A 222,169-nucleotide genomic window follows, 5' to 3' on the forward strand; every position below is an offset into this window, starting at 1 on the left:
AGTCTGAGCTCGTGCGACTAGCATGGCTAAATCGAACTCCGATAGCAATGGCCTCCGGCAGGATCAACCGGAATGGTTTCCGAGCACAAAGGCTCGGTGGGTCTGGCGGAGACACTATGCGTAATGCATGTGCTATGTGGTCCGTCAGTTCGACGACCCCAGACCAAGCTGCTGGTCGGGTGTCACCGAACTGCCAAGGCTAACATCAGATTCCATCGTGTACGGCGGACCGCAGGGGTGGAATCCTCATTTCCTCCGGACTTGAGTAGAGGCGAAGAAGAGTATTAAACCCTTCGAAGCGCCTCCAACAGGTGGGCAACCCCCACCTGACGGCCCGGGATTGCGGAACAAATTGAACGTTCCGCGAATCGCGTCGAGTCTTTCTTCGCGTCCTTATCCAACGCCCCCAGTTTACTTAAGGGCGTCGGATTCCGCTCGCCTTCGACGGTTCCGTCGAAGGCGCGTTTCCATCCATTCCGAGTACCCTGTTGTACTTAAGGGCGTCGAATCGAACGTATCTCCGTCCGACGGTTTCGGACGATGATGATAGTTCGGTTGCGCCGTGTGGTCGAGGGCACCGGAACGGTGTGCTTCCGCCCGCCGAACGCCATTTAAAGGCTCCGGAATCGGGCGGCCACCCGGCGGGGAAAACCACCGGGCGGCGTTCGCATCTATACGAATGGCAGGGTTACATTTAACCCCGTCGAACGAGACCCGCTTCGGGACGTATTGACTAACACCGTCGACCCGCTGGCGAGAGCTCGTGGAGAACGACCCCGTCGTACACGGTGAGCGAAGCGGTGTCTGGTGTCAGCGTGTACTGGCGGAGTCGGACCTCCAGAACGTCCTCGTCCAGTCACGATCGGGAGACCGTAGAACGATGTTAGTGCGCGGGTGGAGGCCGGACCGATCATCCCACGCGTCGTGCGTTCGGTGCGGTCGGATGTGCCCCGCGCAATGGGTACGTATGCAGGGAGCTCTAAAAAACGCTAGCTGACTGTTCGGTGTGTCTACACGAAGAGAAGTCAGTGAAGGCTCGACTCCAACGGACGAGCGCGGTTCGTCATTCCTCCAGGTGTTCGATACCTTGCTTGGCGACGTTCGCCTCTGTAATCTCGTCGGGCATCCAGTCCGGTTTGTCCGAGGGCGCCTCTTCTTCCCAGGCCCAACCCTCGTAGATGTGGACTTTGTCGGTTCCTTTCTCTCGCAAGCGGAGTTCGATACGGTCGGCTGCGTCCTCTGAACTCGCTGGTTCGAGACGACGCGCTGCTTTCAGTGCTGCTTGTCGGGGAGTGTTACCCGAGAAGACACTTGATTCGGTACCGTCGGTTTCGCGGAGTGCGAAATTTCGCTTACCATCGTCACGTACCATGGTTTTTCTCCTCCATGCCAACCCAGCACAGGGGCCGTTATAAATATATCGCTGATATGAGCGGTTTCGTTCGATAGGTTTATAATATTTGATGAGCCGCTCGGATACAATACTGCGTTGGCGGCCGAAAAGCCAGACAAAGTAAGTGGTTCGGAACCGTACGCGTGATAGAGGGACGCCAGCGGAGAACAGTATGGTAGAAAACACTTAAGTACATGCTGTAGCGAACCACTGCATACGATACCTCGATGGTACGGAAAAAGAAGCTCAGCCCGAGTGGCGCGAAAGACGAAGACGGTGAATACCACAACGTCCACGTGAACCTCCACGAGGACGAACTGGCCGTCGCCGGCATGGAGATCGGCGACGAGGTGTTCGTCCGCGTCCGGGAAGACAAAATCATCATCCAGAAAGCCGACAAGGACGAAGTCGAGCACGAATTCTGAACTCGTCGTGGAAGGTCCACGCGAGATGTCCGTCGTTTCACCTACGAGATTCATGAACGGATACGACGCCGTCAAACCACTGTTGTTCCGGCTACCGGCCGAAACCGCCCACGGAACCGTCCACGCGCTGCTCCGGGGAGTCCAGGGAACGCCGGTCGAGCGACTGCTCGCGTCGCGGTATCGGGTGGCTGACCCGCGACTCGAGGTCGAAGCGTTCGGTCAATCGTTCCCGAACCCCGTCGGCGTCGCCGCCGGGTTCGACAAGAATGCACAGATTCCCTCGGCGCTGGCCAGCCTCGGCTTCGGCCACGTCGAGGTCGGCGGCGTGACCGCCGAGGCCCAGGAGGGGAACCCCCGTCCGCGGATGTTCCGCTTGCGGGAGGACGACGCCATCGTCAACCGAATGGGGTTCAACAACCACGGTGCGGACCGCATCGGCGCGCGCATGGCGAGCCAGTCGCTCCCGGAGGTGCCGGTCGGCGTGAACATCGGCAAGTCGAAGTCGGCCCCACTGGAGAGCGCCGAGGAGGACTACCTCTACACGTACGAGCGCGTGGCCGCACACGCGGACTACTTCGTCGTCAACGTCTCCAGTCCGAACACGCCGGGGCTCCGGGAACTCCAGAACAGGGAGAACCTCGAACGCATCCTGACGACGCTACAGGACGCCGGCGCGAGTCCGCTGCTCGTCAAGCTCTCGCCCGACCTTCCCGATCCCGCGGTCGAAGATGCGCTGGATCTCGTGGGAGAACTCGGCCTCGACGGCGTCATCGCCACGAACACTACCACCGAGCGCCGGAACCTCCACAGCGAGCACCGCGACGAGGAGGGCGGGCTCTCGGGACGTCCGCTCGAATCCCAGGCGACGGAGATGGTCCGGTTCGTCGCCGAGCGCGTCGACGTCCCCGTCGTCGGCGTCGGCGGCGTGTTCACCGCCGAGGACGCCTATCGGAAACTACGCGCGGGCGCGCACGTAGTTCAACTGTACACCGGACTGGTCTATCGCGGCCCGTCCATCGCGCGCGACGTCAACGCGGGGCTGCTGGAACTGCTGGAGCGCGACGGCTTCGACTCGGTCGAGGACGCAATCGGCGAGGACCTCTAAGGGACTCGGGCGTCTACCGCCGGTATGTTCGACCTGGACGAGGTCACGACCGTCACCTTCGATTCGTACGGCACGCTCGTCGACGTGGACGACGCCGAGCGTGCGCTCGCCGACTACGTCGAGACGCCGGAGTCCGTCTCGCGGCTCTGGCGCACCCGGTCGCTCGAATACTCCTTCCTCGCCGGGCAGATAGACGCCTACGAACCGTTCTACGAGCTGAACCGCCACGCCCTGCAGTACGCGCTCGACTCGCACGGCGTCGACCTCTCGGCGGACGAGCGCGACGAAATTCTCTCGGTGTACCACGAACTCGACGTCTTCGACGACGTTCGCCCGGGGATGGAGCGCCTCCACGAAGCGGGCTACGACCTCTACGTTCTCTCGAACGGCAACCCGGAGATGCTCGATTCGCTGGTCGACCACGCGGACATCGAGGACCTGGTCGAGGACACCATCAGCGCGGACGAGATTCGGCAGTTCAAGCCGGCCGCCGACCTCTATCGCCACGCCGCCGGACGAACGGGGACGCCCATCGACCGGATAGCGCACGTCGCCGGCGGGCAGTTCGACGTGATGGGCGCCGACCACGCCGGAATGAGGACCGTCTGGGTGAACCGCGACGACAGCCCGCCGGAGCCGTTCGACGGCGAACCGGACGCGACGGTCGCGGACATCGAGACGGCCGCGGAGAAGCTACTGTAGCGCGTCCAGCCGGAACTCGAACGCCGCCACCGGCAGTTCCAGATCGTGGTCCACGAGCACTGCCGGATGAATCTCGCCGACGACGCCGACCGACCGGCCGTCCAGGACCACTTCCGCGGCGCGACCGTCGATGAAGCTGGGATGGTCGGTGGCCGGGGTCGTCAGTTCGACGTCGAAGTTGCGCGCGACGGCCTGCAGGCGCGCCTTCGCGTCCTCGTAGGAGGCGTCGTGGCGCGCGAGCACGCCGGCCACGGTGCGGTGCTCGGCGACGCCGGTGTTCTCGCTCTCGTCGACGTGGGCCGCCAGTCCGATTTCGGCGAGGTCCTGGGGATACGAGCGGTGCGTGTTGTTCTCCAGGACGACCAGAAGCGACGGAAGCGCCCACGTGCGGAGCATCGTGTAGTCCTCGCTGTAGGGGTTCTTGATGGTCGCCGGCTCGTCGGCCCCGAGCACGTCGTCCCCGGGCGAGACGTTCATGCGCTCGAAGTTGTCCGCCTCGCTGATCATGTGGAAGTTCAGCATATCCTCGAAGCCCAGTCCGACGAGCACCTCGCGGGCGGCGTCCTCGAGGTTCGAACGCTCGTGGCGGCCGCCGACGGTCCCCACGTCGGGGTAGCGCGGCGAGAGGTCGTTGAACCCGTACGCCCGTCCCACGTCGTCGACGACGTCGACGGGGTGGAGCACGTCGACGCGGTAGGGCGGAATCTCGACGTCGTAGACGAGGTCGCCGTCCGCACTCTCGGCCGTCTCGCCGTCGAGGCCGGAGCGTTCGAGCAGGTCGACGACCTCGTCGGGACCGAGGTCGATTCCCAGCGTCCGCTCGACGGCGTCGTGGGTGACCGTCTTCGACCTGACGCCGAGGTCGGGCCGGACCAGGGTGCGGTCCGGATAGTCGACCTCGACCGATTCGACGGTCGCCCCGCGGGCGTCGAGCGCGTAGCAGATGATGGTGCACATGTGGTCGATGGTCCACTGGTCGGTGCCCGTAAGTTCGACGAACAGGTTGCGGGACTCGGTGGACACCTCGGTCCGGCGGCCGTTGATGACCGGCGGGAACGAGAACAGCCCGATGTCGTCGTAGATGGCGGGATACCGGTCGTGCTCCTCGACCAGCGGCGCGTATGTCTCGCCGGTCGGGTGCGAGCGCAGGACCTCGGCGGGCGTCATCTCCGCGTCCGAGTCGAGCGGGACGAACCGGTCGCCGTCGGGGTCGATGCCGCGGTAGGTGATGGAGTTCCCGACGTCGTCGTCGGTCGCCGTCTGCCCTTTCAGCATCGTCAGGTCGTGGATGCCGATGGCGCCCTTGGCGCGCTTGCGACCCATCGTGGCGTGGAGCTTCTCCTGCAACTGGATGAGCGAGTCGAGCGCGGCCTCGTCCAGGTCGACGCCCCGGACGACCGCGCCGGTGACGTACGGGCGCTCGTCGGGGACGTCCTCGACCTCGATGGTCCAGTCGGCGTCGTTGGTCTCGGGGACGTAGACGCCCCGGTCGTCGCCGTACTGGTAGCGCAGCGAGCGCGCGACGCCCTCGACGGAGAGACGGTCGAGACGGTCCGGGGCGAACTCCAGTTGCATCTCCCCGTCCTCCGTCTCGCCCTCGTACTCCAGGCCGAGCGCGAACAGGTCGTCTTTGAGTTCTTCGTCGTCCTTCTCGCCGTGGCCGGTCAGCGTACGTAGCTCGTCGGGGTCGACGTCGACGACTGGCATCAGTGTAGCACCTCCGTGTCCCGCAGCAGTTCGAGGTCACACAGCGTCCCGTGGACGTCGCGGATGTCCTCGAAACCGTACATCAACATGAGCAGCCGTTCCAGCGAGAGACCCCAGGCCATCACGTCGCAGTCGACGCCCAGTGGCTCTAAGACCTCCGGGCGGAACATCCCGCTGTTGCCCACCTCGATGAGTTCTCCGGTCTCGGGGTGGGTACCGAACAGTTCGAAGCTGGGCTCCGTGTAGGGGTTGTAGTGGGGCTTGTACTGCAGGTCGGTGATGCCGAACTGCTCGTAGAACTCCTCGAACGTTCCCATCAGGTCGCGCACGGAGAGGTCCTCGGCCATCACCCAGCCCTCTATCTGGAAGAACTCCAGCAGGTGGGTCGGGTCGAGCGTGTCGTTGCGGTACACCTTCTCCACGCTGAAGAAGCGCTGTGGCGGTTCGAGGTCCCCCTGCGCGTACCCGGAGAGGTAGCGCATCGACAGCGACGTGGTGTGGCCCCGGAGCGCGATGGCCTCGGCGAACTCCTCGCTCCACGGCGAGTGGTAGCCCTCACCGTCCTCGCCGACGCCCTCGCGGTGGGCGCGCTCGACGCGCTCGACGAGGTCGTCCGGCAGGTCGTCGATGTCGGTCGGATTCGAGAGGGCGAACCGGTCCCAGTGGGTGCGCGCCGGGTGGTCCTGGGGCATGAACAGGCAGTCGTTTATCCAGAAGTCGGCGTCGGCGTGGGGCCCCTCCATCTCCCGGAAGCCCATGCCGACGAGCACGTCCTTCACGCGGTTCGCCGTCTGGCGGAGGATGTGGACCTTGCCGCCGTCGACGCGCTCGGCGTCGGCCTCGACGTTGTACTCGGCGAACTCGACGTCGCGCCACTCGCCCGAGGTGAGCATCTCGGGGGTCAACTGGCCGACGGTCTCGGCCGCCTCGACCCCTTCCATCATCGCCGTGATGCCCTCGTCGGTCAGCGTCACCGAACGGACCGCGGACTCGGAGCGCTCCACCAGTCCCCGGCGTTCGAGTCCGTCGAGCGCGTCCTCGTCCTCGACGGACTCGCCGGCGACGAGCGCTGCCAGGGCGTTCGCCTCGGCGTCGGCTTTCGGGTCCGCGTCGGCGTCGGCGGTTATCTCGCCGCTCTCGATGCTGCCGTACCCCTTCCGGGCGTAGTTCGAGAGGGCGATGTCCACCTGCGGGCCGTCGAGGTCCGACCGTCCGATGACCTTGCCCATCGAGACCGACGAGTCGTCCGCGCCCGCGTCCAGTGCTGCGCCGTAGAGGCGGACCTCCGGCAGGCCGTCCTCGGCGTACTCCTCGCCCTCGTCGGTGAGCGAGACCGACGTCTCGGTGCGTTCGTCCACGTCGACCAGTCCGTCCGATTCGAGTTCGAAGACCGCCCCCGTCACCGTCTCCGGTTGGAGGCCCGTCGCCTCGGCCAGTTGGTCGACCGTTCGTTTCTCAGTCGCGCTCGCGGCTTCCAGCACCGCGGCCTGTGATTCTGGTAGCTTCATCTCTCGGTGTAGTCTCTGTTTGTTAGTCCCTGTCCGCCGTTTTAGCCCTTCTGAAGGCGGACCGGTCGACGGTCGCCCCGAAGGCGTCGCGAGCGGTTTCGTGCCCGGCGTCGGGAGTCCCGCGACCGCCGCCGTCGCCGGACGGTCCACCGCTCGCTCAGGCGGCGAAGAAAAACCCGAATCCCGCGGCTGGACGAGTCTTTCGGTCGATACCACCGTGCCGGGATTCGGATGGCATGTTCGGATGATAGCAAGGCACAGACAAAAACGTTCCGGAGGGGACCGAATCGACTTCGGCCCCCGCCGTCCAACGCCCGGCCATGATGGACTGGGAGCGGTTCTACGAGGAGGCCGACTACGACCGCTGCGCCTACCTCGGCGGCGAGGCGATGGTCGACCTCGCCGAACGCTTCTTCGAGACGGTCGGCGTTCCCGACGACTTCGCGTCGGTCGGCTGTGGCCCCGCGGTCTGTCCGTTCGCGCTCGCCGACCGCTATCCCGACGCGGAGTTCGTCGGCCTCGACCTCTCGCCGACCGTCGTCGCCGACAACCGCGAGCGCGCCGCCGAGCGGGGTCTGGAGAACCTCGACTTCGCCGTGGACTCCCTGCCGGCCCTCGACGTCGACCGCCGGTTCGACGTGGTGTACTGCGTCGCCACGCTCTACTTCGTCGCCGACGCCGAGCGCGCTGTCGCGGAACTGTACGACCGCGTGCGCGAGGGCGGCCACCTCGTCCTGAACTATCCGAACCGCTACAGCCGGGCGCGGTTCGACCGGGAGTTCGAGGGCCGCAAGCGCGAGGCGTTCGAACTCGTGCTGGAGGGCGAGAACCTGCTCTCCTACGAGGCGATTCGGGCGGCGACCGGCGGTCGGCCGCGGAGTTACTGGAAGCTGGTCGACGCCGAGGACCGCGAGTTCGCCGACCGCGCCCGGCCCTGCGTCGTCGTCGAGAAGTAGCCCCCTCAGCGGTCGGGATACTCCTCGAGCGCCGACGTCAGGCGGTCGCGCTCCTCCCTCGTGCGCTCCAGTTCCGCCGCGATTTCGCCGCGTTCGAGACGACGTCGCTCCTCGTCGGTGAGTTCATCGCGTGCTCGGGCGGCGGCGCGCAGGCGTTCGAACTCCTCCTCGTCGCGGGCCAGCGCCGCCACGTCGTGCAGTCGCTCGACGACGTCGGGCGGCGCGAACCGGTCGACGACCCGGACGGCCTCCTCGCACCACCACTGCAGTTCCGTCGCGGGCGCGGGCGGCCAGCCGACCGCCAGCGGTTCGGCGTCGAGGCGGTCGAGGTACGTCTCGTTGGTCCCAACGCAGCGCTTGAGTTCGGCGGGGTCGTCGACGTAGTGGTCGAGTTTCGACCGCGAGTAGCGGGCGTACTCCAGCAGGTCCGGGATGGTCTCGGTGCCCGCGTCGGCGTCGAGGACGTACTCGCGCAGGTCCTCGGGCGGCGACCGGAAGGAAACGAGGGGATAGTTCTCCGTCGCGGCGAGGAAGGCGACCACTTCGCGGGCGGGCGTCTCGCGCTTGAACTCGGCGAACGCCGTCGCGACCGCGTCGTCGTACGCCGCGATGGGTTCCCGGAGTCGCTCGACGGGCGCGGAGAGGTCGGCGTCCCCGAGTTCGCCGACGCGTTCGAGGTCGGCGATACGGTCGTCCAGTTCGACCTTCCGCCGGGTGACCGCGCGCCGGGCGTCGCGGTAGCGCTCGCGGGCAGCCCGGCGCTCGTCTAGCAGCGCGGCGACCTCGCCCGCGGCGGCGAGTTCCTCCCGGGCCTGCTCGAAGTGGCGCTCGGCGATGCGCCGACGGTCGACTATCTCCTCGGCGCGCTCGAAGGTTTCGCGCTCCGGGAGGTCCTCGGGGAGGGCCTCGACGAGGTCGGCGAACTCGCCCTGGAACGTCACGAACGCCTCGAAGTCGCCCGTCCCTGTCGCGCGACCCTCGTAGCGGTCCAGCAGATCGGTCGCGCGCTCGTGGGCGTCGGCGACGCGCTCGACGGTCGTCTGACCGTACTCCGCGACGGCGGACTCGGCCTCTCGGCAGTCCTCGTCGGCGGTCCGGAGTCGCTCGATGGGATCAGTCATACACTTCGTCGGGGTCGAACGCTCGCTCGCCGACCGTCTCGCCGTCGAGCGTGCGGTAGAAGCAGGATTCGAAGCCGGTGTGGCACGCGCCGCCCTCCTGGTCGACCCGGTAGAGGAGGGCGTCGCCGTCGCAGTCCACCCGGACCTCCTCGACGCGCTGGACGTGCCCGCTCGTTGCACCCTTCCGCCAGAGTTCGTCGCGGCTCCGCGAGTAGTAGTGTGCGAACCCGGTCTCGCGCGTCCGCTCGACCGCTTCGGGGGTGACGTAGGCCAGCATCAGAACCTCGCCCGACTCTGCGCTCTGGGCGACCGCGGGCAGCAGGTCGTTCTCGTCGAACGCGAGGTCCACTCCGGACGTGTCGCTCATGGTTGGTGGTTGGCGTTCGCGTGGATATGTTTTGTGTGTCTCCCGACGGACCGTTCGTCCCGCCGAGACGAACGGGCGTACCGCGGCACCGACGACACGCTTATCCGGACCAGTCGAGTAGATTCGGGCAAGCGTGGCTATCACGGACAAGATATACGTCAAGAACCACCGCCAGCTCTCCTCCCAGCTGGAGACGAACATCCCGAAGGGGGCGTTCAAGGGCGCGACCCTGGACCTGCTCTTCCAGGGCGACGGCCTCGAGAAGCTCGACGAGGCGACCCGCGAGCGCGTGCTCGACTTCACCGAGGACTTCCTCGACTGCGGCTGCGACACCAACCCCTACTGCGGCTGTCCGGAGCGGAAGTTCATGCGCTACCTGCTCGAACTGCGCGAGCAGGGCCTCGGCCCGGACGCCATCGTCGACGTGATGAGCGACGACTACATGGTGTACGCCTACTCCGGCGACGTCCTCTCCTTCCTCGACCAGTCGGTCCGCACCCTCGAAGCGGTCGAGGAACTCGCCGACGTCGAGGGCGACGACGAGATGGAACGGCGCGCCCGGCAGAAGAAGGAGTCGCTGTCCGGCTAGAAGCGACGCTCCGACCGACGATTACCCCAGCCGGTAGGTCTCCTCGGTGTCGAGTTCGTCGTCCAGTTCTTCGAGGTTGACGACCTCCTCGTCTCCGGCGTCGCCGTCGACCTGCTCCTGGAGGTGGCGAACGTACTCCTTATGCTCCTGTAGCTGCTCGCGGAGGTGTTCGGCCTCCAGTTCCAGGCGCTCGTGTTCGCGGACGAAGCTCTTCGGGACCTCGACCTTCGGCGGGAACGACTCGTCGTCCTCGCCCTCCTCAACCTGGTTCTCCGGCACCACGCGGACCTTCCCGTCGTGGGCGACGAGCATGTCGACGTAGTCGCGGAACACCGCGGACAACGAGATGTCGCGTTTCTCGGCGATCTCCCGCAGGGTCTCGAACGAGTCCTCGTTCACCCGGAAGGAGATCGTCTTGTTCTTGTTGCCCATCGTTGGCGGATGTATCTAGCTCGACGCCACTTAATGGTTCGTCAGACGTTCCCACGACTCCGACCGGGCCCACGTTCGCGGCCCGGGGGTCGGTCACGGTCGTCCGCCGGCGTCTTCTACCACGGCTCGTCTTTCAGACCGAGGGCGTAGGCTCCGGCGTTCGTCGAGACGTGGAGGAGCGGCGTCACGACGACGACGACCGCCAGGACGGAGGGCCAGAACGTCTCGACCGTCCAGGCGGGCGCGACGACCAGCGAGAACAGCAGCGCCAGCGCGACGAAGTCCAGCTGGTCGAGTCCCGGGAAGGCGGCCCCGCGCTGGCGGCCCGTCCGTCGCTTGACGAACGACGCGAGGATGTCGCCGGCCATCGCCCCCGCGGGCATCGCGACGACGACGGCGAGCGGGAACTCGGGGAGCGCGACGCCGACGGCGTCGGCGACCGACGGGCGGACGGCGTTCAGCGCGAGCGCGAGCAGCGCGCCCGCCGCGATTCCGCCCGCGGTACCGCGCCAGGTCTTCCCGTCGCCGAGGAGGCGACGCCCGCGCCACGCGCGCCCGCCGTCGATGGGCGGGCCGCCGCCCGCCAGGACGGCGGCGTTGTTCGGCACGTACGCGGGCAGCATCGCCCAGAACGCGACGACCACGACTTCGAGCACGTCCATGTTGAGGTAGGCGGGCGGACGCGTCTTAAGAATCGGAGGTTCGCGTCGACGGGGTCGGAGGACGCGGCCGACGCTGGCCCTCTTTTGATGCTTCGTCCCGTACGTCGGCCGGACAGTGCATCCCTCGCTCACTCCGCTCGCCGTGCTCGGCGGGACGACGCTCGCCTCCTACTGCCTCTGGCAACTCGTCTTCGACCCGTTCCGGGGACCGTTGCCGGGCCGGAGGACGACCGTGGTCGTCCTCGTCGCCGGGACCGTCGCGGGAGTCGCGCTGACGCTGTGGGGGCTGGACCGCCTCGACCTGCTGCGTCGACCGTAGCGCGGTCGGGCGCCCGCGGAAACGTTAACAGCGTCCGCGGCGTACGCCGCTCGTCGCGGTACCGACGGTCGCCATGTACCCGACCGGTCACTACGGCGTCGCGCTGCTCGTCTCCGCGCCGGCGGCGTTCGTCCTCGGTCGCAGAGCCGGGACCCTGTTCTCGGCGTTCGTGCTGCTGACGGCGGTCCTTCCCGACGTCGATACGCACGTTCCGGGGGTCCGGCACCACGGAGTGACGCACACGCTCCTCTTCGGCGTCGCGAGCGGCGTCGTCGTCGGCCTGTTCGCCGCCGGCCTCCTCGTCGCCTACGTCCGGTTCGCAGGGCCGGTACGGTCCTCCCGGCTCACGGCGAGGAACGCGTTCGAGTGGGCGGCCGCCGGCGCGTTCCTCGGGGTCCTGAGCCACGTCACCGCCGACGTTCTCGTCGTCCTTCCCGGAACGCAACCCGTGAGCCCGTTCTGGCCTCTGTTCGAGCGGAAGATCACCGTCGAGGCGATTCCACTCGGCGCACCTGCCCGGAACCTGGCGCTTCTGGTCGTGGGACTCGGCGTCCACGGTCTCGTCTACCGACTGACGGGCGACGGAGTCGAGTCCTGACCGCTGGAAGAACGGGCGCGCCCCGGCAGACCGGCGGCCGAGTCAGCCGTCGGTCTGATTACCGGCGGTCTGGTTGCCGGCCTGGGTCGTCGCTCCGCCCTCAACGGGAGCGAACTGCACGCCAACGAGTCCGATCTCTCCTGGGTCGTCGAACACGATGTCGTCGTCGACGGCGTTCTCATCGAAGTTGAAGTCCCCGAGACCGGTCTGGAACTCGTAGGTCTGTCCCTCCTGGACGTCGACGCCCGACGGGAGGAACAGCATCGCGTACGCACCCGGCGAGAACTGGTAGTTGATGACTCGCGTGTTGTACTCGTTGCCCTGGGCGTCGTTCTCGATAGGTGCCCACCCGAGCGAGTCGGACGCGATGGAGAACCTAGCACCGCCGGAGAACTGCCGGTTGAGCATCACCGCGCGACGGGTATCGCCATCCTGGGCCCCGCCGACGCCGGAGAGTCCGAGGGCCGCTCCGCCGGAGGCGAGTGCGCTCGTCTTCAGGAACGATCGACGGGACGATTCGCCGCGGAGTCGTGCTAGCGTATGTTCTGTCATGGCTCTCTGTCGTCGAATGGATTTTCGCGCGTTGCTACACCGGATTGAACGTGACGTTGACGAAGTTCACCTGGTCTCCGTCGTCGGCCTGCTCCTGGATGTCCTCCCAGTCGCCCCCGAGCGTGTACCGCTGGCCCTCCTGGACCTCCGCGTCGCCGTACGGGAACAGGAAGACGAACTGGTTGCGCGCACCAGTGTACTGGACGATTCGAGTGTTGAACTCGGTTCCCAGTTGCCCTTCGCCAGTGCCCTGGGGCGCCCAGTCGAGAGACGGCGTGACGACCACGAACTGCGCGCCGGGCTGGAACTGGTTGTTGAACATGTACCCCTCACCGCCACGTCCGGGGTCCTGTAGCGACGCCGCGCCGAGGTCGATCTGATTACCGTTGACTGTCATCGTTTCTCACCGTATTTGTCGGCGGTCACTGCGCTCCGAAGTAGCCGAGGAGTCCAGAAAACGACCGCGACCGTTTACGCTACGAAGGGAGCTTTACTCGACCGTAAGTTGGATTATGACCGAACGTGGGTTCGCAGGTGACCGTCGTACGGCGTGATTCCCGGCGACGGCGGGGCGGCAAAACGGGCGATTACCGACCGAATCGAGGTCCCGATTACGGACGGGCGGACTATACACTAATAAGATGCGGGGGTGCAAACCCCCGGTCATGATACCACCGATCGCCAGCAAGTTCGTCGCCGGGGAGTCGCCGGCGACGGCGCTGGACCACGCTCGTTCGCTGAACGAGCGGAACGTCAACGCCATCCTGAACCTGCTCGGCGAACACTACGACGACCGGGGACCGGCCGACGAGGACGCCGAGGCGTACGTCCGACTGCTGGAGGACATCGAACGGTCGAACGTCTCCGCGTGCGTCTCCGTGAAGCCGTCGCAGGTGGGCCTCGACGTGGGCGAGCACGTCTACCGCGAGAACATGGAGCGCATCGTCGACGCGTCCGGCGACACGTTCGTCTGGATGGACATGGAGGACCACGAGACGACGGACGCGACGCTCGACACCTACGAGCGACTCGCCCACGAACACGACGGCGGCGTCGGCGTCTGCGTCCAGGCGAATCTCAAGCGAACGCGGGAGGACCTCGAACGACTCGCCGACGTGCCGGGCAAGGTCCGTCTGGTCAAGGGCGCGTACGACGAACCCGAGGAGATAGCGTACAAGGACAAAGAGCGCGTGAACGAGGCCTACAGGGACGGTCTAGCGTTCATGTTCGAGGAGTTCGACGGTGGCATCGCGGTCGGGAGCCACGACCCGGCGATGATAGAGTACGCGACGGAACTCCACGAGGAACACGGCACCGACTTCGAGATCCAGATGCTGATGGGCGTGCGCGAGGACGCCCAGTACGAACTCGCCGAGGAGTACGAGGTCTGGCAGTACGTCCCCTACGGCGACAAGTGGCTGTCGTACTTCTACCGCCGGGTCATGGAGCGCAAGGAGAACCTGCTGTTCGCGGCTCGGGCCGTCCTCTCGGGGTAGGCGGGTCCGACCCTCAGCGAACGTACCGGCCGACGGTGCGCCGAATCCGGTCGCGCTGGTAGACGAGTTCGCCGACGCTCCAGCCGACGAGGATGCCGAGGCCGACCAGCGCGTACAGGAAGTCCCAGCTCCCCATCCAGACGGGGCGAATCCAGGGCGTGACGTGCGACCACCGACGGGCGAACTCGTCGGCCGCGTTCTCCAGCGGCGTCCCCGAGAACGTCTCGACCACCCAGAACGAGACGGTGCGTTTCTCCGCGGTCGGCGCGATGCCGGCGCTCCCGTGGACGCTGTAGTTCCCCGTGACGTTCAGGTCGGCCATCGTCGGTCCGCCGGCCTCGTCGCCGTAGGCCGTCCGCTCGACGGCGTACGGCGCCCACGGCGCGTAGAACTCCCAGACCACCTCGCCTTTCGGAGTCACCTCGACGACGCGCTGGTACATCGTGTCGACGACGAGCGTGTTGCCGTTGGGCAGGCGGTCGGCGTCCCGCGGCCAGTTCAGCCCGCCCGAGAGCGTCCAGGTCCGGGTCCAGGTGCCGTTCCGGCGGGCGTACTCGACGACGCGGTCGTTCTCGCTGTCCGCGACGAGTATCGTCGGATTGCCGGACTCGCTCTCGAGGTACTGCGGGTTGTGCTGTTCGTAGAGGACGTCGTGGTCGTCGTCGCTCCCGAGCCGCATCGTTATCTCCTTCGTCGAGCGGTCGACGACGATGACCTGGTCGAAGTTGCGCGGCGAGACGAGATAGCGCCCCTCGCCGATCTTGTCGACGTCGTTGACGTGCGTCCAGTCGCCAGCGCCGCCGCCGCCCGACGTCGGGAAGTGCTCGTCGAACTGCCAGCGCCAGACCACCTCGTCGTCGCCCATGTCGTAGATGAACAGCCGGTCCCCCTTGTTCGGCACGCGCATGTTGGCGACGAGCAACTGGTCGCCGTTGATGAGGTCGACGTCGTGGGTGTCGTGGATGGGTAGCCGCTGGGTCCAGACGCGCTCGCCGGTCTGCGGGTCGAGTTCGTAGACGAGCGTCGACCCCTTCGCGGTCGAGGTGACGAGCAGGTTGCCGTTCTCCAGCGGATCCACGTCGTAGAACCACGTCGCGTCGAACCCCGTTCCGTCGTGGACCCACTGCACGGTCCCCTTCGGGCCGACGGCGACGAGGCGGGCCGGCTTCCGGTCGTTGGCGTACCCCCTGAAGTGGAACCCCTGGATGCTGACGACCGTCGTACCGTTCGCGGGCGATTCGACCGACGCGCGGAGGTTCGTCGGGTCGCTCGTCGTCGTGAGGTAGCCGACGCCCGCGGTGACGGCCGGCGCGAACAGGGAGACGACCAGCAGGGCGACGACACCGCGAACGAGCCAGCGCCGCGGCGGGAGGGAGTCCATCGAGGCCGGGTTCGTCGCGGGGAACCGTCAATTGCGGGGAATCGCTCGCGGACCGCGGGCGACCGCCGGAGCGAGCGAAAGACGACCGCGGACGGGACGCGGTCAGACCTGGCCCTGCAGGAAACCGCTGGTCCGGACGAAGAAGTAGAAGACGAACGCGAGCGCGAGCAACCACTGGCCGAGGCGCACGTCGCGCCACTCGCCGGTCGCGGTCTTCACGATGGGGTAGGAGACGATGCCGGCGGCGATGCCGTAGGCGATGGAGAACGTCAGCGGCATGATGAGGATGGTCATGCCCGCGGGGATGGCGTAGGTGACGTCGTCCCACTGGATGTCGGTGACGTTGCCGAGCATGATGATGGCGACGACCACCAGGGCGATGTGGGAGGCGTACAGTGGAATCGCGGCGGCGAGGGGGACGACGGCGAGGGCCGCGAGGAAGAGCAGGCCGACGACGAGCGCGGTCATGCCCGTCCGACCGCCCTCCTCGACGCCCGTCGCGGACTCGACGTACGTCGTCACCGTCGAGGTGCCGAGGATGCCGCCGACCGTGGTGCCGATGGCGTCCGCCATCAGCGGCTTGTCGATGTCCGGGAGGTTGCCGTTCTCGTCGAGGAAGCCGGCGACCTGGCCGACGCCGGTCAGCGTCCCGGCGGTGTCGAAGAAGTCCACGAAGAAGAAGGTGAACACGACGAGCGAGAACGCGAACGCGTCGACGTTCCGGAACCCGTCGAGGAACGCGCCGAAGAGCGGCGTGATGTCGTACTGGGGGTCCGGGATGCTGGGCGCGAGCGGGCTTCCGGGATGCGGACTGACGTACCCCATCGAGGCCGCGACCCAGCCGGCGGCGCTGGTCAGCAGGATGCCGAGGACGATGGAGCCGGGGATGCCCCGGGCGTACAGCGCGAGCGTGAGGAACAGGCCAGCGACCGACAGCAGCGCGACAGGGTCCTGGGCGATGTTGCCCAGCGTCACCAGCGTCGCCGGGTCGTCGACGACGACGTACATCTCCTCCAGGCCGATGATGGCGAGGAAGAGGCCGATACCGGTCCCGACGGCGAACTTCACCGGTTCGGGGAACAGCCGGATGATGTACTCCCGCGCGCCGATAGCGGTGAGGACGATGAAGATGACGCCCTCCGTCACGACGGCGGCCAGCGCCGTCCGCCACGGGATGCCCAGCGTCCCGACGACGGTGAACGCGAAGAAGGCGTTGAGACCGAGTCCGGGCGCCTGCCCGAACGGTCGGTTGGCGTAGAACGCCATCACGAAGATGGCGACCGCCGACGCCAGGATGGTGACGACGGCGAGCATCTGCTGGACCTCCATGGGGGAGTAGTTCTGGAGTGCGATGCCCGGCTTGCCGTTCTCGCCCGGGAACATCGTCATGATGGCGGGGTTGACCACGACGATGTAGGACATCGTCAGGAACGTGGTGACTCCCGCGAGGACCTCCGTCGCGAGGTCCGTGTCGTGTTCGTCGAACTCGAAGTAGTCAGCTAGCGCGCCCATGATGCACGTTTGAGCAACCAGAACAGAGAGCATTTAACTATTTCCGTCTGAGAACGGATTCGTATACACATATTTGCATATTCCGCTGGCGACGACGGGGCGTCGCCGCCGCCCGGCGACCCGACGCTCACTCCGCGAACGTGGTGAGCGCGCCGACCGGCGCGTCCGTACAGGATTTGGCGCGTTCGATGCCCTCCTCGCCGACGGCGATGAGCGCGAAGACGCCGCCCACGTCGGCGTCGGCGCGCTCCGCGATGTCGAGCAGGAGTTCCTGAGTCTCGCCGGAGCGGACGAGGTCGTCGACGACGAGCACCGTCTCGCCGGGGTCGATGGCCGACGCCGGAAGGTAGTAGGTGAGTTCGATGCCCGACGCGAGGCGCTGGCGCGACTCGATGAACTCCTCGACGGCCGTCTCCTTCGACTTCTTCGCGTACGCCGACCGGGCGCCGAAGTAGCTCGCCATCGCCGACGCGAGCGTGATACCGTCCGTCGCCGCCGTCAGCACCACGTCGGGGCGGTCGAAGTCGAAGGACTCCGCCGCGACGGGCGCGACCAGGTCGAGGAACGACTGGTCGAAGACGACGGCGGAGTTGTCCACGTACCCGTCCGCGTCGAGTCGCGTCCGCGCGTGGAGTTCCTCGGCCAGTTCCTCGCGGCCGACGCCCGACACGACCGTCTCGGCGCGGTCGGCGCTCGGCAGGACGTGACCGTTCACGTACCGGTTCAGGTCGCCGGCCGGGAGTCCCGTCACCGCGGCGAGTTCGTCGTAGGTCCGAGTTTCTTTCAACATCCGGAGAACGGAGACGGCCTGCAATTGCAGGCTCGCCTTCTCTGCACGGTTCATACCCCGACCCTCACGTTCGCGTAACCTTGAACACGTCGATGCCGAACCGGGAACGACTAGACACGGGCGTGTACCTCGACCGGCGGTGCCGGTCAGCGGTCCGCGAGGAAGTCCGGTTCGAGTCGGCGCTCGTCGCACTCGCGGTCGAGGTGCTCGCGGAACGCGGCGAGGTCGACGCCGCCCGCTTCGCGCTCCGCGCGGTCCCGGACGGAGACGGTTCCCTCGGCGGCCTCCTCGCTGCCGACGACGAGCATGTAGGGGACGCGGTCGTCGTGGGCCGCGCGTATCTTCTTGCCGAGCGTCCAATCGCGGTCCTCGACGTCGACACGGAACTCGCCGAGCGCGTCCGCGACGTCGCGGGCGTACTCGCGGTCGTCCCCGGTGACGGGGAGCACGTGCACCTGCTCGGGCGCGAGCCACGTCGGGAAGTCGCCGCCGAGATGCTCTAGCAGGACACCCATGAACCGGTCGAGCGACCCGAGCAGGGCGCGGTGGACGGCGACCGAGCGGCGCTCCTCGTTGTCCTCGTCGACGTAGACGAGGTCGAGGCGCTCGGGGATGTTGAAATCCACCTGCACGGTGCCGATGGTCCACTCCCGGCCGATGGCGTCGCGGACGTCGAGACCGATCTTCGGACCGTAGAACGCGGCCTCGCCCGCCTCGACGTCGTAGGCGAGCTCCTCGGCGTCGAGGGCGGCGCGCAGCGCGTCCGTCGCCGTCTCCCATATCTCGTCGCTGCCCACCGCGTTCTCGCCCTTCGTCTCCAGCTTGTACAGGACTTCGAGGCCGAACTCGTCGTAGATGTCCTCGATGACGCGGATGGTCCGCGTCAGTTCGGCTTCGAGCTGGTCGGGGCGGACGAACGCGTGTCCGTCGTCCTGGGTCATCCGGCGCACGCGGAGCAGGCCCGACAGTTCGCCGGACTGCTCGTTGCGATAGACGTCGCCGAACTCCGAGAACCGCACCGGCAAGTCGCGGTAGGAGTAGCGCCGCCGGTCGTAGAGGTAGGCGTGGTTCGCGCAGTTCATCGGCTTGAGACCGTACTCGGTTCCCCCTTGCTCCCACGCGAACATCTCGCCCTCCTCGCGGAAGGCGTCGTAGTGCCCCGTCGGCTTCCAGAGGTCGGCCTTGTTGAGTTCGGGCGTCGACACCTCGTCGTAGCCGAGTTCGGCGTTCTTCTCGCGGATGAACTCCGCGAGTTCGCGGCGGACGGTCATCCCGTTCGGGTGGTAGTGGGGACAGCCCGGCGAGTGGTCCGGCACGGAGAACAGGTCGAGCTCCCGGCCGAGCTTCCGGTGGTCGCGCTCCTCGGCCTTCCGCCGCCGGTCGAGGTAGGCGTCGAGGTCGTCGTCGGACTCGAACGCCGTGCCGTAGATCCGCGTGAGCATCGGCTCGTCCTCGTCGCCGCGCCAGTACGCTCCCGCGATTTCGAGCAGCGAGAACGCCTCGACGTCGCCCGTCGACGCGACGTGCGGTCCCGCACAGAGGTCGACGAACTCCCCCTGCCGGTAGAACGTGACCGGCTCGCCGGCGTCGACGACGTCGTCGAGCAACTCGCGCTTGTACGGCTGGTCGGCGAGGCGCTCGCGGGCTTCCTCGGGCGAGACCTCCTCGCGGACGATATCGTGGTCGGCCTCGACGACGTCCCGCATCTCGGTCTCGATGGCGTCGAGGTCGTCCTCCGCCACGTCGACGCCGTCGAAGTCGTAGTAGAAGCCCTCGTCCGTCGGCGGACCGATGGCGAGCTTCGCGTCCGGATACAGCCGCAGGACGGCCTGCGCGAGGACGTGCGCGGCGGAGTGGCGCAGGACGCGACGGTAGGCCTCCGAGTCGGGGGTGACCACCCGGAGGTCGACGTCGGATTCGATGCGATGTTCGGGCGCGACCAGCTCGCCGTCCACGAAGCCGGCGACGCAGTCGTCGCCGAGGCCGGGACCGACGTCGTAGGCCACGTCTTCGACCGTGACAGGCTCCGGGAAGACGCGTTCGGAACCGTCCGGCAGCGATACCACAACTCGTGACTCTGAGTCTTGTCGTGACATGCGTCGAGAAGGGTGCCGCGGCTCGCGGTGCGTTCGTGAGCGACGCGAACGGCCCGGAGGCGAGGCTCCGGGGCGTGCGAGAGTGGGCAGGAAGTCGACGATGGCTGGGGCTAGGTGGTTATCGGGCGAACGCCCGGCGTGTAAAGTAGCCACCAGCCATCGTGTGCTCACTCGTGATAGTTACGGAATCGTATAAGTATCTTCCGCCGGGTTCGGCGTCGGGCCGCGACCTACGACTTCAGCCCGCTCCCGGTCAGCGCGACCACGACGTCCTCGTCGTCGCCGAGGACGCCGCGCTCGCGGTAGGCGGACAGTCCGGCGACGGCGACCGCGCTAGTCGGTTCGACGTAGAAGCCCGACCGGCGGAGCGCGTCCAGGGCGTCGTCGGTGACGTCGGCGTCGAGCGCGATGGCGTCGCCGTCGGTCGCCTCGACCGCGTCGAGTATCTGGTCGCGGCGCGCCGGACGGGTTATCTGGATGCCGTCGGCCACGTCGTTGCGCTCGCCGTCGGCGTCGCCGTGCAGTTCCGCGGCGATGGGCGCGACGCCGTTCGCCTGGACGCCGAGCAGGCGCGGCATCTCGTCGGTCCAGCCCGCGTCGACGAGCGCGCGGAACCCGCGGTACGCGCCGAGGAAGAGCGTGCCGTGGCCCAGCGGCGTGACGACGGCGTCGGGCACCGACCAGTCGCGCTGGGCCGCGACCTCCAAGGCGAACGTCATCGTCCCCGCGAAGAAGGCGGGGTTCCAGGCGTGGCTGGCGTACCAGCCCTCGCCCGACTGTCGCGGGCTTCGCCCGCTCTCGCTGTCCGCGGGCCGTCGCCCCGCGCCCTCGACGCTCCGCACGCAGGCGTCTGTCACGTCCTGGCGACTCCCCTCGACTCTCACCGTGGTCGCGCCGGAGCGCTCGATGGCGGCCAGCTTGGACTCCTTGACGTCCGCGGGGACGTAGATGTCGGCGTCGATTCCCGCCCGCGCGGCGTACTGGGCGATGGCCGCGCCGGCGTTGCCCGAGGAGTCTTCGAGCACCCTCTCGACCCCGAGTTCCGCGGCCCGCGAGAGGGTGACGGTCGCGCCGCGGTCCTTGAAGCTCCCGGAGGGGAACACGCAGTCGAGTTTGAACTGCGCGTCCCAGTCGGGGGCGTCGGCCAGGGGCGTGAACCCCTCGCCGAGGCTGACGACGCGGCGGACCGGGAGGAACTCCTCGAATGCCCACAGCCCCTCGCGCGTGTCGAGTTCGGAGAAGTCGGGGGCGGGGCCGTCCGGGAGCGGGCGCTCGGCGAACTCGAGGGGGTGACCGCAGTCGCAGCGCCACGGCTCCCCGGGGCCGGGGTCGTAGGTCGCACCGCAGTCGGGACAGACGAGCGGGGAGGGCATACTACCGGCTTTCGGCTCCACGTATCAATACTTGTTGGACGACGGGCGCGAATCGGGCGTTCAGTACTCGTCCACGTCGGTGCCGACGGAACAGACGTACTCGCCGGTGGCGACCTGGGGGAGGCGACGCGCGCGCCAGAAGATTCCCCGCTGGTCCGCCGTCACCTCCGCCTTCAGCGTGCCGAACACGTCGGTCACCTCGAACAGCACGTCGCCCGGTTCCACGGCGTCGCCGAGGTCCTTCTCGAAGTCGACGACGCCGCCGCTGGGCGCGCCGTAGCGGTCGAATCCCGTCGCCCGAGTCTGGGGCTGGAGTTCCACGTCGCCGTCGAGAAAGCCGTAGTGCTGGAGGACGTTGAACACGCCCTCGACGCCGTACCGGATGCTCTCCTCGTCCCAGCCGACGGAGCCGCCGAGTTCGGGGTCGATGGTCGGGATGCCCTCGTCCGGCGCAGCGCGGGCGAGCTGGCCGTCCGGCCCCTTCTGGTCCAGGACGTACCCGCAGCCGAACACCTTCGCGAGTTCCAGGCACGCGTCGTGGAGGCGGTGGCGCGGGCCACAGCGCACTCGCGCCTCGTTGAGCATCCGACTGGTCGAACCCTGGTGGAGGTCGAGAACGAGGTCCGCTCGCGAGGCCACCTCGAAGGTAGCCGCCGCGATGCGTTCGCTCGACGTCCCGGATTCGTTGCCGGGGTAGGTGCGGTTCATCTTCGTGTCGTCGATGGGGTTGCGATGCTCCGCCACCTGGAAGCCGTGGTAGTTGACGACGCCGACCACGAGCACCGTGCCGGCGAGCTGCTTGGGGTCGAGCTGCGGGACGACCCGCTGGACGACGCCGAGACCGTTGAGTTCGTCGCCGTCACTGACTGCCTGGAGGTACAGGGTGTCTCCGACGTCGGCACCGTTGACGACGGCGACCGGGAGGCCGAACTGGCTCCCGTCGCGCGTCTCACCGACCGCAAGCCGGCCCGTGTCCATCTCCCCGGGGGCCGCGCTCGCCGTTCCGAGCGTTGTCATTACAGTTACACCGTGACCGAACTGCCTTTAGCCGTTCGGTCTACTACGTTCTCGCCCTTTCGTCGGGCGAGGAGATCTCCTCTGGAGCCAACCGTGTGTGCACGTAGCTACCGTATCTTTTTGCCACGGAACGCGCATACCCCCGCACATGGCGACCGACGAGGAGCGCGTCGACGTGCTCGCTCCGTTCCGGCAGTTCCTGGCGCTGGAGCGAGACGTACTCGTCCTCTCGCTGGCGATGTTCGCGTTCAGCCTCGGCTTCCAGATGACCGGTCGGTACATGGGCCGGTACTTCGAGTTCCTGGGCGCGACGAGCGTCGTCATCGGTCTCTACGGGAGCTTCGGCAACCTCATCAGCGCCGTCTACCCCTACCCCGGCGGCGCGCTGTCGGACCGCATCGGTTCGCGAACCGCGCTCACCCTCTTCGGCCTCGCGTCGACGCTCGGCTTCCTGCTGTGGTTCGGCGCGCCCGCCTTCGGCGCGGTCCCGAGCGTTCCGGCGTGGGTCTGGCTCTTCGTCGGCCTCGCGCTCGCGCAGGCCTGGAAGTCGTTCGGACTCGGCGCGACCTTCGCCATCGTGAAACAGAGCGTCCCGCCCACCGAACTCGCGACGGGGTTCGCCAGCACCGAGACGTTCCGGCGGACCGCGTTCCTGCTCGGCCCGCTGCTGGCGGCGGGACTCATCGCGGCCTACGGCTTCGACCCCGGATTCCGGTACGTACTCGGCGTGGCTGCGGCGTTCGGCCTCGTCGCCACCGTCGCCCAGCGAGTCCTCTACGAGGCGAGCGAGGACTCGCTCGGCAAGTCGTTCGAGGGCGTCTCGCAGGTGGTCGACGACCTGCGGACGATGCCCGCGACGCTCCGGCCCCTGCTCGTCGGCGACACGCTCGTCCGATTCGGGAACGGGATGGTGTACGTCTTCGTCGTCCTCGTCGTCACGCAGTACCTCGAGGTGTCGGCGACGCTGCCCGTCGTCGGCTACCTCGGCCCGGACGCGTTCTTCGGCGTACTGCTGGCCGTCGAGATGGCGGTTGCACTGGCGACGATGGTGCCCGTCGCGAAGCTCGCAAAGCGCGTCGGACTCAAGCCGGTCGTCGCGCTCGGGTTCGTCGTCTACGCCGTCTTCCCCGCCCTGCTGGTCACCGCGCCCGACGGCGGGGTCGCGGTCACCGTCCCGCTGCTCGGCGGTGTCTCGCTCTCCGAGACTGCGCTCGTCACGCTGCTCTTTGCCGCCTCCGGCCTGCGGTTCGCCGGCCTCCCTGCGCACAAGGCGCTCATCGTCGGCCCGGCGGAGGCCGACGCCGGTGGCCGCGTGGTGGGGTCGTACTACCTCGTCAGGAACGCGATAACGATTCCGAGCGCGGCGGTCGGCGGCTGGCTCTACGGACTCGAATCGACGCGCGTCGTCGGGGCGACGGTCGGCGGTCCCGCGCTCGCGTTCGGTCTTGCGACGGTGGTCGGACTCGGAGGCGTCGCCTACTTCGTCGCGTTCGGCCGGGAACTGGACGCGTACGCCTGACGTCCCGTGACCGACGCGCCTTTCACCGACCGGACCAACGCTCGCCCATGGAACGGGACGTTCCCGACCGTCCACCGGCGAACAACCTCGTCGAGGCGCTCGACGTCCGCCGGAACGCGGCGGTCGGCTTCGCCGTCGGCGTCGCCGTCGCGGTGCTGCTGTATGCCTTCAGGGTCGGCGTCGTCGGGTCGGTCCGCGGTCAGGCGGGCGGCCCCCTGACCTTCCTCGCCCTCGGCGTCGTGCTGGCGCTGACGCTCGGCGCACTCGTGACGGCCGTGCTCGTGGCGCTGTCGGCTCGACGGCTGGCCCGCGAGGTCGACTAGCTGGTGAGTTCCCGGAGCCGTTCCGCGCTCGAACGGGTTCCCTTCGCCAGCAGCACGTCGCCGGCACCGAGTTCCGTCGCCGGTCCCGGCGAGATGACCCAGTCCGCCGGCGGACGGCGCACCGCGATGACGCGCATCCCCGTCTCGGTCTCGACCCGCTCGTCGCCCAGCGTCGTCCCGTCGAACCGGCTGCCGGCCGCGACTTCGACGCGGACGATGACCTCGTCGCTCTCCTCAAGGGCCTGCTCGACCACCGGATGGGTTCCCAGTCCGCGGAGGACGCCCTCGCTTATCTCGACCGCCGCGTCGCTGATGACCTCGGTGCTGTTGGCGAGGTGAACGAGTCCGCGCAGCGAGACGGGGTCGTCGGTCTGGGCGGCCGCCCGGAGCACCCACGCCTCGAAGCGCGACTGCAGCGCGTCGACCTCCGCCTCGAGTTCGACGACCTCCTCGGCGACGCCCTCGCTGTCGAAAAGGACGCTCCCGTACGCCAGGTCGACCGCGAGTTCGCTCATGTTCTTCATCAGGACGATGGAGTCGACGGCGCGTTCGAGGTCGGCGTCGTCGTCTGTCGGCGGCTCCGGCGACTCGTACGCCGTCCCCGTCGCGGCCTCGTACACCGTCGCAATGCCCTCGTCCGGCCCGCGCAACAGCAGGCGGTCGCCGGAGCGAAGGTCGGTGTCCCTGTCCGGGTTGAGCAGCCAGTCGCCGCCGCGGTGGATGGCGATGACCCGGACGCCCGTTTCGGTCTCCAGGTTCAGCGCGCCGAGCGTCGTCCCCTCCAGCTCTGAGCCGTCGACGACTTCGGCGCGCAGGAGCGTCTCGATGGCTTCCGGGAGCGACGCGCGCATCGCTTCCGGCAGGCCGATGTCCTCGAGGACGACCTTGGCGATGTCGCCGGCCGCGTCGCTTATCTTCTCCGCCGCGCCGACGACGCCGAGCACCGGCGCGAGCTCTTCGGCGTCGTCCGGGCTCCGCGCCGCCATCAGCAGGCTCATCCGGGCCTGCAACTGGAGCACGTCCATCCGGTCTTCGAGGTCGAGCACCTCGGTCGCGATGTCGTCGCTGCCGTTGAGCACTGCGGAGAACGAGAGGTCGATGAGCAGCTCCGCGGTGTCTTTCATCTCCGCGAGCACCTCCTTGACGCTCCTGGGTTCGTACTCCACCTCGCTCGCGGGATCCATACGTCGGGATTCGTCGGCTGCTCGTAAAAACGTTCGTAGCGCGACCCGGAGGGCTGCAGTCCACCACCGGTTCGCGCCGAGCGAATCGCCCCGTCCACCCTCTCGCCGGCGAGGGAGCGGGGCGTTACACGGAGATTCCGACGGGAACCGAGCTGTTCGCCGAATTCACATCCGCCACGAACGATAATCCTTTTCGGGGTTGCCAATCAACTCTTACAGTATGTCAGACGAGGTCAAGAAAGGTCTGGAGGGCGTGGTAGTCGCTGAGTCGGCTCTCAGTCACATCGACGGTGACGCAGGCAAACTCATCTATCGCGGGTACGCCATCGAGGACCTCGCACGAGAGGCGAGCTACGAGGAGGTGCTCTATCTCCTCTGGCACGGCTCCCTCCCGAATCGCGACGAACTCGACTCGTTCAGCGAGTCGATGGCCGACGAGCGTTCCGTCGACGAGGACGTCCTGTCGACGGTCCGCCGACTGGCCGAAGCGGACGCCGACCCGATGGCCGCGCTCCAGACGACCGTCTCGATGCTGTCGGCCTACGACCCCGACGACTCCGAGACGGACCCGGAGGACTACGAGGCCAACCTCCGGAAAGGGCGGCGCATCACCGCCAAGATTCCGACCATCATCGCGGCGTTCGACCGCATCCGGAACGGCGACGAACCGGTCGAGCCCCGCGAGGACCTCGGCCACGCCGAGAACTTCCTCTACATGCTCAACGGCGAGGAGCCGGACGAGGTGCTCGCGGAGACGTTCGACATGGCGCTCGTGCTCCACGCCGACCACGGCCTGAACGCCTCAACGTTCTCGTCGATGGTCACGTCCAGCACGCTCTCGGGCGTGCACAGCGCTATCACCAGCGCCATCGGGACGCTCGCCGGTCCGCTGCACGGCGGCGCGAACCAGAACGTCATGAAGATGCTCAAGGAGGTCGACGACGCCGACCAGGACCCCGTCGAGTGGGTGAAGAACGCGCTGGACCGCGGCGAGCGGGTCATGGGCATGGGCCACCGCGTCTACAACATCAAGGACCCCCGTGCCAAGATTCTCGGCGAGAAGAGCGAGGAACTCGGCGAGGCCGCCGGCGACACGAAGTGGTACGAGATGTCCGTCGCCATCGAGGAGTACATGCAGGAGGAGAAGGGCCTCGCGCCGAACGTCGACTTCTACTCCGCGTCGACGTACTACCAGATGGGCATCCCCATCGACGTCTACACGCCCATCTTCGCCATGTCCCGGGTCGGCGGCTGGGTCGGCCACGTCCTGGAACAGTACGACGACAATCGCCTCATCCGGCCGCGGGCGAAGTACGTCGGTCCGGAGAGCCAGGAGTTCGTTCCGCTCGACGAGCGCTGAACGAGTGACCGCAGGACGACCGCCTATTTTCGACGAGTCGAGTACGCGTCCGAGCCTCGCGAACGCTCACTCGCCGCCGTCGAGCAGGACGTCGAGCATCGCCTCGACCGCGTCGAGTTCCGGCTTGACGACGCCGTGGCCCATCCCCTCGAATATCTGCTCGGTCACGTCGCCGTCCAGGTCGCGGAACGTCGCTGTCGTCTCCTCGACGCGCTCGACGGGGATGTGAGGGTCGCGGTCGCCACAGCCGAGGTAGACGGGCGTCCCGTCGAGCGACCCGTCGTAGTCGCGGGGCGTCCCGTCCGGTCCGATGAGACCGCCGCTGAGTCCGGCGACGCCGCCGTACCGCCGGGCGTTGCGCGCTGCGTACTCCGTCGTCAGGCACGCTCCCTGCGAGAAGCCGGAGAGCAGGGTTCGCTCGGGGGCGACGCCCGCCGCCGCGAGGCCGTCGACGACGGTTCCGAGCAGCGCCAGCGCGGACGAGAGGTGCGGTTCGTTCGCGTCGATGGACGCGAGGAACGACTGCGGGTACCACTCGTTCCCGGCCGCCTGCGGCGCGACGTACGCCACGTTCTCCCGCCGGAACTCGTCCGCGAGGTCGAGGATGCCCTCGGCCGTCGCGCCGCGGCCGTGGGCGAGCACCACCGCGGCGTCGGCCTCGTCGGGCGACGCGCCGGTGGTGGCGACCGGCTGATTGGCGTGCGGGCCGTCGACGGCGTCGGTGGCGAACCAAGTCATCGGTGCGGGGTTCGCGCTCGCGACACCTACAGTTTCCGCCGCTTCCCCGTTTCCGCTCTCCGCCGGCTACTCCGTGCTTCCGCGCTCCGCCATCATCTTCGCCGCGCGGGGAGCCCAGCCGCCCCAGTAGAAGCCAGCGCCGACGACCGCCGTCGCCCAGACGTAGTACAGCAGGATGCCGGCGTACACCGCGACGACGCGGTAGCCGAGGTAGACGCCGAACAGCCACGAGAAGCCGACCATGAAGCCGAACATGCCGGTCGTCCGCGCGAGGAACGGCGTCTTCGTGTCGCTGCCTCCCTGCAGCGACCCCGCGAGGACCACGTAGGAGACGAGGAACGGCGCGGCGACGCCGTAGGTGCGGGCGAACTCGGCGGCGTAACGCGCGGTTCTCGCGTCCGAGGTGAACAGGCGGACGAGCGGTTCCGCGGCGACGAACAGCGCGACGCCGATGGCACCGACCGTCAGGAGGCCGAGCGCGGTCGTCGCCCAGCCCTCGAACCGCGCCCGGTCCGGGTCGCCGTCGCCGAGCGCCTGCCCGACGACGACGCTGGCCGCGACGTTGTATCCTCGCGAGAGCGGTCCGGTCACCTGCTGGTACACCCGGCGACCGATCTGGTAGGCGGCGTTGACCGACGTCCCGAACGACAGCAGGATGGCGTTGAACGGGAACTCCGCGACGGTCGCCGCCAGCCCCTCGGCGATGCGCGGCGCGCTGACGGTGAGCAACTGGCGTGTGATGGTCCAGTCGCGCGGCCGGACGAACGACGCCGCCGTCCACGAGGTGCGCATGGCCAGCAGGAGCGCGACCGCGGTGAAGACGTTGCCGACCGCGGTGGCAGTCCCGACGCCGACGATGCGCCACTCCGGGAACGGACCGAGACCGAGGCCGAGTGCGACCGTGCCCCCGATGTTCAGCAGGTTCGAGACGACGTTGACGTACATCGGGGTGCGCGTGTCGCCGGTGCCCTGGAGCGACCGCGCGCCGATCAGCGCGACGTGGCGGGCGGGCGCGGTGACGAAGATGATGGCGAGGTAGGTGCCGCCCATCGCCGCTACGCGGTCGGGTGCGCCGAGGACGGAGATGGCGAACTCCCCCGCGAGCAGTCCGAACGCGACGAACGGCAGGCCGGTAAGCGCGCCGACGAGGATGGCCTGCGTGACCGCCTCGTCGCGGTTCGCGGTCGCGCCGCTGCCGGTGTCCTGGCTCGAGAGCGCGATGGCACCGCCGCCGAGTCCGAGACCGATGCGGAGCGGGAGGCGTGCGTAGAGGTCCGCGAGACCGATGGCCGCGACCGCGGCGGGCGAGAACAGCCCCGTGACGACGATGTCGGTGGTCCGCATCAGCGTGCGGAGCACCTGCTCGGCCATCACCGGCCACGAGAGGTCGAACACGCGCCGCCAGACCGCCAGCACGCGCGCTCGCAGGGGGCCGGCCTCGGTCGCGTCGGTCGTCACGCAACGTGATTCTCGTGCAGACGGTTTGGGTGTACTGGAAGGGGTAACCTAGAACAGTCCCGCGACGAACCCGAGGCCCATCAGTATCAGGACCGCCGCGGAGAACGCCGGGAGGTAGTCGGCGTAGCGCTCGGCACGCTCCTCGTAGCGTTCGTACCCGGCGATGAGCAGCAGCGTCAGGCCGACGATGCCGAAGATGACCGTCAGCGCGTAGATCGTCATGAGTTCGAGGCAGTACTGCGACCCAGAACAGAGCAGGATGATCTCGAACTCCTCCTCGTGGGCGAACCCGAGCAGGAAGGCGAAGCCCGCGATGCCCCACAGGCCGCGGTCGGTCGCCTCGTCCATCGAGCCGTGAGTGTGCCCGCCGACGAACGGGAGCGCCGTCTTCACCGTCGCGAGCAGGCCGTCGTCACCGTGGTCGTGGTGGCCGTGCGAGTGGTCGTGAGAGTTCCCGTGGTCGTGGGAACGGCCGTCGTGAGAGTGGTCGCGATGGCCGTGAGAATCCCCGTGGTCGTGCGAACCGCCGTGGTCGTGGGAGTGGCCGTGGAAGTACTCCCGGGCCCCCAGCGCGACGAGCAGGACGCCCGCGACGACGCTCACCGGACCGCCAACCTGCACGCCGAACACGGTCAACGGCTCGTTCACCTGCGCGAGGTCGAAGTACCGCTTCGCCCAGAAGAACGCGAGCACCATGGCGATGCTGCTGACGAGGTGGCCGACGCCGATGACGAAACTCGCCGCGAAGCCGTAGAGCCACTTGTTCGTCTGGTCGAGCGCGTAGGAGGCGGCGACCGGCCAGCCGTGCCCCGGTTCGACGCCGTGCGCGAGACCGAGTCCGACCGTCCCGACCAGCACGGCCAGTTCCACGTCGAGCATCGACCGGGACTCGGGCCGGTCCCCGGAAAGTGGTTGTTATTATCGAACGTCTGAAGGCGTAATACCGCGAACGCCATACCATGCGAACCAGCCTCAACGTACCGGAGGACGTGCTGGACGCGTTCGACGACACGTGGCAGCGACAGGGCCTCGACTCCCGCTCGCGTGCGGTGCGGGAAGCCATGCGCGAGTACACCGAGGCCCACTCGCAGTTCGAGGACCTCTCGGGCGACGTGGCCGCCGTGCTGGCGTTCGACTACGAGCACGGGTCCGTCGTCGACGACCTGCACGCCATCCAGCACGAGTTCGACGCCGTCGTGGACGCGACCAGCCACGTCCACCACGGCGACTGGTGTCTCGAAACCGCCTTCTGCCTGGGACCGGCCGAGCGCGTCCGCGAACTGACCTACCGCCTGCGGGACTTCGACGCCGTCGGGCGCGTGAAAGTGCTGTCGCTCCGCCCGCGATGAGGGTCTTCGTCTACGGGACGCTCACCGACCCCGACCGCGTCGCGACGGTCGTCGACTCGTTCGCGTTCGTCGGCGACGCCGTGCTGGAGGGACTCCACCCCGAGGACGGGCGGTACCCGACGCTGGCACCCGGCGGCCGGACCGGCGGTCGCATTCTCGCCACGCCGGACGTCGCTCCCATCGACGCGTACGAGGGCGTCGACAGCGGTCTGTACGTCCGGGTCGACGTTCCGACGACGGCGGGCGAGACGGTCGCCGTCTACGTCGGCGACCCCGACGCCCTCGACGCCGACGCCTCGTGGCCGGGCGACGGGCCGTTCGCCGACCGCGTCCGCCGGTTCGTCGCGGAACGGTCGGTCCGCGTCGACGTGGCGGGCGCGAGCGACTGACGACGGGACGGTCGACCGTCCTCCGCGCGCCGACCGTCAGACACCGCGCTGACGGAGGGCAGACGGCGAAATTTCCCCGACGCCCTCTTGCGTTTTCACTTTCACCTCGGCCACCGGGAGTTTAAGTAGGCGCGGTCGCTGGACTCCAGTGCGGTCACACGCTCCGCGCTCCTCGTTCTTTCCCCTTCGACCCGGCCGACGAGCCGTCAGTCCGCCGGGCTGGATGCGACCTCGACCGCGCGTTCCAGCATCCCGTTGTTCGTCGTGTAGTAGTAGTACGCGCCGGTCCCGACTGCGCCGGCGACGTTCGAGACGGTGACCGCCCAGAACACGGCGTGAACGCCGACGCCGTCCACCAGCAACACGCCACCCGCGGCGATGGGAAGGCGCACGCCCCAGTATTTCACCAGGTCGGCGACCATGCTCGTCCTGGTCTTTCGAGCGCCGTTGAATCCGGCGTTGAAGAGGGACATCGCCCCGATTCCCCAGTAGCCGAAGACGAGAATCCGGAGGTAGTCGACGGTGAGCGCGAGGCCGTCGGGAGTGAGGTCGGGGACGAAGAGGTTCGCCAGCAGTTCGGGGACGAACCACTGGACGACGCCGATGAGCGAGAGGCCGACGATGGCGATGGCCGCACCGACCCACGTCGTCCGACTGGCCCGCATCGGATTGTCGGCCCCGATGTTCTGTCCGACGACGCTCTGGGCGGCCTGTGCGAGTCCGCTCGCCGGAATGAACGCGACGCTGGCGATGCGAGCGCCGACGGTGTACGCCGCGAGCGCGGCCGACCCCCCAGCGGCGGCCGCGATGCCGATAATGAGGACGCGCACCGACTGGGCGGCGGCGTGCTGGCCGGTCCGCGGAAGCCCGACGTCGACCAGTTCGCGCGCGTCGTCGAGGCGGAGGGTCGCCGAGGCCCTGGTGAGGGTGTAATCGTCGCGGCCCCTGAGCATCATTCCGAGCGCGAGCAGGAACCCGGCACCGTAGCCGAGGCCCGTCGCGAGCGCCGCGCCCTGGATGCCGAGTCCGTCGAAGCCGGGAATCCAGTACCCGAAGATGAGGAACGGGTCGAGGACAATGTTGACGACGACGGCGGTGACGTTGATGTACAGCGCCGCGCGGGAGTCGCCCCAGCCGATGAACCCCATCTCGATGGCGTCGCTCATACCCATCACGGGGAACGCGAGCGCGTAGGTGGCGAGGTAGGTGGCCGCCAGCCGGGCGACTGCCGGCTCCGCTCCGAACAGCGCGATGACGTTCGGGGAGAGCGCGAAGACGGCGACGCCCAGCGCCAGTCCGGTGCCGAGTGCGAGGACGATGCCGTGGAACGCCGCCCGGCGCGCGCCGGTGAGGTCGTCAGCACCGACGCGCTGGGAGACGAGCACCTGCGTCCCGGCGTTGATGCCGACGAAGATCGCGAGGAGGAACGCGGAGAGCGGGAAGTTCAGCCCGACGGCGGCAACGGCGTTCTCGCCGAGTCGACCGACCCAGAACGTGTCGATGACCTGCTGACCGACCTGCACGAAGTTCTGCATCACCAGCGGAGCGGCGAGAACGAGGAGAGCCCGCGTTAGCGAGCCGTCCGTTATTTCGTCCCGTGAGACGTCGAGCATGGTTTAGGTCTATTAGGATGTTGTAAAATCCCGCTGGTATTTATAGATACGGACGGGTACGTCTGCCACAGTCCGGACGAGGGGCATTTCTCTGCATGTGACGACTACCCGTGGAATAACTCTTTCCAGTGGCTCGTCAGAGCGAGTCCGTCCGCGTCTCGCGTCCCGAAGAAAAAGTCGGCAGCGCCGTCTGGCGAACCGGACGGCGGAACTCGGCGGTCGGTGCGTCGGTTACCTGTCTGGTGCCTGGTCCGTTATTCGGTCTGGCGCTGTTCGGCTCCCTGTTCGGCGGTGCGCTCCTGCCGCCGGGCGACTCGTCGATTTATCTTGGACATCTTGTAACCCGTGTAGAGGAGGTACACGCCGGCGATGCCGACGAGCACGTAGACGAGCGCGGCAACGGTCTCGGCGACGCCCGGCTGGAAGATGACCTCGCTCGCCGCATCGACCATGTTGAGTCGCGTGTCCGTCAGACTCGTCACGCCGATGACGCCCCAGTTTATCGCGCCCACGATGACCAGCAACAGACTCAGCCAGTCCCATCCGTTTATTCTCATATCACTCACTACGGCGTCGTCGTCCTTTGTTATGCGGGGGTTACGGGAAAGAAACGGAGCGAAACCATGGTTTCGCCGGGTAAAGGACGGCGTTCGTCCGTCGCCGGGGGGTCGACGGCGGGCGGACGACGGTAGCGGAACGGCGGTGAACGCTCGGCGGACCCGCCGTGCGGGCGGATACCGCATCCTTTTGTCGGCGCGCCTCCAACCAACCATCCATGAGTCGCCGCCGGAAACCCGACTGGCTGAAGATGCAACCCCCGTCCGGCCAGGAGTTCACGGGCATCAAGCAGACGCTCCGGGACCACGACCTCCACACGGTCTGTGAGGAGGCGAACTGTCCGAACCTCGGCGAGTGCTGGAGCGGACGTGGCTCCGACAGCGGCGGTACAGCGACGTTCATGCTGATGGGCGACCAGTGCACGCGCAACTGCGGGTTCTGTGACGTGGACACCGGCGGCGGACAGCCGCTCGACCCCGACGAGCCCGCGAACGTGGCGAGCGCGGTGGCTGAAATCGGCCTCGATTACGTCGTTCTCACGTCCGTGGACCGCGACGACCTCGAAGGGCAGGGCGCGGCCCACTTCGCGCGGACCATCCGGGAGATCAAGGAACGTGACCCGTCGATTCTCGTCGAGGTGCTGATTCCGGACTTCCAGGGCGACGAGGAGCTCATCGGGAAGATAATCGACGCGAAACCGGACGTCGTCGCTCACAACGTCGAGACGGTCGAGCGCCTCCAGCAACCGGTGCGCGACCCGCGGGCGGGCTACGAGCAGAGCCTCGCCGTGCTCGAACAGGTCGAGCGCGAGTCGGACATCTACACGAAGACGAGCATCATGCTCGGGGTAGGCGAGTACGACCACGAGGTGTACCAGACGCTCTCGGACCTCCGGGAGGTCGAGGTCGACGTCGTCACGCTCGGGCAGTATCTCCAGCCGTCGCGCACCCACCTCGACGTGGAGTCGTACGTCCACCCGGCGAAGTTCGAGACGTGGCGGCGGGTCGCCGAGGACGAACTCGGATTCCTCTACTGTGCCAGCGGTCCGATGGTGCGCTCGTCGTACAAGGCGGGCGAGCTGTTCGTGGACGCCGTCGTCCGGGACGGGAAGTCCGTCGAGGAGGCCAGAGACGAAGCGCGGCGAGCGGTCTCCGCCAGCGACTAGTCGGACGACTCCTCGTGGACCTGTCGCGGAAGGAGGCGACGAACGGGGCTCTCTCCTCCTGCCGGGTTCGACGCAATTCTTGCCGTTTGTCCAGCTAATCCCCGGATAACCGCGACAGGTTCTTCACGAACGCAGATTATATGCGGAGTAATTTTAGAATTTCGAGCGTGACTCGGTACTGGGTGGTGATTTCGACGAGAAATTGCCGCCAGAGGGATAGCTATGAAAATTGGTTACGAAAACCCTATAACCCGAGCGAAAGATTTTCTGTACATGTCAGGACGGGTCCGACCGTGAGCATCGTACATCAAGATCCCCGTGAACGCGTACAGGTGCTGGACGTGGACGGTAACGTCGTAGAGGACGCGGACGTACCCGACCTCTCCGACGAGGAGCTATTGAGCATCTACAGCGAGATGAAACTCGCTCGTCGCTTCGACGAGCGGGCGGTCAGCCTCCAGCGGCAGGGTCGGATGGGTACCTACCCGCCGCTCTCCGGGCAGGAGGGGGCACAGATCGGGAGCGCCCACGCGCTGGCCGACGACGACTGGATATTCCCGAGCTACCGCGAACACGGCGCGGCGCTCGTTCGCGGTCTGTCGCTGAAACAGACCCTGCTGTACTGGATGGGCCACGAGCAGGGTAACGCCATCCCCGACGACGCGAACATCTTCACCGTGGCAGTGCCCATCGCCACCCAGATTCCCCACGCGACGGGCGCGTCGTGGGCGTCGAAGCTCAAAGGCGAGGAGAAGGCGTTCCTCTGTTACTTCGGCGACGGCGCGACCAGCGAGGGCGACTTCCACGAGGGGCTGAACTTCGCCGGCGTCTTCGACACGCCGACGGTGTTCTTCTGCAACAACAACCAGTGGGCCATCTCGGTCCCGCGCGAACGCCAGACGGCCAGCGAGACCATCGCCCAGAAGGCCGAGGCGTACGGCTTCGAGGGCGTGCAGGTCGACGGGATGGACCCGCTCGCCGTCTACAAGGTCACGCGCGACGCCGTCGAGAAGGCGAAAAATCCCGGCGAGGACGACCTGCGCCCGACGCTCATCGAGGCGGTGCAGTACCGCTTCGGCGCGCATACGACGGCCGACGACCCCTCCGTCTACCGGGACGACGACGAGGTCGAGCGCTGGAAGCAGAAAGACCCGATTCCGCGGCTTGAGTCGTTCCTCCGGAACACGGGACGGCTCGACGACGAGAAGGTCGACGCCATCGAGTCGGAGATAGAGAACCGCGTCGCGGACGCCATCGACGCGGCGGAGGCCGTCGAGCGCCCCGACCCCGAGGAGATGTTCGCGAGCGTCTACGAGGACATGCCCAAGCGGCTACGGGAGCAGCTCGACTGGTTCGAGCAGATTCGCGAGAAGCACGGCGACGAAGCACTTCTGGAGGACTAAATCATGAGCCAGGCCGAAACCACGCAGGAAACCGAGAATCTCACGCTCGTTCAGGCGGTCCGGGACGGACTGTACACGGAGATGGAACAGGACGACGACGTCATCGTCATGGGTGAGGACGTCGGCAAGAACGGCGGCGTGTTCCGCGCCACGGAGGGACTCTACGAGGAGTTCGGCGAGGAGCGCGTCATCGACACGCCGCTGGCGGAGTCCGGCATCGTCGGGACCGCCATCGGGATGGCCGCGTACGGCCTGAAGCCGGTGCCGGAGATGCAGTTCTCCGGGTTCATGTACCCGGCGTTCGACCAGATAGTCTCCCACGCCGCGCGCCTGCGGGCGCGCAGTCGCGGTCGGTTCACGTGCCCGATGGTCGTCCGCGCGCCGTACGGCGGCGGTATCCGCGCGCCCGAGCACCACTCCGAGTCGATGGAGGCGATGTACGCCCACCAGCCCGGACTGAAGGTAGTCATGCCGAGCACGCCGTACGACACGAAGGGACTGCTCACGAGCGCCATCCGCGACCCCGACCCGGTTATCTTCCTCGAACCCAAACTCATCTACCGGGCGTTCCGCGACGAGGTGCCCGAGGAGTCCTACGAGGTGCCCATCGGCGAGGCCGCGGTCCGCGAGGAGGGCAGCGACATCTCGGTGTTCACCTGGGGTGCGATGGTCCGGCCGACGCTGGAGGCCGCCGAGAACCTGGAGGGCGAGATCGACGTCGAGGTCGTCGACCTCCGGACGGTGTCGCCGCTCGACGACGAGACCATCGTCGAGTCGTTCAAGAAGACCGGTCGCGCGGCGGTCGTCCACGAGGCCCCGAAGACCGGCGGTCTCGGCGGCGAAATCGCCGCCACCATCCAGGAGGAGGCGCTGCTGTACCAGGAAGCGCCCGTCGAGCGCATCACCGGCTTCGACACGCCCTTCCCGCTGTACAGCCTCGAAGACTACTACCTGCCCGAACCGGCCCGCATCGAGGAGGGCATCCGGGACGCGGTGAGCTTCTAACATGGTACGCGAATTCAAGCTTCCGGACGTTGGCGAGGGCGTCGCCGAGGGCGAACTCGTCAGCTGGCTGGTCGAGGAGGGCGACGCCGTCAGCGAGGACCAGCCGGTCGCGGAGGTCGAGACGGACAAGGCCATCGTCGAGGTGCCGTCGCCCGTCAACGGGACGGTCCGCGAGCTGCGCGCCGAAGAGGGCGACGTCGTCCCCGTCGGCGACGTCCTCATCACGTTCGACGTGGAGGGCGAGGAGAGCGAAGAGACGACCACCGAGAGCGCCGAGAGCGAGGAGACGACCGAGTCCCAGGAGGAGGTCGCCGAAGAGCCGGCGGTCTCCGAGGAAGGCGAGGCGCAACGGGCCTCGGAGAGCGAGGAGACCGAGACGACCGAGGGACGCGTGTTCGCCGCGCCGAGTGCCCGTCGTCTCGCGCGCGAACTCGGCGTCGACATCGCCGCGGTCGAGGGCACCGGACCGAGCGGCCGCGTGACCGAACAGGACGTGCGCAACGCCGCCGAGGGCGGCGAATCCGGGTCGACGGAACCGGAGACGGTCGAGGCCCCCGCGGAGCCCGAGGCGGGCGACACCGGCGGCGTCGACGCCGAATCCGGCGCGCCGTCCGGGGCCGGAGCGTCGACGCCCGCGCAGCCGGAGTCGGCTGACCGCGAGCGCACGCTGGCCGCGCCCGCGACCCGGCGCATCGCCGAGGAGCAGGGCGTGAACCTGAACGCCGTCCCCGCCACCGAGGAGCGCGACGGCGAGGCGTTCGTCACGCCGGAGGCCGTGATGGAGTACGCCGAAGCGCAGCAGCAGGCCCAGCAGGCCGACGCCGCGGCGGTCGCGACGGGCGAGACGGGGCCGCAGGAGGAGCGGGTTCCCTACAGGGGCATCCGGAAGACCATCGGCCAGCAGATGGAGCACTCGAAGTACACCGCTCCCCACGTCACCCACCACGACACCATCGACGTGACGGAACTGGTGGATACGCGCGCGGAACTCAAGGAGGTCGCGGAGGAGCGCGGCATCCACCTCACGTACATGCCCTTCGTCATGAAGGCCATCGTGGCGGCGCTGAAGGACTTCCCCTACCTCAACTCCGCGCTGGACGAGGAGAACGACGAGATCGTCCTCAAGAACTACTACAACATCGGCGTCGCGGTCGGCACCGACCACGGCCTGATGGTGCCGGTCGTCGAGGGCGTCGACCAGAAGGACATGCTCCAGATAGCCTCGGACATGAACGAGTTGGTCCAGAAGGCCCGCGACCGCACCATCTCCCGCGAGGAGATGCAGGGCGGGACCTTCACCATCACGAACTTCGGTGCCATCGGCGGGGAGTACGCCACGCCCATCATCAACCATCCCGAGGTCGCCATCCTCGGTCTCGGCGAACTGAAACAGCGGCCGACTGTCGTCGACGGCGAGGTGGAGGCGCGCTACACGCTGCCCATCTCGCTCTCCATCGACCACCGTATCATCGACGGCGCGGTGGCGGCGGAGTTCGCCAACCAGGTGCTGGAGTACCTCAACAACCCGAACCTGCTCCTGCTGGAGTAGCGGTCCGACTTCTTTTCCGGTGGGGCGTCCGCGCGTCTCGACGGCGGGACGAGCCCGGGAGGCTACGGCGTCGCAGTGCGGACGACGTGTTCCCGACCGGTGCGGCGGGTTTCGACGTCTCCGAAGGGAGCGAGATGTTCCCGGAGGGTCAGTTCGCGGTGGTGGACGAAAGCGAGTTCCCCGTCGGGCGCGAGCACGTTGCGAGCGCCGGCGAACAGTTCCGAGAGCACGTCGCCGCCCGCGTGGGTCGGCGGATTGCAGAGGACCCGGTCGAAGGTCCGGTCCGCGACCCCCGCGAGGCAGTCGGCCGTGACGACGGTCCCCGTCGCTCCCGACGCGCGGAGGCTACGCTCCGCGCACGAGGTGGCGACCGCGTCGTCGTCGCTGAGCCAGACCTCGCAGTCTGCGGCGAGCGAGGCGTACGCGCCGAGTGCGCCGTACCCGCAGGCGAGGTCCAGCACGCGGTCGCCGTCCGAAACCGTACTGGCCTCGGCGAGCAGTCGGGTGCCGTCGTCCAGCCCTCCGGCGGCGAACACGCCGGGAACCGTCGCGAGCGCGAGGTCGACGCCGTCGACGGTGGGGCGGCGCGTCCGCGGCGTGACGTACGACGGCGGGTCGAACATCTCCGGTCGGGTCGCTTCGAGGAGCCGGTAACCGTCTCGTTTGGCGACGGACGTCACGTCCACCGCGACGTCGCGAAGCTGGTCCTCGTACCGGGCGAGGCCCGTCTCCTTCGACGCCGCCACGTAGGCGCTCCCGCCGGGACGGAGCACCGCGAGCGCGTTCGCGACGCGCTGTTTGCCGACGGCCAGCGGCGCGTACCGCTTCGGAGCGTAGGCGACGGTGTCGAACTCGCCTTCGAGGGTCGTCAGGTCCGCGACGACCGAAACCGACGCCTCGACGCTGTTCTCCCCGGCGTTGCGTTCGCACAGACAAGCCGCGCGGGCGCTCGTCTCGGTCATCTCGACCGCGGCGGCGGCGTCCGCGAGCACGACCCCGGTGACGCCGTAGTTCGCCTGCGGGCACAGGAGCCGACCAAGGTCGCGGTCCCAGAGCGACTCCAGCAGCAGTAGTTCGGGCGTCCGGAACGACCGCTTGGAGACGACGCCGTCGGCGGTTCGGAACCGATACTTCGGGCGCGCGCCGGACACCCGCGATTCGAGCGCCAGTTCGTAGGGCGCCCGCCTCATCGGCGGGTCCGCCTCCCGGTCTGCGGTTTGTTTCGGACGCGGTGCTGTCGGTAGCGATTCAGTCGCGGTGGAGCGGTGTCGTACATCGACGTGGATTCGGCTGACGCGGACGGTCGGAAGGCGACGCAGCCCACGCCCTGCGCTCGACGGTCGGGGCCGAGAGAAGGGGCTCACGCACGGCTACGCACAGAGCGCGGAGCCGGGTGCCAAACAGCGTGACCGTCCGACGAGGCCCGCGACCGGTCGCGATTCCGGCCGCGTCGTCGGACGGCCCACAGTTGGCGAGCCAGCCGAACCCGGTCCGTTCCCGGAATTACCGGAACGGCGGAATCGGCCTGGAGCCGCTGTTCAACGTGTGGCCCGCTTCTCCCCGAAGGGTAATCAAATTGACGTTCGACCGGGACCGGACGGCGAGAGAAGGGTCCCCGCTCCGCCGACGGCTCCGTCCGACCCGGATCGAACCGCTACCGCGTCAGTTCGCGAGCCAGTCGTCCACCCACGCCGCAGCGCCGATGCCGACCATCGCGCCCCCGACGAGGTCCGCGGTCGGCGCGACGCTCGTGGTCGCGCCGATGGCTATCAGGAGGGCGGCCAGAATCTCGTCGCGGTACCTCCCGACGACGCGCGCGAGGGTCGGTCCGTCACCCGGGTCGGTGCTCGTTCCCATCACCGTCCAGTAGCGCCGTCACCCACCCACTACTGTGGGTTACTATGACATGCCATTTTTCAGTGGGGACGCCCGAATCCGCCTCATTTTTTACCCGGTAGCCTGTCGTTTCGGGTAATGGTCGTCGGAGATATCTCGACCGGAACGGACGTGCTAGTCGTCGGCGCTGGACCGGGTGGCTACGTCGCCGCCATCCGCGCGGGTCAGCTCGACCTCGACGTAACGCTCGTGGAGAAAGACGCCTACGGCGGCACCTGCCTGAACTACGGTTGCATCCCGTCGAAGGCGATGATCACGGCGTCGGGACTCGCCCACGAGGCGAACAACGCCGAAGACATGGGCATCTACACGAAACTCGACGTGAACTACGCCGAGATGGTCGACTGGAAGGACGGCGTGGTCGACCAGTTGACCGGCGGCGTCGAGAAGCTCTGCAAGGCCAACGGCGTCGAACTGATGGAGGGCCGCGCCGAGTTCGCGGGCGAGAACTCCGCGCGAATCGTCCACGGCGGCGAGGGGCAGGGCGCGGAGACCGTCGAATTCGAGCACGCCATCGTCGCCACGGGGTCGCGGGCCATCCAAGTTCCGGGCTTCGACTTCGGCGACGACCCCATGCTCGACTCCCGGCAGGCCCTGGCGCTCGACGACGTGCCCGAGAGCCTCGTCATCGTCGGCGCGGGCTACATCGGGATGGAACTGGCCGGCGTGTTCGCGCGCCTCGGCTGCGACGTCACCGTCGTCGAGATGCTCGACTCGGTGCTGCCGGGGTACGAGGACGACCTCGCGCGCCCAGTGAGGAAGAAGGCCGACGACCTCGGCATCGACTTCCACTTCGGCGAGGCCGCCAAGGACTGGGAGGAGTCCGGCGGCGGCATCACCGTCAGGACCGAAGACGAGGACGGCGAGATATCGGAGTTCGGCGCGGAGAAGGTCCTCGTGGCGGTCGGACGCGAACCCGTCACTGACACGCTCGGACTGGAGAACGCCGGCATCGAGACGGACGACGGTGGCTTCATCGAGACGGACGACCGCACTCGCACCGAGGTCGAGCACATCCACGCCATCGGCGACGTGGCCGGCGAACCGATGCTCGCGCACAAGGCGAGCACGGAGGGCAAGGTCGCCGCCGAGGTCATCGCCGGGGAGCCCGCGGCCGTCGACTACCAGGCGATGCCCGCCGCGGTGTTCACCGACCCTGAAATCGGCACGGTCGGGATGACCGAGGAGGAGGCAACAGAGCAGGGCTTCGAGCCGACCGTCGGCCAGTTCCCGTTCCAGGCCAGCGGTCGCGCGCTCACGACCAACCACGCCGAGGGCTTCGTCCGCATCGTCGCCGACGAGCCGAGCGGCTTCCTGCTCGGCGCACAGATCGTCGGGCCGGAGGCCTCGGAACTCATCGCCGAACTCGGCCTCGCCATCGAGATGGGCGCGACCCTGGAGGACGTCGCCGCGACCGTCCACACGCACCCGACGCTCTCGGAGGCCGTCATGGAGGCCGCCGAGAACGCGCTCGACCACGCGATTCACACGCTGAACCGGTAGGGCGAGGGTTCTCGCCGTCGCTCTTCTTCTTCTTCTTCGACCTCGCGAGCGCCGACCGCGGACCGTGACCGGAGGCGGCGAAAAAAGAACGTCGAGGACTTCCCCGACGCGCTTTTCCCCCCGGGCGCGAAACGGCGAACCGATGCAGGCAGTCACGCTCGGTCCGTCGGGCACCTACTCCCACCGGGCCGCCCGCGCAGTCGCCGACGACGTCGAGTTCCGCGAATCGGTCACGGCCATCGTGGAGTCGGTCGTCTCCGGCGAGTTCCCGCGCGGCGTTGTCCCGATCGAGAACAGTATCGAAGGTAGCGTCACCGAGACGCTGGACGCCCTCGCCGACAACGACGTGGCGGTCGTCCGCGAACTCGTGACGCCCATCCGGCACGCGCTGGTCGCGCAGGGGCCGGAGTTCGAGGTCGTCGCAAGCCACTCCCAGGCGCTCGCGCAGTGCCGGTCGTTCCTCGAATCCGAGTACCCCGAGGTGTCCCACGAGGCGGTCGCCAGCACCGCCAGGGGCGTCGAACGCGCCCGCGAAGACCCCTCGATAGCCGCCATCGCCCATCCGGACAGCGCCCGGGGCCTGGACGTGCTCGCGGAGGGCATCCAGGACCGCACGTCGAACGCGACGCGTTTCTTCGTCCTCGCGCCCGCCGAGGAGCGCTCGGAGGCCGGCGGGAAATCCTCGGTGGTCGTCTACCCGAACGCCAACTACCCCGGCCTCCTGCTGGAACTGCTCGAACCGTTCGCCGACCGCAACGTGAACCTCACGCGCGTCGAGTCCCGGCCCAGCGGCGAACGACTCGGCGACTACGTCTTCCACGTCGACTTCTCGGCCGGACTGTACGAGGAGCGCGCCCAGAAAGCGATAGCGGCGATCGAGGAGGTCGCCGAGAAGGGCTGGGTTCGCCGACTGGGGTCGTACGACATCGAACACGTCCTCGTCGGCGACGAGTAACCGATACTTCGCACTTCCTTCACCGGCGGTCGACCCCGACGATTACATTTAAACCCCGGGAAGAGAGACCCGTTCGACGACTAGTATCGTGTCACGAGTTCACACGCTACTCCTCGTTTCTGCCCGCAGTCAGTCGGTTTTTCGGCTCCGCGCGTGGTGAGACGGCAACCACACGAACTCGCACCGTCGTTACTTTTATATAGAATCACAATCAATGTCGGAACTGTACTATGAGTCAGCGAATGCAAGGCCAGCCGATGATCGTAATGTCCGAAGACTCGCAGCGAGTCAAGGACAAGGACGCGCAGGAACACAACATCACGGCGGCCCGCGCGGTCGCGGACGCCGTGCGTTCGACACTCGGCCCGAAAGGGATGGACAAGATGCTCGTCGACTCGATGGGCGACGTCACCATCACGAACGACGGCGTGACCATCCTCAAGGAGATGGACATCGACAACCCGACGGCCGAGATGATCATCGAGGTCGCCGAGACCCAGGAAGACGAAGCGGGTGACGGCACCACGACGGCCGTCGCGGTCACAGGCGAACTCCTGAAGAACGCCGAGGACCTCCTCGAACAGGACATCCACCCGACCGCGGTCATCAAGGGCTTCCACCTCGCCAGCCAGAAGGCTCGCGAGGAGATCGACGACATCGCGGAGAACGTCGACACCGAGGACGAGGACCTCCTCCGCAAGGTCGCCGAGACCTCCATGACGGGCAAGGGCGCGGAGCTCAACAAGGAGCGACTGAGCGAGATCATCGTCAGCGCGGTCCAGAACGTCACCGTCGACGACACGGTCGACCTGGAGTTCGTCAACATCGAGACCCAGACCGGCCACTCCGCCGGCGAGTCCGAGCTGCTCGAGGGCGCGGTCGTCGACAAGGACCCCGTCCACGACAACATGCCGAGCAGCGTCGAGGACGCGAAGATCCTCCTGCTCAACGAGGCTATCGAGGTCGAGGAGACCGACGTCGACACCGAGATCTCCATCAACGACCCCGACCAGCTCCAGAACTTCCTCGACCAGGAGGAGAAACAGCTCAAGGAGAAGGTCGAACAGATCAAGGCCACGGGCGCGAACGTCGTCTTCTGCCAGAAGGGCATCGACGACATGGCCCAGCACTACCTCGCCAAGGAGGGCATCCTGGCCGTCCGTCGCGTGAAAAAGAGCGACGTCCAGTTCCTCCGCGAGGTCCTCAACACGGACATCGTCTCGGACCTCGACAGCGCGAGCGAGGCCAACGTCGCCTCGGGTAGCGTCACCCGCGACGACGACGACGAGATGTTCTACGTCGAGGGCGAGGACTCCCACGGCGTCACCCTGCTCCTGCGCGGCTCCACCGACCACGTCGTCGACGAACTCGAGCGCGGCGTCACGGACGCGCTGGACGTCGTCGCCCAGACCGTCAGCGACGGCCGCGTCGTCGCCGGCGGCGGTGCCATCGAGGTCGAACTCGCCTCCCGCCTCCGCGACTACGCGGACGGCGTCGAAGGCCGCGAACAGCTGGCCGTCGAGGCGTTCGCCGACTCCCTGGAACTCGTTCCGCGCACGCTCGCCGAGAACGCGGGCCTCGACAACATCGACACGCTCGTCGACCTCCGCGCGGCCCACGAGGACGGTGAGGTCCGCTCGGGTCTGAACGTCTTCAGCAGCCAGGTCGAGGACACCTTCGAGGCTGGCGTCGTCGAGCCGGCCCACGCCAAAGAGCAGGCCGTCTCCAGTGCCACCGAGGCCGCGAACCTCGTGCTCAAAATCGACGACATCATCTCCGCCGGCGACCTGTCGACCGACAAGGGCGACGACGAGGCCGGCGGCCCTGGCGGCGGCATGGGCGGCATGGGCGGTATGGGCGGCATGGGCGGCGCGATGTAGAATAGGCCGCGAGCCCACTGCACCCACCCCCGATTCACGCCGTACCGCACGACCGCAATCGGCCTGACGGCAGGCCGAAGCGTCGAACCGATTTCGTCTTTCCGACCGATTTCCTGCTTCTTTCGAACCCTGACCGGTCGTTCGCGGACGAGACTCGTCTCAGCTCCGAACCGGGAGAACGTGAGGCCGCTATCGCGTCCCGCCCCAAAGGCCGAACGGCGGGGCGAAGTCACGCCCGTGGATGCGCTCCCGGACACGCTCGACGACCTGTTCGGCTCTGCGAATTATCTTCGGTTCGCACTCGTACGCTACCCCTCGCTTCTCCAGCCACCGCCGCATCTCGGCGGACCCCTCGTGGCGGCGAATGTCCTCCTCCTTGGCGTGTTTGAGCGGATGCCGCTTCCAGTTGTACTCCTCGTGGGCGTAGACGTCGATGCGATTCTCGGTCTGGGCGAAGAGCACGACGTGTAGCTGTCGACCGGCGAACTGCGACGGCCGGTACACCCAGCTTCCGTCGGTGGTGCTGCCCGCCGGCGTGTAATGGTACAGGCTCATCGGGTCCCAGACGAACCCCCCGTCGCGTAGCGTCGATTCGATGTCGTCTATCGAACGGTGGACGGTTCCGACGTATCCCGCGGGCCGGACACGGTAGTCCGGTTGGCCAACTCGACGGGCGATTCGGTCGACGACAGGACCGATTCGCTGTCGGATTCGCCGGGGAGGTCTCGGGTAGAACGAGTCGTCCATGATGTCGTGCGAACGTACGGTTTCCAGCCAGGAGAACGTGCTGGGGACGGTGCAGACGCGAGCGAAGCCGAAACGAGTACCGACTGCGAGAAATCCGCCTAACCACGTCGTTCGCATACGACGGGTCCCGGTAAAGCCAACTGTAGCTCGGGAGCTTCTTCGATGCGTTACGTACGAAGAGATTTATTACGATGAACCAGTGTCCCGATATGCGACGCCGCCCGTTCCTCCGTACGTCGGCTCTCGCGACGGTTGGCTGTCTCGCCGGCTATACGATTCTTCGCTCGAATCACGACCCCCGTGCCAACGACCGTACCGTGAAAAACGAGACGGACAGCCCGGTTTTCGCCGGGGAAACCGTCCTGAAGGACCTCGCCGAGTACGGGACGTACGACCTCACGGTGGCCGTGGACGGAATGCCAGCGAGGAGTCGCGAGTGGCACGCGACCGACTGCAACCGCCTCACCGTCCGCGTTCGGACCGATGGGGTCAGCTTCAGCGAGAACCAGTGTTAAACTCCGGGAACCTGCATGGCAAGCCCTGCACGATTCGACACCGTTTTAGGTAATTTATAGTGGAGGCGGACGAACTGTTCGGGTATGGAGACGCTCCTGCTGAACCAGGACGACGTGGACGCGAACACGCAGATGGGCGAAGTAATCCGGGCGATCGAGGACGCCTTCGCCGCGTACGCGCGTGGGGACGCCCAGATGCCCGCGAAGTCGTACATCGACCTCCCGCAGTACAACGGCGACTTCCGCTCGATGCCCGCCTACCTGGAAGCGGCGGACTGGGACGCCGCCGGCATCAAGTGGGTGAACGTCCACCCGGACAACCCCGATCGGTTCGACCTGCCGACGGTCATGGGAACGATGGTGTACTCCGACCCCGAGAACGCGTTCCCGCTGGCCATCATGGACGGCACGGAGCTGACGATGAAGCGCACCGGCGCGGCGGCCGCCGTCGCCACGGACCACCTCGCAGTCGAGGACGCCACGTCGATGGGCATCGTCGGCGCGGGCGTCCAGTCGTACACGCAACTCGAGGCCATCTCGGAGATTCGCCCCATCGAGGAGGTCGTCGTCAGCGACCCCGACGAGGAGGCGATCGCCGAGTTCGTCGACTACTTCGGCGACGAGTTCGACGTGCGCGCGGGCTCCATCGCCGAGGCCGCGGCCTGCGACGTGCTCTCGACGGTGACGCCCGTCGAGGACCCCATCGTCACCCGCGAGGACGTCGGCGAGCACACGCATGTCAACGCGATGGGCGCGGACGCCGAGGGCAAGCACGAACTCGCCGACGAACTCCTGCTCGACGCGAAGATCGTCATCGACGACCACGCCCAGACCACCCACTCCGGCGAGATAAACGTCCCCTACCACGAGGGGACGCTGACGGACGACGACATCCACGGCGAAATCGGCGACATCGTCGTCGGCGACGTGGAGGGTCGCACCGACGACGACGGCGTCACCGTCTTCGACAGCACCGGCCTGGCCATCCAGGACGTCGCAGCCGCCCACGTCGTCTACGAGCACGCCGACGAGAACGACAACGGCTACGCCTTCGAACTCGTCGGCACCGGACAGTAGCTACTCCTCTCCGCCCACGGGCGATTGCCGGGCCGCCCGCCCGGTCAACTTCGAGACCAGCCACACGATGAGGAGGAACGGCAGGAGCGGGACGAGCAGGACGACCAGGCCGAGGAAGTAGACGATTCCAATGGTCGTCATCTCCGTATCGGGCCTGCCGCGGTAGTACGGCGTCACGGTTCGGATGGTTTTCTTGACGGCTCCGGGCTCTTCGTCGCTCATGGTTCGTCTCTGTGACCGCAGCGAAGATAAGAGTTCGCCGGGACGTGAGCTTTTAACGCCTGGCCGTCGAACTGCCTGGGGGGAGTTACCATGGCAAGACGAGGAAATCCGTTCGACGAACTCGAAGAGATGTTCGACCGAATGAGCCGGCAGTTCGAGAGCGTCGGCCAGCAGTTCGAGGAGTCCACCGGGAGCCTCGGCTGGCAGGGCGGGACGCAAATGTCGCTCGACGTGGCCGACAGGGGCGAGGAGTTCGTCGTCACCGTCGACCTGCCGGGCTTCGAGAAAGAGGACATCGACGTCCGCCTCCACGACGACCGACTCAGCATCGACGCCGAGCGAGAGGAGAAGATAGAGGAAGGAAACGGCGAATATCTCCGTCGAGAGCGTAGCCAGCAGTCGGTCAGCCGCTCGGTCTCGCTACCCGAACCGGTCGACGGGGAGAACGTCACCGCGGAGTACAACAACGGCGTCCTGTCGGTGACGCTGCCGAAGATAGACGGGACGGAGGAGTCCAGAGAGATCGACATCGGGTGACCGACGGCGGCCGGTTTTCCGACCACAAACGGCTTGTCCTGCGGGCCAATACTGTCGAGTATGACGCTCGAAACAGGCGACGACGCGCCCGAGGTCGAGGCGACCAACCAGCGCGGCGAGACGGTGTCGGTCTCGTTCGAGGCTCCGACCGTGCTCTACTTCTATCCGCGCGACGACACGCCTGGCTGTACCGTCGAGGCGAAACAGTTCAACGAGGAGATGACGTCGTACCGCGACGCCGGCGTGGCGGTGTACGGCGTCTCGACCGACGACGTGGAGAGCCACGAGGCGTTCGCCGACAAGTACGACCTCGACTTCGACCTGCTCGCTGACCCCGACGGCGAGATAGCCGACGCGTTCGGAGTCGACCTCGACGGGAACGCCGCCCCGCGGACCACGTTCGTCCTCGACGAGGGCGAGGTGAAGGCGACGTACCGCGGCGTCGACCCGGACGGCCACGCGCGCGAGGTCCTGCAGGACGTACTCGACGAGAACCTGGCGACGCTGAACTGACGGCGTTTTCGCCAGACACCTGTCCGGACGAAAGCATATATACGCCGGTCGCGTCACGGGTCACATGAACTGGGAGTTTCTCGCCCGGTACGGTGGCCTGTACACGCTGCTCGGCGGCGGAACGGTCGCGGTCGCGTACGTCCTTCCGTCACCGTATCACGCGTACGGCCTCCTCGGTGCCATCGCCGTCGGCGCGCTCCTCATCGGCAAGGCCGCCGTCGACAGCGGCGGCGGCGGCCCGACGACCGGCGGCGATGTCGTCGGGTCTTCTGCCGGCCTCGAAGCCCGAGGGAACGAGACGTTCGCGGCGCGCGACAGCAGACCCGCGGACGCAGACCAACTGTTCTACGCCGTCGGACTGGTCGCGTTCGGTCTCGCCGCGCTGGTGTCGATTCTGTGACTCCGGGGCGCTCGTCGGGTCTCCGAGCGTCAGTCGACCGCCGTCCTCCGTGGAGAGTCCGCATCGAAGCTCGCGCACCTCCGTCCAGTGACGATAGCTGCTCGGGGCACAGACTCCGTGAATCGTCGCGGAAGGATTTTGTTGGTGCGACCGAGTGGTGGCCCTATGAGTTTCGAGCCGGGTCCGCTCACCGAGGTCCTCGCTGTCGTCGAGGAGACGGGGGCGACGGGCGAGCCCGTCACAGCGGGCGAGCTCGCGGCGGAACTGGGCTGTTCTCGCGCGGCCGCTGCCGACGCGCTCGACGAACTGGCAGCGCGGGGTGACGTAGGGAGCAAGCGAGTCGACGGGACTCGCGTGTGGTGGCGCCAGACCGGCCCGAAGACGTCCGGCGAGACGCAGTTCAAGTCGCTGGTCGAAGCGGTCGAGGAGTACGCCATCTACCTGCTGGACCCCGACGGACGCGTCGCCACGTGGAACGAGGGAGCGAAGCGAATCGAAGGGTACGACGCAGCGGAGATAGTGGGCGAACACTTCTCCACGTTCTACACCGACGAGGACGTCGAGGCAGGCGTTCCGGAGCGGACCCTCGCGGCCGCCACCGAGGGGAACGTCGTGGAGGAGAAGGGCTGGCAGGTTCGAAGCGACGGCTCACGGTTCTGGGCGAGCGTCACCATCACTGCGCTCTACGACGACGACGAGGGGTCGCTATACGGGTACGCGAAGGTCACGCAGGACCTGACCGACCGACGCGAGCAGGAGCGCGAACTCCACCGCGAGCGCGACCTCCTCCAGCAGGTGCTGGACACGAGCCCCGTCGGAATCGCCGTTCTCGCGCCGGACGGAACGATAGAGCGGGCGAACCCCCGGGCCGAGACGATACTCGATATCACGGGTGGGGGAGACGGGAGCCAGTCCGCGGAGTGGTCGGTGTACGACGCCGACGGAGAGCCGCTCCCCCCGGACGAGCGACCCTTCGCTCGCGCCGTCGAATCGAGCACGGCGATATACAACGAGGAGGTACAGATAGAGTTCTCCGACGGGGACAGACGCTGGCTCTCGGTGAGCGTCGCTCCCATCGTGGACGACGACGGGACCGTCGAGCGAATGGTCGCGGCCGGCGAGGACATCACCGCGCTCAAGACGCAGGCGCGGCGACTCGAACGACAGCGCGACGAGCTACGGGCCGAACTCGGCGACGTGTTCGAGCGAATCGACGACGCCTTCTTCGCGCTCGACGAGCGGTGGCGGTTCACGTACGCGAACGAACAGGCGGCGGCGGTGTTCGACGGTACGCCCGAGACCCTGGTGGGAGAGCTAGTCTGGGAGCGACATCCCGACGTCGTCTCCACGGAGTTCCGCGAGCAGTTCGAACGAGCGATGGATACCCAGGAGCCGCTGGAGTTCGAAGCGTACTATCCGCCGGTCGGTTCGTGGCTCGAGGTCAACGTCTACCCCTCGGCGTCCGGTCTCTCCGTCTACTTCGACGATATCTCGAAGCGAAAGCGACGCGAGTTCGAACTCGAACGGTACGAACTCCTCTTCGAGACCATCGAGGACGGCGTCTACACCGTCGACGAGGAAGGACGGTTCACGCTCGTGAACCGCGCGTACGCGGAGATGACGGGATATGACCGCGAGGAGTTGATCGGCGCGCATGTCTCGCTCGTCGTCGACGACGAAGCCGCGGAGCGCGGACTGGCGATATACGACGAACTGCTGTCGGGCGACAGCGATACCGTCACCGACGAGGCGGAACTGCGGACGAAGAGCGGTGATTCGGTGCCCACGGAGGCGACGTTCGCCCTGCTCCCGACCGAGTCGGGGCACGAGCGAATCGGCGTCGTCCGCGACGTGACGGAACGCAAGGAGCGCGAGCGAGCGCTCGAGGAGTCCGAACGGCGCTACCGCACGCTCGCCGAGCACTTCCCGAACGGCACGGTCGTCCTCTACGACCACGACCTGCGGTACACCCTGGTGGAGGGGACGCTCCCCGACGAACTCGACGTCGACCCCGACGAACTCGTCGGGAGCCACGTCCGCGACGTCCACCCCCCGGAGGTGCGAGATGCGTTCGAGCGTCACTACCGTACCGCCATCGAAGGTGAACAGAGCCGTTTCGAAGTCGATTACGGCGACCACGTCCTTCGCATCCGGGCGATTCCGGTTCGAGACGACGACGGGCAGGTGTTCGCCGGAATGGGGATGTCCCAGGACGTCACCGAACAGGTCGAACAGCGGCGGGCGCTCGAGAAGTCCGAACAGCGCTACCGCACGCTCGCCGAGCACTTCCCGGACGGCGCGGTCGGCCTCTACGACCACGACCTACGGTACACGCTCGTCGAGGGCGCTATCTGGGACGAACTCGACGTCTCGGCCGACGACCTGGAAGGAGAGACCGTCCAGGACATATTCTCCGGAGAGACGGCCGACCACCTCGAAGCGCTCTTCCGCACCGCACTCGACGGCGAGACGGACTTCGCCGAGGTCGAGTTCGCCGGCCGCATCTTCGAGACGTGGGCGACACCCGTACGCGACGCCGACGGTGAGATACTCGCTGGTCTGAGCTTCTCGCAGGACGTCACCGACCGCAAGCAGCGCGAGCGGAAACTGGAGCAGTTCGCGAGCGTCGTCTCCCACGACCTCCGGAACCCGCTGTCTATCGCCCAGATGTACCTGACGATGGCGAGGGAGGAGGGCGACCCGGACGACTTCGACGAAGTCGAGCGCGCACACGACCGGATGGAGACCATCATCCAGACCCTGTTGGCGATGGCCCGGGACGGACAGACCATCGGCGAACCGGCGCCGGTCGCGCTGTCGTCCGTCGTCGAGAGCGCATGGGGGAACGTGGAAACGAGCGACGTGACCCTCGTCCTCGACGTCGCGGACCGGACGCTGTCGGCCGACGGGAACCGACTCCAGACGGTGTTCGAGAACCTGTTCCGCAACGCGGTCGAGCACGGCGACGAGGACGTGGAAATCCGCGTCGGCGTCGTCGACGACGGGTTCTACGTCGAAGACGACGGGCCGGGAATCCCGCCGAACGAACGGCGGGAAGTGTTCGAGTACGGCAACTCCTCCTCCGGCGGGACGGGGTTCGGTCTCGCTATCGTTCGAGAGGTCGTCGAGGCGCACGGCTGGGACGTCACCGTGACCGACGCGACCGGCGGCGGCGCGCGGTTCGAGGTCAGGGGCGTCGAAATCGCTACCGGCGGGGAGTAGTCAGGCGAGCGTCTCGACTATCGCCGCGCCTTCGACGTACGGGAGGTCGTGTCGCTCGGCGTACGTCCGGGCGTCGGCGGGCGAGAGCGCGCCGCCCGTCTCGTCGTCCAGCATCTCGCAGACGACGACGGCGGGTTCGCGGTCCGCGGCGTCGGCAAGCGCGATTCCGAGTTCTGTGTGGCCCCGGCGCTCGTCGAGCAGGTTCGGGGCGGCGCGCAGCAGGTGGACGTGTCCTGGCGCGCGGAACCGCTCGGAGAAGTCGGTGCCGTCGGGGTTCGTGGCGGCGCTGGCGAGTTCCCTGATGGTCAATGCGCGGTCTTCGTCGGTGACGCCGGTGTACGTGTCGCGGTGGTTGACCGTCAGCGAGAACGACGACCGCTCGTCGTAGCCGAGTTCGTGCGCCTCGCTCGCGGGGTGGTCGAGTATCTCGTCCATGTACGCCAGCCCGAACGCCTCGGCGACGTCGGCGGTGAGCGCGACGCAGACGAGGCCGCCGGCGTCGTTGCGCAGGTGTGCGACGGCGTCGGCAGTGACGGCGCTCGCGGGATAGACGAGGTCCGTCTCGCCCTCGCGGTCGGCCGCGTCGTGGACGAGCACGGGCGAACCGTCGCGGAACGCTTCGACGGCGCGCTCGACGCTGCCGGCGGCGGTCTGGCTCATGGTGCCTCCTCGACGTGGACGGTGAGGTGGTCGCCGTCCGCGAGGTCCATCGTCTCGCGGAGCTTCACGGGGGCGATGAGTTCGAGCTGGTCCTCGTCGTGGTGGGTCCGCTCGGGCGTAATGACGTGCGCCTCGTCGTACGTCTCGCCCTCCGCGGTCTCCACCGATGCGGGGTAACAGACCGCCGGACCGTAGGTGCGGTCGCCGTCCTCCCAGCCGTCGATGGGGACCGGGTCGAGCGACTCCATCGCCGACCGGGCGCGGATGCTCTCGTCGGTGAGTTCGACGTTCAGCGTGCCGGGGAACGGCTCGTAGCCCAGTCGGTCGACGAACTGCTCGTTGTAGCCCGGCAGCGAGATGTAGTGGCGGCCCTCGCCCATCCCGCCCGTGACCGTCCCCGTGAGGTCGACGCCGGCCACGTTCTCGAAGATGCGCCGGTAGTCCTCGTACTCCCGCTTGAGTTCCCACTCGCCGTCGTCGGTGATGGACACCCACTGACCATTGCTGACGATCTCGCGGGTGACCAGGCCCGCTTCGTCGAGGCGCTGGAGGCGACGCGAGGCCGTCTGGTTGGAGGCGTCGAGTCGGTCGGCGAGGTCGGCACACGAGACCTTCACCTCGCTGTCGAGCGCACCGTCGAGCGCGAGAAGCTTCAGGGCCGCGAGTTCGTCGTACCCCACCACGAGCGATTGGGCTGGCATACCCGACACTCGGGCCGGGAGTCGTTTAAGCGTACCGGAAACGTGATGCGTAACGGAAACGTGATGCGAGCGGGCGCGGCAGGAGCAGTTCGGAAAGGAGTAGCGGAGCCTGCCATCTAAGCCTATTGGTTCGCGGAACGGTCCCCCGCGGTAGCCCCAGAGCTTTCCCCGTCGAACGCGACGGGAGCGCATGGAGAAGGTGAACCTCGACGACGGTTTCGACTCGTTCGACGAACGCTGGTCGCCGCACGTCGCGGCCGAACTGAACGGTCAGGCCGTCAAGCTCGCCAAGCTGGACGGGGAGTTCGTCTGGCACCACCACGACGACGCGGACGAACTGTTCCTCGTGCGGAGCGGGAGGCTCCGCATCGAGTTCCGCGAGGCGGAGGACGTCGTCCTGGACGACGGGGAACTCCTCGTCGTCCCCGCCGGCGTCGAGCATCGTCCGGTCGCGGAGACGGAGACGGAAGTGCTCCTGTTCGAGCCGACCGAGACGACGAACACCGGCAACGTCGAGAGCGAACGAACCGAGTCGGACCTCGAACGGCTGTGAGAATCAGTCCCCGGTGACGGGGTCGCGCCCCCAGAACTCGCTGTCCTTCTGCAGTTTCGGCACCCACGTGTCCTCCGTCGTCGAGAGCAGTGCCACCCGGGAGGCCGGCACCTGCTTCAGCACGTCGTGGTCGGGCATGTGTCGCTGCACGTCCTCGGCGAACGCGACGACGTCCTCGTGGTCAAGCATGGCGTCGCGGTCCAGGCGGTCCTGGGAGTGGCCGACGTGCATGTACGCCTTCAGTTCGACGAAGTCGGGGTCGGCGCGCTCGTAGAAGCCGGCATACCAGTCGGGGTCGTGGACGTTCTCGCCGCCGACGAGCGTGGTCCGGAGGACGGTCCGCGTCTCCTCCTTCTCCGCGAGCACGTCCATCGTGTCCACGAGCTTCTCCCAGGCGTCGTCGTCGACGGCGCGGACGGTGCGGTCGAAGGTGGCGCGGTCGGCGGCGTCGACGCTGACGTACAGCTGGGTGGGGTCGCACTCGGCGAGCACGTCGGGCTTCGTCCCGTTGCTCACGAGGAAGGTGGTGATGTCGCGGTCGTGGAACGCCTCGATGAGCTCCGGCAGATACGGGTAGAGCGTCGGTTCGCCGTCCAGCGAGATGGCGACGTGGCGCGGCTCCATCGACTCCTCGAACACCTCGCGGGGCACCTCGTCGTTGCCGCCGAACCCCGACAGCAGCTTGCGCTGGAGCCGGATGCTGGCGTCGACGACCGCCCCGGGGTCGTCCCACTCGACGTCCCCGAGTTCGTAGGCGTGGCCCTGGTGGTCCCGCCAGCAGAACACGCAGCGCTCGTTGCACTTCACCACCGGCGTCATCTGGATGCAGCGATGTGACTGAATTCCGTAAAATATATTTTTGTAACACTTTCCTTCGCCGCGAAGCGCGTTCGCCGTCCAGCCGCAGGTCTGAGCAGCGGTATGATTCTCGCTGTGGTAGCTTGGACTATCTACCTGTTTGGGGCCATCCGATTCACTCATTGGAGAACGAATGACTGCCAAGGGTAAAACGTTCTTTCCTCTCTGGCCATCTCCTACAGGTATCTCTCAGGGATAAATCGCGTGACTAACGCGATACGTTATGGACCAAGTGTTTTCGAGGCAGTTTGCAACGAATCGGTCTATCCGTCGTCTGGTTCCTCACAGGTGCGCGCCCGATCTATTGTGAGCGCCCCGCCCGCCAGGGCGCAGAAAAAAGACCCACGAGAGGCGTTTCATAATCGGTTTCGCGTGTGCAGAGATCACTACTACGGGTCTAAGCGAGAATGCATCATCCCCTGGCAGTTCATAATCGGCCTCAATCCCCGCAAGGAGAATTACAATACGCAGATTGTGGGTCAACTAGGACGAAAAAATACGGGTGTCGAGAACGGACGCGTCTGCTCGGCTACGTCGACGTGGGGCTGATGCTCCGCCGTCTGAGAATCTGGTTCCGAGGAGTACGAGGAGTTCGAGAATCCAATCAGAGACAAAATCGACAGACGGCAACCGATTATGAAAATATACACCGCCGAAACAGGGAATTTCGACGCCGTTTCCGACATCGGTATTTGCCCCGAGACGCGCTATTTTCGAGCCTTCAGCCCCAATCCGAGCAAACAGCGCACTCTCCGTCTCCCGACCTAGTTCCCTTCCATGGGTTACTCCGTAGCCTTCTTGCGGGGACCGAGGCCGATTATGAACCGGGTTCGCTCCTTGGAAACCGCTGATACGCCTCGTAATCCGTTCTCTCGTGCTATCTCCAATTATGAAAAGCGAGGCTGTTCCGAACCTCTCGCTTTCCCTCTCACCCCGTGGCATTTGCCTCGACAGCATGCAAAACGTTCTTTCCTCCCGGCCGAGAATCCGCGCTCCGCGGCGTCCGCCCGGGCAATCCCGACGACCCCCGCCAGCGGACCGGCATGAATCGGTCGGCGTCCGAATCGACCTCTTCCCACGAAATCCTTTAGGGGTGGACGGTCCTGTCTCGGCCATGGATTTCGACGCCGACCAGCTCGAGGGGCGACTGATGAGCCACGGCGTGTACGTCACGTCGCTCGACGCCGACGGGGAACGAATCGCGGTCGAGTACGAGTCAATCACAGCCGGGCAGGCGGACGCGGTTCCGCACCGGGAGGTCGGTCGGGTCATCAACGTGGTTCGGGACCTGACCGAGACGCCGCGGAGCGTTCGCGGGTCGGTGACCGACCTCGACGGCGAGCCGGTGGGTCGCTGGCACGCGGAGGCCGAGTGGCTCCGGGCACTCGAAGACGGCGAGCTTTCGCAGGTCGAGTTCTCCCAGCGGGTCGTCGAGACGATAGCAGAGTCGTGAGGGGTTCGACGGGTCCGCCTCCGGTCGTCTCCCCGCGGCGGTCTCGCGCCGCGACGCCGCGGGAGCGCGTCGTTCAGAAACCCCTTTACCGACCCACCCGGAAAGAGTCGGTATGTTCCTGACCTTCAGGGAGGAAGTCGAGGACGCCATGGACGGCGCGCTCGACGCGCTCGGCCTCCCGACCGACGACCTCGGAATCGAGACGCCCCCGGAGGGCGTGGACGCCGTACTCGCCTCCAGCGCGGCGTTCCGACTCGCCGGAGAGGTCGGCGCGCCCCCGCCGGAGGTGGCGGGCGACCTGGCGGACGAGATCGACGCCGACGAGTTCGAGTACGTGTCGGCGGCGCTCGCCCAGGGGCCGTACGTCAACTTCCTGCCGAGCGACGCCTACTACGAGGGCACCGTCGAGCAGGCCCAGGACGAGGAGTACGGCCGCCTCGAACCCACGGGCGAGGAGGTCGTCGTCGAGCACACGAGCGCCAACCCGACGGGACCGGTCCACGTCGGCCGGGCGCGCAATCCCATCGTCGGCGACGCGGTGGCGCGGGTGCTCGACTTCGCGGGCCACGACGTCGACCGCCACTACTACGTCAACGACGCCGGCCGCCAGATGGCGGTATTCACGTGGGCCTACGAGATGTTCGACGAGGAGGACCTCCCCGCCCCCGAGCGCGAGAAGGCCGACTACGACCTGGTGCGCTACTACCGCAAGGGCAACGAGTTCCTCGAAGAAGGCGACCCCGAAGCGGTCGAGGAGGCCGAGACCGAGATCCGGGCCATCATGCAGGGCCTCGAAGACGGCGACGAGGAGGCCTACGAACGGGTCCAGACTGTCGTCGACGCCGTGCTGGGCGGGATGCGCGAGACCCTCGACCGCCTGCCCGCGGAGTTCGACGAGTTCGTCAAGGAGACGAGGTTCATGCGCGACGGCTCGACCGACGACGTGGTCGACCGGCTAAAGGAACTCGACCAGGCGGTCTACGAGGAGGAGGCCTGGCAACTCGAACTCGACGAATTCGGCATCGAAAAGAACCTCGTGTTCCTCCGGTCGGACGGCACCAGCCTCTACCCGACCCGGGACCTCGCCCATCACGAGTGGAAGTTCGACGAGTACGACCGCGCGGTGACGGTGTTGGGCGAGGACCACAAGCTCCAGGCCGAGCAGATGAACGCAACGCTCGAACTGCTCGGCAACGACACCGACCAACTCCGGCAGGTGCTGTACTCCTACGTCAACCTCCCCGAGGGCAAGATGTCGACCCGTGCCGGCACCGGCGTCGACCTGGACGACCTGCTCGACGAGGCCATTGACCGCGCCCGCCAGGAGGTCGAAGATCGACTCGACGACCGCATCCGCGACGACGACCTCTCGGAGGCCGACGTCGACCGCATCGCACGGCAGGTCGGCATCGGCGCGGTCCGCTACGACATCGTCTCCAAGCAACCGACCAAGGCAATCACGTTCGAGTGGGACCGCGCGCTCGACTTCGAGGCCCAGAGCGCACCGTACGTCCAGTACGTCCACGCGCGCTGCTGCGGTATTACCGTGGAAGCCGGCGGCGAGAGCGCGATTCCCGGCGCCATCGACGCCTCGCTGCTGGAGGCGGACGAGGAGCGCGAACTGCTGGAGGTCATCGCACGCTTCCCGGCCGTCGTCGAGTCCGCCGCGGACGACCTCGAACCGCACACGGTCGCCACCTACACCCGCGAGTTCGCGGAGACGTTCAACACCTTCTACCGGGAGTGTCCCGTGCTCGCCGACGACGTGGACGACGACCTGCGCGACGCCCGCCTCGCGCTCGTCGTCGCCGCCAGACACACCGTGGCGAACGCGCTGTACGTCCTCGGCGTCGAAGCGCCCGAGTCGATGTAGAAGTCAGGGCGGCGACGGCGTCGCCACCGGCCGATTCTACCGGACGACGTATCAGTCGCGGAGCGGCGGGTCCTCGAACTCCGCACCGCAGTCCTGACAGACGACGACCGTCCGGTCCCCCTCGCCGAGCGCGACGCGCAGGTCCTCGTGGCCGCACTCGGGACACGCGCCGGGGACGCGCTCGTCCCCGCAGTCCGGGCAGACGAGTTTCGGTTCGTCCCCGCCCGTCTCCAGGCGCACGTCGCCGCGGCCGCACTCGGGACACGCCAGGGGAATCCGCACGTCCTCGCTGTCCCGAGGTGCCCCTATCGCGAGCGCCACGAGGTCGCCGTCCGAGTCGTTCCTGCCCGACTGGAACTCGCCGGGGGCAAACCGTATCGCCTCGCCTTCGCCGACGGTGACCTCGCCGCGCTCGCTCGCGGCCTCGCCGCTCGACCGGTCCGCGTCGCTCCGCCACGCGAGCGTCTCGAAGGTCGCCTCCCCCTCGACGACGTAGAACACCTCCTCCTGGTCCACGTGGGCGTGGACCCCACCGGGAAATCCCTCGCCGGGGGCGAGCCGATAGTGGTTGACCGCGACGTCGGTCGTCCCCAGCGGGTCCGATAGCCCGTGCCGGTCGACGCGGGCGTCGCGTTCCGCATCCTCGGTGGAGACTCGCTCCATGTCCGTCGAGTCGACCAGCAGCCACAAATCGTTTCGGTCCTCGCAACCGCCGGGGACCGCACAGCTCTCGGGGCGCTCCCCGAGTGGACGAACCCGAGACGTTCCGCCGAGAGGACGATTCCGGACCGTTCCACGCGACGGACGCGTTCGGGCCGTTCCGCGTGCTACGCCTCCTTCCGGAAGACGAGACAGTAACTGTGGTCGTAGCCGTACCCGAACGCTCCCTCGCGGTCCGGGCTCCCCTCGCCCTCCCACGTCACCACGATTTCGCCGTCGAAGTGGAGGACCTCCGAGACGGCGTCCGCCACGTCCCACGCCAGCGGCGTCACGTCGCCGTCGTACTTCACGTTCACCACGTTGACGAGGACGGACGCGCCGGGGGACAGGACCGACCCGAGTTCGGAGAATGCCCGCCTCACGTCGTCGAGATACGACTCGTAGTCGCTCTCGCTGTCGTAGTTCTCGAAGGGGTTGGTCTCCATCCCGCACACCATGAACGGCGGGGAGGTGAGACAGCAGTCGACCGTCGGCAGGTCGTACGCCGACAGCTCCAGGGCGTCCCCGTGGACGACGTTGTCGGGGTGGTCGACGCGGTCGCGGACGTACTCCGCGCGGTCGGCCTCGTACTCGACGCCGTAGGGGACGCGACCCATCGACTCCGCGACCGCCAGCGTGGTTCCGAATCCGGCGAAGGGGTCCAGGACGGCGTCGCCCCGGTCGGTGAACTCCCCGAGGAAGTGCTCGACGAACGACTCCGGCATGACGACGTCGGCGTCGAGCGTCGGCGGGAGGTCGTGCTTCCTCTCGTGCCGCAACGTCGTGAACGTCCGCATGGCCAGCGTATCATCCATCGAACCCATAAGCGGTTCGCTCGCGGGGCCGGAGCAGTCTCCTCCGACGGGCGCGTAGGGGTCAGGGATGACTGACCGTCCCGGCCCAGACGACGCCGACGCGAACCGCCCCGACGCGAGCGAACCGGACGCCGAACGGACCAGACCGGAGACCGAATCGAGTTACGGCATCCCGGCAAGCGGGGAGAGGATGCTGCCGTGGGCGTTCGTGGCCGAACGGATGGCGAGCGACCGCACCTACTGGGTGTCGACGACGCTCCCGGACGGTCGCCCGCACGCCCGTCCCGTGTGGGGCGTCTGGGTCGACGGCCGGTTTCACTGCGGCGGCGGCGAGCGCACGCGCTGGGTCCGGAACCTCGCCGCGAACCCCGCTATCGTCGTCCACCGCGAGAGCGGCGACGAGGTGGTCATCGTCGAGGGGGAAGCGGAGGAACTCGCCGACGAGGAGCGCCTCGCGCGCGTCGACGCGGCCTACGAGGAGAAGTACGGTACGCCGCACGGGACGCCCGCGTTCGCGGTCCACCCCGACACGGTCCTGGCGTGGAGCGACTACCCGGCGGACGCGACCAAGTGGGAGTTCGGGAGCGACTGGTGACGGCGGATTGGTCGCGAGTCAGTCCGTCGACGCCCACTCCCAGTTCTCGTCGACCACCGCCGGGTCGTGGAGGTGGCAGGCCGCGGGGTGGCCAACGCCGGTCGCCCGTTCCGCGGGGTCGCGGCGTTCGCAGACCGACTCGAACTCGCTCCGGAGGCGCTCGTCGGCGGCCTCGACGTCGCCGCGGACGACGTCGTCGAGCGCGGCCGACAGCACGCGGTCGGCGGCGTCGTCCCCGAGCGACTCGGGCAGGCCGTACTCCTCGCGGAGCGCCGTCCTGACGCCCGACTCGTCGACGTCCTCGGGGTCGTCGGCGACGCCCTCGGCGACCGCGAGTTCCCGGAGCGACGCGCGGTCGACGTCGCGGTCCGCGACCGCCATCCGGAGGTCCATCACCGCGCGCCAGTCGTCCTGGTCGAGGTCGTAGCCCTCGGGCTGGACGACCTTCGGGCAGCGCGGATGGAACCGACAGCCGGACGGCGGGCTGGCGGCGTCCGGCACGTCGCCGGTCAGGGTGACCTCCCGGTCGGGGGCGTCGGGGTCCGGCGTCGGGACGGCGGCGACCAGCGCCTGGGTGTACGGATGCTGGGGGTTGGCGAACACCGCCTCGGTGGGACCGCGTTCGACGATTTCGCCGAGATACATCACGCAGATGTGGTCGCAGATCTGCCGGACGACGCCCATGTCGTGGCTGATGAGCAGCAGGGAGAGGTCGAACTCCGCCTGGAGGTCGTCGAGGAGCGCCAGAATCTCGGCCTGCACCGAGACGTCCAGCGCGGAGACGGGTTCGTCTGCGACGACGAGGTCGGGATTGAGGACGAGCGCCCGGGCGAGGGCGGCGCGCTGTTTCTGCCCCCCGGAGAGTTCGTGGGGGTAACGGTCGAACTCGTCCGCCGAGAGGCCGACGCGCTCCAACAGGTCCTCGGCGATGGCGCGCCGACGGTCGGCGTCGGACATGCCGTGGACGAGCAGCGGTTCGGTGACCGACTCGCCGATGGACATCCGCGGGTCGAAGCTCGCGGTCGGGTCCTGAAACACCATCTGGGCGCGCCGCCGGAATGCCTTGCGCTCGGCGCGGTCGTACGCGCCGACGTCGTCGCCGTCGAACGTGACCGTGCCGTCGGTCGGCTCTTCGAGGTGAAGTAGCGACGTGGCGGCCGTGGACTTCCCGCTGCCGGACTCCCCGATGAGGCCGACCGTCTCGCCCGGGTACACCTCAAAGTCGACCCCGTCGACGGCGCGCACCTGGCCGACCTCGCGCCGGAGGGGGCCCTCGGTCACCGGGTAGTGTTTCTTCAGTCCGTCGACCGAGAGGAGCGCGTCGCTCCGCGTCTCCGACGGTCGCTGGCGTCGCTCCGTCATCGGTCACCTCCCCGCGTCGAGGTGGTCTCGCCGAGCACGACCGACTCGTCGCGGTCCGGGCGGTAGTAGACGCAGGACGCCTGTTGTGTCCCGCCGACCGTCCGGAGGGGTGGCTGGCCGTCGCGGCGACACTCGTCGGTCGCGTGCGGACACCGCGGGTGGAACCGACAGCCGGACGGCGGGTCGACGGGGTCGGCCAGCGACCCGCCGATGGGTTGCAGGTCGCGGCCCTGTCCCGGCAGGCAGTCCAGCAGCGCCCGGGTGTAGGGGTGGCTCGGGCGGTCGAACACCTCGTGAACGTCGCCCCGCTCCATCACCTTGCCGCCGTACATGACGACGACGCGGTCGGCTATCTCCGCGACGACGCCGAGGTCGTGCGTGACGAAGAGGACCGCCATGTCGCGTTCCGCCTGGAGGTCGGCGAGGAGGTCGAGAATCTGGGCCTCGATGGTCACGTCCAGCGCGGTCGTCGGTTCGTCCGCGACGAGCAGGTCCGGGTCCGAGGCGAGCGCCATGGCGATGACGGCGCGCTGGCGCATCCCGCCCGAGAACTGGTGGGGGTAGTCGTCGACCCGGGTCGGCGCTTTCGGAATGCCGACGCGTTCCAGCAGGTCGACGGCGCGCCGGCGGGCCGCCGCGTCGCCGACGTCCCGGTGGAACTGGACGGCCTCGACCAGTTGCTCGCCGACGGTGTAGACGAGGTCGAGCGCGCTCTGCGGGTTCTGGAAGACGTGCGCGATGCGGTTACCCCGCACCACCCGGAGTTGCTCCTCCGAGCGCTCGGTGAGGTCCTCGCCGTCGAAGACGATGCGACCGCCGGTTATCTCGCCCGGCGGCATCGGGACGAGCTTCGTCACCGACTCGCAGGTCACCGTCTTGCCGGACCCCGACTCGCCGACGAGACACACCGTCTCGCCGCGGTCCACCTCGAAGCTCACGCCGTCGACGGCTCTGACCGTGCCGTCGCGGGTGTCGAACCGCGTGTGCAGGTCCTCGACCGAGAGCAGGGGGTCGGCCATCAGTCGTTCACCCCCTCGACCCTCGGGTCGAGCACGTCGCGGAGCGCGTCTCCGAGGACGTTGAACGAGACGGTCGTGAGCACCAGGACGAGAACGGTCGCGCCTGACTGCCACCAGAGCCACGTCGGGAAGTAGTCGTTGAACATAGCTGTTTGAATCACGTATCCCCACGACCGGTACGCCGTGAGGGGGCCGAGTTTGAGGAACGACAGCGTCGTTTCGACGATGATGAGCGTCGGCACCTGGAGCGTCACCGCGGTCAACACCGTACTCGAGACGTTCGGGATGATGTGGCGGCGGACGATGGCCAGCCGACTACAGCCTGCGTTCCGGGCGGCCTGCACGAACTGGGCGTCGCGCTTCTGGAGCGCCTCGCTACGTACCAGCCGCGCGACGCCGCCCCAGTTCAGCAGGCCGAAGATGAGGATCATCAGCGCCAGTTCGACGTGGTACATCGTCCGCGCGACCAGGTAGACGAAGAACGGCGGAATCGCCTGCTGGACGTCGACGTACCGCATCAGCGCCTCGTCGACGCGACCGCCGAAGTAGGCCGCGACGGTGCCGACTATCGTCGCCAGCGGCACCACCAGCATCGACGTTATCAGCGCTATTTGGAGCGCGACGCGGCTCCCGCGCAGGATGAGCAGGGCGACGTCCCGTCCGGCGCCGGTCGTCCCGAGCGGATGGAGCCACGTTCCGTGGCACACGTCGTTCGTCACCGCTCCGACGCAGTTCGACGTCGCGAACGCCGAAGTGGTGAATCCGACCGGCGGTTGCAGCGAGGACATACCGCCGTAGGCCCCGTCGCGTGCGAGCATGTACTCCTCGACGGGAGGAGCGATCACCGGCCCGAACAGTCCTGCGAGGAAGAACAGGCAGACGTACACGAAGCTCGCCGTCGCGAGCCGGTCCGTCCGGAGTTGTCGCCAGTAGTAGCGCGTCATCCGGGGGTTCTGCGCGAGCGGAACCACGACGTAGAACGCGAAGACGACCAGCGCCAGAAGGAACAGCCAGTCGAGCAAGCTCACGTCCCACCACGCGAACGTCGCTCGTCGTTCGGGGAGGACGACGTAGTCGTAGAGGAACGCGACGAGCAGTGCGACGACGGTGCCGACGAACGCCCACGTTCGAGGGGTCGCCAGCCGTCGGTCGTCGTCCAGCGTCTCCCACCGAACGGACTCCGCGACGACGCCGTCGCTAGATGCACCAGCCATCGGTGGAGACACCTGCTTCGGGAGAGGGGAGGGCGGTTCCGCGGGCGTGCCGGGGACACCTCGACATTGTTCTGTAGATATTATAGGACGACTCGTACATTATTCTGTTAAAGTCGTATTTGGGAACAATGTACGACCCATTCTTTATACTGTAGAGATAATTATAGGTACTAAAAACCTGAGGTTGTGTCACGTACCCACGACCCTCTCGCCTACGAGGCGGCCTCTCCCGGAGAGACAGACCACGAGGCGGCCTCTCTCGGAGAGACGAACGTAACTGGCAAAACGTTAATACGTTCCGGTGAGTCGCACGCGACCGTGAAGTGGTATCTCGCCCGCCGGCTGCTCTGGACGGCCGTCGCCGCCTACCTCGTCCTGTCGGGGGCGTTCCTCGCGCTCTGGTTCGCGCCGCCGCCCAGCGCCATGGAATCGGGGTCGGCCATCTCCGTGCCGAACTCCCTGGGGTCGCCCAGCCCGGTCGTGGACTCCTCCGAACCGCTCCGGGAACGATACGTCGCGTTCCTGGTCAAGTACGCGACGCTCGACTTCGACGCGGAGACGACCGAGCAGCTCACCGGTTCGCTGTCGGTGACGCTCGCGTACCTCGTGCCGGCGTTTCTCGCCGCCGTCTTCGGCGGCACGTCGATCGGACTGTACGCGGCGATGAACCCGGAGAAGCCGCTCGGGCGACTGGCGACGCTGACGGCGTACGTCGGCGTCGCCGTGCCGGGCTACTGGCTCGCCAAGTGGGCGAACGTACTCGCGTACGAGTGGTTCGACTGGGAGCGACGGTTCGCGTACGACGGCGGCCTCGCGCCGTGGAGCGCGGAGAACCTGCCGCTGGTCGCGCTTCCGTTCGCCGTCTCGCTCGTCGGGATGCTCGCAGTGCAGGCCCGCTACGCCCGGTCGGAGACGGCCGAACACGTCCACAGCGAGTTCGTCAAGACCCTGCGAGCTAACGGCGCGAACCCCCGGACCATCGGTCGACACGTCCTGAAGAACGCCGCGGTACCGCTGCTCTCGCTGCTGTTCGTCCGGACGCTTACGATGCTGTTCGTCACCGTCGCCGTCGTCGAAGTGGTCTTCGGCATTCCGGGATTCGGTTCCGTCGCGCTGCACGCCGTCCGAAACCGGGAACTCGACCTCGTTCTCGCCGTAACCACGGTTCCGGTGTCGCGCGCGCTGCTGGGGAATCTCGTACAGGACGTCGCCTACACGTTCCTCGACCCCCGGGTCGAACTGGGCGGCCGGTAGCCGGCGACGGCCCTCGGACGGTTAGTCGAGCACGTCGACGGTCGCCTCGGCGGCGTTCGCTTGCACGCTCTCGATGCCCTTCCTCGCGCCCGCCTTCCGGTCGTACCCCTCGCCGCTGTCGGCGATGACGTTGCCGTTGTCGTGAACGAGCCGCCAGCGCCACTCGTCGGCCTTGTCGCGGTACAGTTCGAACGTTGCTTTGCTCATACCCCAACTGACGGTCGCGGTAAACTTGACTCCCCGCGTCTCGACACAATTCTGGACTGTCGTCGACTGGCTCACTACCCCCAGGTCCGCCCGATCGGCGGCCGACGGCGCGCGTTGGCGGAAAGCGAAAGCGGCCACTCGTCGCGCCCGGAGGAAACGAGCCCGCACGTTCATCATCCTCCACGCCGTTAGGGGAGTCTAATGCGTTCGCTCGTCCCCGTCGCGTTCGTCCTCGCGGCCCTCCTGTTCGTCGGCGCGTACGTCGCCGGCTACCCCGTCCCCGGCGAGGCATCCGTCGAGTCGCTCCAGGGAGCGGAGGTCGTCTCGGTGCCGGACGACCGACCCGCGAACGTGAGCGACCCGTCGTCGACGCAGTTCCGTCGGTGGGTCGAATTCTACGTCCACCTGTACGTCAACGAGGAACGACGGGAGCGAGGGAAGACACCGCTGGAGTTCGACGCCGGACTCCGCACCGTCGCCCGCGGGCACAGCGTCGAGATGGCCCGCCAGGACTACTTCGCGCACGTCTCGCCCGACGGCGAGGACCCGGGCGACCGCTACCGGGAGTCGAACTACTTCTGTCTGCAGGGCGCGGGCGAGAACATCGCCTACACGTACTTCGGCCGCCGCGTTCGCATCGAGAACGGTACCGTGGACCGCTATCGGAGCGCGAAGCAACTCGCCCGCGGCGTCGTCACCCAGTGGATGAACTCACCGGGACACCGCAGGAACCTCCTGTCGCCGAACTGGGAACGGGAGGGAATCGGCGTCTACTACGCCGACGACGGCCGTATTTTCGTCACCCAGAACTTCTGCTAAGTGCTCACGAAAAACTAAGTGGCCTGCACTACACATCACGGAACAGAAGTTTACGTCTGGGTTAGAAGATGAGCGAAATCAAACGGAGAGCGTCCGACGAGCCCGAGTCCGAGAAGCCGTCGAGAGACGTCATCTTCCAGGTGCTCGGTAACCAGCGACGTCGGTACGCACTCCACTATCTCAAACACTACGAGAATCCCGCCGAAATCGGACCGCGCGCCACCCGGATAGCGAGCTGGGAGAACGACGTGCCCGCAGCGGACGTGACCTCACAGCAGCGCAAGCGCGTCTACAACACGCTCCAGCAGGCACACCTCCCGAAGCTGAACGAGACGGGGTTCGTCGAGTACGACGCCGCCCACGGCCTCGTCGAACTGACGGACCGCGCGGAGGACCTCGACATCTATCTCGAACTCGTCCCCCAGAACAGCCTCCCGTGGTCGGAGTACTACCTCGTTCTCGGCTGCGTCAGCCTCGCGCTGATGACCGTCGCGTGGCTCGACGCCGGTCCGCTGGCGGCCGTCCCGCCGTTCGGCTGGGGGCTGGCCGCGCTGGTCGCCATCTCCGGCGCGGCCCACCGCTACTACCACCGGAACGTACGCCTCGGACACGCTGAAGCGCCGACAGACGCCGAGTGAACACGGCAAGCGAGTCCGAGTCACCGACGTCGAGGGCGACCCGTCGTTCAGTCCGCAGCGAGCACCGGTCCGGACGCCGACCGCTCCAGCGACACCGGCTCGCCGAACGCCGCGAGCAGTTCCCGATTCGTCTCGACGTGGTCGGTCACCGTCGGAATCCGCACCCGGCCGCCCGCGAGCGCGAGGAAGACGAGCAACTGGTCGGCCGCGTGCTCGTCGACAGTTCCCGGGCCGGCGTGAAACTCGTGGAACGACTCGACCGCCTCCGTCGCCACCGTCTCCGCGGGTTTGCCGCGCTCACCGAGCGCGTCGAATCCCGCGAGAACGCCGTCATAGTCCGCCCGGACGACCAGCGACGACCCGGGAGACCGCGCGTCGACGTACGTCGTCCGGCACTCGGTCACGGCGTGGTCCGCGTCGTCGAGTCGATCGCGGGCCGTCGCCGCCTGACGCTCGGCGACGTCGGCGTCCGCGAGGTCGTCCGACGCTTTCGAGTAGACCCGGAGCCCCGACAGCGAACCGCGGTCGGCGAGCGAAAGCGACGAGAGCGACGAGGGCGCGAGCCACAGCGTCGCCTCGCCGCCGCCCGCGGGGTAGAATCCGGCCCGGGTCGCGTCCACCGCGGCCATCAGTCCGGCACGGCGTACCAGCGGGAGCTTCACCCGGCGGTAGTACGCCATCGGCGGCGACCACTTCACGTCAGTTCCGCCGCTGGCAGTCACGGCCAGCGGTTCGTCGAGGGCCGTCGCCAGCGGAAGCAGCGCGTCGAAGAGCAGCGTCACGCTCCCGGCCGTGCCGACGTCGACCGAGAACCGGTCGCCAGAGAGCGGTCCCGGACGAACAGTCAGCGTCTCGGAACCGACGGCGTCACCCTCGACCGCGGCGTCGCAGGCGCGCGCCACCGCGCGGACGGCGGCGAGGTGCTGCGGGCAGAGTCCGGGATTCGGCCGGTTCGCGCGCACGCCGGTCATCCGGAACGGCTCGCCAGAGAGCGCCGACAGCGAGAGTGCGGTCCGGAGGAGTTGGCCGCCGCCGGTCGAGCCGTCGAGTTCGAGCATCGACGAAACCTTCGTCGCGCGACGACGTGTACGTTGTGCGAGCACCGCCTGCGCGAGGCAGATCGATTCGAATCGACCGACGGGACGGGACGAACCGTCACGCGGTCGGTTCGACGTTCTGGTTCACGTGGAAGAGGTTGGTCGGGTCGTACTCGTTCTTTATCTCGACCAGCCGGTCGTAGTTGTCGCCGTATGCGAGGTTCTCCTCGCCCTCGCGTTCGCTGATGAAGTTCACGTAGACGCCGCCGCTGGCGTACGGTGCCATGGCGTCGAAGAACTCCCGCGCCCACGCGATGCACCGTTCGTCGTCCTCGGGGTCTTCCCACCGGGTGTGGACGTTCATCACGTACTCGGCGTCGCGGTGGGGGTACGCGGTCGCGTCGGCCGGAACGCGCGCCATCGCACCGCCGACCTGTCCGAAGAATATCTCCGACAGCGACGACGGAAGGTCTGCCGCGAACTCGACCGCCGTGTCGATGGCCTCGTCCGAGAGTTCACCGAAGTTGTGTGACTTCCAGTAGTTCCGAGCGCCCTCGGTGAGCAGGGGGTCGAAACTCTGCTGGAACTCCGCGTACCGGTGAGGTGCGACGGCGTCGGCGATGGGGTCGCCGTACTCCCGGACCGGGGCGAGCACCTCCTCGCCCGCCTCGACGTCGCCCGCGTAGAACGCGACCACGATGACTACCCCGACGCCGTGGACGTCTTCCGGGAGGAAGGGAAGCGGCGGGGCCTTGCGGAGGATGACCCAGACGGCCGACTCGTCGGGCGCGTCGGCGTTGAAATCGCGGACGTGACGGATGACGTCCGGGGCGTCGTCGCCCGAGTAGACCACGGGGCCGGCGAGCACCTCGGGCCCGACCTCGTGCAGGTCGAACTCGAAGGCGGTGACGACGCCGAAGTTACCGCTGCCGCCTCGAACGCCCCAGAAGAGGTCCGGGTTCTCCTCCTCGCTCGCGTGACGGAGTTCGCCGTCCGCGGTGACGACGTCGACCGAGCGCAGGTTGTCGACGGTCATCCCGAACTTGCGGGTGAGCCACCCGAACCCCCCGCCGAGCGTGAGTCCGGCCACGCCGGTCGTGGAGTTGATGCCGAGCGGCGTCGCGAGGCCGAACGCCTGGGCCTCGTGGTCGAAGTCGGCGAGGGTCGCGCCCGGTTCGACCCGGGCCGTCCCGGCCGCCGGGTCGACCTGCACCGACGTCATCGGCGAGAGGTCGATCACGAGGCCGTCGTCGCAGACCGCGTTTCCGGCGATGTGGTGTCCGCCGCCCTTGACGGCGACCGCCACGTCGTTCTCCCGGGCGAACTCGACCGCTCGAATCACGTCCGCGACCCCCCGACACGAGGCGACGAGCGCTGGATACCGGTCTATCATGCCGTTCCAGACGGAACGGGCTTCGTCGTACCCCGGGTCGCCGGGCGTAAACAGGTCCCCGCGGAGCCCGTCGCCGAGTTCGTCGACTACGCTCTCGTCTAGAGACGTGACTTCCAGTGCCATGGGAGGATATAGGCGCGACCGGGAGATATAGCTTCGTTAACATATAACGGACCGGACGCCGGGTGCAGTAATGCTCGGCGGGACGAGAATTGACCTCCTCCTCCGCGTAAACGCAGAGGAATCCAATCATCAGATTTCCGCCGAGTGTGGCGTTCGAGGTGCCAACCCCACTCAGAGGGAACCGGCGACACACCGGGGGAACTCTCGTTTCCTCCTTCACTATAGGGCTGTGGCCCGGCCAATGAGGCCCCATCGAATACCATGTCATCGCCGTGCGAACCACCGCTGGTCCGCCACCCCTTGTGGTTCGGGGACGGCCTCTCACGGTATTCGTAGCACGAAGTGCTACGCAGGGCCACACTAAAACGATGACGAACGAAAACACTCCGGCCACCGTCGGCGGGTGTTGCGCCGGGCCTATCGCTTGACCTCCGCCTGAAGACGGAGGTATGCGCTATCGGTCTGTATCAACGACGACGCCGGGAGACCGAAGACCACGGTCGCGGCCGGATTTCGTGCGACGTCAGCGACGGCAGTGGTCGTCCGTCGCCCGCGTCCATCGCCGGCCGAACGCGACGGGCGGGGTCGACGCGCTACTCCAGGTGGACGGCGGGCCGCATCGGCACCGCGTGGCGGGCCTTGTCCGCCGGGTCCGGAACGTCCCCGCCCTCGCGGTACACCTCCACGTCGGCGTCGAACTCGCGCTCCAGGAAGTCGCGGGCGTTCTCGTAGACGGCCACCTCGTCCACCTCGGGCAGCACGTCGACCTCCGCGTCGGGGCGTTCGCGCACGTCCTCGACCAGGTCCTGCACGAGGTCGTTGACCGCGTCGCCCTTCTCGCGCAGTTCCTCCTTCTGCATCACGCTACCCATCACTGCGCCCACGTCGGGACCGGTGTCCACCACCTCCGAGAGCACCGTCCGCTTCCAGTCGGCAGCGACGTAGACGCGGACGGTGTCGGGGTCGGTGTCGGTCACGTCGACGATGTCGCGCACGTCGTCGGTCAGGTGCTCGACCAGACGCTCCTCCAGTTCGGTACGCGCGCTCTCGAACTCGGGGTCCGGTTCGGGCCACTCCGCCTCGGCGATGGGGTCGCCCGTCAGCCGCTCGTGCAGTTCCGTCGCCAGGAACGGGACGAACGGAGCCAGCAGGCGCAGGCGGGCGGACAGCACCTCGCGCAGCGTCCAGCGCGCGCCCGGGCGGTCCAGGTCGGCGCGCTTGCGGTACCACTTCAGGTGCTCCTCGAAGCCGTAGAAGGCGACCTGGCTGGCGGTCCGCGTCTCGAAGCGGTCCATCGCCTCCGTGGCCTCCCGAATCGTGTCCTGCAGCTTCGCCAGCAGCCAGCGGTCGACGTGCTCCAGGTCGGGCTCGCCTGCCTCGCCCTCGATGATGTCGGCGGCGCGGTTCCAGAACCGGTCCAGCTGGTCGCGGGTGCTCTCGACCTGCTCGGAGCGCCAGTCGTAGTCCTGCCACGGCTCGGCGCTGTTCAGCAGGAAGAAGCGGACGGTGTCCGCGCCGTACCGCTGGATGGCCTCCTGGGGCAGGACGACGTGACCCTTCGAGGAGGACATCTTCTCGCCCTCCAGCAGGCCCATCCCCATCACGGTGATGCCCTTCGGCCAGTCCGGCTGCTCGAAGAACTCCGCGTGGTGGAACAGGTAGAAGGTCAGGTGGTTGCTGATGAGGTCGTTGCCCGAACAGCGGTAGTCGACGGGATACCAGTAGTCCCACTCCTCGCGCAGGTCCAGCGCCGTCTCGTCGGGGTCGTCCGTCTCTTCGGGGCCGAAGAACAGCGTGTCGAAGAAGTTCCGGTCCAGTTCCTCGACCGGCACGTCGTCGATGCGGTGGGCGATGGTGTAGTAGGACATGTAGATGGTCGAGTCCGACAGCGGCTCGATGACGAACTCGTCGTCCCAGGGCAGTCGGGTGCCCAGCCCGTAGTTGCGGATGGCCGGCCACTCGTTCAGCCAGTCGATGGTGTGGTCGTACTGCTCGCGCGTGTTCTCCGGGATGGCGTCCAGTTGCGCGACGGCGTCGTGGGCCTTCTGTTTCCACTCCTCGTCGTCGTACCGCAGGAACCAGGTCTCCTGCTTGGCGACCTCCACGTCGCCGCCGCACCGACAGACGACCTCCTCGCTGAACTCCTGCATCGAATCGAACGACCCGCGAGCCTCGAAGTCGGCCTTCAGCTCGTCGCGCACGTCCTCGACGACCTCCCCCGCGTAGTCGCCGTACATCTCCTTCAGCGCCCCGGAGTGGAACTCGCGGTTGTACACCTCCTGGGTGGCGTCCTCCAGCGCGGGGTCGTCCGAGGACTCGATGCCGTGTTCGGAGACGGCGTCCCGCGCGGGGAATTCGCCGTACCCCTCCACGTCGATGATGGCCTTCGGCTCGATGGCCTCGACAGCCGCGGGGTCGATGCCGTACTGCTCCATCCGGGCGTCGTCATCTTTCGCTTCCCGCAGCGCCACCCAGTCGTCCGGCGAGTGGGCAGGCACGGACATCACGACGCCGGTCGCGTTGTCGGCGTCGACGAACGACGCCGGCAACACCAGCACCTCGTCGCCAGTGACGGGGTTGGTGACGCGCTCGCCGACCAGTCGCTCGCCCGCGAAGTGGTCGTGGACCGTGACGTCGCGCTCCTGCAGTTCCAGCTTCTCGACCGCCGCCTCGGAGACCAGCCAGCGTTCGCCGTCCACCGTGGCCTCGACGTAGTCCGCGTCGGGGTCGATGTACGCGTTCGTGACGCCGTGGACCGTCTCGGGCCGCAGCGTCGCCATCGGGACCGTCACGTCGCGCTCGTCGCCGTCGTCGCCCGTCCAGCCGAACTTGACCAGCGTGTACTCCTGGAACTCGGCCTCCTCGCCCTCCAGCAGGTCGTGGGTCGTGACGGGGTTCCGTTCGTTCGTGCAGTACTTCACCGGATGCAGGCCCTTCTCGAGCAGTTCGCGCTCTTTCAGCGTCTCGTACTGCCAGGTGATGAACTTCGAGTAGCGGTCGTCGTTCGTCGTGAACTGCCGCCGCCAGTCGATGGACAGCCCCAGCGACCGCATGTTCTTCCGGTAGCTCTCCTCGATGAAGTGACGGGCGTACCCCATCGGCGTCTCCATCTCCGCCAGTTCGTCGTCGGAGACGTTGTACGTGTCCTGCAGCACCGATAGCTGGTCCTCCTCGCGGTTCTTCAGGCGCTCGACGGCCCCGACGATGGGGGTTCCCGTGACGTGCCACGCGATGGGGAACAAGACGTTGTCCCCCTGGAGGCGGCGGTAGCGCGCCCACACGTCCGGCACGGTGTAGGTCCGGGCGTGACCGATGTGCATCCCGCCGCTGGGATAGGGATAGGGAACCGTGACGAAGGTCGCCTCCTCGTCGGAGGGGTCCACCTCGTATCGACCCTCCTCAGCCCAACGGGACTGCCACTTCTGTTCGACCTCCCGCGGGTCGTACTCGTCCATACGGTGACTTCTGGGCTTGCACCTAAAAGAACTACCATACTTGACTGGTGCATCTGTCAGAGTGGCGAAAGGGTCGGTCGTCTCGTCGACCGCCGCCGCCGACCGGAGAGAAACTCGTCGACGAGTAATTCTCGACAATCGTACGGGAGCAATCGTCAAAACTGATAACCCTGGCCTCCGATTGAACTGACGTATGAGCTTCGACGAAATGGACGTGGACACGATCTGGATGAACGGCGAGTTCGTCGACTGGGAGGACGCACAGGTCCACGTTCTCACGCACGGACTACACTACGGGAGCGGCGTGTTCGAGGGAGTGCGCTGTTACGAGACCGAGGAGGGGCCGGCCATCTTCCGCTGGGAGGAACACCTCGAACGTCTCTACAACTCCTGCAAGCCGTACGACCTCGACATCGAGTACGAACCCGAGGAGCTGACGGAGGCGACGCTGGAACTCATCGACCGCCAGGACCTCACGTCCTGCTACATCCGACCCATCGTCTACTACGGCTACGACAGCCTCGGCGTCAGTCCGGGCGACTGCCCGACAGACGTGACCATCGCCGCGTGGCCGTGGGGCGCGTACCTCGGCGAGGAGGCCCTGGAGAACGGCGTCGAGGTGATGGTCTCCTCGTGGCGCAAGCACGCCTCCAGCCAGATTCCGACGAACGCCAAGACGACGGGGCTGTACGTCAACAGCATGCTCGCCGGCGAGGAAGCCCGTCGCAACGGCTACGTCGAGGCCATCGTCCTGAACAAGGAGGGCAACGTCGCCGAGGGCCCCGGCGAGAACCTCTTCCTCGTCCGCGACGGCGAGATTCACACGCCCGGCCTCTCCGAGTCCATCCTCGACGGCATCACCCGCGATACCGTCGTCACGCTCGCGGAGGAGATGGGCTACACGGTCCACGACGACGCGACCATCAGTCGCGGCGAACTCAACACCGCCGACGAACTGTTCTTCACGGGCAGCGCCGCCGAGGTCACGCCCATCCGGCAGGTCGACAACGTCGAAATCGGCGACGGCGGTCGCGGCCCCGTCACCGAGGAGATACAGTCGCGCTTCTTCGACCTCGTCAACCGGCGCACCGACGACCACGACGACTGGTTCACGTACGTCTAGCGACCGCCTTTTTGCTGCGTCGGTCGCCCGAAGCGCGACCGCTCCTCGTAGAAATCCGAATCAAAAGACGCGCTCGGGCTACGCCCTCGCTCGCATCTTCGACGGCGTCGCGGTCGGTAGAATTCCGGGAGCAACCGCTGCTGGACGGAGAGAACCGAAGAAAGCTCGCAGAGCTCAGCTCGTGACGACGACTTCGCCTTCCGCCATCTCGGCCTCGCGCGCCTCGCGCTCCTCGTCTTCCTCCTCTTCTTTCTTCGCCTTGATCTTCTTCATCCGGAAGATCTCTTCGCGTTCCTGCTCTTCGAGCTTCTGCTCGATGTAGTCCTGGGCGTCGTGTAGCTCCGGGAGGAGCTTGAACTCCAGGGCGTTGACGCGGCGCTTGGTCGTCTCTATCTCGTCGAGCATCTTCTTCATCGCCGTCTCCACCTCGGCGGCGAGGATGATGCTCTCAAGCAGTTGTTCGTACGCCTCGGCGGCCTCGTCGATGCGGGCGCTCGTGCCCAGCACGCCGTACCCGCGCTCGTCGAGCGACTTCTTCACCTTCGAGGACTCGATCTGCGGGACGACGACGCCCATGATGTTCTTCGACTCGGTCGTGATCTCCGGGTGTTCTTTGAGCGCCGCGGCGGCCCCGCGAACGGCGACGTCGCCCTCCATCGCTCGCGCCATGTTGATCTTCTGCTGGGCGGTCTCGTAATCCTCGTCGAGTCCCGAGCGCACGTCCTGGGCCTGGTCGAGGATGTCCATGAACTCCATGATGAGGCCGTCGCGCTTCTTCTCGAGCGTGTCGTGACCCCGCTCGGAGAGCTCGATGCGGTCCTCGATCTGCATCAAGTTCTTCCGAGTGGGTTTGACGTCCTTGGCCATCTTGGCGGGGTCTTGTGTCTCGAACGGGTTAACCTTTTACAGTCGATTTCGACGGGACCAGATTTTTCGCACGGCGACGCCAACGCTCGACCGACGCAGGCCCACCACGGAACCATGCCTCCCGACGACCGAAACCGACGCAACTCGAATCGCCCCGTTCGCCTCCTGCACTACGCGGACCTCGAGAACGTCTACGACCACCCCGAACGCGTCGGCCGCCTCGCCGGGCGTATCGACGCCCTCCGGGACGACTCGACGCTCGTCGTCGGTGCGGGCGACGACACCGCGCTCGGCACCCTCGCACTGTTCACGGACGCGGGGCGAGCGCAGGCCCGTCCGTTCTTCGAAGCGCTCTCCCCGGACGCCGAGACCTTCGGCAACCACGAGTTCGACCGCGGGGCCGAGCGCGCGCTGGAACTCGCGCGGACGACCCCCCAGGCGTGGCTCTGTGCGAACGTCGCGGACTGGGCCGACGGAGGACGCTCGACGTTCCCCAACGGGGTGTCCCCCTCCGCGACGTTCGACGCCGGCGACCGACGCGTCGGCATCGTCGGCGTCGCCCACCCGAAGACGGCCGAGATGAGCGGCGCGGACCTGCAGTTCACGGACCCGGCGGCGGCGGTGAACCGGGAAGCCGCCCGCCTGCGCGAACGCGGGGCCGACCGCGTCGTCGCGCTCGCGCATCTCGGCGACGACCCGGCGTTCGCCGCCGCCGTCGACGCCGACGCGGTGCTCTGCGGCCACGAGACCGAACGCCGGATTCGCCGCATCGATGGGACGCTCCTCGTCCAGACCGCCGACGGCGAACTCGCCGAGGTGACGCTGGGCGACGACACGGACGTGACGGTTCACGACGTCACCGACGCGCCGCTCGACGAGGACGTGACGGCGACCTACCGGCGACGCCGCGCGGCCGCGGGAGTCGACGCGGTCGTCGCCCGCGTCGACGACCCCATCGAGCGCGCCCCCGACGTTCGCTACGGCGGCGAGTGCCGACTCGGCAACTTCGTCACCGACGCCTACCGCGCGGGGGCGGACGCGGACGTCGGATTCGTCCACTCGGCGTCGCTGCGCGAGGGGCCGCTGCTCGCGGACGACGTGACAGTCGGCGACGTGGTCGGTGTCGCGCCGTTCCCGACGGCCCTGGTTGAACTCGAACTGTCCGGGAGCGACCTCCGGGCCGCCGTCGAGTGGACCGGGGAGCCGTTCGGTCGCGACGACGGCGTCGGCCTCCACGTCTCCGGAGCGTGCGTCCGCCGGGACGAGGACGGCGACCTCCGGGCAGTGCGCGTCGGCGGTGACCCGCTCGACGCCGGGGCGACGTACTCCGTCGCGCTGATGAACTACCTGCCGTCCGTCGAGCAGTTCCCGACGCTGACGGCGGACGACGTCGTCGCGGAGTACGGACCGCAGTACGAACACCTGGTCGCACACGCGCGGGCGGGCGGTCTGGCCGCCGTGGAGTGCGAGGGTCGCATCCGCCGGGAGTAGCAGAACTGGACCAGTTCGCTGACGGTCCGGAACAGACGCCGCTGGTCGGTTCGAGCGTCGTCGCGCCGAAAAAGTGCCGCGAAACGGCGGTCGTCAGTCGGCCGTGGCCTCTTCGACGTCCGCCTCGGCCGTCTCGCCTTCGGGGTAGTACTTGTCGATGAGGTCCTCGTCGACGCGGTTGAGCTCCTCGCGGGGCAGCATGCCCAGGAGGTCCCAGCCGATGTCCAGCGTCTCCTCGATGGAGCGGTTCGTGTCGAAGCCCTGGTCGACGAACTCGTCCTCGAACCGGTCCGCGAAGTCGAGGTACTTGTTGTCACGCTCGGAGAGCGCCTCGCGACCGACGATGTTCACGAGGTCGCGCAGGTCCTCACCCTCCGCGTACGCGGCGTACATCTGGTCGGAGACGTCGCCGTGGTCCTCGCGCGTGAGGCCCTCGCCGATACCGTCGTCCATCAGCCGCGAGAGGCTCGGCAGGACGTTGATCGGCGGGACGACGCCCTGGCTGTTGAGGTCGCGGTCGATGTAGATCTGGCCCTCGGTGATGTATCCCGTCAGGTCCGGGATGGGGTGGGTGTCGTCGTCGCCCGGCATCGTGAGGATGGGAATCTGGGTGACCGACCCGTCGCGGCCCTCGATGCGGCCCGCGCGCTCGTACAGCTGAGCGAGGTCGGTGTACATGTACCCGGGGTAGCCACGGCGACCCGGCACCTCTTCGCGCGCCGCGCCGATCTCGCGCAGGGCCTCGCAGTAGTTGGTCATGTCCGTCAGGATGACCAGCACGTGATAGCCCTTGTCGAACGCGAGGTACTCGGCGGTGGTGAGCGCCAGTCGCGGCGTGACCGTCCGCTCGACGGCGGGGTCGTCCGCGAGGTTCATGAAGACGACCGACCGCTCCAGCGCACCGGTGCGCTCGAAGTCCTCCATGAACTCGTTCGCCTCTTCGGCGGTGATACCCATGGCGCCGAAAACCACTGCGAACTCCGAGCCCTCGTCGTCCTCGCCGGCTTCCTCTTCCTCCGGGACGGTCGCCTGGCGGGCGATCTGGAGCGAGAGCTCGTTGTGCGGCAGGCCGGACCCAGAGAAGATGGGGAGCTTCTGGCCGCGGACCAGCGTGTTCATGCCGTCGATGGCGGACACGCCGGTCTGGATGAACTCCTCGGGGTACTCGCGGGCCGTCGGGTTGATCGCCGCGCCGACGATGTCCTCGCGACGGTCCGGAACGATTTCGGGGCCGCCGTCGATGGGTTGACCGGACCCGTCGAGGACGCGCCCGAGCAGGTCCTCCGTGACGGGCATCTTCATGGTCTCGCCAAGGAACCGAACCGAGGCGTTGCGGTCGATGCCGCCGGTCCCCTCGAACACCTGGATGGAGACGAGACCGTCGCTCGATTCGAGCACCTGGCCGCGTAGCGTGTCGCCCTCCGGCGTCTCTATCTCGACGATTTCGTCGTATCCGATAGGTTCGTCGACCTCGGCGAACACCAGCGGACCGCTGATCTCCGTGATTGTCTGGTACTCTTTCATCGTTAGTACTTCTCCCTGAGCTCTGCTTTGATGTCTTCTTCGAGGTCCGCGACGAACGAGTCGGCCTCGTCGTCCGGCGTCGTCGCGATGCGGTTGAGCCGCGGCGCGGCCTCGATGTCGGTGATCTCCTCGACCGGCACGCCCGCGTCGAGCGCTTCGAACGCCGCGTCGTTGTACGTCTCGATGGCCTTGAGGATGAGGTACGTCTTCTCCGGCGGACAGTTCGTGTCCACGTCGTGCAGCGCGTTCTGCTGGAGGAACGCCTCGCGGATGTAGCGGGCGACCTCCAGGGTGAGCTGCTGGTCCTCCGGCAGGGCGTCCTTGCCGACGAGCTGGACGATCTCCTGGAGTTCGTCCTCCTCGTCGAGCACGTCGACCGCCCACTGGCGCGTCTCGGGCCAGTCCTCGGCGACGTTGTCCTCGAACCACGGGTCGAGCTGGTCTTTGTACAGCGAGTACGACTCGTTCCAGTTGATGGCCGGGAAGTGCCGGCGCTCCGCGAGGTCGGCGTCGAGCGCCCAGAACGTCTTCACGATGCGCAGCGTGTTCTGGGTGACCGGCTCCGAGAAGTCACCGCCCGGCGGGCTGACCGCGCCGACGACGGTGACCGACCCCTCGGTGTCGTTGATGTTGTCGAAGTAGCCGGCGCGCTCGTAGAACTCGCTGAGGCGCGCGGCGAGGTACGCGGGGTACCCCTCCTCGCCGGGCATCTCCTCCAGCCGGGATGAGATTTCGCGCATCGCCTCGGCCCACCGCGAGGTGGAGTCGGCCATCAGCGCCACGTCGTAGCCCATGTCGCGGTAGAACTCCGCGATGGTGATGCCCGTGTACACGCAGGACTCGCGCGCCGCGACCGGCATGTTCGACGTGTTGGCGATGAGGCAGGTGCGGGACATCAGCGGCTTCCCGGTCTTGGGGTCTTCCAGTTCCGGGAAGTCCTCGATGACCTCCGTCATCTCGTTGCCGCGTTCGCCACAGCCGATGTAGACGACGATGTCCGCGTCGGCCCACTTGGCGAGTTGCTGCTGGGTGACCGTCTTCCCGGAGCCGAACGGGCCCGGAATCGCGGCCGTCCCACCCTTCGCGAGCGGGAACAGGCCGTCCTGGACGCGCTGGCCCGTCACCAGCGGCGTGCGCGGCGTCTTCTTGTCCCTGGCGGGCCGCGCCTCGCGGACCGGCCACTCCTGCTGCATCTGGATCTCCTCGCCGTTGTCGAGTTCGACGACCGTCTCCGTGACGGAGTAGTCACCGTCGCTCGTGGAGACGACCTCGCCGCCCTCGTAGTCCGGCGGGACCATCACCTTGTGCTCGATACTCTCGGTCTCCGGAACGGTCCCGACCACGTCGCCGGGGGCGACCTCGTCGCCCTCCTCGACGGTGGACGTGAACTCCCACGTCCGGTCCTGATCGATGCCGGGGGCGTCCACGCCGCGGTCGAGGAACGCGCCCATCTTCTCTTCGAGGACCGTCAGCGGGCGCTGGACGCCGTCGTATATGGAGTCCAGCATCCCCGGTCCGAGGTCCACCGACAGCGGCTCGCCCGTGTTCTGGACGGGTTCGCCGGGGGCGACGTTGGACGTCTCCTCGTAGACCTGGATGGTCGTAATGTTCCCTTCGATCTCGATGACCTCGCCCATCAGGCCTTCGTCGCCGACGTAGACGACGTCGTTCATCCGGGCGTCGAGGTCCGTGGCGGTGACCACGGGACCGCTCACGCTCTCGATTTCGCCGTCCTCTCGAACGGCGTCGGTGTCTGTTGCTTGGCTCATTCGTTGTCACCTTGTTCGTCTTCGTCCATAAGGTCGATACCGATCGCTCGCTTGATCTTGTCGCGGAGACCGCCGCTTCCCGCGCCGCCGCCCAGCGTGACGAGGGTCGGTTCGACGCTCGTCTCCACGTCGCTGCGGACGTTCCGCGAGAGGTGCGACATGTCCTCGTCGTGCATCACGATGATGCCGACGTCGTCGTCGTCCATGACGCGGCTCACGGCGTCGTCGAGTTCCGTCTCCTTCTGGTCGTCCGGGACATTCTCGAACTTCCGGACGCCGGCGAGCCGGAACCCAGTCGTGAACTCCGGACTGCCGATGACGGCTATCTCCTGGCTCATAGTACCACCAGTTCCGCCTCGATTTCGTCCTCGGAGAGGCCCGCTTCTCGTCCGCGCGCGATGGCGCGGATGTTGTCCACCTCGCGCTCCTTGGCGAGCACGTACGCGAGAACCGGACATATCGACAGCGGAAAGACGTGCGAGAGATGCTCCGAGTACTCGAGCAGTGCAGCGTCTAGTGCGTGCTCGAATCCGATGAGACTGTCGGCTCGCTCCAGTTCGTCGAGCGCCTCGTCGAGTTCGTCGCTGTACGTGCTCTCGCGGATGTGCGCGACCAGTTCGTCGGTGTTGGTGGCCAGCTGGGACAGCTCCGACGCGTCGAACAGCTGACCGCCGTCGATGAAGTACTCCGAGGGGTCGATGTCCGCCCCGCTACGGCTGATGCGCAGCGCGTTCCGGATGTTGCGGAAGTCTATCTCGGCCTGCAGGAACTCGGCGTACAGCTGCAGCGCCCGATTCTGGGACTCGGTGATTCCCTCCATCAGCTCCTCGTAGAACGCGCGGTCGACGGCGTTCTCCAGGGGGACGAGCAGGTTCGTCGCCTCGTAGTCCTCGTACGCGTCGGCGACCGGGTCGCCGAAGATGGTGCCGTCGAGCAGCTCGACGACGTCCTCGACGGAGCCGGCTTCGGTCAGCCGGTCGAGGACGTCGTCGTCGAACTCGCCCGCGCGGATGAGGTCCGACCGGACGTCCTCGCGGTCCGTGTCGGAGTAGATGCCGCGGATGACGGTCTTGACGTTCCAGGCGTCGAACTTCCGCAGGTAGCGGGCGATGAGGACGTAGAGGTCGCCGCTGGAGAAGTCGAGCAGGTCGTTGAAGTGCTTCGCCAGGTTGCGGTTCAGCGCGTACTCGATGAGGTCCACCCCGTCGTACCGAGCGCCGAGCGCGTTGATCTCCGACTCGTACTCGGACTCCTCCATGAACCGGGCGATCTCGCCCGGACCCATGCGAAGCAGCTTGCGGTAGTCCTCGTCGTCGAACAGCGCGGCTCGGCGTGCCCGCACTCGGGCGTTGACGTACTCGTAGTTCGAGGTTCCCTCTGCGTCTGCCGTCCTCATTGCTCGAACAGCCGCGAACTGATGTCCTGGAGGTTGTCCTCCCACACGTCCTCGAGCACCGAGTCGAACGTGTTGTTCACGCGGAGCCGAGAGGCCTCGCTCTCGACGACGACGCCGCCGAGGCAGTCGCGCTCCCCGGCGTACTCGAAGCCGTCGTAGTCCGCGAGAACGTCCGTGAGCAGTTCCTCGTCGTCCGGTCGGCCGTACACCTTGATGGTGGCGTCCGAGTCGAACTCCTCGCCGGCAGCGTCCAGCAGCGTCCGCGTCAGCTCCTCGCGGTCCTCGCCGCCGAGGTTCGCGATGCGCTTCTCGACGTCGCTGCGGACCTCCTGGAGCACGTCGCGGCGGGCCTCCAGGCGCTTCTGCTTGGCCTCCAGTTTCGCGCTGGAGAGCTTCTGCTCGCGCTCGCGCTCGATTCGGTTCTCGACGTCGCGCTCTTTCGCCGCGAGAATCTCGTCCGCGTCGGCCTCGGCCTCTTCGATAATCTCGTCTGCGCGGTCTTGGCCGTCTTCGCGGATTTCCTCCGCGCGCTCGCGGGCTTCGTTCCTAATATCCTCAACTACCGTTTCCAAGCTCATTGATTAAGAGGGGGAAGGGGGTGCGTTTAGACCACGAAGACGGTAACCAGCGCCAGAATGACCAGCGTCTCCGGCAGGACCGTCAGGATGAGGCCCGTACCGAAGAGGTCCTGGTCTTCCGTGATAGCGCCGACTGCCGCGGCACCGATGCCGCGCTCTGCGTAGCCCGAACCGAGGGCGGCGAGACCGACCGCGAGCGCGGCGGCCGCCTCCTTCGGGATAGCCGGCTGGGGGTTGAACTGCTGCTGAAGCGGTGCGAGTGCGTCGACGAATGCGAATATGAATTCGTACATTTTCCTTGGGTCCTCCGTAGGCTCTCTCGTAACCGAACAGGAGGAAGTTCACGCTACAGGCGTCATAAAACTTCCCAAACTATCCGGGCGTATTCGGCGGTATCGGGCACTGTATCCCAAAAATCATGATACTACGCACCAAAGGGGAACGAGAAACGGACGCCGAAAACGGCGAAAATCGGCCGGAAAGAAGGACGAACGGTTAGTCCTGCGTCGTGTACGTCCGCTCGTAGCCGAACGGATTGTACTTCTCGCCGCCGCCCTCGTAGAACTTGCTGAAGAACTCGACGTACTCAAGACGCACCGCCTGCAGGCCGGCGCTCGTGACGCCGAGCGCCAGCACGAGCGCGTGACCGAGCACGAGGATGAGCAGTCCGACGAGCACTCCGGCGGCCCCGGAGTGGATCATGCCGGGGAACATGATTTCGGTGACCTCGTGGCCGTGGACCATGTCGCCGACGTGGGGCATGTGGTCGATAGCGAAGTGCCACTCGGCGTGGCTGCCTTCGTCCGTCACGTAGACGCCGAAGAACAGCAGGTTGACCACGAACGCCATGCCGGCCTTCGCCAGCAGCACGGCTCCCAGCCGGGTGTACGACAGCACGTTCACCAGCACGTTGAGGAACTCGACGCCCTCGACGGGGTCGCCCGACAGGAGCAGCACCAGACCGAGCGCGAACGCGGCCAGCCCGGCGAGACCGGCGACTTCCGGGACGCCGGTGAAGCCGAACGGGAACGGATGGCCGTTGAAGACGCTCTCGGAGCCGACGAGGATGCCCGGTGCGCTGCCGTTCGCACCCGCGAAGATCCACGCCCACAGGCCGAACATCATCATCAGCCACGAACCGCTCTCCTGCATGGCGTCGACGAACCCGTGGCTAAGGTTCTCGATGAAGTCGAACGTCCAGCCGATGGTGAGGTGGACGATGCCGGCCAGCAGGCTCAGCACCAGCCAGGCCGTGGCGTAGTCGCCGAACGCGGGCTGGAGACCCTTGTGAATCGGCGGGCCTTTCATGCCGAGTCCGTCGACCCAGACGACATCGCCGAGCACGTGCAGGCCGAATATCTCGCCGTACAGGACGCCGAACAGCGCGGTGAACGCGCCGGCCCAGACGGCGATGCCGCCGAGGCTCTTGAACGCCGCCGAGTCGAAGCTGCTGTACAGCCAGTAGCCGAGCCCCATGTACAGCAGACCGTACCCGAGGTCGCCGATCATGAACCCGAAGAACAGCGGGAACGTGAGGAACAGGATGACCGTCGGGTCGAACTCGAAGTACTTCGGCCGGTTGATGGTCTCGACGAGCAGTTCGAACGGCTTCACCGGCCCGGGGTTGTCCTGGACGACCGGCGGCTTGTCGTCGTCGATGGTCGCGGTGCCGCCGTCGGCGGCGACGCCGGTGTCGCCGGCCTGTTCGACCGGCGCGTGGTGGCCGCCGTGCTCCTCGTAGTCGGCGCGCTCCAGTTCCTCGACGTCGACGTGGTCGTCGACGGCGTCGGTGAGCGCGCGTTCGAGGTCGCCGTAGCGCTCCGTCGGAATCCAGCCCTCGGCCACGAAGGCGTTGTCCGTCGTCGCGAACTGTAGCGGCGCTTCCGCCTTCTGGACCTCGATGGAGAGCTTCTCCTCGGCCGCCAGCAGGAAGTCCGCGGCGTCGAGCTTGATGTCCTCGAGTTCGTTCTCGGCGTCGTGGAGCTTCGATTCGAGCTGCTGGCGCTCGTGACGGAGTTCGTCGACGTGGTCCTCCGGCGTTCCGGAGGCGTCGGGAATCTCGTAGGCGGCGAAGTCGACGCCGACGAGCGCCTCGTCGAGCACGTCCGCGTCGGCGTCCTCCGTCGGGTACGCGAAGACGGCGACGGTCCCGTCGTCCGTGAACAGTTCGAACTCCTGGACGTCGTCGTGGTCGGCGAGATGCTCACGGACGTCGTCGGCGTCGCCCTCGCCGACCGCGACCTGCAGGCTGTCGTAGCCCGACAAGAGGTCGAGGTCGATGCCGAGGTCCGCGAACGGCTCCATCGTGTCGATGCGCTCCTCGACCTCGCGGAGCTCGCCCTCCAGGTCGCTCCGGCGGTCGTCGAGGTCGTTGACCCGCGTCCGGATGTCCGCCAGCTCCTCCTCGAGCGCGTCGTCGGTGACGATGCGGCTCCGACCGGCGTCCTCGTCCTCCACGTCGAGGATGCTCTCGATGGACCGGACCGTGACGAGCTTGTCGGACGCCTCGTTGGCCCCCTCGATGGGGTTGCCAGGCTCGAAACCCTCCCAGGAGTCGTCGTAGTTCGAGAGGTGAACGAGGTTCAGGTCGTGAATCGCCTCGATGACGTCGTCCATCACCATCCGTGATCCCGTCACCGAGACCTTGCTCATCCGTTCAGGTCTGAGCATGCACCGCCTCCCTGAACCGGTCGACGACGTGTTCGATGACGTCGTCTACGTTCCCCTGGGCGCGCTCTTCGAGTTCCTCGCGCTCACGTTCGCCCTCGGCGAGAATCTCCTCGCGCTCGGTCTCGATTTCCTCGCGCGCCTCCGCCAGACGCTGTTCCTCCAGTTCGGCGGCCTCCGCCTCGGCTTCCTCGCGGATTTGCTCCGCGCGCTGGCGAGCCTCAGAGATCCGCTCCTCGCGGTCCTCCTCGGCCTCGACAACGATCTCGTCAGCCTCGCTTTCGGCCTCCTTGACTCGTTCGAGAACCTCTGGCCTCGGCATATGCTGTAATCAAGCGGAAGGTTGCGCTAGCGGCTATAAACTACTTGCGGAACCGCTTCCCGAGCCCGCTCGTGGCTCGCGAACCGGGGATCCGGTTTCGTCACACGAAAACGTATAACACGCTGGTGACCCTACGACTGTGCATGGACGACGGACAGCCCGGAGACGACCGGACCGGGCGTGGTGGGGACGCCGAGGCCGCCGATGCGGCGGACGACGGAGCGGGAGCGAAGCGCACCGAGGCCTGCGGTCGCTGCGGGCTGTCGTCGGTCGTGGACGCGGCAGGCGACGGAGCGGGCCGCGACCCCTACGGCGACGCGCGCATCGAACTCCGGGAGTCGGAGCTGCGAGCGGCCAGCCGCCACGTCGAGCTACTGGGGCGCGTGAAGGACCGCCTCGACGACTTCGCTCGCCGGGTCGTGTACGGTCGATAGCTCAGCCGAACTCGCCCGAGGTCACGGCGGTCGGCGGGCCGAACCGCCGCAGCGAGGGGACGGCGAGCCAGTAGGCGGCCGCCAGCGCGGTGCCCAGGCCGCCGAGTAGCATCACCGTCTCGCTGCCGAACCGCTCGCCGGCCAGGCCGCCGAGCAGCATTCCGGCGGGCATCACGACGCTCGTCGCGCTGCCGATGGCCGCGGAGACCCGGCCGAGCAGGTCGTCCGGGACGCCCGTCTGGACGGTCGCCATCGCGGAGACATTGTAGACGCCGAGCGGGACGCGCGACGCCGCGAACAGCGCGACCGTCGCCACGACACCGGGAACGGCGACCGCGCCGGTCCAGAGCGCGCTGGAGGCGACGAAGCCGACGACGGTGGTGTACCCCATCGGTAGTCCGTCGACCGCCGAGGCGGCGACGGAGCCGACGAGCACGCCGACCGTCGTCCCCGCGAGCAGCAGGCCGTACGTCGCCGGACCGCCGAGCGCGGCGGCGAACGCCGGCAGGACCGCCAGCGCGACGCCAGTGAGGAAGTTCGCAAACAGGCTGGCGACCAGCATCCGCCCGGCGAGGGAGTCGGCGAGCAGGGCGAGGCCGCCTCGGAGGTCGGCGAGGTAGCTTCCGAGCGCGAGGTCGTCGTCCGGCGGAGCGCGGGCCGGCACCGAGAGGACGGCGAACGTCAGCGCCGCGACCGCGAAGGTGACGGCGTCGACGACGTACACCGCGACGCCGCCGGCGAACGCGACGAGCGCGCCGGCCACCGCACGCGACGTGGCGTCGACGCTCTTCGAGACGATAGAGGCGACCGAGTTCGCCCGAACCATGCGGTCCTCGTCGACGAGTCGCGACAGGGCGGCGGTCTGGGCCGGGCCGGCGAAGAGGTTGCACAGCGCCAGCAGCGGCATCGCTGCGAGGACGACCGCGACGGACAGGTGGCCGAGCGCGGCCGCGACCGGGACCGCGAGCACGACCAGACCCTGGGCCACCTCCGAGAGGGTGAGCACGCGTCCGAGTCGCGCCCGGTCGACGAGCGGTCCGGCGAGAAGCTTGAACGCGCCGGGAGCGCGGGTGAGCATCCCCGCGAGGCCGGTGTAGGCCGTCGAGCCGGTGAGGTCGTAGACGAGCCACATCGCCGCGACCGAGTAGAGGCCGTCGCCGAACTTGCTGACGCCGCGGCCGACGAGCAGTCGCCGGAAGCCGGGGTTCCCCAGCACGACCAGTCGACGGGCGACCGCGTCGGGCACCAGTCCGGCGGCTCGCGCGGAGAGGCCGGTCGCCCGAGAGTCGGTGGAGGTCACGTCCCCTTCCGACGACCGAAGCGGTCTTGAGCGTTCCGTGAACGCCAGTTCTGTAGGAACGTTTACGTTTCTCGGCAGATTGAAGATGGCGGCCGGCCGACACGACTGCATGGCGGACGACGCGACCGACGCCCTCAAAGTGCTCGGCAACGAGATTCGGATGGCGACGCTCCGGGAACTCGCCGAGGCGGACGGCCCGCTCTCTTTCACCGAACTTCGCGAACGCGTCGGCGTCCGGGACACGGGGAAGTTCAACTACCACCTCACGAAGCTCTGTTCGTACTTCGTGCGCGAGACGGACGGCGGGTACGAACTCGGGCACGCCGGTTCGCGGGTCATCGCCGCGGGCGACGTGGACGCCGCCGCGACCGCGGACGACGGCGGGAACCCAACCCGGGACGGCGCCTGCCCCGTCTGCGGTGACGACGACTGCGAGAAGTACTTCCACGTCCACCTGCGACCGTCCTGGCTCTGAGGCGGGGGTCTCCGATGGGGGCGTGGACTGGTCGTAGACGGGGACGAGAACTGCCCCGACGGGGAGACGTATCCCCTCCCGACGAGGATAGGAATCCACGTCGCTGGCGTGGGGGACAAGAGGTATATCCGTCGAAACCATACTGCTCCACCGACCGAATGGAAGAGAGTATCTCCGGGTTCAAGCTCCGCGGTGATTGGGGGGACATCGTCGAACACGGCGAGCGTATCACCCAGGCGCTTCGGGAAGCGGGAGCTTCCGGTGAGGCGTTCGAGGAGTGGGACGAGTGGCGACCGAAGACGCACGAGCGCTTGGGCGAGGACGTGGCCGAGAAAACCGCCGAGCAGGCCCACGTCGGCGAGGGGAAAGGCGAACAGGAGGGCGAATCTCCGGACGAGGACCTGAAGACCGCGGGTGAGAAGCTCACGGAGTCGTACGAGAAGCTCGAAGACGACGACACGGAGGGCGCGGTCGACCGCTGGCAGGACTCGGTGAACTACGTCGCCCGAGCCGCCGACTCCGCGAGTCGGAAGGCCATCCGGCGCGTCGAGGACACCGTCTACCAGAACGTGATGACGCAGCTCGCGCCGTACTACTTCGACAACGAACTCGTCAGCGCCAACATCCAGCAGACGAACCGCAACGGCGGCGAGGAGCGGTTCATCTTCGAGGTGAACGTCAACGACGACGAACTGAAGGAGGAGGTCTCCGACCGGCTCGCCGACTACGAGGACGAGATCGACCGCTGGCACGTCGACGCCGAGAAGGAGACGGAGAACGTCGAGGCCGCCGAGGGGGTCGACGCGCCCCGGAACGGCGGCGAGGGGAAGTTCGACACGACCTGATGCCGTCGCGGGCCGACCTCGGTTTCGTGCCCTCCTTCCGGTACACTATTGGCCCGAGAACGGGAATCGCCGGGCATGAGTGGTTCGCTGCTGACTCTGGTCGTCGCCGGCGTCGCGAGTTTCTTCATGGCGTGGGCCATCGGCGCCGGGTCGAGCGGATCGACCCCGTTCGCTCCCGCTGTCGGCGCGAACGCGGTGTCGGTGATGCGTGCGGGCTTTCTGGTCGGCATCCTCGGCTTTCTCGGCGCGACCCTGCAGGGAGCGAACGTCTCGGAGGCGGTCGGCCGCGAACTGATTCGTAACGTCCAGTTGTCGCCGCTGGCGGCGACGACCGGCCTGCTCACCGCCGCAGGCCTCGTGGCTATCGGCGTGTTCACCGGGTATCCCATCGCCACCGCGTTCACCGTCACGGGTGCCATCGTGGGAGTCGGACTCGCGCTCGGCGGCACGCCGGCGTGGAGCAAGTACCAGCAGATAGCGGCGCTGTGGGTGGCGACGCCGTTCGTCGGCGGCGGCGCGGCGTACGCCACCGCGCGCTTCCTCCGGAGCGAGAAAGTCGCCGAGCGCGTCGCCATCCCGCTCCTGGGCGGCCTCGTCGGACTCATTGTCGCCAACATCCAGTTCGTCATGTTCGGACCGCCGGGAGAGAGCGCGTCGCTGTCCGTGGCGGTCGGGAACGAACTCTCCCTGCCGGCCGTCGCCGGTATCGACGCCGGCGCGCTGTTGACCTCGCTCGTCGTCACCGCCGGCGTCGCGGCGCTGCTCCGTCGGCAGCTCGTCACCGACCGGGCGCGAGGCCAGCGTCGGTTCCTGCTCGCACTCGGCGGCCTGGTCGCATTCTCCGCGGGCGGGAGCCAGGTCGGGCTGGCTATCGGCCCGCTGCTCCCGCTGCTCGACCCGTTCTCGATTCCGCTGACTGCGGTCCTGGTCGGCGGCGGCCTCGGCCTCCTCGCCGGCTCGTGGACCGGCGCGCCGCGGATGATAAAGGCGCTGGCGCAGGACTACTCGGCACTCGGGCCGCGCCGCTCCATCGCCGCGCTCATTCCCTCGTTCGCCATCGCCCAGAGCGCCGTCTTCTTCGGCATCCCCGTCTCGTTCAACGAGATAATCGTCAGCGCCATCGTCGGCAGCGGGTACGCCGCGAGCGACGGCGGCGTCAGCGGTCGGAAGATGCTGTTCACCGTGCTCGCGTGGATCGCCTCGCTCGCCATCGCGTTCGGCGCCGGATACGGCATATTCGTCCTCATCAACACGGTAGCCGGATGAGTCCTCGTCGCGGTCACCGCCGACGCTCGGAGGAACTCGACCGGAGGGGAACTCACTCGCCGTCTCGAATCTCGGCTCGGCCGCTCGTCGCGCTGCGGAGACGGTCACGGAGGTCGTCCGCCGCTTCGACCGGAATTCGGACGGCGAACCGGACGTCCTCACCGTACTCCGCGTCGAACTCCGCGCCTTCGCTTTCGAGAATCCCTCGCACCGTCCCCGAGTCGTCGTACTCGACGGCGACGGTGACGCGCTCGTGGGGACGCTCCTCGACGACCCCCGCGTCGTCGACCGCTTCCTTGACGGCTTGCGAGTACGACCGCGCCAGTCCGCCGACGCCGAGGTTCGTCCCGCCGTAGTACCGGGTCACGACGACGACGACGTTCTCGAGGTCGCGCTGCTGGAGGACGTTCAGCGCCGGCTTGCCCGCGCTCCCGGACGGTTCGCCCGCGTCGCTGGAGTACTCCCGGAACGGGTCCGCACGCACCCGGTAGGCGGGGACGTTGTGCGTCGCGTCCGGATGGCGCTCGGCCACCTCGGCGACGAACGCCTCGGCCGCCGACGCGGTGTCGACGGGGGCGGCGTAGCCGAGGAACTCCGAGCCGCGAACCTCGAACGCCGCCTCCCCGCGTCCCGCTATCGTCCGGTACGTCTGCCCGGCCATCGTCGGCGGTTCGCTGCCCACCCCCGAAAAGCCCCGGATTCGGACCGGGCGGAGTCCGGTCTCCGCCGCGTCTTCGAGCGCCGTCCGAGCGGTCCCGAAAAGAGTTAAGCACGCGCTACGTAGTTGCCCGCAATGCTGCTGGTCCTGTGCGTGGACCTCGACGACGACCTTGGACGGAAGACGTCGTTCGACACGCCCGTCGTCGGGCGGGACGCCGTCGAGGACGCGGCCGTCGCGCTGGCGACCGCCGATCCGGAAGACAGCGACGTGAACGTCATCTTCGAGGGCGTCCACCTGTACGACCGCATCAACGCCGAGGAAAGCGTCGAAGTGGCGGTGGTCACCGGCAACGAGGGCGACGACGTCAGCGCGAACCGGGAGGTCGGCGAGGAGGTCGACACCGTGCTCGCGGGCCTCACCACCAGCGAGGAGGTCAACGCGGTCATCGTGACCGACGGCGCACAGGACGAGAGCGTCATCCCCGTCATCCGCTCGCGGGTGCCCGTCGACGGCGTGCGCCGGGTGGTCGTCCGGCAGGCACAGGACCTGGAGTCGATGTACTACACCATCAAGCAGGTGCTCAACGACCCGGAGACGCGCGGAACCATCCTCGTCCCGCTGGGCATCCTGTTGCTCATCTACCCCCTGGCCATCGTCGCCGACTGGATCGGCCTGCCGGGGACCGTCTTCGGCGGTACTTCCGCACTGCTGGGGCTGTACGCCCTCTTCCGTGGCCTCGGCCTGGAGCGGACGTTCGACCGCCTCGCGGAGACGGCCCGGAACGGACTGTACGCCGGCCGGGTGACGCTCATCACCTATGTCGTCGCCGCCGCGCTGCTGGTCGTCGGCGGCGTCAGCGGCGTCGAAACCCTGGAGTCGGTCCAGAACCACTACAGCGGCGACATCGGCGCGATACGGGTGCTGGCGTCGCTGATATACGGCGCCGTCACGTGGTTCACCGCGGCCGGCATCACGTCGAGCCTCGGCCAGATCACCGACGAGTACCTCGCCGACCAGTTCCGGTGGCGCTACCTCAACGCGCCGTTCTACGTGCTCGCCATCGGCGGCGTGCTCCACGCGGTCAGCGCCTACTTCCTCAACGAGGTGTCGCTCGAGTACCTCGCCGGGATGTTGACGGCGGGCACGCTGCTCGGGCTTATCAGTACGCTCGTGTTCGCCATCGCCGAGTCGCGGTTCTCGCGGTCGGGCCAGGCGCGCGTGAGTTGAGGAGAGTCGACCGTCAGCGTTCTCGCGTGACGACGAACGCCGCGAAGTCCCGCAGCAGGTCCACCGCCTCCGAGTCGGAGACGTCGACGCGGTCCAATGCGGCGAGCGCCGCGTCGGACTGTTCGTGGGCCAGTTCGTTCGCCTCCTCGGCGTCGAGGTCGGTCACCTCGACGACCGACGGTCGGCCGACCTCGGCGTCCTGGCCTGTCGGCTTCCCGAGTTCGGCGGGGTCCGCCGTGGCGTCGAGCACGTCGTCCCGTATCTGGAAGGCGACCCCGACCTTCTCCGCGTACTCGCCGAACGCCTCTATCGTGGCGGCGTCGGCGTCGGCGGCTATCGCCCCGAGTTCCGCGGCGGCGCGAAAGAGCGCACCTGTCTTCCGGCGGGCCAGTTCCATGTACTCGGTCTGGTTCGTCGGTCGGTCGACGAGTTCCGACGCCTCGCCCTGCCCGAGTTCGACCATCGCCTCGGCGACCACCTCCATCGCGCGCGGGTCCGGCGAGAACAGGCCGAACGCCTCGCCGAGCATGCCGTCGCTGCCGACGATGGCGGGGCCGTAGCCGTACTCCGCCCACGCGCTGTTCGTGCCGCGGCGCACGTCCGAGCGGTCGATGATGTCGTCGACGACGAGCGAGGCGTCGTGGACGAGTTCGATGCCGACGCCGAAGTCGACGGCGTCCTCGGCGTCGCCGCCCGCCGCCTCGCAGACGAGCATCGCCACCGTCGGCCGCACGCGCTTGCCCCCGGAGAGCGCGGTGTGTGCCAGCCGGTCGGAGAGTTCCGCAGGCTCGACTCGGTCGACGACCGTCTCCAGACGGTCCTCGACGAGCTTCCGCCGGGCCTCGAGGTACTCCATTCGTCGAAGCCTCGGGACGGGGGACGCAAATACGTGACGGGTTCCGAGCGTCGCTACGGCTCTCAGCGCGAGATACAGGACGAAAAAACCCGCTCTTCGGGTTCCTCACTCGGGGACGAGGAACCTCACTGGAACTCGTCGATGAGTTCCGGCACGACCTCGAACAGGTCGCCGACGATGCCGTAGTCGGCGATGTCGAAGATGGGGGCGTTCGGGTCGGTGTTGATGGCGACGATGGTGTCGCTGCCCTTCATCCCGGCGACGTGCTGGACCGCGCCGGAGATACCGATGGCGAGGTAGACGTCCGGCGTGACGACCTTGCCGGACTGGCCGACCTGCCGGTTCTTCGGCAGCCAGCCGTTGTCGACGATGGGACGCGAGGAGGACAGCGTCGCGTCCGTCGCCTCGGCGAGGTCCTCGATGAGCGAGAGGTTCTCCTCCTCCTCGATACCGCGGCCGATGCTGACGAGGAAGTCGGCCTCGCTGATGTCGACGTCGCCGCCGCCGACCTCCTCGAAGCCGGTGACGGTCGAGCGGACGGCCGACTCGTCCGGTTCGAAGTCGAACGACGAGATTTCGGCCTCGCCGACGCCCTCGGCCTGCGGCCACTCGCCGCCCCGGGTCGTGACGACGAAGCTGTCGCCGTCGACCTCAATGGTCGTCTCGACCTTCGAACCGTACATCTCGCGGGTGGCGACGAGCGTGTCGTCGTACTCGACGTCGACGACGTCGGTGACCACCGGGAGGTCCAGCGCGTTCGCCACGGCGGGCGCGTAGTCCAGGCCGTTGACGCTGTTGGGCGTCAGGACGACGGTCGGGTCGAGGTCGGCGTACAGCGCCTCGACGGCCTGCACGTAGATGTCGTGGTTGAACTCCTCGCCGTAGTCGACCGTGTGGACGTGGTCGACGCCCTCGCGGTTCAGGGAGTCGGCGAACGACTCCACCTCGCCGGAGACGACGGCGACGTGAAGGTCGCCGCCGATGTCGGCGGCCAGGTCGCGGCCAGCGGAGACGACCTCGAAGCTCTCGTCGCGCAGTTCGCCACGGCGGTGGTCGGCGACGGCGAGAACGGCGGTCATTCTGCCACCCCCTTCTCGCGGAGAATGTCAGCGAGTTTCCCGGCGGTCTCCTCGGCGCTCCCCTCGAATATCTGGGCGTCGCTCTCGCTCTCGGGTTCGTACATGGCCGTCAGGGCCAGGTCGCTCTCGACAGCCTCGCCGTCGAGACCGAGGTCGTCGAGGCTCTTCGGCGCTATCTCCTTGCTCTGGGCCTGCCGGATGCCGCGCAGGCTGGCGTACCGCGGTTCGTTGATACCGGTCTGGATGGTGAGCACGGCCGGCAGTTCGACGTCGGTGAGTTCCTCGACGCCGCCCTCTAGTTCGCGGTGGACGTGCGCGACGCCCTCGTCCGCGTCCAGGTCGAGGCTGTTCACGACGGCCGCCCACTCGTAGTCGATGGAGTCGGCCAGCGCGACGCCGGTCGCGCCGAAGGCGTCGTCGCCCGCCTGGACGCCGGTCAGCACGAGGTCGGGGTCCTCCTCTTCGACGACGGCGGCGAAGATGTCGGCCTTGGTCTCGACGTCGATCAGGTCGGTCTGCTCGAGCGAGTCGTCCCAGATGCGGACCGCGCGGTCAGCCCCCTTCGCGAGCGCCATTCGGATGGTCTCCTCGGAGCGTTCGGGACCGATGGTGACGGCCACGACCTCGTCGGCGACGCCCTCCTCGCTCAACTGGACGCCCTCTTCGACGGCGTAGTCGTCCCACTCGTTCAGGTCGTACTCGAGGTAGCGGTCGGCCACCTCGGTCCCCTCGATCTCGAAGTCGTCCGCGAGTTCGGCGACTTCCTTCACCGTTACCAGAACCTTCATAGTTGTTTGCTTTCCCGTTCAGGTGGTAAACGTTTTCGAAACATCGAACGGGGAGTGTTCAGTTGTTCGAGCACTCCCACCGCAAACGTCGAAGCCCGCGACCCACGTCGCCACGGACGGCCAGAGCGCCGTCTCGGAACCTGAGTCGGCGTCGTCGAACCGGGGCCGCGACCGTCGCTGGGGATAGCTCTAACCCGGAAAATACGTAACTCCCGCCATTTCCTAATCTCCTGAAATAGTGACTTCTGTGGCCTCTATCCCGCCGTTCTGTCTGTTATCTGCGGAAAGTTATACGTTCGGCCGTGACGTATATAGCTCATGGCACAAACAACCGAAGAGTCGTCCGTAGAATCGTCCACAGAAATAGTACGCGGACGCGAGTTCGTCAACCGCCGGGCGATGTCCAGCGCGGTCGTCGCCGGCGTCGTCGGTGGCGTCGCGTTCGGCGGACTCCTCCAGTCGATGGGGATGTTACCGGTGGTCGCGTCGCTGTACGGTCTCGAGGGTCTCGCGTGGGGGTGGGTCGCGCACCTCTTCAACAGCGTCGTCTTCGCGCTCGTGTTCGCCGGCCTCCTCACCGGAACCGGTCTCCGGAGGTACGCCGGCGACGTGTCCGCCGACGTCGGTCTCGGCGCGGCGTACGGCGCGGTGCTGTGGTTCGTCGCCGCGGCCGTCGTGATGCCGCTCTGGATGGGCGCCGTCGGACTCGACGCTCCCGCCGTGCCGAACCTCGACGTCGCGAGCCTCGGCGGCCACCTGCTGTACGGCCTCGTGCTGGGTGCGGTGTTCGCCATCGCGTACCGGCGCTGAACCGTTCCCTTCTTCGCGTCCCGTTTTTCGACCGAACGCTCTCGGATGCGAGGTCAAAGCTTACTTACCGACTGGAGCGGCTAGTTGTGGGTAATGAGCCAGCAGGAGGAGGGCGAACCGTCCGACAGGAAAAAGTACGAGTTCCAGAAGGTCATCGAGGACCTCCGCGAGTACGAGGGCTCGGGGACCCAGCTCGTCACCATCTACATCCCGCCGGACAAACAGATAAGTAGCGTCGTTCAGCACGTCACCCAGGAGCACAGCGAGGCGAGCAACATCAAGTCCAAGCAGACGCGGACGAACGTGCAGGACGCGCTGACCTCCATCAAGGACCGGTTGCGCTACTACGACACGTATCCGCCGGACAACGGCCTGGTCATCTTCAGCGGGGCCATCGACACCGGCGGCGGCCAGACCGACATGATAACAAAGGTGCTGGAGGACCCGCCGGAGCCCATCCAGTCGTTCCGCTACCACTGCGACTCGGCGTTCCTCACGGAACCGCTGGAGGAGATGCTCGGGGACAAGGGGCTGTACGGTCTCGTCGTCCTCGACCGCCGCGAGGCCAACGTCGGCTGGCTGAAGGGCAAGCGCGTCGAACCCGTCAAGTCCGCCTCCTCGCTCGTGCCGGGCAAACAGCGCAAAGGTGGTCAGTCCGCCCAGCGTTTCGCCCGCCTGCGCCTCGAAGCCATCGACAACTTCTACCAGGAGGTCGCGGGGATGGCCAACGACCTGTTCGTTCCCGAGCGCCACGACCTGGACGGGGTGCTCGTCGGCGGTCCCTCCCCGACGAAAGACGAGTTCCTCGACGGCGACTACCTCCACCACGAGCTCCAGGACATGGTGCTCGGCAAGTTCGACGTCGCCTACACCGACGAGTCCGGCCTCTACGACCTCGTCGACGCCGCCCAGGAGGTGCTCGCGGACGCCGAGGTGATGAAGGACAAGTCCGAGATGGAGGAGTTCTTCAAGGAACTCAACGAGGGCGGTCTCGCGACCTACGGGTTCGATCCGACCCGGAAGAACCTCGTGATGGGGTCGGTCGACCGCCTGCTCATCTCCGAGGACCTCCGCAAGGACGTGGTCGTCTACGACTGCGGCGACAAGGAGGAGTACGAGTTCGTCGACCGACGCGCCGACACCCCGGAACACACCTGCGAGGACGGGTCGAGCGTCGAAGCCGAGGAGCGCGAGGACGCCATCGAGTACCTGATGAACATCGCCGACCAGCGCGGCACCGAGACCAAGTTCATCTCCACGGACTTCGAGAAGGGTGAACAGCTTCTGAACGCCTTCGGCGGCGTCGCCGGCATCCTGCGGTACTCCACCGGCGTCTAGACGGCCCGTCTCCGTTCGTCGCTTCTCCTCTCGACGGCTTCTCCGTCAGTCGCGCAACTGGAGTAACTGCTCTCGCCGCTGGTCGATGTTGAACGGCGGTCGGAGGTCGGGGTCGTCGGCGAGACGGTCGAGCACGAGCAGCGGGTCGACCCCGGTCGCCTCGACGTGGTCGAACAGGGCCTCGATGTGCCGGCGGTTGCGCGCGAGCGACGACATGAGCGCCGTCGCGAGCACCATCGCGGCCGCCGTCTCGCGGTCGTCGGGGAGGACGTCGCTGACCGTCGAGAAGTCGGTGAGTTCGGTGCCTCCGTCCTCGGACGGTTCGAGGGAGAGACATGTGGGGCAGATGGCCACCGACTCCGGTGACGACGGAACGTGTTCGCGGAGTTCGGGCGGGACGACGAACGGGAGCGCTTCGTCGCCGCATTCGGGACACTCCATACGGGTACAACGGTCGGACGCCTCAAAAGTGTGGTAGTTACGGCGGAATCGTCGGCGTGACAACCGTCGGCGGACGACGACGGGCCCTCGAATCACGTCGGCGGCGGCGTCTCACGGCGGTTCTCGTCGCCCTCCTCTCGCACGTCGATGTGGATGCCGCTGTCGTTGTTCTCACCGAATCCGGCGCTGAGGATGCGCGTCAGCGCGTCCTCGACGCTCTCGTCCGTCTCGGTGAACTGGTCCGGTTCGACCTCGATGACGAATCCCGTCGTGATGTTCGGCGCGGTCGGAAGAAAGAGCACCTCGCGGCCGTCGTCAGTCATCTTCCCGGTCTTGAACGCGGTCATCCGGAGGCCGTTCCACGTCTCGAGCTTGACGGGTTTCTGGAGCTGGTTAGTGTCCGAGAGCGCCGTCTCGGCGGCCATCTTCGAAGCGTTGTACACCACCCGGAGGCCGGGAAGCCGATTCATCATGCCGTCGATGGTGTTCTCGACGAAACTCCCGACGGTCGTCCGCATCAGGTAGCCGACGCTGAACACGAGCGTCGTGAACACGACCAGCGTGATCAGAACCCGCTGGTAGCTCTTCAGCTCGGCCGGGAACGGTATCTTTGCTATCTGAAAGTACAACCAGGCGACGATGTAGGCCGTGACGAGCAGGGGGGCCAGCACGATGAGACCGCTCGCCGCGTCGCGCTTCCACGAGGACATTTTACGCCTACCAATCCATTGCAGGAACATAAACCAGTTGCAAGTTCGGCTGCTGTCGAACGTACGACTCTCGACCGCCCGCGTCGAACGGTCGGGGGTTCGGGAGCGGCGTCTGTCGACACCATCACACTCTTGTCTCGCTGTTCCCTATCGCACGGTGTGTCAAGCATCGAACTGTACGAACTCGAAGGGTGTCCGTTCTGCACGAAGGTCACGGACAAACTCGACGAACTCGGCCTGGAGTACGACTCCCACTTCGTTCCGCGTGCGCACGGAGAGCGGACCGAAGTCGAGGAGATAAGCGGCCAGACGGGGGTCCCGGTGCTGGTGGACCACGACCACGGCGTCGACGGGATGCCCGAGAGCGACGACATCGTCGCGTACCTCGAAGAGACGTACGGCCAGCGCGAGGGTTAAAAGCGATTCAGATATTAACGCGTAGAGATAACTGAAACAATCGCGTCGAATCGGGTACGACGAAACGTTGGTTCCGCGAGACTGCAGCCAGCATCGTCCGCCAAACGACCGTACCGCTCGCCAGACAGTATCGCTCGCCGAACACGACCACGCCGTGTGACCCTGGTGCCTCCGTCTCCCGTACAGTTCGGGTGACTACCCCCCGTCGGCCACCCTCTTTAGGTGCGTGCCGCGCGTCGCCTCGTTCATGGTACGCACCACTCGCCGACGATTCTCGTACCTCGCTAGCCTCTCGATTGCCGGACTAGCAGGCTGTTCCTTCCCCGGCGGAGGCGAGGGTGGAGAAGGCGGTGAAGGTGGCGGTGGCGAAGGTGGAGAAGGTGGCGAAGGCGGCGAAGGCGGTGAAGGTGGCGGTGGCGAAGGTGGAGAAGGTGGTGAAGGCGGCGAAGGCGGAGAGGGCTAGAAGGAAGGAGAGGAGCGACGACGCAGTTCTGTTTCTGGCGGGTGAGAGAAAGATGGCCGTCGACGACGGGCGGATTACGCTTTGGCGCGTTCCCGGATGATCTTCTGGAGTTCGTCGGCGTCGTCGATGTCTTCGACCTCCTCGCGCTCGACCAGCGCCGTTCCCTCGACGGTCTCGCGGCGCGTCTCGTCGACGAAGTAGACCGAGTGCGTCCTCGCGACGCGGCTTATCGAACTCATGATGCGGGCGCGCTTCTCGGCCGTCTCGTTGAACGTCGAGTGGCTGGTGAGGACGCGGTCCTCGCGGTCGTCCTCGCTGACGGTCTTGAACGGCGCTCGCGTCGTCGGGTGGACGGTGAACCCGACGCGGGTGAGCACCGTCACCATGTGCTCGTCGTCCGGCTGGGCATCCGGTTCGTCGGGGTCGGGTTCGTCGTTGACCTCGTCCGCGCCCTCGAGCACGTCCACCGGGCTGGTGAGGTCGCGCTCGAACATCTCTTCGAGTTCGAGCGCCACTTCGACGCTGGCGTTCATCCCGTCCTCGTACTTCGAGACGGTGCGACGGGAGACGCCGAGTTCGGACGCGAGTTGGCCGAGGCTCCAGCCGCGTTCCTCGCGTTCGTCTTTCAGTATCTCGCCGTCGATGTTGACGTAGAGGCCGCCCGGCGCTGCGTACACCAGCGGCGGGATTCCCTCGACGAAGAGGTCCATGGCCGTATCGGGCGACAGCACCGGGACGCCGTGTCGGAAGTACACTACGCCCGGTTCGAGGTCCTGGTCGCGGGTCCGCAGACCGACGACGACTGGCGTGCCGTCGAGATACGTCCCAAGTCGTCGCATCTCCATTCCTGTCTCGGCGTCGAACGCGTCGACGTTGCCGAGAATCTTCAACAGCAGCAGGTCCGGCCCGCGACGCGCCGCGACGTCGAAGCTCTTGGGCCGAACGGCACACCGGTCGCTGACCACGAAACCCGCGTCTTCGAGCATCGCGGTCACGTTTCCGACCAGTGCGGAGCGAGACATGGTGAAAAGTAAGTGGTTCCGATATAAATACGTTGCGCCGGGCGGGACTTCCGCCTGCTTGCGATTCCAGGCCTTGGCGGGGACAGTTTCATATATCGTTGAGGGTCCGAAAGCCGTTAGTTCGCCACACCGCTACGACCCACCGTGACCGTAATCGGCGTCGACGACACCGACTCCCGCGAGCGCGGGATGTGCACGACCTACCTCGCTACCCGGGTCGCAGAGCGACTGCGCGCGGCCGGCGGCGAGGTGGAGCGCCTGCTGCTGGTCCGCCTGAACCCCGCCGTCGAGCACAAGACGCGGGGGAACGCCGCGCTCGCGGTTCACACCGACGTCGACGCCGAGACGGCCTTCGCCCTCGCCCGCGAGGAACTCGCCGCCGCTGCGGAGACGGACGACCCCCGGACGAACCCTGGACTGGTCGTCGCCGACCACGCACCCGAGGCCGCCCCCGACGCGGTCGCCAACTTCGCTCGCGATGCCGTCCGGGACCTGCTCTCGCGGGAGGCGGCCGAACGCCGCATCGAGGCGGCGGGCTACCGCCACGCGGGCTGGAAGAACGGCCGCGGGAAGATCGGCGCGCTCGCCGCCGTGGGCGCGTGGGCCGCCTTCGCTGAGTGGACCTACGAGCACATCTCCTACCGCGAACCGGAGCGCCGGGGGACGCTCCGCGAGGTCGACCGGGAGTCGCTGTTCGCGGCGGCCGACGACGCCTACCCCCTCGCGTGGGACACCGTGGACCGCGGTTCCGGCGAGGCGGTCTGTGTCCCCCACGCGCCCGGCCCCATCCTCCACGGCATCCGGGGCGACGACCCGGACGCAGTTCGAGGCGTCGCCGAGCGCGTCGAGAGCGAACCTGTCGAGCGCACCGCCCTGTTCGTGACGAACCAGGGCACGGACGCCCACCTCCGGGACGCCTCGCTCGCGGCGGTCGCGGACGGTGGTGCGTACCGCGTCGACGGGACGGTCGCCACCGCTCCCGAGACGCGCCGCGGCGGCCACGTCTTCTTCCGACTGGCCGATGGAGACGACGAACTCCGCTGTGCCGCCTTCGAGCCGACGAAGCGCTTCCGCGACCGCGTCCGGGCGCTCCGGCCCGGCGACCGCGTGACGGTCTGCGGCGAGGTCTCCTCGGGGACGCTCAAACTGGAGAAGTTCGCGGTCCGGGACCTCGACGCGACCGAGCGCGCCACGCCGGACTGCCCCGACTGCGGGCGCTCGATGAAGAGCGCCGGAGCGAACCAGGGTTACCGCTGCCGGGACTGCAGGACGACGGCGGACGGGAAGGTCGAGCGGACGGTCGAGCGCGACCTCGACGTCGGCTGGTACGAGGTGCCGCCGGAAGCGCGGCGACACGTCGCGAAACCCCTCGTCCGCGGCGGGTTCGACGCGCCGACCCATCCGGAGCGCTGACCGGCCCCCGGCGCTCGCTACAGGGCGTCCGGAGCCGACTCGAAGCGCTCGCGCTGGCGCTCCCGGAACGGTTCGTCTGCCCGGTCGAGCGCCGTCGGCGTCCAGAACCGGGCGTCGCTGGCGTCCGACCCCGCGGTGACGCTGCCGGTCGTTCGCTCGCGAGCGACGACGAACCCGATGGAGACGACGTGCTTGCCGTCGTGGGGGTCGAGACTCCGAGCGTCGAACAGCGAGAGGTCGTCGGGCGCGACCGACAGGCCGCTCTCCTCCTCGAGTTCGCGGGCCGCGCCCACGGCCGGGGGTTCGGCGCGCTCAAGGTGGCCGCCGGGGACCGTCCAGTCGCCGACCCCGGGTTCGGCGGCGCGTCGGACGAGCAACACCGCGTCGTCGTCTACGACCGCGACGCTCGCGCAGGGGACCGGGTTGTGCCAGACGACGCGGTCGCAGTCGCGACAGAGGAAGTGTTCGTTTCCCTCGACGTCGGTCGTCGTCAGTTCCGTGCCACAATAGGGACAGTAGTCGGCGGGGCGGGAGACCATCTGTCCGGAGCCTATCGGCATCCGGGCAAAACGGTTGCGCTCCCCCGGGGCCTTCTTACTCGCTCGACTCGTCGGCCAGCAGTTCGGAGGCGGAAAGCAGCGCCTCCAGTTCCACGTCGTGCTCGGCGAGGTTCTCCCGGCCGCCCTCCTCGCGGTCGACGACCACCAGCACGCGGTTCACCACCGCCCCGGCGTCCCGGAGCGCCGCCACTGCGTCGACCGCACTCTGGCCCGTCGTGGCGATGTCTTCGAGGACGACGACCTCCTCGCCCTCGTCGAGTCGACCCTCGATGAGGTTCGCGGTGCCGTACTCCTTCTGCTGCTTGCGCGCGATGACGTAGGGGCTGCCGGTCTCGACGCTCGTCACGGCCACGAGCGGGACCGCGCCCAGCGCCACGCCCGCGAGCTTCGTCTCGCTCGCGCCGAGGTCGGCGAGGCGTTCGGCGAACGCCTCCGCGACGAGTTCGAGACAGTGGGGGTCGGTTTCGAAGAGGTACTTGTCGACGTAGTAGTCGCTGGTACCGCCGTGCGAGAGTTCGAACTCGCCGAACCTGACCGCGTCCGCGTCCCGTAGCGCCGCGATGAGTTCCTCGTTCGTCATTACCCGGGATGGGTTCGCGGAGCGGTATAAACGGGACGGTTGGCGTCGGAGAAGGGAGCAAAGTAGGAAAAACTCGGCCGCCGAAGTCGTCCTATCTGTCGTCTCTGATACCGTCCTCTATCTGGCTGTCCCTGACGGTGACGCTCCCCGCGGACTCGGTGATTTGCAGGCCAGATGCGTCGCTCCGCGTGCGAGCGGTGATGCCGTCGATGAGCGTACCGTCGCCGCCCTCGACGACGGCGTGGCTCTGGGAGACGTACGCGCCGCCGCGGACGGTGCAGTTCGAGCCGACGTTGTACAGCCCGTGGCGTCCCGAGTCGTTGCCGTGGTCGACGGAGAGGTCGAGGAACAGGCCGTCGTCGCGCTCGTTGTATATTGCGCTGTACGTGCCCGCGGCCGGTGCCTGTCCGGTGACGGTGGTGTCCCACAGTTTCACGCCACCGCCGCCCTCGTTGATCTTCACCGCCGCGCCGCCGCCTGCTTCGTGAGTGATGTCGCACCGCTGGACGAACGCCCGACCGGAGCCGGACTTGACGAAGACGGCGTACGTCGTCTCGTCGGTCTGTACCGTAATGGTGCTGTCGTTGATGTGGCTCCTGTCGGCGTTGGAGTCGATAACGACGGCGTGGTTGGCGGGGACGTTCGCGCGGACGTCGACGTTCTCCGCCACGAGCATCTCGCCGTTCTCGAACTTGAGACCCAGCTGGGACCGGTCGGACCCGTCCGACTGGTCGACGACGATGGTGGCGTCGTGGACGTAGCTGTCGTTGCCACCGACGCGGACGTTCGCGCCGAAGCTGTTCTCGAAGCGACCGCCTTCGACCTGAATCGACCCGGTACCGTCGGTGGCGTACAGCCCGTTGTCCGGGAACGACCCGAGGACGCAGTCGCGGAACGTCATCGTCCCCTTGTTGGTGTTACAGATGATGCCGGTCGGTCCCCACTCGAGCTTGTCGCCCGGCGCGTTCTCCACCGGTTCCGCGCCGTCGGGCGCGGTAAATCGTTCGACGATGCCGGAGCCGTCGGGTTCGGTGATGTCGAATCGGCCGGGGCCCCACGCGCCGCTGTCGTGACGACCGACAACGTCGATGTCGCGGACGACCAGCCCGTCGTCGGCAGTCGCGTCGATGACCCGTACGCCCGTGTCGTCAGCGGTCATGTCGACGGTGAAGTTCTCGAAGCGCAGGTCCGTGACCGGGTCGTAGCCGACGCCGAGCCGGAACAGGTTGTAGTTCCAGTCACCGCTATCGTCGAACTCGTCGAACGGCGCCGGGACGAGCGTCGCGCCGTCGCCGACTATCCCGAGGTTGTTGCAACCGGTGACGCGGATCCGCTTGTCGACGTAGTACTCGCCAGCGGGGAACTTCAGCAGGGTGTCGTCCTCCGCGAGTCTCTCGATAATCGGCGTGATCGATTCGTTGCCGTCGGGGTCTGCGCCTTCGTCCGTGACATCGATGACCGTCCCGTACTGGTCTTCGAGGTCGGACGAAGCCGCAGCGCCAGTGCCGGCGAAGGCCGTCGAAAGTGTGGCTGCGCCCGTAAGCTTGAGGTACGAGCGACGACTCGTCTTGGTCCGTTTTCGCTTGTCTGCCGCCATCGATGCCACCGTCACATGGACCCGTATTAGTTATCTGTGTGGTATACTCGTTGTTCCCCGTTCTCCCACCGTTGCAACTGTTGTAAACAGTCTTTTGCCGGGCCTCACCGCCGCTACTCGCCGAGTTCCGTGCTAGCAACTCCCAGGAAATACGGCGGCGCGTCGGCGTCCTCACACCACCGTCGGTGACGACAGAGTACGTGCGTTCGGGACGTCGGACCGCTCGCTCTTGTGGAGTATGCCCACGTCTAATGGTTGCTCTATCCACACAGATAAGCAGCGGTCTCCCGTCGATTCTCGTCGCGCTGCGACCGCCGCGTCACGCCGTCGGATGTCGTCGCGCCCTCGCTGGTCGGGGACGTCGTACAGTGCCTCGCAAAACGGGAAGCGAAACCGCTCGAACTTCGCGCTCGCGTCAGGTTACATGAAGTCCGCGATGCCGGACTGCTTGTTTTTGTCGTTCTCGAAGACGCTCTCCAGCGAGCGGTCCAGCATCTCCAGGCGCTGTTTCGTGTAGTCGCGAGCGCCGTACTCGTCGGCGACCTGGATGGCGGTGTCCATGTACTTGTTCACGGAACCGCGGTGGACGGTGAGGTTCACGTCGCCGCCGCACTCCCGGCAGTCGCCGGTCAGGGGCATCCGACGGTACTTCTCGCCGCAGTCGAGACACCGCGTCTCCTGGCGCGAGAACGCCCGCAGGTTGCCGATGAGGTCCGGCAGGAAGTGGTACTCGATGACGCGCTCGGCGACGTCCGTCTCGTCGACCGCGCGGAGCTTCCGGGAGAGCTCCAGCTGGGCGTCCATCTTGTCCATCATCGACCCCAGCGTCTTGTACGCCGACAGGTCCGGTCCGAGCGCGATGTCGGTCGTGTCGTGGGTGTGCCGGAAGCCGGTGTACTCGCGGTCCGTGCCGAGCGTCTCCTCGGCGATGGTCATCACGTCCTCGACCTCCCCCGGGTCGGCCATCTCGCGGGTCGCCTCGTAGAACTCGCGGGGGTACTCGTCCACGATGTCCATGTTGTGCGCCTCGTCGTCTATCTCGCTCGGGTCGATGCGCGAGGACATGACGAGCGGGGCGTCCATCTGCCCGCCGCGCTGGTCGGGGAGGAACTCCTTGCTGAAGTTCAACAATCCGTCCATCAGCAGCATGACGCAGTCCTCGTCCCCGTCGCACTGGCCGACGAAGAGGTCGTTCGCCACGAGCGTGTGGGTGTCGGCGACGGTGAGACTATAGGTGTGCTCCAAGTCGCTCTCGACCACCTCGATGGACTCCACCTCGTCCAGCCAGAGGTCGCCGCCGTCGCCGAAGAGGCGCTGCGAGCGGACCGGCGTCGAGTCGAGGGCGTCCGCGAGCGTCTCGGATTTCCTGTCGAGGTCGAACCCGATCGCGTCGGCGAACTGGACGGCGTTCTCCGACGTCACCTTGAGGACCCACGACTCGAACTCGGGAACCGGTTCGTCGCCGTGGAACTCGGTGACAGCCCCGGTCGACGGACGACGAGTCTCGGTGTACGTCTTGCAGGCGACGCCGAACCGCTTCAGCGCGGCGACCAAGTCCTCTTTCAACTCGTCGCTCACGGTGTGGGCCCGGACTTCGATTCTGTCGGTCGACGCACTCCCGTCGCCACTGAAGTATGCACGGAGGAACTCGCGCAGGACCGGTCTCGGGGCGTTCACAACGCAGTCCGGGATGCGCTTCGTCTCCGAAGTCGTACCAGCGTCGAGGACGTCGCTGAAGAGCGCGGCGACCAGCCGACTCGACGCAGTTATCTTCCACTCGTTCTCCTCGTACGGGGTCACCGACAATTTGCGTTCGATGGTTTCGACGATATGTTGTCTGGGTTTCTCGTCGGGCGTACAGATAGTCGTCTGGTAGAACTCGCTCGCTTCACGGCGAGTGAACCCTTCGGCAGCGTAGTAGCCGAGGACCTTCGCCATATCTCGGTCGACTTCGAGTACGCGGCTGACAGATGCGGTGTCGCGACGGATGCCGAGCGTCACGTTCTCTGGTAGCGTCTCGACGGTCTCCTGTTCTCCGAAGAGGGTGACGAAGATGGACGCCGGGACGCTATCACGGTTGACCCAGTTGTAGACCGAAGAGTCGCTCCTGCCGAGTCGCTCCGCAACCGGTTGCAGGTACCCTTCGCCGTCGGTCGCCGAATCGAAGAGATTCCGAATCCGGTCACCACCGAGACCGCGAATCACGAGGTCGTCGTTCGGGATGGAATCCGTCGACAGGAATTCTTCGAGAAGGTCGATTTCCGTGCATTTGCCCTCGAACTCGACGTCTTTCGGAGACGGAATCTCGTCACCGGATTCGAGTTCGCGTGCGTCGACCTCCTCCACGCCAGCAGGCGTCCACCGCCGCATCGAGTGGTCCGGAGTCACCATCAGCTCGCGGCCGCTCCGTGTCTCTATCGTCAGCATGTGGTCCGGAGCGGGGTGCTTCGAGACCGCATCGACCGGCTTCAGGACGCGGTCGCCGTCCTCGTCTATCGAGGGGACGCGCACGTTGCCATCGAGTTCCGTCACGAGGGCCCCGAAGTCGTCCGTCCGCGGGTCGTCGAGTCGTTCCTCGACCAGTCGCTGAATCTCGTCGTGGTGCCACGTCCCGGCGTCGTCCTCGTACCAGACCTTCGTCTCTGGATGGAAGCAGTTCCGACGCTTCGCTGCATGAAAATAAGGGTGCGCGTAGCCTACGGCGGCGCTCGTGAAGCCGACGATGCGACCGACGACCGCGGCGGAGGTGTGGGGCGCCATGCCGAAGACGAGTTCACCGACGAGGTCCTGGCGCTCCGCCAGGTCGTAGAACGAATCGAGGCCGTAGTAGTCCTCCAGCAGTTCGTCGACGAAGTCGGCGGTCTTCAGGAGGTGTTCGGCCGCGCCGTCCGAGAGGACCACGTCCTGTACCTTGAGTTCGACCAGCTGGTCGTCGTGACGCAGGGGGTCGCCGTGAACGTCCGTCTCGTACCCCAGGCCCCGCAACTGGTCGGCCGTGACGTCCAGTTCCTCCGCCCGGACGGCGGTCACCGGCAGGTCGGTCATGTCGTAGCGGACGGTCCCGTCCTTGAACGCCGAGACGCCGTGTTTCGCCCGGAGGACGCCCTTCTCGATGGGTTCGGGGGTCCTGTGCGACGACGAGAGACCCTTGACGCCTTTCAGCACGTCGAAGGCGTTCTCGCGCTCGCCGACCGATTCGAGGGCGTCGCGGTACTCGTCGTTGACGTTGATGGTCCGGGTCTCGACGCTGGTCGCCTCGACTTCGCAGCGCGGACACTCCGCGCGGCCGGACTGGTCCGGTTCGACCTCCGTGCCGCACTCCGGACACTCGTAGTGCGGGAAGGTGTTGCCGTCGCAGTCGGGACAGCGCGTCCGGAAGGTGTGGTTGCCACAGTCCTCGCACTCGCGGCGGCCGACCTGCGTCTCGACCTCGCCGCGCGTACCCGACATCCCCTCGGTGTGACCGGCGGCCTTGGCGACGTCGCGTTGCGAACCGCCCGCCTCGCCGAGCGGGAAGAGGGTGTGGACCGCCGGGCTGAGTTCGCGCTTCTCGGACTTCTCCGGACGGCCCATCCGGTTGCCGATGCGGGTCGGCGCGCGCTCTCTGACCTCGAACGGCGCGACCTCGTTGACGGCCTTCACGGCGTTGTCGCCGTTCTCGTCGCCCCACGCACGGACCTCCGGAGAGAGGTCGGCGAGACCGCCCCACGTTCGCTCCAGGTCGGCGTCGAACCCCAACGAGCGAACGAGCAGTCGCCACTCCGGGACGCGAATCTCCTCGCCCTGGACGTGCTCGACGAGGAGCGCCTCCAGCGTCTCCCGGGTCCGCTCGTCGTCGGGGAGGACGAGGTCGCCGTCGCGAACTTCGGCGTTCTCGACGGTACTCGCGAACGCCGCGAACCGCTCGACGGAGACGTCGTGCCAGAGGTAGGTGTAGTCGGGGTGGAGCGGTACGTCGTAGTCGGTCGCCCACGAGAGCGCCTCCGCGGAGGACGGGTCGTCGAGGGAGACGCCGGGGTCGTCCCGCATCGCCTGCACGTCGGCGTCCGACGCCTCGAACTCCTGGACCCACCACTCGAACGTGTAGGACGCCGGCGCGAGAGGGTGGTTGTTCTCGACGAACTCGCCGTAGTTGACGAGGTACTCGCCGAGGTCGAGTATCTTCTCGACGCCGTTCCGGACCGCCAGGGCCACCTCGGCGTCGTCGATGCGGCGCACGTCGCCGTTCGCGAGGCGTACGGTGGGACCCTCGATGGTGTCGACGGGGACGACGCCCGCGGCCTTGCCGGGGCGTTCGGTCTTTATCTGCGTTCCCGCGGCGAGGAAGTCGTCGACGAGGTGCATCGTCGCCGGGTGGACGCCCGCGGTCGCGAACCCGTGGTTGCGCGCCCGACCGTAGTGCAGCCGGAACCCGCCCGGCGCGCAGGGGTGCGTGAAGACGGGGCGACCGGCGATGAGGTCCCGGAGGAACTTCTCCGATTCGTCCACGCGCGGCGGGCCGTCGCTGACGGCCGGTTCGTCGCCGTCGTCCGCCGCCTCGCTCGCCTCGCCGTCGTCCCCGCCGTCGTCCACCTCGTCCTCGTCACCGCCGCCCTCTCCGATCGTGCCGTCGATGAGGTCCTGGAGCCACGGCCAGTCCACCTCGTCGAGGTTGCGGGTGTAGCGCTGTATCTTCGGGGCCTTCAGCGCGATGCCCTCCGCGAGGACGAGACACATCCCGCCGCGGGCGGTGTTGGTGTCGACGCGTTCGAGGTCCCGGAACCCGGACACCTCCTCGTCGCCCGTGGACTCGCCGTCGAGCATGATGGGCATGTGCTCGGCGATGAACTTCGTCTCCTTGTCCTTCGGCGAGTACTGCAGGCCCGTCTCGCTGTCGTAGAGGTTTATCTCCTCGGCGTAGCGCTCTATCTCGTCGTCGCGGGCCTGGAACTCCTCGACGCCGACGAGCGTCCGGGTGTAGTCGGCGACGAGCACGGAGAGCGCCTGGGCGGTCCCGCCCGCGGACCGGATGGGGCCGGCGTAGTAGACGTTGACGAACTCCGTGCCGTCGTCGTTCTCCAGCAGTTCGACGCGGTCGATGCCTTCGATGGGTGCCGCGACGACGCCCTCGGTGAGCAGGGCGACCGCCGTCCGGACGGCGCCCTCGACCTTGCCGGCGCGGGTCTCGAAGTCGCCGACGTTGCCGGCCGCGAAGTCCTCGGCGAGTTCGAGGGCGGCCTCCTCTCTGCTCATCTCGCCTTCCAGTTCACGGACGCGCTCGGCGACGCCCTCGATGCCGAGGATGTTCTCGACGCGGTCGGCCATGTCCTTGGCGACCGGAATCTCCACCTCGGGCTTCGGGTCGGCGCTGTGTTCGCGGGCGGTCTCGGCGACGTCGAACGCCTCGTCCAGGTCGGCTTCCAGTCGCTCGAAGTACTGCCGGTCTGCGTCCCGCATACTACAGCCAGAGGTCGAGGTCGGTCGGTTCGTCGCGTTCGCGAACCAGCGGTTCGTCGAACGTTCGCACGTACAGTTCGCCGGCGAAGACCGTCGCCGAGTCGAGATGGCCCGCGAGCGCCTGTCCGGACTCACGCGAGAGCACCGCGTGGGTGTGGGCGAATCGCTCGCCGTCCAGCAGCGAGACGTTACCGACGCAGGCGGCCACCTCCATCGGCTCGTCGAAACTCACTTCGTGATACTCCTGGTCGTCCTGGTCGTAGTACCAGACGTCGGCGTCCTGGACCGCGCCCATGCCGACGAACCAGGCCGCGTCGATGCCTTCGTCGTCGGCGAGCGACTCTATCTCTTCGCGCCAGTCCGCACCGTGTCCGAGTCGAGCGACGAACTCCCGCTCCCCGGAGACCTCCCGATAGTCCATATCTGTCTTCAGTTCCGGCAGGGGCAAAAAAGGTTGAGTATCGTCGCGTTTCCGTCGCCGAGCGACCCCGTCGGGTTCTCGAACGGCTCGTCGACGTCCGAACGTACGGGTGGCGCGACTGGTCGTCGCGGAGTCGACCACGAAAAAACGATGGAAGGTCGGGGGGCTGTTCGTCGGGGACTATCGCCAGTCCGGAATCGAGGCAGTGTTCGCTACCGGCATAGAGATCCACGCACTGTCGCAGGTGATGTCGGCGATGACGAGTCGCTCTCCGTCACCGTCGTCGTCCACCGAGGCCATGACCTCGGCGTCGTTCACGACCGGTGCCGACACTGCAGCCGTATCCGGCGTCATACTTTGAGAGTCTATACCACGAGATATAAGACCTCCGAAATTGCGTAACACTAGCTAGCGAGTGACACTACTCGACGAGGAAACAGTCGGTGAACGTTGACATTGTTCGGCGAAACGCGACCAATACGTCATTAACATTCACGTTATATCGATTCTACTGGTCGTTTCCGTGACTCGAAACGCACGGTCTTGTCAGATAGACGTGGCAGAATGATTATTTTACAGGTAGAAATGATGCTATTTTCGGAGAAAAACACGGAGAGGATTGCTTCTGCAATAAACCGCCGGTTTAAGACGGTAATGGTCGGGATTCCAAGCGGTAAGTTTATCCACTATGACACACAACCAGACTTTGGATGACAGATACTGACAACCTGACCCGTCGGCGGTTTCTGAAAGCGACTGGCGGTGCAGCGACCGCGGCTGCGGTCGCGGGCTGCACGGGTGACAACAACAACAACAGCAACAATAACAACAACAACCAGAACAGCGGGAATCAGCTGAGTCTCATCAACTCCACGATGACCACGCTGGACCCGATCAAGGCCACGGACACGGCCTCCGGCACGGTCATCCAGCAAATATTCGACCCGCTGATGAACTACCCGAACGGGGAGACGAACGTCAAAAATCTCATCGCCAAGAGCCACTCCCTGTCGGACGACAAGAGGACGTACACCCTCAAGCTCAAGGAAGGCGTCCAGTTCCACGGTGACTACGGCGAGGTCACCGCGGAGGACGTCGTCTACTCCTGGAAGCGCCTGGCAATGTCGAAGAACTCCCGGCGCGCGTACTTCGTCCTCGATTCCATCGGCGTCAAACACGAGACCAAGACGGTCACGTACACGAACTCCGACGGCGAGGAGGAGGAGATGGAAGTCGCGAAGCCGGGCACGCTCGGCGTCCGGAAGAAGGACAAGTACACGGTGGAGCTGGAACTGGAGGAGCCGTTCCACTCCACGCTCGAGATGCTGGCGTACACCTCGTTCGCCGTCATTCCGAAGGGCATCGTCGGCGACATCAAGGGCGCCGACGGCGAGATGAAGTACAGCAAGTTCGCCACGAAGAACCCCATCGGGGCGGGCCCGTTCAAGTTCGGCAAGTGGCAGAGCAACCAGGAAGCCAAGGTCGACAAGTTCGAGGACTACCACGGCGAGAAGGCGAAGGTCGACAGCGTCCACTGGAAGATCCTCTCCGACTCGAACACGCGCTACACGTACGCGTTCGAGAACCAGAACGTCGACATCGCCTACGGCGGCGACCTCCCGACCTCCCAGTACAACCCGAAGAATATCAAAAACACCAGCACCGACGACCTCGGTCGCACCGTCGGGAAGTACGGTCCGGTGGCGGGGAACACGCTGGACTACCTCGGCGTCTCGACCATCGGCTCTTACTACATCGGCTTCAACACGAACGCGGTGCCGAAGCCGGTTCGGAAGGCCGTCGCGTACGCCGTCAATCAAGAGACCATCGTCAAGGAGATCTTCAAGCAGCGCGGGGAGCCGTCGTACCACTTCACGCCGCCGATGATCTATCCGGGCGGCGCGAAGCAGTACGAGCAGCACGCGAAGAACAACTATCCGTACGGGTACAACGAGGAGCAGCTCCAGAAGGCCCAGAAGCTCATCGAGGAGGAGACCGAGTACGGCAAGGGTAACCCGTTCAAGTTCACCTTCACGGTGTACCAGTCCTCGAGCACGTGGCCGAAGGTGGGCAAGCTCATCCGTGACAAGCTGCAGTCCGCCCACATCGAGATGAACGTCGAGAAGGCTCCGTTCTCCACGCTCCTCCAGCGCGGTCGCAAGGGCAACCTGCAGGCGTACTCGCTGGGCTGGATCATGGACTGGCCGGCACCGGACAACTTCCTGCAACTTCTGTACCCGCCGCTGTCGGACACCTCGAAATCCTCGCCCATCTCGTACACCAACTGGTCGGGAACGGAAGCGTCGGAGAAGGCGACCCAGGCCTGGGACAAGATCCAGAACAACACCGCGCCGACGGACGCCGCGACGAAGAAGCGCAACGAGGCGTACGTCGCCATGGAGGAGGCCAACTGGGACGACGTGGTCTTCCTCAACATGTACCACGACCTCTCGGAGCGCTTCACCTACGAGCACGTCGACGCACCCAAGTACGGTGGTGCTGACTTCAGTCGCCAAATGTACAACAAGGTGCAGCTCAACAACAAGTAGTAACGCCGTCAAGAGCTTCATTTTTCGTAAGAAGCAGTAGTAGCCGCCTCACTGCCCGAAAAGTGGGGGAGGTTATCGCAAGACATAATGATGAGAGCACGAAATTCGCATACGAATCAGTCATGAAAGCGGTTCATACTGGGTGCAACTCGAGATACAGGGCTGACAGGAAAGACGCGGAGGTGAGCCGACCGCCATGAGCCGCTGGCGGTACTTCGGCCGTCGCCTGTTGCTATCGATTCCGATTCTGGTGTTCGGAGCGTCGATAACGTTCGTCGTCATCCGCATGGGTCCCGTCGACCCGGTGGCGGCGATTCTTGGCCCCAAGGGGAACCCACAGGCGTACCAGCGCATCGCTAGCCAGCTCGGGCTCAACCAACCGCTCTGGCAACAGTACATCGACTACATGACCAACATGTTCACGCTCGACCTGGGCGACTCGTGGGTCGTCCAACCGGACACGAGCGTGTACTCGCTGGTCGGCAGCTACGCGCCGCGAACGCTGTGGCTCGGATTCTGGTCGGTCCTCATCGCCCTCTTCATCGGCATTCCGCTCGGATTCTACGCCGGACTCAACCCGAACACGTGGAGCGACTACGTCGCGTCGTTCGGCGGAATCGTCTGGCGTGCGATGCCAAACTTCTGGCTGGCGGTGCTCCTGATGCAGGTCCTCTCGAACTCCGAGAAGGTGCTGTTCGGCTTCGACTGGCAGAACTGGATCGTTCCGGTGAACGTCGTCGGTAATCCGCTGGGAGCCGGTCCCCTCACCGATCCGTCGAACCTCATCTACGCGATCAAGATGGTCGCACCCGCGGCGATCGTCCTCGGCTCGGCGTCGATGGGCAACGAGATGCGTATCGGCCGGACGGCGGTACTGGAGACGGTGAACTCGAACTTCATCGAGACGGCGCGCGCGAAGGGCGTACCGCCGCGGTCGCTCGTCTGGAAGCACATCTTCCGGAACGCGCTCATCCCGCTGGTGCCGATAATCACCGGCGAGGCGTTCCTGCTAATCGGCGGGTCCGTCCTCGTCGAGATCGTGTTCGGTATCAACGGCATCGGCTACCTGTTCTTCCAGGCGGTCATACAGGGTGACCTGCCCCTGGTCGGGTCGCTGATGTTCATCTTCATCCTGCTAGTCGTGTTCATCAACATCCTACAAGACCTGCTGTACACGCTGATCGATCCGCGTGTCGGCTACGAGGGAGGTGCCTGACGTGAGTATTTCAGACGACGAGAGCGAGAAGACGCTCGGCGAACGAGTCAGCGAGAACCCGCACCCGGCGACGGTGTGGTTGCTGGGCGCCGCCGCACTGCTCGCCGTGGAGTTCGGCGCGGTGGCTAACACCGTGATGGCGATGCCGTGGGAGCTGGTGGTGAACAGGCTTCCCGATGCCGTACAGCCGCTGTTCGCGCCGCTGGCCGCCGTCGGCGATGCGCTGGCGAACCTGCCGACGCTGCTCACGCGGGACATCTTCGACAACCAGGGCTGGCGCCAGCCCGGCGGCGGGTGGGAGGGGACGTTCCTCGACCTGGCCCCGGCGTACGTCTGGGGGCTCCGCGTCGTTCTCGTGTACGTGTACACGCTCGTGTGGCTGGGGTGGCTCTGGAAGGGCTACCTCACGTACCGCCGTCACTACCGGTACGCGGACTGGACGCCGCGTGACGACGTCATCGACCGGTTCCGCAACCACCACTGGGGGCTGTTCGGTGCGATTATCGTGTTCACGTTCCTCGTGATGGCCCTCTTCGCGCCGGCGCTCGGGCCGACGACGATCGAACAGAACATACAGAACCCCTACGCTCACGAGCTGAAGTACCTGACCGAAACCGGACAGGTCGAGACGGTCACCGTCGGCCAGGCCAACCTGTACAGCGGGTCCGACGGGACGAACAACGTGGGCCTCATGACCTACGACGACTACGGTCGGTTCCATCCGATGGGGACGCTCCCGACCGGCAAGGACCTGTTCACCTTCATCGTCCACGGAGCGCGCGTGTCGCTGTTCATCGGCGTCACCGCCATCGGACTGAGTGCGCTCCTCGCGGCCGGGTTCGCGCTACTGACGGCCTACTACAAGGGCCTCATCGACCTCGCCGTCGTCATCGTCGGCGACTCCATCATGTCGCTGCCGCGGTTGCTGTTGCTGCTGTTGCTGGCGTACGTCCTGCAGGGCACCTGGATAGCGAACATATACAACGGAGCGGCGGTACTGGCGCTGATATTCGCCGGCACCGGGTGGCCGTTCCTGTGGCGCGCGGTGCGCGGTCCCGCGTTCCAGGTCTCCGAAGAGGAATGGATAGACGCCGCGAAGAGCTTCGGACAGAAACCACGAATCACGATGCAGAAACACATGGCACCCTACATCCTCGGTTACCTGCTAGTGTACGCCTCGATGAGTCTCGGTGGCATCATCATCGCCGTCGCCGGCCTCTCGTTCCTGGGTCTCGGCGTCAATCCGCCGACGCCCGAGTGGGGGCGAGCTATCGACGTCGGACAGGCGTACGTGGCCACGAAGTCGTGGCACATCTCGATACTGCCGGGCGTCATGATCGTGCTCATCGTGACTGCGTTCAACGCACTCGGTGACGGCATCCGCGACGCCATCGACCCCAAGAGCGACACCGGCGAGGACGGCGGTTCCGAAGTCGCCGCTGCTGGAGGGAGTGGTGCGTAATGGCGTCGACAGAGTACACCGAGTCGGCGACGCGCGGCGACGCACTGCTCGAAGTCGAGGACCTCCAGACCGCGTTCTTCACGGACAAGGAGGTCATCCGCGCGGTCGACGGGGTCTCCTTCGACATCGAGCGCGGCGAAACCGTGGGCATCGTCGGCGAGTCGGGGTCCGGCAAGAGCGTCACCGCACGCTCCATCATGGGCCTCGTCGAGTCGCCGGGGCGCATTCTCGACGGTAGTAGCATCCGCTTCGACGGCGAAGAGCTGACGGACAAGAGCGAGAAGGAGTACCGCGAGTTACGGGGTAGCGACATCGCCATGGTGTTCCAGGACCCGCTGACGAGTCTCAACCCCGTCTACACGGTCGGGAACCAGATCAAGGAGGCGTTGCGCCTCCACCAGGGCCTGCGCGGGTCAGAGGCGACCGACGAAGCCATCAACCTGCTCGAAGCAGTCGGTATCCCGGACGCCGGGCGGCGGGTCAAGGAGTACCCCCACCAGTTCTCGGGTGGGATGCGCCAGCGCGCCGTCATCGCCATGGCGCTGGCCTGTGACCCCGAACTGCTCATCTGCGACGAACCGACGACCGCGCTGGACGTGACCATCCAGGCCCAGATTCTCGAACTCCTGCAGGAACTCCAGGAGGACCGCGACCTCGCCATCATGTTCATCACTCACGACATGGGCGTCATCGCGGAGATCGCCGACCGCGTGAACGTGATGTACGCGGGCGAAATCGTCGAGACGGCGCCGGTCGTCGAGTTGTTCGAGAACCCGCGCCACCCCTACACCCGGGGGCTGTTGAAGAGCATCCCCGGCAACAATCCGGGGAAGGAGCGGCTCTCGACCATCGAGGGCGACGTGCCGACGCCGAACGAACCGGCGACGTACTGTCGGTTCGCACCGCGGTGTCCGGAAGCGTTCGACGAGTGCGAGAAGGTCCACCCGGTTCCGGTCGACGTCAACGGGGAGACCGACGACCACACCGCCGCCTGCTTGCTGTATCCCGAGGACGTGTCCAAAGAGCAGGCGGTCGAGACGCATCGCGAAGCAGCTAACGAAAGCGAGGAACGAATATGAGCGAACAGAGCGTAAGGCAGACCGAACAGACGGTCACCGCCTCCGAAGGCGAGCCGCTCATCGAGGTCAACGACCTGAAGACCTACTACGGCGAGGGCGGCCTCATCGAAGACAACCCGGTCAAGGCCGTCGACGGGGTCTCGTTCGACATCGAGCGCGGCGAGACGCTCGGACTCGTCGGCGAGTCCGGTTGCGGGAAGACGACCCTGGGTCGCACCCTCATCCAGCTGGAGAGCGCGACCGAGGGCGAAGTACTGTTCGACGGCACCGACGTGACGCGGCTCTCCGGCGACGAGCTGAAGAACTGGCGGCGCAACAGCCAGATGGTGTTCCAGGACCCCGAGTCCAGCCTCAACGACCGGATGACCATCGGCGAAATCGTCCGAGAACCGCTGGACGTTCACGACTGGAAGACCGCGAAGGAGCGTCGTTCTCGCGTGCGAGAGCTGCTCGACGTGGTCGGGCTCCGACCGGAACACTACTACCGGTACCCCCACCAGTTCTCCGGCGGCCAGCGCCAGCGCGTCGGCATCGCCCGGGCGCTGGCGCTCGAACCGGAGTTCGTCGTCCTCGACGAGCCGGTGTCGGCGCTGGACGTCTCGGTCCAGGCCCAGATACTCAACCTGCTGGAGGACCTCCAGGACGAGTTCGGCCTGACCTACCTGTTCATCGCCCACGACCTCTCTGTCGTCCGCCACATCTGCGACCGCGTGGCCGTGATGTATCTCGGCCACATCATGGAGATCGGCGAGACCGAGGAGCTGTTCGCCGACCCGAAGAACCCGTACACGCGGTCGCTGCTGTCGGCCATCCCGGACCCGGACCCGACGAGCGACAGGGAACGCATCACGCTCCGCGGGACGCCGCCGAGTCCGCGCGACCCGCCCTCGGGCTGTCCGTTCAGCACGCGCTGTCCGATGAAGATACGGCCGGACGAGTTCCAGGACCTGGACGACGATGTCTGGATAGCCATCGAGGTGTTCCGCGAAGTCGTCCGCGAGCGCGAACGCGCCGACCGGAGTCTGACCGAGCGCGCGAGGGAGATGCTCGGGATGGCGACGCGGTACTCCGACATCGACGAAATACGGGAGGAACTGTTCGCCGACATCGACGTTCCCCCAGCGGTGCAGAAGCACGTCGACGAGGCCGCCACCTACATCGACGACAACGACGACGAACAGGCCCGTGAGTACCTCCGGGACGTGTTCGGTAGCATCTGCGACGACGAGTCGCCCGACGACCACCTGGTCAGCGACACCGGCCGGTTCAGTCACTGCCACCGACACCTGGAGGAGTACACCGAACCGGACGAGTTCACGCCCTACGCCAATCGCTGATGAGTCACGTCGACCGGTCACCGCGTCGCCTGCGGCAAGCGCTCGACGCCGTGGTGTACTCCGTAGCGGTGACCGGAGTCGTGTTCGCGTTCGGGAGCGTCGTCAGTTTCGCCGTCGGGGCGGGGCTGGTCGGCGTGAAGTACACCCTCTTTCTCGTCGGGCTCCTGCTTTTCGGCTACGGGACGTTGCAGTTGCGCCCCAAGCGGCCGTGGGACGTCACCAAGACCGACGACGAGGTCGAAATCATGCGGCGGGACGGCGAGGACAGCAAGCAGAGCATCGGGTCGCGCGAGGAGACGGCGTTCCAGTCGACCGTCCAGCGGATTCCACCGCTCTCGCACTACTCCATTCCCCCCGAGGAGCGACTGTCGCCCGGCGTGAAGTTGTTCATCTCCAGCCTCGCGGTCCTCGGCACGTCGTTCGCGATGGAGGCCGTCTTCGGCGTCGGCGTGTAGCAACAGGCTTTACCTCTTCGAAGTCGGACATGCCGGTATGCCAGAAGCTGGCGACGAGGGACCCGACTACGCCGAGCGTATCGCGGCCAACGCCGACGTCGAGAAAGACGCCTGGCAGCGCACGCTCGACGACATGGAAGCGACGGCCGAGGAACTCGAAGCGGAGGGCTGGGACGTCGTGGCGATTCCGGCGAGTCACACCGCGCCGGAACACCCGGAAGCCGGCGACAGCGACCGATTCGGATTCGTCTACGTCATCCCGGACAACTACGTCGACGAGTTCACCGAGGCGTTCGAGGCGGGGTCGTTCCCGAAGTACCGCGTCTACCGCAACGAGATGGGGTCGCGGGTGTTCCAGCTCACCGAGTTCCTGGACCCCGAATCCGAGACCGTCATCCTCGTCGCCGGAACGTACGAGATGATGCACGCCCCGGCGCTGGTGAAGACCGCAATGCGGGAAGACGAGATGTACAGTCACGTCCAGACCCTCGACGAGACGGTACACGGCTCGTTCCGCCACGACGACTACGAGAAGTTCTTCCCGGACCCGCAGCGGTACGAAGACTACGTGGTCGAAGCGAACGTGGGCGACGACGAAGACGAAGCGTAGTCGGCGAAGCGTCGGGACCTCACGGCCCTCGCGAGTTCTTCTCGACCGCATCGGTTCGCTCGGCCAGCGCCCGCAGTAGCGGTCGCTCGCGGCCCGTATCGGGGACACAGTCGACGGCGGCGCGGCTGCGCCGAACTCGCAGACGGCCGACGGCGTCCACCGTGTTCTTCGCAGGGTACAAGAAGGGTGAAACCGTACTCGGCGCGTATGAACGTTGCCGAAGCGATGACGCCTCGCTCCGACGTCGTCACGGTCGAGCTACCGGGTACCCGAGACGACGTGCTAGAGTATCTCCAGGAGCGGTCGTTCTCGTCCGTGCCGGTCGTCAAGGAGACGGACGAGGGCGAGACGTATCGCGGCCTCATCTCGCGTGACGACCTCATCGAGAACCCGGACGAGGACCAGCTCGCCATCCTGATGCGAGAGGTGGCGACGACGACGCAGGACGCCACCGTCGAGGAGGTGGCGGCGCTGATGCTCGAGGAGGGAACGCGCCGCGTGCCGGTCGTCGACGGTCGGCTGGAGGGCATCGTCACCGTCACCGACGTGGTCCGGGCCATCGCCGACGGGGACGCCGACGGCGACACCGAAGTCGGCGAACTGGCGAGCCGGGACGTGAACACCGTCTACGTCGAGACGCCGCTGACGGTCGCCGAGCGGGAGCTGTTCTACGCGAACCTCCCCTACGCCATCGTGCTGGACGAGGAGGGCGAGATGGACGGCGTCCTGACGGAGGTCGACATCATCGACGTGGCGCAGGTCGTCGAGGGGGAGGACGACACCGGCGGGAGCATCGCCGACGAGGACGACGACTGGATGTGGGAGGGCATCAAGTCGGTCGGTCACAGCTACATCCCGACGCGGAACGTCAGGATTCCCTCCGCGCCCGTCGAGGAGTTCATGACGGGCGACGTGGTGACGGTCACGGAGCGCAAGACCGCCCGGGACGTCGCCCGGACGATGCTCCGGCACGACATCGAGCAGGTGCCGCTGGTCCAGGGCGACGAACTGGTCGGCGTCGTCCGGGACGTGAACCTGCTGGAGGCGTTGCGATGAGCGAGACGGACCTCGTGGAACTGGCGAAGCGTCGGGGCTACTTCTTCCAGGCGAACGAGGCGTACGGCGGCGTCGCCGGTTTCTACACGTACGGCCCGCAGGGGGCGTCGCTGAAGCGCAACGTCGAGGAGTCCTGGCGAGACCGGTTCGTCGTCCGGGAGGGCAACGTCGAGATAGACTCGCCCACCGTGACGCCCGAACCCGTCTTCGAGGCGTCCGGCCACCTCGACGGGTTCGACGACATGCTCGTCGAGTGTGAGGAGTGCGGCGAGAGCCACCGGGCCGACCACCTCGTCGAGGACGCGAGCGACATCGAGGACGCCGAGACGTACCCGCCGGAGGAGGTCGCGGAACTGCTCGCGGACCTCGACCTGGAGTGTCCGTCCTGCGGCGCGGACCTCGCCGGCCAGTCGGTCGAAGAGTTCAACCTGATGTTCGAGACGTCCATCGGCCCCGGCAGCGGCCAGTCCGGCTACCTCCGGCCCGAGACCGCACAGGGCATGTTCGTGGAGTTCCCGCGGCTCAAGGAGTACGCCCGCAACCAGCTTCCGTTCGGCGTCGCCCAGATCGGCAACGGCTACCGCAACGAGATAAGCCCGCGGAACGCCCTGCTGCGCGCCCGGGAGTTCACGATGGCGGAACTGGAACTGTTCGTCGACCCCCAGGAGGACCGGCCGGACCTCGACGCGGTCGCGGACGTGGAACTGCCGCTCTACTCGGCCGAGCGCCAGGCGGCGGACGGCGAGGAGTACGAGTACCTGACGCCGCGGGACGCGCTGGACGCCGGCGTCGTCAACGGCGAGTGGGTGGCGTACTTCCTCGCGGTGTCGAAGCGCTGGTTCGAGCGCGTCGGCGTGGACATGGACCGGTTCCGGTTCCGCCAGCACCTGTCGGGCGAACTCGCCCACTACGCCAGCGACTGCTGGGACGCGGAAGCCGAAATCGAGGGCGACTGGGTGGAACTGGAGGGCGTCGCCAACCGGACCGACTACGACCTGAAGAAGCACGCCGACCACGCCGACGACAACTTCACCGTCTTCAAGCAGTACGACGAGCCGAAGACGGTCGAGCGCGTGACGGTGGACCCCGACATGAGCTACCTCGGCCCGGAGTTCGGCGGTGCCGCCGCGGACGTGGCCGACGCGCTCGAAACGCTCGCCGAGCGCAACCGGGCCGCGTTCGAGAGCGAGGACGTCACCGTCGAGGTCGACGGCGAGGCGTACACCGTCCCCGTCGAGAAGACGGGCTTCAGCGTCGACGAGGTCAAAGAGAGCGGGGAGCACGTCACGCCCCACGTCATCGAACCGGCGTTCGGCGTCGGTCGCGTGGTCTACACCGTGCTTGCCCACGCCCTCGACGCGGACGAGGTCGACGGCGAACGACGCCAGGTGCTGCGCCTCCCGCCAGAGATCGCCCCGACCACGGTCGGCGTGTTCCCGATGATGGACAAGGACGGCATGGGCGAACTGGCGCGCGACCTCGCGGCCGACCTGCGCGCTCGCGGTCTCGACGTGACCTACGACGACTCGGGCAACATCGGCCGGCGCTACCGCCGCCAGGACGAGGTCGGCACGCCGTACTGCGTGACGGTCGACTACGAGAGTCTGGAGGCGGACACCGTCACCCTGCGCGAGCGCGACTCGACCGACCAGGTGCGGGTCGACATCGACGACCTGCCGCACCTGCTCGCCGACCTCCGGGCCGGCGAGCTCTCGTTCGACGACCTGCGGTAGAGCCGTGCGCAGCGAGATAAAGCGTCGTATCGTGCACGTCAGCGGAACGGGGATGCCCGCCCTCTACCTGCTGGACCTCGTCACCTGGCAGCAGTTGCAGGGACTGCTGGTTCTGGGCTCCGCGAGCGCGCTCGTGCTCGAAATCGTCCGGCTGTTCGTCGGACTGAACTGGCGTATCTTCGACGAACTCACCCGCGAGTACGAACAGGAGAACCTCGCGGGCTACGCGCTGTACGCCTTCGGGATGACGGCGACGGCGCTGGCGTTCAAACCGCGGGTCGCCGTCCCCGCGATACTGATGCTCACCATCGCCGACCCCATCAGCGGCGTCCTCGGCTCCGGCGAACTCGGCGTGAAGGCGGCGCACACGCTGCTCGTCACGTTCGCCGTCTGCGTCACCATCGCCTCGCTGCTGGGGTTGCCGTTGCTGGCCGCGGTGCTGGGCGCGCTGGTCGCCACGCTGGCCGACGGCGTGAAGCCCGTCGTCGCGGGCTACGTCATCGACGACAACCTCACCATTCCCATCGGCGCGGGCGTGGCGATGTTCGTCGGCGTCCGGTATCTGCCGACCGTGGCGTAGTCGGAGCCGTCGGTACCCGGACCGTCGCCGGGCAGGTCTGGCCGGGGACGGTGGCCCGACGGACGACGGCCGGGCGTCCGGGTGGAGTTCGTTCGCTCGAACGGCGTCGGTCGGCTCGTCCCATAATCTACGTGACCTTTATTGGCTCGCCCGCGGAACCGGGGACCATGCGAGCCATCTTTTTCGACCTGGACGGAACCCTGGTCGAGTTCGGGCGGGACTACGAGGACATCCTGGCCGACGCTATCGAGGCGGTCGCGGACGAGACGCCCGACGGAGCGCTAGAAGCCTACAGCGACGCGTTCTACGCCAACTTCACGGCGTGCAAGTCGGACCCGATTCGGCGCGCGTTCGGCGAGACCGACGTCGCCGCGGACCCCGAGGCGCTGGCGGACGCGCTCCGGTCGCACGAGGTCGAGGCGTGCCGGACGCCGGACGACGCCGACGCCGCGCTCTCGCGGTTGGCCGAGGAGTACGAACTCGGCGTCCTCACCAACGGACTCCGCGAGTGGCAGTGGGAGAAGTTCCGGGCAAGCGGTCTCGCGGAGTTCTTCGACGCGTTCGTCGCGTCGTACGAGGCCGGCGCGCACAAGCCCGACCCCGCGCCGTTCCGCCTCGCCGAGCAGCGACTCCCGGCGGACGAGTACGCGATGGTCGGCGACGCCGACGCCGACGTCGAGGGCGCGAGAAGCGCCGGGTGGGCCGCACACCGGTACGACGGCGACGGGTTCGGCGACCTCCCCGAAGCACTCCGGTGGGGATAACCGACGCCGGCCTTTACTTTCACCCTGCTACGCGAACCCTTTAACTGCAGGACGACCAAACGTCCCTCGAATGGCTGCCACGGACGCGGAGACAGACTACGTGGACCACCCACTGCTGTCGCCGGAGTTCATCGAGCGACGGCTCTACCAGATTCAACTGGCCGGCACCGCGCGCAACCACCACACGCTCGTCTGCCTGCCGACGGGGCTCGGGAAGACGACGGTCAGCCTGCTCGTCACGGCCGAGCGACTGAACGAGGTCGGCGGGAAGTCGCTGCTGCTCGCGCCGACGAAACCGCTCGTCAACCAGCACGCGGAGTTCTACCGGGAGGCGCTCGCGATTCCCGAGGACGACGTCGTCGTGTTCACCGGCGAGGTACGGCCCGAGGAGCGCACCGAACTCTGGGAGGACGCGCAGGTCGTCATCGCCACGCCGCAGGTCGTCGAGAACGACCTCGTCGGCGGGCGCATCGACCTCGGCCCGGTCACCCACGTCACGTTCGACGAGTGCCATCGCGCGACCGGCGACTACGCGTACAACTACATCGCCGAGCGCTACCACGCCGACGCCCGCTCGCCGCTCGTGACGGGGATGAGCGCGTCGCCCGGCGGCGACGAGGAGACCATCCTGGAGGTCTGTGAGAACCTCGGCATCCGCGAGGTCGAGGTGATGACCGAGGAGGACAGTGACGTCTCCGAGTTCACCCACGACACGGACGTCGAGTGGGTGCGCGTCGAACTACCCGACGACATCCTGGAGATTCGGGACGCGCTGAACGAGGTCATCAGCGACCGCCTCGAACGGCTGAAGGAACTCGGCGTCGTCAACACCACCCGACCGGACGTCTCCCAGAAGGACCTGAACAAGGTACGAGGAGAGCTCCAGAAGCTCATCGACAACGACCAGTCGGAGGGGTACAAGGGCATGTCCGCGCACGCGGAGGTGATGAAGCTCCGGCGCGCGGTCGAACTCGTCGAGACCCAGAGCGTCGAGTCGCTGCGTCGCTACTTCGAGCGCCAGCGCAACGCCGCGCGGTCGTCCGGCGCGTCCAAGGCGAGCCAGCGGTTCGTCTCGGAGCCGAAGGTACAGGAGGCGATGCGGAAAGCCGAGGCGTACGACGAGCGCCATCCGAAGTTCCGGAAGGCCCACGCGAACGTCGCACAGGCGCTCGTCGACGGCGGCGAGCGCATCATCGTCTTCACCGAGTCCCGGGACACCGCGGAGACGCTGACGGAGTTCTTCGGCGAGCACTTCGACACCCGGCGGTTCGTCGGGCAGGGGGACAAGGACGGCAGCGACGGGATGACCCAGAAAGAACAGCAGGAGGCGCTCGACGAGTTCCGCGCCGGCGAGTTCGAGGTGCTGGTCTCCACGTCGGTCGCCGAGGAAGGCCTGGACGTTCCGGAGGTCGACCTCGTGCTGTTCTACGAACCCGTGCCGACGGCGGTTCGGTCCATCCAGCGAAAGGGCCGGACCGGCCGACAGGCCCAGGGCCGCGTCGTCGTCCTGCTCGCCGAGGACACCCGCGACGAGGCGTACTTCTGGATATCGAAGCGCCGCGAGGACAAGATGGAGGAGGAACTACGCGCGCTGAAAGGCGTCGCCGACAACGTGGAGGAGCAACTGGACGACAGCCAGCAGACGCTCGGCGACTTCGAGGACGGCCCGTCGAGCGACCCGGGCGGCGCGACCGACTCCGGAACGAGCGCGGCCGCCGACGGGGACGCGACGGGCACGAGCGAGGTCGCCCACGGCCTAGAGGAGTTCGCCGAGGAGACCGGGGGACGGTCCGCGGACGAACTCGACGGCGCAGTCGCCACGGCGCGCGGCGAGGAGAACACCGAGATAGTCGCCGACCAGCGCGAACTCGACGCGAACGTCGCCCGCGACCTCTCGGCCCGGGACGGCGTCGACGTGCGCCTCGAGACGCTCGCGGTGGGCGACTACATCCTCAGCGACCGGGTGGCGGTCGAGCGCAAGACGGTGGGCGACTTCCTCGACTCGCTGGTCGGCGGCGACCGCTCGGTGTTCGAGCAGGTCGGCGACATGACCCGCCACTACTCCCGGCCCGTGCTGGTGCTGGAGGGCGAGGGACTGTACGAGCAGCGCAACGTCCACCCGAACGCGATTCGGGGCGCGCTGTCGTCGCTCGCGGTCGACTTCGGCGTCAGCGTCCTGCAGACCGACGGCGAGGACGACACCGCCGACCTGCTGGAGGTCGTCGCCACCCGCGAACAGGAGTCGGCCGACCGCGAGGTGTCGGTCCACGGCGAGAAGCAGGCCAAGACGCTCGACGAACAGCAGGAGTACGTCGTCGCCGCCATCGCCGACATCGGCCCGGTGACGGCGCGGTCGCTGCTGTCGACGTTCGGGAGCGTCGAGGCGGTGATGACCGCGGAGAAGGAGTCGTTACTGGACGCGGAGGGCGTCGGCGAGGTGACCGCCGACCGCATCCGCGAAGTCGTCGCCAGCGAGTACGAGGGGTGACGAGCGTCGACGGCGACCGAAAAGGGGTCGTTGTACTGGCACCGACGCGCGAGCGACGACCGGGCAATCGTTCGTTACTCGGCGTAATCCAGGAATTCGCGACCAAACGGCAGTAATGCGGCAATGTGGTCACGAAACCAGTAGTTGCGGAAGGAATCGGCGTTCTGAACGAACGAAAACGGCGTGAACGGTCAATCTGGATTAAACCCCGCGTACCCATCGTTAGGTCGAGGGGTGAATCACGCTGACTCGACTCATAGAGCGAGGCACGAAGCGAGACGACGAAGAGGAGACTCCCCGGGTCGAACTGCTGTACGGGGACCCACAGCACGAGACCAGCGCGGAGACCGTCGAAAAACACCTGTACGGTGAGCCACAGCACGACGTGGTCGAGGACGGCTTCCCGGAGGAGTTCGACCCCGACGTGGGTCGCGCGTTCGACTGGCTCGGCCGCCAGATCGACGTCAGTTTCGACCGTCGCTTCGACTAGGGAACGACCGTGACAGCTACTTCTTCCGACCGTAACACCGTCTCGGCGGCGCTACCGAGGATGGCGCGTTCGACGGTGCCGGAGCTCTCGTGACCCATCACGACGTGGTCGTAGCCGCGCTCGGCGACGAGGTCGAGGATGTCCCTGCCCACCCGGTCGGCGGGACGAAACTCCAGTCGCACGTCGGTCGACAGTTCCGGGTCGTCGTCGATGTCTTCCTCGGCGAGTATCTCGCGGGCGTTCTGGAGGATGGCCTCTGTCGCGTCGGTCTCTTCGTCGGTGACGTGGACGACGTGAAGCGAGGCCTCGAACCGGCGTGCGAACTCGGCTGCGAACCGGAGCGCCCGTGTGCTACACTCCGAACCGTCGACCGGTGCCAGGACCTTCATACAGGGACATGAGTCGATTCGTGCTTAACGGTTCGCCCGGTCGAGCGCCGCCAGCGCCTCCGCCGCCTCTCGAGTGGCGGCCAGAACGTCGCGAGCGCGCGCAACGTCGTCCGTGGCCTCGGCCTCGCGCGCGAGCCGCGTCAGCTTCCGCACCAGCGCGTCGCGCGCCTCGTCGAGGTCGCCGCCCGCGTCGGGCGCGGGCCGAACGGGCTGGACCGATTCGCCGCGGTTCGGTCGCTCGCTGCGGTCCGACGGACTCCGGCTGGCGGACCCGTCGCATCCCGACGATTCGCCGGTCTGGCTCGGCGGCGTTCGCGTCCCGGTTCGGTCGGTGGGTCCCGTACCGGGCTGTTCGCTCGACTCGCCGGACTGCGACGACCTGCTCTGACTCGGCGGAGCGCGCCGGGACCGGGACCGGGACGTCGCCGGCGGTCGGGGCGTCCCGTTCCCGGCTTCGGTGCCGACTGCCGGCTGGTCGGACCCGGACGGCCCCCCTTCGGGGTCGGCGTTCCCCGTCTCCGCGGCGTTTGGCTCCGTCTCGCCCGGCTCCGCGTCGTCCGGCGTCGCTTCGCCGGCCGCGTTCGAGTCGGCCTCTTCGGTCTCGACCTGGCCGGTCTCGTGCTGGCAGGTGGGGCAGAACTCCGTGCCGTCGTACCGGAAGATGGGGTCGCCGCAGGTGTCACAGTGCTTGCCCGTCATCGTCGCCCCCTGGAGGAGCAACTCGCTCATGCGCTGGGTGGCCTTGCGGTCCTCCTGTTCCTGTTCGTACTGCTGGCGGAGTTTCTCTCGCTCGGCTTCCTTGTCGAAGTCGCTCATGTGTACATGGATGGTACGCCGGCCTCTTGCGCCTTTCCCTCCGGAACGCGCCGGAGAGACCGGCTCCCGCTTCGTGCGGAGATTTAAGTAAGGAACGGGACCAACCCCGGCGTGTCGAAGCGTCCGTTCCACGAAATCGAAACCGCCGCGTACTGTCCCCGGAAACTCTACTACCAGCGCCGCGATACGGTCGACGTTCCGGACCGCGTCGTCGACCGCCGCGAACTCGCCTTCGAGTACGACCGCCTGCTCGACGCGAGTCCGACGGACCTCGCCGACCTGCCCCTCGAACTCTCGCCCGAGGAGTTCCAGGCGAACCTCGAACGCGCCGCCGACGGCGACGCCTGGTCGCAACTCTGTACCCCCGACGAGCGCGAGCGACTGGTCGAGGGCAAGGACTGCCGAGGCGTCGTCCACAAGGTGCTCGACCGCGACGCACCGGTGCCGTCGATGGTGTTCACCGGCGCTCCGCCGAACCAGGGCGTCTGGGAGCCACAGAGCGTCCGCGCCGTCGCCGCAGCGAAGGCGCTCGCCTGGGAGCACGAGACGGCGGTCGACCGCGCGTTCGTCGAGTACCCCGCGTACGGAATCGTCCGCGAGATCGGCCTCACGACCCGCCGCAAGGCCGCCTACCGGCGCGCGCTCCGGATGGCCCGGGCCATCGACGGCCCGCCGCCACGACTGCGGAACGACGCGAAGTGCGACGCCTGCGAGTACCGCGCCGAGTGTGGCGTGAAGACGCGCTCGCTTCGGTCACTGCTTGGCTAGCCACGCGGCGACCGCGTCGGCGTTCGACCCTCGACGGAGAATCTCGCCGGACGCGACGTTCACGACCGTGCTTCCCGTGCCGCCCGTCTCGCCGCCGTCGAGGACGACCGCGGCGGCCTCCCGGATTTCGGGGTCGAGGTCCGCGAGGCGGCGCGCGCTCGCCCGGCCGCTCACGTTCGCGCTCGTGCTCGTGACGGGCGCGACCTCGCGGAGGAGCGCGAGCGCGAGGTCGTGGTCCGGGACGCGGACGCCGACGCGCTCCCGGCCGGCAGTGAGCACGTCCGGCACGACGTCGGTTTTCCGACAGAGAAGGGTGACGGGACCGGGCAGGAACTCGCGCGCGAACCGCCGCTCGCGCTCCGTGAGCCTGACGTACTCCCGCGCGGCCTCCACGTCGGGGACGGCCAGCGAAATCGGGTCCTCACGGGACCGCTGCTTCGCGGCGAACACTCGCTCGACGGCGTCTTCGTCCAGCGCGTCGGCACCCAGACCGTACACGGTCTCGGTCGGATAGACGACCAGGTCGCCGCTTCGAATCGCGGCGGCGGCACGTTCGATGTCGGTCATGCCGGGTGTTCGTGCTCGCGAAAAAAAGACGTTGGGTCGTGGCGTCGGCGGCCCGGAGCAGCGACGGCTTCCGGCCTGCCCGCGCCGGCGATGAGACCCTGGCCGCCGTTACAGCGCTTCGATGGCCGCTTCGACCGCGTCGTAGTCCGGGAAATCGGGCCACTCGCTCGCGACCCAGGCGTACTCGACGGTCCGGTCTGAGTCGAGCAGGAAGACGGCCGGTCGGTGCTCGCGGACGCCCGTCATGCCGTCGAGGTCGTGAGCGACGTCGTACTCGTCGGCGACGGTCGCCGCCGGGTCGCTGAACAGGCGGAAGTCGATGTTGCGCTCCTCGATGAGCGTCTCGTGCTCGTACGGCGTAGAGATGGAGCAGCCGACGACGCGCAGGTCGTGGTCTTCCTCCCAGGCGCGGTCGCGTAGCTCGTTCCATATGTACGTTCCGGGGAACGCGCCGTCCATCGTGTAGAAGACCAGCAGCGTCGGTCCCTCGGCGGTCACCCCCGAGAGCGCGGCGTCCTCCCAGTACTCGTCGTTCACCAGCGGACGAGTGAAATCGGGCGCGGTGTCGCCCTCCTCGGGATGGTCCGTCTCGGCGAGTTCGACGACCTCGAAGTCGACCATCAGGCCTCACCCCTGTCGGTCGCCGCGTCGTCTGTTGCGGCCCCGTCGCCATAGGTTGCGTCGAGGTAGTCGACGATGTTCGCGCTCTCGCTCATCGTGACGCCCGTGGCCTCGTCGACGATGGCGGGGACGGTGCGCTTCCCGCTGATGCGCTTGACCACGTTGCGGTCGCTGTGCATCGGTTCGACGAACCGCGACCGGTAGTCGAGGTCGTGCTCGTCGAGCTTCCGCACCACGCGCTCGCAGAACGGACACGCCTGCAGTCGGTACAGCGTGATGGCGGGCTCGTCGGTCTCTGTGCTCATGTCCGTGTCGTTGGGGCGAAACGTCCGTAAGGGCTTCGTCCGCGGCAGCGACGGCCCGGAAATCAACGGCAAAAGAATAAAGAGTTAATCCCGCCGACAACCAAGGTGGGTTACTGAATGGCGCTTTCCCTAACGCAGGTAGCACTCTGGCAGACGTCGTCCGCTGCCGGGATACTCGGTATCGAGTTGACCGACAGCCTGATAACGTGGCTCGGCGTGCTCGCTATCGTCGTACTCATCGGTCTGTCGGCGTTCTTCTCCTCGTCCGAGATAGCGATGTTCTCGCTAGCCAAGCACCGCGTCGACGCGCTCGTGGAGGACGAGGTGCCCGGAGCGAAAACGGTCGCTGCGCTCAAGGACGACCCCCACAGACTGCTGGTGACGATCCTGGTCGGGAACAACATCGTCAACATCGCGATGTCCTCGATAGCCACGGGGCTGCTCGCCCTCTACCTGAACCAGGGACAGGCGGTCGCCGTCGCGACCTTCGGCATCACGGCGCTCGTCCTGTTGTTCGGGGAGAGCGCGCCGAAGTCCTACGCCGTCGAGAACACCGAGTCGTGGGCGCTCCGCATCGGGAAGCCGCTGAAGTACTCCGAGTACCTCCTCCTGCCGCTCGTCATTCTGTTCGACCGCCTGACCCGCATCGTCAACCGCGTCACCGGCGGTCGCTCGGCCATCGAGACGTCCTACGTCACCCGGGACGAGATTCAGGACATGATCGAGACGGGCGAGCGCGAGGGCGTCATCGAGGAGGACGAACGCGAGATGCTCCAGCGCATCTTCCGGTTCAACAACACCATCGCCAAGGAGGTGATGACCCCGCGGCTGGACATGACCGCCGTGCCAAAAGACGCGAGCATCCAGAAGGCCATCGAGACGCTCGTCCAGTCGGGCCACGAGCGCGTCCCGGTCTACGAGGGGAGTCTCGACAACGTCATCGGCGTCATCCACATCCGGGACCTCGTGCGCGAACAGCAGTACGGCGAGGCCAGCGGCTTCGACCTCGACGACGTCATCCAGCCGACGCTGCACGTCCCCGAGAGCAAGAACGTCGACGAACTGCTCACCGAGATGCGCGAGAACCGGATGCAGATGGTCATCGTCATCGACGAGTTCGGAACGACGGAGGGGCTCGTCACCATGGAAGACATGGTCGAGGAGATCGTCGGGGACATCCTCGAAGGCGAGGAAGAGGAGCCGATCGAGTACGTCGACGAGGACACGATAATCGTCCGCGGCGAACTCAACATCGACGAGGTCAACGAGGCGCTCGACATCGAGCTTCCGGAGGGCGAGGAGTTCGAGACCATCGCCGGGTTCATCTTCAACCGCGCCGGTCGCCTCGTCGAGGAGGGCGAGAACATCGACTACGACGGCACCCGCCTCCACGTCGAGCAGGTCGAGAACACGCGCATCATGAAAGCGCGCATCACGCGACTTGAGGAGGCGACGGCCGAGGACGAATCCGACGAGTCCGAGGCGGTCGAGGAGAGCGTCGGACCGAGCACCGAGTAGCGCCTTCTTCAGGGTGCCAGCGTCTGGAACGGCCTACTTTCGGTTCCAGACGTGAAACGGCTCGCGGTACGAGATACGAGATTCGACTCACCGAACAGCTACCGGTGGTCGCCAGTTCGACCGGCTACCGGATGTCGCCCGACGAACCCCTGTAGAGGGGTAGCGCGCTCACCGCGAGCGACCGAAGTGAGCGAGAGAGCGAGCGGGCCAAGCGACGACCGGTGCGAGGCGCGAAGCGTCTCGGAAAGCGAGCGGCGAAGCCGCGAGCAAGGGAGGAAGGAGTGTCTTCCTGAGCGCAGCGAACGAAGGCTCGGAAGACGCAGCGCGTCTTCCGGCGCTTTTAGTCGTTTCAGAAGGAGACGTTCGTCTCCATCCCCTCGGTGGCGTCGTCCAGGCCGTCCTGCTGGACGTTCTCGGTCATCCGGTCGGAGATCTCGCGGTCCCGGAGGACGTTCTCGAACTCGTCGGTGTAGCGGTGGTTGACGGTCCTCGCGGCGTCTTTCGCCGCGACGACGCGTCGGTAGTGTCGGACGGCCGACTCGCTCGCGTCGAGTTCGGCGGCGCAATTCGCGACGGTGACGTCGTCTTCGAGCAGTTCGCGAAGTTCGACGAGGTCGAAGGGTGCATCGGCCTCGCGGAAGAGGTGGAGGTCCACGCGGGCGCGAGCGACGGTCTCCTCGTCGGCGTCCCCGAGGTTGTCGGCGATTTCGGCGTCGGACTCGCTGGCGTAGTACCCCCGGACGACCGTCACGAGTTCCTCGTCCGACAGCGTCGTCTCGAACTCCTGCTCGTCTCGCATCTGGGCGACGACCTCGCGCAACCGTTGTTCCACGTCGGCTTCCGAGTTGAGGGAACCGTGGGTGGCCTCCTGGGTCTCCGTGACGGTCTCCTCGTCCGTCACGTCCATGAAGATGTCGCGGAGTTCCTCGGTCTTCTCGTCCATGGGCCGTGACTCATGACCGGGTGTTATAAAAAACTGTCGGGGTGCCGATGAAATTTTCCGAGCGAGGAGAGACGAACACAGTCTGTCAACCGAAGGTATAATTCAAGTTGACGAGAGAGGTCGGGACATGGCAACCGAAACCGAGTCGGTCGACCTCGTCGGCGAGGAGGCTGTGGAGAACGTGGCGCGGACCGCCCTCTTCGCCGCCGTCGTCGGCGCGTTCGCTTACGTGTCGTTCCCGAACCCGCTCGCTCCGTCGATTCCCGTCACGTTACAGGTGCTCGGCGTCTTCCTCGCCGGCATCTTCCTCGGGCCGGTGTGGGGCGGGGCCTCGATGGTGCTCTACCTGCTCGCAGGGGCCGTCGGCGCGCCGGTGTTCTCCGGCGGCTCTGCCGGCGTCGGCATGCTGCTGGGGTACACCGGCGGCTACCTCCTCTCCTACCCGCCCGCGGCGTTCGTCATCGGCGCAGTCGTCCACGGCGGACTCGACCTGCGCGACCCCCAGGCCGCGAGCGTCGGCCGCCTCGTCGCCGCGCTGCTGGTCGGCACCGTCGTCATCTACGCCTGCGGGACCGTCGGCTTCGCTATCGTCCAGAACGTCGGCCTCGTGGAGGCGTTCACGCTCTCGGCGCTCGCGTTCGTCCCGTTCGAGGCGTTCAAGATCGCCGCCGCGGTCGGCATCGTCCGCAGCGACCGCATCGCCGCGGAATGATAGAGACGCGGAATCTCAGCGCGCGCTTCGGCGAGACGGTCGCGCTCGACGACGTCTCGCTGACGATTTCGGACGGCGAGTTCGTCGTCCTCGCCGGCCCGAACGGGAGCGGGAAGACGACGCTCGTCCGCCACTTCAACGGCCTGCTCGCCCCGGATACGGGGGACGTGCTCGTCGACGGAACGCCGGTCGACGACGACCTCGTGGCCGCCCGCACGCGCGTGGGGATGGTGTTCCAGAACCCCCGCGATTCGTTCGTCGCGGCCACCGTCGGCGCGGACGTGGCCTTCGGTCCGGAGAACCTCGGACTCGACCGCGACGAGATAGAGCGCCGCGTGGCCGACGCGCTGGCGGCGGTGGGGATGACGGGGCGGCGCGAGGAGCGCATCGACGCGCTGTCGGGCGGCGAGCGCGAGCGCGTCGCCATCGCGGGTGCGCTGGCGATGGAACCGGCCCATCTCGTGCTCGACGAACCCTTCACCGGCCTCGACGCCCCGGCCCGCGAGTCGGTCCTCGAACGCCTCGCGTCGCTGCACGACGAGGGGACGAGCCTGGTCGTCGTCACGCACGACCTTCGGGACGTCGTGCGGCTGGCCGACCGCGTCGTCGCGCTCCGGGACGGCGCTGTCGCGGTCGACGGTGCGCCCGCCGACGTGCGAGACGACCTCCCCGACCTCGGGGTGGCCGTGCCGTGACGCTCGCCTACCGACCGACGGAAGCGTTCGCCGAGTCGCTCGACCCCCGGGCGAAACTCGGCTTCCAGACCGCGTTCGCGGTCGCGGCGTTCGCGCACACGACGCCGCGCGGCCTCGCGGTCCTCACGGTCGTCGCCGCGCTGGCGCTCGCCGCGGCCCGTACCTCGCCGACCTGGGTGGTCTCGGAGTTCCGGGTCGCGTTGCCGTTTCTGGTCGGGTCGCCGCTGCTCGCGGGATTCGCGCTCGGCCCGCCGTGGTTCGTTACGGGGGACGCCGTCGCACCCCTGCTGGCGAGCTATCGCGTCCTGCTCGTGCTCGCCGTCGGCGCGGCCTACGTCCGGACGACGCCGGCCCGCGACTCGCGGGCGGCCGTCCAGCACCTCGTCCCCGGTCGACCCGGCCAGTTCCTCGGGATGGGCATCGCCTTCGTCTTCCGGTTTCTGCCCGTCCTGCAGGCGGACCTGCGGTCGATACGGTCGGCGATGGCGGCGCGGCTCGGCGACGAGCGCCCACTGCGCGAGCGAATGCAGCTCGTCGCGACGGCTGGGCTCGCCCGGGCGTTCGAGCGCGCCGACCGGTTCGCGCTGGCGCTCCGGGCGCGGTGTTTCGCATGGAACCCGACGCTGCCCCCGCTTTCGGTCGGAGTCCGGGACATGCCCGTCCTCGCCGGAACCGTGGCGCTGGTCGTGTGGTCGCTCGCGTAAACTCACAACTCGTTTCTCATTCTCGCAAGACGGCAACGAGGCGAACATGAAGCAAGACTTAAGCGACTGCCTTTCTCCTCATAAAACATGGAACTCCTCGCGCTGGCGCAGGCGGGCGACGTCACCCGACCGACGTTCTGGCGCATCGGCCACGTCGGCGAGGCCGTCTTCTACTACCTCGCCGCGGTCGCCATCGCCATCTTCGCCGTCGGAGTGTACGAGCGGTTCGCGAACTACGCCCGCGGCACGGACGACTGGTTCGAACGACTGGACAACCTTCCGGGACGCGTCGTACGGGCGGCGAAGGTCGTCGGGTCCAACGAGAAGCAGTTCGACAGGGACCTCTACGGTGGACTGATGCACGCGTTCATCCTGTGGGGCTTCCTGACGCTGCTCATCGGGACGACCATCCTGATGATAGACATGGACCTCTGGACGAAGGCCCTCGGCCAGGACTCCTTCTTCGTCGGCGACTTCTACCTCTCCTACTCGCTGGTGATGGACGCGATGGGCCTGCTGTTCGTCGTCGGCGTCGGCATGGCCATCTACCGGCGCTACTGGGTCCGCAACCACCGCCTCTGGGGGAAACACACGAGCGCCGAGGACGACCTCTTCATCTGGACGCTGTTCCTGCTCGGCGTCGGCGGCTACGTCACGGAGGGCGTTCGCATCCTCGGCACCGGCGTCCCCGAGTTCGCCGACGTGAGCTTCGTCGGCCTGTTCGTCGCCGGCGCGTTGCAGATGGCCGGCGTCACTCAGTCGACGGCGGCCGCGTGGTACCCCGTGACCTGGTGGTCCCACGCCGTGCTCGCGCTGGCGTTCGTCGCTTCCATCCCGTACGCCAAACCGTTCCACATGCTCTCGTCGTTCGCCAACGTCGTCACGCACGACGAGAAGGCCGGCAAGCGCCTCCCCGGCGTTCCGGAGGACGCCAGCCCCGACGAGATCGGAGCCACCGACATCGACAACTTCTCGTGGCGGCAACTGCTCGACCAGGACGCCTGCACGAAGTGCGGCCGCTGTTCGTCCGTCTGTCCCGCGAAGGCGTCGGACCGACCGCTCGACCCCCGCGACGTCATCCTCGACCTGAAACAGTACCGCGAGGACCTGGACGCCGGACGGACCGAGGAGAAACCCATCGTCGCGGACGGCGGTGCGAGCGTCATCGACAGCGAGACGATGGAGTCCTGCATGTCCTGTATGGCCTGCATGGACGCCTGCCCCGTCGACATCGAGCATCTCACCTCCTTCACGGACATGAACCGCCGGCTCACCGAGTCCGGCCAGATGGACGAGAACGTCCAGGACGCGATGATGAACATCTTCCAGAACGGCAACTCCTTCGGCGACCCCGAGCGGACGCGCCCGAACTGGACCGACGACCTCGACTTCGAGGTGCCCGACGCCCGCGAGGAGTCCGTCGAGTTCCTCTGGTACGTCGGCGACTACCCCTCCTTCGACGAGCGCAACCGCCGCATCGCCCGCTCGCTCGCCACCATCCTCCACGAAGCGGACGTCTCCTACGGCATCCTCTACGAGGACGAGCAGACCGCCGGCAACGACGTGCGCCGCGTCGGCGAGGAGGGCCTCTACGAGATGCTCGTCGAGGACAACGTCGCCGCGTTCGACCAGTGCGACTACGAGAAGATAGTCTGTACCGACCCACACGCGTACAACACGTTCGAGAACGAGTACCCCGAGATGGACGAGGCGTTCGACGCGGCCGTCTACCACTACACGCAGGTCGTCGAGGAACTGTTCCGCGAGGGCCGCCTCGGTCTCTCCGGGTCGGAACTCGACTACACCGTCACCTACCACGACCCCTGCCACCTCGGCCGGTACAACGACGAGTACGAGGCGCCCCGCGACATCGTCCGCGCCACGGGCTGCGAACTGGACGAGATGCCGCGCAATCGCGCGAACTCGTTCTGCTGTGGCGGAGGCGGCGGCGGCCTCTGGATGGACTTCGACGAGGACCCCAAGCCCAGCGAGGAGCGCATCCGCGAGGCGCTCGAGGACACCGACGCCGGCCCCGGCGTGGACAAGTTCGTCGTCGCCTGCCCGATGTGCATGACGATGTACGAGGACGGTCGCAAGACCGGCGGCTACGAGGACGACATCGAGATCGTCGACGTGGCCGAACTCGTCGTCGACGCGCTGGGGGCAGAAGAGCGCGTCGCAGTCGCGTCGTAGTCGCTCCGATTCCCTTTCTCGGCGGACGGTTCCCTGACGGACTGCGGAGTTCGGCGGCCGTCGGAAAAGAACGGTTGCGGTTCTCGTGAGCCGATTCGTGCGACGCTTACCCGGACGCGGTCTCGACGAGGTCGCGATACTCGTCTTCGGCGAACGCGCGCAGCGTTTCCGTTTCGACAGTTCCTTCCTGCAGGTACGTGAGCGTCGCCTGTGCGATGGACTCGTCGTCCGGGAACTCGCTGACGACGACCGCGTCGTACCGACCCATGGTCAGGTAGAAGAGGTCCATCTCACCGCCGAACGACCGCATCACTTCCTTGGCCTCGTCGAGGCGCTCGGGACCCTCCTCGATGTTTTCGGTTCCCTCCTCTCTGAAGTTGACGAGCTGGATGTACGTTGGCATAGTTTACTGTCCCCCGTTTTCCGTTGCTGTGCCCGCGACGGAACTCGGCCTCCCCCCACGCCCGCTCGAAAGGCCCGATTACGGCTACTCGGTATTTCTACAAATAGCTATGCAGATTCCCTGCTCGGTAACAGATACGGGCGGTGTTTACGGACGTTCAGCGAACGCGCCGATTCTCGGCGTCGACGCCGGCGAGCGACCGAACCGGCGCGCTACGTTCACTCCGACGAAGCGGCGGCGTCGATGGCCCTGGCGATGAGACCGGCCTGCGCGCCGGCGACGAAGCCGGCGTCGACGTTCACCGTCGAGAGGACGGTACAGGACTGCAGCATCCCCGACAGCGCGGCCTCGCCCTCGCCGGCGTGGCCGTAGCCGTTCGAGACGGGCAGTCCGATGACGGGCGTGTCGACGAGACCGGCGACGATGGTCGGGAGCGCGCCCTCGCGGCCGGCGGCGACGACGAGCACGTCGAGGTCGCGCAACCGCTCGACCTGGTCCAGGATGCGGACGAGCGACGCCACGCCCACGTCGTGGACCTCCGTCACGTCGGCACCCATCTCCTCGGCGACGACGACCGCCTCGCCGGCGGGGACGGCGTCGCTCGTGCCGGCGCTGACGACGCCGACAGCGGCGTCGACGTTCGGCGGTTCGAAGTCGGCGGCGTGGGCGACGAGCACGTTCGCGCGCTCCCGATGGCGCACCACGGCGTCGGGATGGGCGTCGGCGAGTTCCGCGCGCACCGCCGCGACCTGGTCGTCGCTCACGCGCGTGAGCAGCGCGCGCCCCGCCGTCTCGACCGCGGTCGCGGCGAGCGCACGCACTTCCTCGGGCGTCTTCCCGTCGCCGAGGATGGCTTCCGGGACGCCGCGGCGTCGCTCGCGGGCGGCGTCGAAGCGCCCTTGCTCGCTGGTCGCGTACCCCGATAGCTCCGATTCGGCCTCAGAAACGCTCATATCGCCGGATTCGACGGCCTCCAGTATCTCTCGCATATTCAGCCCTCCGTGCCGGACGTACTCGAATCCCCCGACCCGCCCCTCCACTCGATATTCCAGAACTTAAGTTCTTTGGCCCAGGTAACAGATAGCCGGTGAGTGTTCGACTCAGCCGCATTCGCGGGTAGAATTGGGAAGCTTTATTAGGAGGGATAGGGAAGAGGGTTCTGTATGGCAGACCTCATCGTCAAAGCGGCTGTGAAGGAAGCGCTCAACGACAAGAACGTCGCGTCGGACTTCTACGACGCGCTCGACGAGGAGGTCGACGACCTTCTCGAAGACGCTGCCCGCCGCGCCGAGGCGAACGACCGCAAGACGGTCCAGCCGCGCGACCTGTAAACCCGAAACGCACACTTTCTCGATTTTTTCTCGGCCTGGAAGCGGTAGCTGACGACGGACCTAGAACTCCTGTACCTCGACGCCGTCCTCGCTACCGACGTGAACCTCGTCCGCCATCCCGACGAACAGACCGTGTTCGAGGACGCCCGGGAGCGCCGACAGCTCCTCTGCGAGCTCGGCCGGCGAGCCGATGCGACCGAAGTCGCAGTCGAGGACGATATTCCCGTTGTCCGTGACGACGGGGCCGTCCTTCCGCTCGGCGTCGCGCAGCGTGGGGTCGCCGCCGAGTCCGCGCACGTCGGCGGCGACGGTCCGCCGCGCCGCCGGCAGTACCTCCACCGGCACCGGATGGTCGAGTTGCTTCGCGAACTTGCTGGGGTCTGCGACCACGAGCAGGCGGCTCGCGGCCGCGTCGACCACCTTCTCGCGAGCGTGGGCCGCGCCGCCACCCTTCACGAGGTGCGGACCGGAGAACTGGTCGGCGCCGTCGATGGCCACGTCTATCTCCACCACCTCGTCGAGTTCGACCAGCGGAATCTCGGCCTCGCGTGCCAGCTCCCGCGACTGGAACGACGTCGTGACTCCCTGGATGTCGAGGCCGGCGTCGACCTTCCGCCCGAGGGCGCGGATGGCGTGAGCCGCCGTGCTTCCGGTGCCGAGACCGACTATCATGCCGTCGGTGACCGCTTCCACGGCGCTCTCTCCGGCGTTGCGTTTCGCGGCGTCGCTACCGCCGTTCGTCTTCATGTCCGGGACTCTCTCGCGCCGGAGAAAAAGTCTGGCGTCGAGTCGGAGGGTCAGTCTCGCTCGCCGGTCCGACCGCCGTCGTCGCGGACGCGTTCGACGGCCTCGCTCGCGAGTCTGTCGAACGACGCGGTCCCGGGGACGAGGTCGACCTCGACACCCCGGGCCAGCGCCGTCTCGCGAGTCGGCTCGCCGATGGCCCCGACGACCACGTCGTTCAGCCCCGCGACGGCGTCCGCGCGGACGTCGCGCTCGGCCGCCGCGTCGAGGAAGTGCTCGACGGTGAGCGAGGAGGTGAAGAGCGCGGCGTCGAGGTCGCCCGTCGCGGCGAGGGTCGCGGACTCGCCCGCTTCCTCGGGACGGACGAGTTCGTACAGCACCGTCTCGTGCACGTCGGCCCCGGCGTCGGCGAGGCCGTCGGTCAGTACGTCGCTGCCGTGGTCGCTGCGTGCGACCTCGACGTGCTTTCCGGCGACGCGGTCGGCCAGGGCGTCGACGAGACCGCGCGAGGAGAACTCCTCGGGTACCACGTCCACGGCGTAGTCACGGTCGCGGAGTGCGGCCGCGGTCGAGTCGCCGATGGCGCAGACGACCGCGTCGCCCGGGTCCCACCCGGCCTCGTCGGCGAGTTCCACGCCGGTCTTGCTCGTCAGGACGACGAAGTCGGCCGGCTCCGGACTGCGGCCCGTCGGTCGCACTTCGAGCATCGGGTCGGCGACCGGGTCGGCCCCGAGCGATTCGAGGTGGTCGATGGCCGCCCGGAGACGCTCGTCGTCCGGGCGGAAGACGGCGACGCGCGGGCGGTCGTCCGGCGTCGTCCCCGTCGTCTCGTCCGAAGTTGCGTCCCCGGACATCACTCCTCCCGTTTGGCTTCGGTGGCGTCGCCGCGCGCCGCCTCGACGAGTTCGCGCGCACCGCGGTCGGCGAGTTCCTCGGCGACCCGTTTCGCGCCCTCGACGTGGCTCTCGACCGCCACGTCGCGCTTGATGCTCACGACCTCCTCGCCCTCCTCGCTGAACACCTGCGCCTCGACGTGGACGTTCTCGCCCTGGATGACCGCGTGGACGCCGACCGGCGCGACGCAACCGCCGTTCAGCACCGCGAGGACGGTGCGCTCGACCGTCGTCTCGACCCGGGTCCGGGGGTGGTCGAGCACCGTGTTCACGTCCGTGGCGAGTTCGCCGTCCAGCATCGCCACCGCGAGCGCGCCCTGGCCCGGTGCCGGGACGAACTCGCTGGTCGAGAGCGGTTCGTAGTCGACGTGGTGGGCGAGGCCGCTACGCTGGAGGCCCGCCTCCGCGAGCACGATGCCGTCGTACTCCGTCTCGACGTCGCGTTCGAGCGCCCGGCGCTCTATCTCGTCCAAGTTCTCGAACCACTCCTCGACGGTGTGCTCGTAGGGGAACTCGTAGTCGTCGTCGCCGGCGTGGCCCTTGCGCTCTTTCTCCTCCTCGGTCCGGCGCTCGTGTTCGCGCTGGAGCGTCGGCGCGAGGAGCTTCTCGACGCGCGTGTCGACGTTCCCGCGCAGCGGTTCGACGGTGAGGTCCGGCCGCTGGTTCAGCAACTGGGCCTTCCGCCGGAGGCTGGACGTGCCGACGGTCGCACCCGACGGAAGTTCGTCGAGCGCGATGCCCTCGGGCGTCACGAGCACGTCCCGGGGGCTCGCGCGCTCGGGCACCGCCGCCGCGACCAGTTCGTCGGGCTGCTCGGTCGGCATGTCCTTCATCGAGTGGATGGCACCGTCGAGCTCCCCGTCGAGCACCTTCCGGTCCAGGCTGCGGACGAACGCCCCCGTCTTGCCCAACTCCGTGATGAGCGCGTCGTCCAGCTGGTCGCCGGTGGTCTCGACCTCGACCAGTTCGACCTCGAACCGGCGGTCCTCCAGCGCCGCCTTCACCTCGCCCGCCTGCCGGAGCGCGAGGTCGGACCCTCGCGTCGCCAGCCGGATCTCTGTCCCGCGTCTGCTCATGTTCGACCCTGCGCACTGCACGGTGAAACCCCCTTCGACACCTCGCCGAGGGAAAGAGCCGCCGGACGGCGGCGAGAAGAGGACGAACGGTCGCGCCGGACGCGGGTCACGGCACGCCGAGGTGCTCGTGACGCCGTTCGAGGTAGTAGACCGCGAACGGGACGCTGGCGGCGAACCCGGCGATGATGGCCATCGAGAGGTCGACGAGGAGGAGCCCCACGGCGCCGCCGACCAGCCAGCCGCCGAGCGCGAGCAGGGCGTAGCTGCCGCCCGGCGGCTCCCACTCGACGGCGGCCCGGTCGATGGCGTGGCTGTCCTGGAACACCGCCAGCGGGAAGATGGCCGTGAGCGCGACGAAGGGGACGCCGACCGCGACCAGCGAGATGACGGCCGCGTTGCTGATAGGGTCGTCGCCGAAGCCCGGGCCGTCGAGCAGTCCCGGCTCCAGCGAGATGGCGAGCGCGACCCAGGCCACCGTCACGAGCCAGAAGGCGAACACGGTCGGAATCGCGGCGATCCAGTACCACCAGCGCGAGCCGACGCGGTCGCCTTCGAGTCTCGGGCGCTGCATTCGTTCGTCGTTGGGACCGGGGCGTGAAACGCGTATCGCTCCTACGGGACGCCGACGTGCTCGTGGCGCTGCCAGAGATAGTAGAGCGCGAGCGGGATGGCCAGCGTGAACCCCGTCGCCACCGCGCTGATCGCCGCGACGAGCGCGTAGAGGACGCTGTCGGGTTGCCATCCCACTCCGGCGCGGTTGACCGCCTCCGCGTCGAGGTAGATGGCGACGGGAAAGAGCACGAGCATCGCGGTGACGAGCAGGCCGACGAACAACGCGACGAAGACGGCGACGATGGCGAACGGGCCGAAGAGAAACGGTTCACCGCCGCCGAGACCGACGCTGAACAGCGCCAGTCCGAAGAACCAGATGCCGAGTATCCACGTGACGACGAACACGAGCGGCGTCGCCGCGACGACGTACCACCAGCGCGAGTCGACCGTCGGGGCGTCCTGCGTCGTGGCGGGTTCTGTAGCCATACCGACCAGTTGTCGCCGAGCGAAGATAAGTGTCCGCGACGACCGGACTGTGCGCAGGAAAGGGCACATCCGGAGGATTTAACCAAATCGCAGGGCGTCTTCTACGTGATATGGCGAAAGTAAGCGTAGTCGGTGCAGCCGGCACCGTCGGGGCCGCCGCAGGGTACAACATCGCGCTCCGGGACATCGCCGACGAACTCGTCTTCGTCGACATCCCGGACAAGGAGGAAGACACCATCGGGCAGGCCGCCGACACGAACCACGGCGCTGCGTACGACTCGAACACGACCGTCCGGCAGGGAACCTACGAGGACACCGCCGGCTCGGACGTCGTCGTCATCACGGCCGGTATCCCGCGCCAGCCCGGCCAGACACGAATCGACCTCGCGGGCGACAACGCGCCCATCATGGAGGACATCGGCTCCTCGATAGCCGAGCACAACGACGACTTCGTCACCATCACCACCTCGAACCCGGTCGACCTGCTGAACCGCCACCTCTACGAGTCCGGCGACCGCGACCGCGGGAAGGTCATCGGCTTCGGCGGCCGCCTCGACAGCGCGCGGTTCCGCTACGTGCTCAGCCAGCGCTACGACGTGCCTGTCCGGAACGTCGACGCCACCATCCTCGGCGAACACGGCGACGCGCAGGTCCCCGTGTTCTCGAAGGTCCGCATCAACGGCAAGGACCCCGAGTTCAGCGACGACGAGAAGGGCGAGATTCTCGACGAACTCAAACAGTCCGCGATGAACGTCATCGAGAAGAAGGGCGCGACCCAGTGGGGTCCCGCGACCGGCGTCGGCCACATGGTCGAGGCCGTCCTGCGCGACACCGGCGAGGTGCTTCCGGGCTCGGTCCTGCTCGACGGCGAGTACGGCCACGAGGACGTCGCGCTCGGCGTTCCCATCAAGCTCGGCAGCGACGGCGTCGACGAGATAGTCGAGTGGAACCTCACCGAGTTCGAGCGCGAACAGCTCGGCGAGGCCGCCGACAAGCTCGCGGAGCAGTACGAGAAGATCGAGTGAGAACTCGCCCGGACGTCTCCGACGGCCGTCGGTCGTCTCCTTTCTCGCCGCCGGGACGCCGGTAGCGTCGTTTCCCGAGTCGGGACCGTCATGCCCGGTCCGCCGACCCGTCGCACGTCGGCCTATCGACCACGCTCCAGCCGCGAACCGATCTTCTCCGGCAACCCGACCTCGCGCACCTCCCGCTGGACCGCCTCGACGTCGTACTCGACGCGGCGCTCGTCGACGGAGCCGTCGTCCAGGTCGAGGACGGCGTACGCGGCCCGGGGGTCGCCGTCCCGAGGCTGGCCGACGCTGCCGGGGTTCATGACGATACCCTCGTCGTACACCTCGTGGTGCTGGACGTGCGTGTGGCCCATGACGAGGACGTCCTCGTCGTCCAGGAGCTCCGGGGCAAACTCCTTTGGGTAGGTGTAGTGGTCCGGGTCGTCGGGGTGGCCGTGGACGACCCTGACGCGACCGTCGAAGAGCCGGAGGTTGTCGGGACGGTCGGCCAGCCACTCGCGCTGGTCGTCCGAGAGCTCCTCGCTGGCGTACTCGACGCCCGCGCGGGCCATGCTGTTGAACCGGAACGCCGTCCCCGAGGCGACCGCCCGGTCATGGTTGCCCATCACGCTCGGCACGTCCCGGCGACGGACGGTTTCGAGACACTCGGCGGGCCAGGGGTTGTACCCGACGACGTCGCCCGCGTTCACCATCGCGTCCACGTCCGGCATGTCCGCGAGGACGGCGTCAAGCGCAATCCTGTTCGCGTGAACGTCCGAGAGAACGCCGACTTTCATGCCCCGCCCTACGGGCGCGTCCGTCTTAGTTCCCGTTCTCCAGCGCGCGTTCGAAACCGTCGTCCGTTCGCGCGACGCCGACGGCACAGACCGCGTGCTCGAAGTCGAGGTCGTACGCCTCCCGGGCCGCGTCGGCGGCGCTCTCGGCCCCGAACGCGAACGCCTCCGGTTCATCCTTCTCGTAGGTGGCGACGAGCGTCGGCTCGTCGACCCGTTCGACGAGCAGGGCGTCCCGGCGCACGACGCCGACGTACGCCTCCTCGCCGACGGTGCCCGCGACGCGCGGCGTGTCGTAGTCGTCTTTCTCGTAGTCCAGCGCGAGCAGCGTCTCGGCCAGCGCGTCCCGCGCCGGATAGCCGAGTTCGAGCTTCTCGGCGATCGGGTCGACGTGCGAACCGTTGCCCAGCACGGCCGTCTCGCCGCCGTCGGGGCGGTCGACGCACCGGAGGCAGTTGTACGCGATGTAGGGGTTGTCCGTCTCCGGGGCGTCTTCGGTCGGCGCGACGGTGATCGTCCCGTCGCGCTCGACGACTTTTCGATTCGGGAACGACCGCGAGGAGACGCGGTACGCACCCACTTCCGGACCGACGACCACGAACCGTCCGACGTACATACACGGACGTGCTAACTTCTTAGGCAAGTAGGTGTCGATTTGTGCATTAGCATGGGTTCTCGTGGGCGAGCAATGACGGTCCGACACACAGATTCGGCTTGAAACCAATCAAACATGAGATCTATGATATCATTACTCCGTTTGAAGCCGTCTCGAACAGCCAAAATTGGATTGGAGAGTTCTACGGCACTTATAGAGAATCATATTCGACCGAAACCTCCGCAAGTAGCGTCGGTATGGGACTAGAAATCGGAGCTAGGGAGAGCGGAATCCTTGCACTATCTGGGTAATGCTGGTGAGGGGAGCCCGTGATGTAGATGGGTAAGGATGAGACTACAAAAACACGAGTAGCGGGGATGGTGGAGAGTACGTGTTGAATGGTGGAAGAGCTTGTGCTGGTCGTGTTGAAGAGTTCGGTGGTCGGATGCGCTGTCAACGTAAATATCTCCAAAATGCGCGTTGCGTAGGTGTATGAGTATCGTTGTTAGGCTACTGACTTGTTCGTAACACCAAGCGGAATCGTGATTACAGACCAATCATCCAGCGGACGTGAATGTCGTTTGAGCGAATGTTTGTCTTGTCGGTTCCGGTGTTCTCTAGTGGGCATATCGCACTTCGAGACGAAATTTCTTGCAATCTCTCCCGGACTCTAACATACTGTAATCGCAAGACAGAAACCGATTATGAACGTTCGCTAGCGGTATTTCAGGTGGAGAGAGCCACTACTTTCACATCCTTTTTTTTTTGGGCGCGGCGAGCGTTTTCGAGGGTTAGAGGCGCTCTCAGCCACGAACGTCAAATACTGGCCTACTTTCGTACACATCCTGTTTTCGTTCCTCACTCTCATATCTGCGCCAGCGGCCCCACTTCTTGCGGGCGTAAGAAGGAGTTATGAATCGAGTCAGTTTCTTAGAGTCCGTCTCTGAGCCTTCTGACCGTGGAGAAGCCGTGAATCCGATTATGAAAGGGAGCGCTCTGGGGAGTTTTTGTGCGCCCTGATGGGTGGGGCGCACACCTCGTCGTGCATTCCATCAACATGACAACTGAATTTGAGTGCATCAGTTCGCTTCGCGAAGCCGCAGTTGAGTTAGATGAGTCGCCGGCGAAAGCACAGTACGAACAACTAGGATTGACGCCTGCTGCATCAACCATCGGTCGTGTGTTCAACGGGTGGAATCGGGCGAAGGGAGCAGCAGGATTGGAGACATACCGGTCAACCGGGTCACGAGTACAGCCGAAACCCGAGGCAGTTGATCTGCCGGACGACCGGACGTGGGAGGAGCTCAGCGCGAATCAGCGTTGGCACTACAAGCATAGCGACCAGAACTGCAAGCAGACACTTGATAGACGACGGGCGAACAGAGCGTGGGTGTACCGGTACAAGCAATCGAGTAGTGGCTGTGCTCGCTGTGATGAAACTGATCCCGCTTGTTTCGACTTTCACCATCTGAATGAGGACGAAAAGGAAATGACGGTCGGGAAGATGGTCACGTACGGCTACAGCAAGAGCCAACTCGAAGAAGAGATCAAGAAGTGCCTCATTCTCTGTGCGAACTGCCATCGGAAAGAACACTCCTCACCCCCGGATACCGTCGACCTACGACCGTAGCCCACCGACGAGAAGCACATGGAATGAGATATCGGGTCTTGGGTAAGGATATCATGTCTCGGTGAAATTGGCCATAGTAGCGGTTTTACCTTCCTCTCATCAACGGGACTCCGAAACACTCAAATGCAGAACTGTGCTAAGGTTGGATGCCGAGACGGCGAAAGCTGTTGGAGGCAAACATGTCAGTCCCATGGGGTAGCGGCCAATCCTGAAGCCTTCTGGGGGCTTCGACCCAGGTTCGAATCCTGGTGGGACTATTCTCACTCTACTCGAATCGAGAACGGCTAGCTCCTTCTCTATACAGGTATCGTCGCGTGAGGTAGCACGACGGCTACTTTCCGATGGTCGCTGTTCCCCTACCGGGGCCGACGCAGCTCTCTTTCTGGTCGACCAAGTGGCGACACTGCGACGGAAGTCGGTCAGAACCGCTCCGTGAAGCTGTATCGGTAAGATAACTCGTCTGTGGGCACGGCCGGCGAGCGAGAGACGTCCAGCGGGACTACGACGTCGGCAATCGTTCTGGAGGAAACCACTAATCAGGAAATATCGCAGAATATGAATTTAATTTCTTAGTTATATAAATTATAACTGATCGGGTTGCGTTACCGATTCGCATGGTTGAACGACCGACCGACGCGGAGCACGACACCGGAACGACTCGACGGCGATTCATGCAGGCCACCGGCGGCGTCGGCCTGTCGGCGGCGCTGAGCGGCTACCTCTCGAAGGAATCGATGCGCCGGAAGCAGACGAGCCAGCGGGTGAGGTCGCTGGTCGAGGAGATGAGCCTGCAGGAGAAGATCGGCCAGATGACCCAGGTCGCAGCCTACGAGGTGGGCGACGACCCGGCATCGTTCTTCCGGAAGTACCAGCCGGGGTCGCTCATGTACGCGACGACCCCCGACCCGGCCCAGCTCGGCGAGGACATTAACGATCTCCTGAAGGCGGCAATCGACGCCCATCCCCACGACGTCCCGTTCGTGTTCGGGCTCGACGCCGTCCACGGGAACAACAACCTCGACGGGGCGACCATCTTCCCGCACAACCACGGCCTGGGCGCGACGTGGAACGCGGAGTACGCCCGCCGGATGGCCGAACACACCTCGGAGACGCTCCGCGCCACCGGCACCCACTGGACGTTCTCGCCCGTCGCCGACGTACAGCGCGACCCGCGGTGGGGACGGTTCTACGAGGGCTTCAGCGAGGACCCCTACCTCGCCTCGCAGCTGGTGGCCGAGAAGGTCCGGGGGTACGAGACGAAGGCGAACGGCTACAAGCGCGCCGGTGCCACCGTCAAACACTTCGCCGGGTACTCCGAGCCCCGGAACGGCAACGACCGGACGCCGGCGCTGCTCCCCTACCGGACGTTCCGGTCCACCCACCTGCCGCCGTTCCACGCCGGCATCTCCGCCGGGGCCGAGACTATCATGGTCAACAGCGGGTCGGTCAACGGCGTTCCCGCCCACGCCTCGGAGGAGTTGCTACGGAAGACGCTCCGGGAGACGCTGGGCTTCGAGGGGATGGTGGTCAGCGACTGGCACGATTTCTACCGGATGGTGGCGGTCCACGAGTTCGCCGCCGACGTCAAGTAGGCTACCCGGCTCGGCATCAACGCGGGCATCGACATGTACATGGTGCCCGCCGGGGGAATCGAGTCCGACACCGTCGACACGTACCAGCGGAACCTCCGGGAACTGGTCGAGTCTGGCGAGGTCCCGATGGAGCGCATCGACGACGCGGTCACGAACATACTGGCGTTCAAGGAGACCGTCGGCCTGTTCGACGACCCCTACGCCGACCCGAAGAAGGCCGCCGAGGTCGTCGGCGGCGAGCGTGACCTGGCGCGGCAGATCGCCACCGACTCGATGACGCTCCTCCAGAACGACGGAACGCTTCCGTTCGACTCCGACGTCGGGACGGTGCTCGTCACGGGACCGAGCGGTGACGACGTGGCCAACATGATGGGCGGGTGGACCCTCGGGTGGCAGGGAGTCGGCGACACGCTTCCGCCCGCCGTCACGCCGCTAGACGGAATCGAGGATGCGGTGTCCGCCTCGACGCAGGTCGTCCACGAGCCCACCGGTCTGCACACGTTCGACAACGAGGCGGCGGTGCGCGACGCCGCGTCCCGGGCCGACGCGGTGGTGGCCGTCCTCGGAGAGGGACCGTACGCCGAGGAGAAAGGCGACACCGACACGCTCGAACTCCCCGACGCCCAGCGGCAACTCGTCCGAACCCTCGAATCGGTCGGGACGCCGTACGCGGGCGTCATCTTCGCCGGCCGACCGCGTGGGACCGACGTGTTCGACCGCCTGCCGGCCGCGGTGATGGGGTACCTCCCGGGCACGGCGGGCGGACGCGCCGTCGCCGACGTCGTGTTCGGGAGCGCCAACCCCGGCGGTCGCCTCCCGTTCACGTGGCCGTCGGACACGGGACAACTCCTCAACGTCCACGACGCGTACCCGCCGTCGCGGTTCCACTCGGGGCAGGACCCCGAGCCGCCGACCTCGGTCCAGGAGCCGCTGTTCCCGCTCGGTCACGGGCTCTCGTACACGGAGTTCGAGTACGCCGACCTCCAAGTGAACCCGTCCACGCTCCCCGACGCAGCCGCCAGCGACCGGGTCGACGTCTCGGTGCGAGTGGCGAACACGGGCGACCGCTCCGGCGACCACGTGGTTCCAGTGTACGGCGGGCGTCAGCGCGGGCCGATTCCCGTGCCGAAGCAGGAGGTGCTCGGGTTCGACCGCGTGTCGCTCGGTCCCGGCGAGTCGAAACGCGTGCGGGTGACGGCGTCCCTCGCACCGCTCGCCACGGTCCCCGGCGACGTGTTCTCGCGGGGAGAGCTACAGGTCGTCTCGGGCGAGTACTCGGTCTCCGTGGGCGACATGGAAGCGGAACTAACGGTGAAGTGAGTCGAGAGATAGCTCGCGGGTCCGGTCGGCGAGCACGAAATCCGACGGTGTCCGACCGTCGAGACCGCCGCCGAACCGTCGTCGAATTCGGAACGCCGACGGATACCTTCCAGCGAGAGTGACAGTCGTCCATCGTTTTCCGGCCGTAGCACGTCACTGTTCCGTGTATGTCAAAGATGCACGTCGTCGGAGCACAGGGGAACACCCTCGCTACCTGTCACGGTTTCGACCAGACGGAACATGGTCTCGTCATCAAGGACAAGGACGGCGAGAAGACCGGCTTCTTCCCGCTCGGCGAGTTCCAGTGCGTCGTTCCCGTCGCGAGCAGGCGGTCCCTCGAAGAAACCGACGAAGTAACGTTTCGTCGCTGAACGCTCCGCCGTCCCCGAATTCACCCCCTTCGTTTCAGGTGGAGCTACTGGCCGCTTGCGTCGGTTCGGTCGTCGGTCTCGGCGTCGTCGAGTTCGCCCAGGGCCCGCTCGTCGTTGTACTCCTCCGAACCACCGGCCTGGCCGGTCACCTCGTTGTACACCGCCTCGCGGCCTCGTCGGCCGACTCGAACCGCTCGTCGACGAGGCGGTCGAAGACGCTCCCCAGCGACTCCGTCTCGTTCGCCAGGTCGAGGCGCTGGTCGCCGTACTCGGCGGCGAGTTCCTCGCTGGACGCGGGATACTTGTGCTCGCCGAGCATCTCGCCGGCCTGACCCAGCGTCTCCTCGACGCGCTCGGTGCGCTCGTGCTGGCGTTCGACCGCACGGTCCTGTGCCCTGTCGGCGTTCGGTTCGTCCCCGGACATACCCGACAGTTGGCGCGGCGACCGGAAAGGGGTAGCGGCCACGGTGGTGAGGCCCCTCGATTACTTCTCCACGTCGAGCAGGGCGACTCGCTCGCGGACGAGCTCCGAGAGGTCGGCGTCGGTGGCGGCCATCTCGGCGTCCGTCACGGCGAAGAACTCCCGGACGCGGTCGCGGTCAACGCCGTCCGGGCCGAGGGTCTCCGCGGGCGTCAGGCAGTCCGCGACCGCCGTCGCCGCCGCATCTTCGTCGCCCGCTTCGCCGTCGACGACGACGACGACCCGGTGTTCGCCCTCGCCGACGCCCATCTCCAGCGCCTGGTTTATCTGGCGACGGCCGGCGGCGTACAGCAGTATCTCGACCGAGCGGTCGCGAGCGACGTTCTCGCCGCGTTCGAACGCCCGGTTCGCGTGTTCGACCGCCGCTTCCAGATGGTCCCGGCCCGCCACGTAGCGGGCGTCGAACGCCTGGACCGCACAGTCGTGGTTCGCGCCGACCGCGCCGAGGCGGTCGAGAAACGCGTCCACGTCGTCGACGACCGCGACGCCTTCGACCGTCCTCATCCGAAGTCACCGAGGCTCTGCTGGTCGCTTCGCTCGTCGGCCGCCGCGCCGCCGGCGTCGTCGCCGTCGGCGGCGTTCGTGACTGCCGCGGCGGTGCTCTCGTCCGCCTCCACGTCGTCGAGCGACGGGTCCTGGTGGCCGACGTTCTCCAGTATCTTCTCGGCAGTCTTCTTCCGACCTCGGAGCGCGCCGAGCACGACGGACGCGTCCGCGTTCCGGAGGTCGGCGCGCGACTCGATGCCCGCAGCGTAGAGCCGTCGTGCCCGCTTGCGGCCGACGTTCCGCACGCCCGCGAGGTCGAGCAGTTCCTCCTGGACGCCGTACTCGACGCGTTTTCGCGCCTCGCGGATTCCGGTCGTCACCTCGCCCGGAATCTCCTCGCTCTCGTCGCGCTGCAGTTCCGCGGCGAGTCGCTCGGCGGCGTTGAGAAGCCACTCCGCTGTCTCGACCTTGCCGCGGATGTCGCCCGGTCCGACGCCGTAGCGGTCGGTGATGCGGTCCTCGTCGAGTTCGCTCGCCCAGTCCTCCAGCAGGCGGGCGGTCTTCAGCGCCGAGAGCCAGTCCTCGAAGGCGCCGTCCTCGAACTCCGAGGGCATGGACCCGAGGAACTCCGTCTCGCGCTCGTAGGCGAGTTCCGTGTACTGCTCGCGGTCGCCGGAGCGCAGGTAGAGTTCGTACATGTCTGGCGTGCGAGCGACGAGGTGGAACAGACCCATGGCGGTCGGCCGGCCGTCCGCGTCCCGTAGGCCGTCGATTATCTCGGCGGCGCTCATGGGGTCCAGGTAGAGCTGCGAGACGCGGTGGCCGAGTCCGGTCGCTTTCAGGCGGTCGTCCCGTTCGAGGAACTCGTTGCGTTCGAGATAGTCGAGGACGTGGCTCGTCACGTCCTCCAGGCGACCCGTCTCGTCGGTCTGGGTCGCGTACAGGGTGCGTTCGAGGAACTCCAGCAGTTCGTCCTCGGTGCTGGCGAATCCGGAGGCGACGGTGGCGAGGATGTGCGTCCGGAGCGCGGGTTCGGCGGCGAGCTTCGAGCGCACCGGCTCGGGGTCGGCCCAGACGTACTGGTCGAACAGCTCCTGGAGCTCCTCGTGGTTCTTGGCGATGAGGACCGCCTCGCCGTAGGGGTCCAGTCCGGGGCGGCCGGCGCGCCCGAACATCTGGTGGACTTCGAGCACGTCGAGCGGAGCCATCCCGCCGACGTCGCCGTCGTAGCGTCGCCAGTCCCGGACGATGACCCGCCTGCTGGGCGTGTTAACTCCCGCGGCCAGGGTCGGGGTCGCGCTGATGACCTTCACGAGGCGGTCGCGGAACGCCTCCTCGACGAGCGCGCGGTGGTCGCTGGCGAGTCCGGCGTGGTGGAAGGCTGCGCCCTCGGCGACGGCGTCCGCGAGGTCGTCGCTGGTCTCCGTGTCGCTCACGTCCCGTATCTCGGCGGCGACGTCGGCGAGTTCGTCGCGCTCCTCGGGAGTGAGGAACTCGCCCGTCACGTCGGCGAGGCGCTTCGCGGCGGCCTCGGCGTTGCGCCGGGAGTTGACGAACACGAGGGAGGAGCCGTCGTCCTCCAGGGTGTCGCGGACGAGCGCAGCGGTCTCCTTCTCGTTGCCCCGCTGTAGCTCCTGCTCGGTGCCGTCGTCGAAGTGCAGCGCCTGCCCGTAGAGGACGCCCTTCCGGAGGTCGATCGGCCGCCACGAGGAGTCGACGAGCGTGGCGTCGAGCCAGTCCGCTATCTCGTCGGCGTTCCCGACCGTTGCCGAGAGCGCTACCGTCTGGAGGTCGTCGTTGATGCGCCGGAGCTTCGCCAGCGTCACTTCTAGCGTGGGGCCGCGGTTCGGGTCGTCGACGAGGTGGACTTCGTCGGCGACGACGCAGGAGAGGTCGTCGACCCACTGCGCGCCGTTGCGCACGAGCGAGTCGACCTTCTCGCTGGTCGCGACGATGACGTCTTTCTCCGCGAGCCAGTCGCCGTCGCTGTCGTAGTTCCCGGTCGAGACGCCGACGGAGACGCCGAACTGTTCGAGTTCCTCGAATTCGGCCTTCTTCTCGCTGGCCAGCGCCCGGAGCGGGACGATGTACAGCGCCTTGCCGCCGCGGGCGACGCTCGAGAGCATCGCCAGTTCCGCGATGAGCGTCTTCCCGCTGGCGGTCGGCACGCTGGCGACGACGCTCTCGCCGTCGGTGATGCCGGCCTCGACCGCCTCCGCCTGCGGCGGGTAGAGTTCCTCGATACCCTGCGATGCGAGGTGTTCGGGGACGCCCTTCGGGAGGCCGGAGAGGTCGGCGGGCTTCACCCGCGCTCACCTCGCGGCCGCGACGAGATTCGAGTCATTACCCGCGTTTGGCCCGTCTTCCGGTTTAAACTGTCGGGTCGGACGTCTGGAACGAGGACCGACGTCTCCGTCAGCACTATCACAGCCCCAACCCCACCTTCAGGTATGCGAATCGAGTTCGACCGCGACACCTGCACGGGGATGTTCCAGTGCACCGCAGAGTGGGAGGCGTTCGAGGAGAACCGCGACGACGGCAAGGCCGACCTGCGGGACAGCGAGGAAGAAGAGGAGGACGTGTTCGTCCGGGAGATTCCGGAGGACGCCGAGTTCGACGCGAAGATGGCCGCCCGCGTCTGCCCTGTGGACGCCATCCGCGTGTACGACGACGACGGCGAACAGCTCGTTCCCTGACCCCCCGGCGTCGCCGCTTCCGTTTCCGATTCGTCTCGCCGCCGCTCAGTCCCAGAACCGGTCGAGACCGAGCGAGAGCATGTCGGGGCTCACGGGCTGGAACTCCTCGCGTTCCGTCTCCGGGAAGAACTCCCGGACGCTGTCCCAGCTATCGCGAGCGTAGCGGCTGTCGACCAGCACGCGGACGCCCTCCTCGTCGGGACCGCGGATGACCCGCCCGAGCGCCTGCCTGGCCTTCCGGACCGCGGGGACGGTGAGCGCGTAAGTGAACCCGTCGCCGAAGACGCGGTCGTAGGCCGTCCGGACCGCCCTCGTCCGGGGACTCGACGTGTTGATTATCGGGACGCCACAGACGACGGCGGCGCGGAGGCGGTCGCCGCGGTAGTCGACCCCTTCGGTCAGGGTGCCGCGGAGGCTGGTGACCAGCACCTTCGACTCCCCGGCGAAGAAGTCGTCTTTCAGGGCCTCGGTCGCCTCGTCCGCGCTGCTCTCGTCCAGCAGGACCGGCTTGTCGACGACCGCCCGCAGCGTTTCGGCTGCCCACTCGGCCTCGGCGTAGTTCGGCATCCCGACGAGCACGTTGCCGGGCGAGCGTGCGACGTCGCGGATGGCGTCCGCGTACAGCTGTCGGGTCCGGGTCTCGTCCCCGGGCCGTCCGCGGTTGTCGTAGGTGAACTTCGGCGCGTCGACCGCGAAGCTCTCCCGGTTCTCCTCGGGGAAGTTGAGGCCGTAGGTCCGCTCGACGACGGGGCGACCCTCCTCGTGGAGGTGGGTGAGACCGGAGACCTCCTCGAACACGTCGAGCGGTGCGAGCGTCGCGCTCATCAGGACGCCGCCGCCGAACTCCGCGAGTCGTTCGCCGATGGCGTCGCTGGGGACGCAGTTCTGCATCGCGAGCCGGGCGTTGTACGCCCGCCGCCAGGAGTCGTCCGGCTCCGCGTCGTTCCACGTGCGTTCGAGTTCTATCTCCCGGAAGTAATGCTCGTGGTCGTTACGGTACCACTCGCCGAGCACGCGGCCCGCCGCGGGTGCGGCCCGCTCTTTCTCGACCGACTCGCCCTCGTCGGCCTCGGCCTCGTTCAGGATTCGCGCGACGACCGCACCGACCGGCTCCGCGCGCGCCCACGTGCCGCCGTCGTACCCCTCGCGGTCGACCCACTCGGAGATGGCGTCCGGCTGGGGCTCGGTCGGGTCCCGGAGCGGAATCTCGGCGTCCGGCAGGTCCGCGAGGCCCGCCTTCCAGCCGCGGTGTTCGCGTTCGAGGTAGGCGGTGACTCGCCGGTCGAGTTCCTCCCGGAGGTCCCGGAGGAAGTTCCTGACCTCCTTCAGTTCGCGGAGCGTGACGCCGGCCTCTTCGAGTTCGGCGCGCACGAGGTCGGCGTCGGCGGTGGTGGACTTCGCGTCGCGGTCGTCGAACTCCACGGGCTGGATGACCCGCGTGAGTTCCGCCTCGGCGTCCCGCAGGGTGGCGTCGCCGACCGACTCGCTGACGAGGTCCCGGACTCGCGGTTCGAGCATGTGCGCCTCGTCGCAGACGACGAACGTCTCCTCGTCCAGCAGTGCGCCGGTGAACGAGGCGGTCGTCGTCGGGTCGAACGCGTGGTAGTAGTTGCCCACGACGACCTCAACGTCGGCGAGGAGCGCGCCCATCATCGAGTGCGGACAGGTGCCGTGCTGGACCGAGAGGGAGACGAGGTCGTCCGGTTCGACGAGTCCCACGTCGTCGAACTCGAAGGGGACGGCCTCGACGGGGTCGCCGTCTTCCGGCAGGTCCTCCAGGAACTGGGCGTAGAAGGGGCAGTACTCCGTATCGTCGTACTCGGGCATCTCCGGCGGGTAGGGAGTCGGTTCGCCGGCCGTCTCCAGGTAGGTCGCGCCGCCACCGCGGCCGGAGTCGGCGAGCCCGGTCTGCTGGCTCCGGGCGCGCGAGGCGAGGTTCCCCCCGGTGGTCGAGCCGCCGTCGCCGACGAGGTTGCGGGTGCGCTCGCGCAGGCCCTCGCAGCGCTCGTAGACGTTCCCCTCGTCGATGCCTCCTGCGTTCTCGCGGTTGTAGGGACAGACGTCGGCCTTGCCGACCAGCGTCAGTCCCGAGACGGGCTTCCAGTCGTCCGGCAGGCCGGCGTTGATGGTCCGCAGGTCCTCCTCGAACTGGCGGAGCTGCTGTTTGACGCTCGTCAGGACGAGTACGCGCTCGTAGTCGCTGTCCGGGTCGCGCACGAGGTCGATGCCCGCCGTGAGCGCGAGCATGGTCTTGCCAGTGCCGCAGGCACCCTCGACGACGGTGAATCCGTCGTCGCGGGCGGTGTCGATAGCCGTCTCGATACCGTCGACCTGCTCGTCGTACGGCTTCTCGTGACCGAAAACGTCCCGCCAGTCCGACATCGTTCGTTACTGAGCCTCCGGTTGCTTAGGGTTGTTGAACTGGACTGGTCCCGTGATGGTACTTGAATGCGAGGGTCGTCGGAGGGCAGGTTGCCCGCCGAACTCCGACCGAGGTTCTCCGGGCGAGACACAACGCATTTAGCCCGTCCCGTCAATACGCGAATCTGATGACGTCCGCCCTGCTCTCCGGTATCGCAGACACGACGCTTCCCGTGGCCTTGCTCGCGCTCTCGCTCGTCGGGGCCGCGATTCTCTCGTTCGCCCCGGACACGCGGGCGGCCAGACAGTTCGTCGAGGACTACGGCCTGCTCCTCCTCGTCGGGGCCGTCGCCGGCGGTGCAATCGTCGGCGTCACCCTCTTTCTCGTCGGCGACAAGTCGCTGGCGAAGGAGTGGCTGGACCAGTACGGCCTGTTCGCGCTCTTCTTCATCCTCATCCTGGAGGGTGCGATGCTGCTGTACTTCGCGCCGAGCGAGAGCCTCGTCCCCATCGGCGTCACCGTCCTCCCGGCGTCGGCCCACGACTACGACGCCATCGCCGCGGTCATCCTCGTGGCCGTCGTCGGCGCGACCGTCGGTCAGTACGCCCTCTTCCTGCTGGCGAAACGCGGCGGCCGGGAGTACCTGCTCGACAAGCCCTGGTTCCGCGTCAGCGAGTCCTCGCTGGACCGCTTCGAGGGCTGGTTCCAGCGCTGGGGCCGCGTCGTCGTTCCGGTGAGCAACGCCCTGCTCTTCACGCGCGGGATGCTCACCGTCCCCGCGGGCTTCGCTGAAATGCGCGACTGGGAGTTCATCGTCCTCTCCGCGCTCGGGACGCTGCTGTTCCAGGGGTGGCTCGCGGCGGTGACGCTGTACGTCTCCCAGAACGACCTGCTCGGGGTCCTTCCCTTCTGACACGGACGGGGCCGGAACCGCCGGACGTGCCGGGGACGGTCGACGACGCCAGAGGATTCGACACGTCGCTTTCGACATCGTTCCGGAGCGTCGACAGGATGCTTTTTCACGCGAGGACGCGTCTCTCGGCGTCAAATCTAACCTGTCCAAGTACGTAGTGGAACCGTGCTCGCGTGTCCGTCAATCGCGTGCCATGCCATGAACGTCACGCGAGCGCATCCGTATTCGGAACGTCAGTTCCACCCTTATCGGAACGCTGCGTCGTTACTGCCCGGACTGTCCAGTCGAAACCGGACCGTCTCCTGGCCCTCGAAGCGCGGTCCGTTGCCGGCGCGTTCGAAGTCGTTCGCCCGGGCCGCCGACATCGTCTCGTCCTCGTCTTCTGGCACCAGCAGTTCGACGGTCATCGCCTCGCTGGCGGCGAACCGGACCGGTTCGTCGAGCAGGCGCTCGCAGGCCGCCCGAGAGCCGTAGAGATGGGTGACGTGAACCGCGTCTTTCCGGGCGTCGAAGCCGACGAAGCCGACGATGTCGTCGTCGGTCTCTGCGACGCGGACCGACCGGTCGTGGACGACGTTCGCCATGACCTCGCTGGGAACGCCTGCGAGGTCGGCCAGTCGACCGCCGTCGGATTCGACCGCATCGCGGACGCGCATGGGTGGGGGTTCTTCACGCGCGGAGTTAATGGTGGCGGGGAAACGGTAGTTCTATTTACAAAAATCGGCTTCCGGGAAGGGTTTTGTGACGGCGTCACCACGGTCCGGTATGGAACGACTCCGAGGTCGCCCGTCCCGTCGGCGAGACGGCGGCGAGCAGATTAAACGTTCACGACGCGGAGGTAACGAACGATGGAATCACCGACCGTAGTCGCCGTCTGCGGGAGCAGGCGAGACGGTAGCTACACGCGAGCCGCTCTGAGACACGTTCTCGACGCCGCGGAGGAGGCCGGTGTGCGGACCGAACTGCTCGACGTTCGGGAGTACGACCTCCCCGTGTTCGACCCCGACGAGGAGGAACCGCCCGAGGCGGTCGAACTCAAGCGCAAGATACGGGAGGCCGATTCGGTCGTCCTCGGCAGTCCGGTCTACCACGGTTCGTACTCCTCGGCGTTCCGGAACGTCCACGACTACTGCAGTTTCGACGAGTACGAGGACACCACCGTCGGCCTGCTCGCGACGGCCGGCGGCGGGTCGTATGCGAGCACCCTCGACCACATGCGCATCACGGTCCGGGGCGTCCACGGCTGGGTGCTGCCCCACCAGGTCGGCATCCGGAACGCCTACGAGAAGTTCGAGGACGGCCGGTTCGTCGACGACGACCTGGAAGAGCGCACGCGGAAACTCGGCCGGCAGGCGGTCCAGTACGCCGACATCAACCCCGACGTGACCGGAACCGGAGCCGACGAAGCCGCGGCCGACGACTGAGTCGGTCGCCGACGCGCTACTCGACCAGTCGCTCCTTCTCGCGGCGGCAGAGCTGTTTTATCTCGTACTCCCTGGACATCGCGGCCGAGCGCGTCTCGAACCGTTCGGCGTGGACCAGTTCGACCGGGGTACGGCCACGGGTGTACTTGGCTCCCTCGCCGGCGTCGTGCTCGGCGACCCTCCGTTCGACGTCCGTCGTGTATCCGGTATAAAAGCTGCCGTCACTGCATCGGACGACGTACACCCAGTGGTCGGTCACGTCTGACAGGCTTCGCGTGGTTGGACTTTTCCCTGTCGCTTCCGCCACGATCGACGATGCTTACTGGGCCCGCTGGCGTGCTACTTCGGCGATACCCGCGTTCGCCGAGCAAGCCGGGCAGGCGTGGACGCGACCCATCTCGTCTCCGAAGACGCGCACGAATCGGTCGGAGACGTGCGCGCCGCAGTGTTTGCAGTTTGCCATTTTGGTAGCCGGCGGTGGCACCGCCAGCGATCGTACTTGGTTGCACTCCAGTAAAAATCCTTTCCAGATTCTCACCCAAATTCCCTTATCGGCAAATTAGTTTTCCCTACCCCCAGTTATTATGCCTTCCTGTCTCGTTCAGTTGGGAGAGTCGGAAGAAGATATCGCCGATGGCGAAACTGCCTGCTCGTCACCCCTTCGTTTCAACTGGAGATTTCACGGCGTGAGCCGAGACTCGCGTGCGAATCGTCGAGAAGCGCACCGAATCAGTTCGACGTCCAGTCCTTCTCGCCGGCGCGGACCACGACGTCGAGCCAGTTTTCCTCCGGCGGAAGCGGGCAGGAGAACGCCTCGCTGAACGCACAGAACGGCGTGTACGCGAGGTTGAAGTCGACCGGTATCTCGTCGCCGTCGGACAGGTCGCCCTCGAGGTGGAGTTCGAGGTAGCGACCGTTCTCGTAGGACTGCTGGCCGGTCGTCTTGTCGCGGAACGGGACGAACAGCGACTCCTGGTCCTCGCGGCCGTACATAGCCAGCGTACACTCTTCGCCGTCGACGTCGAACCGCAGCGTCGCTTCCCGGAGGTACCGCTGGGGCGGTCCGCTCGTCGTCTCCATCGCGACCGGTTCGGGGTCGTCGTGGGTCTCGACCGTCGCCGTCACGCGGTAGTCGGGGTCCGGGTCGAAGTACGGCAACCCCGAGAACTCCTCGCGGTCCTCCGGCGGAATCGGCGACTGCGGGTGTTCGTCGAAGAACTCGTCCTTCTCGGCGCGGTGCGCTTCGAGTTCCTCGCGCCAGGCGTCCACGTCGAACTCCGTCCGCTCGCCGGCGTCGTTCGCGTCGGTGGTCACGACCGTCGCTTCGGCGTCCGGCCGGGTAACGGTTCCGCTGTCGGTGTCCGCACCGGTTCCGTCCCGAGAGAAACCGACCGTGGGTCGGTGACGGTGGCGTGAAACGGCGGAGTGGGTCGCCGAGAGCGATGCGGTTTTGGGGCCGCCACCGGTAGTTCGAGACATGGACCTCACCGACCGCCCCCGACGCCTGCGACGGGACGGCGTGCGCGAACTGGTCAGCGAGACGAGCCTGGAAGCGAACGACCTCGTCGCGCCCGTGTTCGTGGACGCGACGACCGACGAGCGAGTCGCCATCCCGTCGATGCCCGGACACGAGCGCGTCCCCCTCGACGAGAGCGTCGCCCGCGTCGAGGAGGTGCTCGACACCGGCGTCGAGACGGTGATGCTGTTCGGCATCCCCGAGTCGAAAGACGCCGAGGGGAGTCGCGCGTGGGCCGAGGACGGCGTCGTTCAGGAGGCGACGCGCCGGATCGCGAGCGAGACGGCGGCGACGGTCGTCACCGACGTCTGTCTCTGCGAGTACACCGACCACGGCCACTGCGGGCTCGTGGAGCAGGACGCCGCCGAGAATCCCGACCTCACCGTCCGCAACGACGAGACGCTGGACCTCCTCCGGAAGATTGCGGTCTCCCACGCCGAGGCGGGTGCGGACGTGGTCGCGCCGAGCGGGATGATGGACGGCATGGTCGGGGCCATCCGAGAGGCGCTCGACGACGCCGGCTTCCGCGACGTGCCCATCATGAGCTACGCGGCGAAGTACGAGTCGGCGTTCTACGGGCCGTTCCGCGACGCGGCGGACGGTGCGCCCGCGTTCGGCGACCGCCGCCACTACCAGATGGACCCGGCCAACGCCCGCGAGGCGATACGGGAGGTCGCGCTCGACGTCGAGCAGGGCGCGGACCTGCTGATGGTCAAGCCCGCGCTCTCCTACCTCGACGTGGTGTCGTCGGTCGACCGGAACTTCGACCTCCCTGTCGCGGCGTACAACGTCTCCGGCGAGTACGCGATGCTGCACGCCGCCAGCGACAGGGGGTGGCTCGACCTCGAAGCGACCGCCCTGGAGTCGCTCCTGTCCATCAAACGCGCCGGGGCGGACGTCATCGTGACGTACTTCGCCGAGGACGTGGCGGCGAAACTGTAGACCGGTCGTAACCGACCGGCGCTCGTTCGGTTCGATAGCCGGGTCGGCCGGGGGTCCGCGAATCGGACGTTTCCGTTGCCGTCGACGAGTTCGAAGCTCTCCGTTCTCGACGGGTCCGGAGCGAGCGCGCGACGGAGGGGTGGAGACGCCTCCCCAACGACCGCTCGCCGCGCCACCCCACGTTCGTCCAGAAACCGATTCCACGAGCGGCCACTTCTGGACGGTTTACGACCTTATATTCCTCCCATCCGCTTATAAATCGGACGTGCGTCCGTCTGACTCTCGAATAATGCGATTTTGTCAACGATTAACCTTATGAAGACGTGCACTGTTCGGTTGAATCGTGACTCGAAGCACGAACCTCGAAGAATATTCGATAATCATGGACAGTCGTCCAGATGATTTCGTCGTCGTTCCGGGAGGCAGAAGCGACGCGGAGGACGCCGACGAACCGTCGGCCTCCGAAACGGCGTCGGAGGGCGAAGCATGGTGAGCGACCTCGCCGTCCTGGCGCAGGGCGTCAACCTCCTGTGGGTGCTGGTGGCGACCTTCCTCATCTTCTTCATGCACGCCGGGTTCGCCATGCTGGAGGCGGGCCAGGTGCGCTCGAAGAACGTCGCCAACCAGTTGACGAAGAACCTGCTCACCTGGAGCGTCGGCGTCGTCGCCTTCTTCCTCGTCGGTGCGGCGCTGTCGAACGTCGTCGGCCACCTCACCGGCGCCGGCGGGCAGTGGTCCGTGGCGGGCGAGGTCGCGGCCGTGCTCGCCCCGACGAGCGTCAACGACTGGGTGTCGTGGCTGTTCGGCGCGGTGTTCGCCATGACCGCTGCGACCATCGTCAGCGGGGCCGTCGCCGGGCGGTGCAAGCTCCGGACCTACGTGAGTTACACCGTCCTGCTCGCGGGGGTCATCTACCCGGTCGTCGTCGGGTTCACGTGGACCGGCGGCGTCCTCGCGACCATCGGCTTCCACGACTTCGCGGGCGGCATGGTCGTCCACGGAATGGGCGGCATCGCCGGCCTCACCGCGGCGTGGGTCGTCGGCCCGCGCCTCGGTCGGTTCGACGAGGACGGCAGCGCGAACGTCATCCCCGGCCACTCGCTGCCGTTCGCCGTCCTCGGGACGCTCATCCTGGCGTTCGGCTGGTACGGCTTCAACGTCGGCACCGCCGCGACCGTGTTCGCCGCCGAATCGGGGTCGCTCTCGCTGGCCGCGTTCGAGACCGTCGGTCGCGTCGCGCTCGTGACGACGCTGGGGATGGCCGCGGGCGCCGTCGGCGCGGCCGCGGTGTCCATCCGCCGCACCGACAAGGTCGACACCCTCTACGTCGCCAACGGCCTGCTCGCCGGCCTCGTCGGCATCACCGGCATCGCGGACGACATCGTCTGGCCGGGGGCGGTCGCGGTCGGCCTGCTCGCCGGCGCGCAACTCCCCGTCGTCTTCACGTTCGTCGAGAAACGCCTGAAGGTCGACGACGTCTGTGCGGTCTTCCCCGTCCACGGCTCCGCGGGCGTGCTCAGCGCGCTCGCCTACCCGTTCGTCGCGGTCAGCACCTGGGAGAGTTTCGCCGTCGCCGAGGTCCTCTCCGGCCTCGCAGTGCAGGCGACCGGCGTCGTCGTCATCGCCCTCTGGACCGTGACCGCCACGGGAGTCGTGTTCGGCGTCGCCCGCACGCTCGGCCAGGCGCGGGTCACGGCCGAACACGAACGCGAGGGCCTCGACGTCGCCGAGCACGGCGTCGACACCTATCCCGAGTTCGGCGTCGACCGCCCCGCCGACGTGGTCACCGACGGCGGCCGTCCCGAAAGCGAGATACGGATGGTGACAGCCATCGTGCGCCCGGACCGCCTGACCGACGTGAAGCGGGCGCTCGCCGACGTCGGCGCGCCCAGCCTCACCGTGACGAACGTGAGCGGGCGCGGCAGCCAGCCGGCCAAGCGCGGCCAGTGGCGCGGCGAGAAGTACGTCGTCGACCTCCACCAGAAGGTCAAGGTCGAGTGCGTCGTCGCCGACGTCCCCGCCGAGGACGTGATAGCGGCCGTGCGCGAGGCCGCCAGCACGGGCGAGCCCGGCGACGGCAAGATATTCGTCCAGCCGGTCGACGACGCCTGTCAGGTCCGGACCGGCAAGCGTGGCCCAGAAGCGGTCTGAGGCTTCTTTCCAGTCTCCGACAAATCCTCCCGTTTCCGACGCCTTACCCGTTAGAGCGCCAGTGGACTTTCGGTCGGTTGTCGCGTACGCGACGGACGTGAGCGAGTCAGAACGCGACATCGCAGCCCCAATCAGCTCGGAACTGGAAAGCCGGGCCGACCGGGCGAGAGAGTGGCTCCTGCTCGACGGGAATCGACTGGTCGTCGCCTTTCTGACCGCGGCCGCCCTGCTGACGCTCTTCGGCCTGTCGACGTCGCTCGGACTCCTCCCCCTCGAACAGTCTCAACCCGCCTTCTACGTGTTCAGCGCGCTCATCGGTGGGAACATGACCCTCATCACGGTCGTCGTCTCCATCAACCAGCTACTGCTCTCCCGGGAACTGAAGTCGCCGGGAGAGCTGGAGTCCCAGATAGAGAACGTCATCGACTACCGCCAGGAAGTCGAGGACGCCGCAGGCGAGATAGCCCCGGTGGAGCCGCACGGATTCCTGAAACTGCTGTTCCAGAACACCCGCCAGGAGGCCCAGCGTCTCGGCGGCCTCGCGGCCCAATCGGACGACGCCTGGGACGAAGTGAACGACCTCGTGACGACGTTGACCGACCACGTCGACGAGATTACCCGCATCCTGGAGGAGTCGGACGCCGACGTCTTCCAGGTCCTGTCGGTCACGCTGACCACAAACTACGCGAACCAGATAAATCAGGCTCGCCGGATTCGCCACCGGCGAAGCGACGAACTCTCGGAGTTGACCCTCGACTGCCTCGGGAGACTCATCGACCGACTACAGGAGATCGACGTCGCCCGCCAGTACTTCAAGAGCGTCTACCTTCAGGACGAACTCTCGTCGCTGTCGCGGGTCCTGCTGTACGCCGGCATCCCTGCCGAGGCGTTCTCCGTGGTCGTCCTCCTCTCGTTCACCGGGAGTGGGACGACCGTCCTGGCCGCGAACAGGGTAGTCCTCCTCCCGCTCTCGATTCTCTTCTCGTTCATCCTCCGGACCGCGACGGTCACCGAACGCACGGCGGCCACGTTACCGGTCACGACCCCGGAACAGGAACGGTAGCTACCCGAGCGTCTTCTCGGCCCACTTGACCGCGTAGTCGACGCCATGGTCGCGGTACGCCCCGGTGTCCAGCGCCGTGAAGGGGGCGGGCGGTTCGACGCCGTGCTTGATGCCGCTGCAGGCGAGTTCGGCGGCGTCGGCGAAGTCCGTCTCACCCCGGGAGACCTCCCCGGTTACGCCCTCGATTCTCGGTTCGATACGCTCGCCGGCGTCCGCCCACGCGGCGAACAGCTCCGGGTGGACGTCCTCCCAGCCCGAGAACACCTCCCGGGTGTGTAGTCCCTTGTAAGCGTCGAACAGCGCGGCCGCAAGCTGGTAGGTGCTCCCCGCGTCTAGCGGGACCGCGGCGTCGAACTCCGGATACCGGTCCTCGAAGAAGCCGAGGAACTGTTCGGGCAGCGCCAGGCCGACTTCGACGAGCGCCTCCGCGACGAGGAAGTCGACGAACGACTCGGGCGACCCCTCGACGCGCGGTTTCACGAAGACGACCGGCGGCGCCGTCTGGCGGGTCCAGGCGACGCTGCCGTCGCCCGGCATGCCGACGACGAGGTCCGACCCCGCGAAGCGCCGGAGGAGTTCCGGCGCGTCCTCGGGCAACCACGTCTCGGGACAGGAGAACGGCCGGAGCTCGTCCGTCAGCAGCGCGAGGTCGTCGCGGGCCGCGACGGGGAGCGTCTCGAAGTCGCGCTCGCAGTCGAGGACGAGCGCGTCGGGCGCGTGCTCGTCGCGGACCGCCGCGACCTCGTCGGGGTAGTCGCGTTCGCCGAACATCAGACGAGGAGCCAGAGGTTCGCCATGACGGCGACGACGAGCAGCGCGGTCAGCGCGATGGTTCCGACGGTGATTTTCGTTGCCGTACTCATACCTCCGGATTCCCGCCGCTCTCGTTTAAAATCTGCGTATCCCCGCAACGGCAGTCCGCGTATTCCTGCGACGGAGGCGTCTGACGACCGGCTCCGCGGTCAGTCCGCGCCGGTGCGAGAGCCCACGTCCGACTCGCGGGCGATCCGCTTCCACTCGCCGGTCCAGAACCGGAAGGTGTTGACGCCCGCACGGATGTACATGTCGCCGAGGATGGCGGCGTAGACGGCAACGAGGCCGAGTCCCATCCCGGGCGCGAACGACCAGTTGCCGAGCGAGAAGACCGCGACCCCGGCCGGGAGCGCGAGGAAGGCGACGGGTAGCTTGTAGAGATAGGACCCGGTGAACGTGCCGTACAGCGGCCACTTCGTATCGCCCGCGCCGCGCAGGCCGCCCCGCATCGTCCGCGAGACGCTGAACGCGCCGACGCCGAGTCCGAACACCCTGACGAACTCGACGGTCAGGTCCAGCACCTCGGCGCTGGTGCCGAATCCCTCGGCGATGGGCCGGGCGGCGACGATGAGAACGACCGCGAGCAGCAGTTGCGTGGCCAGCGCGATGCGTAGCGTCTGCCAGCCGTAGGCGTCGGCCTCCTCCTCATCGCCCGCGCCGATGCTCTGGCCGACCAGCGTGCTGGAGGCAGTCGAGTACCCCCACGCCGGCATCATCGCGAGCAGCATCACCCGGCGGCCGATGGCGTACGCCGCGACGACGCCCGTCCCGAGCGAACCCAGGACGAACAGGAACGGGAACCGGCCGAACGTCCGCGAGAGACGCGTCCCGGCCAGCGGCAGGCCGACGCGGACGATTTCGCGGGCGATGGCGGTGTCCCACTGCTTGCCGCCGAGACGCAACTGCACCGAGAAGCGACCCGACAGCAGCGCGGCCATGAAGATGGCCGCCGCGAGCGTGTTCGCCACCGCGGTCCCCCACGCGGCACCGGCGACGCCCATCGACTCGATGGGGCCGACGCCGAAGATGAGCACGGCGTTCAGCGCGATGTTCGTGGGGAGGGTGAGCAGACGGACGTACATCGGCGTCCGGGTGTCACCGCTGCCCGCGAGCGCCCGCGCGGCAATCATGCTCCAGAAGCGGAACGAGACGGAGAGCATGATTATCTTGAGGTAGGTCGCGCCCTTCTCGACGACCGCCGGTTCGCTCGTCAGGACGTGTATCATCGGTTCGGCGTACACCCACGTCGCCACAGTGATGGGGACGGCGAGGAGCAGGGCGAGCCACAGCGACTGCTTGATCGCGAAGTCGGCCCTCGCGTGCTGGTCGGCTCCCTTGAAGCGCGAGACGACGCTGATGGTCCCGCTCGTCAGCGCCAACGCGAGTCCGAACGGGACGAAGAAGTACTGGAACCCGAACTCCAGACCCGCGACGGCGGTGGGACCGAGCGCCACGCTCACCATGAAGAAGTCCGCGACGCGCAGGAGCGTCCGCATCCCGCCCGTGACCATCACCGGGATGGCGAGGTCGAACGCCTCCTCGCCCTTCTCGCGGTCGAGCAGTCCGAGGCGAGCGAGGGCGGCCGGGAAGAGAAAGAGCACCCGCTGGATTCGGTTCCTGACACCGCGTAACATCTGTTCGGGGTTTGTGAGCGAAAGCAAAGGTTCTTCGCAATGACGCCGGACGTTGCCGGAAGTAGGCCCTTCGTTTCGGGTAGAGACCCTCGACGCGTCCGGTGCCGAACGCGCGTATACGGGTGTCTCCTGCGTGGAGCGTGTTCGGGACACAGCGTCGGCTCCCCGGGCGAAGTCGTGACCCGCGAACGAGAAGAACCTAGGTGTCGGCCACGTCGGACCAGGAGTCCGGCACCTGGATGACGTACCGACCGTTCTCCTGGAGGGCGATGATGTACTCCTGGCGCTCGTACAGTTCCATCAGGTTGAGTTCGTACTGGCCCGGATTCACCACCTTGATGCTCTCGAACTGGCTGTTGAGCTCCTCGCGAAGCTCTTCGAGGCTCGGCTGCTCGTCGTCGGGCGCGTCCACGACGGTTCCAGCCCCCTCTGCGGACGACCGTTCCGGCAGTTCGTCGTCGGCCACAACGTCGGTTCGCGCGCTCGCCTGCGCGCTGTCCTCGTCGGCCGGCAGGTCGTCCGCTTCGACGTCCGGTCCCGCCTCCGGACCGCTTCCGGTGGACTCGCTCGCACCGGCGCTCCCCTCGGGGTCGGAGACGCGCCGTTCCGGTTCCGAAGCCGTCTCGTCTCCCGGTCCGGTCGTATCGCGGGTTCCCACCCACTCCTTGACGGTGGAGGCCGCACGTCCGACCGCGCTGGCGTCGGGGTCCGCGTCCGACGCGTCGGGCGCCCCCCGCGATGCGGTGGGCGTCGTTTCACCTGGAGTCGCGTCCCTCTCGGCCCCGGCGTCGGTTCCCAAATCGTTTCCGGCGTCGACGCCGGCGGGGCGAAACTGGAACTTGTTCCCGCCGCAGTTTGGACAGCCGGAGAGCATCTCCTTCGACCCGTCGGCGAACGCCCGGCCGCAGTTCGTACACTCGTGCGGCATTATTTGCGTGAGATGAGCGCGCTGATGAGGTTCTCGTCCTTGTGGAGCGTCTCGATTTGGTTCGCCGGACCGATGACCGTGAGCGTCGAGGTCGACTCGCGACCCATCAGCCGACCGAGGAACCCACCGTCGGAGGTCTCCGAGCGCGGGTACGTCTCTATCTCGATGCCGTTGAACTCGTCCGGACTGATTTCGGTCATCGTCACCTCGATGAGTTTGCTCTCCTCGTCGGGCGAGAGCCCCTCCTCGAGGATGACGATGTTGCCGTCCCGGACCCCGTCGAGGATCATCCGGATCTTCTCCATGCTCGTCTTGCCGGACATCCGTTCGCCGCCTATGAGGTCGACCTGAACGCCGTCGTCCCCGTTTTTCACTTCTGCCATTGGTATCACCCGAAGTACTCCGCGATTTTCTCGTACACCTCGTCCATGTTGTCGCCCTCCAGCGCCGATAGCGGAATCGTCTCGTGCTGCGGGTAGGCGTTGCGGATTCGCTGAACGCTGGAATCCTCGAGGTCGGTCTTGTTCGCCAGGATGAGCACCGGCAGGTCCTGGCTCTCGATGATGCCGATGAGCATCGTGTTCACCTGCGTGAACGGGTCGTTCGTGCTGTCGAGCACGTAGATGACGCCGTCCACGTCTTCGCGAAGCCAGTGCATCGCCTCGGCGACGCCTTCCGTCGCCTCGCGCGAGCGACGCACGGCGTCCTCTTTCTCCATGTCGTGGTCGAGGAACTCCTCGTAGTCGACCTTCGTCGTGACGCCGGGCGTGTCGACGATGTCGATGCTGACCGTCTTGCCGTTGCGTTCTATCTCGACGTCTTCCTTACGGCGGGCGCGCCGCGTTTCGTGTGGAATGTGACTCTCCGGACCGACGGCGTCACCGGTCCAGTCACGGGCGATACGATTGGCGAGTGTCGTCTTCCCCGCGTTGGGTGGTCCGTAGATGCCGATTCGTTTCGGCTCCTCGGCGGAGAAGAGCTTGTCCGTCACGCTTGCAATACTTTTCCTGAGACCTGTGAACAATCCCATCCTTTTTCCTCCCAGACCCTTGCTGTCGGAGGATTACGCCGACGTGCGGGGCTGTGTGCGCGTAGAACTTCACGCCATTCACTTAAACCTACGTCAGACAACGGTTGACACAACGATGAGGCACAAAACGCAAGAAGAGCGTCGATCCACCGAACAGAACCCGCCCGGCGTCCTCTCACCGCACTGTTCGGTCGACGAACGAGAGGTACCATCGGACCTCGGACGATCGAACTGCCGGGTCGTCTCTCGGACCGGCGACTGTTCGGTCGAATAGACGGTCGGTCGCTCGATACGACGTAGCGACGATGGACGACCGAAGCGAACTCGACGATCGGTCTCCGAACGAATGCCGATGACGATGACCGAACCGAACGACGATTATCGAACCACAAGATGAACGGTGGCGGTGGATGGCAGAGGTAGAGGGAACCGACCGGCGTTCCTGACCCGAAGGGTCGCCGTCGGCGGAAGTTGGTCGACGCCCTTCTGCGGTTTCCACCTGAAACGGAGGGGTCGGGCCGAGAAACAGGAATGTCCGTGTAAACGGCACTGGTAGCGAAGAGGGCACCGTTTCTACTGGAACCACGATTCACGGCGTCGACGGTCCGTGGCTCTCAGCGGTCTTCCGCAATCATCCACTTCGCCCCCTCGGCGATTCGGTATCTGGAACTACAGCCGTCCCCCGACGCTTCTCCGTTACGTCCGTGTGCGTCGTACACGGAGGACAGCAATCACGTCGGCGAAGATCGTTTGCGAGAGATACTTTTCCCGAGAGACGATTAGTCGAGAAAGGCGGGGTCCACGAAGGATGGTCGGTCGTTGGGTCGTCCGGTCGTTCGGACGGGTATAGAAATCCCGACCTGTATCCGACGGCATACTACACACACCGACCCCCTCGTTTCAGGTGGAACGTCGGAAGCGGATGGGGTCGGGGGGTCGGTCGGCGGTGTAGCGTACATACTTCCAACAGCCACCGTCTTCTAGAAAACAGGATGCTCTAGTTTGCGGTTATTGTTTCAACGCGTATTACATAAGCGTTCCCTTTCTAGAAACCCCCTCCCCTCCCCCACCCTCTCCCCGTTCCACCCGAAACGAAGGGGTGGGGGAGTGTCCCCCGAAATCGAGTTTCGCGAACGGTCCCGAGGAAATGGTAGATATGTATATGTGATGGATGTCCGAAAGTTTGGCGACGGGACGCACCGAGCGAGAGGCTCCGCCCAGAAGGTGTCGAAGCCAGAATGTGGGGTGGTCAACCGACCCACTCCACCGGAAACGGGGGGCTCCGCTCTCGCCGAATCGACCGTCCGACCGGGGTTCGCGGTCGACCCGTCCACGACCGGACTGGACTCGCCGAGCCGCCGTGACTCTCGCCGTCGACGGTCGGTGGCACCGGAGCGACGCTCCTGCCGGCGAGGTCCGAACTCGCGAGGGTCCGCCGTCCGACCGCTCTCTCTTCTCGACGGCCGAGATTCGACTGGTGTTTCCCGGCGACGGCCATCGAACTCCCGGCCGACACTATCGAGCCATAGCCGACACAATCGAACCCCAGTCGCCGCCGTCGTATTCCCGGCCGTCCCCGTGGCGTTCCCGGCCGACACCAACCCCTGGACGAGATTCGACCGGCTCCCAGAATGGGACTCGACCGGCTCCCCGAACGAAACTCGATTCGAAGTCGGCCGACGAGTCCCGATAGGAGGGACACCCACCGACGTTACGACGTTCGGTTCGTGCGAGCGCGTCGATGCCGGTTCGGCGTCGGTCTCGCGACGACCGGACGTTGCTCCCGGCGAGAACGCCGCCGCAGAGTCGACAGTGACAGGGGAGATCCGCTGTATGTACGTCTCTACGGCGGTTTCATGGTGGTGTGGCCAGATAAGAAAGATTTTAATACTCTGGTACACCTTTAGTTCATCTGCATCAACTGGACGCGTTGGTAGGTTTTCGCTACTGCGAAACCGGACAATATCCCCCGGCTTCGCTCTCTCTCGCCGTTCCGGCGCGCGCGTTCCAAACGAAATGAAGGGGTTGCTATCCATCCATGTCAGACGAGAACCCGACACAACCGAACGACGGCACGTCTCAGGGGGACGCCGACAGGAGTTTCGAGGGGGTCGACCTCGACGACGTGGTGCTGGACGACGCGGACGAGGAGGGCAACCAGGGTCTATTCGACGACCTGCTGTCCGGCGAACCCATCTTCGAGAACAAGGAGGTGCTTCGTCCGTCGTACACGCCACACGAACTGCCACACCGGAAAGAACAGATAAACAAGATGGCGACGATTCTCGTCGCGGCGTTGCGCGGTGAGACGCCGTCGAACATCCTCATCTACGGCAAGACGGGGACCGGGAAGACGGCGAGCGCGAAGTTCGTCAGCCAGGAACTCGAGAGCACATCCCAGAAGTACGAGGTACCCTGCGAGGTCGAGTACATCAACTGCGAGGTGACCGACACCCAGTATCGCGTGCTCGCGCAACTGGCGAACAAGTTCATCGAGAACAACCTCGACCGCATTGAGGAACGCATCGACGACCTCGAACGACTCCGGGACGACGCCGCCCCGGACGCGACGTCCGACCCGGCGTCGATGGCCGACACCGAGTTCGACTCCGTCGACGAGATAGACGACCGCATCGCGGAACTGGAAGACGACGCCGACGAGATGGAGACCGTCCCGATGACGGGGTGGCCGACCGACCGGGTGTACAGCACGTTCTTCCAGGCCGTCGACTACGAGGAGCGCGTGGTCGTTATCATGCTCGACGAAATCGACAAACTGGTCGAGAAGAGCGGCGACGACACCCTCTACAACCTCTCACGGATGAACTCCGAACTCGAGAACTCCCGGGTGTCGATCATGGGCATCAGCAACGACCTGAAGTTCACCGACTTCCTGGACCCCCGTGTCAAGTCGAGTCTCGGCGAGGAGGAGATCGTCTTCCCCCCGTACGACGCCAACCAGTTGCGTGACATCCTCCAGCACCGCTCCGACGTGGCGTTCAAGCCGGACGCCCTCTCGGAGGACGTCATCCCGCTCTGCGCCGCGTTCGCCGCCCAGGAGCACGGTGACGCCCGGCGCGCGCTCGACCTCCTCCGGACCGCGGGCGAACTCGCGGAGCGCGACCAGGCCGAGCTCATCGAGGAGGACCACGTCCGCAAGGCCCAGGACAAGATCGAACTCGACCGCGTGGTCGAGGTGGTTCGCACGCTTCCGACGCAGTCGAAACTCGTCCTGTTCTCGACCATCTCCCTCGAGAAGAACGGCGTCCACAACATCAACACAGGCGAGGTGTACAACGTCTACAAGCGCCTCTGCGAGGAGATCGACGCCGACATCCTCACCCAGCGTCGCGTCACCGACCTCATCAGCGAACTCGACATGCTCGGCATCGTCAACGCCGTCGTCGTCTCGAAGGGTCGGTACGGCCGGACGAAAGAGATCAGCCTCTCGGTTCCCATCGAGGAGACCGAGGCCGTCCTCCTCTCGGACTCCCGGCTGGGCGACATCGACGACGTTCAACCGTCCATGCAGCAGGCCCGCTTCGACAACTGATGCGGTAGTCCCACCCTCCTCGACACGAAACGAGGGGGTTCGAAACCGCCGCAGGGCCGACGATGCCCGTCCGGTTCGTCTCCGGGAACGGTCACAGTCGGATTGCTTTCACGAACTCCTCCCGTCGCGGAACACCTACGCCGTCGCTCAGGTCGCAACCGCAACACATAACACGATGCTCCGAGCGCTACCGTCTGGTGTACGCGACGCTGCCCGACCTGCTGCGGTTGTTCGCCCTCCCGGTCTTCGGATGGGCCGCGTGGCGCGACGTGAAGACGCGCCGCGTTCCGAACCGAACGTGGTACCCCCTCGCCGCGCTCGCCGTTCTCCTCCTCTGCTGGGAGGGGTGGCTTGCGTTGCAGGCGACGCCGCTCGAACGGCGGTGGTTCCTCGTTCGCGTCGTCGTGAGCCTCGGGTTCGTCGCACCGCTCGTGCTCGTGTTCTGGTGGTTCCGGGCCTTCGGCGGCGCGGACGCGAAAGCGTTTCTCGTCGTCGCAGCGCTGTTCCCGACGTATCCGCTCTACCACGTCGCGGGCTGGACGCTCCCCGTTCAGGGGACGGTCCTCGGCGTGTTCTCGCTCACGATACTGACGAACACCGTCCTGCTCGGTGCGCTGTATCCGGCGACGCTCGCGGTCCGGAACCTGCTGGCCGGCCGTATCTCTTCGGTGATGTTCGTCGGTCGGACGACGCCGTGGGACGAGATTCCGACGGCGCACGGGCGACTGCTCGAAACTCCGGAGGGAGTCTCGCGTAACGGCGCGGACCTAGACGCCATCCGGATGTACCTCCGCTGGCGCGGAGTCACGCTCGCGGAGTTGCGCGATCGGGCGAGCGACCTCCGGGACCCCGCCACGCTCCCCGACGAGCCGAACCCGCCGACGGACGGCGCAGTCCGTAGCGACGGAATCTCGGAGGACCCCGCGACCGACGGTGGCAGTGCCATCCAGAAGCGCCCTCCCTCCCCTGACTCGGGCTACGAGGACCCCTGGGGTGCGGCGGCGTTTCTCGACGACATCGACCACGGCGCGTACGGCACGACGCCGGCCCAGCTCCGGCAGGGTCTGGACGTCCTCGTCACCGAGGAGACGGTGTGGGTGTCGCCCGGTATCCCGTTCATCGTCCCGATGTTCGCCGGTCTGGTCGTGGCGTTCACCTTCGGCGACCTGCTCTCCGGTCTGCTGGGACTGCTCGGGTTCGTCATCTGAGCCCCGTCTCGACTCGTTATTCGATGCCCGTCACGGTCGTCAGTAGGGTGTACATCCCGTAGCCCATCAGGATGGCGCTGACCAGCGAGGTGACCCACGCCCCGAGCGTGAACGCTATCTTCCGGCGAGAGACCCCGCCAGAGCCGACGACGAGGCCGCTCCCGACGACGCTGGAGATGATGATGTTGTTGAATGAGATGGGGATGCCGAGCGCGATGGCCGCCTGCGCGACGAGGAATCCGGGGACGAGCGCGGCGATGGAGCGCCGGACGCCGAGCTGGGAGTACTCCCGCGACACCGCCTGCAGGAGACGGGGCGACCCCATCCACGCCCCGAGCAGGATGCCGACGCCGCCGAGGACGAGCAAGGCGACGCCGCCAACGGCGAAGTCGGCGAGGAGGGGTTCCAGCGGGCCGGTCGCCAGCCCGACCTGGCTGCCGCCGCTGGAGAACGCCACGACCGCACCGAGACCGACGAGGAACTGTCTGACGCCGGCGTCGACCGACTGGACCATCGTGCGGCGGAGGATCAGAAAGACCGCCACCCCCGCGAGGAGACTCGTCACCACCGTCGCGACGTCGTAGGAGCCGACCAGCGTCGGCGTCGCTCCGACGCGATGAGAGACGAAGCCCGCCACGGTCGGCGTCGGTCCGGGAATGATGGTGAGGTCGACGTTCGCCAGTACGTACCCGACGAAGCCGCCCAGCAGCGGTATCGACATCGTCTCCGGCACGTCGTCGTGGCGTAGTAACCACGCGGTGGCGTAGGCGACGCTTCCCGAGACGAACGGCACGGACAGCCAGAAGGTGACGATGCGCCGGTAGGTGTCGACGGCGGGGTCGCCCCCGAGCGCGAGGCCGGCGCCGACCATCGCGCCCGTGACGGCGAACGCGGCCGGGATGGGGTAGCCCGTCCGGACGCCGAGAGCGATGAAGAGCGCGGACGTGAAGAGGCCGGCGGTGGCCGCCAGCGGCGTGAAACTGACGCCGTCGATGAGGCCAGTGCCGACCGTCTCGGAGATGCTGCCGCCTTGCGTGACGGCACCGGCCGCGGCGAACACGCCGATGAGGAACGCGGCGCGCATCGTCGGGATGGCGTTCGCGCCGACGGCGGGCGCGAACGGCGGTGAGTTGCTCGACGCGCCGAGCGCCCACGCCATGAAGAAGCTGGCCAGTACTGCGACGAAGACGACCGCCAGCGTGCCGACCCCCATCTACAGGACCTCGTGGATGCGTTTCGTGACGCGCGGCCGGACGCCGGTCGGTCGCCGCGCCAGGATGACGGTGCTGTCCGAGCGTCGACCGACCGACTGCGAGACCGTACCGACGAGTCGCCGCCGGATAATGCTGTGGCGGGTCGTCCCCATGACCGTCACGTCGTGGTCGTCGGCGGCCTCGACCACGGCGTCCGCGACGTCGCCGCGCTCGACGCGCGTCTCGACGGTCGCCGGTCGGGCTATCGCGGCCATCTCGGTGAGCAGTTGCTCGGCGGTCGCCCGGTCGTCACCGTGGCCGACGACTCGGAGCAGTTCGACGCGGGCGTCGTTGGCGACCGCGATGGCGCGGGCCACCTCGGTCGCCAGTGTGGCGTGCGGCCCCTCCGCGACTGGGACGAGCACCGACTCGACGCCGTCGGCTTCGGCTCCCAGTTTCTCGACCAGCACGTCACAGGGCGCGCTCCGGACGAGACGGTCGACGTTCGACCCGAGAACGACCTCGCTGGTGCGCTGGCGCTCGTGCCAGCCGACGACCAGCGCGTCGCAGTCGAACTCGACGACGGCGTGGACGAGCGCCCGGGACACGTCGTAGGCGACGAGTAGCTGTCCCCGGACCGGCACTGCTCCCCCGGCGGTCTCGACGGCGTTGTCGAGAATCTCCCTGCGCTCGCCGCCGAACTGCCGTTTGATGACTTCGTCCTCGAACAGCGCGAACGGCGACTGGCGCTGGGTGACGACGACGCTCAACACGAGCACCTCGCCGCCGGCGTCGCGCGCGACGTCGACCGCGGTCCGCGTCAACTGGGCGGCTCGTTCAGGGTGAGCGACCGCGACCGCGACGCGGTAATCGTTCTCCCGACTCATTTCCACGTCGTACGGCGGGAACGGGGAAAAGCGTTCGTCCCGGTACAGGACGACGACTTCGACGCACGAGGTGAAGCGACTCGCGACTGACTTCCAGTTGAAACGACCCCCTAGAACTCCTCCTCGACCACGTTTATCGTCAGGGAGCCGAAACCCGTGCAACGGAACGCTCGGCTTGCTTGCTCGCACGCTCGCGGGAAGTGTACTCGCCGCTGCCGTCCACGTTCTCGTCCTCGCTGACGTCGGCGTGACGACGGTGGTCGTACGCGAGGAGGGCACCGTTTCGGGTGGAGAACGTGACTCGAAACCGGACGCCGCTTCGGGACCCGACGGCTCCGGAGAAAACGAAGTTGTTCAGTCGTCCGCGTCGTCGGCTTCTCCGCCGTCGGCGACGGGTCTGCCGGTCTGCTCGCTACGCGCGGACGAGATGTTTCGGTAGCCGATTCTGGCAAGCGCCAGTGCGAGGCCGGCAAGCACCAGCGAAAGGATCGACTGGACGGCCAGCGAGATGGCTTCCGCCGTCGTGCTGGCGTCCAGTGCACCCGCCGGCGCGCGCAGCAGGCCGATCCACAGCAGCGCGACGATGGTCACCGCGAACATCAGCACGAGCGGACCGCCGGTGCTCAGCAACTGCTTGTCGTCGTCCCAGTTGACGAGCCAGATGGTCGCGGTCAGCAGTGCCAGCGCGGCGAGCAACTGGTTCGCGCTGCCGAACAGCGGCCAGAGGCTGCCCCAGGTCCCGCTGGCGACCAGGACGTACGCCAGGGCGCACTGGACGCCGGCGTTGACGTAGCGGTTCGTCGCCGTCTTCTGGGCGCTCGTCTCGGGCGTACCGATGATCTCTTCGAACATGTAGCGGCCCAGTCGGACCGCGGTGTCGGTGCTGGTCAGCAGGAAGCTGACGAAGACGAGGCCGATGAACGGGATGCCGTACGTCGCGGGGACGCCCAGGCTCGTGAGCATGACCCCGCCGCCGGTCGGGAAGTTCGCCAGCGCACCCGCGAGTCCGCTGGAGAACTCCGTCGTGGCGACGATGGCCAGCGCGGCGACCGCGGTGGTTGCCAGCAGCCCCTCGCCCAGCATCCCGCCGTACCCGATGACGCGAGCGTCGCTCTCGGTGTTGAGTTGCTTCGCGGTCGTCCCCGAGGACACCAGCGAGTGGAACCCGCTGATGGTCCCGCAGGCGATGGTGACGAACAGGAACGGGAAGATGGGTCCGAGCGAATCGCTGACGAAGCCCGTGAACGCCGGTAGTTGCGTTTCGAGCGCCGAGTAGGTAGTTCCGTCGACCGTCACCGGGTCGAACGTGCCCAGCGAGCCGAGGATGATGCCCACGACCATCCCCCCGACGCCGGCGTACAGCAGGAACGACGACAGGTAGTCGCGCGGTTGCAGCAGCGTCCACACGGGGAGGACGCTAGCGACGAACGCGTAGACGACGACGATGGGGACCCACGCGGCGACGTTGACGTTCTGGGCGCTCGCCAGCGGGAGCCACGACCCGCCGTCGCCGAACAGGACGATGACGTCGGAGGCCAGTTCCGGGTGGCTGAACAGCGCGACCGGGTACTGGATGCCGACCCAGACGCTGGCGAACACGCCGGAGACGAAGATGGCGGTCCCGACGAGGAACGGCAGGTCTAGCTGGTAGAGCCAGACGCCGAACACCAGCGCGAGCATGATGTACAGCATGCTCGCCGTGGCCGCACTCGGGAACGCGTCGAAGACGACGGCCACGACGAGCGCGAACACGGCGATGACGAGGATGATCGTCAGGAACGCGAACCACAGCAACATGTTCTTGCCGCGCTCGCCGACGTACTCGCCCATGATGTAGCCGATGGACTTGCCCTCGTGGCGCAGACTGCCGGACAGCGACATGAAGTCGTGGACCGCCCCCAGAATCGGGTTGCCGATGGCGATCCAGAGAACGGCTGGCAGCCAGCCGAACGCCGCACCCGCCGTAATCGGGCCGACGATGGGTGCGCCGCCCGCGATGCTCGAGTAGTGATGCCCCAACAGGACCGTCTTCTTGGCGGGAACGTACTCCTGCCCGTCTTCGTACTTGTGGGCCGGTGTGTCCCGACTGTCGTCCAGTTCGACGAACCGTGCCAGATACCGCGAGTACCCGAGGTAGCCGACGCTGAACAGCGCCAGCACTCCAAGTACCATCCAAATGATAGATGTTGCCATGGTATTCTGCCCCAGAGTTCAAAAATTGACGTACTACAATAAATGTTCCTTTCGTTTCCTGCAGAATGGAGCGCTCCACCGCTCGAAAATAGGTTTGTTGTCTACTCCGCAGGATTACTACATCTTCCGGATATATCGGAACGTAGTTAGTAGCGAATTCGTTACCAAATCGCGGTCGACGGCGACCGCCGGCGCGGCCGGTCGCTACGGTCACGGAGCACGCTCGGCTACTTCGCCGACTCGCTGGCGGCCGGCGGCGCTTCGACCTCGACCGCCAGTTCGGCCGCGACCTCCGCCAGCAGGGAGCCTTTCACCTCCTGGACGCGCTCCTCGATGGTGGCGACGACGGGTTCGTCGAACGCCGAGCGTATCTCGTCGATGCGGTCGCGCTCGGTGCGACAGCGCTCGCGGAGGTAGCGCGCACCCCGGCCCCCCTCGTCGTCGTCCGGTTCCGGAGTCACCTTGTTGACGACCAGCCCTTCCACGTCGAGGTCGTACTCCGTCAACTCCTCGATGGCCCGCCCCGTCTCGCGAATCGAGAGCTCGTCCGGATTCAGGACGAGGTAGAACGCGGCCTCCTCGCGGAGGACGCGTCCCGCGAACTCGAAGGTCTCCTTGCGCTCCTCGAGTCGCCGGATGATGGGGTCGTCCTCCGCGCGCCGCCGGGCCTCGTGCTCGCCGACGGCCGCCTTCTCGAACAGTTCGATGCTCTTCGCGCGCTTGTCGAGCAGTCGGTCTATCCAGTCCCCGAGGAACTCCGGCAGGCCGAGCAGGCGGAGGGTGCCGCCGGTCGGCGAGGTGTCGAAGACGACGCGGTCGTACTCCTCGCTGTCGCGCATCACGTCCACGAACCGGTCGAACAGCGCCGCCTCGTGCGCGCCGGGAGTCTTGTGGGCGAGTTCTATCTGGCGGTCGATGGCGTTGACGACGGCGGGGCTGACCTGGTCGCTCATCGCCCGCTTTATCTCCTGCATGTGTCGCTGGACCTCCTCGTCGGGGTCGATCTCCATCGCCCACAGGTTCTCGTGGCCCTCGACCGGCGCGGGGTCGTCCCCGAACTGCTGGTCGAACACGTCGGAGGTGCTGTGGGCCGGGTCCGTCGAGACGACGAGGGTGTCGAGACCCGCGCGAGCGCACTTCAGGCCGTAGGCGCTCGACACCGTGGTCTTGCCGACGCCGCCCTTCCCGCCGAAGAAGACGAACTTCATGTTAGAAGTGATACTGTTGGCCCTTGCGTTCGATGAGCGACTCGCGGTCCCACATCCGGCGCTCGAACTGCTCGAACTCCTCGCCGAGATACGGCAGCAGTTCGGCGGTGTAGTAGGAGACGGGACTCGGGATGCCGAAGGCGTCCGAGAAACAGGCGAACATGAATTCGTCTTCGATGTCCTCCGCCTCCTTCTCGATGAGTTCGAACGAGGGATGCTCTATCATCCCGTGGTAGAGTCCGTGCAGCACTTCCCGTAGCCAGTCGCGGTACGCGGCGATCCGCTCGTGGAGCGTCATACCCTCAAAAGGGAAGCCCCGCGGTTAAGGCTTCGCCACGCTCGCGTGCGGTCCCTGGGCGCGTCGGAGCGGTCGCTCGCGTCCGCCTCGCCTGTCGTCACTCGACGTCCGCTGCGAGCGCGTCGAGCAGTCGCCGGAGTTCACCGCGGCGCTTCCACGCCGCGACCCGATCAGACACCGACGCGACCGGCAGGCCGAGCGACACCGACGACCGCGCGGTCACCCGCGTTCCCTCGTTCTCGCGGTCCAGCGTCAGCGTGGTCTCCATCGATTCGAACGGCCCCTCGTCGCCGCGCTGACGGTACGCGACGCCCGCTTCGCGCTCCTCGAAGACGAGCACCGTCTGGAGGCCGCCGCCGCGCGCGAGCACGGCCGTTTCGTCCTCGCCCTCCTCTACCTGGTTCACCGAGAACGTTCCCTCGAACCGGACGACGCGCTCGGGCAACAGTTCGCGCTCTATCTCCGCCGGTGCCGCGTTCACGAACCGCGAAACCTCGACCGTTCGCATGTCGACACCGTGGCACGCACGCCGGATAAAGTATCGTTAGGTTATAGCCCCCCGCCGAGCATCTCTCGGGTATGACCATCGAGGAACGGGGCGACGCCCACCTCATCACGCACGCGCTGGCAAAAGACACCCTCTCGAAGCTTCGAGACGTCGAGACCGAGCAGGTCGGCTTCCGCAAGGGGCTCGTGAAACTCGGCCGCATCTGCGGCTACGAGATAATCGACGGCGCGATGGACACGGAGTACGTCTCCATCGAGACGCCGATGACCGAGACGACCGGCGAACGCGTCAAGGGACTGGACGACGTAGTCATCGTCAACGTCCTGCGCGCCGCGACGCCGTTCGTCGAGGGACTGCTGAAGGCGTTCCCGCGCGCCAAGCAGGGCGTCATCTCGGCGGGCCGCGACGAGGAGGCCGGGATGGACGACGGCCAGTTCCCCATCACCATCGACTACATCAAGCTCCCGGAGATAACCGAGCAAGACACCGTCATCGTCGCCGACCCGATGCTCGCCACCGGGAGCACGATGTGCGCGGTACTGGAGGAGGTCCTCTCGGAACAACCCAATCCGGAGAACCTGTTCGTCCTCTCGGCCGTCAGCGCCCCGGACGGTCTGCTCCGCGTGGGCGACCAGTTCCCGGAGGCCGACCTGCTGACGGTGAGCATCGACGACCGCCTCGACGACGACGGGTACATCGTTCCCGGCCTCGGCGACGCCGGTGACCGTGCGTTCCGGACGAAGTAAGCGCACGCCCCTCTTCCCTCGTCTCGGGCACGACCGCAGAGGACCGTCGCGTCGATACCCGAGGTACTGCCGGACCGAGAGCGAAGAACCCGGATGTAACGGTACTTGGCGTCACGAACGCCGGGAGAGCGGTGCCGGGGCGTCCCCGACCGTCGACTCACTCCAGTTTCGAGAAGTCGGTCTCGACGTCGCCGTCCCGGTCGAGGTCGACGATGGCCTCGAACATGCCCATGAAGCGCTCTATCTGTTCTTCGTCGTGGACGCCCTTCGAGAGGTGGAACAGACCGACGGCGTCGTGTTCGGCCAGCAGGTCCAGCAGGTCCGCGACGGCGTCGTGGACGCGCTGTTCATCGGCGTAGTACGCCATCTCGGTGATTGAGTCGAGGCTGATGCGACGCTTGCCGTCGGTGTTGGTGAGGAAGCGTTCGGTCACGTCGAGGATGCCTTCGAGGTCGTCGGGCGAGGAGACGTAGTGGACGTCGTCGGCGTTGCGCCGGGAGTAGCCCCGCTCGATGGAGAGCGTGTCGAGGATGTCGGCCTTGCTCTCGTCGACGTCGTAGTGGTCGAGTTTCTGTTTCACCTCGCGGGCGGTCGTCCGCGTCGAGATGACGAGAAAGCGGTCGGTGTCGGTCTTCAGGAAGTCGGTGTCGATTCGGTCCGTCTCTCCCGTACTCGGATGCAGCAGCAGTACGCCGGTCCCGCCCGGCACTGTCTCCGGGGTATTCTCGATTGCGAGCCGATAATCCATATTCGTCGGTAACTGGGGGCTAAGACTTAAAATATGCGGGAAAACGTCTCGACACTGTCGGGACTCAGAACACGCTGTCGGCGGTCGCCGCGCCGACCACGCTGAAGATAGCCCCGACGCTGATGGCCTTCAGTGTCGTCACCACCACGCGCGAAGACGCCTCGCCGTCGAGCAGGCCGTCCTGCAGGAACGTCTCGGGTGCGGCCAACGTGAGCGCCAGGATGGTTACGGACCCGAACGCGACGCCCATGAGCGAGACGAACCGCGCCGGTACGCCCGCCACCTCCGCCTCGCGGTCGGGGTCGCGCTCGTCGTCGGCCTTGTACAGCGCTCCGTACCCGATTCCGAAGACGATGCAGACGGTTCCCAGCGCGTGCAGCCACGTCATGTTCCCCGCCAGCACCCACACCTCCTCGGTTACGACGAACGGCCCCGCGAGCAGGAACCCGCCGACTATCTGCTGGGCGCTGTCGGCGAGAGCGTACCGTTTTTTCGACCCGACCATACCGTGACGACGGACCGAGCGGGTTTAAGTATCCGGTCTCGGTCGTTCGGTTCTCGTCCGTTCCGAACCGACTTTCACCCCCGCGCACCACTGGCCGACCATGAGCGTCCGCGAGGAGTTCGACGAGTGGGCGGCCGAGGGCCGCGACCGCGGGATGGAGGATCGACACTGGCACACGGCCAAACACGTGCTCGCCCGGATGCCGGTCGAGGCGGGCGACACGGTGCTCGACCTCGGCTGTGGCAGCGGGTACGCCGGGCGTGCGCTCCGGGACACGAAGGAGGCGGGCCGGGTGTACGGTATCGACGGTTCGCCGGAGATGGCGCACAACGCCCGGGGGTACACCGACGACGCGAACGTCGCCTTCGTCGTCGGCGACTTCGAACACCTTCCGTTCGCCGACGACAGCGTCGACCACGTCTTCTCGATGGAGGCGTTCTACTACGCCAGCGACCCCCACGAGGCCCTGCGGGAACTCCGGCGCGTACTCCGCTCCGGCGGAACGTTCTCGTGTGCGGTCAACTACTACGAGGAGAACGTCCACTCCCACGAGTGGCAGGAGTTCATCGAGGTGGAGATGACGCGCTGGAGCGCCGCCGAGTACCGCGAGGCGTTCCGCGAGGCCGGATTCCACGTCGCCCAGCAGGACAACGTCCCGGACCGCGAGACGGAGATCCCGCCAGCGGAGGCGTTCCCGACGGACGACTGGGACTCCCGCGAGGCGATGGTCGAACGCTACCGCGAGTTCGGGACGCTGCTGACCGTCGGCGTCGTTCCCTGACCGATTCCCGTCGCCTTCTTCCCCCTTTACTTCGTGTGGAGAACGAGGGACAGGGGGGACTTCTTACTCCAGTCGAAACGAGAGCGTCGTTCCGTATCTCGGCGTTCCCCGTCGATGCGAGCGACTGCGTCGAAGAGCTACAGGCGAACGGACGACTCTCCGGTCGCTACCGCGTCCGTCCAGCCCCGCGAGTTCCGAAGTTCGTCGACGGAGGTCGGCGACGAGGGGGAGTCCGGCTCCGGTCGTAGCGACAGTTGCCAGTGGCCGACGTCGCGCCACTCGCCGTGCTTGTAGCCGACCGCCTCGTACACGCCGACGCGTTCGAACCCCAGCGCTTCGTGTAGTGCGACGCTCGCCGGGTTCGGCAACGCTATCACCGCGATAGCGTTGCAGAATCCCTGTCGTCGCAGGACGGCGAAGAGCGACTCGTAGAGGCCGCGAGCGACGCCACGTCGCCGTCGACCCTCGCGAACGTAGACGGCGACGTCGACCGACCACCGGTACGCCGGTCGGTCGTTCCGGTGGCTGGCGTACGCGTATCCTACCACCGTCCCCTCCTGTTCGCACGCCAGCCACGGGAGGTCCCCGGTCGTCTTCCGGACCCGCGACGCCATCTCCTCGGCGGTCGGCGGCGTCGTCTCGAACGAGATGGCCGTGTTCTCCACGACCGGCGAGTAGATAGCCGTCATCTCCTCGGCGTCGGCCGCGGTCGCCAGCCGTATCGTCGTTCCCATGGCGACCCGTCCACTGCTCGCCTGATAAAACCGACGCGCCCCGGAAACCGAATCCACACGCTTCGGAGTTCGTCTCGCAGTCGACAGCACATCGCCGGGAACTCTCCGACGGTCGGAGAGTTTACGCGTCGATATCGAAGAAACCAACCGCTTCGTTTCGACTGGAGATTCGGCCGGCGTCGCCGTCAGACGAACTTCCGGACGGTCACGTCGAGCGTGTCGAGGTCGACGATGGGCGCGAAACCGGCGTCGGGGTCGATGTTGACGCTCTTCTGGAAGGCGGTCTGGGCCTGCCAGCACCCCGAGTTGATGGCCGTGACGTTGTGGTACTTGCCGAACCCGAGCTTGTGAACGTGACCCGTGTGGAAGATGTCCGGCACCTCGTCGATGACGAGGTAGTCCTTCTCCTCCGGCGCGATGCGGGTGTGGCCGCCGTACTGCGGGGCGACGTGGCGCTTCTTCAGGAGCTGGTACATCGCCCTGTGCGGGTCGTCGTAGCTGGCCTTCTCGTCGGGCAGTTCGGCGATGACCTCGTCCAGCGAGACGCCGTGGTACATCAGCACCGAGACGCCCTCGACGGTCACCGTCGACGGGTTGCCCGTGATGCGGGCGTCGTGGACGTCCATTATCGAGCGCAGTTCCTCGTCGAATCCCGGCTGTGGTTCGGCGAGCCGAACCGCGTCGTGGTTGCCGGGAATCATGACGATCTCCACGTCGCCCGGCACCTCCTTCAGATGTTCCGAGAACTGCTCGTACTGCTCGAAGATGTCCACGATGTCGAGTTCCTCGTCCTGGTCGGGGTAGACGCCGACGCCCTCGACCATGTCGCCCGCGACGAGCAGGTACTCGACGTGCTCCGCCTCCTCCGTGTGGAGCCAGTCGGCGAACCGCGACCACGCGTCGGCGAGGAACTCCTGGCTGCCGACGTGGACGTCGCTGATGAGCGCGGCCTGCACGTGCCGGTCGGCGGTCGAGGGCGAGTAGGTCCGCGGCACGTCCGGGAAGTGGAGCGAGTCGACGAACAGGATGCCGGCGTCGTCGGCCAGCGTCCCCTCGACCGCGATGGCCTCGTCGAGCATGAGTTCGTCCACGACGTCGGCGAACTCCCGGTCTTTCATGACCAGGCAGGGGAAGGTGCCGTTCGTGTCCTCCAGTTCGACCAGCCAGTGACCGCTCGCCGTCGAGCGGATGTCGCTTATCATCCCGACGATGGCCGCCTCGCTGCCGCCGGGCATCTCCGCGACGGCGTTCGTCGGTCGGGCGTTCACCCGGCCCCGAAGCTGCCCGGAGAGCCGCTTGAAGCGGTCGCGGAAGACGGAGACGAAGTCCTCGTACTCGCCGGTTCCCGTGCTCTCGCCCGTCACGTCGCCGTCGATGGCGACCGACCGGTCGGCGACGCTCCGGGACGTCGTCACCCCCGCTCCGTCCGACCGTCCCTGCGTCGACTCGCTCGCGGACCCCTCCGTTTCGACTGGAGACGCCCCGTCCCGGGGACCCGAACTCACGTCGGCGTTTCCAGTTGAAACCGGGGGGTCGTCGGACTCGTCGCCGTTCCCGTCGAGGGTCCGTCTGACGTGGTCGGCGGAGAGTTTCAGTGCGTCCTCGGGGGCGGATTCGACTGCGCGGTCGAGCGCGCCCGCGGGGTCGGGCGCGGACGCGAGCAGCGTCACCGCCTCGCGGTCGGCGTTGTACCCGCGGCTCGTCAACTCTCGCACGATTCGAGCCGGGGTTTCGAGTGGCACGAGTTGAACGAAGCGCGGGGGCGGCCAAAAATCTAGCGAACCAACCCAGAAGGTTGACAACCCGGGATGGCTAACCGCACCGTAATGAGTCCTCCAGACGAGTCGTCGTCCGACGGTGGGAGGGACCGGCCGGTTTCGGAGGACCGGTTCGGTCCGGACTCCGACCGTCCCTCCGATTCCGACCGGTCGCAGGGGTCCGACCCCGAGGATTCCCCCGGTCGAGAGTGGTCGACCGGGCCGGACCGGGCCGGACCGGTGGGCTGGTGGCGGTGGTTCCGGACCACCGACAACGGAACCGTCACGTTCGTGCGCGAGATGCTGGAGAGCGCCGCCATCGTCGTAGCCATCGGTCTTCTCCTGTTCGCCGTCAGCGGCGTCTGGCCGCCGATGGTCGCCGTCGAGAGCGGGAGCATGGAACCCCACATGGAGCGAGGGGACCTCATCTTCGTCATGGAGGAACACCGCCTCACCTCGGGTGCCGCCGTCGACGGTACCGGCATCGTCACCTACCAGGCCGGCCAGGGCGCGGACTACAGGAGCTTCAGCAACTACGGCGACGTGATAATCTACAAGCCGGACGGCGAGTCCGACCGGACGCCGATAATCCACCGGGCGCGCTTCTGGGTCGAAGAGGGCGAGAACTGGTACGACGAGGCCGACGAGTCCTATCTCGGTAGCGCGGACAGTTGCAAGGAGATAGAGACCTGTCCCGCCCCGCACGACGGTTTCATCACGAAGGGCGACGCCAACCGCGCGTACGACCAGGTGGTCGGCATCAGCGAGCCCGTGCGTCCGTCCTGGGTCCGGGGCACCGCCGAGGTGAAGATACCGTGGCTCGGCCACGTCCGCCTGTTCTTCTCGCGGGCGAGCGTGCCGGCCAGCCCCCAGTACGGTTCGACCGCGGAGTACGGCCCGTCGCCGGGCGACGACGTGACCGCGCCGTCGCTCGCGAACTCGAACGAGTCGGCGTCGCACTCCGCCGTCGTGCCGGTGTGACTGCCCACGCGACGCATCTCCTTCGACACCGACCGTGAACGACGCGGCGACGACGCTACGGTGGATCCACTAACGTCGGTGCTCCTCTCCGCGTAGTCGCCGAAAATAACGCGTTCTCACTGCCGATTCGTCCGGGCGTCGACCCGTACGGAGCCCTGGCCGACGCTATTCGGTAGTTCGGGAAAGGAAGCGCGTCGCGATGTATAGCGAGGTGCTATACGCTGGTTTATATGACGCGGTTCTGCAGGTAGTCGAGGTGCTTGGCGTTGTAGACGATCTGGACTTCGTCCTCGGCCGCGCTACCGATGCAGGTCAGGCGGACCTGCTTCTCCTCGACCTCTTCGTCGCTGAGAATCTGCTGCATGTCCATGTCGATTTCGCCCTTCTTGAGGATGGCCGCGCAGTTCGCACAGGCACCGGCGCGGCACGAGAAGGGCCAGTCGTAGCCCTGCGCCTCGGCCGCTTCGAGGATGTACTCGCCTTCGTTCACGTCGAGCGTGCCGTAGTCCTCGTCGCCGAGGCCGGCGTCCTCTGCCTTCTCGAAGAGGTCGTCGTCGTCAATGTCCCATCCCTGGTCGTCCAGCACTTCGTAGTTGAGGTATTCAACGGTGGGCATCACCTCGTGGTTCGCCCGGCGTACGGTTAGTAGTTATTGTTTATCCCGACCCCGTCTATAAATCGGGAACGACGGATGAAACGGGGTCCCGCGCTACAGCGGGACGTACTCGAACAGCAGGAACGACGCCAGCGCGGAGATGCTCGGCGTGATTATCCAGAGGCCGACGACCCGCGCTGTCGTCGAGGGGTTGAACAGGTCGCTCGCGGAGAGCACGTCGGGGTCTTCCTCGCCGATCCGGGCCACCTCGTTCTCGGGTTCGGCGGCGATAGCGCCGACCGACATCTCCGAGCGCTCCTCCGACTCGTCGGGGCCCTTGACCGCCGCGGCGGCCGCGTCCGAAATCCGCACCGTCCGGGTTGCCCGGCCCCAGCCGAGACCGACGATGCACATCGTCGCGCTCACCGCGAGACTGGCCGGGATGCCGAGTTCGGAGAGGAACGTGATGATGCTGGCGCTGACCACCTCGACGATGAGCGCCGCGAGCAGCGGCAGGTCGGTCAGGTCGTTGCCCACCGTGTCGAGCGTCCGCCGCGCGATGGTGAACGCCCCGATTGCGGTCGCGCCCGCCGCCAAGAGGACGCCGGAACTCTCCCCAATCGCGCCGGCCCCGACCAGCGGCGCGACGGCGTTGGCCACGTTCGACGCGCCCGCGGAGAAGGCCATGTAACAGCCGATGCCGACCACGAGGCCGTTGACGATCAGTTGCTTGGGCGTCGCGTTCGCGGAGACGGTCGGGTACGGCAACGACCCGACGCGGGAGAACTCGATGAGGGGGCCTTCCGACTGTTCGAGCCTGAACCACGCGTCGAGATACGGGTAGAGGTAGCGTCCGATGACGGCACAGATCCAGAACGCAATGACGGGCGCGAGCAGCCACGCCGAGACGATCTGGAACATGACGCTCTCCCGGAGCGTCTCCGTGGCCACGCCGAGACCGGCGATGGCTCCGACCGCCGTCATCGACGTGGAGGCGGGGACGCCGAAGAGGTTCGAGATGAGCAGCGCCAGTCCGACGAAGAAGAGGACGCCGACGCTGGCTACGAGCGTGAACTCCTCACTGGGGACGATTTTCCCGCCCATCGTCGCGATGACGTTGCGGCCGACGGTCCAGCCACCGACGAGGAAGAACGCCGACATCAGGGTCGCAGCACCGAGCTTCGAGACGGTGTGGCTGCCGACCGCCGGGCCGAACGCCACTCCGGTGGAGGACCCGCCGATGTTGAAACCAACGAAGACGGCGACTGCGAGACCGACGAGCAGAAGGACATCGACCATGCCTAATTTAATTCGACCCACCGTCTTAAACGGTGTCGACTCGGTGCCTTTAGACCCGCCGCGGGCGAAGGGGGCGTATGTTCCCCGAGTTCGAGGTCGTCCCCGCTGTGGACGTTCAGGACGGCGACGTCGTCCAGTTGGTACAGGGAGAGCGAGGCACCGAGAAGCGCTACGGCGACCCGGTCGAGGCGGCCGGCCGCTGGGTCGACCAGGGAGCCGAGACGCTCCACCTCGTCGACCTGGACGGGGCGTTCGACGGCGAGCGGGCGAACGCACCAGCGGTCGAAGCCATCCTCGACGCCGTCGACGTGGACGTCCAGCTCGGCGGCGGCATCCGCACGGTCGACGACGCCACCGACCTGCTCTCCCGGGGCGTCGACCGGGTCATCCTCGGCACCGCCGCGGTCGAGAACCCCGACGTCGTCGAAGCCATCAGCGCCGAGTATCCGGGTTCCGTGATGGTGAGCCTCGACGCGAAAGACGGTGAAGTGGTCGTGTCGGGGTGGACCGAGAGGACCGGCCTCGACCCGGCGGAAGCGGCGGCGCGCTACGAGGACCTCGGCGCCGGCGCGATACTGTTCACCGACGTGGACGTCGAGGGACGGATGGAGGGCGTCCAGACCGAACAGGTGCGTCGCGTGGTCGAGGCGGTCGACGTTCCCGTCGTCGCCAGCGGCGGCGTCGCCACCGTCGCAGACGTTCGTGCGCTCCGGGACGCGGGCGCGGCCGCGGTCGTCGTCGGGAGCGCCCTGTACGAGGGCGCGTTCACGCTGGAGGAAGCCCGGGCGGCGCTCGACTGACCCCGGTCAGCGCGCCAGACGGTCGAGGTTCCGGACCGTGTCGGGAACCTGCATGAACTTGACGCGCGGTTCGGCCAGCAGGAACGCGCCGGCGACGGCCATCGGCGCACCCAGCAGGAGTCCGGGAACCGTCCCGCCGAGGAGGGCACCCATGAGGACCATGAGCGTAGCGAGTACGTCTCGTTTCATATCGTGAGCGTACGAGCGCGAACAAGATATATCTACGTCAGACGCGTGTAAGAAGGTAGAAAACAACCGCGAGGAGACAGGTCGAGCGGACGACCGGACCGTTCGCACCCTCGACGAGCGACCGTTGAACGGAACTGCCTTGTCGCTGTGGGACCTCCCACCGGATATGAGCGACCGCACCGCCGCCGTCACTCGAGAGACGGCGGAGACGGAGATAGAGGTGACCCTGGACGTCGACGGCGACGGCGACTCGACCGTCGAGACCGGCGTCGGCTTCTTCGACCACATGCTCGACAGTTTCGCGCGCCACGGGCTGTTCGACCTGACCGTGCGCGCGGACGGCGACCTCCACATCGACGACCACCACACCGTCGAGGACGTGGCCATCACGCTCGGCGAGGCGTTCGACGAGGCGCTCGGCGACCGCCGGGCCATCGAGCGCTTCGCCGACCGGACGGTCCCGCTGGACGAGGCCGTCGCGGAAATCGTCGTGGACGTGAGCGGCCGCCCCCTCTTCGAGTTCGACGGCGACTTCTCCCAGGAGCAGGTCGGCGAACTGACGAGCCACATGGCCGGCCACTTCTTCCGCTCGCTGGCGATGAACGCCGGACTGACCATGCACGCCGCCGTGTCGGGCGAGAACGCCCACCACGAGATAGAGGCGCTGTTCAAGGCCAGTGCGCGCGCGTTGGACGACGCGACGCAGATAGACGAGCGCCGGAGCGACGTGGCGAGCACGAAAGAGAGCCTCTGAACCGATTCCGGCACGGTCTCCTCCGGAGCCTCGTCGCTGACGGCAGTTCGACCGGCGGCGCCGGTCGGGACGGCGAGCGTGCGGACCGACGGGCGTGGCGTACCGGACGACTCTCGGCCGACGCGCGGACTCGTACGAGGACGTCGCGACCATCGAACCGCCCGAACGCGGGTCCCCTGCAAGTACAGCCGTCGGTAATAAGGACGTCGTGACCGTCGAACTGTGCAGTGAACCGCTCGAACACCTCCTCGACTACCGCACCCGTCGCACAGCACCGCGCGAGACTGCCGTGCGAGCCTCGCTCGCCCACCGAGGTCAGGGAGGGCGAGCCGTGACCGCGGAACTGAAGAATCTCGAGGACCAGGTGCTCGTCGTCACCGGGGCGTCGTCCGGCATCGGTCTGACGACAGCGCGGATGGCCGCGGACCGCGGGGCACGGCTGGTGCTCGCCGCCCGTAGCGAGGACGCGCTGCGGGAGTTGACCGAGGAGATAACGCAGGCCGGCGGCGACGCGGTGTACGTCGTCGCCGACGTTGGCGACCGGGACGACGTCCGCGAGATAGCGCGGGTCGCGGAGGAGACGTACGGCGGTTTCGACACCTGGGTCAACGTCGCGGGCGCGTTCCTCTACGGCAAACTGGAAGACACCCCCGTCGAGGACATGCGACGACAGTTCGACACCAACGTCTGGGGCCTGCTGTACGGCTCGCTCGAAGCTGCCGACCACCTGAAAGAGCGCGGCGGTGCAATCGTGAACATCGGTAGCGTCGTCTCCGACCAGGCGCTGGCCCTGCAGGGCAGCTACGCGGCTTCCAAGCACGCCGTCAAGGGCTTCACCGACGCGTTGCGCATGGAACTGGAAGAAGAGGACGCGCCGATGTCCGTGACGCTCATCAAACCCAGCGCCATCGACACGCCCTATCCTCGGCACGCGAAAAACTACATGGACGAGGAGGCGACGCTTCCGCCGCCCATCTACGCTCCGGAGACGGTAGCGCGCTCGATACTGCACGCCGCGGAACACCCCGACCGCGAGGTGTTCATCGGCGCGGGCGGCAAGAGCATGTCCGTGCTCGGCCACTACGCGCCGAGTTTCATGGACACGCTCGTGGAGACTGTGTTCGTCCGGCTGCAGAAGAAGGACCGACCGGCGCGTTCGGACGAGCAGAACGTCCTCGACGATCCGGTCGGCGACCTCGAACAGCGCGGCGACTACGAGGGTCATGTCTCCGAGACCAGCCTCTACACGAAGCTCTCGCAGCGCCGGACGACGCCCGGTACGGCGCTCGCCGCCGTCGGGGTCGTCGCTCTGATGCTGTACGCGCGCTACAGGGCGATGCGCGGCAGAGACGGCGGGGACGCCTGAGCGCCGGACGGCGGCTACCGAAGCCTCGCGCTGACGCCGGACGGGGCGACGCCGAGGGACGAGCGCCGGAGCGACGCGGCGAGCACGGAAGAGAGCCCTGGGACGAGTTCGCCGTAGCTACTGCGCGGTTCGGCGAAGCGACGCGCCGTCTCGCCGACCGAACCGGGTCCCTGGAACGGGAAACCCCTTAAACGGAGCCTCCGTTGTCCCAGACATGTTCGACCGCATCATGCAGAAGTTCGAGGGGAGCCCCTCCCAGCAGCAGGTCATCCGGCTGCTCCTCGAACGCGGTTTCTCGGTCAGCGACGAGGGTCGGGTCGTCTCGGGGAGCATCGAGATTCCGAACACCCAGATAGCGCGCGAGATTGGCGTCGACCGCCGGGTCGTCGACTCGACGACGGACGCCATCCTCGAAGACGAGGAACTGCGGCGCATCTTCCAGAACATCTCCTCCATCCCGAGCCTGATGGACCTCGCGCCCGTGCTCGATCTGACGGTACTGACCATCGACGTCGCCGACGCCGACGAGCCCGGCATCGTCGCCACGGTGACGACGCTACTGGCCGACAACGACATCTCCATCCGCCAGACGGTCAGCGAGGACCCCGAGTTCACCGACGAGCCGCGCCTGTACATCGTGACGGACGCCGACATCCCCGGCGACGTGCTCAACGACCTGAAGAACCTCCAGTTCATCCGGAAGATAGAACTGAAGTGAGGACGCCGCTCTCCCGTACTTCCTTCTCGTCCGGTTCGTTTCCCGACGACGGTCGCGTAGCGGAGACCGCGGTAGCAGAACCGTAGAGGGCCGCCGCGACGAACAGCCGGAGGGCGAGGACTGCGACGACGAGCCGGGACGGCAACGTGGCAGAGCAGCCGACATTGGCAGAAATTCCAGACATGAAAGCAGTTATCTGGCCGCCGTTGCTACCATCGAGCATGATACACACGTACGAACGGCGGGGGATGGTGCGGTGCGCGTAGTCGCCAAGTTCGGGGGGACGAGCCTCGGCAGCGGCGACCGAATCAACCGCGCCGCCGACTCCGTCGCTGAGGCCGTCGCGGCGGGCCACGAGCTGGTCGTGGTCGCGAGCGCGATGGGGAACACGACCGACGAACTGCTCGACGACATCGAGTTCGAGGCCGAGGAGGCCGACCGCGCCGAGATCGTCAGCATGGGCGAGCGTACCAGCGTCCGGATGCTGAAGGCGGCGCTCGCGGCCCGCGGCGTCGACGCCACGTTCGTCGAACCGGGTAGCGACGACTGGCCCATCGTCACCGACTCGCGCGGCGAGGTCGACGCCGAGGAGACCCGCGAACGAACCCGGGAACTCGCGTCCGACCTCGACGGGACGGTCCCGGTCGTCACGGGCTTCCTCGCGGAGGACGGGGAGGGGAACGTGACGACGCTCGGCCGCGGGGGCAGCGACACGACCGCGGTGATGCTCGGTTCGTACGTCGACGCAGACGAGGTGGTCATCGTCACCGACGTCGAGGGCGTCATGACGGGCGACCCGCACGTGGTCGAGGGGGCGCGCAACGTCGGCAAGATAACGGTCGACGAACTCCGGAACCTCTCGTTCCGCGGCGCGGAGGTGGTCGCTCCCTCGGCGCTCTCCTACAAGGACGACGACATGGGCGTCAGGGTGGTCCACTACCAGCACGGGGACCTGCTGACCGGCGGCACGAACGTCACCGGCCAGTTCCAGAACCTCATCGACATGCGGGAGTCGCCGCTGGCCTGCCTGACCGTGGCGGGGCGGGCCGTCCGCAACCAGTCGGGCATCCTCTCGGACCTGTCGTCGGCGCTCGCGGAGGCCGACATCAACGTCGACGCGGTCGCCAGCGGAATGGACAGCATCACGTTCTACGTCGACGAGGGCGTCGCCGAGCGCGCGGAGAACATCCTCCACCAGGAGGTAATCGAGGAGGGGTCGCTGTCCAGCGTCACGGTCGACGACGACGTGGCCGTCATCCGCGTGACGGGTGGCGAACTACCGAATCAGTCCGGTATCATCAGCGAACTCGTCGAGCCGGTCGCGGACGCCCACATCAACATCCACGACCTCATCACCAGCGCGACCAGCGTCGCGGTCTTCGTCGCCTGGGACGACCGCGAGCGGACGCTGGAGATAATCCAGGACCAGTTCCAGCAGTAGACGACGGTTCTTCGTTTTCGCGGCGGATTCGCGGCGGTTCTCGACGGTCGTCCCGGTCGTGGCGAACGGCGACCCCGACGGCGAAACCGTGGCTTGAGAGTGGGACGCCGACGCCGAGTTCGAACGAACCGGGAGACTATCGCGATAAGAACGTACTGCGGTGCGAGCTGAACGGTGACGCTCCGGGCGGTCGACGACGACGGTGCGGTTGCCGAACGGTGCGTCACACTCGCCACGCCGTAATCCCCCCTTTCCTCGTTTCTTCGGTCCACGTCACCGAACGACCGCTTCGACGTTCTGAGTTGTGTCGGTTGTCCGACCGACAACCCTCACATCGATGCCGTTGAGGGTCGAAACGCCGGATTGTGACCGCGAACGGTAGCGGCGATTTTTCCCTCGTCCTCGCGTCGCGGGAGGGGAACGATGACAGAGAAAGACTCACCGAGTAGCTCGCGGCGAAACCTACTGAAGGCGGCGGGAGCGCTGGGCGTCGTCGGGGGCCTCGGCACGCTCGTCGGTGCCCAGGACCAGACGAACGATACGCAGGGCAACCAGACGCAGGCGAACGAGACGGAGACGACGGAGACCACGGAGACGACGGAGACCACGGAAACGACGGAGACGACCGGTACGTCCGGACCGGATGTCAGGACCATCATCCTCGGCGGACGGACGGACTTCTGGCTCGGGCTCACGCCGCCGTCGCTCCAGGGCGCGCCGAACCCGGTGTTGCGATTCCGTCCCCGCACGGAGTACCGGATTATCTGGATAAACCTCGACGGGGCGAGACACCAGTTCCAGCTGATCGGCGAGAACGGACGCGTACTCGAGGAGACGCAACCGACGTCTCGACGGGGCGAGACGCGCTCGGTCACGTTCCGGGCGCGCCAGGCGATGAACCGATACCGCTGTCGGTTCCATCAACAGCAGATGAACGGCCGCGTCTTCCTCATCCGGCAGGCCGACGGAGTCGGAACGACGGAGACGACGGTCAACGGGACTCGGGGGACGGGGACGTTCGGTACCGGAACGACGGAGACGTTCGGAACCGGGACGACGGAGACGACCGGGACGTTCGGAACGGGAACGACGGAGACGTTCGGAACCGGGACTCGGGGGACGGGGACGTTCGGAACGGGAACGACAGAGACGACCGGGACGTTCAGAACGGGAACGACAGAGACGACCGGGACGTTCAGGACCGGAACGAACGGAACGTTCACGACGGAGACGACGCGGTAGCGCGCCGGTGCGGCGTTACTGGACCTGCTCGCGGCCGTCCGACGCCGTCTCGACGACGTGAGCGTCGGACGAGTCGAACCCGACGCGAACCCGGTCGTCGTCGGGTTCGTCGGCCGCCCGGAGCGTCACCGGTCGCCCGTCCCAGTCGAGGTGGACGCGGAACGCCTCGCCGAGGAACTCGACCGTTTCGACGTGGGCTTCGAACCGGTTCTCGCCTCCGTCGAGTCGCAGCGTCTCGGGCCGGACGCAGAACGTCACCCGGTCCCCTACCGTCCCCCCGGCGTCGGGGACGACGAACTCGCGGTCGCCGACCTCGACCGTCGACCCCTTCGTTTCGACTGCACGTACTCGTGCATCGAAGACGTTGTTCTCGCCGAGGAACTCGGCGACGAAGCGCGAGTCGGGGTTGCGGTACACCGTCTCGGGTTCGCCGGTCTGCTCGATCCGACCGTCGTGCATGACGGCGACGCGGTCGCTCACCGCCAGCGCTTCCTCCTGGTCGTGGGTGACGTAGACGGTCGTGATTCCGAGGTCGGACTGGATGCGGCGGACCTGCGTCCGCAGGCGCTTCCGGAGGCGGGCGTCGAGCGCGCTCATCGGCTCGTCGAGCAGGAGCAGTTCCGGGCCGGGCGCGAGTGCCCGGGCGAGCGCGACCCGCTGTCGCTGACCGCCGGAGAGTTCGTCGGGGTCGCGGTCGCCGAAGCCGGCGAGGTCGACGAGGTCGAGCAGTTCCGCGATTCGCTCCTCGTCGGTCCGCGCGCCCGGCGGGTCGCGGAACCGCAGGCCGTAGCCGACGTTCTCCGCGACGGTCATGTGCGGGAAGAGCGCGTAGTTCTGGAAGACGATGCCGACGTCGCGCTCGTTCGGCGGGACGCCCGTCATCTCGCGGTCGCCGAACCGGACGCCGCCGCTCGTGGGGGTCTCGAAGCCCGCGATAGCCCGGAGGGTCGTCGTCTTGCCGCAACCCGACGGCCCGACGAGCGTGAAGAACTCGCCGTCGTCGACGTGGAGGCTCACGTCCTCCAGCGCGGTCACGCCCTCGTACTCCTTGCGCAACCTCTCCAGGTGGACCTCAACCATACTCCCACCGCCCGCCGAGGCGGTCGACGACGACGAAACTCGCCGCTGTGACGACGAGTAGCACCGACCCCATCGCCGTGGCCGGTCCGAGCGTTCGGTTGCCGAGGTAGCGTTCGACGGCGACCGGCATCGTGTAACTACTGCTCCCCGTGGCAAGAATAACTGTCGAGTCGAACTCGCCGATGCTGATGGCGAACGCGAACGCCGCCCCGGCGACGACGCCGGCCGCGACGAGCGGCAGTTCCACGTCGAGCAGCGCCCGGAACCGGGTCGCGCCGAGCGCCCGCGCGGACTCGACGGTCCGGCGGTCGACGTTCCCGAGCATCGGCCCGACGCTCCGGACGACGAAGGGGTAGGCCGCGACCGCGTGCGCGGCGACGATGGCGAGCGCGCCGTCGACCTGGACCCGACCGACAACCGGCAGCGGGACGCCGAAGACCAGTCCCCGCAACATGCCGAGACCCACCATCACGCCGCTGACCGCGAACGGAGCCATCGCCAGCGCTTCGACCGCTCGCCCCCAGCGCGACCGGGCGCGGTTCGCCAGCGCGGCGACGACGACGCCCATCGGAACTGCGGCGAGCAGGGTGCCGACGCCGAAGGCGAGCGAGTTCCACACCGCCACCCCCGGTTTCGTCTGGAACGAGGCTCCGGTGGTCTGGCGCTGGACGAGGAACTCGTAGTACCGGAGCGTGAACCCGTTCGGTCCCGTGACGCTTTCGAGGACGGTGCTGACGATGGGTCCGCCGAAGACGACCACGACGACGAGGCCGTACGCTCCGACGCCGACGCGTTCGAGCGCCGCTCGCGGCGAGGGGTCGTCGGGCAGTAGCCGCTTCCGGGCCGGCGGTCGCGCGGCCCGCGACGCCGACACCTGACGGGCCTCGTACCGGAGGTAGGCGTAGGTCAGCGCGAGCGAGAGCGCCGTCTCCATCACCGCGAGCGTCGCCGCCGCCGAGTAGTTCAGGTCGCGGACGAGGCCGTATATCCACACTTCGACCGTGGCGTAGCCGATGCCGCCAAGCTCCAGCACGATGGGAAACGACATGAACGTGAAGATGAACGTCAGGAGCGCGCCCGTGAGCACCGCCGGGAGGAGCTGGGGCGCGAGCACGTCGACGAACGCGCGGAACCGACCCGCGCCGAGGCTGCGCGCCGTCTCGACTTGCCGGGCGTCGACGCTCTCCCACGCCGCGTTCGTGACCCGCGCGACGAGGGGCGCGTTGTAGAACGCGTGGGCGACGATTATCGCGGGCAGGTTGTACAGCAGCGAATCGACGGGGAGCCCGCCAAGTAGCTCGCCGACGCTCAGACCGACGAGACCGAGCAGGTCGTTCAGCAGGCCCTGCTCGCCGAAGAACGCCACGAATCCGATGACGACGAGGATGGAGGGCATCACGAACGGGAGGATGGTCAGCGAACGGAGCGTCCGCCGGCCCGGGAACTCGTAGCGCGAGAGGACGTAGGCTCCGGGGAGGCCGAGCGCGACGCTGGCGAGCGTCGACAGCGCGGCCTGGTACGCCGTGAACCCGAGTATCTCGCGGACGAGGAACTCGTCGGAGAGCACGTCGGCGAACGCCGAGAGGCCGCCCGACTCCGCGAAGACGATGGCGACGGGGTAGTAGAAGACGACGGCGAGCACGGCGCTGGTCGCGGCGGCCAGCAGGGCGAGCGCGTGCCGGTCGAGCCAGCGCCGGAGCGCCATCTACCTGGCGACCTGGCGCGCCCACTGTTCGACCCACTCCTCGACGTTGCCCTTCAGTTCGTCGTAGGAGAAGGTGACGGGTTTCTCCGGCTCCCTGGCGTACTTCCGGAACTCCTCGCCGGGCTTCGCCCAGTCGGTCGCGGGGAACTGGACGTTGAGCGTCGCTATCTTCGCCTGCACTTCCTTCGTGAGCATGAAATCGAGGAAGGCGTCGGCGAGCTTCGGGTTCTTCGCGCCGGCGAACTTCGCCATCCCCTCGGGGTTGGCGTACCCCTCGTCGTTCAGGAAGCCGACCTTGTGTTTCTTCATGTCGACGCCCTCCTGCCGGTTGGCGTACACCCGGTCGGTCGAGTAGGAGACGACGATGGGCCGTTCGCCGTTCGAGTACGCGGTGTAGGCGGCGTCCCACGAGCCGAGTATCTTGACGCCGTTCCGCTTCAGCCGCTTCCAGTAGTCGAGATACCCGTCCGGGCCCTTCTGGTGGACGGTCCACAGCAGGAACGCCCGGCCGGTCGCGGCTTGCTGGGCGTTCTCTGCGATGAGCTTGTTCGCGTACTTCGGCTTCGCCAGCCTCCCGAACGTCTCCGGGTCGTCCACCTCGTGTCCGTTGTAGACGAGGCTGATGTACCCCGTGTCGTACGGTATCGCGCGGTTCTTCGGGTCGAAGGTGAGTTCGTCCTTGACGTGGCCGTAGTTCGACAGCGCGTCGGCGACCGGGACGAAGAGGTTCCCGTTCCCCAGTTTCTCGTCGATTCTGATGAGGTGGTCGACGTTGAGGCCGACGTAGGCGTCCGCGTTCACGTCGACGCCCTGGGCCTTTCGCTGGAGGAAGTAGCTCACCTCGTTCTCCGGCGTCTGCCACTTCAGCGTCGCTTTCGGGTACTTCTTCTCGAACTGCTTTTTTATCCAGGGACCGGGCGAGCTGCTCGGCGCGTCCACGAACGAACTGTACGTGGCGACGTTCAGCGTCCCGCTCAGCTCCGTCCGGGCGGTCGTCGTTCCGTCGGTGCCCGAACCTCCGGAGTCGCCGCCGATGCAACCTGCCAGCCCTGCGACCCCGGCGGTGCCGGCTTTCAGGAAGGTGCGCCGTCTCATTACCCGGTGGTTACAGCCGGTGTTACTTAACGGGCGTGATGTCGTCGGGCCGGCAGATGCGGTCGTACGGCTGGTTAGCCGCGATTACGGCGCAAAACCTGAGTCGTTCGCGGGCCGAACGTCTGCGGGACCGGTTGCGAGCGGTAGGCGATAGAACGTCGAGCGCACCGTCGCCACCGACGTTGGAGCCGTGGTTCGGCGTCGACGAGGCGGGAACGCTCCCACCTCGCCGGTTAGCGTACGCCGTGACTCGCGACCCGTCGTTGCGTCCGTTACTAACTGCCGCCGCCGATTCGACGAGCGTTCGTCGAGAGCAGGTTCAGGTCCGAACTGAACACCTGCGCGTCGCCGGCCAGCCGGTAGCGTGCGTCCGTCTGCAGCGTCTCGCGCGTGAACAGCAGCGTGGTGATGCCGGCCGACTGCTGTCCCTGGGCACCGAGCCGGTAGTTGATGACGTAGCCGTTGTAGTCGTCGGGCTGGCTGATCTCCGGCACCGTCCCGCCGCCCGGACGGCGGAGGACGTTGACGGTGGTCGACGCCTGGAGCCCCTGGGTCACCCGGAAGGTCACGTTCGGGTAGTAGTCGTAGGTGAACACCAGCACCTGCGTTCTCTGTTGTGCCGCCGCGCTCCCGGACGACCCGGCGAGCCCCAGCGCGGCCGCTCCCGACGCCAGCGCGCCCTTCTTCATGAAGTTTCGCCGCGACTCGTCGCCCACGTCTTCCTCGTGTTCCTCTTCGTACGCTTCCGTGTCTGTGTTTTCCATCTCGTTCTCGTCCATTCTACCCCCTCCGGGGCAGTCACCTGTAGGCCAGAACCTGGCATAAAGAGACTCAACCGTTCAGACGCCTAGCGCTCGCCTACCGGGGATTTATCCACGATACCTTGGTTCGAGGGTCGGCACGGTCGGATTAGGCCTTCGACACACCATCTCCAGAGGGGTGTCAGTAAACGGTGACGTACTCCGGTTCGGTGCTCCGCACGTGCCGTTCCTCCGACGGTCATCGCGGCCCGAAACGCGGCTGTCGGCCCCCGTCGACGGCTCCTCCGCTCGTCCGTCGTCGGGAAACGCGGGTTTTCCGACCGCTCGCCGGACGCGTACTGCGACAGTTCCCGTCGGTGTCCTACGTTGCTGTGTTCGCCACGAAGCTGGCGGGGATCGAGAACCGCTTCCGAACCTCCACCGTCGTACGACTCCTATCTGACAGAACAGGTCGATTTCACTCTCGAGACTTCAATCCTCGTGGGAGGGGACGCAACTCGCCGTTGAACGCTTCGACTTCGACCGTTCATCGTGCTACTGGCGATTACCAGGCGGGAGTTCCGCGTCCCTTCGACTTTCCTTCCGTCGGACTACGGTCCCGTCTCCAGTTCGCCGTCGGCCGCGGTCCACTCGGTGAGACTCCCCTCGTAGAAGGCCAGGTCGTCGTAGCCCAGCGCGGAGAGGACGACGTACGTGTGGCTGATGCGCCGGGCGGTGTTGCAGTAGAGGACGACGCGGCGGTCGGGCGTGACGCCGTGGTCGTCGAGGATGGCGCGAAGCCCGTCGCGCGATTTCAGGCCGCGAGTCTCGTCGTCGACGAGTTCCCGCCAGTCCAGGTTGACCGCACCCGGGAGGTGGCCCGCAGTGTACTCCTCGGCGTCGCGGGTGTCGACCAGTACTGCATCCGCGTCGTCGATGGCCGCCTCGACGGCCGCGCGGTCGACGAGCGGGGAGTCGGTCGGCTCGCCCACCTCGTACGTCGTCGGTTCCGGCGTCGGCGTCGCGGTGGTCGTCGCGCGCTCACGGGTCCAGGCACTGAAGTCGCCGTCGAGGAGCCGCAGGTCGTCGTGACCGTACAGCTCCGCGGTGACGAGGAACCGCGCAGCGAAGACGCCGTGCGTGTCGTCGTAGGCGACGAGCGTGTCGTCGGACGTGACCCCTGTCTCGCCAAGCAGGTCTGCCCACTGCTCCGCGCCGGGGAGCATCCCGGCGTCGTCGGCGTCGCCCGACCGGAACGTCTCGAAAGGGACGTTGACCGCGCCGGGGACGTGGCCGATGCCGTCGTACTCCCAGGCGTCGCGTACGTCGACGACCGTCACGTCGTCCGTTCCGGCGTCGCCCGTCGCCGCATCGTCCGCCGCCCCGGTCCCGGTCGCGTCCAGTCGCTCGGCGAGCCAGTCGGCGCTCACTACGACGCTGTCGTGCATCGTCCCGGAGTAGCCGTCCGGCCGCCTTAGCGTTCCGGGTTCCCGCCCGAACGCGCCGCTTGCCGGAGATAGCGGCGATAGTCGCCGGATCTCCGCCGCAGTGCGGCCGCGGTGACGGATGCGGGGACCGACGGCGCGGTGGCGCTCCTGTCGCCGCGCAGAGAGGCGGACAGTGTTGCCGAAAAACGCGATACGTGGCGCGAATTTCCGGGTCTGATAGGGCTATACCGGTGGCCTTCGAAGCACGTCGTGCATGAGCGATAGCGATTACGCGAAGGACGTGCTCGTCACTGCGGACTGGGTCGAGGAGCGACTCGACCAGTTCCGGAGCGACGACCCCGAGTACCGCCTCGTCGAGGTCGACGTGGACACGGAAGCCTACGACGAAGCCCACGCGCCCGGTGCCGTCGGCTTCAACTGGGAGACCCAGCTCCAGGACCAGACCCGCCGGGACATCCTGGACAAGGAGGACTTCGAGGACCTGCTGGGGAGCCACGGCATCAGCGACGACTCCACCGTCGTCCTCTACGGCGACAACTCCAACTGGTTCGCCGCCTACACCTACTGGCAGTTCAAGTACTACGGCCACGAGGACGTGCGTCTGCTCGACGGCGGTCGCGACTACTGGATCGAGAACGACTACCCGACCACCGACGAAGAACCGGCGTTCCCCACGGTGGGGTACGACGCTCGCGGCCCCTTCGAGGGCATCCGCGCCTACCGTGACGACGTGGAGAAAGCCATCGACCGCGGCGTTCCCCTCGTCGACGTTCGGTCGCCCGAGGAGTTCAGCGGCAAGGTACTCGCGCCGCCGGGACTCCAGGAGACCGCCCAGCGCGGCGGCCACATCCCCGGTGCGGAGAACGTCTCGTGGGCTGCGACGGTGAACGAGGACGGCCGGTTCAAGTCCGCCGACGAACTCCGGGAACTGTACGAGGACGCCGGCATCACCGACGACCAGGAGGTCGTCGCCTACTGCCGCATCGGCGAGCGCTCGTCCATCGCGTGGTTCGCGCTGTCGGAACTGCTCGGCTACGAGGACGTGACCAACTACGACGGCTCGTGGACCGAGTGGGGTAATCTCGTCGACGCGCCGGTGGAGACCGGTAGCGGAGAGTGACGCCGAGCGTGCCGGTGGGCCGCGAGGTACGCTTTCCGCTACCGCAGGATAGCGACGGTCAGTGACCGTTGAGCGCGTCGAAGACCGCGAAACCGCGCTGATCGTCGACGCAGGGTGCGGCGAGTGACCGTCGTGCGTGTCGAGGACCACACGACCACGTTCGTCGCTACCGCAGGCGACGGTCGGTGACCGTCGAGCGCGCCGGCCGCGAAACCAATCTCGCTACCGGCGGAAGGCGGTAGTTCGAGACGGCGGGGTCGGCCGTACGTCTATTTATTTCTACCGAGGGGAACTAGAAGGAATTATTTAGCCCCGACCGAATCTACGTAACGAGGCGTCCCCGGACGCCGTCACGAGGCCACAATGTCAGGCAGTCCCGATACCCTAGACGAACCCCCCGAAACGCGCCGAGAGGCCGTCCGCGAGCGAACCTTCGAACTGGAGTCCATCGTCGTCCAGCACGACGAGATGCCGGACCGGTGTACCATCTACCCGGCGGAGGCCACGAGGATGGAGCGGATGGCCGAGTGGATCTCGGCTGACGCCGACCTCTGTCTCTCCCTGGAGGACGCGCGGTAACTCGCCGGCGTCTTCCTCCCGGCCACCACGCCAGCGCTCTCCGCACCTCCCCTTCGACCGCGTCGCCCTCCCGCGACCTCGGTCGCGGTCCTTCGCCTCCGCACTCCTCTGTTCCGCGATTATCGCCCCGAACGACTCCGGTCGCTTTCGGATTCGGACTGCCGGGAACGGTGATTACAAGCACCCGGCATCCCTACCCCGGGGCATGGACGCCGAGCAGTTCGTCGAGACGGTTCGCGACGACAACGAGACCGCCCTCTCGCGCCTCGGTTCGTCGAAGTCGCTGTACGCGGCGACCGGCGGCGAGATGGACTCCGAGACGGTGTACCGCGCCGCCGCCGACGCCGAACACGCCGCCCACGAGACGTTCGCGGCGTGGGCGGACGAACTGGACGGCGACGCGGGGGACCTGTTCGCCGACGTCGCCGACACCGAGCGAGAGCACTACAAGACGGTCGCCGGGAAACTCGACGACCACGACCCCGGTGCGGTGCCCGGCGTGCAGGAGTTCCTCCGCGAGGGCGTCGACGAACGCGACGCCGTCGCCCGCCTCGGCGGTTTCGTCGGGCGGACGCTCGCCAGCGAGAAGTCGAAAGAGCAGATGACCGGCTTCTTCACCGGCCAGGCCGACCCGCAGACGGCGCAACTGTTCCGCGACCTGAAAGGCGACCTGGACGAGCAGCGCGAGCGCGCGCTGGCCGTTCTCGCGGACCGCTGTGAGAGCGACGAGGACTGGGAGCGCGCCCGCGACGCCGCTGGCGGCGCGATTCAGGCCGCCTACGAGGAGTACACCGAGTCGCTGGAGTCGATGGGCGTGAATCCGAAACCCGTCTGCTGACGGCGAGCGACCGTGCACCGTCTCCCGCGGCGCGTTCAGACGCCCTCGACGGTCTCCCGGTACGCTTTCACGTGGTCCTGGGCGGCGTCGACGCGTTCCGCCGCCGCTCCGTCCGCCCCCTCGCGCAACTCGGAGAGCGAGTGGGTGATGCGCGCGAGTCGGCCGTGGTCCGGCCCCTGGTCGGTGCTCGCCAGGTTCTCCAGCGTCTCGGCCAGGTCGTCCATCCGCTCGGCGGCCTCTCCGTCGGTCTCCGCGGCAGCGTGTTTTACTTCCTCGGCCGCTTGCGTCAGTTGGTCACGTGGCATACCCTCGGCTACGCACGTGCGGAAGAAATGGTTTCGGGCGAGAGCGGAACGGTCGTCGACGAGAATCGGCCTCTTCGAACCCTGACTCGGGGCACGGCGACGGGAGAGGGGAAGACCGAGGGAGCGCCATCGCTCTCCCGGCCGCCGCGCGTCGGAGCGCTGCGGACCGGCCCGCAGCGACATCCTCCCCGGAATGCGGCGGCAACCGCATCCGTCCCTTCCTACTCGACTATTCGACGTGTGCGTGTCGCTTCGCATGTCCAGCCTTTTTGTCGGCGCTCGGAGCGGTCCCGTTCGCCCGTCGTCCGCGCCGAGGCGCAGGTTTAAATTCCGGGACGGGCCAAGGAAGGAGCGATGAGTAGTCCGGTTCCGGAGATGGCCGACCGCGCGACAGCCTGTGCGGACAGGCTCCGCGAGGCCGACGAAGTGTTGCTCGCGTCCCACATCGACGCGGACGGCTTGACGAGCGCCGCCATCGCGGCGTCGGCGCTCGAACGCGCGGGGATTCCGTTCGAGACGATGTTCAGCAAACAGCTCGACGCCGAGGAGGTGGCGGCTATCGCCGCGACGGACCACGACACCGTGCTGTTCACCGACTTCGGGAGCGGACAGCTCGACGTCATCAGCGAACACGAGGCGGCGGGCGACTTCACGCCCGTCATCGCCGACCACCACCAGCCCGCCGACGCGGAGACAGAGTTCCACCTGAACCCCCTGCTGTTCGGCGTCGACGGCTCGTCAGAACTATCCGGAGCCGGCGCGAGCTACGTCCTCGCGCGGGCGCTGGAACCCGACGGAACCGACAGCCGGGACCTCGCCGCGCTCGCCGTGGTCGGTGCCGTCGGCGACATGCAGACGAACGACGGCAAACTCATCGGCGCGAACGCGAACCTCGTCGAGGAAGGCGTCGAGGCCGGCGTGCTGGAGACCACCCGCGACCTCACCCTGTACGGCAAGCAGACCCGTCCGCTGCCGAAACTGCTGGAGTACGCGAGCGACGTGTACATCCCCGGAATCTCCAACGACGGCAACGGTGCGCTCCGGTTCCTCGACGGTCTCGACGTGGATCTCAAAGCCGACGGCGACTGGCGGCGCTGGGTGGACCTGACCGACGAGGAGCGCCGCACGGTCGCCAGCGCGCTCGTCAAGCGCGCGATGCGCGAGGGCGTCCCCGCACGGAAGATAGACGGCCTCGTCGGCACGACGTACTCGCTCGTCGAGGAACCCCGCGGCACGGAACTGCGCGACGTCAGCGAGTTCTCGACGCTGCTGAACGCCACCGCACGCTACGAGCGCGCGGACGTGGGACTGGCGGTCTGTCTCGGCGACCGGAACGACGCCCTGGACCGCGCGCGAAAGCTGCTCTCGAACCACCGTCGGAATCTCTCGGAGGGCCTCCAGTGGGTCAAAGCGGAGGGCGTGACCCGCGAGGAGAACGTCCAGTGGTTCCACGCCGAGGACCGCATCCGCGAGACCATCGTCGGCATCGTGGCCGGGATGGCCGTCGGTGCGGAGGGTGTCGACCGCAACACGCCCATCGTCGCGTTCGCCGAGAAGAACGACGAAGAGGTGAAAGTGTCCGCGCGCGGGACGCCGTCGCTGACCCGGCGGGGCCTGGACCTCTCGGCGGTGATGACGGAGGCCTCCCGCGCCGTCGGCGGCGACGGCGGCGGCCACGACGTCGCCGCGGGGGCGACGGTGCCGGCGGGCGAAGAGCGGGCGTTCGTCGAGCGCGTCGACGAACTCGTCGGCGAGCAACTCGCGTAGTCCCTTCTCGCGTTCCCCGAAGACGAACGGGTTCCCGTATCCTGCGGGATTCTATATCGCAGCATACGATTTATCGGCGGCCGCCCCCCGATGCTGTTCCGAACGGCCGAACGAAGCGAACTCGCCGCGGAGCACCGCCGCAACGGCGACTCGAACCGTCGTCGAGCGGGCGGCGTCGTCGAACTGCCTTCGCGTCGGTCAGGAAAGCGGGCACCGCGAGCCGGTCGGGAACGTCGACACCTCGTCCAGCGGCACGCGAGACCGTTCGCGGTCGACTCGGAGAACCCAGTCCGAGGAGCGGACCACGACGTTTCTGGCGAACTCCGAACCGTTGCCGGCTCCTGGCTCGGTACCCGGAGCGGTGACCCCGCGACCCGGCGGCAGTGGTCCGGCCCTGCCAATCGCGAGCGTCGTCCGAAGGCTCGGTCGTCGACCCTAATGTCGCACTCTTTTCCCTGAGTCGCGAATCGACTCGTCCGGCGCTCGCCGCCGTCACCGTCGGCGGTGAACCGTCGAAGACGGCCTGGAAGTCCCTTCGGCCGTTTCCGGGCAGGGGAGCCAAAACGCACGTCCCGATGGATAAACCAAATATAGATATACGAAACGGCCTTCCGTGCGACGAGAGGAGGACGCATCGGAGGGGCGTCTCGGCGGTTCCGGGTGGCTTTTGCGGCAGTTTCGCTCGCAGAAACAGAGCAGCGGTTCTCGAAGGGAGACCGGACGGCGCGCGACGCGACGACCGCCCGATTTTTACTCGCGCCGGGCCACTCCCCGTATATGGCCGACTTCGACCCGGAGAAGTTCGAGGACAAGTACGTTCACTACTTCAACGAACTCCAGCGCGCGTACAAGGACGCCTTCAACGAGATGAACGAGCGCTACGACTCCGAACTCGTCCACGCCATCGACCAGCAGGTGTTGAACGAGAGCGAACCGTTCTACGAGGGAGACGGCGAGTTCCGCGTCGACCTCCCCGAGAATCCGACCGACCGCGTCCAGGGCATCGTCGCGCCCGACGAGAAGGTCGAGGAGGTGCTCGACCGCTACGTCGCGAGAATCGAGTCCGAACTGGCGCGGACGTTTGGATTCGAGTCCGGCGGGGAGTGACCGCCGGTCGGGCGGCGCGGCTGGGGTGCGTTCGGGGGTGGGAGGAACGGAGTGGCGCGAGCTACAGCGCTTCCTTGTACGCCTCCAGCGTCTCCTCGACGTCCTCCTCGGTGTGGGCGTAGCTCACGAACTGCGACTCGTACTGGTTGGCGGTGAGGAATACGCCCTCCTCCAGCATTGCGGGCCAGAACAGCCGCTCCCATCGCTCCGTCTCGGCGGCGTCCACGTCGCCCCGGTTCTTCGGGCAGTAATCGTAGCGGGGACAGTCAGGGCGCTGGCGACAGCCGGCCTCGCACTGGCCGTCGAGGTCGCGGGGACCGTCGCGCGTGAATACGACCTTGAACATGCTGTCCGTGCCGAGGACGGTGTACTCCGGCGCCTGGTCCGCGAGGATGTCGGTCAGTCCCGACCGCAGCTTCTCGCCGAGGTCGTTGACGTGGTCGTACACGTCGTTCTCGGCCGCGAACCGCAGGGTCTCCAGCCCGGCGGTGAGCGAGAGCGGATGCCCGGAGTAGGTTCCGGCTTGGAACACGTCGCCGGTCGGCGCGAACCCCTCCATTATCTCGGCGGGGCCGCCGACAGCCCCGACCGGGAATCCCCCGCCGATTATCTTCGCGAACGTCGTCAGGTCCGGCGTGACGCCGAACTTGCCCTGGGCGCACTGGAGGCCGCCGATGCGGAAGCCAGTCATCACCTCGTCGAACACGAGGAGCGCGCCGTGCTCGTCGGTCACCTCGCGGAGCGTCTCCAGGTACCCCTCGACTGGCGGGACGCTGGCGCAGTTGCCGAGGAGGGGTTCGGCGATGACGCAGGCTATCTCGTCGCCCCGCTCCTCGAACACCTCCCGGACGGCCTCGGCGTCGTTGAACGGCACGGTGATGGTCTCGGCGGCGAACGATTCCGGAACGCCGGTCGAACTCGGCTCGGCGGGCACGCCCGACTCGCCCTGGACCAGCGTCGACTCGCCCGCGCCGTGGTAACCGCCCTGCATGACGACGATCTTGTCCCGGCCCGTGTGCCCGCGGGCGAGTCGAATCGCGGAGACGGTCGCCTCGGTCCCGCTGTTGACGAACCGCGTCATCTCGACGCTCGGGACGTGGCGCGCGACGAACTCCGCGAGTTCCACCTCCACCTCGGTCGGCGCGCCGTACATCGGTCCGTCCGAGAGCCGGGACTGGACCGCCGACTGCACCTGCTCGGGCAGGTCGTGGCCGAGCAGCAGCGGTCCGTAGCCCATCACGTAGTCGAGAAAGCGGTTCCCGTCCGCGTCGACGACGTGCGCGCCGTCGCCGCTCTCGACGAAGAAGGGGTACGGCCGGACGGCCCGCACCGGTGAGTTCACTCCGCCGGGAATCGACGACAGCGCACGGTCGTACAGGTCGCGCGAGCGCTCGTGGTTCATGTCCGGCGGTTCGTACTGGGGCGTCTTGTTTGTACCGAGAACGGACCCGGCGCTCGCCGGGGGCGGTCGGCCGGACACCTCGGCCGTCGTTCCACCGTCGCGCCGGAAGGGGACCCGGCACCCCCGTCGGGACGCGAACGACTCCCGTACTTTATGTGTTCCCCGCTACATCTCCCCCGCATGAGCGACGACGACACCGATCCGTGCGACGACTGCGGCGAATCCCTCTCGGACGCGCTGGCCCGAACCGTCCGTCTCACGGTCGACCGCTCCCAGATAGACAGCCAGCGGCTCTGTCCCAGCTGTTTCGCCGACTGGATCGACCGCTACGAGAGCAAGATGATACCGGAGGACGACCCGGAGCACTTGGACGAGAACACCGACATCATCGTCGACTGACGCCCGGCGTTCTCGACCGGCGGCTCTCCCTTCTTTTCCCGTCGAGTCCGGAACGAATCTGCCGTCGCCACGGCCGAGAGTTCTCCTAGCGATAGTGTGCGACAGACGAGACGGCGGTCCGACCGGCCGCTCCCGAACCCCTTCGCTTCGCCTAGAGAATCGACAGCCTTCGGGCGGTTTTGGCGCGGTCAGTTTCCGCGCGAAACCGACCCCCATGTGGGGATGTAACGCTCGGTAGCGGTCGGGAGCTACTCGCCGTCCTCGTCCTCTCCGCTCGTCTCGCTCCCCTCGCTCTCCCCGTCGTCGTCCTCGCTCTCCTCGCTCTCGGCGGCCGAGAGCCCTTCGTCGCCGCGTTCGAGAGCCTTCGGCGGGTCGTGGTGGTCGGAGTAGCCGTCGAACCAGCGGACGATGCGCTCGACGCGGTCGACGACGTGGGCGGGTTCGCCGCTCCGGGAGAGTTCGTGTCCCTCGCGCGGGTAGCGAACGAGTCGCGTCTCCACGTCGTTTTTCTTCAGGAAGAGGTACAGCATCTCGGCGTTGTTCACCGGGACGCGGAAGTCGTCGTCGCTGTGGACGACCAGCGTCGGCGTGTCGACCTGGTCCGCGTGCGCCACCGGCGAGTGCTCCCAGAGGAACTCCGACTCCTCCCACGGCGTCGTGTCGAAGTCCCACTCGACGAGTTTGAACGCGTCGGTCGACCCGTAGAAGCTGTTCAGTTCGTAGACGCCGCGATGGGCGACCGCCCCGGCGAACCGGTCGGTGTGGGAGACCATCCACGCCGTCATGTAGCCGCCGAAGCTGCCGCCGGTGACGAAGACATCGTTCTCGTCGACGTAGTCGCGGGCCGCCACGCGGTCGACGCCCGCCATCACGTCGGCCATCGTCACGTCGCCCCAGTCGCGCTCGATGGCGGCCGTGAACGCCTCGCCGTAGCCCGTCGACCCGCGCGGGTTACACCAGAAGACGACGTAGCCCCGCGCCGCTAGCGTCTGGAACTCGTGCCACATCGTCCCGCTGGTGGTCCACATCGCGTGCGGGCCACCGTGGATCTCGACGGCGAGGGGGTACCGTTCGTCCGAGTCTCGCGGCTCGCTTCGCTCGCCGCTCGACGTCTCCGCGGAACGTGGTTCCGCGCCCTCGAAATCGGGCGGCGTGAGCACCCACCCCTGTATCTCCGTGCCGTCCTCGGACTCGAAGCGTATCTCTTCCGGTTGCGACACGGCCCGGTCGTCGAGGAGGTCGCTGTTGAGGCGGGTGAGTCGCCGGGTCTCGGCACCGCCGCGCGTCGAGACGAACACGTCCCCGCGGTGGTCCCACTCGGATTTGACGTAGGCGACCGCGTCCTCGCCGACGGAGAATCCGGTGACGTGGCCGTCGCCGGCCACTCGCTCGGGCGCGTCGCTCCCGTCGCCGGGCGCGCGCCAGACGACGTACTCGCCCTCGTCGGGCGTTCCGAAGTAGACCTCCTCCCCGTCGGGCCCCCAGGTCGGCGGAGCGTCCATCGAGAGCGTCCGGTCCAGCGACGCGGTGAGCGTCACGGTCTCCCCGCTCTCGCGGTCGAGCACCTTCACTTCGGTCTGGCGGAGCGTCGCCTGCTCTTCGGGCGTGTAGGCGTACGCGACGCGGCCGTCCTCGGTGGCGGCGATGCTCGCACCCCACCCGGTCGTCCGGACGACCTGCTCCGATTCGTCGGCGTCCGTGTCGTAAGCGACGATGTCGACGACGATGTTGTCGTCGGGGTCGCCCTCGCGCCGCGCGCCGTAGTACAGCGTCGTCGCGTCGCCCCACTCCGGCCCCAGGAAGTCGTAGTCGCCGTCGGTTATTCGCTCGACGCTCGCTCGCCGTTCGCCACCCGAGCCGGGTCGCGCCGCGCCCTCGTCTCCCAGGTCGACGACGTAGACGTGGCCCCGCTTGCCGTCGAAGTAGCGCTCGCCCGCCCGGTAGATTTTCCGGTCGATGACGCGCGGGTCCGGCTCCTCGGGCTCGTACTCCTCCTCGTCGAGTTCGAGGTCGCGGCCCCCCGCACGGTCCTCCTCGGTGCTCTGCTGGACGAACGCGATGCGGGTACCGTCGGGCGACCACGCGAGTTGCGAGACGCCGCCCGCCACGTCGGTCACCTGCCGGGCCTCGCCGCCGTCCGTCGGGAGCACCCACAGTTGCGGGCGGTCGTCGTCCGCGCCGCGCGTCGACACGAACGCGATGCGGTCACCGCTCGGACTCCACCGCGGCGTGCTGTCGACGCCCTCGGTGATGGTGTACTGCGTCGGGTCGCCGCCGCCGACTGGGACGACGTACACCGTCGCCTCGTACTCCTGGTCGTCGTCGGGCGTCTTGCGGACGAACGCTACGCGCTCGCCGTCGGGCGAGAGTCGGGGTTCGCTGGCCGTGACGAGGTCGTGATAATCGTTCGCACGAATCGTCTCCATACGCCGCCAGTCGAAGTCGACTCCGAAGAGGGTTTCGATTCGAAGGGTGGGTAAGGAGTCGTTGTTTGTCTACCGTCGGTCGCCGTCCGGTCGTCAACGTCGATTACTGCGCCGTCGAGACGTTCAACCGTCGGTTTCTCCCACGGAGCGTCGTCAGGCTATATGAACGTTCACGGAGAGGTACGATATCATGGCGGGAGAATTCAGCAGACGCACGTTCGTTAAAGCAGCCGGGGTCGCCGGACTCGCCGGACTGTCCGGTGACGTACTGGCACAACAACAGCGACTGACGTGGTTCGCCGGAGGGACCGGCGGGACGTACTTCCCGCTGTCGAACCAGTTCAAACAAGTCGTCGAGGAGAACACGAACTTCACCCTCCAGGTGCAGTCGACGGGCGCGAGCGTCGAGAACGTCGGCGGTCTCGCGCAGGGGCAGGCCGACTTCGCGCTCATCCAGAACGATGTCGCCTTCTTCGCGTACAACGGCACCGGCATCGAGGAGTTCCAGGGGAACGCCGTCAAGAGCCTTCGGGGCGTCGCAACGCTCTACCCCGAAACCATCCACATCGTCACGCTCCAGGGGAGCAACATCGAGACGCTCCAGGACCTCGAAGGGGCGACCATCAACACGGGCGACCTCGGGAGCGGTACGCAGGTCAACGCCCTCCAGATCCTCGAAGCGGTCGGCATCCAGCAGAACGATTTCACCGAGCAGAACACCGGCTTCTCGCAGGCCGCCGACCAGCTCCGAAACGGTGACATCGACGCCGCGTTCGTCGTCGGCGGCTGGCCCGTGGGCGCGATAGAGGAACTGGCGACGACGAACGACATCGCGTTCGTCGAGATAACCGACGAGACGCGCCAGAACCTCAAATCGCAGGCGCGGTGGTTCGCCGACGACACGATTCCGCCGAACACGTACAGCGGTCAGAGCGAACCGGTCCAGACCGTCGCGGTGCAGGCGATGATAGCGACGACCGAGGACGCCGAAGCCGACACAGTCCAGGCCGTCACCGAGGCCATCTTCAGCAACCTCGACCAGATATCCCTCAAACAGCAGTTCATCGGCCGCGACTCCGCGCTCGACGGGATGTCCATCCCGCTCCACCCCGGTGCGCGGGAAGTGTTCGGGCCGGCGACGACGTCCCCGGCCAACGAAACCGAGAACAACGAGACGGCTGGGGGCACGACTACCCCGGGATAGCGTGAAGCGCGCACTGGCAGTCCTGCTGGCTGGCTGCCTGTTGTTGGGAACGACGGGAGTCGGCAGTCCGATCGCGGTCGACGGCGTTCCGAGTGACGGGACGGCCGCGGCCGACCGCGCGACCGGAACCGAAAGGGGCGGAGCCACGACGACCACCGATTCCGGAACGGAGCGCGTGCTGGTCGTCGCGGACGCCGACACCGGCGAGTCGATTCTCGTCGTCCCCGTCTCGGAGGGGACCAAACTGACGCTCGCGTACACCCACAGCGTCGAGAAGACGCCCGTCCGCGACGTGTACACCGTCAACAATCGCCGACTGGAGATGACGGCGATGAAGTTCCAGTCGTTCGGTGCGGGGCTCCCGTCTCGTGCGGCGGTAACTCGCGAGGGCGACTGGTTCATCTTCGACCCCTCGGGTAGCTACCGCCGGCTCCCCGTCGTGCCCGGGTCGGTAGCTGGCCACGAACTCGTGGTCGGCGACGAGCGCTACGACCTCGTGGCCCTGTCCGGCGGCGAACCGGTCGAGCTATTCGTCGCGTGGCGGTGTGGTAGCCGATGAGCGCGGAGAGTCCGCCCGAGGACGACGTTCTCTCCGAGGAAGAGCAGGAGAAACTCGTCGAGGAACTGGAGCGGCGGCGGTCGCTCCGCGGAACGTTGGCGCTGATTACGTCCGCCATCGCCATCGCCTTCTCGGCGTTCCAGCTCTGGCTGGCGGCCCGCGGGTTCGTGTTCGCGCTCACGCTCCCGTTCGTCGGGACGATTCGGCTGGGGGCGCTCCAGTTGCTGCAGGTGAACGCCGTCCACGTCGTCTTCGCGCTCGTGCTGACCTTCCTCCTGTTCCCGCCGACGACGGGCGACGGTTTCCTCTCGCGGCGACTCGCCCGGGTCGTCCCAGCCCTCGAAGCACGTCTCGGCGGAGAGAGCCCCGTCACCCGTGCCGCGAGGTGGCTCCGACGGGGCGTCCGATGGGCGGTGATGGACCCCGGCCGCAGGCGGGTGACGCCGTTGGACGGCGTCCTGTTACTGTTCGCACTGCTCGCGGTCGAGTACATGCTCACCGAGTTCACCGAGATACGGCAGATGCGGGCGCTCGGCCTCGGCATCGGTCGGACGACGTCGGAGGTCTACCCGTTCCTTGGGCCGGTCGTAGACGCAGCGTCTGCGGTCGGGGTTCCGCTGGACCAGACGTCGTACGCGTTCGTGCTGGGCGCAGTCGGCGTCCTGCTGGTGCTGGAGGCGACCCGGCGCGCGCTCGGCCTCTACCTGATGTTCATCGTCGCGTCGTTCGTCGTGTACGCGCGCTGGGGCTACCTCATCCCCATCGACGCGCCCGTCGTCGGCGTCCTCTCTATCCCGCCGCTAAACTGGAGCGCCATCGTCCAGAACCTCTGGTACAACACCGAGAACGGCGTGTTCGGGATTCCGGTGACCGTGAGCGTCCGGTTCATCTACATCTTCATCCTGTTCGGCGCGTTCCTGGAGATGAGCGGCGCCGGCCAGTGGTTCATCGAGTTGGCGTACGCCGCGACCGGGAAGCGGAAAGGCGGGCCCGCGAAGGCGTCCATCCTGGCGTCTGGGTTCATGGGCACCATCAGCGGTTCGTCCATCGCCAACACGGTGACGACGGGAGCGTTCACGATTCCGCTGATGAAGCGGTCCGGGTACCGCCCGGAGTTCGCTGGCGCGGTGGAGTCGTCGGCGTCGTCCGGCGGGCAAATCCTGCCGCCCGTGATGGGCGCGGCGGCGTTCCTCATCGTCGAGTACACGCTGACGCCGTTCCGCGACGTCATCGTCGCGGCCGCCATCCCCGCCATCGTCTTCTTCTTCGGCGTCTGGGTGATGGTGCACCTCGAAGCGTCGAAGGAGAACATCGGCGGACTGGCGGACGTGGACGTCGTTTCGCTGAGCCCGCACCTCCTGCGCGGCTGGTTCTACCTCCTCCCGCTCGTCCTCCTGCTGTACTACCTCATCGTCGCGCGGCTGTCGGTCGCACGGTCGGCGTGGTTCACGCTCATCGCCATCTCGGCGCTGATCGCGCTCGTCGCAGCGTACAACCGGACGTCGCGGGTGCCACTGCTCGGAACCATCGCGGCCATCGCCCTGCTCGAGTTCGTCGCCTACCTGACGTCCGGCGTCGGCCTCGTCGCGTTCCTGACCGGCGGTGGCGGCGGGACGGGCCTGGCTCCCGCGGCGGCGGCGACGGCGACCGCTGGCAAGCTGGGGTGGCTGATACTCGCCGTGAGCATCGTCACGCTCGTCGTCAGACCGCACGCGGACGCGCCGCTGCTGGATTTCGACGGCCAGGTGGATTCGGCGCTGGCGACGGCGGCGGATAGCCTGCGGCGACCGTCCCTCGCGGACAACCGGGCGTTCCAGTACGGCGGGTTCGTGCTGAAATCGATGGACGGGGGTGCCCGGACCGCGACGACGGTCGTCATCGCAGTCGCGGCGGCGGGCATCATCCCCGGCGTCATCAGCGTTACCGGACTCGGACCGAACCTCACCGCGCTCATCCGGACCGTGAGCGGCGGGTCCATCGTCGTTCTCCTCGTGTTGACCGCTATCTCCTCGATAATCCTGGGGATGGGGATGCCGACGACCGTCACGTACATCATCCTCGTCTCGATGCTCGGCCCCGCGATCTCCGGCTTCGGCATTCCCATCCTGGCGGCCCACCTGTTCATCCTCTACTTCGGCGTCATCGCCGACATCACGCCGCCGGTCGCCGTCGCGGCGTACGCCGCGTCCGGCATCGCGCAGTCGGACCAGTTCCAGACGGGCGTCGAGGCGTTCTCGCTATCGCTCAACAAGGCCATCGTTCCGTTCGCCTTCGTGCTGACGCCCGGCATCCTCCTGCTGCGCGGCGTCGGCACGGGCGAGGAGGTCCGCGTCATCGGACTCGCCGACGTGGCCGACATCGGCTACTTCGTCCCGGAGGTGTTGATTCCCGTCGTCGGGGTGTTCATCGGGGTCGTCGCGCTCGGCGCGACCGTCATCGGCTACTTCTACGCCGACGTGAGCAGGGCCGACCGCGGCTGGTTCGCGCTCGCCGCACTCCTGCTGATGGCTCCGCTGTTGCTCTTCAACGTCTCCGTCTCACTGCTCACGTTTGCCGGCATCGAGGCCGGCGTCTCCCCGGCTACCTTCGACGTCCTGCTCCGGGGAGTCGGCGTCGTGCTGTTCGGCGCGCTGGTGCTGAAGAACCGTCGGAAGGCCGACCGGGCGGCAGAGGAGCGAGGGACGACCGAGGCGGCCTAGTCCTGGAAGACGACCGGCGCGTCCTCCACGATCTCGAACGCCGCGCGGTCGCCGCGGGAGACGGGGGTCTCCCGGCCCTGCATGACGATGCGGACGTCGGCGATGTCGGCGTCGTCGGACTCGACGACGTAGTTCGTCTGGTCGCCCTGGAAGTAGCGTTCGACGACGCGACCCTCGAACGTGCCGTCGTCGGCGAGCCTGAAGTCCTCCGGTCGGATGGAGACCGTGACGTCTCCCTCGACGGCGTCGTCGGTCACGAACGAGAAGCCGCCCTCGCCGCCGACGTCGACGACGGTGCGGCCGCCCTCCAAACGGGCCCGTCCGTCGAAGAGGTTGGTGTCGCCGATGAAGTCGGCGACGAACGCGCTCGCCGGTTCGCGGTATATCTCCTCCGGCGTCCCTATCTGCTCGATTTTGCCCTCGTTCATCACGGCGAGCCGGTCACTCAGCGTCATCGCCACCTCCTGGTCGTGGGTGACGTAGAAGAACGAGCCCTGGGTCTTCTCGTGAATCTTGCGGAGTTCGACCTGCATCTGCTTGCGCAGTTTCCGGTCGAGACTCGACAGCGGTTCGTCGAACAGTAGGACGCTCGGCTCGTTGACGAGGGCGCGGGCGAGCGCGACGCGCTGTTGCTGACCGCCCGAGAGTTCGTCGGGTTTGCGTTCTTCGTACCCGCCGAGGTCCACGAGTTCCAGGTACTCCGAAATCTTCTCCTGTCTGGTCGTCTCGTCGACGCCGGCCTTCTTCAGCCCGTAGCCGACGTTCTCGCCGACCGTCATGTGGGGGAACAGCGAGAGGTGCTGGAAGACGAGGTTCGTGTCGCGTTCGTTCGGCGGGACGCCGGTCTTGTCCCCACCGCCGAGCCACACCGACCCGCCGGTCGGCGTCTCGAACCCGCTTATCATCCGCAGGGTCGTCGTCTTGCCGCAACCCGACGGCCCGACGAGCGAGAAGAACTCCCCTCTTTCGATAGCGAAATCGATGCCGTCGACGGCCGTTACGTCTCCGAACTCCTTCGAAATGTCGTGCAGCTCGACGAGGGAGTCGGTACTCGTTGCCATGGGACACGGTCTATCGCCACGGACTATAATACCGTCGATGATATCGGTATTTCTTACAGCTCTTACGTTGTATTTCAAAACCAATAGTAGCTCGATTGCGAAGCTTTATCACTTAGTATTTGAGTCTATGTCTCATGGGTAGGTCTAACAATGGCCGCGACGACTCGGACAAAAACAACGCGTCTACGCCCCGGCGGACGTTCCTCAAGACGACGGGCGTGGCGGGGGCTGCCGGACTGGCTGCGGGCTGTCTGGGCGTCCCCGGTAGCGGGGGCGGAAGCGGTAACACGACGCTCAACATCCTCACCTGGGAGGAGTACGCCGACCTGAAGAAGGAGATCGAGAAGCGTCTCGACGTGACGGTGAAGTTCAAGAAGTCGACCTCCTCCTCGAAGATGTTCACGGGATGGAAGTCCGGTAAGGACAAACAGTTCGACATCGCCGTCCCGAACAACAACTACGTGCCGAAGATGATGCAGGCCGACCTGGTCGACCCCGTCCCGAAGGACATCGTCTCGAACCAGAAGGACATCTACGACACGTTCAAGCAGTTCAGCAAGAACCAGTTCACGAAGGACGGCAAGCAGTACGGCGTCCCGATTCGGTTCGGCTGGTACGGCTACTCCTACGACTCCCGGGAGATTCCCGAGAGCCACGACGAGAGCTACGAGGTGCTGTTCAGCGATAAGTACCAGGGAACCGACCTGAAGGGGAAGGTCGTGATGTACGACAACCACTTCAAGGCGATGAGCGCGACGGCGCTGTACCTCGGATACGGGGACGCGTTCGAGGGCGACAAGGTCTCCCTCTCCGAGAAGCAGATCGAGAAGGTGAAACAGACCCTCATCGACCAGAAGCCGAGCCTCCAGGGGTACATCTCGGCCGACCCGACGTACATCAAGCAGTTCCGGCAGGGGAACTTCGTCGTCGGCCAGTCCGGCCGGAACGAGATCGTCGAGATGTGGTCCAGCGGCGACAAGTGGCCCAAGATGGCCGCACCGAAGGAGGGATCGCTGGCCTGGTTCGAATCCGCCGTCGTCTCGAAGAAGTCCCAGAACAAGGAACTCGCCTGGAAAGTCATCAACGAGTTCATCGCGCCCAAACTCGGCGCGAACCTCGCCAAGGTGGGGTACTCGCCGAGCTGTAACCCCAAGACCCAGCAACACCTCTCCGACGAGCAGAACGACATGTACGGCTCGATAAAGCCCTCGAAACTCCAGGACTTCATCCCGTTCAAGGCGGTCGAGAACGAGTCCGCGTGGAAGAAGGCCTGGGAACAGGTCAAGACCGCCTGAGCCGACGATGTCAACGGACTCGTCCGCTTCCGTCCGCGAACGGTTCATCGCGGCGTTCACCTCGCGGGAGCGCAAGCTGGGACTGACGCTCGGTCCCGGCCTCGTCTGGCTGCTGCTGTTCCTGCTCGCGCCGCTGACGTTCATGGTCGTCGTCAGCTTCGTGAGCGTCAACGAAGCGTACGCCATCGTCTGGGAGCCGACGCTCGACAACTACACCGGCCTGTTCAGCGGCAGCGGACCGTTCTGGGAGACGCCGTTCTTCGACGCGCTGCTCCTGTCGTACGGCATCGCCGCCGTGACGACTATCCTCTGTCTCGTCCTCTCGTTCCCGCTCGCGTACTTCCTCGCGCGCCGGGACGACCGGGTGTTCAAGATAGTAATCTTCCTCGTCCTGCTGCCGTTCTTCACGATGTACCTCGTCCGGGCGTACTCGTGGCTCCTGATGTTCGGACCGAGCGGCGTCATCAACCGGACCCTGATAAAACTCGGGCTCGTGAGCGGGCCCGTGTCGCTGTTCAACTTCGGCGTGCCAGCCATCGTCGTCGGCCTCACGCACGCGTACTTCCCGTACATGCTGCTGTCGCTGTACGCGAGCATGGAGGGACTCGACTTCTCGATGTTTGAAGCCTCCCGCGACCTGGGTGCGAGTCGGTTCGAGGCGCTCCGGGACATCATCCTGCCGCTGGTGTTGCCGGGCATGATAAGCGGCGGTCTGTTCGTGTTCGTCCCGAGCCTCGGGGCGTTCATCACCCCGCGCTTCCTCGGCCAGGGGAAGGTGTTGATGATCGGACAGCTCATCGAGAGCCGAATCACGGAACTCTACGCCATCGACTACGGCAGCGCCGCGTCGATGTTCATCGTCGTCTCCATCGTGGTAGCGTTCGCGCTCGCGTTCCGCTACGTCAGCATCGAAGACCTGGGAGGTGCCTGAGATGGCGACGGAGACCAAGCCCGCGACCGAACGCGAGGACGAAACGTCGAGGTCCACGTTCCTCGACCACCAGCGCAAGGAGTGGCTCCTCGGACGCGGCCTGTACGCGGTCGTCGTCCTGCTGCTGGTGTTCCTCTGGATTCCGCTGCTGGCGATGGTGTTCCTGTCGTTCGCGGTCAACTCCAGCACCTTCTTCCCGTTCAAGGGATTCACGCTGGCTCACTACACGGCGACGTTCGCCGACTTCGGACTGATGGTGGCGCTGTGGAACAGCATCCAGGTCGCCACGGCGTCGGCGAGCATCGCCACGCTGCTGGGCGTGCTCGCGAGCTTCGCACTCGTCCGGTACGACTTCCCGCTGAAGGAGGTGTACCGCACGTTCGGCATCCTGCCGATGGTGATTCCGGGCGTCGTGATGGGCATCGCGCTGCTCATCTACTTCCAAACCATCATCGGGATACCGACGGGCTACCTCACGCTCGTCCTGACCCACAGCGCGTACGGATTCCCGTTCGTGCTGCTGATGGTGACCGCCCGACTCTACACGTTCGACCCCTCGCTGGAGGAGGCGGCCCGTGACCTGGGTGCGGACCCGCTCACGACGTTCCGGGACGTGACGCTCCCGATAGTCGCGCCGGCCATCGGCGCGGGCTTCCTCTTCGCGTGGATTCGGTCGTTCGAGGACTTCATCCGCGCGCACTTCGTGAGCGGCACGTTCGAAGTGCTGACGGTCTCGATGTTCTCCATGATAAAGTACGGGACGGCACCCAAGATGAACGCCATCTCGTCGTTCATCGTGTTCGTCATCGCCGTCGTCCTCGCGGTGGCGATGAACCTGGGCAACGTCACCGGCTACGTCGCCGGAACGCAGGGCGAGGAGTAGCCCGTTTCGGCGCTCTCTTTCGACTCCCCCTCGTCCCGCCCCCAACCAAAGGTCTAAGGACGCTGGTTCCCTACCTGTAGCTACATGAGTACAGAAACCCAGGGCGAGGACGACGAACTGAAGGAGCGAGTCAGCAACTTCCTGCGCCGCAACTTCCCCCAGATTCAGATGCACGGCGGGAGTGCGGCCATCCAGGACCTCGACCGCGAGACCGGCGAGGTCACCATCATGCTCGGCGGCGCGTGCAGCGGTTGCGGCATCTCCCCGATGACCATCCAGGCCATCAAGAGCCGGATGGTCAAGGAGATCCCCGAGATAGAGAAGGTCAACGCGGACACCGGCATGGACGGCGGTGGCGGTCACGGCGGTGGCATGAGCCCGTCGTTCCCCGGCGAGACGACCGACGACGGCGGCGACGACGAGGGCCCCGAAGCCCCGTTCTGAGCGTCGACCGACGGTCGTCGTTTTCGCCGCCGCTTCCAGTTTCATTTCTGATTCCTCTCTTCGATAGCATTTCCGCCCGTGGCCAGGGCACATCACGATATTTATCCCACCGGGCGATGTAGGGAGCGACAGTATGACCCACGACGACGCCACGGCGCGTAACGTCGTATTCGTGGTCATGGACACGGTGCGCAAGAGTCACCTGTCCGTCTACGGATACGACCGCCCGACGACGCCGGGGCTCGAACGGTTTGCCGAGGAAGCAACCGTCTTCGAGCAGGCAGTTGCACCCGCCCCCTGGACGCTGCCGGTCCACGCCTCCCTGTTCACGGGGATGTACCCCAGCGAACACGGCGCGAGCCAGGAGAACCCGTATCTCGAAGGTGCGACGACGCTCGCCGAATCGCTCTCCGCGGCCGGTTTCGACACGGCCTGCTACTCTTCGAACGCCTGGATTACGCCATACACCCATCTGACGGACGGCTTCGACGACCAGGACAACTTTTTCGAAGTGATGCCGGGCGAGTTCCTCTCCGGCCCGATGGCGAAGGCCTGGAAGATGATGAACGACAACGAGCGCCTCCGCGCCGTCGCCGACAAACTCGTCAGCCTCGGCAACGTCGCCCACGAGTACTTCGCCAGCGGCGAGGGCGCCGACTCGAAGACGCCGCAGGTCATCGACCGGACCATGGAGTTCATCGACGACTCCGACGGGCCCTACTTCTCGTTCATCAACCTGATGGACGCCCACCTGCCGTACCACCCGCCCGAGGAGTACAAGGAGGAGTTCGCGCCGGGCGTCGACTCGACGGCGGTGTGCCAGAACTCCAAGGAGTACAACTGCGGCGCACGCGACATCGACGACGAGGAGTGGGACGCCATCGAGGGGCTGTACGACGCCGAAATTCGGCACATCGACGCCGAACTCCAGCGCCTGTTCTCGTGGCTCAAGGAGAACGACGAGTGGGACGACACCATGGTCGTCGTCTGCGCCGACCACGGCGAACTGTTCGGCGCACACGACCTCTACGGCCACGAGTTCTGCATCTACGACCCGCTCGTCAACGTCCCGCTGATGGTCAAACACCCCGAGATGGACGACGGAACGTCCGACGAGCAGGTCGAACTCGTCGACCTCTACCACACCGTCCTCGACCACGCCGGCGTCGAGGCGGCCGGGTCGACCGTGCCGCTGGACCGTCGGCGCTCGCTGCTCGACGCCGACTACCGCGAGTTCGCCGAGGGCGAGGTCCCCGGCGACGGCGACTACGCGTTCGTCGAGTACTACCGACCCGTGGTCGAACTGAAACAGCTCGAAGAGAAGGCCAAGGCGGCCAACATCGACCTCGACCGGAACTCGCGGTTCTACTCCCGGATGCGGGCCGCGCGCCGCCCCGACGCGAAGTACATCCGCAACGAGCGCATCGAGGACGAGTTCTACCACCTCGACGACGACCCCGACGAGCGCCGCGACGCCCGCGGCGAGGGGAGCGACGAGGAAGAGGCCGTCGAGGGCGTCCTCTCGGCGTTCGAGGAGAGCGTCGGTGGCGAGTGGAAGGACGTCGACGACGAGGACGTGCTCGACGACATGAGCGACAGCGCGAAGGACAGACTGCAGGACCTCGGATACATCGACTAACGTGACCGACGAGACGGAGTCCGACGGCGGGCAGGCGCTGTCAAGAGAGGAGCCGGGATCGAACGGGGGCGAAGCACTCTCGGCCGGCCTCGGCGAGCGATTCGGCAAGGGGAAGCTCCTGCTCGGCTTTCTCGTCGCCGGCGTGCTCATCTACCTGCTCGTCGCGGTCGCGGGATGGGAGCGCGTCCTCGACGCCCTCCAGGGGGCCGACTACCGGTGGGTCTGGATCGCCTGCGCTTCGACCATCGTCGGCCTCGCGCTCTGGGGGAAAGCCTGGCAGGTCGTGCTCGCGGTTCTCGACATCGAAGTCAAGTTGCGCCGCATCGTCGTCACCTACTTCGCGGCGACGTTCGCAAACTACGTGACGCCGCTCGGACAGGCCGGCGGCGAGCCGTTCATCGCCTACGTGCTCTCGCGGGACACGGAGGCCAGCTACGAGGACAGCCTCGCCAGCGTCGTCACCGCCGACCTGCTGAACCTGCTGCCGTTCTTCAACTTCGCTGCCGTGGGGCTGGCGTACCTCCTGCTGAACGCGTCGATGCCGGAGAACGCGGAGACGCTCGCGCAGGGGCTCGTGGTCCTCGCGTTCGGCGTCCCCGCCATCGCGTACGTCGGCTGGCGACACCGCGACGGCGTCGAGGCGTTCGTGCTCCGGGTCGTCGGTCCGATCGCCGACCGGACCGACCGCATCACCGTCGAGGGCGTCCGCGGGCGCATCGACCGGTTCTACCAGGCCCTCGAACGCATCGCCGACGAACCCCGCGAACTGCTGTACGCGCTCGTGTTCTCCTACACAGGCTGGATATTCTTCGCGCTCCCGCTGTACTTCTCGGGGGTCGCGCTCGACCTCCCCCTCACCCTGACGCTCGTCCTCTTCATCGTCCCGGCGAGTACGCTCGCAGGCATGACGCCGCTACCGGGCGGCCTCGCCGGGGTCGAGGCGGCGCTCGCCGTCCTCATCGTCGGGCTCGCGCCCATCTCCTGGAGTTCCGCAGTCGCGGCCGCCATCATCTACCGGTTCGCCAGTTACTGGATAGTCCTCCTCGTCGGCGGGCTGGCCACCCTGTACGTCATCGCACGCTCCTGACCGCGTCCCCGTACTCTCCTTCGTCTCTCCCGCTCACTCCTCGCGGACGTTCTCGCGTTCCCAGGTCCGTATCAACCTCGCCAGCGTGCGGTTCACGGGGACCGCGACCTCGTGCCCGCTCGCTCGCTCGACGACGTACCCGTTGATGGCGTCGACCTCGGTACGACGGCCGACGTCCACGTCCTGGCGCATCGAGGACGCGTTGGCCGCCGTGGCGTCCGCGACCGTTTCGACCGCCGCGACCGCCTCGTCGTCCGAGAGGTCGATACCCTCGGCGCGGGCCACGCGGGCCGTCTCCCGGGCTGCGTCCGCGGCCACCTCGCGCGCCGTCCCCGACCGGAGCGCGCCGTTGTCCGCGCGAGCCAGCGCCGTCGTCGCGTTGATACCCGCGTTGACCGCGAGTTTCTCCCAGAGCCGACGGGGGGCGTCCTCGGCGACCGTCGTCTCCACCGCCGCGGCGCGGAAGGCGTCGCCCACGCACTCGGCGACCGGCGAGCGGCCGCCCTCGCGCGCGCCCACGACGACCTCGCCGACGCCCGTACACTCCACGGTTCCGGGGGCGGAGCGCACCGCGCCGTAGGTCGCCGTCCCCGCGAGCACCGGGCAGTCGAGACGTCGGGCCAGCGTCTCCTCGTTGCCCATTCCGTTCTGGAGCGACAGCGCGGCGTCGAACTCGCCCGTCGCGAGATCCCGTGCCGCCGCCTCGGTGTCGAACGCCTTCACCGTCACGACCGCGAGGTCGGCGCACAGCCCGGTCCCGTCGGTGGTCGCATCGGGTGCAACGTCGAAGTCGAACGCTCCGCCGACGCGGAGTCCCGCCTCCCGGACCGCCGCGACGTGCGGGTCCCGCCCGACGAGCGTCACCGCGTGCTCGCGTGTGAGCAACCCGCCGACGAGCGTCCCCAGACTTCCCGCGCCGAACACGACGACGTCCATACTCGGCGCGAGGGGCCGGGGGTAGAAAAACTCAGTCCTCGGTCCAGTAGTAGATGTCTTCCTTCGGCGTGCCGCAGTTCGGACACTCGTCCGGCATGCCTTCGTCGATCTCGCCCATCTCGCCGCACTCGCTACAGCGCCACATCAGTTCCGCCTCGCCGAACTCGTGGCCGGAACGGGCGTGTTCGACCGACATCGCCTCGTACCCGTCGCGCATCGTGACGTAGAACCCGCTGCTGTCGAAGCCCCGGACCTCGCCGAGCACGTTTCGGTTGCTGTCGTAGACCACGTCTCCGAGACCTATCTCGTCCACGTCAACGTCCTCGTCTGGTTTCTCTCCGGACTCGTCTACCATATCTTCCCCTTCGTGATTCACATTGATAAAGCCGACCGCCGAACCGCGGTCGCTCACTCCGTCGCCTTCGGAACCTCGACGGACGGTGCGTCGAACGACTCGGCGGCGTCCGGCAGCGCTTCCGGCAGGTAGACGACGTTCTCCGTCCCGACCCGGACGCGGACCACCTCGTCGCGCTCCTCCAGTCGGCCAAGTACCCGACTGGTCGTCGAGCGCGACCAGCCGCTCGCCGAGAGGACCGCCTGCTGGCGCACCCGACCGTCGCGTTCGCGGAGGAGCTTCAGCACGAACTGTTCGGGCGTGTAGCCGGTTTCCAGCACGAAGTCGGCCATCGACTTGCACTCGCACGCCCTCGCCCCCGCCGCGTCTCCGCGCGACCTCGTCCCTCCGTCGGACGCTTCCGCCCCTCCCATCGTCTCCCGGTCCGCCGTCGATTCGCTCTCGGTCGGTTCCCGCCGGTCCGCCGCGTCCGAGTCGGACGGCGTGCCGTCGCACGCCCACCGTCTCGCCAGACGCCGGACCCGGGCGAAGGTCCGTCGTATCTCGAGCGCGATTCCGTTCGCGTCGCTTCCGACGGGGGCCGCAGATCGCTTCATCAACGGCCGAATACTCTCTCTAAACTCACAAGTTTCGTTTCACGACGACCCCACTCATAAAGGCCCGGCAGTAGCAACCCCGCCGCATTGAACGCTCCGGGAGCCAACCCCGGACGTGTTCGACCCATTCACCGTCGGCAAGAAGGCGAGCAAGTTCGGCTATCGGAAGTTCGGAATCCCGGGCGCGGTCGTAATCGGCGCCGGCGCGGTCGCCGGCTACTTCGTCGCCCGGAAGAAGGTGAAGTCGGCGCTGAAGGGCAAGGCGTCCGACGCTGACGCCGAGGGCGCCGTCGACGAAGAGCCGGAACAGACCAGCGACTGAAGAACGCGCGTTCGAACTGCGGGTGTCGACTCGTCGGACTCGACCGACGGCCGACCGACGTCGGACCGCCCCGCAGGTCGGCGACTCTTCTTTCCGTACCGCGAGCGGTCGGCCGCCGCTTCGAGGCCGCTTCCGTTCCGAGGCCGTTCCCGTTCGCACACGGTACGCGGTGCTCACCGAATTCGACGCCGCAAAATGGGATCGCCCGGATTCGAACCAGGGTTATCGGCACCCAAGGCCGAAAGGATACCAAGCTACCCCACGATCCCGTATGGTTCGATAGCGCGGATGTCGTGTAAAACGTTTCGTTTGTGCGGGGAGCGCGATTGGCCGAACTGACGGGCGTCGCCGACCGGTCTACGGCGTCAACGGCCAGAACAGCCAGATTCCGGCGGTCGTGGCGATGGCGAACACCAACTGCAGCGGCCCCCCGACGCGCAGGTAGTCGGTGAACCGGTAGCCGCCGGGACCGTAGACGAAGAGGTTCGTCTGGTAGCCGACGGGAGTCATGAACGCCGTACTCGCCGCGAAGGTCACGGAGAGCACGAACGCGAACGGGTTCGCGCCGATCTGGAGCGCGGCCTCCACGGCGACCGGAATCATGAGGACGACGCTGGCGTTGTTGCTGATGACGTTCGTCAACAGCGCCGTCACGACGTAGAACAGGCCGAGCACCGCGACGGTCGGCAGGACATCGGCGCTCATCACCACGAGGTCGGCGAGCAGCGCCGCGCCGCCCGTCTGGTTGAGCGCGACGCCGAGGGGGATGACGCCCGCGAGCAGGAAGATGACGTCCCACTGGACGGCGTCGTAGAGTTCGGTCGGCTTGAGGACGCCGGTGGCGACCATCGCCAGCGCGCCCGCGAGCGCGGACACGAGGATGGGAAGTACGTCGAGTGCGGCGACGGCGACGACGGCGGCGACGATGCCGAGCGCGAGCGGTATCTTCGACTCGCGGAAGTCGGGACGCTCGACCTCCTGTGCGACGATGAAGTCCGGGTTGACGCCGAGGCGGTTGATGGTGTCCGTCGTCGCCTGGACGAGCAACGTGTCGCCGACCCGGAGTTCGGTGGCGTCCAGTCGCTCGCGGAGCACCTCCGGGCCGCGCCGGAGCGCGAGCACCGTGGCGTCGTAGCGCTCGCGGAAGCTGGCGGTCGCCAGCGTCTCGCCGACGAGGTCCGACCCGGGACTGATGACCACCTCGACGAGGTTCTCGCCCTCGCTCGCGGCCTCCAGTTCCGCCTCGTCGACCTGGACGTTCGGCACCAGGTCCAGTCCCTCGGTGTCCACCAGTTCGACCAGCGTGTCGCGGTCGGTCCGGAGCGCGAACACGTCGTCGGCCCGGACGGTCTTGCGGGCGAGCGGTTCGAGG

At 67.0% G+C, this 222,169-nt stretch carries 218 protein-coding genes, 2 tRNA genes, 1 rRNA gene and 1 pseudogene (1 of these 222 cut by a window edge); 104 read left to right on the forward strand and 118 right to left on the reverse strand.

All coding sequences use genetic code 11. From position 1 onward, the window contains the following. Nucleotides 1-74: ribosomal RNA gene (locus ACRYA2_RS12655) — 16S ribosomal RNA — on the reverse strand; the annotation flags it as partial. A 989-nt stretch (nt 75-1,063) separates the two neighbouring features. Continuing rightward, on the reverse strand, nt 1,064-1,372 hold the full coding sequence (locus tag ACRYA2_RS12660; protein ID WP_113276055.1) for a non-histone chromosomal MC1 family protein: 309 nt from the start codon (nt 1,370-1,372) through the stop codon (nt 1,064-1,066). Nucleotides 1,373-1,620: 248 nt separating this feature from the next. On the opposite strand from ACRYA2_RS12660, the gene ACRYA2_RS12665 reads away from it, so the two are divergent. From ACRYA2_RS12665 to ACRYA2_RS12675, 3 genes are read left to right on the forward strand one after another with little or no spacing between them, the layout of a single operon-like run. After that, complete coding sequence (locus ACRYA2_RS12665; protein WP_007982308.1) at nt 1,621-1,818, forward strand: hypothetical protein; 198 nt, start codon at nt 1,621-1,623, stop codon at nt 1,816-1,818. Nucleotides 1,819-1,870: 52 nt separating this feature from the next. Continuing rightward, complete coding sequence (locus tag ACRYA2_RS12670) at nt 1,871-2,923, forward strand: quinone-dependent dihydroorotate dehydrogenase (RefSeq protein WP_433628520.1); 1,053 nt, start codon at nt 1,871-1,873, stop codon at nt 2,921-2,923. Between the two features lie 24 nt (nt 2,924-2,947). Continuing rightward, nucleotides 2,948-3,625, forward strand: coding sequence for a haloacid dehalogenase type II (locus tag ACRYA2_RS12675; RefSeq protein ID WP_433628523.1), 678 nt, complete (start codon nt 2,948-2,950; stop codon nt 3,623-3,625). On the opposite strand, the gene pheT is transcribed toward ACRYA2_RS12675, so the two are convergent. Together pheT and pheS are read right to left on the reverse strand one after the other, a co-directional pair. Beyond that, a complete protein-coding gene (gene pheT / locus ACRYA2_RS12680; protein ID WP_433628525.1) occupies nt 3,617-5,332 on the reverse strand; it encodes a phenylalanine--tRNA ligase subunit beta in 1,716 nt (571 codons plus the stop codon). The genes ACRYA2_RS12675 and pheT overlap by 9 nt on opposite strands. Beyond that, a complete protein-coding gene (pheS, locus tag ACRYA2_RS12685) occupies nt 5,332-6,840 on the reverse strand; it encodes a phenylalanine--tRNA ligase subunit alpha (RefSeq protein WP_433628528.1) in 1,509 nt (502 codons plus the stop codon). The genes pheT and pheS overlap by 1 nt, the downstream gene beginning before the upstream one ends. Nucleotides 6,841-7,160: 320 nt before the next feature. Here pheS and ACRYA2_RS12690 point away from each other — a divergent pair, with 320 nt between their 5' ends. Then, nucleotides 7,161-7,796 (forward strand): class I SAM-dependent methyltransferase, encoded by a 636-nt coding sequence (locus ACRYA2_RS12690; RefSeq protein ID WP_433628531.1) that lies wholly within the window; start codon nt 7,161-7,163, stop codon nt 7,794-7,796. Between the two features lie 5 nt (nt 7,797-7,801). On the opposite strand, the gene ACRYA2_RS12695 is transcribed toward ACRYA2_RS12690, so the two are convergent. Together ACRYA2_RS12695 and hisI are read right to left on the reverse strand one after the other, a co-directional pair. Then, the gene (locus ACRYA2_RS12695) at nt 7,802-8,917 is read right to left on the reverse strand and encodes a DUF7118 family protein (protein ID WP_433628533.1); all 1,116 of its coding nucleotides are present in this window, start codon (nt 8,915-8,917) and stop codon (nt 7,802-7,804) included. Further along, nucleotides 8,910-9,284, reverse strand: a complete 375-nt coding sequence (gene hisI, locus ACRYA2_RS12700) for a phosphoribosyl-AMP cyclohydrolase (RefSeq protein WP_113274428.1) — start codon at nt 9,282-9,284, stop codon at nt 8,910-8,912. Before hisI ends, ACRYA2_RS12695 begins: the two co-directional genes overlap by 8 nt. Before the next feature lie 133 nt (nt 9,285-9,417). Here hisI and ACRYA2_RS12705 point away from each other — a divergent pair, with 133 nt between their 5' ends. Then, complete coding sequence (locus tag ACRYA2_RS12705) at nt 9,418-9,873, forward strand: DUF5814 domain-containing protein (RefSeq protein ID WP_113274429.1); 456 nt, start codon at nt 9,418-9,420, stop codon at nt 9,871-9,873. A gap of 21 nt (nt 9,874-9,894) precedes the next feature. Here ACRYA2_RS12705 and ACRYA2_RS12710 read toward each other — a convergent pair whose 3' ends face one another. Then, complete coding sequence (locus ACRYA2_RS12710; protein ID WP_113274430.1) at nt 9,895-10,305, reverse strand: DUF8146 domain-containing protein; 411 nt, start codon at nt 10,303-10,305, stop codon at nt 9,895-9,897. A 116-nt stretch (nt 10,306-10,421) separates the two neighbouring features. Next, a complete protein-coding gene (locus tag ACRYA2_RS12715; protein WP_433628538.1) occupies nt 10,422-10,967 on the reverse strand; it encodes a CDP-2,3-bis-(O-geranylgeranyl)-sn-glycerol synthase in 546 nt (181 codons plus the stop codon). Between the two features lie 115 nt (nt 10,968-11,082). Between ACRYA2_RS12715 and ACRYA2_RS12720 the strand changes: the two genes are divergently transcribed. Further along, nucleotides 11,083-11,286 (forward strand): hypothetical protein, encoded by a 204-nt coding sequence (locus ACRYA2_RS12720; protein WP_433628541.1) that lies wholly within the window; start codon nt 11,083-11,085, stop codon nt 11,284-11,286. 73 nt (nt 11,287-11,359) lie between these two features. Further along, entirely contained in the window at nt 11,360-11,884 is a 525-nt protein-coding gene (locus ACRYA2_RS12725) for a metal-dependent hydrolase (RefSeq protein WP_433628544.1), read from the forward strand. Between the two features lie 42 nt (nt 11,885-11,926). Here the strand turns inward: ACRYA2_RS12725 and ACRYA2_RS12730 are convergent, their stop codons facing one another. Both ACRYA2_RS12730 and ACRYA2_RS12735 read right to left on the reverse strand, forming a co-directional pair. After that, entirely contained in the window at nt 11,927-12,436 is a 510-nt protein-coding gene (locus tag ACRYA2_RS12730; RefSeq protein ID WP_433628547.1) for a twin-arginine translocation signal domain-containing protein, read from the reverse strand. Between the two features lie 34 nt (nt 12,437-12,470). Next, on the reverse strand, nt 12,471-12,833 hold the full coding sequence (locus ACRYA2_RS12735; protein WP_433628550.1) for a hypothetical protein: 363 nt from the start codon (nt 12,831-12,833) through the stop codon (nt 12,471-12,473). A gap of 268 nt (nt 12,834-13,101) precedes the next feature. Between ACRYA2_RS12735 and ACRYA2_RS12740 the strand changes: the two genes are divergently transcribed. Continuing rightward, on the forward strand, nt 13,102-13,932 hold the full coding sequence (locus ACRYA2_RS12740; protein ID WP_433628552.1) for a proline dehydrogenase family protein: 831 nt from the start codon (nt 13,102-13,104) through the stop codon (nt 13,930-13,932). 13 nt (nt 13,933-13,945) lie between these two features. Here the strand turns inward: ACRYA2_RS12740 and ACRYA2_RS12745 are convergent, their stop codons facing one another. The 6 genes from ACRYA2_RS12745 to ACRYA2_RS12770 all read right to left on the reverse strand — a co-directional run bounded on the left by ACRYA2_RS12745 (nt 13,946) and on the right by ACRYA2_RS12770 (nt 22,101). Further along, nucleotides 13,946-15,313, reverse strand: a complete 1,368-nt coding sequence (locus ACRYA2_RS12745) for an aryl-sulfate sulfotransferase (RefSeq protein WP_433628554.1) — start codon at nt 15,311-15,313, stop codon at nt 13,946-13,948. 102 nt (nt 15,314-15,415) lie between these two features. Continuing rightward, nucleotides 15,416-16,825, reverse strand: a complete 1,410-nt coding sequence (locus ACRYA2_RS12750; protein ID WP_433628556.1) for an NCS2 family permease — start codon at nt 16,823-16,825, stop codon at nt 15,416-15,418. A 127-nt stretch (nt 16,826-16,952) separates the two neighbouring features. Beyond that, nucleotides 16,953-17,669: a phosphoribosyltransferase family protein gene (locus tag ACRYA2_RS12755; protein ID WP_113274438.1), complete on the reverse strand. Its 717-nt coding sequence runs from the start codon at nt 17,667-17,669 to the stop codon at nt 16,953-16,955. Between the two features lie 92 nt (nt 17,670-17,761). Further along, nucleotides 17,762-19,711, reverse strand: coding sequence for a threonine--tRNA ligase (thrS, locus tag ACRYA2_RS12760; protein WP_433628559.1), 1,950 nt, complete (start codon nt 19,709-19,711; stop codon nt 17,762-17,764). A 230-nt stretch (nt 19,712-19,941) separates the two neighbouring features. Beyond that, nucleotides 19,942-21,084, reverse strand: a complete 1,143-nt coding sequence (locus ACRYA2_RS12765; protein ID WP_433628562.1) for a pyridoxal-phosphate dependent enzyme — start codon at nt 21,082-21,084, stop codon at nt 19,942-19,944. 60 nt (nt 21,085-21,144) lie between these two features. After that, a complete protein-coding gene (locus tag ACRYA2_RS12770) occupies nt 21,145-22,101 on the reverse strand; it encodes a succinylglutamate desuccinylase/aspartoacylase family protein (protein ID WP_433628564.1) in 957 nt (318 codons plus the stop codon). 148 nt (nt 22,102-22,249) lie between these two features. Here ACRYA2_RS12770 and ACRYA2_RS12775 point away from each other — a divergent pair, with 148 nt between their 5' ends. After that, nucleotides 22,250-23,620, forward strand: a complete 1,371-nt coding sequence (locus ACRYA2_RS12775; protein ID WP_433628567.1) for an MFS transporter — start codon at nt 22,250-22,252, stop codon at nt 23,618-23,620. A gap of 47 nt (nt 23,621-23,667) precedes the next feature. Next, nucleotides 23,668-23,943 (forward strand): DUF7536 family protein, encoded by a 276-nt coding sequence (locus tag ACRYA2_RS12780; protein WP_113274443.1) that lies wholly within the window; start codon nt 23,668-23,670, stop codon nt 23,941-23,943. Here ACRYA2_RS12780 and ACRYA2_RS12785 read toward each other — a convergent pair. Further along, nucleotides 23,940-25,127 (reverse strand): potassium channel family protein, encoded by a 1,188-nt coding sequence (locus ACRYA2_RS12785; RefSeq protein WP_433628571.1) that lies wholly within the window; start codon nt 25,125-25,127, stop codon nt 23,940-23,942. The genes ACRYA2_RS12780 and ACRYA2_RS12785 overlap by 4 nt on opposite strands. A 220-nt stretch (nt 25,128-25,347) precedes the next feature. Here ACRYA2_RS12785 and citZ point away from each other — a divergent pair, with 220 nt between their 5' ends. Next, nucleotides 25,348-26,487: a citrate synthase gene (citZ, locus tag ACRYA2_RS12790; protein WP_433628573.1), complete on the forward strand. Its 1,140-nt coding sequence runs from the start codon at nt 25,348-25,350 to the stop codon at nt 26,485-26,487. Nucleotides 26,488-26,553: 66 nt separating this feature from the next. Here the strand turns inward: citZ and ACRYA2_RS12795 are convergent, their stop codons facing one another. The 3 genes from ACRYA2_RS12795 to ACRYA2_RS12805 form a co-directional block, all read right to left on the reverse strand. Beyond that, the gene (locus ACRYA2_RS12795) at nt 26,554-27,225 is read right to left on the reverse strand and encodes an alpha/beta hydrolase (protein ID WP_433628576.1); all 672 of its coding nucleotides are present in this window, start codon (nt 27,223-27,225) and stop codon (nt 26,554-26,556) included. 66 nt (nt 27,226-27,291) lie between these two features. Further along, nucleotides 27,292-28,596, reverse strand: a complete 1,305-nt coding sequence (locus ACRYA2_RS12800; RefSeq protein ID WP_433629170.1) for an MATE family efflux transporter — start codon at nt 28,594-28,596, stop codon at nt 27,292-27,294. 135 nt (nt 28,597-28,731) lie between these two features. Beyond that, nucleotides 28,732-29,562, reverse strand: coding sequence for a hypothetical protein (locus tag ACRYA2_RS12805; RefSeq protein ID WP_433628579.1), 831 nt, complete (start codon nt 29,560-29,562; stop codon nt 28,732-28,734). Nucleotides 29,563-29,642: 80 nt separating this feature from the next. On the opposite strand from ACRYA2_RS12805, the gene ACRYA2_RS12810 reads away from it, so the two are divergent. Continuing rightward, nucleotides 29,643-30,032: a CopG family ribbon-helix-helix protein gene (locus ACRYA2_RS12810; RefSeq protein ID WP_433628581.1), complete on the forward strand. Its 390-nt coding sequence runs from the start codon at nt 29,643-29,645 to the stop codon at nt 30,030-30,032. Next, complete coding sequence (locus ACRYA2_RS12815; RefSeq protein WP_433628584.1) at nt 30,029-30,421, forward strand: gamma-glutamylcyclotransferase; 393 nt, start codon at nt 30,029-30,031, stop codon at nt 30,419-30,421. The genes ACRYA2_RS12810 and ACRYA2_RS12815 overlap by 4 nt, the downstream gene beginning before the upstream one ends. Before the next feature lie 206 nt (nt 30,422-30,627). Here ACRYA2_RS12815 and ACRYA2_RS12820 read toward each other — a convergent pair whose 3' ends face one another. After that, on the reverse strand, nt 30,628-32,034 hold the full coding sequence (locus tag ACRYA2_RS12820; RefSeq protein ID WP_433628587.1) for an MATE family efflux transporter: 1,407 nt from the start codon (nt 32,032-32,034) through the stop codon (nt 30,628-30,630). Between the two features lie 254 nt (nt 32,035-32,288). Then, nucleotides 32,289-32,591, reverse strand: coding sequence for a DUF378 domain-containing protein (locus tag ACRYA2_RS12825; RefSeq protein WP_433628589.1), 303 nt, complete (start codon nt 32,589-32,591; stop codon nt 32,289-32,291). Between the two features lie 167 nt (nt 32,592-32,758). Here ACRYA2_RS12825 and lipA point away from each other — a divergent pair, with 167 nt between their 5' ends. The 4 genes from lipA to ACRYA2_RS12845 all read left to right on the forward strand — a co-directional run bounded on the left by lipA (nt 32,759) and on the right by ACRYA2_RS12845 (nt 37,714). Beyond that, the gene (gene lipA, locus ACRYA2_RS12830) at nt 32,759-33,757 is read left to right on the forward strand and encodes a lipoyl synthase (RefSeq protein WP_433628592.1); all 999 of its coding nucleotides are present in this window, start codon (nt 32,759-32,761) and stop codon (nt 33,755-33,757) included. 293 nt (nt 33,758-34,050) lie between these two features. Beyond that, nucleotides 34,051-35,160 carry a pyruvate dehydrogenase (acetyl-transferring) E1 component subunit alpha gene (gene pdhA, locus ACRYA2_RS12835; RefSeq protein WP_433628594.1) on the forward strand — a complete coding sequence of 370 codons (1,110 nt, stop codon included), beginning with the start codon at nt 34,051-34,053 and terminating at the stop codon, nt 35,158-35,160. A gap of 3 nt (nt 35,161-35,163) precedes the next feature. Further along, nucleotides 35,164-36,165 (forward strand): alpha-ketoacid dehydrogenase subunit beta, encoded by a 1,002-nt coding sequence (locus tag ACRYA2_RS12840; protein WP_433628597.1) that lies wholly within the window; start codon nt 35,164-35,166, stop codon nt 36,163-36,165. 1 nt (nt 36,166) lies between these two features. Beyond that, nucleotides 36,167-37,714, forward strand: coding sequence for a dihydrolipoamide acetyltransferase family protein (locus ACRYA2_RS12845; protein ID WP_433628600.1), 1,548 nt, complete (start codon nt 36,167-36,169; stop codon nt 37,712-37,714). A 62-nt stretch (nt 37,715-37,776) separates the two neighbouring features. Here the strand turns inward: ACRYA2_RS12845 and ACRYA2_RS12850 are convergent, their stop codons facing one another. Then, on the reverse strand, nt 37,777-38,904 hold the full coding sequence (locus ACRYA2_RS12850) for a methyltransferase (RefSeq protein WP_433628603.1): 1,128 nt from the start codon (nt 38,902-38,904) through the stop codon (nt 37,777-37,779). A gap of 472 nt (nt 38,905-39,376) precedes the next feature. Further along, on the reverse strand, nt 39,377-39,571 hold the full coding sequence (locus tag ACRYA2_RS12855; protein ID WP_433628606.1) for a hypothetical protein: 195 nt from the start codon (nt 39,569-39,571) through the stop codon (nt 39,377-39,379). Between the two features lie 117 nt (nt 39,572-39,688). Between ACRYA2_RS12855 and lpdA the strand changes: the two genes are divergently transcribed. The 3 genes from lpdA to thsB all read left to right on the forward strand — a co-directional run bounded on the left by lpdA (nt 39,689) and on the right by thsB (nt 43,948). Beyond that, entirely contained in the window at nt 39,689-41,113 is a 1,425-nt protein-coding gene (gene lpdA, locus ACRYA2_RS12860; protein WP_433628609.1) for a dihydrolipoyl dehydrogenase, read from the forward strand. A 142-nt stretch (nt 41,114-41,255) separates the two neighbouring features. Next, entirely contained in the window at nt 41,256-42,068 is an 813-nt protein-coding gene (gene pheA, locus ACRYA2_RS12865) for a prephenate dehydratase (RefSeq protein ID WP_433628611.1), read from the forward strand. A gap of 230 nt (nt 42,069-42,298) precedes the next feature. Beyond that, nucleotides 42,299-43,948 carry a thermosome subunit beta gene (thsB, locus tag ACRYA2_RS12870; RefSeq protein WP_433628614.1) on the forward strand — a complete coding sequence of 550 codons (1,650 nt, stop codon included), beginning with the start codon at nt 42,299-42,301 and terminating at the stop codon, nt 43,946-43,948. 189 nt (nt 43,949-44,137) lie between these two features. Here the strand turns inward: thsB and ACRYA2_RS12875 are convergent, their stop codons facing one another. Then, nucleotides 44,138-44,695, reverse strand: a complete 558-nt coding sequence (locus tag ACRYA2_RS12875) for a hypothetical protein (RefSeq protein ID WP_433628616.1) — start codon at nt 44,693-44,695, stop codon at nt 44,138-44,140. A gap of 209 nt (nt 44,696-44,904) precedes the next feature. Between ACRYA2_RS12875 and ACRYA2_RS12880 the strand changes: the two genes are divergently transcribed. Both ACRYA2_RS12880 and ACRYA2_RS12885 read left to right on the forward strand, forming a co-directional pair. Continuing rightward, nucleotides 44,905-45,210, forward strand: a complete 306-nt coding sequence (locus ACRYA2_RS12880) for a hypothetical protein (protein WP_433628619.1) — start codon at nt 44,905-44,907, stop codon at nt 45,208-45,210. Between the two features lie 84 nt (nt 45,211-45,294). Further along, a complete protein-coding gene (locus ACRYA2_RS12885) occupies nt 45,295-46,287 on the forward strand; it encodes an ornithine cyclodeaminase family protein (RefSeq protein ID WP_433628622.1) in 993 nt (330 codons plus the stop codon). Here the strand turns inward: ACRYA2_RS12885 and ACRYA2_RS12890 are convergent, their stop codons facing one another. Next, on the reverse strand, nt 46,288-46,509 hold the full coding sequence (locus tag ACRYA2_RS12890) for a DUF7535 family protein (RefSeq protein ID WP_433628625.1): 222 nt from the start codon (nt 46,507-46,509) through the stop codon (nt 46,288-46,290). A gap of 90 nt (nt 46,510-46,599) precedes the next feature. On the opposite strand from ACRYA2_RS12890, the gene ACRYA2_RS12895 reads away from it, so the two are divergent. The 4 genes from ACRYA2_RS12895 (at nt 46,600) to ACRYA2_RS12910 (ending at nt 51,181) form a co-directional block, all read left to right on the forward strand. Beyond that, complete coding sequence (locus ACRYA2_RS12895) at nt 46,600-47,046, forward strand: Hsp20/alpha crystallin family protein (RefSeq protein WP_433628627.1); 447 nt, start codon at nt 46,600-46,602, stop codon at nt 47,044-47,046. A 60-nt stretch (nt 47,047-47,106) separates the two neighbouring features. Next, the gene (locus ACRYA2_RS12900) at nt 47,107-47,559 is read left to right on the forward strand and encodes a peroxiredoxin (RefSeq protein ID WP_433628630.1); all 453 of its coding nucleotides are present in this window, start codon (nt 47,107-47,109) and stop codon (nt 47,557-47,559) included. A 64-nt stretch (nt 47,560-47,623) separates the two neighbouring features. Further along, nucleotides 47,624-47,959, forward strand: coding sequence for a DUF8070 family membrane protein (locus ACRYA2_RS12905; RefSeq protein WP_433628633.1), 336 nt, complete (start codon nt 47,624-47,626; stop codon nt 47,957-47,959). A 165-nt stretch (nt 47,960-48,124) separates the two neighbouring features. After that, nucleotides 48,125-51,181: a PAS domain-containing sensor histidine kinase gene (locus ACRYA2_RS12910; RefSeq protein WP_433628635.1), complete on the forward strand. Its 3,057-nt coding sequence runs from the start codon at nt 48,125-48,127 to the stop codon at nt 51,179-51,181. Here ACRYA2_RS12910 and ribB read toward each other — a convergent pair whose 3' ends face one another. Then, a complete protein-coding gene (gene ribB, locus ACRYA2_RS12915; protein WP_433628637.1) occupies nt 51,182-51,841 on the reverse strand; it encodes a 3,4-dihydroxy-2-butanone-4-phosphate synthase in 660 nt (219 codons plus the stop codon). After that, nucleotides 51,838-52,542 (reverse strand): DUF120 domain-containing protein, encoded by a 705-nt coding sequence (locus ACRYA2_RS12920; protein WP_433628640.1) that lies wholly within the window; start codon nt 52,540-52,542, stop codon nt 51,838-51,840. Before ACRYA2_RS12920 ends, ribB begins: the two co-directional genes overlap by 4 nt. Nucleotides 52,543-52,732: 190 nt before the next feature. Here ACRYA2_RS12920 and ACRYA2_RS12925 point away from each other — a divergent pair, with 190 nt between their 5' ends. Then, nucleotides 52,733-53,095: a cupin domain-containing protein gene (locus ACRYA2_RS12925; RefSeq protein WP_433628642.1), complete on the forward strand. Its 363-nt coding sequence runs from the start codon at nt 52,733-52,735 to the stop codon at nt 53,093-53,095. A gap of 3 nt (nt 53,096-53,098) precedes the next feature. Here the strand turns inward: ACRYA2_RS12925 and twy1 are convergent, their stop codons facing one another. Continuing rightward, nucleotides 53,099-54,076 (reverse strand): 4-demethylwyosine synthase TYW1, encoded by a 978-nt coding sequence (gene twy1, locus ACRYA2_RS12930; RefSeq protein ID WP_433628645.1) that lies wholly within the window; start codon nt 54,074-54,076, stop codon nt 53,099-53,101. A gap of 991 nt (nt 54,077-55,067) precedes the next feature. On the opposite strand from twy1, the gene ACRYA2_RS12935 reads away from it, so the two are divergent. Next, complete coding sequence (locus ACRYA2_RS12935; RefSeq protein WP_433628647.1) at nt 55,068-55,406, forward strand: DUF8159 domain-containing protein; 339 nt, start codon at nt 55,068-55,070, stop codon at nt 55,404-55,406. A gap of 112 nt (nt 55,407-55,518) precedes the next feature. After that, a complete protein-coding gene (argS, locus tag ACRYA2_RS12940) occupies nt 55,519-57,279 on the forward strand; it encodes an arginine--tRNA ligase (protein ID WP_433628650.1) in 1,761 nt (586 codons plus the stop codon). A 51-nt stretch (nt 57,280-57,330) separates the two neighbouring features. Here the strand turns inward: argS and ACRYA2_RS12945 are convergent, their stop codons facing one another. Both ACRYA2_RS12945 and ACRYA2_RS12950 read right to left on the reverse strand, forming a co-directional pair. Then, complete coding sequence (locus tag ACRYA2_RS12945) at nt 57,331-57,942, reverse strand: cupin domain-containing protein (protein ID WP_433628652.1); 612 nt, start codon at nt 57,940-57,942, stop codon at nt 57,331-57,333. A 164-nt stretch (nt 57,943-58,106) separates the two neighbouring features. After that, nucleotides 58,107-58,775, reverse strand: a complete 669-nt coding sequence (locus ACRYA2_RS12950; protein WP_433628655.1) for a DNA methyltransferase — start codon at nt 58,773-58,775, stop codon at nt 58,107-58,109. Between the two features lie 85 nt (nt 58,776-58,860). Between ACRYA2_RS12950 and ACRYA2_RS12955 the strand changes: the two genes are divergently transcribed. After that, nucleotides 58,861-59,388 carry a pyridoxamine 5'-phosphate oxidase family protein gene (locus tag ACRYA2_RS12955; RefSeq protein ID WP_433628658.1) on the forward strand — a complete coding sequence of 176 codons (528 nt, stop codon included), beginning with the start codon at nt 58,861-58,863 and terminating at the stop codon, nt 59,386-59,388. Between the two features lie 18 nt (nt 59,389-59,406). Here the strand turns inward: ACRYA2_RS12955 and ACRYA2_RS12960 are convergent, their stop codons facing one another. The 3 genes from ACRYA2_RS12960 to ACRYA2_RS12970 are packed head-to-tail and all read right to left on the reverse strand — an operon-like array spanning nt 59,407 to nt 62,983. Continuing rightward, entirely contained in the window at nt 59,407-60,750 is a 1,344-nt protein-coding gene (locus tag ACRYA2_RS12960) for an ABC transporter ATP-binding protein (protein WP_433628660.1), read from the reverse strand. Continuing rightward, complete coding sequence (locus tag ACRYA2_RS12965) at nt 60,747-61,769, reverse strand: ABC transporter ATP-binding protein (RefSeq protein WP_433628662.1); 1,023 nt, start codon at nt 61,767-61,769, stop codon at nt 60,747-60,749. Before ACRYA2_RS12965 ends, ACRYA2_RS12960 begins: the two co-directional genes overlap by 4 nt. Continuing rightward, nucleotides 61,769-62,983, reverse strand: a complete 1,215-nt coding sequence (locus tag ACRYA2_RS12970) for an ABC transporter permease (RefSeq protein ID WP_433628664.1) — start codon at nt 62,981-62,983, stop codon at nt 61,769-61,771. The genes ACRYA2_RS12965 and ACRYA2_RS12970 overlap by 1 nt, the downstream gene beginning before the upstream one ends. A 318-nt stretch (nt 62,984-63,301) precedes the next feature. Between ACRYA2_RS12970 and ACRYA2_RS12975 the strand changes: the two genes are divergently transcribed. Further along, nucleotides 63,302-64,237, forward strand: coding sequence for an ABC transporter permease (locus ACRYA2_RS12975; RefSeq protein WP_433628667.1), 936 nt, complete (start codon nt 63,302-63,304; stop codon nt 64,235-64,237). Between the two features lie 21 nt (nt 64,238-64,258). Here the strand turns inward: ACRYA2_RS12975 and ACRYA2_RS12980 are convergent, their stop codons facing one another. Continuing rightward, nucleotides 64,259-64,444, reverse strand: coding sequence for an HVO_2922 family protein (locus ACRYA2_RS12980; RefSeq protein WP_433628670.1), 186 nt, complete (start codon nt 64,442-64,444; stop codon nt 64,259-64,261). 201 nt (nt 64,445-64,645) lie between these two features. Between ACRYA2_RS12980 and ACRYA2_RS12985 the strand changes: the two genes are divergently transcribed. After that, on the forward strand, nt 64,646-65,263 hold the full coding sequence (locus tag ACRYA2_RS12985) for a CAP domain-containing protein (RefSeq protein ID WP_433628673.1): 618 nt from the start codon (nt 64,646-64,648) through the stop codon (nt 65,261-65,263). Between the two features lie 68 nt (nt 65,264-65,331). Continuing rightward, the gene (locus ACRYA2_RS12990) at nt 65,332-65,901 is read left to right on the forward strand and encodes a DUF7344 domain-containing protein (protein ID WP_433628676.1); all 570 of its coding nucleotides are present in this window, start codon (nt 65,332-65,334) and stop codon (nt 65,899-65,901) included. A 47-nt stretch (nt 65,902-65,948) separates the two neighbouring features. On the opposite strand, the gene rtcA is transcribed toward ACRYA2_RS12990, so the two are convergent. The 3 genes from rtcA to leuS all read right to left on the reverse strand — a co-directional run bounded on the left by rtcA (nt 65,949) and on the right by leuS (nt 71,909). After that, nucleotides 65,949-66,959 (reverse strand): RNA 3'-terminal phosphate cyclase, encoded by a 1,011-nt coding sequence (gene rtcA / locus ACRYA2_RS12995; RefSeq protein ID WP_433628679.1) that lies wholly within the window; start codon nt 66,957-66,959, stop codon nt 65,949-65,951. A 97-nt stretch (nt 66,960-67,056) separates the two neighbouring features. Further along, nucleotides 67,057-68,454, reverse strand: coding sequence for an FAD-binding oxidoreductase (locus ACRYA2_RS13000; RefSeq protein ID WP_433628682.1), 1,398 nt, complete (start codon nt 68,452-68,454; stop codon nt 67,057-67,059). Between the two features lie 593 nt (nt 68,455-69,047). Next, nucleotides 69,048-71,909, reverse strand: a complete 2,862-nt coding sequence (gene leuS, locus ACRYA2_RS13005; protein WP_433628685.1) for a leucine--tRNA ligase — start codon at nt 71,907-71,909, stop codon at nt 69,048-69,050. Nucleotides 71,910-72,102: 193 nt separating this feature from the next. On the opposite strand from leuS, the gene ACRYA2_RS13010 reads away from it, so the two are divergent. Then, nucleotides 72,103-73,032, forward strand: a complete 930-nt coding sequence (locus tag ACRYA2_RS13010) for a branched-chain amino acid transaminase (protein WP_433628688.1) — start codon at nt 72,103-72,105, stop codon at nt 73,030-73,032. A gap of 174 nt (nt 73,033-73,206) precedes the next feature. Here the strand turns inward: ACRYA2_RS13010 and ACRYA2_RS13015 are convergent, their stop codons facing one another. After that, nucleotides 73,207-73,899, reverse strand: coding sequence for a V-type ATP synthase subunit D (locus tag ACRYA2_RS13015; RefSeq protein WP_113274487.1), 693 nt, complete (start codon nt 73,897-73,899; stop codon nt 73,207-73,209). Nucleotides 73,900-74,013: 114 nt separating this feature from the next. Between ACRYA2_RS13015 and ACRYA2_RS13020 the strand changes: the two genes are divergently transcribed. After that, the gene (locus tag ACRYA2_RS13020) at nt 74,014-75,390 is read left to right on the forward strand and encodes a 5'-nucleotidase C-terminal domain-containing protein (protein WP_433628692.1); all 1,377 of its coding nucleotides are present in this window, start codon (nt 74,014-74,016) and stop codon (nt 75,388-75,390) included. A 93-nt stretch (nt 75,391-75,483) separates the two neighbouring features. Here ACRYA2_RS13020 and ACRYA2_RS13025 read toward each other — a convergent pair whose 3' ends face one another. From ACRYA2_RS13025 to ahaH, 8 genes are all read right to left on the reverse strand, one after another. Beyond that, entirely contained in the window at nt 75,484-76,914 is a 1,431-nt protein-coding gene (locus ACRYA2_RS13025) for an ATP synthase subunit B (RefSeq protein WP_433628694.1), read from the reverse strand. A gap of 2 nt (nt 76,915-76,916) precedes the next feature. Continuing rightward, nucleotides 76,917-78,683 (reverse strand): ATP synthase subunit A, encoded by a 1,767-nt coding sequence (locus ACRYA2_RS13030; protein ID WP_433628697.1) that lies wholly within the window; start codon nt 78,681-78,683, stop codon nt 76,917-76,919. Continuing rightward, the gene (locus tag ACRYA2_RS13035) at nt 78,680-79,021 is read right to left on the reverse strand and encodes a V-type ATP synthase subunit F (protein WP_433628700.1); all 342 of its coding nucleotides are present in this window, start codon (nt 79,019-79,021) and stop codon (nt 78,680-78,682) included. The genes ACRYA2_RS13030 and ACRYA2_RS13035 overlap by 4 nt, the downstream gene beginning before the upstream one ends. Beyond that, on the reverse strand, nt 79,018-80,079 hold the full coding sequence (locus ACRYA2_RS13040; protein ID WP_433628702.1) for a V-type ATP synthase subunit C: 1,062 nt from the start codon (nt 80,077-80,079) through the stop codon (nt 79,018-79,020). Before ACRYA2_RS13040 ends, ACRYA2_RS13035 begins: the two co-directional genes overlap by 4 nt. Next, complete coding sequence (locus tag ACRYA2_RS13045; protein WP_433628705.1) at nt 80,076-80,657, reverse strand: V-type ATP synthase subunit E; 582 nt, start codon at nt 80,655-80,657, stop codon at nt 80,076-80,078. The genes ACRYA2_RS13040 and ACRYA2_RS13045 overlap by 4 nt, the downstream gene beginning before the upstream one ends. Before the next feature lie 26 nt (nt 80,658-80,683). Beyond that, nucleotides 80,684-80,950: a F0F1 ATP synthase subunit C gene (locus ACRYA2_RS13050; protein ID WP_433628708.1), complete on the reverse strand. Its 267-nt coding sequence runs from the start codon at nt 80,948-80,950 to the stop codon at nt 80,684-80,686. A gap of 202 nt (nt 80,951-81,152) precedes the next feature. Continuing rightward, nucleotides 81,153-83,327, reverse strand: coding sequence for a V-type ATP synthase subunit I (locus ACRYA2_RS13055; RefSeq protein ID WP_433628711.1), 2,175 nt, complete (start codon nt 83,325-83,327; stop codon nt 81,153-81,155). Next, nucleotides 83,314-83,646 (reverse strand): ATP synthase archaeal subunit H, encoded by a 333-nt coding sequence (gene ahaH, locus ACRYA2_RS13060; protein WP_433628714.1) that lies wholly within the window; start codon nt 83,644-83,646, stop codon nt 83,314-83,316. Before ahaH ends, ACRYA2_RS13055 begins: the two co-directional genes overlap by 14 nt. Before the next feature lie 143 nt (nt 83,647-83,789). Here ahaH and ACRYA2_RS13065 point away from each other — a divergent pair, with 143 nt between their 5' ends. Next, a complete protein-coding gene (locus ACRYA2_RS13065; protein WP_433628717.1) occupies nt 83,790-84,080 on the forward strand; it encodes a DUF8007 family protein in 291 nt (96 codons plus the stop codon). A 1-nt stretch (nt 84,081) separates the two neighbouring features. Here the strand turns inward: ACRYA2_RS13065 and ACRYA2_RS13070 are convergent, their stop codons facing one another. After that, entirely contained in the window at nt 84,082-85,380 is a 1,299-nt protein-coding gene (locus tag ACRYA2_RS13070; protein ID WP_433628719.1) for an MFS transporter, read from the reverse strand. A 109-nt stretch (nt 85,381-85,489) separates the two neighbouring features. Between ACRYA2_RS13070 and ACRYA2_RS13075 the strand changes: the two genes are divergently transcribed. The 3 genes from ACRYA2_RS13075 (at nt 85,490) to ACRYA2_RS13085 (ending at nt 87,966) form a co-directional block, all read left to right on the forward strand. Beyond that, nucleotides 85,490-85,855: a DUF7347 domain-containing protein gene (locus ACRYA2_RS13075; RefSeq protein WP_433628722.1), complete on the forward strand. Its 366-nt coding sequence runs from the start codon at nt 85,490-85,492 to the stop codon at nt 85,853-85,855. A 158-nt stretch (nt 85,856-86,013) separates the two neighbouring features. Continuing rightward, nucleotides 86,014-86,700 (forward strand): DUF5828 family protein, encoded by a 687-nt coding sequence (locus ACRYA2_RS13080; protein WP_433628725.1) that lies wholly within the window; start codon nt 86,014-86,016, stop codon nt 86,698-86,700. A 75-nt stretch (nt 86,701-86,775) separates the two neighbouring features. Next, complete coding sequence (locus tag ACRYA2_RS13085; RefSeq protein ID WP_433628727.1) at nt 86,776-87,966, forward strand: inorganic phosphate transporter; 1,191 nt, start codon at nt 86,776-86,778, stop codon at nt 87,964-87,966. A 52-nt stretch (nt 87,967-88,018) separates the two neighbouring features. On the opposite strand, the gene ACRYA2_RS13090 is transcribed toward ACRYA2_RS13085, so the two are convergent. Continuing rightward, complete coding sequence (locus ACRYA2_RS13090) at nt 88,019-88,627, reverse strand: IMPACT family protein (RefSeq protein ID WP_433628729.1); 609 nt, start codon at nt 88,625-88,627, stop codon at nt 88,019-88,021. Between the two features lie 132 nt (nt 88,628-88,759). Between ACRYA2_RS13090 and ACRYA2_RS13095 the strand changes: the two genes are divergently transcribed. Beyond that, on the forward strand, nt 88,760-89,854 hold the full coding sequence (locus ACRYA2_RS13095) for a DUF373 family protein (RefSeq protein ID WP_433628732.1): 1,095 nt from the start codon (nt 88,760-88,762) through the stop codon (nt 89,852-89,854). A gap of 13 nt (nt 89,855-89,867) precedes the next feature. Here ACRYA2_RS13095 and ACRYA2_RS13100 read toward each other — a convergent pair whose 3' ends face one another. From ACRYA2_RS13100 to ACRYA2_RS13110, 3 genes are all read right to left on the reverse strand, one after another. Beyond that, on the reverse strand, nt 89,868-90,710 hold the full coding sequence (locus ACRYA2_RS13100) for a polyprenyl synthetase family protein (RefSeq protein WP_433628734.1): 843 nt from the start codon (nt 90,708-90,710) through the stop codon (nt 89,868-89,870). 125 nt (nt 90,711-90,835) lie between these two features. Next, nucleotides 90,836-91,789, reverse strand: a complete 954-nt coding sequence (locus tag ACRYA2_RS13105; protein ID WP_433628736.1) for an electron transfer flavoprotein subunit alpha/FixB family protein — start codon at nt 91,787-91,789, stop codon at nt 90,836-90,838. Next, nucleotides 91,786-92,577, reverse strand: coding sequence for an electron transfer flavoprotein subunit beta/FixA family protein (locus ACRYA2_RS13110; RefSeq protein WP_433628738.1), 792 nt, complete (start codon nt 92,575-92,577; stop codon nt 91,786-91,788). Before ACRYA2_RS13110 ends, ACRYA2_RS13105 begins: the two co-directional genes overlap by 4 nt. A 318-nt stretch (nt 92,578-92,895) precedes the next feature. On the opposite strand from ACRYA2_RS13110, the gene ACRYA2_RS13115 reads away from it, so the two are divergent. Together ACRYA2_RS13115 and prf1 are read left to right on the forward strand one after the other, a co-directional pair. Further along, nucleotides 92,896-93,387, forward strand: a complete 492-nt coding sequence (locus ACRYA2_RS13115; protein ID WP_433628740.1) for a hypothetical protein — start codon at nt 92,896-92,898, stop codon at nt 93,385-93,387. A 93-nt stretch (nt 93,388-93,480) separates the two neighbouring features. Further along, nucleotides 93,481-94,725 carry a peptide chain release factor aRF-1 gene (gene prf1, locus ACRYA2_RS13120; protein ID WP_433628743.1) on the forward strand — a complete coding sequence of 415 codons (1,245 nt, stop codon included), beginning with the start codon at nt 93,481-93,483 and terminating at the stop codon, nt 94,723-94,725. Between the two features lie 45 nt (nt 94,726-94,770). Here prf1 and ACRYA2_RS13125 read toward each other — a convergent pair whose 3' ends face one another. Both ACRYA2_RS13125 and ACRYA2_RS13130 read right to left on the reverse strand, forming a co-directional pair. Continuing rightward, nucleotides 94,771-95,166: a DUF6276 family protein gene (locus ACRYA2_RS13125; protein ID WP_433628745.1), complete on the reverse strand. Its 396-nt coding sequence runs from the start codon at nt 95,164-95,166 to the stop codon at nt 94,771-94,773. Nucleotides 95,167-95,258: 92 nt separating this feature from the next. Continuing rightward, complete coding sequence (locus ACRYA2_RS13130; RefSeq protein ID WP_433628748.1) at nt 95,259-95,876, reverse strand: DUF502 domain-containing protein; 618 nt, start codon at nt 95,874-95,876, stop codon at nt 95,259-95,261. 159 nt (nt 95,877-96,035) lie between these two features. Here ACRYA2_RS13130 and ACRYA2_RS13135 point away from each other — a divergent pair, with 159 nt between their 5' ends. Both ACRYA2_RS13135 and ACRYA2_RS13140 read left to right on the forward strand, forming a co-directional pair. Continuing rightward, nucleotides 96,036-96,293 (forward strand): glutathione S-transferase N-terminal domain-containing protein, encoded by a 258-nt coding sequence (locus tag ACRYA2_RS13135; RefSeq protein WP_433628751.1) that lies wholly within the window; start codon nt 96,036-96,038, stop codon nt 96,291-96,293. Nucleotides 96,294-96,631: 338 nt separating this feature from the next. After that, the gene (locus ACRYA2_RS13140; protein WP_433628754.1) at nt 96,632-96,856 is read left to right on the forward strand and encodes a hypothetical protein; all 225 of its coding nucleotides are present in this window, start codon (nt 96,632-96,634) and stop codon (nt 96,854-96,856) included. Here ACRYA2_RS13140 and ACRYA2_RS13145 read toward each other — a convergent pair. Next, nucleotides 96,831-97,778: a transcriptional regulator gene (locus ACRYA2_RS13145; RefSeq protein ID WP_433628756.1), complete on the reverse strand. Its 948-nt coding sequence runs from the start codon at nt 97,776-97,778 to the stop codon at nt 96,831-96,833. The genes ACRYA2_RS13140 and ACRYA2_RS13145 overlap by 26 nt on opposite strands. 144 nt (nt 97,779-97,922) lie before the next feature. Between ACRYA2_RS13145 and ACRYA2_RS13150 the strand changes: the two genes are divergently transcribed. After that, on the forward strand, nt 97,923-99,191 hold the full coding sequence (locus tag ACRYA2_RS13150; protein WP_433628758.1) for a TiaS agmantine-binding domain-containing protein: 1,269 nt from the start codon (nt 97,923-97,925) through the stop codon (nt 99,189-99,191). Between the two features lie 17 nt (nt 99,192-99,208). Here ACRYA2_RS13150 and ACRYA2_RS13155 read toward each other — a convergent pair whose 3' ends face one another. The 6 genes from ACRYA2_RS13155 to ACRYA2_RS13180 all read right to left on the reverse strand — a co-directional run bounded on the left by ACRYA2_RS13155 (nt 99,209) and on the right by ACRYA2_RS13180 (nt 108,139). Beyond that, nucleotides 99,209-99,730, reverse strand: coding sequence for an NUDIX domain-containing protein (locus ACRYA2_RS13155; RefSeq protein ID WP_433628762.1), 522 nt, complete (start codon nt 99,728-99,730; stop codon nt 99,209-99,211). 55 nt (nt 99,731-99,785) lie between these two features. After that, nucleotides 99,786-100,331 (reverse strand): orotate phosphoribosyltransferase, encoded by a 546-nt coding sequence (gene pyrE, locus ACRYA2_RS13160; RefSeq protein ID WP_433628765.1) that lies wholly within the window; start codon nt 100,329-100,331, stop codon nt 99,786-99,788. Between the two features lie 91 nt (nt 100,332-100,422). Beyond that, the gene (locus ACRYA2_RS13165; protein WP_433628768.1) at nt 100,423-101,928 is read right to left on the reverse strand and encodes a hypothetical protein; all 1,506 of its coding nucleotides are present in this window, start codon (nt 101,926-101,928) and stop codon (nt 100,423-100,425) included. Nucleotides 101,929-102,348: 420 nt separating this feature from the next. Beyond that, nucleotides 102,349-107,364, reverse strand: a complete 5,016-nt coding sequence (gene polC, locus ACRYA2_RS13170; RefSeq protein ID WP_433628770.1) for a DNA polymerase II large subunit — start codon at nt 107,362-107,364, stop codon at nt 102,349-102,351. 1 nt (nt 107,365) lies between these two features. Then, on the reverse strand, nt 107,366-107,785 hold the full coding sequence (locus ACRYA2_RS13175; RefSeq protein WP_433628773.1) for a PPC domain-containing DNA-binding protein: 420 nt from the start codon (nt 107,783-107,785) through the stop codon (nt 107,366-107,368). 180 nt (nt 107,786-107,965) lie between these two features. Further along, complete coding sequence (locus ACRYA2_RS13180; protein WP_433628776.1) at nt 107,966-108,139, reverse strand: DUF7556 family protein; 174 nt, start codon at nt 108,137-108,139, stop codon at nt 107,966-107,968. A gap of 356 nt (nt 108,140-108,495) precedes the next feature. Between ACRYA2_RS13180 and ACRYA2_RS13185 the strand changes: the two genes are divergently transcribed. The 7 genes from ACRYA2_RS13185 to ACRYA2_RS13215 all read left to right on the forward strand — a co-directional run bounded on the left by ACRYA2_RS13185 (nt 108,496) and on the right by ACRYA2_RS13215 (nt 116,493). Further along, nucleotides 108,496-110,334 (forward strand): ABC transporter substrate-binding protein, encoded by a 1,839-nt coding sequence (locus ACRYA2_RS13185; protein ID WP_433628779.1) that lies wholly within the window; start codon nt 108,496-108,498, stop codon nt 110,332-110,334. 196 nt (nt 110,335-110,530) lie between these two features. After that, complete coding sequence (locus tag ACRYA2_RS13190) at nt 110,531-111,550, forward strand: ABC transporter permease (protein ID WP_433628782.1); 1,020 nt, start codon at nt 110,531-110,533, stop codon at nt 111,548-111,550. A 1-nt stretch (nt 111,551) separates the two neighbouring features. Then, a complete protein-coding gene (locus ACRYA2_RS13195; RefSeq protein WP_433628784.1) occupies nt 111,552-113,012 on the forward strand; it encodes an ABC transporter permease in 1,461 nt (486 codons plus the stop codon). Next, nucleotides 113,012-114,091, forward strand: a complete 1,080-nt coding sequence (locus ACRYA2_RS13200; protein ID WP_433628786.1) for an ABC transporter ATP-binding protein — start codon at nt 113,012-113,014, stop codon at nt 114,089-114,091. Before ACRYA2_RS13195 ends, ACRYA2_RS13200 begins: the two co-directional genes overlap by 1 nt. Continuing rightward, on the forward strand, nt 114,088-115,428 hold the full coding sequence (locus ACRYA2_RS13205) for an ABC transporter ATP-binding protein (protein ID WP_433628789.1): 1,341 nt from the start codon (nt 114,088-114,090) through the stop codon (nt 115,426-115,428). The genes ACRYA2_RS13200 and ACRYA2_RS13205 overlap by 4 nt, the downstream gene beginning before the upstream one ends. After that, nucleotides 115,428-115,883: a DUF7555 family protein gene (locus ACRYA2_RS13210; RefSeq protein ID WP_433628792.1), complete on the forward strand. Its 456-nt coding sequence runs from the start codon at nt 115,428-115,430 to the stop codon at nt 115,881-115,883. Before ACRYA2_RS13205 ends, ACRYA2_RS13210 begins: the two co-directional genes overlap by 1 nt. A 37-nt stretch (nt 115,884-115,920) precedes the next feature. Next, nucleotides 115,921-116,493 carry a DUF7529 family protein gene (locus ACRYA2_RS13215; RefSeq protein ID WP_433628795.1) on the forward strand — a complete coding sequence of 191 codons (573 nt, stop codon included), beginning with the start codon at nt 115,921-115,923 and terminating at the stop codon, nt 116,491-116,493. 19 nt (nt 116,494-116,512) lie between these two features. Here ACRYA2_RS13215 and ACRYA2_RS13220 read toward each other — a convergent pair whose 3' ends face one another. Then, complete coding sequence (locus tag ACRYA2_RS13220; protein WP_433628797.1) at nt 116,513-116,674, reverse strand: hypothetical protein; 162 nt, start codon at nt 116,672-116,674, stop codon at nt 116,513-116,515. Nucleotides 116,675-116,700: 26 nt separating this feature from the next. On the opposite strand from ACRYA2_RS13220, the gene ACRYA2_RS13225 reads away from it, so the two are divergent. The 5 genes from ACRYA2_RS13225 to ACRYA2_RS13245 all read left to right on the forward strand — a co-directional run bounded on the left by ACRYA2_RS13225 (nt 116,701) and on the right by ACRYA2_RS13245 (nt 123,114). Further along, on the forward strand, nt 116,701-117,549 hold the full coding sequence (locus ACRYA2_RS13225) for a CBS domain-containing protein (RefSeq protein WP_433628800.1): 849 nt from the start codon (nt 116,701-116,703) through the stop codon (nt 117,547-117,549). After that, the gene (glyS, locus tag ACRYA2_RS13230; RefSeq protein WP_433628802.1) at nt 117,546-119,282 is read left to right on the forward strand and encodes a glycine--tRNA ligase; all 1,737 of its coding nucleotides are present in this window, start codon (nt 117,546-117,548) and stop codon (nt 119,280-119,282) included. Before ACRYA2_RS13225 ends, glyS begins: the two co-directional genes overlap by 4 nt. Nucleotides 119,283-119,286: 4 nt before the next feature. Next, entirely contained in the window at nt 119,287-119,862 is a 576-nt protein-coding gene (locus ACRYA2_RS13235; RefSeq protein ID WP_433628804.1) for a dolichol kinase, read from the forward strand. Between the two features lie 167 nt (nt 119,863-120,029). Next, a complete protein-coding gene (locus ACRYA2_RS13240; RefSeq protein ID WP_433628806.1) occupies nt 120,030-120,626 on the forward strand; it encodes an HAD family hydrolase in 597 nt (198 codons plus the stop codon). Nucleotides 120,627-120,696: 70 nt separating this feature from the next. Further along, complete coding sequence (locus ACRYA2_RS13245) at nt 120,697-123,114, forward strand: DEAD/DEAH box helicase (protein ID WP_433628809.1); 2,418 nt, start codon at nt 120,697-120,699, stop codon at nt 123,112-123,114. A 486-nt stretch (nt 123,115-123,600) separates the two neighbouring features. On the opposite strand, the gene ACRYA2_RS13250 is transcribed toward ACRYA2_RS13245, so the two are convergent. Then, nucleotides 123,601-123,993, reverse strand: a complete 393-nt coding sequence (locus tag ACRYA2_RS13250; protein WP_433628812.1) for a universal stress protein — start codon at nt 123,991-123,993, stop codon at nt 123,601-123,603. A gap of 24 nt (nt 123,994-124,017) precedes the next feature. Continuing rightward, nucleotides 124,018-124,809, reverse strand: coding sequence for an Sjogren's syndrome/scleroderma autoantigen 1 family protein (locus ACRYA2_RS13255; protein WP_433628815.1), 792 nt, complete (start codon nt 124,807-124,809; stop codon nt 124,018-124,020). Nucleotides 124,810-124,920: 111 nt separating this feature from the next. Here ACRYA2_RS13255 and ACRYA2_RS13260 point away from each other — a divergent pair, with 111 nt between their 5' ends. Then, complete coding sequence (locus tag ACRYA2_RS13260; RefSeq protein WP_433628817.1) at nt 124,921-125,577, forward strand: CRISPR-associated protein Cas4; 657 nt, start codon at nt 124,921-124,923, stop codon at nt 125,575-125,577. Here the strand turns inward: ACRYA2_RS13260 and ACRYA2_RS13265 are convergent. From ACRYA2_RS13265 to ACRYA2_RS13275, 3 genes are all read right to left on the reverse strand, one after another. Beyond that, entirely contained in the window at nt 125,563-126,144 is a 582-nt protein-coding gene (locus ACRYA2_RS13265; RefSeq protein WP_433628819.1) for an L-threonylcarbamoyladenylate synthase, read from the reverse strand. The two genes, ACRYA2_RS13260 and ACRYA2_RS13265, sit on opposite strands and share 15 nt — an antisense overlap. A 108-nt stretch (nt 126,145-126,252) precedes the next feature. Continuing rightward, nucleotides 126,253-126,765, reverse strand: coding sequence for a redoxin domain-containing protein (locus ACRYA2_RS13270; RefSeq protein ID WP_433628822.1), 513 nt, complete (start codon nt 126,763-126,765; stop codon nt 126,253-126,255). Further along, nucleotides 126,765-127,070 carry a glutathione S-transferase N-terminal domain-containing protein gene (locus ACRYA2_RS13275; protein ID WP_433628825.1) on the reverse strand — a complete coding sequence of 102 codons (306 nt, stop codon included), beginning with the start codon at nt 127,068-127,070 and terminating at the stop codon, nt 126,765-126,767. Before ACRYA2_RS13275 ends, ACRYA2_RS13270 begins: the two co-directional genes overlap by 1 nt. A 117-nt stretch (nt 127,071-127,187) precedes the next feature. Here ACRYA2_RS13275 and ACRYA2_RS13280 point away from each other — a divergent pair, with 117 nt between their 5' ends. Continuing rightward, entirely contained in the window at nt 127,188-128,588 is a 1,401-nt protein-coding gene (locus tag ACRYA2_RS13280; protein WP_433628828.1) for a hemolysin family protein, read from the forward strand. 349 nt (nt 128,589-128,937) lie between these two features. On the opposite strand, the gene ACRYA2_RS13285 is transcribed toward ACRYA2_RS13280, so the two are convergent. Beyond that, nucleotides 128,938-129,531 carry a conditioned medium-induced protein 4 gene (locus ACRYA2_RS13285; protein WP_433628831.1) on the reverse strand — a complete coding sequence of 198 codons (594 nt, stop codon included), beginning with the start codon at nt 129,529-129,531 and terminating at the stop codon, nt 128,938-128,940. Between the two features lie 127 nt (nt 129,532-129,658). Here ACRYA2_RS13285 and ACRYA2_RS13290 point away from each other — a divergent pair, with 127 nt between their 5' ends. The 4 genes from ACRYA2_RS13290 (at nt 129,659) to ACRYA2_RS13305 (ending at nt 133,835) form a co-directional block, all read left to right on the forward strand. Then, complete coding sequence (locus tag ACRYA2_RS13290) at nt 129,659-130,243, forward strand: biotin transporter BioY (RefSeq protein WP_433628834.1); 585 nt, start codon at nt 129,659-129,661, stop codon at nt 130,241-130,243. Continuing rightward, the gene (locus tag ACRYA2_RS13295) at nt 130,240-130,938 is read left to right on the forward strand and encodes an energy-coupling factor ABC transporter ATP-binding protein (RefSeq protein WP_433628837.1); all 699 of its coding nucleotides are present in this window, start codon (nt 130,240-130,242) and stop codon (nt 130,936-130,938) included. The genes ACRYA2_RS13290 and ACRYA2_RS13295 overlap by 4 nt, the downstream gene beginning before the upstream one ends. Next, complete coding sequence (locus ACRYA2_RS13300) at nt 130,935-131,642, forward strand: energy-coupling factor transporter transmembrane component T family protein (protein ID WP_433628839.1); 708 nt, start codon at nt 130,935-130,937, stop codon at nt 131,640-131,642. The genes ACRYA2_RS13295 and ACRYA2_RS13300 overlap by 4 nt, the downstream gene beginning before the upstream one ends. Nucleotides 131,643-131,729: 87 nt before the next feature. Beyond that, a complete protein-coding gene (locus tag ACRYA2_RS13305) occupies nt 131,730-133,835 on the forward strand; it encodes a heterodisulfide reductase-related iron-sulfur binding cluster (protein ID WP_433628842.1) in 2,106 nt (701 codons plus the stop codon). 106 nt (nt 133,836-133,941) lie between these two features. On the opposite strand, the gene ACRYA2_RS13310 is transcribed toward ACRYA2_RS13305, so the two are convergent. Both ACRYA2_RS13310 and larB read right to left on the reverse strand, forming a co-directional pair. Beyond that, nucleotides 133,942-134,238, reverse strand: a complete 297-nt coding sequence (locus ACRYA2_RS13310) for a GYD domain-containing protein (RefSeq protein ID WP_433628844.1) — start codon at nt 134,236-134,238, stop codon at nt 133,942-133,944. Nucleotides 134,239-134,456: 218 nt separating this feature from the next. After that, nucleotides 134,457-135,227, reverse strand: coding sequence for a nickel pincer cofactor biosynthesis protein LarB (larB, locus tag ACRYA2_RS13315; RefSeq protein WP_433628847.1), 771 nt, complete (start codon nt 135,225-135,227; stop codon nt 134,457-134,459). A gap of 174 nt (nt 135,228-135,401) precedes the next feature. On the opposite strand from larB, the gene ACRYA2_RS13320 reads away from it, so the two are divergent. Further along, the gene (locus ACRYA2_RS13320) at nt 135,402-135,569 is read left to right on the forward strand and encodes a DUF1931 family protein (protein ID WP_113274542.1); all 168 of its coding nucleotides are present in this window, start codon (nt 135,402-135,404) and stop codon (nt 135,567-135,569) included. Between the two features lie 60 nt (nt 135,570-135,629). Here the strand turns inward: ACRYA2_RS13320 and rpiA are convergent, their stop codons facing one another. The 5 genes from rpiA to ACRYA2_RS13345 form a co-directional block, all read right to left on the reverse strand. After that, on the reverse strand, nt 135,630-136,316 hold the full coding sequence (gene rpiA / locus ACRYA2_RS13325; RefSeq protein ID WP_433628851.1) for a ribose-5-phosphate isomerase RpiA: 687 nt from the start codon (nt 136,314-136,316) through the stop codon (nt 135,630-135,632). Between the two features lie 50 nt (nt 136,317-136,366). Further along, nucleotides 136,367-137,167 (reverse strand): uroporphyrinogen-III synthase, encoded by an 801-nt coding sequence (locus ACRYA2_RS13330; RefSeq protein WP_433628854.1) that lies wholly within the window; start codon nt 137,165-137,167, stop codon nt 136,367-136,369. Next, nucleotides 137,167-138,282: a hydroxymethylbilane synthase gene (gene hemC, locus ACRYA2_RS13335; RefSeq protein ID WP_433628857.1), complete on the reverse strand. Its 1,116-nt coding sequence runs from the start codon at nt 138,280-138,282 to the stop codon at nt 137,167-137,169. Before hemC ends, ACRYA2_RS13330 begins: the two co-directional genes overlap by 1 nt. Before the next feature lie 106 nt (nt 138,283-138,388). Further along, entirely contained in the window at nt 138,389-138,853 is a 465-nt protein-coding gene (locus ACRYA2_RS13340; RefSeq protein ID WP_433628860.1) for a hypothetical protein, read from the reverse strand. Nucleotides 138,854-138,894: 41 nt separating this feature from the next. Further along, entirely contained in the window at nt 138,895-139,320 is a 426-nt protein-coding gene (locus ACRYA2_RS13345; RefSeq protein WP_433628863.1) for a hypothetical protein, read from the reverse strand. Between the two features lie 110 nt (nt 139,321-139,430). Here ACRYA2_RS13345 and mdh point away from each other — a divergent pair, with 110 nt between their 5' ends. Next, nucleotides 139,431-140,345 carry a malate dehydrogenase gene (gene mdh / locus ACRYA2_RS13350; RefSeq protein ID WP_433628866.1) on the forward strand — a complete coding sequence of 305 codons (915 nt, stop codon included), beginning with the start codon at nt 139,431-139,433 and terminating at the stop codon, nt 140,343-140,345. A 122-nt stretch (nt 140,346-140,467) separates the two neighbouring features. Here mdh and ACRYA2_RS13355 read toward each other — a convergent pair whose 3' ends face one another. Then, nucleotides 140,468-141,127 (reverse strand): metallophosphoesterase family protein, encoded by a 660-nt coding sequence (locus ACRYA2_RS13355; RefSeq protein WP_433628868.1) that lies wholly within the window; start codon nt 141,125-141,127, stop codon nt 140,468-140,470. A 25-nt stretch (nt 141,128-141,152) separates the two neighbouring features. Next, a complete protein-coding gene (locus ACRYA2_RS13360; protein WP_433628871.1) occupies nt 141,153-141,740 on the reverse strand; it encodes an IMP cyclohydrolase in 588 nt (195 codons plus the stop codon). 1,036 nt (nt 141,741-142,776) lie between these two features. On the opposite strand from ACRYA2_RS13360, the gene ACRYA2_RS13365 reads away from it, so the two are divergent. The 5 genes from ACRYA2_RS13365 (at nt 142,777) to ACRYA2_RS13385 (ending at nt 146,632) form a co-directional block, all read left to right on the forward strand. Next, on the forward strand, nt 142,777-143,349 hold the full coding sequence (locus tag ACRYA2_RS13365; protein ID WP_433628874.1) for a homing endonuclease associated repeat-containing protein: 573 nt from the start codon (nt 142,777-142,779) through the stop codon (nt 143,347-143,349). 184 nt (nt 143,350-143,533) lie between these two features. Further along, nucleotides 143,534-143,606, forward strand: a tRNA-Gln gene (locus tag ACRYA2_RS13370). A 357-nt stretch (nt 143,607-143,963) separates the two neighbouring features. Then, nucleotides 143,964-144,941 carry a glycoside hydrolase family 3 protein gene (locus tag ACRYA2_RS13375; protein WP_433628876.1) on the forward strand — a complete coding sequence of 326 codons (978 nt, stop codon included), beginning with the start codon at nt 143,964-143,966 and terminating at the stop codon, nt 144,939-144,941. Nucleotides 144,942-144,980: 39 nt separating this feature from the next. Continuing rightward, nucleotides 144,981-146,261 carry a glycoside hydrolase family 3 C-terminal domain-containing protein gene (locus ACRYA2_RS13380; protein WP_433628879.1) on the forward strand — a complete coding sequence of 427 codons (1,281 nt, stop codon included), beginning with the start codon at nt 144,981-144,983 and terminating at the stop codon, nt 146,259-146,261. Nucleotides 146,262-146,428: 167 nt separating this feature from the next. Then, complete coding sequence (locus ACRYA2_RS13385) at nt 146,429-146,632, forward strand: hypothetical protein (RefSeq protein ID WP_433628881.1); 204 nt, start codon at nt 146,429-146,431, stop codon at nt 146,630-146,632. A 44-nt stretch (nt 146,633-146,676) separates the two neighbouring features. On the opposite strand, the pseudogene ACRYA2_RS13390 reads toward ACRYA2_RS13385, so the two are convergent. The 3 genes and pseudogenes from ACRYA2_RS13390 to ACRYA2_RS13400 all read right to left on the reverse strand — a co-directional run bounded on the left by ACRYA2_RS13390 (nt 146,677) and on the right by ACRYA2_RS13400 (nt 149,905). Further along, nucleotides 146,677-147,056 (reverse strand): annotated as a pseudogene (locus ACRYA2_RS13390) (DUF5789 family protein). A 60-nt stretch (nt 147,057-147,116) separates the two neighbouring features. Beyond that, the gene (gene cgi121, locus ACRYA2_RS13395; protein WP_433628884.1) at nt 147,117-147,617 is read right to left on the reverse strand and encodes a KEOPS complex subunit Cgi121; all 501 of its coding nucleotides are present in this window, start codon (nt 147,615-147,617) and stop codon (nt 147,117-147,119) included. Beyond that, entirely contained in the window at nt 147,614-149,905 is a 2,292-nt protein-coding gene (locus tag ACRYA2_RS13400) for an ATP-dependent DNA helicase (RefSeq protein WP_433628886.1), read from the reverse strand. The genes cgi121 and ACRYA2_RS13400 overlap by 4 nt, the downstream gene beginning before the upstream one ends. A 144-nt stretch (nt 149,906-150,049) precedes the next feature. Here ACRYA2_RS13400 and ACRYA2_RS13405 point away from each other — a divergent pair, with 144 nt between their 5' ends. Further along, nucleotides 150,050-150,295: a ferredoxin gene (locus ACRYA2_RS13405; protein ID WP_433628889.1), complete on the forward strand. Its 246-nt coding sequence runs from the start codon at nt 150,050-150,052 to the stop codon at nt 150,293-150,295. 45 nt (nt 150,296-150,340) lie between these two features. Here ACRYA2_RS13405 and ACRYA2_RS13410 read toward each other — a convergent pair whose 3' ends face one another. Continuing rightward, nucleotides 150,341-152,677 (reverse strand): ATP-dependent DNA helicase, encoded by a 2,337-nt coding sequence (locus tag ACRYA2_RS13410; protein WP_433628891.1) that lies wholly within the window; start codon nt 152,675-152,677, stop codon nt 150,341-150,343. A 167-nt stretch (nt 152,678-152,844) separates the two neighbouring features. On the opposite strand from ACRYA2_RS13410, the gene ACRYA2_RS13415 reads away from it, so the two are divergent. Next, nucleotides 152,845-153,570 (forward strand): DedA family protein, encoded by a 726-nt coding sequence (locus tag ACRYA2_RS13415; protein ID WP_433628894.1) that lies wholly within the window; start codon nt 152,845-152,847, stop codon nt 153,568-153,570. Nucleotides 153,571-153,815: 245 nt separating this feature from the next. Here ACRYA2_RS13415 and ACRYA2_RS13420 read toward each other — a convergent pair whose 3' ends face one another. Continuing rightward, nucleotides 153,816-154,226, reverse strand: coding sequence for a hypothetical protein (locus ACRYA2_RS13420; protein WP_433628896.1), 411 nt, complete (start codon nt 154,224-154,226; stop codon nt 153,816-153,818). Nucleotides 154,227-154,418: 192 nt separating this feature from the next. On the opposite strand from ACRYA2_RS13420, the gene ACRYA2_RS13425 reads away from it, so the two are divergent. Continuing rightward, nucleotides 154,419-154,994: an NADPH-dependent FMN reductase gene (locus tag ACRYA2_RS13425; RefSeq protein ID WP_433628898.1), complete on the forward strand. Its 576-nt coding sequence runs from the start codon at nt 154,419-154,421 to the stop codon at nt 154,992-154,994. 16 nt (nt 154,995-155,010) lie between these two features. On the opposite strand, the gene ACRYA2_RS13430 is transcribed toward ACRYA2_RS13425, so the two are convergent. From ACRYA2_RS13430 to ACRYA2_RS13440, 3 genes are all read right to left on the reverse strand, one after another. Then, entirely contained in the window at nt 155,011-155,253 is a 243-nt protein-coding gene (locus ACRYA2_RS13430) for a GIY-YIG nuclease family protein (protein WP_433628901.1), read from the reverse strand. A 60-nt stretch (nt 155,254-155,313) separates the two neighbouring features. After that, a complete protein-coding gene (locus ACRYA2_RS13435; RefSeq protein WP_433628903.1) occupies nt 155,314-155,457 on the reverse strand; it encodes a DUF7563 family protein in 144 nt (47 codons plus the stop codon). Nucleotides 155,458-155,723: 266 nt separating this feature from the next. Next, nucleotides 155,724-156,308 (reverse strand): DUF1684 domain-containing protein, encoded by a 585-nt coding sequence (locus ACRYA2_RS13440; RefSeq protein ID WP_433628906.1) that lies wholly within the window; start codon nt 156,306-156,308, stop codon nt 155,724-155,726. Between the two features lie 163 nt (nt 156,309-156,471). On the opposite strand from ACRYA2_RS13440, the gene hemB reads away from it, so the two are divergent. The 4 genes from hemB (at nt 156,472) to ACRYA2_RS13460 (ending at nt 160,666) form a co-directional block, all read left to right on the forward strand. Next, nucleotides 156,472-157,452, forward strand: coding sequence for a porphobilinogen synthase (hemB, locus tag ACRYA2_RS13445; RefSeq protein ID WP_433628909.1), 981 nt, complete (start codon nt 156,472-156,474; stop codon nt 157,450-157,452). A gap of 343 nt (nt 157,453-157,795) precedes the next feature. Beyond that, entirely contained in the window at nt 157,796-157,945 is a 150-nt protein-coding gene (locus tag ACRYA2_RS13450; RefSeq protein WP_433628911.1) for a hypothetical protein, read from the forward strand. Continuing rightward, nucleotides 157,939-159,603 carry an ammonium transporter gene (locus ACRYA2_RS13455; RefSeq protein ID WP_433628912.1) on the forward strand — a complete coding sequence of 555 codons (1,665 nt, stop codon included), beginning with the start codon at nt 157,939-157,941 and terminating at the stop codon, nt 159,601-159,603. Before ACRYA2_RS13450 ends, ACRYA2_RS13455 begins: the two co-directional genes overlap by 7 nt. A gap of 97 nt (nt 159,604-159,700) precedes the next feature. Next, nucleotides 159,701-160,666, forward strand: coding sequence for a DUF7972 family membrane protein (locus tag ACRYA2_RS13460; RefSeq protein WP_433628914.1), 966 nt, complete (start codon nt 159,701-159,703; stop codon nt 160,664-160,666). Here ACRYA2_RS13460 and ACRYA2_RS13465 read toward each other — a convergent pair whose 3' ends face one another. The 5 genes from ACRYA2_RS13465 to ACRYA2_RS13485 all read right to left on the reverse strand — a co-directional run bounded on the left by ACRYA2_RS13465 (nt 160,667) and on the right by ACRYA2_RS13485 (nt 165,071). Next, complete coding sequence (locus ACRYA2_RS13465) at nt 160,667-161,437, reverse strand: DUF7089 family protein (protein ID WP_433628917.1); 771 nt, start codon at nt 161,435-161,437, stop codon at nt 160,667-160,669. It lies immediately after the preceding gene. A gap of 191 nt (nt 161,438-161,628) precedes the next feature. Next, entirely contained in the window at nt 161,629-163,113 is a 1,485-nt protein-coding gene (locus ACRYA2_RS13470) for an MATE family efflux transporter (protein ID WP_433628920.1), read from the reverse strand. 199 nt (nt 163,114-163,312) lie between these two features. After that, the gene (locus ACRYA2_RS13475; protein ID WP_433628924.1) at nt 163,313-164,041 is read right to left on the reverse strand and encodes an OapC/ArvC family zinc-ribbon domain-containing protein; all 729 of its coding nucleotides are present in this window, start codon (nt 164,039-164,041) and stop codon (nt 163,313-163,315) included. Continuing rightward, nucleotides 164,041-164,424 carry a DUF2073 domain-containing protein gene (locus tag ACRYA2_RS13480; RefSeq protein WP_113274568.1) on the reverse strand — a complete coding sequence of 128 codons (384 nt, stop codon included), beginning with the start codon at nt 164,422-164,424 and terminating at the stop codon, nt 164,041-164,043. Before ACRYA2_RS13480 ends, ACRYA2_RS13475 begins: the two co-directional genes overlap by 1 nt. A 5-nt stretch (nt 164,425-164,429) precedes the next feature. Then, complete coding sequence (locus ACRYA2_RS13485; RefSeq protein ID WP_113274569.1) at nt 164,430-165,071, reverse strand: Era-like GTP-binding protein; 642 nt, start codon at nt 165,069-165,071, stop codon at nt 164,430-164,432. Between the two features lie 2,038 nt (nt 165,072-167,109). On the opposite strand from ACRYA2_RS13485, the gene ACRYA2_RS13490 reads away from it, so the two are divergent. Together ACRYA2_RS13490 and ACRYA2_RS13495 are read left to right on the forward strand one after the other, a co-directional pair. Beyond that, on the forward strand, nt 167,110-168,624 hold the full coding sequence (locus ACRYA2_RS13490; RefSeq protein WP_433628929.1) for a Cdc6/Cdc18 family protein: 1,515 nt from the start codon (nt 167,110-167,112) through the stop codon (nt 168,622-168,624). A gap of 197 nt (nt 168,625-168,821) precedes the next feature. After that, on the forward strand, nt 168,822-169,832 hold the full coding sequence (locus ACRYA2_RS13495; protein WP_433628932.1) for an A24 family peptidase: 1,011 nt from the start codon (nt 168,822-168,824) through the stop codon (nt 169,830-169,832). A gap of 16 nt (nt 169,833-169,848) precedes the next feature. Here ACRYA2_RS13495 and ACRYA2_RS13500 read toward each other — a convergent pair whose 3' ends face one another. The 6 genes from ACRYA2_RS13500 to ACRYA2_RS13525 form a co-directional block, all read right to left on the reverse strand. Further along, complete coding sequence (locus ACRYA2_RS13500; RefSeq protein WP_433628935.1) at nt 169,849-171,045, reverse strand: inorganic phosphate transporter; 1,197 nt, start codon at nt 171,043-171,045, stop codon at nt 169,849-169,851. Continuing rightward, nucleotides 171,046-171,912 (reverse strand): universal stress protein, encoded by an 867-nt coding sequence (locus ACRYA2_RS13505; RefSeq protein ID WP_433628937.1) that lies wholly within the window; start codon nt 171,910-171,912, stop codon nt 171,046-171,048. A gap of 354 nt (nt 171,913-172,266) precedes the next feature. After that, nucleotides 172,267-174,105: a carbon starvation CstA family protein gene (locus tag ACRYA2_RS13510; RefSeq protein ID WP_433628940.1), complete on the reverse strand. Its 1,839-nt coding sequence runs from the start codon at nt 174,103-174,105 to the stop codon at nt 172,267-172,269. A gap of 227 nt (nt 174,106-174,332) precedes the next feature. Continuing rightward, nucleotides 174,333-175,313 carry an ArsA family ATPase gene (locus ACRYA2_RS13515; protein ID WP_433628942.1) on the reverse strand — a complete coding sequence of 327 codons (981 nt, stop codon included), beginning with the start codon at nt 175,311-175,313 and terminating at the stop codon, nt 174,333-174,335. Nucleotide 175,314: 1 nt separating this feature from the next. Next, entirely contained in the window at nt 175,315-175,611 is a 297-nt protein-coding gene (locus ACRYA2_RS13520) for a DUF7990 family protein (protein ID WP_113274574.1), read from the reverse strand. A 97-nt stretch (nt 175,612-175,708) separates the two neighbouring features. After that, nucleotides 175,709-176,119 carry an SRPBCC family protein gene (locus tag ACRYA2_RS13525; protein WP_433628945.1) on the reverse strand — a complete coding sequence of 137 codons (411 nt, stop codon included), beginning with the start codon at nt 176,117-176,119 and terminating at the stop codon, nt 175,709-175,711. Nucleotides 176,120-176,190: 71 nt separating this feature from the next. Between ACRYA2_RS13525 and upp the strand changes: the two genes are divergently transcribed. Beyond that, complete coding sequence (gene upp / locus ACRYA2_RS13530) at nt 176,191-176,865, forward strand: uracil phosphoribosyltransferase (RefSeq protein WP_433628948.1); 675 nt, start codon at nt 176,191-176,193, stop codon at nt 176,863-176,865. 157 nt (nt 176,866-177,022) lie between these two features. On the opposite strand, the gene ACRYA2_RS13535 is transcribed toward upp, so the two are convergent. Continuing rightward, the gene (locus ACRYA2_RS13535) at nt 177,023-177,613 is read right to left on the reverse strand and encodes a DUF7090 family protein (protein WP_113274577.1); all 591 of its coding nucleotides are present in this window, start codon (nt 177,611-177,613) and stop codon (nt 177,023-177,025) included. A gap of 64 nt (nt 177,614-177,677) precedes the next feature. Next, nucleotides 177,678-178,118 (reverse strand): DUF2391 domain-containing protein, encoded by a 441-nt coding sequence (locus tag ACRYA2_RS13540; RefSeq protein WP_113274578.1) that lies wholly within the window; start codon nt 178,116-178,118, stop codon nt 177,678-177,680. A gap of 100 nt (nt 178,119-178,218) precedes the next feature. Here ACRYA2_RS13540 and ACRYA2_RS13545 point away from each other — a divergent pair, with 100 nt between their 5' ends. Beyond that, the gene (locus ACRYA2_RS13545; RefSeq protein ID WP_433628951.1) at nt 178,219-178,899 is read left to right on the forward strand and encodes a class I SAM-dependent methyltransferase; all 681 of its coding nucleotides are present in this window, start codon (nt 178,219-178,221) and stop codon (nt 178,897-178,899) included. 137 nt (nt 178,900-179,036) lie between these two features. Here the strand turns inward: ACRYA2_RS13545 and ACRYA2_RS13550 are convergent, their stop codons facing one another. Together ACRYA2_RS13550 and ACRYA2_RS13555 are read right to left on the reverse strand one after the other, a co-directional pair. After that, nucleotides 179,037-179,633, reverse strand: coding sequence for an arsinothricin resistance N-acetyltransferase ArsN1 family B (locus ACRYA2_RS13550; RefSeq protein WP_433628954.1), 597 nt, complete (start codon nt 179,631-179,633; stop codon nt 179,037-179,039). A 185-nt stretch (nt 179,634-179,818) separates the two neighbouring features. Then, nucleotides 179,819-181,375, reverse strand: coding sequence for a DNA-directed DNA polymerase II small subunit (locus ACRYA2_RS13555; RefSeq protein ID WP_433628957.1), 1,557 nt, complete (start codon nt 181,373-181,375; stop codon nt 179,819-179,821). An 84-nt stretch (nt 181,376-181,459) separates the two neighbouring features. Between ACRYA2_RS13555 and ACRYA2_RS13560 the strand changes: the two genes are divergently transcribed. Further along, nucleotides 181,460-182,371 carry a S24/S26 family peptidase gene (locus ACRYA2_RS13560; protein WP_433628960.1) on the forward strand — a complete coding sequence of 304 codons (912 nt, stop codon included), beginning with the start codon at nt 181,460-181,462 and terminating at the stop codon, nt 182,369-182,371. Nucleotides 182,372-182,597: 226 nt separating this feature from the next. On the opposite strand, the gene fer is transcribed toward ACRYA2_RS13560, so the two are convergent. Together fer and ACRYA2_RS13570 are read right to left on the reverse strand one after the other, a co-directional pair. Further along, nucleotides 182,598-182,987 carry a ferredoxin Fer gene (gene fer, locus ACRYA2_RS13565; protein ID WP_433628963.1) on the reverse strand — a complete coding sequence of 130 codons (390 nt, stop codon included), beginning with the start codon at nt 182,985-182,987 and terminating at the stop codon, nt 182,598-182,600. Nucleotides 182,988-183,080: 93 nt separating this feature from the next. Beyond that, nucleotides 183,081-184,265: an inorganic phosphate transporter gene (locus ACRYA2_RS13570; RefSeq protein WP_433628966.1), complete on the reverse strand. Its 1,185-nt coding sequence runs from the start codon at nt 184,263-184,265 to the stop codon at nt 183,081-183,083. A gap of 77 nt (nt 184,266-184,342) precedes the next feature. On the opposite strand from ACRYA2_RS13570, the gene hisA reads away from it, so the two are divergent. Continuing rightward, a complete protein-coding gene (gene hisA, locus ACRYA2_RS13575) occupies nt 184,343-185,065 on the forward strand; it encodes a 1-(5-phosphoribosyl)-5-[(5-phosphoribosylamino)methylideneamino]imidazole-4-carboxamide isomerase (RefSeq protein ID WP_433628968.1) in 723 nt (240 codons plus the stop codon). Nucleotides 185,066-185,071: 6 nt separating this feature from the next. Here hisA and ACRYA2_RS13580 read toward each other — a convergent pair whose 3' ends face one another. After that, nucleotides 185,072-185,254, reverse strand: a complete 183-nt coding sequence (locus ACRYA2_RS13580; RefSeq protein WP_433628971.1) for a hypothetical protein — start codon at nt 185,252-185,254, stop codon at nt 185,072-185,074. A 166-nt stretch (nt 185,255-185,420) separates the two neighbouring features. Here ACRYA2_RS13580 and hisB point away from each other — a divergent pair, with 166 nt between their 5' ends. The 3 genes from hisB (at nt 185,421) to ACRYA2_RS13595 (ending at nt 188,092) form a co-directional block, all read left to right on the forward strand. After that, the gene (hisB, locus tag ACRYA2_RS13585) at nt 185,421-186,008 is read left to right on the forward strand and encodes an imidazoleglycerol-phosphate dehydratase HisB (RefSeq protein ID WP_433628974.1); all 588 of its coding nucleotides are present in this window, start codon (nt 185,421-185,423) and stop codon (nt 186,006-186,008) included. A 331-nt stretch (nt 186,009-186,339) separates the two neighbouring features. Continuing rightward, nucleotides 186,340-187,374, forward strand: coding sequence for an SDR family oxidoreductase (locus ACRYA2_RS13590; protein WP_433629172.1), 1,035 nt, complete (start codon nt 186,340-186,342; stop codon nt 187,372-187,374). A 214-nt stretch (nt 187,375-187,588) separates the two neighbouring features. Beyond that, on the forward strand, nt 187,589-188,092 hold the full coding sequence (locus tag ACRYA2_RS13595; protein WP_113274586.1) for an amino acid-binding protein: 504 nt from the start codon (nt 187,589-187,591) through the stop codon (nt 188,090-188,092). Here ACRYA2_RS13595 and ACRYA2_RS13600 read toward each other — a convergent pair. Further along, nucleotides 188,067-188,315: a hypothetical protein gene (locus tag ACRYA2_RS13600; RefSeq protein WP_433628977.1), complete on the reverse strand. Its 249-nt coding sequence runs from the start codon at nt 188,313-188,315 to the stop codon at nt 188,067-188,069. The two genes, ACRYA2_RS13595 and ACRYA2_RS13600, sit on opposite strands and share 26 nt — an antisense overlap. A gap of 33 nt (nt 188,316-188,348) precedes the next feature. Here ACRYA2_RS13600 and ACRYA2_RS13605 point away from each other — a divergent pair, with 33 nt between their 5' ends. Next, nucleotides 188,349-189,533 carry an aspartate kinase gene (locus ACRYA2_RS13605; protein ID WP_433628980.1) on the forward strand — a complete coding sequence of 395 codons (1,185 nt, stop codon included), beginning with the start codon at nt 188,349-188,351 and terminating at the stop codon, nt 189,531-189,533. 423 nt (nt 189,534-189,956) lie between these two features. After that, entirely contained in the window at nt 189,957-190,775 is an 819-nt protein-coding gene (locus ACRYA2_RS13610; RefSeq protein WP_433628983.1) for a cupredoxin domain-containing protein, read from the forward strand. Between the two features lie 15 nt (nt 190,776-190,790). On the opposite strand, the gene ACRYA2_RS13615 is transcribed toward ACRYA2_RS13610, so the two are convergent. From ACRYA2_RS13615 to ACRYA2_RS13635, 5 genes are all read right to left on the reverse strand, one after another. Beyond that, nucleotides 190,791-191,855 carry an ABC transporter ATP-binding protein gene (locus ACRYA2_RS13615; RefSeq protein WP_433628985.1) on the reverse strand — a complete coding sequence of 355 codons (1,065 nt, stop codon included), beginning with the start codon at nt 191,853-191,855 and terminating at the stop codon, nt 190,791-190,793. Next, nucleotides 191,848-193,560, reverse strand: a complete 1,713-nt coding sequence (locus tag ACRYA2_RS13620) for an ABC transporter permease (RefSeq protein ID WP_433628988.1) — start codon at nt 193,558-193,560, stop codon at nt 191,848-191,850. Before ACRYA2_RS13620 ends, ACRYA2_RS13615 begins: the two co-directional genes overlap by 8 nt. Continuing rightward, nucleotides 193,561-194,655 (reverse strand): thiamine ABC transporter substrate-binding protein, encoded by a 1,095-nt coding sequence (locus tag ACRYA2_RS13625; protein ID WP_433628991.1) that lies wholly within the window; start codon nt 194,653-194,655, stop codon nt 193,561-193,563. Nucleotides 194,656-194,930: 275 nt separating this feature from the next. Then, nucleotides 194,931-195,434, reverse strand: coding sequence for a twin-arginine translocation signal domain-containing protein (locus tag ACRYA2_RS13630; RefSeq protein ID WP_433628994.1), 504 nt, complete (start codon nt 195,432-195,434; stop codon nt 194,931-194,933). A 572-nt stretch (nt 195,435-196,006) separates the two neighbouring features. Continuing rightward, on the reverse strand, nt 196,007-196,843 hold the full coding sequence (locus ACRYA2_RS13635; RefSeq protein WP_433628997.1) for a sulfurtransferase: 837 nt from the start codon (nt 196,841-196,843) through the stop codon (nt 196,007-196,009). Between the two features lie 253 nt (nt 196,844-197,096). Here ACRYA2_RS13635 and ACRYA2_RS13640 point away from each other — a divergent pair, with 253 nt between their 5' ends. From ACRYA2_RS13640 to ACRYA2_RS13650, 3 genes are all read left to right on the forward strand, one after another. Continuing rightward, nucleotides 197,097-197,963: a sulfurtransferase gene (locus ACRYA2_RS13640; RefSeq protein WP_433628999.1), complete on the forward strand. Its 867-nt coding sequence runs from the start codon at nt 197,097-197,099 to the stop codon at nt 197,961-197,963. A 363-nt stretch (nt 197,964-198,326) separates the two neighbouring features. Beyond that, on the forward strand, nt 198,327-198,542 hold the full coding sequence (locus ACRYA2_RS13645) for a DUF7511 domain-containing protein (RefSeq protein ID WP_433629002.1): 216 nt from the start codon (nt 198,327-198,329) through the stop codon (nt 198,540-198,542). A 205-nt stretch (nt 198,543-198,747) separates the two neighbouring features. Continuing rightward, on the forward strand, nt 198,748-199,380 hold the full coding sequence (locus ACRYA2_RS13650) for a rubrerythrin family protein (RefSeq protein ID WP_433629004.1): 633 nt from the start codon (nt 198,748-198,750) through the stop codon (nt 199,378-199,380). Between the two features lie 35 nt (nt 199,381-199,415). Here ACRYA2_RS13650 and ACRYA2_RS13655 read toward each other — a convergent pair whose 3' ends face one another. Continuing rightward, nucleotides 199,416-199,685: a DUF7553 family protein gene (locus ACRYA2_RS13655; protein ID WP_433629007.1), complete on the reverse strand. Its 270-nt coding sequence runs from the start codon at nt 199,683-199,685 to the stop codon at nt 199,416-199,418. Nucleotides 199,686-200,039: 354 nt separating this feature from the next. Here ACRYA2_RS13655 and ACRYA2_RS13660 point away from each other — a divergent pair, with 354 nt between their 5' ends. Together ACRYA2_RS13660 and ACRYA2_RS13665 are read left to right on the forward strand one after the other, a co-directional pair. Further along, nucleotides 200,040-201,452, forward strand: a complete 1,413-nt coding sequence (locus ACRYA2_RS13660; RefSeq protein ID WP_433629010.1) for a DHH family phosphoesterase — start codon at nt 200,040-200,042, stop codon at nt 201,450-201,452. Between the two features lie 777 nt (nt 201,453-202,229). Further along, nucleotides 202,230-202,559, forward strand: coding sequence for a DUF5783 family protein (locus tag ACRYA2_RS13665; RefSeq protein ID WP_113274599.1), 330 nt, complete (start codon nt 202,230-202,232; stop codon nt 202,557-202,559). Nucleotides 202,560-202,620: 61 nt separating this feature from the next. Here ACRYA2_RS13665 and hemL read toward each other — a convergent pair whose 3' ends face one another. Next, nucleotides 202,621-203,961: a glutamate-1-semialdehyde 2,1-aminomutase gene (gene hemL, locus ACRYA2_RS13670; RefSeq protein ID WP_433629175.1), complete on the reverse strand. Its 1,341-nt coding sequence runs from the start codon at nt 203,959-203,961 to the stop codon at nt 202,621-202,623. 180 nt (nt 203,962-204,141) lie between these two features. Between hemL and ACRYA2_RS13675 the strand changes: the two genes are divergently transcribed. Further along, nucleotides 204,142-204,360 carry a DUF7569 family protein gene (locus tag ACRYA2_RS13675; protein WP_433629013.1) on the forward strand — a complete coding sequence of 73 codons (219 nt, stop codon included), beginning with the start codon at nt 204,142-204,144 and terminating at the stop codon, nt 204,358-204,360. 248 nt (nt 204,361-204,608) lie between these two features. On the opposite strand, the gene ACRYA2_RS13680 is transcribed toward ACRYA2_RS13675, so the two are convergent. After that, the gene (locus tag ACRYA2_RS13680; protein WP_433629016.1) at nt 204,609-206,786 is read right to left on the reverse strand and encodes a S9 family peptidase; all 2,178 of its coding nucleotides are present in this window, start codon (nt 206,784-206,786) and stop codon (nt 204,609-204,611) included. A gap of 190 nt (nt 206,787-206,976) precedes the next feature. Between ACRYA2_RS13680 and ACRYA2_RS13685 the strand changes: the two genes are divergently transcribed. From ACRYA2_RS13685 to ACRYA2_RS13695, 3 genes are read left to right on the forward strand one after another with little or no spacing between them, the layout of a single operon-like run. Beyond that, entirely contained in the window at nt 206,977-207,990 is a 1,014-nt protein-coding gene (locus ACRYA2_RS13685; RefSeq protein ID WP_433629018.1) for a TAXI family TRAP transporter solute-binding subunit, read from the forward strand. 1 nt (nt 207,991) lies between these two features. Further along, entirely contained in the window at nt 207,992-208,549 is a 558-nt protein-coding gene (locus tag ACRYA2_RS13690) for a DUF1850 domain-containing protein (protein ID WP_433629021.1), read from the forward strand. Continuing rightward, nucleotides 208,546-211,248 (forward strand): TRAP transporter permease, encoded by a 2,703-nt coding sequence (locus ACRYA2_RS13695; RefSeq protein WP_433629024.1) that lies wholly within the window; start codon nt 208,546-208,548, stop codon nt 211,246-211,248. The genes ACRYA2_RS13690 and ACRYA2_RS13695 overlap by 4 nt, the downstream gene beginning before the upstream one ends. On the opposite strand, the gene ACRYA2_RS13700 is transcribed toward ACRYA2_RS13695, so the two are convergent. Continuing rightward, nucleotides 211,245-212,309 (reverse strand): ABC transporter ATP-binding protein, encoded by a 1,065-nt coding sequence (locus tag ACRYA2_RS13700; RefSeq protein WP_433629027.1) that lies wholly within the window; start codon nt 212,307-212,309, stop codon nt 211,245-211,247. The two genes, ACRYA2_RS13695 and ACRYA2_RS13700, sit on opposite strands and share 4 nt — an antisense overlap. Nucleotides 212,310-212,443: 134 nt before the next feature. Between ACRYA2_RS13700 and ACRYA2_RS13705 the strand changes: the two genes are divergently transcribed. From ACRYA2_RS13705 to ACRYA2_RS13730, 6 genes are all read left to right on the forward strand, one after another. Continuing rightward, complete coding sequence (locus tag ACRYA2_RS13705) at nt 212,444-213,604, forward strand: ABC transporter substrate-binding protein (protein ID WP_433629030.1); 1,161 nt, start codon at nt 212,444-212,446, stop codon at nt 213,602-213,604. A gap of 7 nt (nt 213,605-213,611) precedes the next feature. After that, nucleotides 213,612-214,535: an ABC transporter permease gene (locus ACRYA2_RS13710; RefSeq protein WP_433629033.1), complete on the forward strand. Its 924-nt coding sequence runs from the start codon at nt 213,612-213,614 to the stop codon at nt 214,533-214,535. Between the two features lies 1 nt (nt 214,536). Continuing rightward, entirely contained in the window at nt 214,537-215,418 is an 882-nt protein-coding gene (locus ACRYA2_RS13715) for an ABC transporter permease (protein ID WP_433629035.1), read from the forward strand. An 84-nt stretch (nt 215,419-215,502) separates the two neighbouring features. Beyond that, nucleotides 215,503-215,862, forward strand: coding sequence for a NifU family protein (locus tag ACRYA2_RS13720; RefSeq protein WP_113274609.1), 360 nt, complete (start codon nt 215,503-215,505; stop codon nt 215,860-215,862). Nucleotides 215,863-215,995: 133 nt separating this feature from the next. Beyond that, the gene (locus ACRYA2_RS13725; RefSeq protein ID WP_433629039.1) at nt 215,996-217,501 is read left to right on the forward strand and encodes a sulfatase; all 1,506 of its coding nucleotides are present in this window, start codon (nt 215,996-215,998) and stop codon (nt 217,499-217,501) included. A 37-nt stretch (nt 217,502-217,538) separates the two neighbouring features. Next, the gene (locus ACRYA2_RS13730) at nt 217,539-218,588 is read left to right on the forward strand and encodes a lysylphosphatidylglycerol synthase transmembrane domain-containing protein (protein WP_433629177.1); all 1,050 of its coding nucleotides are present in this window, start codon (nt 217,539-217,541) and stop codon (nt 218,586-218,588) included. A 33-nt stretch (nt 218,589-218,621) separates the two neighbouring features. Here ACRYA2_RS13730 and ACRYA2_RS13735 read toward each other — a convergent pair whose 3' ends face one another. Genes ACRYA2_RS13735 through ACRYA2_RS13745 form a run of 3 tightly spaced genes read right to left on the reverse strand, consistent with a single transcriptional unit; the run spans nt 218,622 to nt 220,475 of the window. Next, a complete protein-coding gene (locus tag ACRYA2_RS13735; protein WP_433629042.1) occupies nt 218,622-219,524 on the reverse strand; it encodes a ketopantoate reductase family protein in 903 nt (300 codons plus the stop codon). A gap of 31 nt (nt 219,525-219,555) precedes the next feature. Continuing rightward, entirely contained in the window at nt 219,556-219,879 is a 324-nt protein-coding gene (locus ACRYA2_RS13740) for a DUF7130 family rubredoxin-like protein (RefSeq protein ID WP_433629045.1), read from the reverse strand. A gap of 53 nt (nt 219,880-219,932) precedes the next feature. Then, nucleotides 219,933-220,475: a helix-turn-helix transcriptional regulator gene (locus ACRYA2_RS13745; protein WP_433629048.1), complete on the reverse strand. Its 543-nt coding sequence runs from the start codon at nt 220,473-220,475 to the stop codon at nt 219,933-219,935. A gap of 115 nt (nt 220,476-220,590) precedes the next feature. Here ACRYA2_RS13745 and ACRYA2_RS13750 point away from each other — a divergent pair, with 115 nt between their 5' ends. Next, entirely contained in the window at nt 220,591-220,797 is a 207-nt protein-coding gene (locus ACRYA2_RS13750; protein WP_433629051.1) for a hypothetical protein, read from the forward strand. A gap of 196 nt (nt 220,798-220,993) precedes the next feature. Here ACRYA2_RS13750 and ACRYA2_RS13755 read toward each other — a convergent pair. Both ACRYA2_RS13755 and ACRYA2_RS13760 read right to left on the reverse strand, forming a co-directional pair. After that, nucleotides 220,994-221,066 (reverse strand) — tRNA-Pro (locus ACRYA2_RS13755). Nucleotides 221,067-221,154: 88 nt separating this feature from the next. Next, nucleotides 221,155-222,169: the 3' portion of an SLC13 family permease gene (locus tag ACRYA2_RS13760; protein WP_433629179.1), read on the reverse strand. Its footprint extends 800 nt past the window's final position; only the last 1,015 of its 1,815 coding nucleotides appear in the window; the start codon falls outside the window, past its right edge; the stop codon is at nt 221,155-221,157.

Source organism: Halomicrococcus pelagicus (assembly GCF_050954125.1).

Excerpts from the sequence above, each read along its gene's own strand:
- ACRYA2_RS13595 (WP_113274586.1), top strand. The coding sequence starts at position 187,589 with ATGTTCGACCGCATCATGCAGAAGTTCGAGGGGAGCCCCTCCCAGCAG.
- ACRYA2_RS13080 (WP_433628725.1), top strand. The coding sequence starts at position 86,014 with ATGGAAGAGAGTATCTCCGGGTTCAAGCTCCGCGGTGATTGGGGGGAC.
- ACRYA2_RS12785 (WP_433628571.1), bottom strand. The coding sequence starts at position 25,127 with ATGGATCCCGCGAGCGAGGTGGAGTACGAACCCAGGAGCGTCAAGGAG.
- ACRYA2_RS12770 (WP_433628564.1), bottom strand. The coding sequence starts at position 22,101 with ATGACAACGCTCGGAACGGCGAGCGCGGCCCCCGGGGAGATGGACACG.
- ACRYA2_RS13185 (WP_433628779.1), top strand. The coding sequence starts at position 108,496 with ATGACAGATACTGACAACCTGACCCGTCGGCGGTTTCTGAAAGCGACT.
- pheS (WP_433628528.1), bottom strand. The coding sequence starts at position 6,840 with ATGAAGCTACCAGAATCACAGGCCGCGGTGCTGGAAGCCGCGAGCGCG.
- ACRYA2_RS13700 (WP_433629027.1), bottom strand. The coding sequence starts at position 212,309 with ATGGCAACGAGTACCGACTCCCTCGTCGAGCTGCACGACATTTCGAAG.
- ACRYA2_RS12815 (WP_433628584.1), top strand. The coding sequence starts at position 30,029 with ATGAGGGTCTTCGTCTACGGGACGCTCACCGACCCCGACCGCGTCGCG.
- ACRYA2_RS13125 (WP_433628745.1), bottom strand. The coding sequence starts at position 95,166 with ATGGAGTGTCCCGAATGCGGCGACGAAGCGCTCCCGTTCGTCGTCCCG.
- ACRYA2_RS13050 (WP_433628708.1), bottom strand. The coding sequence starts at position 80,950 with ATGTACGAATTCATATTCGCATTCGTCGACGCACTCGCACCGCTTCAG.
- ACRYA2_RS12955 (WP_433628658.1), top strand. The coding sequence starts at position 58,861 with ATGACTGACCGTCCCGGCCCAGACGACGCCGACGCGAACCGCCCCGAC.
- ACRYA2_RS13600 (WP_433628977.1), bottom strand. The coding sequence starts at position 188,315 with ATGCTCGATGGTAGCAACGGCGGCCAGATAACTGCTTTCATGTCTGGA.
- ACRYA2_RS13515 (WP_433628942.1), bottom strand. The coding sequence starts at position 175,313 with ATGAAGTTCGTCTTCTTCGGCGGGAAGGGCGGCGTCGGCAAGACCACG.
- pyrE (WP_433628765.1), bottom strand. The coding sequence starts at position 100,331 with ATGACGAACGAGGAACTCATCGCGGCGCTACGGGACGCGGACGCGGTC.
- ACRYA2_RS13680 (WP_433629016.1), bottom strand. The coding sequence starts at position 206,786 with ATGGAGACGATTCGTGCGAACGATTATCACGACCTCGTCACGGCCAGC.
- ACRYA2_RS13615 (WP_433628985.1), bottom strand. The coding sequence starts at position 191,855 with ATGGTTGAGGTCCACCTGGAGAGGTTGCGCAAGGAGTACGAGGGCGTG.
- ACRYA2_RS13000 (WP_433628682.1), bottom strand. The coding sequence starts at position 68,454 with ATGGCACTGGAAGTCACGTCTCTAGACGAGAGCGTAGTCGACGAACTC.
- ACRYA2_RS12845 (WP_433628600.1), top strand. The coding sequence starts at position 36,167 with ATGGTACGCGAATTCAAGCTTCCGGACGTTGGCGAGGGCGTCGCCGAG.
- ACRYA2_RS13425 (WP_433628898.1), top strand. The coding sequence starts at position 154,419 with ATGGAATCACCGACCGTAGTCGCCGTCTGCGGGAGCAGGCGAGACGGT.
- ACRYA2_RS13455 (WP_433628912.1), top strand. The coding sequence starts at position 157,939 with ATGGTGAGCGACCTCGCCGTCCTGGCGCAGGGCGTCAACCTCCTGTGG.
- ACRYA2_RS12945 (WP_433628652.1), bottom strand. The coding sequence starts at position 57,942 with ATGGAGCGAGTCTCCACCGAGGATGCGGAACGCGACGCCCGCGTCGAC.
- ACRYA2_RS12980 (WP_433628670.1), bottom strand. The coding sequence starts at position 64,444 with ATGAGCAAAGCAACGTTCGAACTGTACCGCGACAAGGCCGACGAGTGG.
- hemC (WP_433628857.1), bottom strand. The coding sequence starts at position 138,282 with ATGAGCAGACGCGGGACAGAGATCCGGCTGGCGACGCGAGGGTCCGAC.
- ACRYA2_RS12810 (WP_433628581.1), top strand. The coding sequence starts at position 29,643 with ATGCGAACCAGCCTCAACGTACCGGAGGACGTGCTGGACGCGTTCGAC.
- ACRYA2_RS13630 (WP_433628994.1), bottom strand. The coding sequence starts at position 195,434 with ATGGACGAGAACGAGATGGAAAACACAGACACGGAAGCGTACGAAGAG.
- rtcA (WP_433628679.1), bottom strand. The coding sequence starts at position 66,959 with ATGCTCGAACTCGACGGCTCGACCGGCGGCGGCCAACTCCTCCGGACC.
- thrS (WP_433628559.1), bottom strand. The coding sequence starts at position 19,711 with ATGTCACGACAAGACTCAGAGTCACGAGTTGTGGTATCGCTGCCGGAC.
- ACRYA2_RS12925 (WP_433628642.1), top strand. The coding sequence starts at position 52,733 with ATGGAGAAGGTGAACCTCGACGACGGTTTCGACTCGTTCGACGAACGC.
- ACRYA2_RS13030 (WP_433628697.1), bottom strand. The coding sequence starts at position 78,683 with ATGAGCCAAGCAACAGACACCGACGCCGTTCGAGAGGACGGCGAAATC.
- ACRYA2_RS13035 (WP_433628700.1), bottom strand. The coding sequence starts at position 79,021 with ATGAGCCAGGAGATAGCCGTCATCGGCAGTCCGGAGTTCACGACTGGG.
- ACRYA2_RS13535 (WP_113274577.1), bottom strand. The coding sequence starts at position 177,613 with ATGGATTATCGGCTCGCAATCGAGAATACCCCGGAGACAGTGCCGGGC.
- ACRYA2_RS13085 (WP_433628727.1), top strand. The coding sequence starts at position 86,776 with ATGAGTGGTTCGCTGCTGACTCTGGTCGTCGCCGGCGTCGCGAGTTTC.
- thsB (WP_433628614.1), top strand. The coding sequence starts at position 42,299 with ATGAGTCAGCGAATGCAAGGCCAGCCGATGATCGTAATGTCCGAAGAC.
- ACRYA2_RS12890 (WP_433628625.1), bottom strand. The coding sequence starts at position 46,509 with ATGAGCGACGAAGAGCCCGGAGCCGTCAAGAAAACCATCCGAACCGTG.
- ACRYA2_RS13645 (WP_433629002.1), top strand. The coding sequence starts at position 198,327 with ATGTCAGGCAGTCCCGATACCCTAGACGAACCCCCCGAAACGCGCCGA.
- glyS (WP_433628802.1), top strand. The coding sequence starts at position 117,546 with ATGAGCGAGACGGACCTCGTGGAACTGGCGAAGCGTCGGGGCTACTTC.
- leuS (WP_433628685.1), bottom strand. The coding sequence starts at position 71,909 with ATGGACGAGTACGACCCGCGGGAGGTCGAACAGAAGTGGCAGTCCCGT.
- ACRYA2_RS13270 (WP_433628822.1), bottom strand. The coding sequence starts at position 126,765 with ATGGTCGACTTCGAGGTCGTCGAACTCGCCGAGACGGACCATCCCGAG.
- ACRYA2_RS13245 (WP_433628809.1), top strand. The coding sequence starts at position 120,697 with ATGGCTGCCACGGACGCGGAGACAGACTACGTGGACCACCCACTGCTG.
- ACRYA2_RS13405 (WP_433628889.1), top strand. The coding sequence starts at position 150,050 with ATGCGAATCGAGTTCGACCGCGACACCTGCACGGGGATGTTCCAGTGC.
- ACRYA2_RS13695 (WP_433629024.1), top strand. The coding sequence starts at position 208,546 with ATGAGCGCGGAGAGTCCGCCCGAGGACGACGTTCTCTCCGAGGAAGAG.
- ACRYA2_RS13175 (WP_433628773.1), bottom strand. The coding sequence starts at position 107,785 with ATGGACTATCGGGAGGTCTCCGGGGAGCGGGAGTTCGTCGCTCGACTC.
- ACRYA2_RS13130 (WP_433628748.1), bottom strand. The coding sequence starts at position 95,876 with ATGTCCTCGTGGAAGCGCGACGCGGCGAGCGGTCTCATCGTGCTGGCC.
- upp (WP_433628948.1), top strand. The coding sequence starts at position 176,191 with ATGACCATCGAGGAACGGGGCGACGCCCACCTCATCACGCACGCGCTG.
- ACRYA2_RS13020 (WP_433628692.1), top strand. The coding sequence starts at position 74,014 with ATGCCTCCCGACGACCGAAACCGACGCAACTCGAATCGCCCCGTTCGC.
- rpiA (WP_433628851.1), bottom strand. The coding sequence starts at position 136,316 with ATGAAGACGAACGGCGGTAGCGACGCCGCGAAACGCAACGCCGGAGAG.
- ACRYA2_RS13465 (WP_433628917.1), bottom strand. The coding sequence starts at position 161,437 with ATGTTCGGCGAACGCGACTACCCCGACGAGGTCGCGGCGGTCCGCGAC.
- ACRYA2_RS13200 (WP_433628786.1), top strand. The coding sequence starts at position 113,012 with ATGGCGTCGACAGAGTACACCGAGTCGGCGACGCGCGGCGACGCACTG.
- ACRYA2_RS13075 (WP_433628722.1), top strand. The coding sequence starts at position 85,490 with ATGGCGGACGACGCGACCGACGCCCTCAAAGTGCTCGGCAACGAGATT.
- ACRYA2_RS12740 (WP_433628552.1), top strand. The coding sequence starts at position 13,102 with ATGATACCACCGATCGCCAGCAAGTTCGTCGCCGGGGAGTCGCCGGCG.
- ACRYA2_RS13380 (WP_433628879.1), top strand. The coding sequence starts at position 144,981 with ATGGTGCCCGCCGGGGGAATCGAGTCCGACACCGTCGACACGTACCAG.
- ACRYA2_RS13225 (WP_433628800.1), top strand. The coding sequence starts at position 116,701 with ATGAACGTTGCCGAAGCGATGACGCCTCGCTCCGACGTCGTCACGGTC.
- ACRYA2_RS13580 (WP_433628971.1), bottom strand. The coding sequence starts at position 185,254 with ATGAAACGAGACGTACTCGCTACGCTCATGGTCCTCATGGGTGCCCTC.
- ACRYA2_RS13500 (WP_433628935.1), bottom strand. The coding sequence starts at position 171,045 with ATGGGGGTCGGCACGCTGGCGGTCGTCTTCGTCGCAGTACTGGCCAGC.
- ACRYA2_RS13725 (WP_433629039.1), top strand. The coding sequence starts at position 215,996 with ATGACCCACGACGACGCCACGGCGCGTAACGTCGTATTCGTGGTCATG.
- ACRYA2_RS13285 (WP_433628831.1), bottom strand. The coding sequence starts at position 129,531 with ATGGACGAGAAGACCGAGGAACTCCGCGACATCTTCATGGACGTGACG.
- ACRYA2_RS13480 (WP_113274568.1), bottom strand. The coding sequence starts at position 164,424 with ATGGCAGAAGTGAAAAACGGGGACGACGGCGTTCAGGTCGACCTCATA.
- ACRYA2_RS12970 (WP_433628664.1), bottom strand. The coding sequence starts at position 62,983 with ATGGCTGGTGCATCTAGCGACGGCGTCGTCGCGGAGTCCGTTCGGTGG.
- polC (WP_433628770.1), bottom strand. The coding sequence starts at position 107,364 with ATGCGGGACGCAGACCGGCAGTACTTCGAGCGACTGGAAGCCGACCTG.
- ACRYA2_RS12735 (WP_433628550.1), bottom strand. The coding sequence starts at position 12,833 with ATGACAGTCAACGGTAATCAGATCGACCTCGGCGCGGCGTCGCTACAG.
- ACRYA2_RS13720 (WP_113274609.1), top strand. The coding sequence starts at position 215,503 with ATGAGTACAGAAACCCAGGGCGAGGACGACGAACTGAAGGAGCGAGTC.
- ACRYA2_RS13665 (WP_113274599.1), top strand. The coding sequence starts at position 202,230 with ATGGCCGACTTCGACCCGGAGAAGTTCGAGGACAAGTACGTTCACTAC.
- ACRYA2_RS12965 (WP_433628662.1), bottom strand. The coding sequence starts at position 61,769 with ATGGCCGACCCCCTGCTCTCGGTCGAGGACCTGCACACGCGGTTCGAC.
- ACRYA2_RS13145 (WP_433628756.1), bottom strand. The coding sequence starts at position 97,778 with ATGTCTCGCTCCGCACTGGTCGGAAACGTGACCGCGATGCTCGAAGAC.
- ACRYA2_RS13010 (WP_433628688.1), top strand. The coding sequence starts at position 72,103 with ATGAGCTTCGACGAAATGGACGTGGACACGATCTGGATGAACGGCGAG.
- ACRYA2_RS13310 (WP_433628844.1), bottom strand. The coding sequence starts at position 134,238 with ATGCCAACGTACATCCAGCTCGTCAACTTCAGAGAGGAGGGAACCGAA.
- ACRYA2_RS12725 (WP_433628544.1), top strand. The coding sequence starts at position 11,360 with ATGTACCCGACCGGTCACTACGGCGTCGCGCTGCTCGTCTCCGCGCCG.
- ACRYA2_RS12665 (WP_007982308.1), top strand. The coding sequence starts at position 1,621 with ATGGTACGGAAAAAGAAGCTCAGCCCGAGTGGCGCGAAAGACGAAGAC.
- ACRYA2_RS12750 (WP_433628556.1), bottom strand. The coding sequence starts at position 16,825 with ATGGGCGCGCTAGCTGACTACTTCGAGTTCGACGAACACGACACGGAC.
- larB (WP_433628847.1), bottom strand. The coding sequence starts at position 135,227 with ATGCGAGAGATACTGGAGGCCGTCGAATCCGGCGATATGAGCGTTTCT.
- citZ (WP_433628573.1), top strand. The coding sequence starts at position 25,348 with ATGTCAGACGAGGTCAAGAAAGGTCTGGAGGGCGTGGTAGTCGCTGAG.
- fer (WP_433628963.1), bottom strand. The coding sequence starts at position 182,987 with ATGCCCACCGTTGAATACCTCAACTACGAAGTGCTGGACGACCAGGGA.
- ACRYA2_RS13705 (WP_433629030.1), top strand. The coding sequence starts at position 212,444 with ATGGGTAGGTCTAACAATGGCCGCGACGACTCGGACAAAAACAACGCG.
- ACRYA2_RS13510 (WP_433628940.1), bottom strand. The coding sequence starts at position 174,105 with ATGGCAACATCTATCATTTGGATGGTACTTGGAGTGCTGGCGCTGTTC.
- ACRYA2_RS13275 (WP_433628825.1), bottom strand. The coding sequence starts at position 127,070 with ATGAGCACAGAGACCGACGAGCCCGCCATCACGCTGTACCGACTGCAG.
- ACRYA2_RS12730 (WP_433628547.1), bottom strand. The coding sequence starts at position 12,436 with ATGACAGAACATACGCTAGCACGACTCCGCGGCGAATCGTCCCGTCGA.
- ACRYA2_RS12905 (WP_433628633.1), top strand. The coding sequence starts at position 47,624 with ATGAACTGGGAGTTTCTCGCCCGGTACGGTGGCCTGTACACGCTGCTC.
- ACRYA2_RS12825 (WP_433628589.1), bottom strand. The coding sequence starts at position 32,591 with ATGAGAATAAACGGATGGGACTGGCTGAGTCTGTTGCTGGTCATCGTG.
- ACRYA2_RS13250 (WP_433628812.1), bottom strand. The coding sequence starts at position 123,993 with ATGAAGGTCCTGGCACCGGTCGACGGTTCGGAGTGTAGCACACGGGCG.
- ACRYA2_RS12895 (WP_433628627.1), top strand. The coding sequence starts at position 46,600 with ATGGCAAGACGAGGAAATCCGTTCGACGAACTCGAAGAGATGTTCGAC.
- ACRYA2_RS13385 (WP_433628881.1), top strand. The coding sequence starts at position 146,429 with ATGTCAAAGATGCACGTCGTCGGAGCACAGGGGAACACCCTCGCTACC.
- ACRYA2_RS13190 (WP_433628782.1), top strand. The coding sequence starts at position 110,531 with ATGAGCCGCTGGCGGTACTTCGGCCGTCGCCTGTTGCTATCGATTCCG.
- ACRYA2_RS13745 (WP_433629048.1), bottom strand. The coding sequence starts at position 220,475 with ATGAAGCGATCTGCGGCCCCCGTCGGAAGCGACGCGAACGGAATCGCG.
- ACRYA2_RS13420 (WP_433628896.1), bottom strand. The coding sequence starts at position 154,226 with ATGCGCGTCCGCGATGCGGTCGAATCCGACGGCGGTCGACTGGCCGAC.
- ACRYA2_RS13340 (WP_433628860.1), bottom strand. The coding sequence starts at position 138,853 with ATGCAGCGCCCGAGACTCGAAGGCGACCGCGTCGGCTCGCGCTGGTGG.
- ACRYA2_RS13470 (WP_433628920.1), bottom strand. The coding sequence starts at position 163,113 with ATGTTACGCGGTGTCAGGAACCGAATCCAGCGGGTGCTCTTTCTCTTC.
- lpdA (WP_433628609.1), top strand. The coding sequence starts at position 39,689 with ATGGTCGTCGGAGATATCTCGACCGGAACGGACGTGCTAGTCGTCGGC.
- ACRYA2_RS12805 (WP_433628579.1), bottom strand. The coding sequence starts at position 29,562 with ATGCTCGACGTGGAACTGGCCGTGCTGGTCGGGACGGTCGGACTCGGT.
- cgi121 (WP_433628884.1), bottom strand. The coding sequence starts at position 147,617 with ATGAGGACGGTCGAAGGCGTCGCGGTCGTCGACGACGTGGACGCGTTT.
- ACRYA2_RS13505 (WP_433628937.1), bottom strand. The coding sequence starts at position 171,912 with ATGAGTCGGGAGAACGATTACCGCGTCGCGGTCGCGGTCGCTCACCCT.
- ACRYA2_RS12765 (WP_433628562.1), bottom strand. The coding sequence starts at position 21,084 with ATGCCCTCCCCGCTCGTCTGTCCCGACTGCGGTGCGACCTACGACCCC.
- ACRYA2_RS13215 (WP_433628795.1), top strand. The coding sequence starts at position 115,921 with ATGCCAGAAGCTGGCGACGAGGGACCCGACTACGCCGAGCGTATCGCG.
- ACRYA2_RS13240 (WP_433628806.1), top strand. The coding sequence starts at position 120,030 with ATGCGAGCCATCTTTTTCGACCTGGACGGAACCCTGGTCGAGTTCGGG.
- ACRYA2_RS13520 (WP_113274574.1), bottom strand. The coding sequence starts at position 175,611 with ATGACGCTCCACGAGCGGATCGCCGCGTACCGCGACTGGCTACGGGAA.
- mdh (WP_433628866.1), top strand. The coding sequence starts at position 139,431 with ATGGCGAAAGTAAGCGTAGTCGGTGCAGCCGGCACCGTCGGGGCCGCC.
- ACRYA2_RS13610 (WP_433628983.1), top strand. The coding sequence starts at position 189,957 with ATGACAGAGAAAGACTCACCGAGTAGCTCGCGGCGAAACCTACTGAAG.
- ACRYA2_RS13710 (WP_433629033.1), top strand. The coding sequence starts at position 213,612 with ATGTCAACGGACTCGTCCGCTTCCGTCCGCGAACGGTTCATCGCGGCG.
- ACRYA2_RS13105 (WP_433628736.1), bottom strand. The coding sequence starts at position 91,789 with ATGACCGCCGTTCTCGCCGTCGCCGACCACCGCCGTGGCGAACTGCGC.
- ACRYA2_RS13570 (WP_433628966.1), bottom strand. The coding sequence starts at position 184,265 with ATGGTCGATGTCCTTCTGCTCGTCGGTCTCGCAGTCGCCGTCTTCGTT.
- ACRYA2_RS13635 (WP_433628997.1), bottom strand. The coding sequence starts at position 196,843 with ATGCACGACAGCGTCGTAGTGAGCGCCGACTGGCTCGCCGAGCGACTG.
- ACRYA2_RS13650 (WP_433629004.1), top strand. The coding sequence starts at position 198,748 with ATGGACGCCGAGCAGTTCGTCGAGACGGTTCGCGACGACAACGAGACC.
- ACRYA2_RS13490 (WP_433628929.1), top strand. The coding sequence starts at position 167,110 with ATGTCAGACGAGAACCCGACACAACCGAACGACGGCACGTCTCAGGGG.
- ACRYA2_RS13485 (WP_113274569.1), bottom strand. The coding sequence starts at position 165,071 with ATGGGATTGTTCACAGGTCTCAGGAAAAGTATTGCAAGCGTGACGGAC.
- pheA (WP_433628611.1), top strand. The coding sequence starts at position 41,256 with ATGCAGGCAGTCACGCTCGGTCCGTCGGGCACCTACTCCCACCGGGCC.
- ACRYA2_RS13375 (WP_433628876.1), top strand. The coding sequence starts at position 143,964 with ATGGTTGAACGACCGACCGACGCGGAGCACGACACCGGAACGACTCGA.
- ACRYA2_RS13345 (WP_433628863.1), bottom strand. The coding sequence starts at position 139,320 with ATGGCTACAGAACCCGCCACGACGCAGGACGCCCCGACGGTCGACTCG.
- ACRYA2_RS13295 (WP_433628837.1), top strand. The coding sequence starts at position 130,240 with ATGATAGAGACGCGGAATCTCAGCGCGCGCTTCGGCGAGACGGTCGCG.
- ACRYA2_RS13320 (WP_113274542.1), top strand. The coding sequence starts at position 135,402 with ATGGCAGACCTCATCGTCAAAGCGGCTGTGAAGGAAGCGCTCAACGAC.
- ACRYA2_RS13055 (WP_433628711.1), bottom strand. The coding sequence starts at position 83,327 with ATGCTCAGACCTGAACGGATGAGCAAGGTCTCGGTGACGGGATCACGG.
- ACRYA2_RS13540 (WP_113274578.1), bottom strand. The coding sequence starts at position 178,118 with ATGGTCGGGTCGAAAAAACGGTACGCTCTCGCCGACAGCGCCCAGCAG.
- hisA (WP_433628968.1), top strand. The coding sequence starts at position 184,343 with ATGTTCCCCGAGTTCGAGGTCGTCCCCGCTGTGGACGTTCAGGACGGC.
- ACRYA2_RS12660 (WP_113276055.1), bottom strand. The coding sequence starts at position 1,372 with ATGGTACGTGACGATGGTAAGCGAAATTTCGCACTCCGCGAAACCGAC.
- ACRYA2_RS13205 (WP_433628789.1), top strand. The coding sequence starts at position 114,088 with ATGAGCGAACAGAGCGTAAGGCAGACCGAACAGACGGTCACCGCCTCC.
- ACRYA2_RS13280 (WP_433628828.1), top strand. The coding sequence starts at position 127,188 with ATGGCGCTTTCCCTAACGCAGGTAGCACTCTGGCAGACGTCGTCCGCT.
- ACRYA2_RS12950 (WP_433628655.1), bottom strand. The coding sequence starts at position 58,775 with ATGCGGACGTTCACGACGTTGCGGCACGAGAGGAAGCACGACCTCCCG.
- ribB (WP_433628637.1), bottom strand. The coding sequence starts at position 51,841 with ATGAGCCAGACCGCCGCCGGCAGCGTCGAGCGCGCCGTCGAAGCGTTC.
- ACRYA2_RS13550 (WP_433628954.1), bottom strand. The coding sequence starts at position 179,633 with ATGGGAACGACGATACGGCTGGCGACCGCGGCCGACGCCGAGGAGATG.
- ACRYA2_RS12920 (WP_433628640.1), bottom strand. The coding sequence starts at position 52,542 with ATGCCAGCCCAATCGCTCGTGGTGGGGTACGACGAACTCGCGGCCCTG.
- ACRYA2_RS13360 (WP_433628871.1), bottom strand. The coding sequence starts at position 141,740 with ATGTACGTCGGACGGTTCGTGGTCGTCGGTCCGGAAGTGGGTGCGTAC.
- ACRYA2_RS12800 (WP_433629170.1), bottom strand. The coding sequence starts at position 28,596 with ATGGCCGAGCAGGTGCTCCGCACGCTGATGCGGACCACCGACATCGTC.
- ACRYA2_RS13355 (WP_433628868.1), bottom strand. The coding sequence starts at position 141,127 with ATGAAAGTCGGCGTTCTCTCGGACGTTCACGCGAACAGGATTGCGCTT.
- ACRYA2_RS13675 (WP_433629013.1), top strand. The coding sequence starts at position 204,142 with ATGAGCGACGACGACACCGATCCGTGCGACGACTGCGGCGAATCCCTC.
- ACRYA2_RS13620 (WP_433628988.1), bottom strand. The coding sequence starts at position 193,560 with ATGGCGCTCCGGCGCTGGCTCGACCGGCACGCGCTCGCCCTGCTGGCC.
- pheT (WP_433628525.1), bottom strand. The coding sequence starts at position 5,332 with ATGCCAGTCGTCGACGTCGACCCCGACGAGCTACGTACGCTGACCGGC.
- hemL (WP_433629175.1), bottom strand. The coding sequence starts at position 203,961 with ATGAACCACGAGCGCTCGCGCGACCTGTACGACCGTGCGCTGTCGTCG.
- ACRYA2_RS12935 (WP_433628647.1), top strand. The coding sequence starts at position 55,068 with ATGGATTTCGACGCCGACCAGCTCGAGGGGCGACTGATGAGCCACGGC.
- ACRYA2_RS13715 (WP_433629035.1), top strand. The coding sequence starts at position 214,537 with ATGGCGACGGAGACCAAGCCCGCGACCGAACGCGAGGACGAAACGTCG.
- ACRYA2_RS12710 (WP_113274430.1), bottom strand. The coding sequence starts at position 10,305 with ATGGGCAACAAGAACAAGACGATCTCCTTCCGGGTGAACGAGGACTCG.
- ACRYA2_RS12855 (WP_433628606.1), bottom strand. The coding sequence starts at position 39,571 with ATGGGAACGAGCACCGACCCGGGTGACGGACCGACCCTCGCGCGCGTC.
- ACRYA2_RS13435 (WP_433628903.1), bottom strand. The coding sequence starts at position 155,457 with ATGGCAAACTGCAAACACTGCGGCGCGCACGTCTCCGACCGATTCGTG.
- ACRYA2_RS13525 (WP_433628945.1), bottom strand. The coding sequence starts at position 176,119 with ATGCGAACGGTCGAGGTTTCGCGGTTCGTGAACGCGGCACCGGCGGAG.
- ACRYA2_RS13025 (WP_433628694.1), bottom strand. The coding sequence starts at position 76,914 with ATGAAAGAGTACCAGACAATCACGGAGATCAGCGGTCCGCTGGTGTTC.
- ACRYA2_RS13545 (WP_433628951.1), top strand. The coding sequence starts at position 178,219 with ATGAGCGTCCGCGAGGAGTTCGACGAGTGGGCGGCCGAGGGCCGCGAC.
- ACRYA2_RS13100 (WP_433628734.1), bottom strand. The coding sequence starts at position 90,710 with ATGGAGTACCTCGAGGCCCGGCGGAAGCTCGTCGAGGACCGTCTGGAG.
- ACRYA2_RS13090 (WP_433628729.1), bottom strand. The coding sequence starts at position 88,627 with ATGGCCGGGCAGACGTACCGGACGATAGCGGGACGCGGGGAGGCGGCG.
- ACRYA2_RS13015 (WP_113274487.1), bottom strand. The coding sequence starts at position 73,899 with ATGGCCAAGGACGTCAAACCCACTCGGAAGAACTTGATGCAGATCGAG.
- ACRYA2_RS12695 (WP_433628533.1), bottom strand. The coding sequence starts at position 8,917 with ATGACTGATCCCATCGAGCGACTCCGGACCGCCGACGAGGACTGCCGA.
- ACRYA2_RS13660 (WP_433629010.1), top strand. The coding sequence starts at position 200,040 with ATGAGTAGTCCGGTTCCGGAGATGGCCGACCGCGCGACAGCCTGTGCG.
- ACRYA2_RS13040 (WP_433628702.1), bottom strand. The coding sequence starts at position 80,079 with ATGAGGACGGCAGACGCAGAGGGAACCTCGAACTACGAGTACGTCAAC.
- ACRYA2_RS12670 (WP_433628520.1), top strand. The coding sequence starts at position 1,871 with ATGAACGGATACGACGCCGTCAAACCACTGTTGTTCCGGCTACCGGCC.
- ACRYA2_RS13165 (WP_433628768.1), bottom strand. The coding sequence starts at position 101,928 with ATGGCGGCAGACAAGCGAAAACGGACCAAGACGAGTCGTCGCTCGTAC.
- argS (WP_433628650.1), top strand. The coding sequence starts at position 55,519 with ATGTTCCTGACCTTCAGGGAGGAAGTCGAGGACGCCATGGACGGCGCG.
- ACRYA2_RS13180 (WP_433628776.1), bottom strand. The coding sequence starts at position 108,139 with ATGACGCCGGATACGGCTGCAGTGTCGGCACCGGTCGTGAACGACGCC.
- ACRYA2_RS12910 (WP_433628635.1), top strand. The coding sequence starts at position 48,125 with ATGAGTTTCGAGCCGGGTCCGCTCACCGAGGTCCTCGCTGTCGTCGAG.
- ACRYA2_RS13410 (WP_433628891.1), bottom strand. The coding sequence starts at position 152,677 with ATGTCGGACTGGCGGGACGTTTTCGGTCACGAGAAGCCGTACGACGAG.
- ACRYA2_RS13045 (WP_433628705.1), bottom strand. The coding sequence starts at position 80,657 with ATGAGCTTGGAAACGGTAGTTGAGGATATTAGGAACGAAGCCCGCGAG.
- ACRYA2_RS13110 (WP_433628738.1), bottom strand. The coding sequence starts at position 92,577 with ATGAAGGTTCTGGTAACGGTGAAGGAAGTCGCCGAACTCGCGGACGAC.
- ACRYA2_RS12875 (WP_433628616.1), bottom strand. The coding sequence starts at position 44,695 with ATGGACGACTCGTTCTACCCGAGACCTCCCCGGCGAATCCGACAGCGA.
- ACRYA2_RS13155 (WP_433628762.1), bottom strand. The coding sequence starts at position 99,730 with ATGGTCTCCCGCCCCGCCGACTACTGTCCCTATTGTGGCACGGAACTG.
- ACRYA2_RS13255 (WP_433628815.1), bottom strand. The coding sequence starts at position 124,809 with ATGAGCGACTTCGACAAGGAAGCCGAGCGAGAGAAACTCCGCCAGCAG.
- hisI (WP_113274428.1), bottom strand. The coding sequence starts at position 9,284 with ATGAGCGACACGTCCGGAGTGGACCTCGCGTTCGACGAGAACGACCTG.
- ACRYA2_RS12880 (WP_433628619.1), top strand. The coding sequence starts at position 44,905 with ATGCGACGCCGCCCGTTCCTCCGTACGTCGGCTCTCGCGACGGTTGGC.
- ACRYA2_RS12900 (WP_433628630.1), top strand. The coding sequence starts at position 47,107 with ATGACGCTCGAAACAGGCGACGACGCGCCCGAGGTCGAGGCGACCAAC.
- ACRYA2_RS12675 (WP_433628523.1), top strand. The coding sequence starts at position 2,948 with ATGTTCGACCTGGACGAGGTCACGACCGTCACCTTCGATTCGTACGGC.
- ACRYA2_RS12850 (WP_433628603.1), bottom strand. The coding sequence starts at position 38,904 with ATGAGGCGGGCGCCCTACGAACTGGCGCTCGAATCGCGGGTGTCCGGC.
- ACRYA2_RS13365 (WP_433628874.1), top strand. The coding sequence starts at position 142,777 with ATGACAACTGAATTTGAGTGCATCAGTTCGCTTCGCGAAGCCGCAGTT.
- ACRYA2_RS12715 (WP_433628538.1), bottom strand. The coding sequence starts at position 10,967 with ATGGACGTGCTCGAAGTCGTGGTCGTCGCGTTCTGGGCGATGCTGCCC.
- ACRYA2_RS13655 (WP_433629007.1), bottom strand. The coding sequence starts at position 199,685 with ATGCCACGTGACCAACTGACGCAAGCGGCCGAGGAAGTAAAACACGCT.
- ACRYA2_RS12775 (WP_433628567.1), top strand. The coding sequence starts at position 22,250 with ATGGCGACCGACGAGGAGCGCGTCGACGTGCTCGCTCCGTTCCGGCAG.
- ACRYA2_RS13560 (WP_433628960.1), top strand. The coding sequence starts at position 181,460 with ATGAGTCCTCCAGACGAGTCGTCGTCCGACGGTGGGAGGGACCGGCCG.
- twy1 (WP_433628645.1), bottom strand. The coding sequence starts at position 54,076 with ATGAGTGAATCGGATGGCCCCAAACAGGTAGATAGTCCAAGCTACCAC.
- ACRYA2_RS12990 (WP_433628676.1), top strand. The coding sequence starts at position 65,332 with ATGAGCGAAATCAAACGGAGAGCGTCCGACGAGCCCGAGTCCGAGAAG.
- ACRYA2_RS13265 (WP_433628819.1), bottom strand. The coding sequence starts at position 126,144 with ATGACCGACATCGAACGTGCCGCCGCCGCGATTCGAAGCGGCGACCTG.
- ACRYA2_RS13210 (WP_433628792.1), top strand. The coding sequence starts at position 115,428 with ATGAGTCACGTCGACCGGTCACCGCGTCGCCTGCGGCAAGCGCTCGAC.
- ACRYA2_RS13290 (WP_433628834.1), top strand. The coding sequence starts at position 129,659 with ATGGCAACCGAAACCGAGTCGGTCGACCTCGTCGGCGAGGAGGCTGTG.
- ACRYA2_RS13305 (WP_433628842.1), top strand. The coding sequence starts at position 131,730 with ATGGAACTCCTCGCGCTGGCGCAGGCGGGCGACGTCACCCGACCGACG.
- ACRYA2_RS12840 (WP_433628597.1), top strand. The coding sequence starts at position 35,164 with ATGAGCCAGGCCGAAACCACGCAGGAAACCGAGAATCTCACGCTCGTT.
- hemB (WP_433628909.1), top strand. The coding sequence starts at position 156,472 with ATGGACCTCACCGACCGCCCCCGACGCCTGCGACGGGACGGCGTGCGC.
- ACRYA2_RS13625 (WP_433628991.1), bottom strand. The coding sequence starts at position 194,655 with ATGAGACGGCGCACCTTCCTGAAAGCCGGCACCGCCGGGGTCGCAGGG.
- ACRYA2_RS13640 (WP_433628999.1), top strand. The coding sequence starts at position 197,097 with ATGAGCGATAGCGATTACGCGAAGGACGTGCTCGTCACTGCGGACTGG.
- ACRYA2_RS12755 (WP_113274438.1), bottom strand. The coding sequence starts at position 17,669 with ATGAACCGTGCAGAGAAGGCGAGCCTGCAATTGCAGGCCGTCTCCGTT.
- ACRYA2_RS12795 (WP_433628576.1), bottom strand. The coding sequence starts at position 27,225 with ATGACTTGGTTCGCCACCGACGCCGTCGACGGCCCGCACGCCAATCAG.
- ACRYA2_RS13330 (WP_433628854.1), bottom strand. The coding sequence starts at position 137,167 with ATGTCCGGGGACGCAACTTCGGACGAGACGACGGGGACGACGCCGGAC.
- ACRYA2_RS13095 (WP_433628732.1), top strand. The coding sequence starts at position 88,760 with ATGCTGCTGGTCCTGTGCGTGGACCTCGACGACGACCTTGGACGGAAG.
- ACRYA2_RS13735 (WP_433629042.1), bottom strand. The coding sequence starts at position 219,524 with ATGGACGTCGTCGTGTTCGGCGCGGGAAGTCTGGGGACGCTCGTCGGC.
- ACRYA2_RS12985 (WP_433628673.1), top strand. The coding sequence starts at position 64,646 with ATGCGTTCGCTCGTCCCCGTCGCGTTCGTCCTCGCGGCCCTCCTGTTC.
- ACRYA2_RS12745 (WP_433628554.1), bottom strand. The coding sequence starts at position 15,313 with ATGGACTCCCTCCCGCCGCGGCGCTGGCTCGTTCGCGGTGTCGTCGCC.
- hisB (WP_433628974.1), top strand. The coding sequence starts at position 185,421 with ATGAGCGACCGCACCGCCGCCGTCACTCGAGAGACGGCGGAGACGGAG.
- ACRYA2_RS13065 (WP_433628717.1), top strand. The coding sequence starts at position 83,790 with ATGGACGACGGACAGCCCGGAGACGACCGGACCGGGCGTGGTGGGGAC.
- ACRYA2_RS13115 (WP_433628740.1), top strand. The coding sequence starts at position 92,896 with ATGGCACAAACAACCGAAGAGTCGTCCGTAGAATCGTCCACAGAAATA.
- ACRYA2_RS12820 (WP_433628587.1), bottom strand. The coding sequence starts at position 32,034 with ATGCTCGACGTCTCACGGGACGAAATAACGGACGGCTCGCTAACGCGG.
- ahaH (WP_433628714.1), bottom strand. The coding sequence starts at position 83,646 with ATGCCGAGGCCAGAGGTTCTCGAACGAGTCAAGGAGGCCGAAAGCGAG.
- ACRYA2_RS13740 (WP_433629045.1), bottom strand. The coding sequence starts at position 219,879 with ATGGTAGACGAGTCCGGAGAGAAACCAGACGAGGACGTTGACGTGGAC.
- ACRYA2_RS13415 (WP_433628894.1), top strand. The coding sequence starts at position 152,845 with ATGACGTCCGCCCTGCTCTCCGGTATCGCAGACACGACGCTTCCCGTG.
- ACRYA2_RS12885 (WP_433628622.1), top strand. The coding sequence starts at position 45,295 with ATGGAGACGCTCCTGCTGAACCAGGACGACGTGGACGCGAACACGCAG.
- ACRYA2_RS12780 (WP_113274443.1), top strand. The coding sequence starts at position 23,668 with ATGGAACGGGACGTTCCCGACCGTCCACCGGCGAACAACCTCGTCGAG.
- ACRYA2_RS12690 (WP_433628531.1), top strand. The coding sequence starts at position 7,161 with ATGATGGACTGGGAGCGGTTCTACGAGGAGGCCGACTACGACCGCTGC.
- ACRYA2_RS13685 (WP_433629018.1), top strand. The coding sequence starts at position 206,977 with ATGGCGGGAGAATTCAGCAGACGCACGTTCGTTAAAGCAGCCGGGGTC.
- ACRYA2_RS12960 (WP_433628660.1), bottom strand. The coding sequence starts at position 60,750 with ATGACGGAGCGACGCCAGCGACCGTCGGAGACGCGGAGCGACGCGCTC.
- ACRYA2_RS13475 (WP_433628924.1), bottom strand. The coding sequence starts at position 164,041 with ATGCCGCACGAGTGTACGAACTGCGGCCGGGCGTTCGCCGACGGGTCG.
- prf1 (WP_433628743.1), top strand. The coding sequence starts at position 93,481 with ATGAGCCAGCAGGAGGAGGGCGAACCGTCCGACAGGAAAAAGTACGAG.